Origin of the sequence: Erwinia sp. LJJL01, from assembly GCF_047300805.2 — a bacterium.
Classification (GTDB): Bacteria; Pseudomonadota; Gammaproteobacteria; order Enterobacterales; family Enterobacteriaceae; genus Erwinia; species Erwinia aphidicola.
In genome coordinates, this window is sequence record NZ_CP178576.1 from 2980107 (window position 1) to 3202852 (window position 222746).

Here is a 222746-nt window from a genome sequence, read left to right on the forward strand (position 1 = left end):
CGATGAAGCAGTTGGTGATCGATATTCTGATGAAAATGGCCAAAATGGATGTGGATAACAAAGAGCTAACCGCTCAGGTTGAGGCGCAGTCGCTGCTGATTGCGGCACTGCTGCTGACCGTGGGTAAGGGGACCTCTTCCTCTATTTCAGACAATATCCAGAATGCCATTCTGACCGCCTCCCAGAGCGGAGACGGTTTCCTGCAAACGGACGTTGACCTGCTGTTGACCCATGTAAACCGCCTGCTGGCGGTGACGCGCTATGTGGATGAAGCGGCGCCTGCCGCAGACGGTTAATCATCACGCATTATCGGTAGACCTCACCGCACAGCAGCACCACGTTGGGGCGGCGCTGATGAATGCGTTCAGCCATCTGTTCGCAGGCGTAGCGGCTGGGAAAGATATGCTCAGATACCGGAAGTGCATCACAGGCGTCATGCCCACAGGCGCTGACGAGTAAAACGAAGCCAATTAACATCTTTCACTCCTTTGATAATCCGGTTTGCTTATCAGTATAGGTGACAAGCTCAGTACCAGCCTGTTCCACACGTGCTGAGCGGTTGAAGTTTCTGCTATCTGTCGTTGTTCACCGTCAGGCGGTGTAATAAGGAGTTTCTGTGGCACTGTTTCAAGGACTTTCTGCTTTTCCCATCACCCCGACTGACGCCGCTGGCGTAGTGGATATCCGCGCGCTGGAAAAACTGCTGCTGCGCCTGAAACATGCCCGGGTCGATTCTGTCGGTTTACTCGGTAGCACCGGTCTTTACGCTTATCTCCGCCGTGAGCAAAAGCAGCGCGCTATTGAAGCGGCGGTGGCCTGTCTGGGGGATATTCCGGTGATTGCCAGCGCCGGGGCGTTGCGTACCGATGATGCCTGCCAGCTGGCTGCCGATGCCGCACAAGCGGGCGCACGCGGTATTTTGCTGGCTCCGGTCTCCTATACGCCGCTGTCTGACGAAGAGGTATTCCAGCACTATGCCGCCGTGGCGCAGGCCAGCGATCTGCCGATCTGTATCTACCATAACCCGGGCACCACGCACTTTACCTTTTCACCTGAACTGCTGCAGCGCCTGGGAACCCTTCCGCAGATTCAGGCGCTGAAACAGCCTGCTCAGCCCGCGACCCGTCGCGATGATGTCAATGAACTGCGCGCCCGCTTTGCCCCGGGTTTTGCCGTGGGTTTTAGCGGTGACTGGAATGCGGGCAATGCCTTGCTGGCAGGGGGCGATCTGTGGTTCAGCGTGCTGGGTGGGCTACTGCCGCAGCACGCACAGGCACTGATGCGGGCGGCTCAGGCGGGGGATGCAGAGCAGGTGGCCGAGCTGAATCAGATACTGGCGCCGATGTGGCAGCTGTTCCAGCGTCTCAGCAGCCTGCGGGTGATGTATGCCGCTGTAGAGATTCTGGGGATTTGCCAGCCTGTGTTACCCCGTCCGTTACTGGGACTGGATCGGGCAGAGCGGCAGGAGATCGAACAGGTGCTGAACGCACTGTTGGATAAAATCTGAGGCGCTAACGGATGAATGGCCTTGCGCTGCATGCAAGGCCATGAGCTGCTGTGCGTTCTAAAATTTAATCAGTGCGCAACCGTTGAGGTTGTCGTTGTGGTGGTGCCGGTGTTCGAGCCATCGCCGCCGCTGGACGTCGCGAGAGCGATACCCAGCAGCGCGGCAACGGCGCCAACGCCAACGGCATTAGAGGTGCCATCAGACATTGACGATGCGCTGCTGCCTGCTGCTTCACCCGCTCCGGTCACGGCCCAGGTACTGCTGCTGCCTGCCAGTAATGCCAGCAATAAAAGTGATTTGACGCGTTTCATATTATTATCCTCGGGCGTTGAGATTCTGGTGCTGCAGAGGAAGCATAATGAGATTTATGGCGAGGTGAAATGGGTGAACAACGGCAAAAATAGCCGCACTCCAGTACCGCTGGATGCTAAAAAGATCCATTAATAACCGGACCTGTTGTGTCATCTATCCCTGTATGCCACGCGTGATAACACGGCGGCAATGCAATAGTGAGATTTTTCCCGTCGCCTGCGCGGTTAACCCTGGCTGTGAAAGATGGCCGTAATAAGCTGGAAATCCACGCTATTTTTCAGAATATCCTCTGATGCTCTCGATCTGGCTGAAAAGTGTGCAATTTTTGCGATTTATCCTGGTTTTAGGGGGATCCTGCAGGTTTTAAGAACTTGTTAACCAAGTTATGGCCTACTGGACTAAGTCAAATTGGCCAGGGGATGAAAGATGTTGTTGACCGCACTGTCGTATATCAAAGATAAAACCGGTTACTTACAAGAGTTTATCGCCGATCCGCGCAAAACCGGGACCATTGCTCCCTCTTCCCAAACGCTGTGTAAAACCATGTCAGACGCCGTCGAATGGCAGCAGTGCCTGCGCGTAGCGGAATTAGGTGCCGGGGAGGGCGTGTTAACCCGCCATCTGCTAAGCAGAATGCGGGCGGATGCCAGCCTGCTGGCTTTCGAAACCAACCCGCGCTTTCATCCGCGCCTGGCATCCCTGCATGACAATCGTTTACAGGTGAGCGGCGAGTCGGCGGAAACGCTGGAGGGGGAGTTTGATGCGATATTTTCCGGCCTGCCGCTGCTGTCGCTGCCCCACGGGGTGCGCCACCGCATTCTGCAGCGTGCCGCCGAACAGCTGAGTGAAAACGGCGTGTTTGTTCAGTTCCAGTACACCTCATTATCCGAGCCGCTGCTCTCTGAATACTTCGCCTGGAACCGCACGCGCGTGCTGGCTAACCTGCCGCCTGCATGGGTGTATCGTGGGCACTCACTAACCCGCTTACCCTGGGCCAGCGCGGCTCGCTAATGCGAATGTTCCTACTCTGCCTGGCAATTGTGTCAGATTTGCTATGCTTAACCTTTAGCCAAAGAGGAGGAGAAGATGAGCAGTGAAACAGAAGTGCCGGTTACGAACGAGGAAGAAGTGTGCAATATCATCGGTAAAGCCGTGGTTGACCTCAGCATCACGGGACAACCGGTCAACAAAGCCACGCTGGGCCTGAAGCTGCTGGCAATGGCCGATCAGGATAGCGATGACGAACGTATTTTACTCTACTGGATTGCCCGCAGGGCCATCAATCAACCGCACAAATTTGCGGAGGCAAGGTACTGACTACCTGCCTGTAGCCGGGGCTGCTGCCCCCGGAAATACGCGGCCGTTCAGTGATATGCTGGGCGGCCATCGAGCTACACCAGCTTGCGCAGCCACGGCACGCGCATCACCAGTGCAATAATCAGCGAAGAGAGTATAAACACTGCCAGCGCTACGGCTGGGATGGTGAACGCCGAGTAGTAACCATTGAACTCCACTGCCACCAGGCGCAGCACGCTCTCCAGCACCAGCATATGCACAAAGAAGATACCTACGCTGAGCTTTGCCTGACCGCGAATCGCCAGATTAACGCGCCGGGTAAATTGTAATGGCGCATTCAGCAGCATAAAGAAACAGGCCAGCGCCAGCGTAACGACCGTCGGCGCAGAATAGAACAGAAAAATTCCGTCCGGCCTGCCGATACTGCGCGACAGCGAGTACTCCATCACCGCAGTCAGCACCGCGCTGAGCACGAATATCACCGAGGCGATAGTCACTTTTGGCGCGAGCTTATAACGCCTTACTACGCCACCAATAATATAAAAGCCGGAAAGGTAGACCACCATATCGATATTACTGGGGTTCTGTAGAAGGTGATTTTCCAGCACGCTCTCTTTGAAGTTATCAAACAGCATATAGACCGATGCCAGCGCGAACCAGACGGCGAGAATATAGTTGATGCGCTGCTGGCTGCCGTGTTGAATAAAGGTATTAAGCAGCGGAGTGACCAGGTAGAGCAGAATTAGCGTGTAAATGAACCACAGATGGCTGTAGGCCGGGGTGCTGAGTAAATCCAGCAGGCTAAAGGGTTTTGGGCTGTCATTCACCGTGCGGTCGTAGACAAAATAGATAATTGTCCAGGCCACCAGCGGGATCAGCAAATCCAGCACGCGCGTTTTTAGCGTGCTGAGCAGGGATTCATTTTTATTTAGAGAGATATAGCCCGCAATCAGCAGGAAAAGCGGAAATGAAATTCGCCCCAGCGTGTCATACATCACTGCAACCGACCAGCCGTTATGAAATGAGCCGTAGGGGATCTCTGCGGTGTGCAGCAGGATCACCAAAAAGGTCGCAATCAGCGTAAGTAATTTAATATTGAGGGTTTTCAACAACAGATTCCTTTGCTAGGGCAGCACTGCAAAGTCTCTACAGGCTTCAACTTAGGGTAAATGTAACATACCTTGGTAAAATCCTGCTGTGTTTACCCGCAAAATTTGCCGTTTGTTTAGCTGGGATGCGTTTCTACGGTAATTTGCGCCGCGCAGCTTTCACCGGGTTTGACCACGCGGAATTCTGCTTTGCCCTGATGCACGTAGATACAGGCGCGCCCCGCATCACCGCCATCCTGCTCCTGCGACAGGGATATCGAAAGGGTTTGCGCGCTGGAAACGGCTATCAACGCGGCGTACAGCGCCAGCGTGGCGCAAATCAACCGGGCTTTAGTGAGCTTTAATTTACTTTCCGATAGCAACATGGGTGCCCTCCGTGAGCGCAGGCTGTCAATAGGGCTGGCGCTGGAGGCGAGGATCCAGAGCGCAACACCATCAATGAAGATAAACGTCTGGCAATATCGGCGTTAACCGCCCGGCGACTCTATGGGATAACTCTTATTTTGAGTGGTAGCAATACGATGGCGGAAGCGCTGCTGCTTCCGCCCGTGGGCTACGGCATTAATGCTGGGAAAACTGATGCTTAATGTGCTGATAGAAGAAAGACCCCTTAGACGGGGAGGCCATAAAGAAGTGCCATGTTGTCAGAGGAACATCGCAATAGGTCCAGGTACCGTGGCCCAGAGTTTCAACTTCCAGTATGCGCTTATCTGCATCGTAACCCACTGAATGAATTGCGGATGATGCAACGGTCTGTCGTTTCATTTCAACCTCCTTTTATCATCGGTAAGGTTAAAATTTAAGCTGATTTTTGCCCGTTTATCCTGTCAGGGATCAAGAAAATTTATCTTTTGGCACGAAAGGTTAATCGAAGCGGCAGAAAAAGAGGGGGGAAAGGGGGGAGAAAAATAAGCCTCGGGAAGTGGGAAACCCAGCAACACTTCCTGAGGCCATGCAAATGCATAATTCGTTACAGGAGTTACTTTAGCCGCTTCGCCAAACTTGTACAAGTTTATTTTTCTTTGTACAACTTTGTCCGGCGGGGTAAAAAGCGTGACGAAAAGGGGCCAAACTTGCTAGAGTGCGTTTTTACTGTTTTAGCGGAAATGATTATGTCGAACGAAATTGCCCATCCGTCCAGCAGCCCGAAGCAGGCTGCCTTACAGCTGGTGATTGAACTGGTACGTGCGGGGAAGCTCAGCCCGCTGCAGGGAGATGCATCAAATATGATCTCTATCTACGAGCAGTTTAAAACGCATTTTGAAGCGGATAAACAGAAACACGCCTCGGGTTCAGCCATCTCCTGATCTTCAGCTTTGATGCGGTCAGCTACGGGGTGCTCCGTAGCTGACGGAGATGACGAGTTATTCCCTCATTGCTTACTAACGCGGTCAAAGTACAGCAGGCTGATACCAATGCCCTGATGTGCCCCCTGAATATTTTTCCCCAGCCCGACAAGTTGTTGCCCCTGTAACGAGACCACAAACGGTGAATTTTGCTGGATGTCTGTTTGCAGCTGCTGATAAAGCGCCGTGCGTTTTTGCGTATCACTTTCCGCCGCCGCCGCGCGCGTTTTGGCACTCAATTCCGGGATATTCCAGCCAACGCGCCACGCCAGCGTTTTCGGGCCGCCCGCGACGTTATAGGCGAAGGTGCTGGCATTGCTGTTGGCATCAACGTAATCCGCGCCCCAGTAGATAAAGATCGACTGGAAATTGCGGCTGCGCATTTTGCTCCACAGCTCGGACTCGGCGACCGGCTGAATATCAATCTGAATATCCGCTTTAGCAAAGCTCGCCTGCAGCGCCTGGGCAATATCGCTGTACGGCGGCTGGCTGACGACGGTCAGCGCAAAGCGCGTGCCGGGCTTGATCCCGCCCTTCGCCAGGATCGCTTTGGCTTTCGCCACATCGTAGTGGAACGGCTGGTTGGTCAGCGCGCCCTCAAAACCGGCAGGCAGGAACGTTTGATGCACCTGATACTGGCCTTTCAACAGCTGCTGAGAAAGGCTGTTGTAATCCACCAGCCAGCGGGCAGCCTGCCACAGCGCGGGGTTGCCCAGCGCCGGTTGCTGCTTATCCTGGGTATTGAAGCCGAGGTAATAGATCAGGCTGGAGGGGAAGCTGGCGACCTGCACCTTGCCCTGCTTTTGCAGCGTGGCGAACTGGTCGGCGCCCAAATTATAGGCGACGTCGGCATCGCCGCTCTCCAGCAGCAGGCGGCGTGAACCGGCATCGCTGACGTTCTTCAGGATCACCCGCTTGAGAGGGGGGGCTGGCTGAGCGTGCGGGTTCTGCTCCAGCACCAGCGCCTGCTGGGGCACGTAGTTGCGGATGCTGTAGGCCGCGCTACCTGCCGAGTGGGTGCGCAGCCAGCCGTTGCCAGCGTCCCGATCCGTCACGTGCTGCTGCACCAGCTTGCTGTCCACTACCGAGGCGACGGGTGAGGTCAGCAGGCGCAGAGCCAGATCGCGCCCAATTGCCGACTGCCAGCGGATCTCCAGCTGATGGTCGCCGCGCCGGGTAAACTGCGCATCCACATTGTCTGGCGTCCAGCCAAACTCCCCGAGGATAAACACCGGGGTTTTATTCAGCTTCACCGCACGCGTCAGCGAGTAAATGACATCGTCGGCAGTGACGGGATTGCCGCTGGCAAACTTCGCGTCCGCTTGCAGGGTAATCAGCAGGCTGTGCTCGCTGCTCCCCGGCTGCCAGCTGCTGGCCAGCTGCGGCCTGAGCTGACGAGGGTCGCTGATATCCGGCGTGACCAGCGTTTGGTAGACGTTACGCAGGCTGCTGGTGCTGACGGTTTCAAAACTCTCCGCCGGATCAAAGCTGATAATCCCGTCAAGCGAGATGGCAACGATCAGCGTATCGGCTGGCGTGGCGGCCTGGGAACCGGGGCTGAGCAACAGGGCGGTAGTGAATAACAGCGGCAGTAATTGGCGCATAAAAAAGTCCTGAATCGGTTGAGATATCAGGACTATAGAGGTTCACTGCGCGCTTCAGAAATGCCGGATCTGACTATGGTTAGTTGTTTACCACAATATCCTTCAGTAGGGGCCGGGCATGCCCGGCCAGTACGTGAGTCGGGGTCAGCCGACAATACGGCCCTGATCCATATGCACTGCGCGATCGCACATGTGGTCGATAACATCCGGATCGTGGCTGACCAGCACCATCGTCAGGTTATCCTGCTGCTTGAGCTGATTAAGCAGATTGAGGATCTCCGCCTGCACCGACATATCCAGCGCCGATGTCGGCTCATCCAGCAGCAGGATCTTCGGCTGCAGCAGCAGCGCGCGTACAATCGCTACGCGCTGGCGCTGGCCGCCGGAGAGCTGATGCGGATAACGATCGGCCATCGCCGGATCCAGCCCGACGTGGCGGAACCCCTGATCGATACGATCGTCAATATTATCGCTTTTCAGCAGTTTCAACGGCTCTGCCAGCGTGCGGCGCAGGCGGTGCCGGGGATGCAGCGAGGCATAGGGATCCTGAAACACCATCTGCACGTCGCGGCGCAGCTGTCCGCTGAAGGCTTTGCCAGGCTGGGCGTGATGCCCGGCCAGCTGCATCTCACCGCGCCAGTGCGGATTCAGCCCGGCCAGCACCCACAGCAGCGACGACTTGCCGCAGCCGGAAGGGCCAACCAGACCAAAACACTCACCCGGCGTGACCGAGAGCGAAACATCATGCACCACGGTGCGCAGTTCGTAGCCCTGCTTATGGGACACGCTCAGCTGGGATAATTCAATCATGGGAACGCCCCTGCGCCAGCGCGGCGCGATCCAGTACCGGCAGCGGTTTGCCGTGCGTTGACTTATTCGGGCGGCAGGACCACAGCGTGCGGGTGTAGGGATGCGTGGCGTGCGGCAGCTCTGCAGCGGGCAGCGTATCGAGGATCTCACCCTGATACATCACCATCACCCGCTCGCAGTGCTCCGAGACCTGCTGCAGATCGTGGCTGATCAGCAGCAGGCCCATATTGCGCTGCTCGACCAGATTGCGGATCAGCGCCAGCACCTGATCGCGCATCGCGTGATCGAGCGCGGAGGTCGGTTCATCAGCAATCAGAAACTGCGGCTCGGCGATCAGCGCGATCGCCAGCATCACGCGCTGGCCCATGCCGCCGGAAAGCTGATGCGGATAGCGCTTCATCTGCTCGGCAGGCTGCGGCAGCCCCACGGCGGCCAGCATTTCACACACTTTCTCTTTGATCTCAGCGCGGGAAAAACGGCCATGCAGCCTGAGCGGTTCCGCCACCTGCCAGCCAATGGTGCGCATCGGGTTGAGGGCGTATTTGGGGTCCTGCATCACCATGCCGAGGCTGCTGCCGCGCAGCTGGCTCCAGCGGCGCTCATTTAGCGTCAGGCCATTTTCGCCGGCGATGCTGAGCGTGCGCGCCTGCAATTGCAGGGAAGGGGCCAGCAGCCCCATCAGCGCGCGGGCGGTGAGGGATTTGCCGGAGCCGGATTCGCCGACCAGCGCCACGCGTTCGCGCCCCAGCGTAAAGCTGATGTTTTTCACCAGCTCAGCACCGCTGGCCGCGCTAATTTTCAGGCTTTCAGCCACGATTTGCGCAGAAGAATCAGTTGCCATTTCGGGTATCCAGTCGGTCACGCAGGCCGTCGCCTGTCAGATTAAAAGCCAGGCTGGCAAACAGGATGGCGCCACCGGGAACGGCGGCGACCCACCACTGGTCAAAAATCACCTTGCTGCCTTCGGCCACCATCGAACCCCATTCGGCGGTAGGCGGCTGAATGCCCATGCCGAGGAAGCCCAGTCCGGCAGCCGAAAGGATAATGCCGCCGAGGCTAAGCGCGGCGCGCACCACGGCAGTGGGCAGGCAGAGCGGCAGGATATGGCCGAACATCAGGCGCAGGCCGTTGATGCCCTGCATCCGTGCGGCGGCCAGATAATCACTGCGGCGCAGGGCCAGGGTTTCGGCACGCGCCTGGCGGGCGAACGGCGGCCAGCTGGTCAGCGCCAGCGCCAGCGCACCGTTCATCAGGCCGGGGCCCATCATCGCCACCAGCGCCAGCGCAATCACCAGATTCGGCAACGAAAGGAAGATATCGGTAATGCGCATCAGCACGCGTTCGCTCCAGCCACCAAGATAGCCAGCGCTGATGCCGATCAGCATCCCCACCGGAATAGTCAGCACCAGGATGAGCGCGACCAGCAGCAGGGTCGGGCGCGCACCGTAGATCACGCGCGACAGCAGGTCGCGGCCAAAGCCATCGGTGCCGAGCCAGTGGCTGGCGGAAGGCGGCATCAGGCGCACCGCCATCTCCTGCGCGTTCGGGTCGAACGGTGCCAGCAGCGGAGCAAACAGCGCGGCGAAGATCAGCAGGCCAACCAGGCTCAGGCCGACCATGAGCGTAATATTGCGCCGCGTTTTCACTACGCGCGGCTGGACGCTTTCAGCATCGGGAAGAGAGTGCGTCATCGGGTTCTCGGGTCGGTCAGGTAAGTGAGTGCATCCGCCAGCGCATTGATGGCAATAAAACAGCCGCCAATCAGCAGGGTGGAGCCGAGGATAGCCGGGGTATCCGAAGCGAACAGCGCCGTGGTCATATAGCGCCCTACGCCCGGCCAGGCAAACACGGTTTCGGTCAGCACCGACCCTTCCAGCAGCGTGGCATAGGAGAGGGCCAGCACGGTGATCAGCGTGCCGCGCACGTTAGGGAAGATATGCAGCAGCAGAATGCGCGTGCGTCCGGCCCCTTTAGCGCGCGCCAGCGTCACATACTCTTTGCTGCTCTCTTCCAGCAGCGCGGCGCGCAACAGGCGGGTAATGGTCGCCATCGACAGCAGGCCAAGCACCACCACCGGCAGCCACAGATGCGCAATCGCATTGCGGAACATTTCCGGGTCGCCGGAGAGCCAGCTATCAATCAGTACCAGCCCGGTTTTCGGTTCGAGGGTGTAGATCCAGATATCGTCCAGCCGCCCCGGCCCGGCTGACCAGTGCAGCACGGCGTAAAACAGCAGCAGCCCGAGCAGGCCGAGCCAGAACACCGGCACCGAATAGCCGAGCAGCGAGATCATGCGGGCAATATTGTCCAGCAGGCTGCCCGGTTTCCACGCCGCCAGCAGTGCCAGCAGGATGCCAAACACGGCACCAAAAATCATCGCACAGGTCGCCAGCTCAATGGTGGCGGGGAAGGTGCGCAGCAGATCGCTGGCAACCGGCTGATTGGTAATGCTGGAAACGCCGAGATCGCCGCGCAGCAGATGTTCCAGATAGTGCCAGAACTGGACCGGCAGCGGCTGATCCAGGCCGAGACTGGCGCGCACCTGGGCGTAGGTTGACTCGCTGGCGTGGTCGCCAGCGATCTGCAGCACCGGGTCAACCGGCGAAAGATGAGACAGGGCAAAGGTAAACACCAGTAGCCCAAGCAGGGTAACCACCAGCGAGAGCAGGGCGCTGAGCACCCCGCCGCTGCGGCGCAACAACAGCCGGGCGGAAGGCCCGGCTTGTGAGACTGATGACGCCATTACTTGGTGACCTGGCTGTAATAAACCATATCCGGGTTAATACCCTGCACGTACCCTTTCAGGTTATCGCGCAGCGCCACCAGATTCTTTGCCTGCATGCCGATGACATACGGTGAGTGCTGCTGCACTTCACGCTGCATGTTCTGGTACAGCTCAACGCGTTTCGCCTTATCGGTTTCCGCGGTGGCAGCCAGCGTCTGCTTGCTCAGCTCAGGAATGTGCCAGTTAGAGCGCCAGGCCAGGGTTTTGCTGCCGTCTTCCGGGTTATAGGCAAAGGCGGCAGCGTTGGTGTTTGGATCGAAGTAGTCGGCGCCCCAGGCGTTCAGCGTGGCTTCATACTGATGCGCTTTTACCCGCGTGGCGACTTCTGAACTGATGCCTGGCTGCACGTCCACTTTGATGCCGCCCTTCGCGAAGCTGGCCTGCAGTGCCTGAGCGATATCCAGGTACGGCGGCTGGTTGCTGGTCGACAGCTTGAAGCTGACGTTGCTCAGGCCGGCTTTCTTCAGAATGGCTTTGGCCTTCTCCGGGTCATAGGTAAACGGGTTGTCGTTCAGCGCGCCGAGGAAGCCTTGCGGCAGGAAGGACTGATGCACCGAGAACTGGCCTTTCAGCAGGTCGTTGGCAATGCCCTTGTAATCGAACAGATAGCGCGAAGCTTCCCACAGCGCCGGGTTTTTCAGAACCGGGTTGGCATCGATATTAAACTGAATGTAATAGAGCGAGGCCATCGGTACCGCAAGGGTTTTCACGCCTGCTTTGTCTTTCAGCGCGGCCATCTGATCGGCGCCGAGGTTACGGGCAATATCCGCGTCGCCCTGTTCCAGCAGCAGGCGGCGTGCAGCCGGCTCCGGCACGTTCTTGATCAGCACGTTTTTAAGTTTAGGCGCACCGGCTGGCGAGGTCGGGTTGGCGCTGAACAGCACCACTTCATGCGGGATGACTTTACGGATCTGATACGGACCGCTGCCCGCCGAATGCGTGGCCAGCCATTTGTTGCCGAAATCGCCTTTTTGTTCGTTGGCCATCACGGTTTTTTCATCCACGATGGAGGAGACCGGCGCGGCCAGCAGGCTTAGCACGTAGGTCGGGCTGACGTCGGCGCTCCAGCTCAGCTGGACGTGGTTATCATCAATTTTCTTCAGCTGAGCGTCGACGTTATCTTTGGTCCAGCCGAGCTGCGACAGAATAAATGACGGGTCGAGGTTCAGTTTGATCACGCGCGACAGCGAGAAGATTACATCTTCCGGGCGCAGTGGGTTGCCGGAGGCGAACTTAGCGCCTTCACGCAGGGTAAAGGTCATGCTGCGGTTATCTTTACCCGGCGTCCAGCTGGTGGCCAGCGTGGGTTTCAGGTCGGTCGGATTTTGCGGGTCGGACTGCACCAGGCGCTGATAGAGGTTAGTAAATGCCTGTACTGAGGTGAGTTCGAAGCCGTCAGCCGGGTCGAAGCTGCTGGCATCATCAATAGACTGCGCAATAACCAGCGTGTCTTTGGGGGTCGCGGCCGCTGCGGCGAAGGACGCCGCCAGGGCCAGAGCGATAACAGAGGGAACTGCAAATTTCATGACGTTTCCTTGCCTTACGTTTTTTCGCGAGTGTAAGTGAACAACCGATAAGAACAATAGTAGATTATTCACTATCGTTATGCGTGAAAGTTATAAGGATGATGAAACGGTTATAAAACTGAACAATGCCTAACGACCGAGCGTGGCCCAAATCCAGGGCGCGACGCCGAGCAGGTTATTCAGCATATGCAGGAAAATCGGCAGCTTCAGGCCAGAGGAGACCAGGCGGGCGGCGCACAGCAGCAGGGATAGCGCAATCAAGGCAATCACCGTTTGCAGATGGGCGTACTGGGTATGCATCGCCGCAAAGATAATGGACGTCAGCAGGGCGCAGGCCAGGCGCTGGCGCGGAGCCCACAGCAGGAAGCCCTGCAGAATAAAACCGCGAAACAGGATCTCCTCAAACACCGGGGCCAGTAAAACCACCGCCAGGGTGAACCACAGCATGCTCAGATTACCCTGGCTTAACTGGCTGGCGGTCCAGCTCTCCTGCTGCATATACAGCGACTGGCTGGCAATAAGAGCCAGCAGCAGCACGGCGAACAGCAGCACTTGCCGCGGCTGAAGTCTGCCGTGCGGGATGTCATGGTAATGGCGGTTATACCAGCGATAAACCGGCACCAATACGGCAAACTCCAACAGGCACAGCACCGGCATCAGTAGCCCGCGGCTTTTCAGCGCCTGCAGATTGGGGAAGTGAGCGACCAGCAAAGTAATCGCATACCAGAGAATAAACACCCCGGCACACAGCAGGGTGTGAGTGACTCTGTCGGTCGATGATGTCATGAGGGACCTGCTACTGGCACGGATCCCGCCATGTTAACAAGCGACTTTTAGGCTGTCGAGCCGCGTGATTATTCACCATTGCATAAAATTTTCTCAATTGTTCAGTGTTACTGCCGATATCCGTTATTGGAACTTTTTGGGAAACAGGCACTGACGTCACACTGACAGCGCCCCAGCAGTAACAAACGGACAGGGAAGCGTTCGTAAGCCGTATTATTAAGGGGCATGACTATGAATCATCCACCGGTACTGACGGGGGAATTAGCGGATGGGCAAAAAGCGGCATCGGCAACGCGGCGCACGTTGATGGCGCTGGCGCTGCTGCTGAGCAGTGCGCTGTTTTTAGCCATGCTGATGGTTGTTGGCGTAGCGTGGCAGCAAAATCAGGAATCGGTCGATCAGGAAGGAGCGCTGCTGCGTGATGCCTGGCAGCAGCAGCGCCAGTCGCTGGAAACTCACCTGCGCGACTACGCTTTCTGGCAGGAAGCCTGGCTGCATATGTACCTGACGATTGATCCTGACTGGGCGTGGAACCAGCAGAACCTTGGCCCCGGCCTGTTTCGCGAACATCAGTATGATGGCGTCTTTGTTATCGACGTGGACGATCGCACGCGCTATGCCGTAGTGGATGGCCAGCTCTCCACATTTACGCTGGAACAGTGGCTGGGAAGCCAGGCTCAGCCGCTGGTGGAGCAGGCGCGCTTGCAGCAGCGCCACCAGCATGTCATCAGCGAAAGTATCATGATTGGCGATACGCCGGCGCTGGTGGCTGCCGCACCGATCACCCGTGGCAAAATGCCGCATGAGGCCACGCTCTCCGCCACGCCTTCCGTCATGGTGTTTGTTTACCTGTTTACGCCCGATAAGCTAACAGCATTCGGCCATGCGGTTGGGGTCGATAATGCCCGCGTGCCGCAGGATCAGCAGGATCGCTACACCACGCCATTTATCAGCCAGGAGGCTAAAACCGGACCGGCACTGGTTCTGCGCTGGGATCCCAGCCAGCCGGGGCGCAAGCTCCTGATGTATTTGCTGCCGCTGCTCGCCTTTGTTGCGCTGATCCTCGGCGTGGTAACGCGCCGGGTGATCAATAATGCGATGGATAATGCCCTGCTATCGGATACGCGTTTCCTGCAGTTGATGTACAGCCAGCGTGAACTGGCCGCCAGCGAGGCGCGCTTCCGTGACGTGGCGGAAGCGGCCTCAGACTGGATTTGGGAAACCGATGCCGCCGGGCGTCTGACCTATCTGTCAAAGCGCTTCACCGTGGTCACCGGGTTTGGTCTGCTAACCTCCATCGGGCGGCAGCTGGATGAGATCCTCCAGCACGCAGAGTTGCCGGTCAGTACGTGGGTGAAGCAGCAGCAGGCTGGCGGCGCGCGCAGCCAGTTACGCTGCTATCTGCATTCTCAGCATCGCGGGCGACGTATCTGTAGTCTGGTCGCGAAGCCGATCATGCTGCACGGCAAGCTGCTGGGCTATCGCGGCACGGTGTCCGATATCACTCTGGAAGTGGAAGCGCAGGCGCGGGTTCACTATCTCTCACAGCATGATGTGTTAACCGGCTTACCGAATCGGCTTTTTATGCAGGAGTTTCTGCAGGAGCAGCTGCAGGCGTTGCCGGGGCTGGACTATCCGCTGGTGATGATCAGCCTCGACCTTGACCATTTCAAACCGATCAATGATACCTGGGGACACGCGGCGGGCGACAGCGTGCTGGTGGAGGTGGCCCGCCGTTTGCGCAGCTGCATGAGTGCGGGGGATCTGGTTGCACGGCTTGGCGGCGATGAGTTTATTCTGGCAACCACCGGGCTGCTGACCCGGGCCGAAATTGAGAGCTGCTGCCAGCGCCTGCTCGACTGCCTGCACCAGCCGTTCCACGTTGATTCGCAGGAGCTGTATATCGGCACCAGCCTCGGCATCGCCATGGCGCCGGACGATGCCATGCAGCCGGATGAACTCCTGCGGCTGGCGGATATCGCGCTCTATCAGTCGAAACAGCAGGGGCGTAACCGCTGGGTATTTTATACCGGCGATATGTCGCAGCACCTGGCGCAGCGCAGTGAAATGGAGCGCAATCTGCGCCGGGGCATTGGTGGGGATGAACTGCGCCTGCACTATCAGCCGCGCTATCATCTGCAAAGCGGGCGGCTGGAAGGGGCCGAGGCGCTGGTGCGCTGGCAGCATCAACCCGGGCAGCTCATCCTGCCGGACAGCTTTATACCTCTGGCAGAAGAGACCGGGCTGATTATGGATATCAGTGACTGGGTGCTGAATCGCGCCTGTCGGGACGCCGCCAGCTGGCCCGGCGAGCTGTGCGTCTCTGTGAACATCTCGCCAAAAGAGTTGCGCAACGGCAGCCTGCCGCTGCGCGTCGCGGCGGCGCTTGAGCAGAGCGGCTTAGCAGCAGCGCGGCTGGAGCTGGAAATTACCGAAAATATCACCATGGAGCACCCGGAAAGCGCGCTGGAGATCATGCACCAGCTGAAAGGGCTGGGGGTAAAAATTGCCGTGGATGATTTCGGCGCGGGCTTCGCATCGCTCGGCTATCTGAAAAAATTCCCGTTTGACGCCATGAAAATGGACCGTTCGTATCTTGATGGCTACCCGCATTCGCGCCAGGCGCAGTCGATAGTCGAGGGAATTATTGGCCTGGGGCGCGCATTTTCACTGATTGTGACGGCGGAAGGTATTGAAACGGAAGAGCAGCTGGCGCAGCTCAGGCTGATTGACTGTCAGCAGGGGCAGGGATATTTACTGGGTAAGCCGATGGCGCTGCAAGCATTGCGTGGATTGATGGATAAAACCGTCAGCTGACACGCGCCTCTGCGTCAGGGCAGAGGCGCGTGAGGTTTAGCGGACGCGTACCGCTACCAGCGTCATAATGACGGCAAAAGTGACAAAAATAGCCAGTTCCATAAGATTCTCCTCTGTGGGATTAGTCCTAAAATTATCATGTAAGGCTGGCTAAATTATGAACGATTCGTGCGCAATATCACGGTATCACCTGGCAGCTTTATGCCACCACGCACTGCTCATTTGCGGCGCAATCTGTTAATCTTTCAGCAGAAATGCCGGTTATCTAAGCAAAAAGAGGAGCAGAAACAGTGAAATTTTATGGAAAAGTTGCCGTGATAGCAGCGCTGGTTGCGCTGTCGGGATGCCAGTCCGCTGGGCATAAAAGCGCAGACGCAGGTGCGCCTGTAGACCCGGAGATGGATCGCTGTGGTGCATCGCAGTATCAGCAGTATGTCGGTAAACCGCTGTCGGCCATTGAGTCGCTGCGTTTTGAAAATGCGGTGCGCGCCATTCCGTATAACTCAGCGGTGACGATGGACTTTAACCTGAACCGTATCAATTTTATGGGCGATAAAAACGGGACTATCAGCCGCGTTTACTGCGGTTAATTCTTCGCTCCGGGCTGGCCGCGGCGCGCGTCAGCCCTGTTAGCCTGCACCCCGACTCAGTAGTGCCACTTCCTTACCCACCATAAGCGCAGCCAGATGCCCGCCGAGCTGGTCCAGCCGCTGGTGGTGCTTACCACCTGGCCTTTCGCCACGAGGATCAGGGTAGGCGTACTGCTGACCTGCCAGTGCGTTGCCAGCACGCCGCTGCTGTCGTTCACCACCGGCAGCGTCAGATGATGCCCATTGAGATAGCGCACGATGCTGATGTCATTGCCGGAGCGGCTGGCGACGGTCAGCACATTGGTGCGTTTGCCGTTTAGCCACATCATCATCGGGACGGTGTCATGACAGGCGCTGCAGCCGGTGCTCCAGAACCACACCAGCAGAGGTTTCTTCTCGCTTAGCTCGCCAGGCGTCAGGTCGCGGCCGTCAACGGTGTGCAGCAGCTGCTGAGCAAAATCCGCTGGTAGCTCGGGCGCCCGTAAAACATCAATCAGGCGTATGAGCAGGATCAACATCAGTACCGGCAGCAGTATAAACAGGCTGAACTTCTTAAATTTATTGATCAATTTGCTGTGCCAGTTACTCATTGCCGTCTCCGCCTGCATCCGGCGCTTATCTTAACGGGGCGAGAGTGAATGGCAATCGTCTGGCATGTAAACATACGTATAGGGCAAAAAAACTACTCATGGCCTTCCAGTATTTTTGCCAGCAGGTTGCGGTAACCCTGCAAAACGGACTCGTCGGCTTCCCTCTCCAGGCGCGCAATCACATTCGCTATGATGGCTTTATTACTGGGCGATTTTCCGGACTGCATCAGTTCCATCATGATCACTTCCAGCAACTCACTCTCTTTTGGCGCATGAAACGATGGGCTGTTGAAGTAGTCAGTGATGGCGCGCCCGGCGCCGTGTAGCTGATGACTCATGGTAAACCTCCGCAAAAGCGCCATCGGTGGCCGCACGGCCACTGACAGGATCAGGTATTTAAGCGATAGACGTTGATCCGGGCCGCCAGAACAGCGGCCCGCCACTTGCCTGAAAAATAAACAGGTGGAGATTTTTAATACTGTAGATGGCGCCGGCGGGAATGCCAGTAACAAACAGAAATATTTTTACTCATGCTGCGACAAACTCAGGCAGGGTGGTAAGTGCCAATCACTTCGAGAATACCGTTGATCATAAACTGCACCCCCATGCACACCAGCAGGAAGCCCATCAGGCGTGAGATAGCTTCGATGCCGCCTTTACCGACCAGGCGCATGATTGCGCCGGAACTGCGCAGGCATCCCCACAGTATCAGGCTAACGGCGATGAAGGTCAGCACCGGGGCCACCGTGATAATCCATGGCGCAAAGGTGGTGCCGCTGTGGATAGTTGAGGCGGTGCTGATGATCATCGCAATGGTGCCGGGGCCTGCCGTGCTCGGCATTGCCAGCGGCACGAAGGCGATATTAACCACCTTACGTTCGCTCATCTCATCCAGCTTGTGGTCCGCTTCCACCGACGTTCCGGCCTGCTGCTGGGGGAATAGCATGCGGAAACCGATAAAGGCGACAATCAGCCCCCCGGCGATGCGTAAGCCGGGAATGGAGATACCAAAGGTATCCATCACCACGTTACCGGCGTAGTACGCCACGGTCATAATGATAAATACGTACAGCGAAGCCTGCGCCGACTGGCGGTTGCGCTCCTGGTAGTTCATATCGCCCGCCAGGCCAAGGAACAGCGCCACGGTAGTTAGCGGGTTAGCCAGCGGCAAAATTACCACTAGCCCAAGGCCTATGGCCTTCATCAGTTCAAACATCAGGTGGGATCCTTTGCACACAAAAGAGGCGAAGCCATCATGCCTTAACCTCATGGGGAAGCGAAGAATAACCAGGTCACCAGCGTAAGATTTACCTTAAGATGGGGAATTGACTCACTTAGCGATAAGACTATTCGTGAGCCTGCAGCGCAGGTTAACAATACGTTAAAATATTTTTTGTTTTAAATTAGAGAGTTAGAATTTTCATGGCTTTTTTATCATGCCGACGCTTGTACTGGGGGCGCGGTTATGAGTAAATGCACCTGTCGGTTTTGATACAGACCCACGTATGCGAGCAATTTTAGTAAAGCAGTCTTCAGTTCAAGCGTTATTTCAAGCTTCTTCCTGACTTCCTTCTGAGTGCCTCATAGTAATCCCTGTTGACGAACCCTGTGCCCACTGTGGCTTACTACAATTTTGAAGGAAAGACCCATGTCCCAGACTGGTTTAGTAAAATGGTTTAACGCTGAGAAAGGTTTCGGCTTCATTTCCCCAACTGACGGCAGCAAAGATGTGTTCGTACACTTCTCTGCAATCCAGGATTCAGGTTTCAAAACCCTGGAAGAAGGCCAGAAAGTTAACTTTACTATCGAAAACGGCCAGAAAGGCCCAGCAGCTGCTAACGTAACTGTTGCCTAAGTCCTCTTTCCGCTCCGGCGGTAACAGAACTTAGTTCGAAGTAAAGAAAACCCGCCCCAGTGGCGGGTTTTTTGCGTTTTGACCCCGCCAATAGAGTCGTTTGCTAACACTATTCTGCTGCTGCCCGCTGGATAAGTGACTGACGCCTGCCGTGAGTGTTGTTACACTTGTGTTTCGCTTCTCGCCACTACAGGTCGTTCACACAGCACGATGGAATCCTGGAAGATTAACCTCATCTCTGTCTGGTTCGGGTGTTTATTTACCGGGCTGGCGATCAGCCAGATTATCCCTTTTCTTCCGCTCTACGTTGAGCAACTTGGCGTCACCGATCCCAGCGCGCTGACGCTGTGGTCCGGCCTGATTTTCAGTATTACCTTCCTCGTTTCTGCCATCGTCTCACCGATGTGGGGCAGCCTTGCCGACCGTAAAGGCCGCAAGCTGATGCTGCTGCGCGCCTCGCTGGGAATGGGTATCGTCATTTTGCTGCAGGCGTTTGTCACCAGTGTCTGGCAGCTGCTGGCGCTGCGAGCGCTGATGGGGTTGACCTCCGGTTACATTCCGAATGCGATGGCGCTGGTGGCGGGGCAGGTGCCGCGCGAGCGCAGCGGCTGGGCGCTCAGCATGGTGACCACGGCACAAATCTGCGGGGTGATAATGGGGCCGCTGATGGGCGGGCTGCTGGCGGACTGGGTGGGTTTACGCGCAGTGTTCCTGATCACCTCCGCACTGCTGCTGGTGAGTTTCCTGATTACGCTGTTCCTGATTAAAGAGAACGGCCAGCCGCGGGTGAAAAAAGAGAATAAGCTGAGCGGCAGCATGGTATTTCATACCCTCAGCCGTCCCGGGCTGATGATTAGCCTGTTTTTCACCACGCTGGTGATCCAGCTGTGTAACGGTTCAGTCAGCCCAATTCTGACGCTGTTCGTGCGCGAGCTGGAGCCTAACGTGCAGAACATTGCCTTTATCAGCGGGGTTGTTGCGGCTATTCCTGGGGTTTCTGCACTGCTCTCCGCGCCAACGCTCGGCAAGCTGGGGGACCGCATTGGCGCGGAACGCATCCTGTTTGCCGCCCTGATCTTCTCGGTACTGCTGTTTGTCGCCATGTCCTGGGCGAACAGCGCGGTTGAGCTGGGGATCCTGCGCTTCCTGCTGGGCTTTGCCGATGGTGCCATGATGCCAGCGGTACAGACGCTGCTGCTGCGTTACTCCAGCGACCAGGTAACGGGGCGCATCTTTGGTTATAACCAGTCGTTTATGTACCTTGGCAACGTCGTGGGGCCGCTGATGGGGTCGGGGATCTCGGCGATTGGCGGTTTTCGCTGGGTGTTTGCGGCGACGGCGCTGGTGGTGCTGATAAACAGCGTGCAGCTGATTTGGGTCTATCGCAAATCCGCCCGGCGCAAAATCACGCCGGGCAGTTCGCCTTAGTCCGTGAGTTTAAAACTGACCTGATAGCGATACTGGCGCGCAGACAGCAGGAAGTCCGGGCTGACGCTCGGGCTCCAGGAGTCATCCCCGCCGACCCCCATATGGAAACCATCGACAATCAGCCAGCTGCCCGGCTCGTCGCGCAGCAGGTGACGGTGCGAGGTGTCGCGCAGCTGCTCCATGCTGTGACGGCCGATCGAGAAGTGAAACTCCCCGCTGAGATGCCAGTCGCCGTAGTCCAGCTGCTGCGTACCGCCGCGCAGGCCGTTTTCGCCCGGGAAAACATACGCGGTACTGAGCTGCTCTAACGGCAGCGTCCAGCGTGAGAACTCGGCGGCGAGCCTGCGGTCGGGGTAGTTCTCATGCGGGCCGAGGCCGAACCAGCTGACGCTCTCCGTCACCGTGGCCAGCTGGCAGCGTAAGCCAATGCGCGCTGGCTGCGGCTGCCCGGCGGCGATATCCACTTCAACCTCTACCTGCATCTCTCCCTGAAGGTTAATGCGGTAGCACTTGCGGCTGAGGAAACAGACTTCCCCGCCAGCCTGCCAGGCGTGCAGCGTGCGGATCTGCACGCCATCGCTCAGGGCATCGACCTGCATCTGCAGGAGCTGGCTCTCCAGCTGATAGTGCCCGGCGCGTTTCCAGCGCTCTACCCATGCATGAGGATCGATGCGCGTCACTTCGCTGATGCCGATATCGTTATCCAGCGGCGCACGCGCGAACAGATCCTGCAGCGGGAAGAGCAGCATAGGCTGGCCGCCGCGCAGCCACTGTAGTAGCTCTCCGCTCTCCTGGCTGAACTGCCAGCGCTGCTCGCCGTGCGTGACTTCCGTCAGCAGCGCATGCTGTTCAACGCGCGGCACTTCACCCGTTACCGGGAGCGGCGGGAGTGTCAGCGCGGCGGGCAGACGCCAGCCGTCCCACGCGACACGCTGTCCGGCCGGAGACCAGGCAGTGGCGGCCGGCTGGATAACCTCCACCCGCAGCCACAGTTCACCAGCCAGCGGCGGAAGCTCTGCCAGCGTCAGCGTGGTGCTGCCCTCTGCGGCCAGGTCGAGGGCCACTTCTCCTTCAGCCACCGCGGTGCCCTGATGCTCAATACGCCAGCGCAGCAGCTCGTTGTCGCTGTGACGGAACAGATATTCGCTGCGAATACCCACGCTCAGCGGGGCCGTGCTCTCCAGCGTGAACTGGAAAAACTGCTGGGCGCGCTGCGCTTCATACAGCGCCGGATGCGGCGTGCGATCGGCGAAAACCAGCCCGTTCATGCAGAACTGGCGGTCGTTAGGCGTATCGCCAAAATCGCCGCCGTAAGCCTGCCACTGCTGGCCGTCGGCATCGGTACGCGTCAGGCTCTGGTCTACCCAGTCCCAGACGAAGCCCCCTTGCAGCCGGGGATACTGACGAAACGCCTGCCAGTAGCGGTCGAAACCACCCAAGCTGTTGCCCATCGCGTGGGCGTATTCGCACAGGATCAGCGGACGCGTCTCTTCCGGCAGGCCGATCCATTTCTTGATCGACCATTTGGGGACGGCTTCAAACGGCTGATCCTGATCGACGCGCGCGTACATCGGACAGAGGATATCGGTCGCCGCCGTGTCGGCCCCGCCGCCTTCATACTGCACCGGGCGGCTGGGGTCGTGACTTTTGATCCAGCGGTAGAGCGCGTCGTGCGTGCTGCCGTGGCCCGATTCATTGCCCAGCGACCAGATGATGATGCAGGGGTGATTGCGGTCGCGCTGTACCATGCGCGTGACGCGTTCGCTGAAGGCGTTAAACCAGCTGGGATCGTCAGACAGTCGGTTCATCGGCTGCATGCCGTGCGTTTCGATATTGGCCTCATCAACCACGTAAAGGCCGTAACGATCGCACAGGCGATACCATAGCGGATGGTTGGGGTAGTGAGAGCAGCGCACCGCGTTGAAGTTATGCTGCTTCATCAGCAGGATATCCCTGACCATGGTGGCCTCATCCATCACCTGGCCATGCTGCGGATGATGTTCGTGACGGTTGGTGCCGCGGATCAGCAGCGGCTTGCCGTTGAGCTTCAGCAGCCCGCCGCTGACTTCCACCTTGCGGAAGCCCACATCGTAAGCTTCGGCTTCCAGCAGCGCACCGCTGGCATCCAGCAGGGCCACCACTGCGCGGTAAAGGTGCGGAGTTTCAGCGCTCCACAGCAGCGGCTGTTCCACCTGCAGCGACAGCCGGGTGCGATCGAGGTAGCGCCCGCGTTCATCAATCACCGCGCTGCCAAATGCCTGCTGCTGCTGCGCAATCAGCTGCTCGCCGCGCCACAGCGTCACCTGGGCCTGACAGGCGCTGGCGTCATTCAGCGAAGCGATCGCCAGCACCTGCAGCTGCGCGGATCGGTAGCCGGCGCACAGCTGCGTGTCGATCTGCACGCAGCTGAGCTGTACGGCGGGCTTATGCAGCAGGCTAACGTCACGGAAAATCCCGCTCATGCGCCACATATCCTGATCTTCAAGGTAGCTGCCGTCGCACCAGCGCAGTACCAGCACCGCAAGGCGGTTTTCCCCGGCGTGTAGCGCCCGGCTGAGGTCAAACTCTGCGGGCAGGCGGCTGTCCTGGGAATAACCGATAAACTCACCGTTGCACCACAGGTAGAAAGCAGAATTGACGCCGTCAAAGATGATGCGCGTCTGGCCACCGCTAAGCCACTCAGCAGAGCATTCAAAGGTGGTGGAGTAGCAGCCGGTCGGGTTGTCGCAGGGCACAAAAGGCGGATTGACCGCAATCGGATACTGCACATTGGTGTAGATCGGGGCGTCATAGCCAGAGAGCTGCCAGTTGGAAGGAACCTGCTGGCGGTCGGCCGACGGCAGATCGCCGAGCGTCCACTCATCCGGTACCGCCTCAGGGCAGGCAAAATAGCTAAAACACCACTCGCCATTGAGCGACTGCAGCGACGGGCTAACCTCCTCATCACGCGCCGACTCCACGCTGCGCCAGCTGGCAAAAGGCGGATGGGCGGGCAGGCGGTGAAGCTGAGTCACTGCCGGGTTTTCCCAATGGCGCTGCGAAAGCAGCTGTTGCAGAGAGAGCGGGGCGCGTTCTGTCATGAGATTAACCTCTAAAATGTTATGCGCTCACATTGAGGCCGCATGACGATTTTGTAAAGATAAAAGGCGGGGCGATGCGAGAGCGATCGCAAGATTTATCACTGAAGAAAATCCGTTAATGTTGCCACTGATGCAGGGTTGCGGCAGGAAAACCACAGCAAAACGTTAAGTGTAGAAACGCCCTGTTAATAGCGCGTGTAAGCAGAGAATTCTGCATTGTGGCGGGCCTGAGCCGCGCTTACTATCAGCGCAAAGGGTCCTTAACGTCGTATTGAGGTTTGATAATGGTGAGTATTATTAGAGCAGTGAGTATTGTGGCGCTGGTGGCGGCACTGAGTGGATGTCTGTTCCCGCCTCCGGGCGGCGGTGGCGGTGGTGGCGGCTGGGGCGGACCTGGCGGCGGCGGCGGACCTCATGGTGGTTTCAGCGGCCCGCGCGGCTAACTTTATCGGGGGCCTGTTTTGGCCCCCGTTTTTTTAGGGCCAGCAGCCGAAAAATAACGCGTCACAATGAGCGAAACGTTTCGCCTTTATTTAACAATTTTCCTCCCTTTGATCTGCGCTTAAGTCGCGAAAAAATAACGCGAATACAGGTTTTCTTTTTTCAAATCTGGTGATACCGTCTTGCTTTAACTTGCTGAGACAGTCGCATGAAAAACCTCATTGCAGAATTGCTGGTCAGACTGGCGCAAAAAGAGCAGGAATCGAAAGAACTGGTCGCTCAGGTCGAAGCGCTTGAGATTGTCGTCACTGCACTGTTACGCAAAATGGACGGCGGCCAGCTTCAGCAGATCAATGACAGCATCTCCGAAGCGATGCAGACCGCGTCCGTCACGGTCGAACCTGAGCTTTCTGAAGATATGTCACTGCTGGAAAATTACATTCAACGCCTGCTTAACCACCCCCGCCAGTAATCTTCTTTATGCACGCGGTGCTCACAGGTCTGTGGCAGCGGGCAACGGGCGAGAAATAAAGCCTTCGTCTTATTCATTTCCCTTAAAATTTACGCAAAAATCCCTCGCCGAAAACAAAACTCATGCCACACTTTATTGTATCGATATAACAATAATGGGATGGGATACGCATGAAAGTTCAATTAATGCTGGCGGCGGCTCTGCTGTCACTGACGGCGGCAGGCTATGCCAGCGCGGCCGAAAAAACCGCACAACAGCAAAAAATGACGGTGTGTAATCAGCAGGCGGGTGAAAAATCCCTGAAAGGGGATGAGCGTAAAACCTTTATGAGCGGCTGCCTGAAGAAGGACAGCAAAATGGATGGCATGACGCCGCAACAGATGAAGATGAAAACCTGTAATGCCCAGGCCGGCGAAAAAATGTTGAAGGGTGACGAGCGTAAAACCTTTATGAGCAGCTGCCTGAAAAAAAGTTAACTTATGCGGGCGATCGAACGGTCGCCCGATTTTCTCCCGCGCTTTAACTAAACTAATCCTAAACCGCAGCGGGTTAAGCACGCTTATTGCTGCTTTCGGCACGCTGAGTTAAGAAAAATCCCATTTTTGCACTAAAATATTCGGATCTTTTTTTCGACACCCTCATGAGTCAGTCAGACTGTCTTGGATCGTGTCGCGTGCAACCTAAGGATTCGTTGTATGGTGGCTTTAATCATTATCGGCATCTTTATTATTAGCGTGATTTACGCCCACTCGCGCGGAGTGGTTAAACAAAAGCTGTCGCGCCAACTATTTGACCACTCTACTTTTATGGCACCGGTAAATATGTTTATGACCGGCCTGTCCTCACTGCCTGCGAAACAGCCCTATTTCGATAACGCTGCGTTCCCCGAATTACAGAAAATTACCGATAACTGGCAGGTTATTCGCGAAGAAGCGGTGCGCCTTCAGGACCATATTAAAGCTGCGCAGTCGCATAATGATGCCGGTTTTAACACCTTTTTTAAGCGCGGCTGGAAGCGTTTTTATCTGAAATGGTATGGCGATGCTCACCCCTCGGCACGCGAGCTGTGCCCGGTGACCAGTGAGCTGCTGAGTCAGATCCCGTCGGTCAAAGCGGCCATGTTTGCCGAGCTGCCTGCCGGAAGCCATCTGGGTAAACATCGCGATCCCTATGCCGGATCGGTGCGTTACCACCTGGGGCTACAGACACCGAATGACGATCGCTGCTTTATTGATGTGGACGGTCAGGTACACAGCTGGCGCGATGGTGAAGCGGTGATCTTCGATGAAACCTATGTCCACTGGGCACAAAATGCCAGCGAGCAGACGCGTATCATCCTGTTCTGCGATATTGAACGGCCGATGAAGTGGCGCTGGGCGCAGGCGGTGAACCACTGGGTTGGCACGGCGCTGATGTCGGCGGCGGCCTCTCCCAATGATGATAACGACCGCGTGGGTGGCATTAACCGCATCTTTAAGTACGTTAACGCGGTGCGTGATGCCGGGCAGAACCTGAAAAAGCGCAACCGCGCGCTCTATTATGGGATCAAGCGCACGCTGATCGTGCTGATTTTTGCGCTGATTATCATTCCGAGCGTTCTGATGTAGGCGCATCGACATATTTGGTTAAACATTTAAAAAAGGCGGCTAACCAGTGAGTTAGCCGCTTTTTTTTATACCTTATCTTTCGAACAGTTGCCAACGAGCCCCCGCCTGCCAGGCTTAAGATATTGATACATTTTGTGTGGATATAGCAAAAGGAGAGCTGGGTGAGTTATCAAAACGTTCTGGTATTAAAAGATCTGGCAGAGAATAAACCGCTGAAAGCGCCGGTTGGCGACGCCGACATTTTGCTGATTCGCCAGGGCGATGAGGTCAAAGCGTATCAGAGCGAGTGCCCCCACTCCGGCGCCCCGCTCGAGGAGGGTGCGGTCTATCAGGGAACGCTGACCTGCCCGTGGCACAAAGCCACTTTCTCCCTGCTTGACGGTGCGCTGTGTGAACCGCTGGCGCTCAGCGATCTGAAACGCTATCCGGTGCGGGTCGAGAACGGCATGATCCAGGTGGATCCGCAACCGATGCCGCCGCTCGCCACTTTCAGCGCGGGTGACAGCAAGCCGGTCTTTGTGATTCTGGGGACGGGCGCGGCGGGCAGTGCCGCCGCCTGGACGCTGCGCCGTGAAGGGTTTGATGGGCGCCTGGTACTGGTGGACCGCGAATCAGAGGCGCCCTATGACCGCACCGCGCTGACCAAATTTGTGCCGTCCGGTAAGATGAAAATCAGCGAAGTTCCTGCGATGCTCGATGACGACTTTTTCCAGTATGCAGAAAGGTTGCAGGGTAATGTCGAACAGCTCGACAGCCGCCAGCAGCTGCTGCGCTTTGCAGATGGCAGCACGCTGCAGTATGACAAACTGCTACTGGCCAGCGGTGGTCTTCCTCAGCGCCCTGATATTCCCGGTAACGCGCTGGCAGGGGTTCACGTTCTGCGCAGCATTGAACAGTGCGCCGCGGTGATGAAGGCCGTGGAGCAGCAGCGTAAGCTGGTGATTATTGGCAACAGCTTTATCGGCATGGAGCTGGCGTCGGCACTGCGCGCCCAGGATATCGCGGTGCAGATCGTCGCCCCGCAGCCGCTGCCGTTCAAAGCCCAGTTTGGCGAGCAGCTGGCACGCTTTTTCCGCGATCTGCATCAGCAGAACGGCGTGGAGTTTATCACTGACGAAGTGGCTGAGCTGACCGCCGAGAACGGACACGTCAGCGGCGTGCGGCTGAAAAGCGGCCAGCAGATTGCCAGCAGCGTGGTGGTGCTGGCGACCGGCGTTACGCCGGGCTGCGGTTTTATCCACGATATCGCTCTGCAGGACGATGGCAGTCTGGCAACCGATGAAGCGCTTCAGGCCGCTAAAAATGTCTGGGCGGCAGGTGATATCGCCAGCTATCCGGCGGAGGAGGGCCTACAGCGCATTGAGCACTGGCGCGTGGCGCAGCAGCAGGGAAGGATTGCTGCCAAAAATATGCTGGGTGCCGGCGAGGCGTTCGACCGCGTCCCGTTCTTCTGGACGGCCCAGTTTGGCACGCGCTACGAATATCTTGGTCACGCGGAAAAATGGGATGAAGAGCGGCTGATCGGCTCGTTAAGCGATAAAACGTTCGTCATGCTTTACGGGCAGAAAGGCAAGCTGGCGGCGGTGGCCTCCTGCGGGTGCTATACCTTTACCGCCGAACTGGTGCAGCGCATGCAGCAGCCGATGACGCTGGACGCGGCGGAGCAGCTCAGCCGGGCGCATCTCTCAGCCTGAACAGCGCAGCCAGCGGGTAACCCCGCTGGCTGCGTTTTTTTACTGCTTGCTCATCTGCTCGGATTTCGCCATGCACTGCTGCATCGCTTCCATCACCGCCGAGCGGAAGCCTTTCTGCTCCAGCACTCTTACTGCTTCAATGGTGGTGCCGCCCGGTGAGCACACCATATCTTTCAGTTCGCCCGGATGCTTGCCGGTCTCCAGCACCATTTCCGCTGCGCCTTTCACCGCCTGTGCGGCAAACTGGTAAGCCTGAGCGCGCGGCATCCCGCCCAGCACGGCCGCATCGGCCATCGCCTCAATAAACATAAATACATAGGCCGGGGCAGAACCGCTGACGCCGACCACCGCGTGGATCAGGTACTCCGGCACCAGCGCCGCTTTACCAAAGCCGCTAAAAATCTCCACTACCGCATCGGCCTCTTCTTTGGTCACCAGTACATTGGGGGTGACCGAGGTCATGCCCTCGTTGACCAGCGCGGGGGTGTTCGGCATAACGCGCACGATTTTACGGTCGTGGCCAAGCACCGAGGCCAGCGAGTCCAGCGTCACGCCCGCGGCAATCGAAACCACCAGCGTCTCTTTATTCAGGCTGCCCGCAATATCTTTCATCACCGACAGGATCGCATTAGGTTTTACCGCGCCGAACAGAATATCGGCCTGCCCGGCCACTTCGGCTGCGCTCTCTGCCGGGGTGATGCCATACTGTTTCTGCATCGCCAGGTTGGTTTCGGGCTTGTGGTCAAATACCCAGATATTCTCCGCTCTGACCTGCCCGGCGGCGACCAGGCCGGCTATAATCGCCTTCGACATATTACCGCAGCCAATGAAGCCAATTTTCTTGTCCATGAGATTCTCCCTGCTAATTCTGTTTACGAAGTTGGCGTGATGCCATCCCCACACCTTAACTGGATCAGATTAAGTTTGCCATTCGGCAAAAGAATGGGAAGATCGCGCTATTCCCGACTCAATATTATAAGGAAATGGCGATGCCAATCTGGGTGGATGCCGATGCGTGCCCGAAAGTGATCAAAGAAGTGCTGTACCGTGCAGCCGAGCGTGAGCAGATGATGGTGACGCTGGTGGCGAATCAGGGGCTGAGCGTGCCGCCATCGCGCTTTGTGCGCACGCTGCGGGTTCCGGCGGGCTTTGACGTGGCCGACAACGAAATTGTGCGCCGTGCGGAAGCGGGCGATCTGGTGATCACCGCCGATATTCCGCTGGCGGCCGAAGTGATGGAGAAGGGCGCGATTGCGCTGAATCCGCGCGGTGAACGCTACAGCGAAGCCACCATTCGCGAGCGGCTGACCATGCGTGACTTTATGGATACCATGCGTGCCAGCGGGGTGCAGACCGGTGGGCCGCCGGCGCTCAACCAGCGCGATCGTCAGCAGTTTGCCAATGAACTGGATAAATGGTTACAACAGCAGCGTAAGTAGTGGCGAGACCCTCTCCCGCCGGGCGGGAGAGGGTATTAGCGGTCAGACAAAGTTGTCGTCATCAAAATCATCGCCAAACGCATCATTGCTGAAGTCGTTATCGCTGGCGTAATCCTGCTGCAGGCCGTTATCCTGGCTGAGGAAGGACTGATTATCCCCGCCGTTAAAGGTATCGAGATTATTATCAAACTGCGGGTCCGGCATCGCCGGTTCGTTAATGATATTTACAATCTCTTCCGGCTGCGAGTGGTGGAACATGCTGGTCAGCATATCCGCCATCACTACGCCGCCGGCAACGCCGACCGCCGTTTGCAGGGCGCCGCCAAGGAAACCACGCCCGGCAGCAGGGGCCGCGGGCGCCTGGGCATAGGCGGGCTGCTGCTGTGGCTGGGCGGGCGCATTTCCCCACGCTGATTGCGCAGGCTGCTGGACCGGCTGCGGCTGCGAACGGCTGCCGCCGCCAAACAGCCCGGAGAGGAAACCGCCGCTGTTCTGCTGGGGCTGCTGGGCCTGTGCCAGCTTCGCTTCCAGCTCACTCACCCGGCTGTTAAGCTGCTTCATTGCCGCTTCCTGGATCAGGATGGCCTGCGCCATGTAGTAGGGCGCGCCGGGTTGCGCTTGCACCTGCTGCTGGATCAGTTTTTCCGCCGCGGCGTCGCGCGGGCCGGACTGTGACTCTGCCTGTTTTAAGCGGGTAAACAGGCTTTCGATCAGTTGTTGTTCTTCGCTCTGCATGGGGTTCCTCCGAAAACGGGCGATAGGTTAATTCTGACTATCCGCCGGTGAAAGTAAATGCAATCGGAGTAAGGAAATGTTGCACCCCCTTACGCGGCTTATTTATTGTGTAAAGTAAATGATACAACTGTAATTTTCTTTTCAAAACATCGTGTTATTGAGGTTTTTCTCCCTGCTTGCTGTACAGAAAACGTTACTGCTGGTCCCGGTGAATAATGTCCGGTATCATGCGTCAACGTTTTTCAATGTTTGCCCCTCGGTGCGCGATGACCCGCGTCGGAATCGTTAAGGAAGTGCCTGTTATGTCATTACCCATTTATCTGATCGGCGCACGTGGCTGCGGTAAAACCACCGTGGGTCAGGCTCTTGCTCTGGCATTAGGGTACGCTTTCTGCGACACCGACCATTACCTCCAGCTCTCCAGCGGCCAGAGCGTATCGGACATTGTCAGCGCCGAAGGGTGGGAAGGATTTCGCCGTCGTGAAACCCTCGCTGTGAAATCCGTTACGCAGCCGGGGACGGTGATTGCCACCGGCGGGGGGATGGTGCTGGCCGAAGAGAATCGCCAGTTCATGCGCGAGCAGGGGCAGGTGGTCTATCTTAATGCGGATGCAGCGGTGCTGGCGGCGCGGCTGGAAGCCTACCCGGAAGCCGAACAGCGCCCGACGCTGACCGGGCGCCCGATTGCCGAAGAGATGGTCGAAGTGCTGGCGGCGCGTGATGCGCTTTATCAGCAGGCGGCGCACCATATTATCGATGCGATGCAGTCGCCAGAAGCGGTTGTCAGCCAGATCGTTAGCGCACTCTCCCTCGCTCGCGCCAGTTAACTTCGCCTTTTTCTCCCCCTCCTGCGCGATAAAGCGCTGTGCTTGTCTATACTTTGACAGTGGCCGGTTTGCTGGCCACGCCGTGAAAGGGATCTCTTTCGCGTGCTTTTTCTGACAGCCAAGAGGGGATGAGTATGCCAGGAAGACCGCCATATCCACGCGAAGCACATATTGTAGAGGTTGAAAAGGGCGCACCCGGCAAATCCGTTGTCTGGTATGAGCTGCGTTCTGACCATCCGAAACCTGACTCGCTGATCAGCGAGCATGAGAGTCATCAGGAGGCGCTGGATGCTAAAGAGCGCTATGAGGATGCTGAAAAAGAGTAATCCTCACTCCGCCCTGGCAGGGACGCCAGCGGCTGGCACACTATCACCTGGCGTTATTAATTATTTCTTTACCCGCACTTCCGCTAATTTTTCTCAATATCCATCGCAGCATATTTCGCTGGTCACGCCCGGGATCCCGCCATATATTTTTATTTTTTAATCTGCATCAGGGATAATAAATTCTCATCGCCCCGCGGCACCTGATTATCCTTTTTCCTCCCCTTAAAGCCGAATGAAATTAATCCTTGACCGCCAGGCGTGCGCGCCGTAGGTTAATTTTATCAGAAACAGGAACAACAGTTCCTAATAGTGGAACTACCCGATGAGCACGCTTGAAAATGCTTCCGCCGTACTCAAACTGTTTAACCGCAGCGGCCTGACTCAGGGCCAGCCAGGGTTGACCTTTACTGATGTGGTTGAGGCATTAGGGTTGCCAAAAAGTACCGTTTCGCGCCTGTTGTCGACGATGGAAAACGAAGGGCTGCTGGAGCGCGATGCGGAAACCCGCTGTTTCCATGTCGGGCGCATGCTGCTGTCGCTGGCCAGCCATTATCTCTCGACGCCGCTGGTCGATGGTGCCTCATCCATGATGGCGCGGCTGGCCGCAGAGTCCAGCTGTACCGGCTATATCTCGGTGCTGGAAGGGCGCGAGATTATGGTGATGCGTATGTTCCAGGGGCGGATGTTTATTCAGGTAGTGACCCCGCCGGGCAGCCGGTTACCGGCTGCAGAAACCTCGGTCGGCCGCGCCATTCTGGCACGCTATAGCGATGAGTTCGTGCGCAAGCTCTATGCCGGAGCCTGGCAGGTGAGTTCCCCTAATTCGCCGCAAACGCTGGAGCAGCTGCTGGCCGAACTGGCGCGCATTCGTGAACAGGGTTATGCGCTGGCACGCAATGAGACCCTGCAGGGCATCAGCTCGCTTGCCACCACGATTACTAACAAACATCGGGGGGAAACTGTGGCGCTGTGCCTGTCGTTCCCTTCACAAAATCAGGAGCCGCCATACTCCTCCGCCACGCTGGATGCGCTGCAGATGGTCACGCGTCAGCTGGCAGGGAAATATGGCGATCTCGCCAATACGATGGCTATTTCCGCCACCGTGTAATCATCACCTGATATCCCCTTATGGATATCAAGTACGCCTCACCAGGGCATTAGCAGTACCGTCAATAATACAACATTCTAATAAGGTCCTCAGAGACCAGTGATAATAAGCAAAATATCCCCCCGCAGTATCGGGGGACTATTTTGCCACGGGCAAAAAACATCATTCCATCACCATCGGACAGGGTCTTTACCGGGGAAAATATGCGGCAGGATAATCCTTTAAAGGATGCTGGCACCATTGTGGTGCTGCTTCTACTTTCAGTGCTCGGCGCCATTATTGGCGTGCAGCTGTTAACCACGCTGGGCGTGACGCCTAACACCTCTATTATCGGCGCCCTGCTGGCGATGCTGCTGGCACGTATTCCACTCAAAGCCTTCCAGCGCTATCGATCGATTCATACCCAAAACCTTGCGCAGACGGCGATCTCTTCTGCCACCTTCGGCGCCGCGAATAGCCTGCTGATGCCGATTGCCGTGCCGTGGGTTATGGGGCAGCCACAGCTTATCCTGCCGATGTTTGTCGGCGTGAGTGCGGCGATGCTGCTGGATGCTTACCTGCTGTATCGCCTGTTTGATACCCGCGTTTTCCCGGCCAGCAATGCATGGCCACCGGGCGTGGCGGCGGCGGAAGCGATTAAAGCGGGCGATAAAGGCGGCAGCCATGCCTGGCTGCTGCTGGTCGGCGTGCTCGGCGGCATCGTCGGCTCAGTGCTGAAAATCCCGATGGCGGCCTTTGGTACCGCGTTTATCGGCAATATCTGGGCGCTGAGCATGTTTGGCATCGGCTTACTGTTACGCGCCTACGCCCAGCCGATTGCCGGGATTGATATCAACGCTAACTATATTCCGCACGGCGTGATGGTCGGCGCCGGGCTGGTGGCGCTGATTCAGGTGGTACAGGTGATCCGCAGCAAAAAGAGCGACACCACGGTTTACTCCAGCCCGGATACAGAGGTGCGCAAAGCGCTGGGACTGGGAACGGTGGGCTACCTGGCGATTGCTGCCCTGCTGGCGCTGAGCGCCGGGCTGTGGGCGCAGATGTCACTGCCGATGCTGCTCGCCTTCATCATCTATGCCGCCTTTGCGGCCTTTGTTCACGAGCTGCTGGTGGGCATTGCGGCGATGCACTCCGGCTGGTTCCCGGCTTTTGCCGTGGCCCTGATCACCCTGATCATCGGTATCCTGATCGGCTTCCCGCCGCTGGCGCTCTGCGTGCTTACCGGCTTCACCGCCGCCACCGGACCGGCGTTTGCTGATATGGGTTATGACCTGAAAGCCGGCTTTGTGCTGCGCGGGCAGGGTCGCGATCTGCAGCAGGAGCTGTGGGGCCGGCGCATACAGCTGTTTGCCGCGCTGATCGCCTTTGTCGTCTCGATCCCCGTGGTGTGGTTCGCCCATGCCAGCTTCTTTAGTCAGGATCTGATCCCGCCGGTGGCGCGGGTGTATGCCAAAACCATTCAGGCCGGAGCGGAACCGGGTATCGCGCATAACTTACTGATCTGGGCGATCCCTGGCGCAGTGATCCAGCTGATCGGCGGGCCGAAGCGTCAGCTCGGCGTTCTGCTGGCGACCGGCCTGCTGATCTTCAACGCAATGGCCGGCTGGGCTGTGGTCACGGGTATCGTGCTGCGCCTGATCATTACCCGTATCTGGGGCGATCGCGGGCGTACGCCGATGGAAGTGATGGCCGCCGGATTTATTGCCGGTGATGCGCTTTACAGCTTTTTTAACTCCCTTTTCAGCAGCGGCACCAAACGATAATTAAGGTAACGACATGAGTTTGCAGCAGACTTTGCAGGTTTTTGAGCTACTGGATAGCGCCAGCGTCAGCGGGCAGGATGTCGCGGATCTGTTCAGCGGCTACCCGGGCGTTTGCGCCAGCGTTAAGCGCGTCAGCGGCCCGAAAGGGCAGACCGATTTCGTGCGCATCACCCTGACCGGCAGCGCAGGGAAGAGCCGGGGGGGGACTGCTCCCACGCTGGGGATTATCGGCCGTCTGGGCGGCATTGGCGCACGGCCAACGCGTATCGGCATGGTGTCGGACGCCGATGGTGCGGTCGCTGCCGTCAGCAGTGCGCTGAAGCTGGCCGAGATGCAGCGTAAAGGCGATTTTCTGGCGGGTGACGTCATCATCACCACCCATATCTGCCCGAATGCGCCAACCCGCCCGCACGAGCCGGTCGACTTTATGGACTCGCCGATCGACGACGTCACCATGAACGATAATGAAGTGGTGCCCGGCACAGATGCTATTCTTTCCATAGATACCACCAAGGGCAACCGCATCCTCAACCACAAAGGGTATGCGCTGTCGCCGACGGTTAAGCAGGGTTATATCCTGCGCGTATCGGAAGACTTACTGCGCATTATGGAGATGACCAGCGGCCGTCCGGCAGTGACTTTCCCGATCACCACGCAGGATATTACGCCGTACGGCAACGGTGTGTATCACCTCAACAGCATCCTCCAGCCAGCAACGGCAACCGATGTGCCGGTGGTGGGGGTGGCAATCTGTAGCGAGTCGGTGGTTCCCGGTTGTGGTACCGGCGCCAGCCATGAAGTCGATATCGCGCTGGCCGTGAAGTTCGCGGTGGAAGTGGCAAAAGAGTTCGGACGGGGCAGCTGCGCGTTTTACGACGCCGAAGAGTATGCGCGCCTGCTGGCGCTGTACGGCAGCCTGAGCCATCTTAGCTCGCGGAATTAAGCTTATGAATCCCTCTCTGGTGACGTTGACGATTGGGCAGTCCCCGCGCACGGATATTATGCCGCTGCTGCTGGAGTACCTGCCCGAAGAACAGATTGCCCACTCCGGGCTGCTGGATGGCCTCACGCCCGGGCAAATTGCTGAGCAGTACGCGCCGTCAGAACGGCGAGAAGGTGCTGGTCTCCAGGCTGACCGACGGCAGCCAGGTGACGCTGGCGGCGAGTAAAGTGGAGCGCGGTTTGCAAAAACGCATCCTGCAGCTGGAAGATGAGGGGTTTAGCACTATCCTGCTGTTATGCACCGGTGAGTTCGGCAAACTGTACGCCAGTGAGGCGATACTGCTGGAGCCGGACCGTATTATCCCGCCGCTGATCGAGGCGATTGTCGATGGTCATCAGGTGGGGATTGTGGTGCCGGTGGCCGAACAGATTCAGGAGCAGGCCAACAAGTGGAAAAACCTGACGCAGCCACCCTGTTTCGCCGTTGCCAGCCCGTATCTGGCCAGCGATGAGACGCTGATTGATGCTGCGCTGTCGCTGCAGGAGCAAGGGGCAGATGTGGTGGTGCTGGACTGTATCGGTTATCACCAGCGTCACCGTGATTTCCTGCAAAAACTGTTGGGTATTCCGGTACTACTTTCGAACGTGCTGGTCGCCAAACTGGCGGCAGAATTACTGGTCTGAGTCACGATTGCAGCGGCTGATGCGCAATAGTGCGTGACAGCCGCTCAATTATGCCACTACACTGCCAGCTTACCTTTGTCTCTGATTTTAAGGAATTTATATGCTCAATGTTAGTGAGTATTTTGACGGTAAAGTGAAGTCAATTGGCTTCGAGAGCGCCACGACCGGCCGCGCCAGCGTTGGCGTGATGGCGGAAGGTGAATACACCTTTGGTACCGCTCAGGCGGAAGAGATGACGGTGGTCAGCGGCTCGCTGAAAGTGCTGCTGCCGGGTGAAGCCGAGTGGAAAAGATATGCGCCGGGTGAGGTATTTAACGTGCCGGGCCACAGTGAATTCCATCTGCAGGTGGCTGAGCCGTTTGCCTATCTGTGTCGTTATCTGAAAGATTGATAATGTAGCGGGTCGGGCATGCCCGGCCCCTGCGCGTACTGGCGACGCATGCGTCGCCAGCAAGGTCAATTAACGTTCGGCTTCCCCGCCCAGCGCTTCCACCGTATTGCTGATTAGCGCGGCCAGTTCGCCGGTCATCAGAATAAAGTCAGCATCAAAACGCCCGGTCACGTCTTCGCGGTCAATGTCGTCATTCTGCTCGCGCAGAATATCGGCGAACTTCAGGCGTTTGATAGAACCGTCATCGGAGAGCACCATCTGGATGCGCTCCTGCCAGTCCAGTGCCAGCTTGGTGACCAGCTTGCCCGCTTCGATATGGTTGGCGATCTCATCGCACACCAGGTCCTGCTTCTTACAGCGGATCACGCCGCCATCTTCCAGAATCGCTTTCAGCTCGGCTTCATCCATCAGCGCGAAACCGGCAGGCAGCTCGCCAGAGCGCACCCACTCGGTCATGGTCAGCTCAATCGGGCTTTCCAGCGTCAGCGGCACCACCGGCAGTGACCCCAGGCTCTTACGCAGCAGCGCCAGCGTATCCTCGGCTTTTTTCGCGCTGGCACAGTCAACCATAATCAGGTTGTTCACGGTGTCGATCCAGACATACGTCTGGCTGAAGCGGCTGAAGGCACGCGGCAGCAGGCTGTGCAGCACTTCATCCTTCAGTGAGTCTTTCTCGGTTTTTTTCAGCTTGCGCGACTGCTCGGCTTCCAGCTTGCTGATTTTCGCTTCCAGCGCCTGTTTGATCACCGGCGAAGGCAGCATTTTCTCTTCTTTGCGCGCGCAGATCAGGATCTGGCCGTTAGTGACGTGGGTCAGATCTTCGCTGCGCGGACCGATCGGCGAGACCCAGCCAGTTTTCGACATATCCTGGCTGCCGCACGGGGTGAAAGAGAAAGCATCGAGCTGTTTTTCCATCTCGTCTGCTACCAGCGGAATGTCGCGACTAAGACGATAGACCATCAAATTTTTAAACCACAGCATGCTGCATTCCCTCTCTGTGCGCGCAAGAAGGCGCGCGAGTTCAAAGTCAGGGCGCATGATAGCGAATCGGCGGCGGGGTTTCATTGCCTTTCCGCCTGCCGCCTTCTAAGGTAGTGATCTCACCGTCAAATAATGAGGAATAACAAGTGCGTATTGGTATTGATTTAGGTGGCACCAAAACAGAAGTGATTGCCTTATCTGACCACGGCGAAGAACTGTTCCGCTACCGCGTCCCCACGCCGCGTGACGACTATGACAAGACCGTGGAGAACATCATCGGGCTGGTAAAGCGGGCAGAGCAGGAGACCGGGCAGCAGGGCAGCGTTGGGCTGGGCATTCCCGGCACGCTGTCGCCGTTTACGCGGCGGGTAAAAAACGCCAACTCCACCTGGCTGAACGGTCAGCCGCTGGATAAAGACCTGCAGCAGCGGCTGGGGCGCGAAGTGCGCATTGCCAATGATGCCAACTGCCTGGCGGTGTCGGAAGCGGTCGACGGTGCCGCTGCCGGTAAGCAGACGGTGTTTGCGGTAATAATCGGCACCGGCTGCGGCGCAGGCGTGGCGCTGAACGGCCAGGCGCACAGCGGCGGAAACGGCAACGCCGGCGAGTGGGGGCACAACCCGCTGCCGTGGATGGATGAAGACGAGCTGCGCTACCGCGAAGAGGTGCCGTGCTACTGCGGTAAGCAGGGCTGCATCGAAACCTTTATCTCCGGCACCGGCTTTGCCACGGATTACCAGCGGCTGAGCGGCATCGATCTCAAAGGCGCGGAGATTATCAAGCGGCTGGAGCAGCAGGACCCGGTGGCCGAGCTGGCGATGAGCCGCTACGAGATGCGGCTGGCGAAGTCGCTGGCGCACGTGGTGAACATCCTCGACCCGGATATGATCGTGCTGGGCGGTGGGATGAGCAACGTTGAGCGCCTGTATCAGACGGTGCCGCAGCTGGTGAAAAACTGGGTGTTCGGCGGCGAGTTTGCCACCCCGATCCGCCGCGCCGTCCACGGTGATTCCAGCGGCGTGCGCGGGGCGGCGTGGCTGTGGCCGTTGTGATCTGACGGGGCCCCCTACAGCAATGTAGGGGCGGACCCTCTTTTCCGGTCCGCCCGTAAGGCCGGTTAACATCGCCGAAACCGTTATTCGCCCTGCAGCATCACGTCGTGCGGGGCATTATCGCGGTGGCTTTTGGTCATCAGGAACCACAGATAGCCGATCGCCATCAGGCCGACAAAAACAGCGCCAATCAGCGCGTTAAACCACAGCATCGCGATCAGGCACACCACCGCCAGAACCAGCGCAATCATCGGCACCACCGGGTAACCCGGTGCGCGGAAGGTGCGCTCCAGCTCTGGCGCCGTGCGGCGCAGGCGGAACAGGCTCAGCATGCTCATGATGTACATCACGATGGCACCAAACACCGCCATGGTGATCATCGCCGCCGTCAGCGACATGCCCTGCAGGTTAATCCAGCCGTCGCTGAAGATGGCGACAATGCCGATCGCTCCACCGGCAATAATTGCGCGGTGCGGAGTTTGAAAGCGTGACAGCTTCGCCAGACCGCTTGGCAGATATCCGGCGCGCGACAGCGCAAAGAACTGGCGCGAGTAGCCAAGAATGATGCCGTGGAAGCTGGCAATCAGGCCGAACAGGCCAATCCACACCAGCATATGCATCCAGTTGGAATTATTGCCGACGATCATTTTCATCGCCTGCGGCAGCGGGTCATTGATGTTAGACAGCGTGCGCCAGTCGCCTGCACCGCCCGCCATCAGCATCACGCCGATCGCCAGCACCACCAGCGTCAGGATCCCGCCCACATAGGCACGTGGGATGGTGCGCTTCGGATCTTTCGCCTCTTCGGCGGCCATGGCAGCCCCCTCAATCGCGAGGAAGAACCAGATAGCAAACGGGATCGCCGCGAAGATCCCCGACAGCGCAGGCATGCCGAAGTGCTCGCCGCCCGCCCAGCCGTTGGCGGCGAAGTTGGCAATGCTGAAGCCCGGCGCCACCACGCCCATAAATACCAGCAGCTCAAGCACCGCCAGCACGGTCACCACCAGTTCAAACATCGCTGCCAGCTTTACGCCAAGAATATTCAGCGTCATAAAGACGATATAGGCGCCGACCGCCGCATATTTCGGGTTCAGCTCCGGGTACTGCACGTTGAGATAGGCACCGATCGCCATGGCGATAGCCGGGGGCGCGAAGACAAACTCAATCAGCGTTGCCATCCCGGCAATCAGGCCACCGGTTTCGCCAAAGGCGCGGCGGCTGTAGGCGAAAGGGCCGCCGGCATGGGGAATAGCGGTGGTGAGTTCGGTAAAGCTGAAAATAAAGCAGGTGTACATCAGGGCGATCATCAGCGTGGTCAGCAGGAAGCCCAGCGTACCCGCTACGCCCCAGCCGTAGCTCCAGCCAAAATATTCCCCGGAAATCACCAGACCTACCGCAATCCCCCACAAATGGATGGTGCCCAGCGTGGGTTTGAGTGTGCTCGTCATACCGTTATCCCCGTCATTATTGTGTTAGTGGGTCGATAATGCAGCTCCCCGAGGGGGGAAACTTGACGCGGGCGTGATGATTTCTGCGCGCTGCGGTCAACTACGCTGCAAAAAAAGCGCCAGATGTACGCTACGGTCAAAACAGGGTCGTCTGCGGTCAAGCCGAAAAGGGCGGGCGATCGGATGCTGGTTATCACAGAGACATCGTTCAACCTCGATTGCGGAGCCAGATAATGACTGCCAAACAAAATGACACCCTGAACAATGACGCGCTGCAGCGCCTGGCCGAACGCACGCTGGCCCGCTATCCCGCCGCTCTGCAGGGCAAGCTGAGCCTGCTGTGCCGCTCGGAAAACGCCACTTTCCTGCTGGAAGCGGGCGGTAAACGCTATGCGCTGCGCCTGCACCGTCCCGACTATCACCAATACGCCGATATCGTCAGCGAGCTGCAGTGGCTGGACGCGCTGCGCGAAACCGGCATCGAGGTGCCGCAGGCGGTGGCGGATAGCGCAGGGGAAACGGTGCAAACGCTGGTGCTGGAAGAGGGAACGGTGCGCCACGCGGTACTGTTCCACTGGATTGAGGGCGAGATGCCGGGCACCGATGTCGACCCGCGCGCCTTTCGCCAGCTCGGCAATATCACCGCGCGCCTGCATCAGCACAGCCGCCGCTGGCAACAGCCGGCCGGGTTCCAGCGCATTATCTGGGATCATCACACCATGGTCAGTGCGCAAAGCCACTGGGGCGACTGGCGCGATGCCCCCAATCTGCGCATCGGCGACCGGGCGATCGTTGAGCAGGCGATCGCCAGAGTGGGATCCGAGCTGGCGGAGTTTGGCAAAGCGCCGCACAACTACGGCCTGATCCACGCCGATCTGCGCCTGACCAACCTGCTGCTGCACAAGGGCGAAACCCGGGTGATCGACTTTGACGATTGCGGCTTCGGCTGGTATCTGCACGACCTGGCGGCTGCAATCAGCTTTGTTGAGCACCATCCGCGCGCCGCAGAGTGGGTCGACAACTGGATCACCGGCTATGAGCAGGTGGCGCATATCAGCGATGCGGAGATGGATCGGGTGCCGACGCTGCTGATCCAGCGCCGCATTCAGCTGCTGGCCTGGGCGGGATCGCACGCGGAAACGGAGATGGCGCACAGCCTCGGCCCGCAGTGGGCGGATCATTCAGTGCGCCTGTGTCGCCGTTATCTGGAAACGTCGCAGCTGCCGGTCGGCGCATAAACCCGCCACGTTGCACCGTGGACGGGCACTTTGTGCTGCCACGGTGCTCTTTTCGCACGGATAGCCATACGCAAGCACGCGAATTGTCTGATGTTGCGGTTGGTACGCAATTTGCTCTGTATACGGGGAGAGGGGAGTACCCCAGGCAGCAGGAGACAATCACATGTTACATACTCAACTGGCACGCCCTGAAATCAGCCACGTCTTGCACAGCGGCAATGTCGCCAACCGCGGCGTGCTCGCCGCCGCCGCCAGCGGCCTGAGCGACTTTATCAGCCACAGCGGCGGCGATGTCGATCGTATCTTTGGCGTCAGCGGTATCGACCCGGAGCTGCTGGCGCAGCCCACCCTCAGCCTTGGCTTAATCAACTACTGCCGGGTGATGGAAGAGGCGGCGCGCAGTTCAGGCTGTGATAACTTCGGTTTACACTACGGCAGGCAGTTTAAACCACAGTCATTAGGTCTGATTGGCTACATTGGCCTGTGCAGCGCCACGCTGGAGCAGGCGCTGCAAAACGTCGCGCATGCTTTTCCCTGGCACCAGCACGATACGCTGACCCGGCTGGTGGACAAGGGGGACTGCTGGCGGCTGGATTATCAGGTGCGCCACGGCGCCATTCTCTGCCGCCGTCAGGATGCCGAGCTGACGTTGGGGATGTTTATGAACCTGATCCGCCACGTGGCCGGTAAACACTGGGCGCCGCGTGAGGTTCACTTTGAACATCCGCGCCCGGCGCAGTGGCACGAACACTGCAAAGCCTTTGATGCCCCGGTCTATTTCGACCAGCCGTTTAACTCCTTGCTGATACCGAAACGCGATCTCGCCCGCGCGATGCCCGACAGCGATCCGCTGCTGCTTGGCGTAATGCAGGATGCGATCCGCCGCCTGAACAGCGCCACGCCGCAGCAGAATATTGTCGACCAGGCGCGTGCGCAGGTGCACCGGGTGATGCTGCAGGGCGAGCCGGTGCTGGAAGAGGTCGCGGATAAGATGGGGCTGTCGAGCTGGTCACTGCAGCGCCGCCTGCGCGAAGAGGGGCTGAGCTTTACCGCGCTGGTGGATGCCGTGCGCTGTGAGATGGCGAAACACTATCTACAGCAGCGCCAGCTGCCGATTTCCGAGATGGCGCTGCTGCTGGGCTACTCCGAAGTCAGCGCCTTTTCGCGCGCCTTTCGCCGCTGGTTCGGCATCAGCCCGCGCCAGTGGCGACAGGACGAGCTGGCGGGCTAAGGGCGAAAATCAATCGCCACGCCGTCAGCCAGTTCAGGCGGCGGCGCGGGCAGATCGGGCGCGCTGGCCACCAGGCTCCACGTTTTCAGGCAGAGCAACTCATCACCTTCGGTGCGCAGCACCTGGTAGCGCTGGTTCGCACCGTACTTTAGCGTCACGCGGCAAACCTTACCCTGATAGCGGTGGGCATCGGTGAAATGGCGCTGTATGCCTTGCTGCATCGCGGCGAGATAGCGATCGTTTTTGCGCGCAGTGGCGTGACATCCGCTTAATATAACGCCGACGATTAGCAGGCCCAGAGTCAAATAAGGTTTATACATTGCGCTTTGCCCCAGAATTAAAGCGATAAATAATGTCGCATTGTACCGGACCCGCGCAGACAGCAAACAAAAATCATTCTGGCAAAGTGATTTACAGAATTTTCTCTTAAATTTGCCTTAAGGGGTTGTGGCGGTTTAGTTCGGCTGTATATATTACCGTTAATCAATTAAATTAATTGACTATTTCGGTTTATTTGCAAGAACTGCCTGTGTTATTCTGGCGCCGCATTCTCACCTTTATCTGTAATTCTCGCGTTTATTATTTCCAGATGATATTAATTTGTCTGGTGCGGGATTTTCGCTGCATTTTTCATTCAGGGATTAAAATGAAACCCACCAGCCTTGCTGTTGTTAGCTTATTCGGCACCGTACTGTTAACCGGTTGTGCCACCGAATCCTCACGCTCTATTGAAGCCCCTCAGGTGGCTGCCGCCGCTCAGCCGCAATATCAGGGAGTAAAAAGCCCGATTGCCGTGGGCAAATTCGATAATCGCTCCGCCTATATGAATGGGGTGTTCTCTGACGGCGTGGACCGCCTGGGAAACCAGTCTAAAACCATCCTGATTACCCACCTGCAGCAGACCGGACGCTTCAATGTCATGGACCGCACCAACCTTGAAGAACTCAAGGCAGAAGCGGGCTATCAAGGCAGCAAGCAGACTATCAAAGGCGCGAACTATGTTATCACCGGTGACATTACCGAATTTGGCCGCAAAGAGGTGGGTGACCAGCAGCTGTGGGGCATCCTGGGCCGCGGCAAATCTCAGGTCGCTTATGCCAAAGTGAATCTTAACGTCGTCGATGTGACCACCTCTGAAGTGGTCTATGCCGTTCAGGGCGCCGGAGAATACAGCCTGTCTAACCGTGAAATTATCGGCTTCGGCGGCACCGCCAGCTATGACTCCACGCTGAATGGTAAGGTGATGGATTTAGCCATTCGCGAAGCGGTCAATCATCTGGTCAATGGAATTGAGTCCGGCGCATGGCGCCCGGCGAAATAATAATAAGGGAATAAACCATGAGCGTGTTAAAAACTCTTGGCGTGGCCTGTGCTGCGCTAATCGTTGTCGGCTGCGCGCAAAAGAAACAGAGCGTCTATTACTGGGGCGATTATCAATCCACTTTATACAGCTATTATCAGCGCGATAAATCACCCGAGCAGCAAATTGAATCGTTGAATGCGATTGTTGAGCAGGCAAAGGCGAAAAATAAACCGGTTCCCCCTGGTCTGCACGCCCAGCTTGGCCTGCTATATGTCGATACCAGCCGTCCTGATCTGGCTTTCCAGCAGTTTAACGCCGAAAAAACCCAGTTCCCGGAGTCTGCGGCCTATATGGATTTCCTGATGCGTAATAAGGTGAAAAAATAATGAAGCTCTGGTCTCTGATGATTGTCGCCGGCGCTGTGCTGTTAAGCGGCTGTGCCAAACCTAAGCCTTATGACTACAGCGCTTTTCGCGCCAGTAAGCCGGCTTCCATTGTGGTTCTGCCCGCGACGAATAGCAGCCCGGATGTGAATGCGGCTCATAGCGTGGTGTCGGTCGTCACTGCGCCGCTGGCCGAGTCCGGTTACTACGTGTTCCCGGTGGCGGTGGTGGATAAAACCTTCGAGCAGAACGGCCTGAGCAGCGCCGCCGATGCGCAGAGTGTCAGCCCCGCCAAACTGCGTGAAATTTTCAACGCGGACGCGGCGCTGTATATTGATGTCAGCAGCTACGGCACCAAATTTATGCTGGTGGATAGCGTGACCGAGGTCAAAGCGGCTGCACGCCTGGTTGACCTGCGCAGCGGTAAGCAGATCTGGTCCGGTACTGGCTATGCCACCGATGCTCAGGACAATAACAACGCGGGTCCACTCGGCATGCTCATCAGTGCGGCCATCAAGCAGATTGCCAGCAGCGTGAGCGACAAAAGCCATGACGTTGCGGTTCTGGCCGCTGCCGGGATGCTGACCGCTGATGGCGTTAACGGCAGTATTTTGCCTGGCCCGCGCGCGCTGCCGGTGTCCGCGCTGTAACGGTCAGGGCCGCGGGGAACCCCCTGCGGCCCTGATAAGTTAGTCTGGCACGCAGATCTGCGCCTTCATAAACGTCACGGCCTTACCTTCAATAACGACCCTGTGTTCTTTTCACTCACCTATCAGATTACGGTATCTCATCTGAAAATCGTGCGCTGATCGCATCCCGTTCATAACCCTGCGGTTGTGTCAGGATCTGGTATAAATCAGGACGGCGGCCGTGGATCCAGCGACGTCCGGTACTCATGGCAAGCAGGCTTAAATCCAGTTCAGCGCTCACCATAAAATCTTCAGCAGCCCAGGTTTCATTAATGATCCTCCCGTAAGGATCGAGGATCATGGCATTGCCCGTGCGGACTTCGTCATCATCTGCGCCTACGCCGTTACTAAAGAGAAGAAATAACCCGTTGTCGTGCGCACGGGCAGGTAACCATCGCATCAGCCATTCCCGACCGCTTGCCCCCTTGAATGCAGCAGTAATTTCTTCCTTGCGCGTTTCCCGTTCCGCCCACAGCGACAGCGGAATGGGTTTCATCGCATAAGGGCTGCGGGAATCGGTGCCGCCTGTTTGATGTGGCGCGAGAAGGATATCGGCACCCAGCAATGCCGTAGCGCGCACATTTTCCACCAGATTATTGTCCCAGCAAATCAAGATCCCTACTTTTACTCCCCAGGGAGTATCAAAAACGGTAAACCTGTCACCGCTGCTGATGGCCGGATGCTCAAAGGCATGAAGTTTTCGATGCGTCTGCATTGAGCCGTCTGGCATACAGGCAACGTACGCATTATAAAGGCGGCCATCATCGGCGCGTTCAATCAGACCGGCGCCAATAAGCATTTGATGTTTTATCGACAGAGCGCGAATTAACATCAGGGAAGGGCTGGTGGCGATCGGTTCTGCAAGTGCGGAAACCTCCGCTGCGGTGAGCTTAGGGACATGCCAATAGCCGGTGATACACATTTCTGGAAACGTCAGGATCTTCACCTGCTGGATGGCCGCCTGTTCAATAAACTTCTCCATTATCAGCAGATTATATTTTTTGTTATTTGCCTGATGCTGAAACTGTACGGTTGCAGCCTTTAAGGACGTCAGCGCGTGCATGATGCTTCTCCAGTTGTTATCGAAACTGAATTACATAACGATTGGCAATAACTGTATAATCAAATGATTTCCGTTTTCGATAACCTTTTGGAATGAAAAATTGAATATCCGGTTGCTAAAGGCCTTTTTGCTACTGGCCGAAAAAGGAAATTATGCCGACGCGGCCCGGGCACTGTTTATCTCGCAACCCGCATTGACCAAGCAGATCAATCTTCTTGAGGCGACGGTGAAGGTGCCACTTTTTTCACGCGGGCGTCACGGCGCAACACTGACCGCCGGGGGAAGATGCTTATTGCCAGAGGCTGAAAAAGTAGTCAGGCAAGCCCAGGTGTTTATGGATCACGCAGGGCGGGTATCGGCCGGTATTGAGGGGCATATCGCCGTTGGATTTGGTCTCTCCAGCTTTTATCTGGCACCACGCTGTATTGCTGAATTTCGCAGAGACTATCCGGGAATAGAGATGTCTTTGACGGATCTTCCCTCCTTCCTCCAGTACGAGCTGCTGCAAAATGATGAGCTTCAGGTAGGATTTGTCAGGGTTCCACCACCGATAGCGCTTGAATACCTGCCATTATTTACCGATCGGCTGGTTCTGATGGCCCCCGCAACGCCGTCGTTATCATTGTCTGCTGCTGACTGGCTAAAAAAATCTCCTTTGTTACGTCTTCATGCTGATCGCGGGCAGGGATTAAATGCGCAGATTGACCGCTTTCTGCATGATAACGGTCTTTTTATCTCCTCCACCCAGCTGGCTGATGATATACATACCATTGTCGCGTTGGTGATCGCGGGTACCGGTGTTGCCATTTTGCCCTACAGCGTTCTGCATATCGCGCCACCGGAACGGGTTATTATTCCGTTAACAGGCAAGTCAATAAGCTGGAAAGTTGGCATTGCCTGGAATGCCGACAAGGAGAATGTCATTCGCGATAATTTTATTGCCAGTATAAGAAAGCGTATTGCGGTCGAAAGCGCGTAATCAGCCTTGCGGGGGCATTCCCGCGAATCTAACCGCAATTGCATGAAGGTGAGATCAAGCCAGCGGCCGCACGGCTTACTGTCGCCTTAAGACAGCCGCGCAGGGTCTCATCGGTAACCGACAATAGCGGCTCTCGCCGCTTCTGACGTTCGGTGGCTAACCAGGTCAGAACCTGATGCACGTAGTCGCGATCGGTGAGCGGGACCAGGTGACGGCATCTTTCGACGGGCGGCTACGTTGGCTTCTGACCTTCTTCGAAGAATACGAACAAAGGGGCGGGGACCGTTTAGTACGATTGACTCCTGCTGCAGGCTTCCCGATGCGCGTACCGGTGTTACACAGGGTGCAGAAAAGAAAATGGTGTTTGAAGTCAGGCATATAGTGGAGCAGGGCGCTTACTTCCGGCGCCAGCAGATAGCAGGACGTCACGCCGCTTAAGATTTTTTCCTGTCATTCTCTGCGGAGGATTTTTATTCTCAGTGTCATATTATCCATTAATACCCTGAAGAAGGAGTACTTCTAATCTAGAGCTGCTGGGGATTTGATCTCTGCCTGAGGGGAGTACCGTTACAATATCCTAAATTAAAGTTTAACTAATTTTTTGTATAACGTTCTGTCTCTTCGGCTAGATTGAGGTTTTTAAAAACAAAGTATAAACAGATTAGCATAAACTCCAATTTAACAATCATTATCAAAAGTAAATACAGGGTTTGTTAAAAAGTAATTGTCTTATGGTGCGACGATAACTTTATTTTCATAACGTTTAGATTCTTCGAATGCATAAAAATGCATAGTACATGGCTGGTTTTTTGTATTTTAAGTGAAATATTGTTAATTAACACTGCGCCTGACTGATCTTTTATTCATTATGATCGTTGGAATAAGTAATTCTGTTTTTACCATTCCTTTTGGATCTATATAGTGCTGCGTCTGCAGAAGCGAGGCACGATGAAGATGTCTGATTCTCTGTTTTCAATGCTACGCCAATGCTGACTGTAGTCGGGATGCCATCAGCGCTGCTTAAAGATAGGGATTTCTTTATCCTTTCTGCCAGAATGTTTACAGCCGCCCCCTCTTTTAACACAATGGCAAATTCCTCTCCACCTGAACGGGCCACTAATATATTTTTACATGCAAATTTCTTTAGTATAAGTCCCGATTTTTTAAGCACTTTGTCCCCCATTTCATGACCATAATTATCGTTAATCATCTTAAAGTCATCAATATCTATAATGCATATTGCACCTGACTTATCCTCCAGGTCTCTAAGTTTGAGGTTTAGATATCTTCTATTGGGAAGTCCGGTAAGTTCATCTGTTAAAGAGAGCTCTACTACAGATTTATACCTGCCATTAACATAACTGATAAAATTATTGAAAGAGTAGATGATAAATATCATTGCAGGTACATACAATACGGCAGAGACAAGAGAAGTAATATCATTATCAATAATTTTCAAGCCACCGACCATAGTGACGATAGTAGAGTTTAAGAGTAAAAAAAGCCCGACGCGAAATGTAATTAAATTTTTCCCGTGTATCTCTATTTTGAATGACTTTCTTATAAACCATGTCAGGATAATTATTGTCAATAAATTTAAAAAAAGGTAAATAGTAATATGTGATGAGATGATTTTATCTGCTCCCAGAAAGAACACCAATCCTGTAGAAAATGCCGTATAAAAAATTATGGTTCTGTAGAGAAGACCTTTTACGCTGTCAATCTCGTGGATTAATTTATCAGAAAAGTTCATATTTATACCTTGCCCTAATGAGAATGCATAAAGTTTATCATAAGGGATAGATAAGAATTTTAGAAGTACTAACATAAATACAATATATTTCGTTATTTAACCAATATGCAACAAATTAATTGCAATTAAATAACATCTGGTTTTTTTTGTTTTCTTTAATTTAACGAAAAAAGTTATAACTCATCAAATGTCAAATAAATAATTGTAAATCATCGCTGAGCAAGCTATAAACAAAACATCCTTATATTAAAAGAAAGTGGTTTCCCAGCTATAATCTTAAATCTTAAGTAGTTATCAGAATCTGATATTATTAATATCAAGAGAAATAGTGAAAACTACTTTTCCGACATCTTTCAGAGAGTTGAAGGAAATTATCAATCAGATAATTTTATGAAAAATATTATATGTAATAACTGCTTCTTTCTGGCACTTCCGAAGTTGCTATCGTAAAATTGTTACCAATAAACTTACAATGCCGTGCCTCGTTTTCAAGAAACCGTGTGTGGGAGTAGCGTCATATGGAATACTACGGATTTGTGTTGGTCAAGTTCATAATTGGGTTTGTGATCGTCATTACTCACCTCAACCTTTCAGGAAAAACCCAACTGTCGCAGATGACGCCGATAGATTTTATCGGGAACTTCGTACTGGGTGGAATAATCGGAGGCGTCATTTACAGCGACTCCATACCTTTGTATCAGTATCTGATCGTGCTCCTTATTGGGGTGTTTCTGATTTCATTACTGAATGCAATAAGCAAGCATGTAAATTTTTTTCGAAGTATGGCCATAGGCCAACCGATACCTATTATTAAGAAAGGCAGGTTTTTAGTCGAAAATATATCTGATAACAAGAATAAAATTGATATTTTGAACGTGTCATCTCAACTTCATGCGAAGGGCATTCATTCCTTTCAGGAGATCTATTACGCTCAGATTGAACCCAACGGGCAAATAACGGCAGTCTGCGAGGGTTCAGAGATGCCGTTTGTTATCATTATGAAAGATGGTAAAGTCCGTGAGCATGCACTCAGTGAAATTGAAAAAAATGTACAGTGGCTTGAAGTTGAAATGAAAAAAGCCTCACTTGATTATGAGGATATCTTTATCGCAGAGTTTTGGAGTGGACGTTTAACGTTTATCCTGAATGATGGGGAAGTATTGAAATCGCGCTCATAGAACTTTTTTAAAGCTATCGACTAACTTAGTTAACTAAAACCAATACCGTTTTAGAGCCTCCGGTATTGGTTTTATGATGTGCTTGGCGGTAACCCACCGCTTTTCTCGTAATCAGCGATCGGCCGTTATACCCGTAACGCATCATGTTGCAGCGTTGTCAGACTTTTTGAAGCACCGCATCTACCACGTTTTGGCGTTCCGCCGGTCTAAAATCGGAATAGTGTTCCCGGATGATACTCAGCGCCATCTCAGTCAGTGACGCTTGCAGGAGGCGGTTTCCGCTGCGACCATGGCTCTGGTTATTCATAGACTAAACCTACGGAAACGTACGATAAGGCCATTTAATGATCTTAATCTGAGCATCATTTCAAAAGCTAAGCCATCAGAGTTGTGTTCAAAAAAGGAAGTTGACTTATAAACCCGAATGCTCTTCGGAGCGTATGATTTATTCGGGCATATTCGAAGTTTCTTTAATCCATGAACGTCAGCATGAAGGGAGCGCTTTAATCAAGCTACGTGGGCTAACCGAGGTCGGAAAAATTACTGTACTCAAAGATATGAAAAACAGCCCGTTCTGACAGGATCCTGAAACGGGTTACATTCGTCGGCATGTTTCACCGGGACAAATCCCTGTAGACCTGGTCAGCGTGGAACTTCCCGCTAACACCGCCGTGCCGATGCCGGCCATGTCATATCTCTCTCGACGCCAGCTTATATGGGTATTGAAAGGCAGTCTGACATTTGAGGAAGGAGCCCATACATTCGAGATGCATTCTGGTGATTGTCTGGAGCTTGGCTATCCCGCCGATTGTGTTTTCAGAAATGATACAGATGAAATATGCCGCTATGCCGTGCTAGTGCTCAAATCTTCCTGAGACGTCTGATATGTCGTGAAAATAGTGACGGTATGATTATTTTCATGCTCTTTCAGAGCGTGCATTAATTATAAATGTTCGCTATTCACTTATCGCTACTCTCTATACGGACAGGCAGCTAAGTGCTGTAATTTCATCTGAACCGCCTTCTTTAACCGGTGTTAGACAGGTCGTCTTTGCAGACGACGTGCCACGCATGTAATTCAGCCCATCAGAAGGTATACAGCACCCCCAGATTGTACGTCAGGCCGCCGTGCTTGATCACAATCGGGCTGTTACTGGCCTTGTCGTCAAGCCAGGTGTAATCGGCACTGACCACGCCGCCCCAGTGTTGCGTGAACTGGTGGCTCCAGGTCAGGCTGCTGTCCACGCCATAAAACCCCCCGGCGGACTGATAGGGTGCGAAGTCAGTGCGGTTACTTTGCTCGCGGCTGACGCCATAAAAGGTGTTCATATAGCGCCGGTCGCCAAAGAGTGCTGCCGACTGAAGTGCCACGGTGTCGCTGTCGTTTTGTAGCGGAAGCAGGGTGACGGAGGTCTGATAATGCACCCCCTGTCCGTCCGTCAGCGGTAGGGTAGCCCTGGCCTCAAACGACAGCCATGGCGTTGCTGACCAGCCTACGGCGAGAGCGGTATTCACTGTTGCAGCGATATTTCCCATGCCTTTGAGGCTATTCGCGCCATCGCGCCAGCTGGAGTTTTTGTCCGAGCGGCCGAGGGCATAGCCCAGCGTATGTTCCAGATATAACCCGTTATCCGCCTGCAGGTCGTACCCCACGCCTTTGAGCGAATCAAAGAAAAATGCGCCATCGCGTGCCTGAACCACAGGGCCAGCCAGCCAGTGGCGCTGGTCCGAACCGCTGTAGCGCGGCGCGCTTTGGGCGCCCATGCCGATAGTCAACGTCGGGGCAGGCGAGGCCGCGTCAGCCAGCGCCGGGAGCACTGTTGTGCACAGACCGAAACAGGTAATGTGCAGTAGTAATTTTCTGGATATCATGTCATTCCTCATCACCCAAACGTAGCGTTGGAAGCGGATTGCAGCCGCGACTGAAAGCCGAATTATGAAGAGGCAGTGTCAATAAACTGTCAGGGATTTATGAAGAAACGGTCAAGGCGAAAAAATGCAGACAAAGCGGATCCTGATTATTGAGGACGACGCCGATGCGGCGGACGTGCTCGATGCTTATTTAAAACGTGAAGGCTATGAGGTCATGATTGCGGATGACGGCCTTGCCGGGCTGGCAGCCGCCCAGGCCTGGAAGCCGGATCTCATTCTGCTGGATGTGATGCTTCCCGCCATGAAGGGAACGGAGGTGCTGGTCGCCCTGCGCCGGGAAAGTACCGTTCCGGTTATCATGGTCACGGCAATGGGGGACATGCCCGATAAAATCGGTGCGCTACGTTTCGGTGCCGATGATTATATTGTTAAACCTTATAATCCTGCCGAAGTTGTGGCACGGGTGCAGGCGGTGATGCGCCGCATGTCGTCAGCTGAAAAATCCGCTCCGGTCCTCCGGTGGCAGGAGCTTGAAGTGAATGCTGAGGCCCTCACTGCTGGCGTCAGGACCCCCGCTGGCGGGCTTGCCTGGCTCGAACTGACGCCGACGGAGTTTTCCGTGCTCACCACGCTGATGCGCACGCCGACCCGCCCGTTTTCCCGTCAGCACCTGCTGGAAAGTTGCCTGCCGGAAAGCGAGGCGCTTGAGCGGGTGGTGGACACGCATATCTATAACTTACGTAAAAAGCTCGAAGCGGCGGGTATTGTTAACGTACTGGTTAATGTGCGCGGCGTCGGTTACCGGTTCAGACAGCCATGAATTCAAAACACTATCCGTCACTTTGGCGCTGGATTTGTATCCGTATTCTGGCGCTGGCCATTGGCAGCGTTATCGTTATTGCGTTTTGTATGTGGCTGCGTTTTGCCATTGAAAACCTCTGGGTGCTACACCATATGTCTCCTGCGCTCAGGGCCGAATTTTACGTGCTGCGTGATAATCCGGAACTTAATCTGGCGCGCTTTCATCAGATTGTTGATGCAGGCTGGGGAGCGCGCTACTCCGATCCGTCGATCGCCAGCGCTGACTGGATTATGGTCAGCATCCTGGTGGTGGTGGTCATTCCTTTTATTGTCTTTTTCGGCTTAAAAGCGGCACGCCCGCTCTCCTCGCAGTTCAGCGAACTGGCACAGGTGGCGAAGGCCGTGGCTAGGGGGGATTTCAGCACGCGTGCCAGAGCCGTTAAGTATGCCCCGTTTGAACTGGTTCAGTTTACGGATGACTTTAATGCCATGATGCTGCAGCTGTCGCGCTATGAGCGGGAACTGCGGGCGTCACACGTGGCCATGGCACATGAATTACGGTCACCTCTGACCGCGGCGGTGGGAAGGCTGCAGGGCATGCTGGACGAGGTGTTTCAGCCCGAGCCGCGACAGCTGCAAATGGTCATGAAACAGCTGTTGCACTTAAACCGGTTGATAGATGAGCTTCACCTGCTTTCACTGGCGGATGCCGGGCAGCTTAATCTTGATAAAACTCCGGTCGATCTGACCGAACTGTTGCGTGAGCGTGCAGCCTGGCTCACCCCTCAGACGACCCCGATCGGATTTGATATCCGCCTTGGGCAGTCGAGTGTCTGCAGCTACACCGGCGATCCCTTCCGTCTTGGACAGGTGTTCACCATCCTGATGGAAAATGCCTTGCGCTATGCCGCAGAAGGCCAGCGCCTGGAGATTAATCTGGTTAAGAGACACGAGGGTTACGACGTCATCTTTGAAGATTTTGGCCCAGGTGTGGACAGCGAATTTTTACCGCTGATGTTTGAACGCTTTACCCGGGAAGAAGCCTCGCGCGCGCGCCATTCCGGCGGCAGTGGTTTAGGGCTGTCTATTGCCCGCGCGGTGTGCGAAGCGCACGGCGGAAGTATCAGGGCGGAACAGAAAGCGCAGGGAGGGCTGATTATCACCCTCAGCCTTACCTGAAGGCCGGGTAAGGAAAAAAGTGCTGATCTTGACGCTTTCTTGATGGTTTATTGCCGGAATCTGGACAGTGATTGTATTGAATAGCGATATCTCAATTCAGGATAACTGTCATGGCTGTTACCTTTACCGACTTTGCGCGTCAAGGCGTTCGTCATTTACACGCTGCGGGCCGGCTACTGCCGCTGATTCCCGCCGTCTGCGTGCTTGTTATGGTCATTGTGCTGACAGGGTGTGGTGAAAAAGACCCTAAGGAACCCCCTGTCATCAGGCCGGTGCGCACGATCTCTGCACCGTTTCCTGCTGCCGCTGGCTCGCGGATCCAGACCGGAGAGATCCGTGCCCATGAGGAGGTCGCGCTCGGGTTCCGGCTGGATGGACGTATTCTGACGCGGCAGGCTGAGGTGGGGGACCGGGTGACTGCCGGGCAGGTTCTGGCCACGCAGGAAAGCGTGACCAGTCATAATCAGCTCAGCAGCGCGCAGGCCGACCTGGAGAGCGCCCGCGCGGCAGAGCAGGTTGCCGCTCTTAACCTCAGGCGGATGCAGCAGCTGATGCCCTCCGGGGCTATTGCCCGCGCGCAGCTGGACAGCGCCAGGGCGGACTGGCAGAGCGCAAGGGCTAAGCGGCAGAGCAGCGAAGATGCCCTGAGAAATGCGCAGGAAAACCTCTCGTGGGGGAACCTCACGGCCCCGGCTGACGGAGTGATCACTCAAGTCAGCGCGTCGGCAGGGCAGGTAGTCAGTGCGGGACAGAGCGTCTTCACCCTGGCCAGCGGCAGCGGGCGCGATGCGGTATTTGATGTGGCGGACCCCCAGTCTGTTGCTCAACACGCTGACGGGCCGTTTAGCGTCTCGTTACTATCAGCCCCTTCCACGATGGCTGTGGGGCATTTCCGCGACGTCAGCCCGCAGGCCGACCCGCAAACCCGCACCTGGCGCGTGCGCATCACGCTGGATAACCCGCCTGCGGCTATGGCTCTCGGTGCCACGGTTCAGCTGACGCTCAACGCCTCAGGCCCGCGCATGACGGCCCTGCCAGCCTCTGCGCTGACCCGTGTCGGCGAACAGCCGGCCATTTTTGTCGTTGACGAAAAGACGCAGTCGCTGCACTTACGGCCGGTTGTCCTGGGGCGCTACAGTACCTCCGAAATATTTATCTGCGACGGTATACGTCCTGGCGAAAAGGTGGTCGTGGCGGGGGTCAGTAAACTGCGCGAAGGTGAAAAAGTGCAGCCCGGGGAGGAGAGCGAATGAAACCGTCATCCGCTGCCGGGGCGTTCAACCTTTCCGCCTGGGCGCTGAACCATCAGTCGCTGGTCACCTTTTTTATGCTGCTGTTAATGGCGGCGGGGATCGTCAGCTATCAGCAACTCCCCCGTAATGAAGACCCGGCGTTTACCATAAAAACGGCCGTGGTATCGGCAGGCTGGCCGGGTGCCAGCATGACGGATACGGCTAATCTGGTCACCGATGCGCTGGAGAAAAAACTGCAGGAAACGCCCTGTCTCGACTACGTGCAGAGCGAAACCCATGCCGGAAAATCGGTGATTTTTGTCAATCTTCGCGATGACACGCCGCCCTCAAAAGTGGCGGGCATATGGTATCAGGTGCGTAAAAAGATGCAGGATATCGCGCCATCGCTGCCTGCCGGTGTGCAGGGCCCGTCCGTCAACGACGAGTTTGATGACACCTTCGGCACCCTTTATGGCTTTACGGCAGAGGGTTTCACGGCGCGTGAGCTTCGTGACAGGGTTGATGATATCAGCCGCAGCCTGATGTCGCTGCCGGACATGGGCAAAATCAGCCTGCTGGGCGTGCAGGAGGAGAATATTGTGCTCGCCTTTTCACCGGCCCAGCTGGCCGGAATGGGGCTGGATTTACAGCAAATAACCGATGCGCTCAAGGCGCAGAACGCGGTGCAGCCTTCAGGGATCCTGCGCAGTGACCGTGAGAACATTGCGCTGCGCGTTAGCGGGGCACTGACCTCTGAGCAAAGTCTACGCGCCGTGACGCTCCACGTTGCCTCGCGCTACATCCCCCTGACGGATATTGCGACCATCAGCCGTGAGGATGCAGAGCCCCCGTCACCCGCGTTTCGGGTCAACGGCCAGCCCGCCATCGGTCTTGCCATCTCCATGGCCGCCACGGGCAACATGCTCACTTTCGGCCACGCGCTGAAAGCGCGGATGGCGGTGATTAGTGCCCATCTTCCGCACGGCATTGAAATGGTCAGGGTGGCGGACCAGTCTGCCGTGGTGGCGCAGGCCGTGAGCGGATTTATCCGGGTACTGATTGAGGCCGTGGTGATTGTTCTGGCGGTCTCCTTCCTCTCGCTGGGGACCCGTGCCGGGCTGGTGGTGGCCGCGGCTATTCCCATCGTGCTGGCAATGACCTTTACCGGCATGATGCTTGCCGGCATCGGGTTACAGCGTATCTCGCTGGGCGCATTAATCATCGCGCTGGGGCTGCTGGTAGACGATGCGATGATAACCGTTGAAGCGATGGTGTCGCGTATCGAGGCCGGTGATACCAAATGGCGCGCCGCGACTTACGCCTTCGAGACCACCGCCTTCCCGATGCTGACCGGCACCCTGGTGATGATAGCGGGCTTTATTCCGGTGGGATTTGCCGCCTCAAGCGCCGGAGAGTACTGCTATTCGCTGTTCGCCGTGGTGCTGATCGCGCTGCTCTGTTCATGGGTAGTGGCGATTCTTTTTTCACCGCTGGTCGGAACCTGGCTGTTACCCGAGAAGCTTGCCTCACACGCTGAGCAGCAGGGAAGGCTGATGCGCGTCTATCAGCGCCTGCTCAATCTGGTTCTTCAGAGACGGGCTGCCACCCTTTGCCTTGCCTGCCTGTTATTAGCGTTAGCCTCTTATGCCACCACGCTGATGCAGGGCGAGTTTTTCCCCGCCTCCGATCGCCCGGAACTGCTGGTCAGCCTGACGCTTCCCGGCAACGCTTCCCAGCGCGACACGGGGCGGCAGGCCGGGCGTCTGGAGCAGGCCCTGCAAGGCAATCCGAACATCGACCATTTTTCCACCTACGTGGGGTCAGGAGCCGTGCGGTTTTATCTGCCGATGGACGTATTACTGGATGATGAGAACACGGCGCAGCTGGTGGTGGTCGCCAGGGGCCTGAAGGAGAGGGATAAACTGCGCGCGCAGCTGCAAACTATTTTAGCCCGGGATTTCAGTGATATCACTACGCGCGTCTCACCGCTTGAGCTGGGCCCGCCGGTAGGCTGGCCAATAAAATATCGCGTCAGCGGGCCGAACTACCGCAAAGTCAGGCAGATTGCGCAGCATCTTGCCAGCGTGCTCGGCAACAGTCCGGCAACCCGGGAGGTTAACCTGACCGCCGGTGAACCTGAAAGAGCGATCGCTTTGCAGGTCAATCAGACCGCCGCACGTGCGGCGGGCGTCTCTTCCGAAAGTCTGGCAACCTTACTCAACACGGTCTGGTCTGGCAGCGTGGTGACCACCGTCAGGGATAAAAACCGGCTGATTGATGTGGTGCTGCGCGCTAACCAGCGTGAGAGTCAGGACTTAACCACGCTGTCCGGGCTGACGATCGCGACAGCAGAAGGCAAAAAAATCCCCTTAAGCCAAGTGGCGACGCCCGCCTGGGGAGTGGATGACCCGGTTATCTGGCGCCGACAACGGCTGCCGTTTATCACCGTGCAGACCGATCTGGCCGCAGGTTTACGGGCTGAGGCCGTTTCACAGCGGCTTGCTCCCTTAATTGCCCGCATCCGATCCACCTTACCGGCGGAGTATGCGATAGAGGAGGGGGGCGAGGTGGCAGAGTCGGACAAAGGCAACAGTTCGGTATTTGCCGTGCTGCCGGTTACCCTTATTATTATGCTTATCCTGCTGATGGTGCAGCTGCAGCGATTCTCGCGCATGCTTATCGCCCTGTTTATGGCGCCGTTTGGCCTTATTGGCATTGTGCTGGCGATGTTGCCGACGGGGACGCCGATGGGGTTTGTTGCCTTGCTCGGTATCATCGCCTTAGCCGGCATGATTATCCGCAACGCGGTGATCCTGATCGCGGAAGTGGACAGCAACGTCAGGCAGGGGCTTGAGTGCGATGAGGCGATCGAAGCTGCGGCAAAACACCGGGCCCGGCCTATCTTGCTCACGGCCTGCGCTGCCATACTGGGAATGATCCCGATTGCTGAGCAGGTCTTCTGGGGGCCCATGGCCTACGCGATTATCGGCGGACTTCTCGTGGCCACCTTCGTCACGCTTACGGTATTACCTGCCGCACTGAGTCTTGTTATGCAGTTCGAGCAGAGGCGTGATGGCGGCAAAATAGGCCGGTGAGCGGGGTCAGAGAGGGGGCATTTTGGCTTTGGCTTCAGATGTTGGAAGGAGCGATATGCCGCCAGGACCGACCGCGCGTGAAACCTTTTACTGGGGAGCAGTAATAGCCTATAGGACGTGACTGCAGCAGGCAGGGTTAGGGTTGTGCTGATTCTTGTGGGATGCTTTGAGCGATGAGGGGAAGTTTTGCATAAATTAGTTTTCTGAATAGCCACACTTAGCTTTCATTCAAGTCAGGCTGAAAAAGTGAGCCATAAATGCAGGCAGGAATGATTTCTGGAACCGTGATTGAAAACTGGACGCACCAAAAAAGCGTAGATGTTGAGTGATAAAGAAGAAAATGCAATATGTTCGGAATGCTACTGCTCTAAATAGTCCCGGACTTAATACCCTGTGTAGACAGAGTTAAACCTGCCTGATTGCACCACAGTAATGTAAGGATTATTGCAAAAAATGCCCGATACGCGGACGGGGCCCTCTTCGCAGGAAATATCTGACGCGAAGAGGGGGCTGAGTTAGCAGATCCCGTTCTGGAAAAGATCCCACCGGTTACCGTATAGATCCTCAAACACCACGACGGTTCCGTACTCTTCCTCACGGGGTTCTTCACAGAAATGCACGCCCTTCTCCTTCATGGACGTATAATCGCGCCAGAAGTCGTCAGTCTGCAGGAACAGGAAAACGCGGCCTCCGGCCTGATCGCCAATGAATCCGGTCTGCCGATCACTAGAAGCCCGGGCAAGCAGCAGATTGCAGTCGCTGCCGGGCGAGGGGGTAACGACAACCCAGCGCTTGCCGGGCTGAGGCGTATCTTCCACAAGGGTAAATCCGAGTTTATCAGTGTAATAACTGATGGCTCTGTCATAATCATCCACTACCACCGCCACGTAACCAAGACATCTTTTTTGTGTACGCATCGCTTTCTCCTTGTTAAGCCAAACTATGGTATATAGCAAAAATGTTGATTATTATACAAAAAAATCGTTAAGCTAATTGATATATAGTCAAGTGTTATATTTTGATGTGTGTCACAGTATTAAGCTGAAAAAACTTATCGCCTGTAAAAATTATTAATTGAGTCAGGATTCCGCATAAAACTCTACCGATCGAAAATGTACCAGCACAGAAAATTAGCACCCTAATGGCGATATGCCACAATAAGACATTTAAGCAAGATTAATCTTATAAAGACAAAAGGGTCGCTCTAAAGAAAGAATGCTGGTAATTTTCACTAACAAATAAATCTCAGGCTTGACTTCAATAAAGTTAAAACAATATTTTTTAATAAGAAAACACACTAAAAACAATAGGTTGTTATTATGTTATTAAGAGAAATTAACATATAATATAATTTGAAACATAGATTACGTTGCTCTAAATTGAGTGGGGGTTGTATAAGTAAGCTAGGTTCACGAAAAAAATATAGTCTTTCTTAGCATTTGTATTCCATGTCACACCATATACTGCTGTGCATCAACTGCTGTGCATCAAAAGGTAGCCAACACTCGTGCTTGATAATAGTGTAATTCCTATTCTTTAAGGATGGTTTATGCGAGAAATATTACGGTCATGTCCTGCAATACAGGAAGTTAAAAAGCGTTTCGTCTTACTTAATAACTACCGGGAAGATGAAAAAAAATTCTTTGATGAGTCATCCCGGTTGCTTGAGTTTATCCGAGATGAAAAGTTATTACCTGCCATTATTCTTGAAGTTCTTAATGACAGTGAGTACCTCAGTAAAATTTCCTCAAATTCTTACAAGCATGTTAATCACTTTTCTAAAATTGTACTGATTAACGATGAGAATCAGGATAACTGTAGGCTTACTCTGCATATCTGGAAGCCGCCTTTTACCGAAATCGAAATAAGTCAGGAGCTCATTCATGACCATCGATTCAGCTTTTCATCTTATGTCCTCTGCGGCGAACAGGTTCATGAAATTTTTCAAGAGTCCAAAGATAAATCAATAACAAAAGTCCGTTTTCAAAAATATAAATACCTTCCTTCTGCCATGGGAAACATTCATGACTGTTTTTTTGAAGAAGACGTCTATCTCGATGAGATTGCAGAAAAAAAAGTAAGCCGCGGTCAGGTATATACTATGAGTAATGAAGTAATTCACCGCATTGTATTTCCTGAAGGTGATGAGCCTATTATTTCATTTCTGGTTAGAGGGCCGAGGAAAAGGAAATATACCCATACGTATAACACTTTTTACCCCCGAAAAGGAACGGCATCACGCGTTCCGATGTATACCAAAAATCAATTACGTGAATTACTTAAGTATACATTGGATAGAATTTAAGGAGAGAAGATGAGTCTTATAGTTGATACGAAAGGTTCAGTTCATGAAAATCACGGCGAATATAATATATTTCGTCAACTCGCAGTAAAAATATTTGCAGACCATATTGATGATGCTCAATACTATAAATGGCTTGATGAGGTTCCCCAAGAACTGAAAAGTCGGTTTCCTTCGGTTGAATGCAAGGAGCGCGATTGGGTAAGGGCCTCTCCTCCGCTGAATACAGCCATATATTATGATACTCCCAGATACGACATTCTCCCCACCGGCGCATTGCTGAGAACCTCCTGCAGCAAACTCACGCATGCCTTCTGTGCCTTCAAGATGCCTGAAGATGCGACCGGTAACCGACTGGACAGGCGTCATGTATTTGAAGGTGAGGAAAAAGCGACGATTCAGAATGACCCCAGCGGTAATGCAGCAGTATGCATCGTTAAAAAACTCATTACCCGCAGTGATGCGAATCAACCCGGCACCTTCCTTAAGCTTGCAACAGGGATTTCACCAGATAACCTGAGCCCCGCGCTGATACTGAAGGGACACCGCTCCACATTTTATGTGCTCATAGACGGCTACGACGTCCTCAGATGTTCCATTGACCGATCTTCCGTTTTTGATTTCCGCTCGGGCAAGGATCCTGACGACCTTGCTAACTGGAAATATTTCCGTGAAGTCGAGCTGTCGCTTTATCCGCGAATTTCGGACGAAATCAAAGGCGACCCCCGGGTGGTTGAAGTGATAGAAGCCCTTCGCGACTCCCTGATTAACCGCTTTAATACACACGTTATTTATGACATTAAATACCAGCGTGGCATGAGGCTGTTAGGCAAATACTGAAATTGCATTCGTGGGGGGGGGGAAGTGTTTCCAGCAATATTTATTACAGCCATTTGGGTAGTCATTAATGGGGGGGGGATCAGCCCCCTAGTAATTATTTACGCCTTGCGTATGGTTATCCCACACGTTAAGCTGAATTTATCTTTTCCATGTCTAATCTATGCGGGCTTGCTTTTGGCCTAATGATGCTTTCGCTTCCATCGCTCAGGGATAAATTATCCATGCTGCATGTGATAGTTTTAGCATTACTGGCAACGCCTTTTGGATTAAGCTATTGTTATCGCGATTTTTACGCGACGATGCCCTTGCAGTGTGTGGTTGAAGGATTCGTCTTTGCCTATATTATGAATTTCTATCTGGTTGCATTAACCTGCTATGCTCGTCAGGATAAAACTGAGCTTGTCATGTGCATGTGGGGAATGGTTTATGCACTGGGATTTTCTTTTTCAAACGGAATCGCCGCATTTGAAATTCCGGAATTGTTCGTATTTAATATGCCATCGCTGATGCTCTTCGCATGCCTGCTTATCTTTAACAGGAAAATAATGCAATCAGTGAAGATTAATAATTCTTCTGCCGATAATATCAGAAGAATACGGGTGGTAATTCTGGGTGGGGTCGGGCTTGTTGCCGTGATATTCTTTATTTTTACCTTTGTGTATAAAAACTTTCTTTTTTCTTATTCTCAAGCAAACTCTAAAAGTAATTATCTTGACTGGATGATGCTGGTTAATGGTGCGGACATAATTCTTTCAAATTTTCTGGTTTCATCCGAAAGAATAAATACCACATTGTATCTTGCCTTACTTATCGTCGTGCTTTGTCTACAGAACATCTTCTCTTCTGCAAGTGGCCAAGCTGTTTCTGCAGGGATAATCCTCATACTGGACCTGGTTGAAGGAGTTGTATTTGGTTTCTTTGTCCGCCATTTCGCATCCGTAAAGTTTGATCTTGTTAAAGCTGGTAATTTGGTGTCAGGAAGCTTGGGTGCAATGCTCGGGCCGCTCCTGCTGCTGCGCTATGGGACCGCTTCGCTGTCTGTTATTACACTATTCCTGGCATCAGTCATCTGTCTGCTGGTTCTGAACGAAAGCAGTCACAGGATCTCACAGCTTAGCACGGAAGAAGAGCATGTCTGACAGTGCATTGATGTTCTTCAAACCTGAGTTCACGCCTGAGGATCGCGTACGGTATTTTCCGATTATCCGCCACTATCTTGATGCATACGGCCTGTCCATCGAAGCCGATTGCGAGGTATTCGCCCACGATGAAAAGGAGCTCATCTTTGATCGCGTTTACGCCAAGCTTCTGAAAAACGCACGCCAGCCACTGTCAGGAAATGTTATCGGTGGATATGCCTACCTGAAAACAGCCACCGGTGCAGACGAACAGCAACTTTTTCATGAATGGATCTCCCCTCAGAATCCTGCGTTGCTGACCGGTGATGATAATTACTACCTGCAGAAGGATGACCTCCGTGTAGTTAATCCCTTTTGTCCCTACCAGAGACGCCTTTTTATCGAAAGCCAAGGGTCTGTACACCTATTTATCATCAGCGGAAATGGTGCTCGCACGTGGACAGAGATTAAGCCCCTGTTTCAGGGGGCACCCATTCAGACGGGTGGCGGGGGCATGGGGATCCGTTCATACCTCAGTCAGTGCCGCTGGTATAACCCAACCACAAATGGCCTACACCTGTCAGCATCAGATCATGATGCCGTCAGGGAAACCAATGAAGTAACAGAATTTTTCGGAAAACAACATGAAGAAAGAACTCATTCTTATCCGGCACGGGCATTCTAAGTGGCAGGCCGGCACAACCCAAGATAGAAACAGCCACCTTACCGGGAAAGGTTTTACGGAAGCGGGGAAACTCTACAACACGCTTGCAGGCTACACCGACGTAGCAGGTTTTCATTTAATAAGCAGCCCGCTCCACAGGGCAGTTGAAACCAGCAGACTGGCCTTACCTCCTTGTCTATTCAGCTCGGTTTCTTTTGACAGAAACTTCAGGGAGGCCTCCTTCCACGTCCGCTGTGGTCTGAACCTGCCGGAAGACTTTTATCCGGTAGCAAGCGGAAAAGTGAGCAGTGAATATCTGGATTTCAAGGCCGGGATTAAGTCAGCGCTCAGTACCATTCTCGCCGCTCACAACCGCGTAATGATATTCACTCATGGCGGTGTAATCAAAACCATTCTGCGCCTCCACTGCGGCTCAGATGCATTTTGCACTCAGATAGATAACTGTTCAATCACACACTTCTTAAAAAAAGAAGACACGTGGCTTCTTCAGAGAGTAAATCACCGATGATGAGTCATGAAACGCTTTATCTTAGCGCAGTCGTCATCCTGTGCGCGCTTTGCCAGTCAGTTGTGGGAGTAGGGCTTGTCATGATAGGCCTCCCGACGCTTATCCTGAGCGGATACCCATTTGATCATGCGCTTTCGATCTGTCTGCCCGGATCGCTTATCATCAACTTATTCCAGGTCTTTGCTGAACGCGGCAACTACCAGCGAGCAGATTTTGTGTCTTATACATATATTTCTGTCATTTACACTGCTTTTCTTTTTTATCTGAATCTGGTCATCGGCCTCAGTTTCAGTAAACTGACCGCAGGAATAATACTGCTCCTCACCGGGATGATGGGTTTTATGCCGGTACTTAGAGAACGCTTTTTGAGTACGCTCGATATCAAACCCGGTATTACCAACACAGCGATCGGCGTGATCCATTCCGTCTCCAGCCTTGGAGGTTCACTGCTGTCAATGACGGGAACTGCCAGATACGCCGAAAGTGCAGAGGCCAGGCGATTTATTGCCGGTGGATATTTGTCACTGGGGGCCATCCAGCTAGCGTTTTATTCTACTCACGGAGTGAGTATCACGCCCGTCATGTTTTCTCTAATCGCAGTTCCTGTTTATTTTATTTCGCGCGTACTGGTTACGCCTTACGTTAACCATCAAAAGTTAAAAACGTTAATATTCACCCTGATTCTTATTTACGGTGCATTGTTAATTAAACGGTCAATATGAGGTAAGTATGGAAAATATTCTTTCAAAATATATTAATACCGAGATAGGAGTTTCTTTCAACAGCGCTAAAGTAGATGCCGCAATCCTTAAATCATTCACTGCCGGATTTATAGTCATTCAGTCCAAGGAAACTGTTCAGCATATTCCTTTCCATTCGGTAGTCCGATTTATAGAGGCAGGAGATAAGGCCTACTCTCTAATGCGAAAGCGTTCCTATCCATTGACTATAGTAATTACGCCTATGATGAGCGTTCTTACTACCTACTAACGCAAGGATCACGGAGCAAAACATGACCAGTATTACAACGACAGAAAGTCTTCATTATCTTACAGCCAGCCCGTGGAACATACCCTCGGTCAGAAAAGTCAGGGATAGAGATCCGCTGCTAATTACTGTCTCAGGGAATCATAGTCTGGGAAAATCTGCGTTTATGCATCGGCTGGGAGCCCGCGTATACCTGCAGGATAATAACACGATACTCATCGACGAAAGCGCCTTTAGACACCCTCCTCATTCATATGGACTCAAAGAAGCGGAGTCTAACTTTTTCTCCTTAATCGTTAATATGATGGCGCAAAGGGATATTTTGATTAATTCCTGGCTGAATTGTGGCTTCAACGTTATTATCGAGCGGTCATTCACTGAAGACCTGATGCTCAGCAGCCTGCTGAACGGAGTTTTTTTACTCAGCAAAGATGAGATCACCTTACATACTCAACTTCATGATTTTTATGTCACGGGAAATCGTAAGCCTGACTGTGTCATTTACTTTAATCACCCAGCTGAATGTTCAAAATTCAACCATAAATGTGCATTCAAGGAAGGCTTCATATCGGCGTTTTTTTGTGGCGGGGTAAACAGGGTAGAGTCGTTTTCAGCCTGTCATAGCTTATATAGTGAGTTTCTGCAAAATCTGTGTTCGGAAGGTGTGACTGTAATGGAACACAACTATGAATGCTACGAGGATACGCTGGTAAGCGAATTCATGCATCGGTTCTTCTGATATAAAGTTGTCATCCCAGCATATTAAGCAGGTACGGCAGCTTTATGACACAATTACTTAATTCCTTACTTTCCCATTAATCCATACTTCGACCTAACTATCTTTCAACCGCAAAGCGCTCGTTTGCTGACATCTGAATTAATAGTTCATTATTGGATCTCCTGATTTAAGTTCTTATGCATCATACCGGGTTGATAAGTATCTTGAGATATCCATCAGTCAGATCCGGTTCTTGATGCTTCCAGATCTACGGTGTTTAACATATGAAAGAGTGTGGCAGGTTTATGAGTTCAGGACAGATAACCGCTTGTCGGCGGTTTTAATGGCTGCCGTCTTTTTGAGTAGATGATGATCTTGTTCATGCTTAATATCTGCATGCAGCGGTTACTACCGTCCGGCATGCATGTTCGCTTTGAGCTGTGAGTTCAACCGATGGATGCAACACATTGGTTATAACGCTCAGCGGGTGATTCATAGTGTAACGTTTTTCTTGGCTTCTCGTTGAGCTGCCTGGCAACACTGTTTAGTCTTTGCTGGCTGTGAACCGATAAGTCAGTTCTTTTTGTAAAATACTGCCGGAGCAATCTGTTCGTGTTTTCATTTGAGCCACGTTGCCACGGGGATTGAGTATCACAGAAGTAAACCTGTATATCTGTGTCTACAGTAAACCGGGTGTGGCCGGTCATTTTAGCGCCTCGATCCCATGTTAATGTTTTATAAAGTTCAACAGGTAATTCCCGAGCTTGTTTGATGAGTGCAGATATGACCGTTATGGTCTTGTTGTCCCTGATTTTGGCCAGCATAACAAAGCGGGAATGGCGTTCTACGAGGGTGACGATATAGGAGTTTTTCTAGCCCTGGATCAGGTTACCTTCCCAGTGACTAGGTATAGCTCTTTCTGCGGCTTCAGGTGGCCTTTCGCTGATAGGTATCGCATCAGGGATTGACCCTAATCCTTTTCCTTTTAGCGATGACGTTCTGGATCTACGCACTACTCTTCCGCTTCTGAGGCATTGCTGCAGCTCTTTTTTAAATGCAACCCAGGTTTGTATAAAATGCGTTTTATAAATCGTTTCGTGTGACACATGCATTTCCTGATTATCCGGATAATCGCGTTCAGCCAACCGGCGATTTGTTCCCGTGACCAGTCCTGATGCATCTTCTCTGCAATGATTTTACACAATGTGGGGCCACGTGCTGCATACCGGCTTTAAGGTTACCCCGTCGGGAGATCCAGCCTGCTGTAGCCCAGCCCGTTAATCTTCCGCACCTTGATCTGCACCGGGATGCGCTCCTTCATCGCCTCAACGTGGCTGATCACCCCGATGGTTTTGCCGCTGGCATTCAGCGCATCGAGCGCGTCGAGCGCGCTGTCGAGGGTTTCGGCGTCGAGCGTGCCGAAGCCTTCATCCAGGAACAGCGATTCGATGCGCGTTTTATGGCTCACCAGGTCGGAAAGTGCCAGCGCCAGCGCCAGGCTGACGAGGAAGCTTTCGCCACCCGATAGCGTGCGCGTATCGCGGCGCGCATCGGCCTGCCAGGTATCGACAACTTCCAGCTCCAGCGCCTCCTGCGATTTACGCTGCAGCAGATAGCGGCCGTGCAGGCGGTTGAGCTGGTTGTTTGCCAGCCATACCAGGTGATCGAGCGTCAGCCCCTGGGCAAAGCGGCGGAATTTATCACCCTCTTTAGAGCCAATCAGCTGGTTGAGGTAGCCCCAGTCTTCCAGCTGCTGCTCTCCGGCGACAATCTGCGCCAGCAGCGTTTGCTGCTGGCTGCGCTGGCGGCTGTCGTGATCTAACTGCTGGCGCAGCTGCCCCTGCTGACTGGCCAGCTCGCGCAGCTGCTGATTAAGCGTGCCGAGCTGGCTCTCCAGCAGCGCCCGTTGCGCGGGCAGGTCGTCATCATGGCCGTATTTGGCTAAGGCTTCATCTAAACGCGACTGCAGATTAATCAACTGCTCACTTAGTGATTTATGCTGTCCGGTCAGAGTATTTATCCGGTCCTGCTGCTGTTGCCACTTTTGTTGAACTTCACGTACCGCCTGCAGATGCTGTTCTGCCTCTGCGCGTAACTGCTGCTGGACGGCGGCAACCTGGCGATCGCCGAACAGCGCCTGGCGCAGCTGCTGCTGTTCGCTTAGCGTGGCCTGCTGCTGTTGAACCCGCCGATCGAGCGCGTTCAGGCGCTCCTGCTGCTGCTGTAGCTCTTCGTCCAGCGCCTGCAGGCGGCTGCTGAGCGTCGCCAGCTCCGGCACCAGCGCGGCCAGCGCGTCACTGTTGCTACGCCACTGCTGCCACTGCTGTTCGCGCAGCGTTAGCCAGCCCTGCCAGTCGCCATCCTGCGGCAGCGTCAGCCCCAGCGGCGCCAGTGCGTCGGCCAGTTCCCCGCGCAGCTGCCGGGCGCGCTGCCGATCCTGCTCCAGCTGCTGCTGCTGTTCTTGCAGGGTTTGCGCTGCCTGAGCCATTTGCTGCTGCTGCAGCTGGCTCTTCTGCTGCAAATCCTGCGCTGCCTGCTGCTGCAGCTGTAAGGCCTCTTTCTGCTGCTGGCAGTGGCGCAGCGCCTGCTCCAGCTGCTGCCACTGCTGCTGCAGGGTGACTTCTTCCTGCTCCTGCTGTGCCAGCCAGTCGCTGGCCTCCGGGTGCTGCTGCGGGCTGAAGTGAAGCGCCAGCGGCTGCGCGGCGCTTTGCCACTGCTGCTCCAGCTCTGCGGCCTGGCGCTGCAGCTCGTCGGCTTCCTGCTGCTGGCGCTCCTGCAGCAGCTGTTGCTGCTTCAGCTGCGCGGCGAGGGCGCTGCCCTTATCTTTCAGCTCGTCAACTTCGCGCTTTAACGCCTCCAGCCGCTGCTGGTTTTCGGACAGCACCAGCGCCTGATACTGCTCCACCGCCGGATGCGCAGTGGATCCGCACAGCGGGCAGGGCTGCCCCTGTTCCAGCCGCGCGCGATGCTGCTCGAGATCGGCAATCTGCTGCTCCAGCTTGCAGCGCTGATCTAAATCCTTTTGATGCTGATGCTTCTCTGCCCACTGGGTGCGCAGGGTGTGTAACTGCTCACTGCTTTGCTGGATCTGCTGCGCCAGCTGCTCTCTCTCCTGCTGCAGGCGCGTGCTGCGCGCGTGCATCTGCTGCCACAGCGGGATCAGCGTCGCCAGCCGCAGCCGCTGTGGCCGCTGCCGGGCAAACTGCGCCAGCGCGCTGCGCAGCGCGGCTTCCGGGTGCTGCTGCTGTAACGGGGCCAGCTGCTGCTCGGCCTGGGTCAGGTTGTGCTGCGCCGTGGCCAGGTTTTGCTGCTGTGGCGCCTGCTGCTGCTGCAGCTGCAAACCGGCCTGTTCCAGCTGCTGCACCTGCTGCTGCTGGGCCTGCACGCGCTGGTGTAGCGAGGTCAGTGACTGCTCACTTTCCTGCTGCTGGCGGAAGCGTTCGCGCCACAGCGGCAGATGCTCGCCGTAGTGCTCAAGCTGGGGATGCGCGCTGCGCCAGGCGTCGAGCTGCTGCTGCTGCGCCTGCTTATCCTGCTGAAGCTGCTGGTTTTTGACGCTTTCCTGCTGGCGAAGCTTAAGCGCTTGTTGGTACTCACTTCGCTCTTGCGTCAGCTGTTGCAGCTGCTGTTGCAGGCTGGCGAGCTGTAAATCGAGCGGCAATACCTGTTCGGCGATCAGCGTTTCCTGCTGCTGGCGCTGCGCCTGGTGCTGCTCCTGCGCCGCCACCGCCTGCTGCTGTTGCTGAGCGGCGGCGCTCAGGGACTGCTGCGCCTGTAACAGCTGCTCATCAAGCTGGCGGATGTTGCCCGTCAGCTGCTGTTTCTCCTGCTGTAATCGCTCCAGCTGCTGCAGCTCCTGCACCTTTTGCTGCTGCTGTTGCTGCCGGGAAGTGAGTACCTGCTCATCGGCAAGTAGCTGTGCCAGCTGGGCGTTGAGCGCCTGCTGCTGCTCTTCATTCAGCAGTGACATGCCGCCCGCCTGAGCGCGCAGCGTCTCCACGGCGACCCTGGCCTCTTTGTGGCGCTCAAACACCGCCGCAGAGAGGCGACCGTAGATCTCGGTGCCGGTCAGCTCTTCCAGCAGCTCGGCGCGCTTGTTGGCATCGGCATTGAGGAAAGCGGCGAACTGCCCCTGTGACAGCATCATCGATTTGGTAAAGCGCTCGAAGTCCAGCCCGGTCAGGCTGGCGATCATCTCCAGCTTGTCCTTCACCTTATCGGCGACAATCTGATTGTCATCACAGCGCGCCAGCTCGACGCGCGGGGCCTGTAAGTTGCCGTCGGCGGCGCCGCGCGCGCGGTTCTGGCTCCAGAAAGCGCGCCACGCCACGCCTTTGACCTCGAACTCCACTTCTGCCAGGCACTCGGCGGTATCGCGCGTCATCAGTTCATTCTGCGACTGGGTGATGCCCTTCAGGCGCGGGGTTTCGTGATACAGCGCGAGGCAGATGGCGTCGAGCAGGGTGGTTTTACCGGCGCCGGTCGGGCCGGTGATCGCGAACAGGCCGTTGCTGGCAAAGGGTTCCGCGCTGAAGTCGATTTTCCACTCGCCCTTCAGCGAGTTGAGATTTTTAAAACGCAGGGTCAGGATTTTCACTGTGGCTGCTCCTCATGGCGCACCGCTTCCAGCGTCTGCGCAAACAGCAGGCTGGCGCGCTGCAGTTTCTCCGGCTGCTCGCTTTCCAGCGCCAGGCGGCGGCTGAACACCTCCTCCACGCTCAGCTCGCTCAGGGTTTCGTTATTCTGTCGGGCGAGGGTCTGTTCGCGCTGCTCGCGGCTGCGGCGCAGCAGCACCACGTCTACCGGCAGCGCGGCGGTCAGCTCCTGAATGCGGCGCTGCAGCTCGCTGAGCCAGGAGTCGGTGACGATCTCAATATCCAGCCAGATGATTTTGCCGTCGCCAGCCTCAGGCAGCGCCGCCAGCTGCTGCTCAATCTGCTCCAGCGAGCCTTTAATCATCTGCATCGGCTGGAACAGCGGGATCGGCAGCGCTTCGGCTGAGGCGAATTTCCCGTCGATAAAGTCGACCATAAACACGCTTTTCGCCTTGCCCAGCTCGTCAAAACTGAGCGGGATCGGCGAGCCGCTGTAGCGAATATGGTCGCTGTCGGCAATGCGCTGGGCGCGGTGAATATGGCCAAGGGCGATGTAGTCGGCGGGCGGGAAGCAGTCGGCTGGAAACGCATCCAGCGTGCCGATATAGATATCGCGCACCGCATCGCTTTTGGTTACGCCCATGGTGGTCAGATGGCCGGTGGCAATAATCGGCAGCGGCAGGTCCAGCGCCGCGCGCTGGCTTAACGCTTCCAGCCAGCAGCGCTGGTAGTGTTCAGTAATCGCTTCCAGCAGGCTTTGCTGTTTCTCGCGCCCCGACTGGCCGCTCTGGCTGCGCAAGATATCGCGCGGGCGCAAAAACGGGATGGCGCACAGCAGCGCACCCGGCGATCCGTCGCGCTTATTCAGCATCAGCACCTGCTGGCGGATATCGTCGCTGGCGGCGGCGATCACCCGGGTATTCAGGCAGGCCAGCAGCTCGCGCGATTCGTTGAGCGTCGCCACCGAGTCATGATTACCGCCGAGCACGACCAGCTGGCAGCCGGTCTGCTGCAACTTCACCACAAAGCGGTTATACAGCTCGCGCGCGTAGCTCGGCGGCGAGCCGGTATCGAAAATATCCCCGGCGACAATGATCGCATCGGCCTGCTGCGCCTCCGCCTGCTCCAGCAGCCAGTCGAGAAAAGCCTGGTGCTCGGCCGCCCGGCTTTTGGTGTAGAAAAACTGGCCGAGATGCCAGTCAGCGGTGTGGAGGATGCGCATATAACGTCCTGTCAGCAGAAAAACGTGAACCCGATTATAAACAGGCTAAACCGATCGGCCTGTTTTTTTTAAATCGCGCACAATTTCAGGGGGTGCTTTTTTCATAAAAGTGTCATAAAACTGACGCATAATGGCGCCGCATATCCCCGTGAAAGCCGTCAACAGCAGCAGGAGTAATAATGCCTAAGCGCATTCTGGTCGTGGAAGATGAAGCCCCAATCCGTGAGATGTTATGTTTCGTCCTTGAACAAAATGACTACCAGCCGATCGAGGCCGAGGATTATGACAGTGCGGTCAATCTGTTGATCGAACCCTGGCCGGATTTAATTCTGCTGGACTGGATGTTACCCGGCGGTTCCGGCATCCAGTTTATTAAACACCTGAAGCGCGAAGCGATGACCCGCGATATTCCGGTGATGATGCTGACAGCCCGGGGTGAAGAGGAAGATCGCGTGCGCGGCCTGGAAGTGGGCGCTGACGACTATATTACCAAGCCGTTCTCACCGAAAGAGCTGGTGGCACGCATCAAAGCGGTGATGCGCCGCATCTCCCCGATGGCGGTGGAAGAGGTGATTGAGATGCAGGGGCTGAGCCTGGACCCGTCATCGCACCGCGTGATGTCCGATACGCAGCCGCTGGAAATGGGGCCGACCGAATATAAACTGCTGCACTTCTTTATGACGCACCCCGAGCGCGTTTACAGCCGCGAGCAGTTGCTAAACCATGTGTGGGGCACTAACGTATACGTCGAAGATCGTACCGTCGACGTCCACATTCGCCGCCTGCGTAAGGCGCTGGAACTGACCGGGCACGATCGCATGGTGCAGACGGTTCGCGGAACAGGTTATCGTTTCTCTGCACGCTACTGATCGTTCACGCTGGAGTCTGAACCGTGCTGGAACGCCTCTCCTGGAAGAGATTATTGCTGGAACTGCTGCTTGCCGGTCTGCCCGCGCTTATTCTCGGGCTGCTGGTGGGCTGGCTGCCCTGGCTGCTGTTAGTCTCAGTGCTCTGCGTGCTGGGTTTTCACTTCAACAATTTATTGCGCCTCTCCCACTGGCTGTGGGTTGACCGCAGCATGACGCCACCCAGCGGGCGCGGCAGCTGGGAGCCGCTGTTCTACGGCCTGTACCAGATGCAGGCGCGTAACCGCCGCCGCCGCCGTGAGCTTGGCCACCTGATCAAACGTTTTCGCAGCGGCGCCGAATCGCTACCGGATGCGGTGGTGCTGACCACCGAAGAGGGGACGATATTCTGGTGTAATGGCCTGGCTCAGCAGATGCTTGGCCTGCGCTGGCCGGAAGATAACGGTCAGAACATCCTTAACCTGCTGCGCTACCCGGAATTTACCCGCTATCTGCGCCAGCGCGATTTTTCCCGCCCGCTGACGCTGGTGCTTAACAGCCACCGCCACCTCGAATTCCGCGTAATGCCCTACAGCGAAGGGCAGTGGCTGCTGGTGGCGCGCGACGTCACGCAGATGCACCAGCTGGAAGGGGCGCGCCGTAACTTCTTTGCCAACGTCAGCCACGAGCTGCGCACCCCGCTGACGGTGCTGCAGGGCTACCTGGAGATGATGAACGACTCGGTGCTGGAGGGCACGCTGCGCGATAAGGCGCTGCACACCATGCAGGAGCAGACCAAACGTATGGACAGCCTGGTGAAACAGCTGCTGACGCTGTCGCGCATTGAAGCAGCGCCGGCGCTGGATCTGCAGGAAAAAGTCGACGTGCCGATGATGCTGCGCGTGCTGCAGCGCGAGGCGGAAACCCTCAGCAATGGCCGCCATGAGATCCACTTCCAAACCGACCCGCAGCTGCGCGTATACGGTAATGACGAGCAGCTGCGCAGCGCCATCTCCAACCTGGTGTATAACGCAGTGAATCACACCCCGGACGGTACGCGCATCGATATCAGCTGGCTGCGCAGCAGCCACGGCGCCGAGTTCAGGGTGAAGGATAACGGGCCGGGAATTGCCGCTGAGCACCTGCCGCGCCTGACCGAACGCTTCTACCGGGTGGATAAAGCCCGCTCAAGGCAGACCGGCGGCAGCGGGCTGGGGCTGGCGATCGTCAAACATGCGCTCAGCCACCATAATGCGCGGCTGGAGATCAGCAGCGTGCCGCATCGTGAGACCTGTTTCAGCTTTCATCTGCCGCCGAGGTTGATTGTCACTGCCGAACTGGCTGAGAATGCCCTGCGATAAGACAACCGGATCTGACGTAATGAAAAAGCGAATCGCCCTGGCACTCCTGCTGGTGGCTGCCTGCTCCCACGCCAAAGAGGGGATGCTGGCGGGCAATCTGACCAGCGTCGGCTCTGACACCCTTGGCAACCTGATGGCGCTGTGGGGCGAGAATTTTAATCGCCTCTATCCCGGGGTGAATGTGCAGATCCAGGCCGCGGGATCGTCAACGGCACCGACCGCGCTGGCGGCGGGCGCCGCCCAGCTGGGGGCGATGAGCCGCCCGATGCAGGCGGTGGAGCGCCAGCTGTTTGAAGACAGCTACGGCTACCCGCCGCTGGCCGTGCCGGTGGCGATGGATGCGCTGGTGGTGGTGGTGAATCAGGATAATCCGCTGGTCGGGCTGAACGCGCAGCAGCTGGATGCCATTTTCTCCATTACCCGCCGCTGCGGCGCGCGCTCCGAGCCGAAAACCTGGGGCGATCTGCAGCTGAATCAGCCGGGCTGGGCGCAGCGCGGGCTGCAGCGCTTTGGCCGCAACTCCGCCTCCGGCACCTGGGGTTTCTTTAAGCAGCAGGCGCTGTGCAACGGCGATTTCCGCAATGATGTCGGTGAGTACCCGGGTTCTGCTGCGGTGGTGCAGGCGGTGGCCGCTTCCCTGAACGGGATTGGCTACGCCAGCGCCGGCTTTCATATCAGCGGGGTAAAGATTGTGCCGGTGGCGCGCGAAGGTCACGACTGGATCGCGCCGAGCGCGGAGAATATTCGCAGCGGCCGCTACCCGTATGCCCGCCCGCTCTATATCTACGTGAATAAGGCGCCGGGCAAACCGCTGGAGCCGTTAACCGCCGCGTTTCTGCGTTTAGCGCTGTCGCCGCAGGGGCAGGCGCTGGTCAGCCAGGCCGGGTATCTGCCGCTGTCGGATGCACAGATGACCCAGGCCAGAGCGATGTTGGCACCCTGATTCCCCGCCTGACAGGTGAGGCATGCCTCGCCCCTACATACGCTCTGGCGTAGGGGGCAGGCATGCCTGCCCCGTTGTCATTTCCGCATAATGAATTTATTTCATGCGTGATGAAATTTCCTCGTTTGCCGTGGCAGGCCTCTCATGACACTCTTAGTGACAGACATATAGACGTCCAGAAGTCTATAAATAACTTCACGTAATTGTTACGACACTAAATTACGCGCCCGCTAAGGCGTAATCAGGAGCAAACTCATGACTCATCCTACCCATTACCGTGCTGAAGTCGTTGGCAGCTTTTTACGTCCGGCCGCCATCAAGCAGGCGCGCAAGCAGTTTGAAGCGGGTGAAATCAACGCGGCAGCGCTGCGCAGCATTGAAGATGAAGCGATCCGCCAGGTGGTGGCGCAGCAGCGTGCCAGCGGTTTGCAGGTGGTGACGGACGGCGAATTCCGCCGCGCCTGGTGGCACTTCGACTTTTTCGACGGTCTGGACGGCGTTGAGCGCTATGAGGCCGAGCAGGGGATTCAGTTTAACGGCGTGCAGACCAAGGCGCGCGGCGTAAAAGTGACCGGCAAGCTGGGCTTCAGCAACCACCCGATGCTGGAGGATTTCCGCTTCCTGAAGAGCATCAGCGGTGATGCTGTTGCCAAAATGACCATCCCAAGCCCGAGCGTGCTGCACTTCCGCGGCGGGCGCAAAATGATAGATGCGGAAGTGTATCCGACGCTGGATGCCTATTTCGACGACCTGGCGCAAACTTACCGCGATGCGATCAAGGCCTTCTACGATGCCGGTTGCCGTTATCTGCAGCTTGACGACACCGTGTGGGCTTACCTGTGCTCGGACGATCAAAAGCAGCAGATCCGCGAGCGTGGCGACGACCCGGAAGCGCTGGCGCGCACCTATGCACGCGTACTGAACCAGGCGATTGCAGGCAAGCCGGACGATCTGACCATTGGTCTGCACGTCTGCCGCGGGAATTTCCGTTCGACCTGGATCTCTGAAGGCGGCTACGAGCCGGTGGCGGAGATCCTGTTTGGCGGCGTCAATATCGATGCGTTTTTCCTTGAATATGATAATGAGCGCTCGGGGGGCTTTGAGCCGCTGCGCTTTATCAAAAAGGGCGACCAGCAGGTGGTACTGGGCCTGATCACCACTAAGACCGGCGAACTGGAAGCGGCGGAAACCGTGGAGCAGCGGATTAAGGAAGCCGCACAGTTTGTCAGCCTTGACCAGATTTGCCTGAGCCCGCAGTGCGGTTTTGCCTCGACCGAAGAGGGCAACAGCCTGACGGAAGCGCAGCAGTGGGCCAAGCTGCGCCTGGTGGTGGATATCGCTAATCGCGTCTGGTAACCCGTGCAGCAAAAAGTGTACAGGGCGCGTATTTGCGCGCCTTTTGTGCATATGAGGCGATGTTAATGCAGAAAATAAGCGCGATGGGAGTAAAAAACATACAAATCATGTAACGCCTTTTTTGCAGAAGATAAAGATATGCACTGCTTATGCAGTTTTTTGCGCTATATCATCCTGCTTTTCCGATCCCGTATTGCCTTTCTCCCCTATAAACGTTCTACTTAGCCCCGTTTTTTCGCAATCCCCTGCATACAGAGAATAACCTGCTCAGAATCGCTGCCTGTTCGAACAATAAACGGTGTAATTCACTGCATTGTTATGATCTGACGACGTTTTTAGAGCAAGCGGGGCAGATGTATTACAGCATCACGACTTTTAACATCACCACAGGCAACACGATTCTTATGACGCATCGTTTAACTTCTAAAGACATTCTGGCGCTGGGCTTTATGACTTTTGCCCTGTTTGTCGGCGCCGGAAACATTATTTTCCCGCCAATGGTCGGGATTCAGTCCGGCGAACACGTCTGGATTGCCGCCCTGGGCTTCCTGATTACCGCGGTAGGCCTGCCGGTGATCACCGTGATTGCGCTGGCGCGCGTCGGGGGCGGTATTGATGCTCTCAGCTCACCAATCGGTAAAGCTGCGGGCCTGGTGCTGGCTACCGTCTGCTACCTCGCCGTTGGCCCGCTGTTTGCCACGCCGCGTACTGCCACCGTGTCGTTTGAAGTGGGTATTGCCCCGCTGACCGGCGACGGCCCGCTGCCGCTGTTTATTTACAGCCTGATTTACTTCGTGCTGGTGATTGGCATTTCACTCTACCCGGGCAAACTGCTGGATACCGTTGGCCACGTGCTGGCACCGCTGAAAATTGTCGCGCTGGCTATCCTCGGCGTTGCGGCGCTGCTGTGGCCTGCGGGCGGTCTTGCACCGGCAACCGCTGACTACCAGCGTGCGGCGTTCTCCAGCGGTTTCGTCAATGGTTACCTGACCATGGATACCCTGGGCGCGCTGGTGTTTGGCATCGTGATTGTTAATGCTGCCCGTTCGCGCGGTATCAGCGAGGCGAAGCTGCTGACCCGCTACACGGTGATTGCTGGTCTGATTGCCGGCGTGGGCCTGACGCTGGTCTATCTGGCGCTGTTTAAACTTGGCTCAGACAGCGCGGCTATCGTCGATCAGAATGCCAATGGTGCCGCTATTCTGCATGCCTACGTGCAGCACACCTTCGGTGATATGGGCAGTTTCTTCCTTGCGGCGCTTATCTTTGTCGCCTGCATGGTCACCGCAGTTGGTCTGACCTGTGCCTGTGCTGAGTTCTTTGAGCATCATTTGCCACTCACCTATCGCCAGCTGGTGTTTATTCTTGGCTTGTTCTCGATGGTGGTATCCAACCTCGGCCTCAGCCAGCTAATCCAATTCTCAATTCCAGTGTTAACTGCGATTTATCCGCCGTGCATTGTGCTGGTACTCTTGAGCTTTACGCTGCGCTGGTGGAATAAGAGTACGAGAATTATTGCGCCAACTATGCTGGTCAGCCTGCTGTTCGGTATCGTTGATGCAATTAAAACCACCCACTTTAAAGACGTGCTTCCTGCCTTTACCCAAAATCTGCCGCTGGCCGATCAGGGTCTGGCATGGTTGCCGCCTTCACTGGTGATGCTGGTATTGGTAGCCGTGTACGATCGTATTTCTGGCCGCCAGTCAGTTACTGCGCATCAGCAATAGCGTTGTAAACTTTCCCCTTTTCCCCTTTGGAAAAGGGGAATCGACAGGTGGAAATATGACAAGTACAACACTCAAAAAGGGACTGAGTACCCGCCATATTCGTTTTATGGCTCTGGGTTCGGCTATCGGCACCGGGCTGTTTTATGGCTCGGCAGATGCCATCAAAATGGCCGGTCCCGCCGTTCTTCTTGCTTATGTTATTGGCGGTATCGCCGCGTATATTATTATGCGTGCCCTCGGCGAAATGTCGGTCAATAACCCTCAAGCCAGCTCTTTCTCTCGCTATGCACAAGACTATCTCGGTCCACTCGCCGGCTATATTACAGGCTGGACCTACTGCTTTGAAATCCTAATTGTAGCCATTGCTGATGTGACCGCATTTGGTATCTATATGGGCGTCTGGTTCCCGGATGTGCCGCACTGGATCTGGGTGCTGAGCGTGGTGCTGATTATTGGTGCTATCAATCTGGCGACGGTAAAGGTGTTTGGTGAGGTGGAGTTCTGGCTGTCGCTGTTTAAAGTGGCCACGATAATTGTGATGATCCTCGCGGGTCTTGGCATTATCTTCTGGGGCATCGGTAACGGCGGCCAGGCAACGGGTATCAGCAATCTGTGGACCAACGGCGGCTTTGTGCCCAATGGCTGGATTGGCGTGGTGCTGTCGCTGCAGGTGGTGATGTTTGCCTTCGGCGGTATTGAGATTATTGGCATTACCGCTGGCGAAGCGAAAAATCCCCAGGTGTCGATTCCGCAGGCGATCAACACCGTTCCGCTGCGCATCCTGGTGTTCTACATCGGCACGCTGTTTGTCATTATGTCGATCTATCCGTGGAACCAGGTAGGGACCAACGGCAGTCCGTTTGTGCTGACTTTCCAGCATATGGGGATTGCGGCTGCGGCAGCGATCCTCAACTTTGTGGTGATTACCGCCTCCCTGTCGGCGATTAATAGCGATGTGTTTGGCGTTGGGCGCATGCTGCATGGTATGGCGCAGCAGGGGCATGCACCGAAGATATTTTCCACCGTTTCTAACCGCGGCATTCCGTGGGTCACGGTGCTGGCAATGATGGTGGCAATGTTAATTGCGGTTTATCTCAACTATCTGATGCCGGAAAAAGTGTTCCTGGTCATCGCCTCGCTGGCTACCTTTGCCACCGTCTGGGTGTGGATTATGATCCTGTTTTCGCAGATAGGTTTCCGCCGCACGCTGACGCCGGAACAGCGCCAGCAGCTGAAGTTTACGCTGCCCGGGGGGCCGTTCACGGCGGTGGTGGGAATTATCTTCCTCGCCTTTGTGATCTGCCTGATTGGCTACTTCCCGGATACTCGCGTGTCGCTGTATGTCGGCATCGCGTGGATAGCGCTGCTGGTGATTAGCTGGCAGTGGGTGAAGCGCCGGATTCATTGATACTCTGCGGGCCGATCGCTGTTTGCGTCGGCCCTTTCTGTTTATTGCGGGTAATTTACCGGGATCGCCAGCGCAGGGTCGATATGCTGCCTGATACGCTGCAGCGTGGCCTGATACGGGCAGAGCGTACCCACTGGCGTCATCTTACAGCCGTTAAAGGTCAGTTCGGTCAGCAAAGGTGGCTGCTGAGCGCTGAGCGGCGTCAGGTTGCGGATCTGATCGAGGCTCTGGGCCTGGAACAGAACACGCAGGTAGCGCTTACCGCTGCTATTATCCTGCCAGCGCTGGAAAATCAGGCTGCCCGCCGGTGGCACGCTGCCGCGCGGGTAATCGCCCTGGGTCCAGCTGAAGTCGAGCAGGGTGCGCAGGTAGGCGATATTGACGTCGTGCGCCACAAACAGCAGCCAGCGGGTGTCAGGTGGCGCATTCTCCTGCAGCGTGACGCCGCTCTGCAACGCTTTGGCTATCTGGTCCATTAACAGTGAGCCGCCGCGCTGTGCAACATAGGGCTGATCGTTAGTGGCATCATATTTTGGCGTCTGCATCGCCATCAGTTTGCCGATCTGCGCCGCACTGGCGGCATGCCCAAAGGCCACTTCACTCAGCGGTTTATTCTCACTCCACTCCAGCCGCAGCGTTTCTGCCATCGCAGCCAGCGTATCCAGCCCGCTAATCATAATGCGGCCATCGCGGGCAAATTTAATCTCCCAGGCTTGATCAAACACCGGGCAAGGCGAACCGGCCTGACATACGGCATTTTTCAGCAGGTCTATTTCGGGTTTAAACCGCTGCTGCGCCTCAGCCAGGCTGCCGCCCAGCGCATTGAGCGCACCCTTGCGCTGCGTCTCTTCATCCAGCGTGGCATAGCCCGGGCTGTCATTCTGGAACAGCGGGTCGTTATGTTGTGCCGAGTGATGCACGCGGATACCGCAGCCGGGGAAGGCGGCGTCAGTCAGCGCCTCCGCCGTGGCCAGAGTGCGCTTGAGCGGGCTGGACCAGACGTAGACCTCTTTTGCGCTCGGGCAGCCAGCGCCCAGTAAGCCATGCTGGCGATAGCTCTCGGCCTGATACTTGCCTTTCAGCCAGGCAGCAGTGTAACCGTGCCCGGTCAGCTGGCCGTCAGCAGTCAGCCAGCTTGCCCACGCCCGACCGCTGGCCGCTTCCATCTCTTTACGGTTGCCGGCGGTCGGTGGGCGCACGCCGTGGCGGCTGACCTCCACCACCTTTTCCAGCACGTAGTGAGGTTCTGCCCCGGCGTTCAGGCTGGCGGTAAGGCAGCAGGCGGCGAGTGAGAGAGTGCGGAGGGATTTTTTCATCAGGTCATCCTTGCAGGGAACGCGCTATTCGACAGATATGATGGCAAATTTTCAGCATCAAAAGGGACATAAGAGGTGGGGAGAGAGTAAAGCACGGGCGAAAAAAAAGCCCGCCGAAGCGAGCTTTTTTTGAAAACGGCAGCAATTACAGCTTAGTTGCGTTCTCGGACAGGTACTTAGCCACACCTTCTGGAGATGCGCCCATACCTTCTTTTCCTTTTTCCCACTGAGCCGGGCACACTTCGCCGTGCTCTTCGTGGAACTGCAGCGCGTCAACCATGCGCAGCATTTCATCAACGTTACGGCCCAGTGGCAGATCGTTAACAACCTGGTGGCGAACCACACCGGCTTTGTCGATCAGGAAAGAACCACGCAGAGCAACGCCCGCATCCGGGTGCTCGATGCCGTAAGCTTTCTGGATTTCACGTTTGATGTCAGCAACCATCGCGTACTGAACTTCGCCGATGCCGCCTTTATCAACTGGCGTTTTGCGCCATGCGTTGTGCACGAACTCTGAGTCGAAGGAAACGCCGACTACTTCCACGCCGCGCTTCTGGAATTCTGCATAACGCTTGTCGAAAGCGATCAGCTCAGAAGGGCAGACGAAGGTGAAGTCCATTGGCCAAAAGAACACAACGGTGGCTTTACCAGCGGTGTGTTTTTTAAAGTTGAAGTTTTCTACGATCTCACCGTTGCCCAGCACAGCTGCGGCGGTAAAATCAGGGGCTGGACGAGTTACCAGGACCATGTTCACTCCTGTAGAAGTAAGTTGAAATAAGGGGACAAGACGCAGGCAGTATATGATCTGCGTCACAGTGCTAACCAGCGCTAAACGCCGATTATTGAGATAGGTTGTACCTATCAAAAATCTTTGAATAATAAAGCAGTTTCATACAATAACCTTTTTTACAAAAAGGGCAAGGTGTAAAACTGCGCTCGCCTGTTTACAGCGCTTTCTGCACTGCCTGCGCCATCATGCGCGGATAGAACTGCCAGAAAAACTCTTCAAGCTGTTGATAGTTATCGATGAAATCCTGGTAGCTCTCTGCCAGTGCTGCCAAACGTGGGCGACGGCTGGCCATGCCGCGCAGCACATTTTGCAGATAAGCGGCCTCCGCGTAGCGCTCCATCCAGCGCTGCTGCCATAAATAGCGGTTAAGATTCTGGAACGACTCAGGCGTGCTGGCTAATTTCGGGGCGATCACATTTCTGGCATCACGCAAAAAATCTGGCAGGGAAATTTCCGGCACCAGTTTATCCCAGTGTAATGACAGAAAATGGTCCCAGATGACATCCAGGGTAATCGGCGCGACGCGGCGGGTTTCCGTGCGGAAAAACTGGCGCGCCGCACGTACCTCCGGCAGAGAGTCGGTCATCACATCGACGCGGCGATGCATCGCGATGCCGTCAGCGATCGGTGCTGGCCACTGCGGATAGGGGTTGCCGCGAACGCAATCGGCCATCAGATTGCCCAGCAGCGAGCTGTCGGCCAGGTGGGCGAGGTGAAGGTGTGCAAGATAGTTCATGCGATGATTCTATCCCACTTTTTGCAGAGTTTACGCAGATTGTTTAGCTATGGTCAGTTTTCAGCTAGAATGTGCGCCCTGATTTCCCAGACTGTGAATGATCATGCGCGTTGCCGATTTTACCTTTGAGTTACCTGAATCTTTGATTGCCCACTACCCGCAGGCTCAGCGCAGCGGATGCCGCCTGCTGAGCCTTAACGGCCCGGACGGTGCGCTGTCGCACGGGGTTTTCACCGATTTATTGCACAAACTCAATCCAGGCGACCTGCTGGTATTTAATAATACGCGGGTGATCCCGGCGCGTATTTTTGGCCGCAAGGCCAGCGGCGGCAAGATTGAAGTGCTGATCGAACGCATGCTCGATGACACCCGCGTGCTGGCCCACGTGCGCTCCTCGAAAGCGCCGAAGCCGGGCACAGCGCTGCTGCTGGGCGACGATGAGAGCGTGCAGGCGACGATGGTGGCACGTCACGATGCGCTGTTTGAAATAGAATTTAACGATGCTCGCCCGGTGCTGGATATCCTTAACGCCATCGGCCATATGCCGCTGCCGCCGTATATTGATCGGCCGGATGAAGATGCCGACCGCGAACTGTACCAGACGGTTTACAGCCAGAAGCCGGGGGCGGTCGCTGCCCCAACCGCCGGCCTGCACTTTGATGAGCCGCTCTTGGAAGCGCTGCGTGAGAAGGGGATCGAGACGGCTTTCGTCACCCTGCACGTCGGGGCGGGGACCTTCCAGCCGGTGCGCGTCGACAGCATAAAAGATCACATCATGCATGCCGAGTATGCCGAAGTGCCGCAGGAGGTGGTTGATGCGGTGCTGGCCTGCAAGGCGCGCGGCAACAAGGTGATCGCGGTTGGCACCACCTCAGTACGCTCGCTGGAGAGCGCGGCGCAGGCGGCAGAAGACGCGCTGATTGCCCCGTTCTTCGGCGATACCAAAATCTTTATCTACCCGGGCTATCACTATCAGGTGATTGATGCGCTGGTGACCAATTTCCACCTGCCAGAATCAACGCTGATTATGCTGGTATCGGCGTTTGCCGGCTATCGCCACACCATGCATGCTTATCAGCAGGCGGTGGCAGAGCAGTACCGTTTCTTCAGCTATGGCGATGCCATGTTTATCACCCGAAATCCTGAGGCTTACGCCGAGATCCCGGGCCAGTAATCTCCCCGGACGGGACACTCCCGTCCTTTATAACCATTTGCATCGGACTGTTTATCCGGTGGAGGCAATGTGAAGTTTGAATTAGACACAACCGACGGCCGCGCGCGTCGTGGCCGCCTGGTCTTTGACCGTGGCGTGGTAGAGACCCCGGCATTTATGCCCGTGGGCACTTACGGCACCGTAAAAGGCATGACGCCGGAAGAAGTGCAGGATACCGGTGCGCAGATCATCCTCGGCAACACCTTCCATTTATGGTTGCGTCCGGGCCAGGAGATCATGAAATTGCACGGCGACCTGCACGACTTTATGCAGTGGAAAGGGCCGATCCTGACTGACTCCGGCGGCTTCCAGGTCTTCAGCCTGGGCGACATTCGTAAGATCACCGAAAAGGGCGTGCACTTCCGCAACCCGATTAACGGCGATGCGATCTTCCTCGATCCTGAAAAATCGATGGAAATTCAGTACGATCTCGGCTCTGATATCGTAATGATTTTCGATGAATGTACACCGTACCCGGCCGACTGGGATTACGCTAAGCGTTCAATGGAGATGTCGCTGCGCTGGGCGCAACGTAGCCGCGATCGCTTTGATTCCTTAGGGAATAAAAATGCCTTATTTGGCATAATCCAGGGCAGTGTTTACGAAGATTTACGAGATGTGTCAGTTAAAGGACTGGTAGAGATTGGCTTTGATGGGTACGCTGTGGGCGGCCTGGCGGTCGGTGAGCCAAAGGAAGATATGCACCGAATTCTCGAGCACGTCTGCCCGCAGCTTCCGCAGGATAAACCGCGCTATCTGATGGGCGTCGGTAAGCCACAGGATCTGGTGGAAGGCGTCCGTCGCGGTATTGATATGTTTGACTGTGTGATGCCGACGCGTAATGCGCGTAACGGCCATCTGTTTGTGACCGACGGGGTGGTAAAAATCCGCAACGCGAAGTACAAAGATGACACGTCGCCGCTGGATGCTGAGTGTGATTGCTACACCTGTCGCAATTACAGCCGTGCATACCTGTATCATCTTGATCGCTGTAACGAAATTTTGGGTGCGCGTCTGAACACCATCCACAATCTGCGTTACTATCAGCGCCTGATGGCCGGTTTACGCCAGGCTATCGAAGAAGGTAAGTTAGAGCACTTCGTGACCGAATTCTACCAACGGACGGGGCTGGCGGTTCCGCCATTGCCGTCTGATAATTAAACAATGAGGGAAATTTAATGAGCTTTTTCACTTCTGATGCCGTGGCAGCCGCAGCTCCATCTCAGGGAAGTCCTTATTCTCTGGTGATCATGCTGGTGGTATTTGGCCTGATTTTCTACTTCATGATCCTGCGCCCACAGCAGAAACGTGCGAAAGAGCACAAGAAACTGATGGACTCTATCTCTAAGGGCGATGAAGTGCTGACGACCGGTGGCCTGGTCGGTCGCGTGACCAAAGTAGCTGAAACTGGCTATGTTGCTATCGCACTGAACGAGTCCACTGAAGTTGTAGTCAAACGTGACTTCGTAGCTGCCGTTCTGCCGAAAGGTACCATGAAGGCGCTGTAATCTTTTGATTTCCCTAAGGGAACTGCCGTGTTAAACCGTTATCCTTTGTGGAAGTACATCATGCTGATCGTCGTATTACTCGTCGGTCTGCTGTATGCACTGCCCAACCTGTATGGTGAGGATCCGGCTGTTCAGGTCACTGGTGCGCGCGGAAGCGCCGCCAGTGAGCAAACGCTGGTTCAGATCCAGAATGCATTAAAACAAGATAATATCCAGAGCAAATCACTGGCACTGGAAAATGGCGCTATTCTGGCGCGTTTTGCGAATACCGACGTGCAGCTGCGCGCGCGTGAAGCGATTATGCAGGCTCTTGGCGAGAATTACGTAGTGGCGCTTAACCTCGCCCCGGCTACTCCAACCTGGCTCGCGATGCTGGCCGCAGAGCCGATGAAACTCGGTCTCGATCTGCGCGGCGGCGTTCACTTCCTGATGGAAGTCGATATGGATACCGCTCTGGGTAAACTCCAGGAGCAGAACATCGACAACCTGCGTAGCGACCTGCGTGATAAAAATATTCCTTACGTTAACGTGCGCAAGACCGACAACTACGGTCTGGAAATTCGTTTCCGCGACGCAGGCGCACGTGACGAAGCGGTGAGTTATCTGACCGGCCGCCATCGCGATATGGTTATCAACAGCAGCGGCAGCAATGCCCTGACGGCGGTAATGAGCGATGAGCGTATGCGTGAAGCGCGTGAATATGCGGTTCAGCAGAACATTAACATTCTGCGTAACCGTGTTAATCAGCTTGGCGTAGCGGAACCACTGGTACAGCGTCAGGGTTCTGACCGTATCGTGGTTGAACTGCCGGGTATTCAGGATACGGCACGTGCTAAAGAGATCCTCGGCGCGACAGCGACGCTGGAATTCCGTCTGGTTAACACCAGCGTGGATGCCACCGCTGCAGCTAACGGCCGCGTACCGGGTGACTCTGAAGTGAAAGACACGCGTGATGGTCAGCCAGTGGTGCTGTACAAGCGTGTGATCCTCACCGGTGACCATATTACCGACTCCACCTCAAGCACCGATGAATACAACCAGCCTCAGGTTAATATCTCCCTGGACAGCGCTGGCGGTAACATCATGTCCAACTTCACCAAGGACAGCGTCGGCAAAGCGATGGCAACCCTGTTTGTTGAGTACAAAGACAGCGGGAAGAAAGATGCCAACGGCCGTGCCATTCTGGCGAAGCAGGAAGAGGTGATTAACGTGGCGAACATCCAGTCCCGACTGGGTAACAGCTTCCGTATTACCGGTATCAACAACCCGAATGAGGCCCGTCAGCTGTCGCTGCTGCTGCGTGCCGGTGCGTTGATTGCGCCAATCCAGATTGTGGAAGAACGTACCATTGGTCCAACCATGGGTGCGCAGAACATCACTCAGGGTCTGGAAGCCTGCCTGTGGGGCCTGATCGCTTCCATCGTCTTTATGGTGGTTTACTACCGTAAGTTCGGTGTGATTGCGACCTCTGCACTGGTGGCGAACCTGGTATTGATTGTCGGAATCATGTCACTGCTGCCGGGCGCAACGCTGACCATGCCGGGTATTGCCGGTATCGTGTTAACGCTGGCGGTAGCCGTTGATGCCAACGTACTGATTAACGAACGTATCAAGGAAGAGCTGAAGAATGGGCGATCCATTCAGCAGGCGATCCATGAAGGCTATAAAGGCGCGTTCTCCAGTATTATTGATGCCAACGTCACGACGCTGATTACCGCGATCATTCTGTACGCTGTGGGCACCGGCTCGATTAAAGGCTTTGCGATCACCACCGCCATCGGCGTTGTGACCTCAATGTTTACTGCCATTGTCGGTACCCGCGCCATCGTAAACCTGTTGTACGGCGGCAAACGCATCAACAAGCTGTCTATCTGAGGAGTGCGATGTGGCACAGGACTATAGCGTTGAACAACTGAACTACGGCCGTAAAGTCCATGACTTTATGCGCTGGGACAAAGTGGCCTTTACTCTTTCGGGGCTGCTGCTGATTGCTTCCTGCCTGATTATGGGTCTGAAGGGGTTTAACTGGGGTCTGGACTTCACCGGTGGTACGGTGATTGAAATTACCCTGGAAAAACCGGCTGATATCGAGCAGCTGCGCGGCGCGCTGGAGAAATCCGGCTTCGTCGACCCGCAGGTGCAGAACTTCGGCAGCAGCCGCGACGTGCTGGTTCGCATGTCGCCAAACGAAGGCAATGCCGGTCAGGAGCTGGGCAACAAGGTGGTGACTATCATCAACCAGGCCAGCCAGCAGAATGCCACCGTTAAGCGTATTGAGTTCGTCGGCCCGAGCGTGGGTAGCGATCTGGCGCAGGCGGGCGGTATGGCGCTGCTGGTGGCTTTGATTGCCATCCTGATTTACGTTGGCTTCCGCTTCGAATGGCGTCTGGCACTGGGGGCGGTACTGGCCCTGGCGCACGACGTGGTGATCACCATGGGGATACTCTCACTGTTCCACATTGAGATTGACCTGACCATCGTGGCGTCGCTGATGTCGGTTATCGGCTACTCGCTGAACGACAGTATCGTGGTATCGGACCGTATTCGTGAGAACTTCCGCAAGATCCGTCGCGGTACGCCTTACGATATCGTCAACGTCTCGCTGACGCAGACGCTGAGCCGTACCATCATGACCTCTGCCACCACGCTGGTGGTGGTGCTGATGCTGTTTATCTTCGGCGGTGCGCTGCTGGAAGGCTTCTCGCTGACCATGCTGATCGGTGTTTCCATTGGTACCGTTTCTTCAATCTATGTGGCTTCGGCGCTGGCATTGAAGTTGGGTATGAAACGTGAACACATGCTGCAGCAGAAAGTGGAAAAAGAGGGCGCAGATCAGCCTTCGATTCTGCCTTAACCAGACGGGTTAGGAGCCAGAGCGGGCGGACCGAAAAAGAGGTCCGCCCCGACAAAAAAGCTGCATCGGATGATGCGGCTTTTTTTTATGGCGCGGTTTTCACTACCACATCATGGATGCGCACATAGCCCAGCTGATCCGGCGGCAGGTTGCTCAGGCGCAGCGAGACAGTTTCTTCACTCTTAGGCAGCAGCGCGCTGTCGACCTGAATCTGCTGTGACTGGCTGTTGACGGTGAGGGGTTTGCCGGTGGCGGCGTCCAGCTCGCCCCATTCCACTTCGGCAGTGAAGGCAGGGAGCGGGGCGTCATTGGTAGCATGAATTTGCAGGATCGCGCGCGTGCCGTTGGCTTCCGCCTCCACATGGCTTAGCGACAGCTTGAGGTCACCGGCCTGGCTTTTCAGCACCACGCCGGTTTTTGCTGCGGGTAACAGCCAGGCACCCTGCGCTGAGCCGCTATTGAGATTACCCTGCCTTTCCAGTGCGCTGGCCTGATTCGTCAGCTGGCGCATCTCTTGGCTCAGCTTTCCGACCTCATTATGCAGCTGGCTGATTTTCGGCTGCGGCGGGGTAGCGGCACAACCTGCCAAAAGCAGCAGAGAACTGACCAGCGAAAGTCTGAGATAAGCCGTTGTCATTGTTCATTTCCTTGTGATTAAACCGATTCACTTTATCTTAGAGCAAACGGGTCTTAACCGCCCGCAGATAAATCCTCTGTTTTGTTGCGCAAGACCGATAAAATTGGTGCGTAATTACCGAGCCGGCTTTGGCAGCAGGACACGATCGCGGTACACTAACCGCTAATTTTCAGGATTATCAGGACGCGACATGCATTGCCCATTCTGTTCCGCCGTCGATACCAAAGTGATCGATTCCCGCCTGGTCGGGGAAGGCACCTCCGTGCGCCGCCGCCGTCAGTGCCTGGTGTGTCACGAGCGCTTTACCACGTTTGAAGTGGCGGAGCTGGTGATGCCGCGCGTGGTCAAGAGCAATGATGTGCGCGAACCGTTCAACGAAGACAAGCTGCGCAGCGGGCTGATGAAGGCGCTGGAGAAGCGCCCGGTCAATTCCGACGCGGTAGAAACCGCCCTCAGCCACATTAAAAGCCAGCTGCGCGCCACCGGTGAACGCGAAGTTGCCAGCAAGCTTATCGGTGGGCTGGTAATGGATGAGCTGAAAAAACTGGATAAAGTTGCCTATATCCGCTTTGCTTCTGTTTACCGCAGCTTCGAAGACATTCGTGAATTTGGCGAAGAGATTGCCCGCTTACAGGACTGACGCGATGCGTGATGAAATCTACATGGCGCGCGCGCTGGAACTGGCGCGTCGCGGCCGCTTTACCACCACGCCGAACCCTAACGTCGGCTGCGTGATCGTGCGCGACGGCGCCATCGTCGGCGAGGGCTATCACCTGCGCGCCGGTGAACCGCACGCGGAGGTGCATGCCCTGCGTATGGCAGGAGAGCGTGCCAAAGGGGCCACCGCTTACGTCACGCTGGAACCGTGCAGTCACCACGGACGCACGCCGCCGTGCTGTGATGCCCTGATTGCCGCGGGCGTCAGCCGGGTGGTTGCCGCCATGCAGGACCCAAACCCGGAAGTGGCGGGCCGCGGTCTTTATCGTTTGCAGCAGGCGGGTATTGAAGTCAGCCACGGGTTGATGATGCAGGAAGCGGAAGCGCTGAACCGTGGCTTTCTCAAGCGCATGCGCACCGGGTTCCCGTGGGTGCAGCTTAAGCTGGGGGCATCGCTGGATGGCCGTACGGCAATGGCCAGCGGCGAAAGTCAGTGGATCACCTCACCCCAGGCGCGGCGCGATGTGCAGCGGCTGCGCGCGCAGAGCTCGGCTATCCTCAGCACCAGCGCCACGGTGCTGGCGGATAATCCTTCCCTGACCGTGCGGTACGACGAGCTGGACAGCGGCACGCAGGCGGAATACCCGCCCGAACTGCTGCGTCAGCCGGTGAGAATTATCGTCGACAGCCAGAATCGCGTCATGCCCGGGCACCGATTGATTGCACAATCGGGGGAAACCTGGCTGGCACGCACGCAGTGTGACGAGCAAAGCTGGCCGGAGAACGTGACGCAGTTTTGCGTGCCGCGTCATCACGATCGCCTCGATCTGGTGTCGATGATGATGCTGCTCGGCAGAAAACAGATTAACAGCGTCTGGGTGGAGGCCGGAGCACAGTTTGCCGGGGCGCTGCTGCAGGCCGGCGTGGTAGACGAGCTGATCGTCTACCTGGCACCGAAGCTGCTGGGCGATGCCGGGCGTGGCCTGTGCCACCTGCCGGGCTTGCAGCAGCTGGCCGCCGCCCCGGCCTTTACCTTTAGTGATATTCGTCAGCTGGGGCCTGATTTACGCCTCACGCTGAACCCGTTATGACGGTTTCTGCAAAAACAAGCAGAGCGCCGAAGAGTGTGATAGAATCCGCCCCCCTGCGGGGCCAAACAGAACCCTGAAAGGAAGATTATGAACGTTATTGAAGCTGCTGTTGCTACCCCTGACGCGCGCGTTGCCCTGGTTATTGCGCGTTTCAACAACTTTATCAACGACAGCCTGCTGAGCGGTGCCATCGATGCCCTGAAGCGTATCGGCCAGGTGAAAGATGAAAACATCACCGTCATCTGGGTTCCGGGCGCTTACGAACTGCCAATGACTGCACGTGCCGTGGCGAAAGCCGGCAAGCATGATGCGATTGTGGCACTGGGCACGGTGATCCGTGGCGGTACTGCTCATTTCGAATATGTGGCAGGTGAGGCCAGTTCTGGCCTGGCCAGCGTTGCCATGAACAGCGATATCCCGGTTGCCTTTGGCGTGCTGACGACGGAAAGCATCGAGCAGGCCATTGAACGCGCCGGAACCAAAGCGGGTAATAAAGGTGCTGAAGCAGCCCTGACCGCTCTGGAAATGATTAACGTATTGAAAGCCATCAAAGCCTGATTTTAAGGGGAATTTCGTGAAACCTGCTGCTCGTCGCCGCGCCCGTGAATGTGCTGTTCAGGCACTTTACTCCTGGCAAATCTCCAAAAACGACATCGCTGATGTCGAATACCAGTTTCTGGCGGAACAGGACGTCAAAGACGTCGATATTACTTACTTCCGTGAGCTGGTCGGCGGCGTTGCAACTAACAGTGCATACCTCGACGGCCTGATGAAACCTTACCTGTCGCGCCAGCTGGAAGAGCTGGGACAGGTTGAACTGGCCGTTCTGCGTATCTCACTGTTTGAACTCAGCAAGCGTGCAGACGTTCCCTATAAAGTGGCGATCAATGAGGGGATCGAGCTGGCCAAAGTGTTCGGCGCTGAAGACAGCCATAAGTTTGTCAACGGCGTGCTGGATAAAGCCGCTCCGCAGATCCGCCCAAACCGCAAATAATCCTCTGAGGCCGCTAACCCGGCCTCTTCTTTTATACTCCCGGAATGCACTATGGCATGTGGCGAATTTGAACTGATCGCGCGTTACTTTGACCGCGTGACAAGCTCCCGTCGCGATGTGGAAAAAGGCATCGGCGATGACTGTGCGCTGCTCAGCGTACCTGAAAAACAGACTCTGGCTATCAGCACCGACACGCTGGTCGAAGGGGTTCACTTCCTGCGCGACATCCACCCCGCCGATCTCGGTTACAAAGCCCTGGCCGTCAATTTAAGCGATCTCGCGGCGATGGGGGCCGATCCTGCCTGGTTAACGCTGGCACTGACGCTGCCGGAAATTAACGAAGCGTGGCTCAAAGATTTCAGCGACAGCCTGTTTGAACTGCTCGACTACTACGATATGCAGCTGGTCGGCGGTGACACCACGCGTGGCCCACTCAGCATGACGCTGGGCATCCACGGCCTGGTGCCGCAGGGCAGAGCGCTGAAGCGCAGCGGGGCACGCGTCGGTGACTGGATCTACGTGACCGGCACGCTGGGTGACAGCGCGGCGGGGCTGGAACTGCTGCAGCACCACGTGAAAATTAACGATCCGGCGGCGCACGAAGCGTTGATCAAGCGCCATCTGCGCCCGATGCCGCGCATTTTGCAGGGCCAGGCGCTGCGCGATCTCGCCAGCTCGGCTATCGATCTTTCTGATGGGCTGATCTCCGATCTCGGCCATATTCTCAAAGCCAGCGACTGTGGCGCACGCCTTAATCTGGACGCGCTGCCGCTCTCTGCGGCGATGAAGCAGCACTTCGAGCCGCAGCAGGCCATCCGCTGGGCGCTGAGCGGTGGCGAGGATTATGAGCTGTGCTTCACGGTACCGGAAATTAACCGCGGCGCGCTGGACGTGGCGCTGGGCTATCATGGCGTGCCGTTCACCTGCATCGGTCAGATTGCTCCGCAGTCGGAAGGCCTGACGCTGTTGCAGAACGACAAGCCGGTAGAGTTCAACCTGAAAGGATTTGATCATTTTGGCACGCGCTAAGGATGTGGCGAAAAGTCGCCTTAAGATGAGTAACCCGTGGCACCTGCTGGCGACCGGGTTTGGCAGCGGTTTAAGCCCGTGGATGCCGGGCACCGTGGGTTCCGTTGCCGCAATACCGCTCTGGTATCTGATGAGCTTCCTGCCACAGGACCTCTATTCGCTGGTGGTACTGCTGGGGATCTGCATGGGTGTCTACCTGTGTCACCGCACGGCGAAAGATATGGGCGTGCACGACCACGGGAGCATTGTCTGGGATGAGTTTATCGGCATGTGGATCACGCTGATGGCGATCCCGGTTAACAGCTGGCAGTGGGTACTGGCCGGTTTTGTGGTTTTCCGCGTGCTGGATATCTGGAAGCCGTGGCCGATCCGCTGGTTCGACCGTAACGTGCACGGCGGTATGGGGATCATGGTGGATGATATTATCGCCGGGGTGATCTCTGCAGGAATTTTGTTTGCGGCCGCGCACTACTGGCCGCTCTAAATGTTCCGGGTCGGGCATGCCCGACCCTCACGCGATACGCCGTTATCCGTTACTCGAATCCCACCACGCTGTGCGGCTGATACACGCTCTCCAGCTCGAAAATCTCTTCCTGCGTTAACGCCACCTCTACCGCTTTCACCAGGTCGGCCAGCTGTTCGCTGCGCGATGCGCCGATAATCGGCGCGGTGACGGCCGGTTTGCTCAGCAGCCAGGCGAGTGCAACCTGCGCCCGGCTGACGCCTTTATCGCTGGCGATATTGGCCAGCCGTTCGGCAATCTCAGCGTCATTCTGTTCACTTTGGCTGTAAAGCGTGGCGCCATATTCGTCAGAGACGGAGCGGGCGGTGGTTTCCCCCCACGGGCGCGTCAGGCGACCTCGCGCCAGCGGGCTCCACGGCAGCACCGCAATGTTCTCTTTCAGGCACAGAGGGTGCATTTCCCGCTCCTCCTCGCGCTGGATCAGGTTGTACTGATCCTGCATGCTGACAAACCGCGTCCAGCCGTTGTTGTCCGCCGTATGCAGTGCGCGGGCAAACTGCTCGGGATGCATGGAAGAGGCACCGATATAGCGCGCTTTGCCGGACTGCACTACGTCATGCAGCGCCTCCAGCGTCTCTTCCAGCGGCGTGTCGTAGTCCCAGCGGTGTATTTGTAACAGGTCGACATGATCCATACCGAGACGTTCAAGGCTGTCGTCTATCGACTGCAAAATATTGGCGCGCGACAGCCCGCCGGAAAGATTGCTCATCGGGAAATAGACCTTAGTGGCGACGACGACCTCATCACGGCGGGCGAAGTCACGCAGGGCGCGGCCGACGATCTCCTCGCTGCTGCCGTCCGAGTAGCTGTTGGCGGTGTCGAAAAAATTGATCCCGGCTTCCAGCGCCTGCTTAATCAGCGGGCGGCTGCTCTCTTCCGGCAGTGTCCAGGCATGGCGGCCGCGATCGGGCTCACCATAGGTCATGCAACCGAGGCACAGGCGGGAGACGGTCAGGTCGGTATTGGCTAACGTAAGGGTTTTCATTCGGGTCGCTCCTGCTGGTTATTTACCCTAAGCATAGCAGGTGACAGGCTCCCCCGCGGGGGAGCCGAAGGGGAGTTACTGCGCCAGCCAGTCGGCAATCTGCTGCTGGATACCGGCGGCATCCAGTTGATAATCCACGCGGATCTCTTCCTGGGTGCCCTGGGGAATAAACGCATCCGGCAGGCCGATATTCAATACCGGAACCGGCCGACGTTTTGCCATCAGCAGTTCATTGACGCCGCTACCGGCACCGCCTTTGATCGCCCCTTCTTCCAGGGTGATCAGGGCTTCATGACTGCCAGCCAGCTCAAGGATTAACGCCTCGTCGAGCGGCTTAACAAAGCGCATATCCACCAGCGTGGCATTCAGGGCTTCAGCCGCCGCGCGGGCCTCAGGCAGCAGCGTACCGAAGTTGAGGATCGCCAGTTTTTCACCGCGGCTCAGCACGCGGCCTTTACCCAGCGGCAATGATGCCAGCGGTTCGAGGGGGGCCCCGGTGCCGGTGCCACGCGGATAGCGCACTGCGCTTGGCCCGCTGCTGTGGTGGTAACCGGTGAACAGCATCTGGCGGCACTCGTTCTCATCGCTTGGCGTCATGATCACCATGTTCGGAATGCAGCGCAGGAACGCGATGTCGAAGGCACCCTGGTGCGTCTGCCCGTCGGCGCCGACGATGCCGCCGCGGTCAATGGCAAACAGCACCGGCAGTTTCTGGATCGCCACATCGTGGATCAGCTGATCGTAGGCGCGCTGCAGGAAGGTGGAGTAGATCGCCACTACCGGCTTGTAGCCGCCAATTGCCAGGCCCGCAGCGAACGTCACCGCATGCTGCTCGGCAATGGCGACGTCGAAATATTGCTGCGGATAGTCGCGCGAGAAGCTCACCATACCGGAACCTTCGCGCATCGCCGGGGTGACCGCCATCAGCTTGCTGTCTTCCGCGGCGGTTTCACTCAGCCACTGGCCGAAAATTTTAGAGTAGCTTGGCAGACCGTCGGCGCTTTTTGGCAGCAGGCCGCTGGCCGGGTCAAATTTAGGTACCGCGTGCCAGCTAATCGGATCTTTTTCGGCCGGGGCATAGCCCTTGCCTTTTTTGGTCATGATATGCAGGAACTGCGGGCCTTTGAGCGCGCGCATATTGCTTAAGGTCTGCACCAGCGCCAGCACGTCATGGCCGTCGACCGGGCCGATATAGTTAAAGCCCAGCTCCTCAAACAGCGTTCCCGGCACCACCATGCCTTTCAGGTGCTCTTCGGTGCGCTTCACCAGCTCTTTGATCGGCGGCAGGCCACCGAGCACCTTTTTGCCCCCTTCACGCAGGCGGGAATAGGTCTTGCCGGAGAGGATCTGCGCCAGACGGTTGTTAAGCGCCCCGACGTTTTCGGAAATCGACATCTCGTTGTCGTTCAGTACCACCAGCAGGTCGGCTTTAATATCGCCTGCGTGGTTCATCGCTTCGAACGCCATCCCGGCAGTAATCGCCCCATCGCCAATCACGCAGGCGGTGCGGCGGCCTTTGCCTTCTTTGCCGGCGGCCACTGCCATGCCCAGACCGGCGCTGATGGAGGTTGAGGAGTGGCCGACGTTCAGCACGTCGAACTCGCTCTCATCACGCCACGGGAACGGGTGCAGGCCATTTTTCTGGCGGATGGTGCCGATACGGTCGCGGCGGCCGGTCAGGATTTTATGCGGATAGGCCTGGTGGCCGACGTCCCACACCAGATGATCGAACGGCGTGTTGTAGACATAATGCAGCGCAACGGTGAGCTCAACCACGCCGAGGCCGGAAGCAAAATGACCGCTGGAGCGGCTAACGCTGTCGAGCAGATACTGGCGCAGCTCGTCACAGAGTTTTGGCAGACTCTCTTTCGGTAGCAAACGTAATTCTTGCACCGTGCTTGCGAGGGCAAGCGTCGGGTATTTTGCAGGTTCAAAGCTCATCGGAGACTCATTTGGAAGTTATTTATCGCGTTCAATTATAAAGCCTGCCAGCGCCCGCAGTGGGGTAGTGTCATACGACTGCGCGGCCAGCGTTTCTAATGCGCTGAGGGATTCCTGATACAAATCCCATGCTTTTGCCTTCGCACTGTCAAGCCCCATTAATGCCGGGTAGGTACTCTTGCCTAACTGTTGATCGGCTCCCTGCCGCTTACCGATAATGGCGGTATCACCAATAACGTCCAGAATATCGTCCTGCACCTGGAAAGCCAGGCCAATCGCGTTGGCGTAGCGGTCAAGCGCAGGGAGGGCATCGCGCCCGCGTTCGCCAGCGGTGAATGCACCGAGACGCACCGCCGAGCGGATTAATGCCCCGGTTTTGTGGCGGTGGATCTGCTCCAGCGCGGCTAAATCAACCTGCTGGCCTTCAGCGGCAAGGTCCAGTGCTTGTCCTCCGCACATGCCCGCTACGCCGCTAGCCTGGGCCAGTTCGGACAGCATTGCAATACGCGCCTCAGCCGTGACGCCTGGCATCGGGGTATCGGCAAGGATGGAGAAAGCCAGAGTCTGCAGGGCATCACCGGCAAGAATCGCCGTGTCTTCGCCAAACTTAATATGGCAGGTGGGCTGGCCACGCCGCAGGCTGTCGTTATCCATGGCCGGTAAATCGTCATGGATCAGGGAATACGCATGAATACATTCAACCGCAGCCGCCGGGGCATCCAGCGCTGCATCGTCAGCGTGTAGCATGGTGCCAGTGGCGTAAACCAGGAAAGGGCGCAGCCTTTTACCCCCTAATAATGCACCATATTCCATGGCATTCACCAGAGGAGAACTCTGAAATGGTTGCCCGGAGATAAAGCGCTGAAGCGCAGCATTAACCCGCTGAAAGTGCGCGCTAAGGATCAGGTTAAAATCCATCACTCATTTTCCGGCGTGAAAGGCGTCAGATTGGCGTTCTTATCATCGCTGAGTAATATCTGTACCCGCTGCTCGGCCTGCTGTAGCGTCTGCTGCCCGGCACGTGCCAGCTGCACACCACGCTCAAACTCATTCAGCGCCTCTTCCAGCGGAAGGTTGCCGCTTTCCAGACGGGTGACGATCTGCTCCAGCTGCTGTAGCGATGTTTCAAAACTGGCAGGCGGTTCGGCTTTTTTCGGCATTTTTAGATCCTGACTTATCATTTTTCATCAGCAAGCGCTCATGGTAGCCGACTCTAAATGATTAGCAAAATATCCCCTGCATTTTTCACGCGGCGGGGAAGGGTGATATCGGCAGCAGCCACCGGTCAAAGATGATATACTGTTTTTCCTGGATGCAAAGAGCGCAAGCCCGTTGCAAGACTCTGATTTTATCAGTTAAGCGCCCCTCTTTTCAGCACTTAATTACCTGACGAATATATACCGCCATGAAGTTTATCATTAAGTTATTCCCTGAAATTACGATTAAAAGTCAGTCAGTTCGCCTGCGTTTTATCAAAATCCTGACCGGAAATATTCGCAACGTCCTAAAACCTTTCGATGAAACCCTTGCCGTGGTGCGCCACTGGGACAACATTGAAGTGCGTGCAAAAGATGAAAGCCAGCGTGCGGCGATTATCGCCGAGCTGACGCGCATTCCCGGTATCCACCATGTGCTGGCGGTAGAAGATCGTCCGTATACCGATGTGCATAATATCTTTGAGCAGGTGCTGGAGATGAATCGCGAGCGCATTGAAGGCAAAACCTTCTGCGTGCGCGTTAAGCGCCGCGGGAAGCACGAGTTCAGCTCGCAGGACGTGGAACGCTATGTGGGTGGCGGGCTAAATCAGCACGTGGCCAGCGCCCAGGTGCAGCTCAACCGCCCGGAAGTGACGGTCAATCTTGAAATTGAAGATGACAAGCTGGTGCTGGTGACCGCACGTTACGAAGGCATCGGCGGCTATCCGATCGGCACCCAGGAAGATGTGCTATCGCTGATTTCTGGCGGCTTTGACTCCGGGGTTTCCAGCTATATGCTGATGCGCCGCGGCTGTCGCGTGCACTACTGCTTCTTTAACCTTGGCGGTGCTGCTCATGAGATTGGCGTTCGTCAGGTGGCCCACTATCTGTGGAAGCGCTACGGTAGCTCGCACCGCGTGCGCTTTGTCGCTATCGACTTTGAGCCGGTAGTCGGTGAGATTCTGGAAAAAGTGGATGACGGCCAGATGGGCGTGGTGCTGAAGCGTATGATGGTGCGTGCCGCGTCACAAATTGCTGAGCGTTACGGCGTGCAGGCACTGGTGACAGGCGAAGCGCTGGGGCAGGTCTCCAGCCAGACGCTGACTAACCTGCGCCTGATCGACAATGCCAGCGATACCCTGATCCTGCGCCCGCTGATCTCCCACGATAAAGAGCACATCATTAAGATTGCGCGTGAGATTGGCACCGAAGATTTTGCCCGCACCATGCCGGAATACTGCGGCGTGATCTCAAAAAGCCCGACCGTGAAAGCGGTGAAGGCGAAAATTGAGGCCGAAGAGCAGAACTTTGATTTCTCTATTCTCGACCGCATGGTTGAGCAGGCAACTAACGTGGATATCCGCGAGATTGCAGAGAAAACCGAAGAGGAAGTGGTGGAAGTCGAAACGGTGGCTTCGTTTGCGGAAAACGATGTGGTGCTGGATATTCGCTCGAACGACGAGCAGGAAGCCCGCCCGCTGAGCGTAGACGGCGTCGAGGTTAAATCCCTGCCGTTTTACAAGCTGGGTACGCAGTTTGGCGACCTCGATCAGAGCAAAACCTGGCTGCTGTACTGTGAGCGTGGGGTGATGAGCCGCCTGCAGGCACTCTATCTGCACGAGCAGGGCTTTAAAAACGTCAAGGTTTATCGCCCATAACCTGTAGGGGCGGACCTTTTTTCGGTCCGCCCGCATGCAAATCCGGCCTCGCGCCATTAATCGCGATAATCGTAAATTCCCGCCGCCAGCACCATCTGTTCAGCCACTTCACGCGCTTTCTCTTTCCCTGCCACTAAATCAATCAGCTTCAGTGCGAAATCGATCGCCGTGCCCGGCCCCTGGCTGGTCAGCAGATTGACGCGGCGGTCCCATACCACGCGGCGGTCCATCCACTTCTCTTCCGGAATGGTCTCTTTCAGAGCCGGAAAGCCGGTCATATTGCCGACCGGGAACAGATTGTGGGGGATCAGTACGGTGCCGGGCGCAGCGCAGATAGCGGCAACAATGCGTCCTGCCAGGTTGAACTGGCGCACGGTCTCCACCAGCAGCGGGCTGTCGCGAAAACACTCGGCGCCTTTGAGGCCACCGGGCAGCACGATGGCGGCGTAGTCATCGTCGGCAACTTCAACCAGCGGCGCGTCGGCCAGCAGGCGCACGCCGCGTGAACAGACGATTTCGCAGCTGCCGTCATCGGCAACGCTGGCGGTGACCACCCTCAGCCCGGCACGGACCAGCAAATCGATGGTGGTGACGGCCTCTGTCTCTTCACTGCCAGGTGCCAGGCAAACCAGAACCGATGGATTCGCGGTCATAATCATGTTCCTTTCGTTTAATAAATTCATAAAGACGGTTGTTTTCCGGCGTGGCGATGCCCTGAGCACGGGCGCGGCGGATGACGTAGCCGTTGATATAGTCGATTTCGCTGCGGCGCTGGGCGCGGATATCCTGCAGCATTGATGAGGTATTACCCGCGGTGGTGCGAATGACTTCCAGTACATAGTCGACCAGCCATTCGCGTGAAATATGCTGACCTTCACGCTCCATCACGCTGGCGACTTCGTCGCACAGCGCCTCAATCTCCGCACGCCTGTGCGCCAGCTCGCCGTTGGTGCAGTTGTACAGCACTGTGAGCGGGTTTATCACGCAGTTAACCGCCAGCTTCTGCCACGCGGCGGAAGCCACGTTGTTATGCCACGCAACGTCGGGCAGGGCGAGATGCAGCATTTCTGCCAGATCGCTCATCGCTTCGCTCGCGGGCGATGTTGGGCCAATATGAGTAATGCCGGAAGCAACATGGACGATCACCGTGCCGTCGCGCTTAGCCGCATGCGTGGTCACGCCGCGCAGCAGCGGCTGGGGCAGGCCTCTCAACTCATCCAACGTACCCATACCGTTGTGCAGCAGCAGCACCGGGCAATTTTCCGGCAGAATAGCCTGCAGGTTTTTAACCGATTCAGAAACCTGCCAGGCTTTCAGCGTCACAATCAGCAGTTCGCTGGCGGCGAGAAAAGCCGGATCGTTGGCAATAAAGGTTTTGTTGACGGTGTGACCGTCAAGGTCAACCACATTCACCGAGCAGTAAGGTTGCGGAACCCGCAGCCAGCCCTGTACCTCGTGTCCCTGTTTATCAAGAGCAGCCAGCCAGATCTGCCCTAAAGCGCCGCATCCGAGTACGGTAATTTTCATTGTTCCTCCCGCGTGCGGGTTATGTTCATTGCCGTGCAGCCCGCCTGCTCATTATTATAGCTATCAGCGCCTGTCATTTTATTTACCCGCGGCAAGCAGGTATTATGCCTGTCACTTTAGTATCAGGAGAATAGATCATGCCATCTTTCGATATCGTTTCTGAAATTGATATGCAGGAAGTGCGTAACGCAGTAGATACTGCTAACCGTGAAATCGCTACCCGCTTTGACTTTCGCGGCGTGGAAGCCAGCTTTGAGCTGAATGATAAGAACGAATCCATCAAGGTGCTGAGCGAATCTGATTTTCAGGTTAAGCAGCTGGTGGACATTCTGCGCGAGAAGCTGCTGAAGCGTGGCATCGAAGGTGCAGCGCTTGATGTGCCGGAGCAGATCGTACACAGCGGTAAAAGCTGGAGCGTCGAAGCCAAAATGAAAAAAGGCATCGAATCTGACATCGCTAAAAAGCTGGTGAAGCAGATTAAAGACAGCAAAGTGAAGGTGCAGACGCAGATTCAGGGTGATGAACTGCGCGTCACCGGTAAATCACGTGATGATTTGCAGAGTGCGATGGCGATTGTGCGCAAAGCCGATCTGGGCCAGCCGTTCCAGTTCAAGAACTTCCGCGACTAACTTCCAGGGGCCGGTTGGAAAACCATCGGCCCCTGCTTTCTGCCCGCCTGTTAATTAAGCTGCTGTCGCGATGAGTTTCTCAATCTCGGCACGGTTGGTCACTTTGCTGTCGATTTTGATGTAGGCACTTTTCTCTTCCGCCACGATAAACACCGCGGAAACGCCTGGCTGAGCCTTTAGCTGGCGCTCCAGCTCGCTTTTATCCAAAGAACTTCCTTCCAGCGTAATGCGCAGACTGCTGACATAGGGCGGTTCCTGCATAGTCAGGCTCACCAGCAGCCAGACGAACGCCACCAGCGCCCCGACCAGGAACACGCTTTGTGCATCGATATGACCATACACCCAGCCTCCCATACTGCCGCCAATGGCCACGCCGAGGAACTGGCTGGTGGAGTAGAGGCCCATCGCCGTCCCTTTGTAGCCTGGAGGGGACTCTTTACTGACCAGCGAAGGCAGGATGGCTTCCATCAGGTTAAAGCCAATAAAGAACAGCTGAACGCCAATCACCAGCGTCCAGAAATGGTTACCTGCGCCCCACAGCACCACTTCAGCCACCAGCACCAGCGCCACGCAGCCGACAAATACCCGCTTCATGCGGCGTTTCACTTCGGCGTAGATAATAAACGGCAGTACGGCAGCGAAAGCCACCAGCATAGTGACCAGATAGACTTTCCAGTGCTCGGCGGCGGGCAGGCCGGCCTGCTCAAACTGGCCGGGCAGGGCAACGAAGCTCGACATCAGCAGGATGTGCAGGCAGAGAATACCGATATTCAGTTTGACCAGACGGCTGTTGGCCAGCACGTCACGTATACTGCCTTTCACAATGCCGGATTCGCGGTTCAGGACGTGGTTCGAAGCTGAAGGAACCACCAACAGCGTAATAACAATACCCGCGCTTGCCAGCAGGGCAATCATCCAGAACAGCGCATGCAGGCCAAGCGCGTTGGTGATAATCGGGCCAAGAACCATGGCAATCGCGAAGGTAATCCCGAAGCTGATGCCGATAAACGCCATCGCTTTAGTGCGGTTCTGCTCGCGCGTCAGGTCGGACAGCAGCGCCATCACGGCAGCAGCAATGGCGCCGGATCCCTGCAGTGCGCGGCCAAGGATCACCCCCCAGATAGAGGTGGTCATCGCGGCAATCACGCTGCCAATAACAAAGATCAGCAGGCCGCCAACGATGAGCGGCTTACGCCCAATGCGGTCGGACAGCAGCCCGAATGGAATTTGAAAAATGGCCTGCGCTAAGCCGTAAATGCCAATAGCCAGTCCGATCAGTGCTTCACTTGCTCCCTGCAATGCCATGCCATAAGTGGTGAGAACGGGTAATACCATAAACATTCCCAGCATGCGCAGGGAAAAGACCGTTCCTAAACCCCATGTCGCACGCAGCTCGACCGGGGTCATTTTATTATCGTTCATTACTACCTCAATGCGGGGATACCCTTCATCTGGAAATCTTTGGGGTAATTTATGTCTATTTTAAGTGGCAGGAGAGGGCGGGTAAAACATTACTTTTTAAGCAGTGGTAACAAAAAGAAAGGGCGCGAAATCGCGCCCTTAGTAGTGATGGTTCGTGCTGTTATCTGACCATCGTCAGCAGGTCTTTTGACGCCGGGGTCATAAAGTCGATGGACATCATTACGCTTAGCGCAGTGATGGCCACAATCGAGAACACAAACAGCTTACGCGCCCAGACACGATCGTTCTGAGTTTTGTAACCTGACAGTGCCATCCCCAGCCACCAGACACTCACGGCGGCTGCCACGACCAGATATTTGTAGCCCGCGTAGCCCACCAGCGTCAGCATCAGCGTGGCAACCATAAACGCCAGGATATAGAGCGTAATATGGTTTTTCGCCACCGAGATACCTTTCACCACCGGCAGAACCGGGATGTTAGCGGCCTGGTAATCTTTAAAGCGGAAGATGGCAATCGCATAAGAATGCGGCATCTGCCACAGGCTAAAGATAGCCAGCAGGATCAACGCACCAGCATCAAACTGGTTGGTCACGGCACAGTAGCCAATGACCGGCGGCGCAGCGCCGGACAGGCTACCAATCAGCGTGCCGTATACGGAGTTGCGCTTCATGTAGAGGCTGTAGACGCCGACATAAACCACAAAGCCCATCACCGCCAGCCACATCGCCAGCGGATTTGCTCCGAAATACAACAGCGCGAAGCCAGCAATACCCAGAACGGTTGCATAAACCAGGCTTAATTTCGGAGAGATAAGGCCTTTTACCAGCACCCGATTCTTGGTCCTCTCCATTTTTTTGTCGATATCACGGTCGATAAAGTTGTTATAAACACAACCCGATGCGACCACCAGCGAAACACCGACTAAGGTGGAGACAAACAGGGCATAGTCAATGCTGCCTTTCGAAGCCAGCAGAAATCCCCCGATGACAGAAATTAAATTTCCGAAAATAATTCCTGGTTTTGTTACTTGCAGGTATTGCTTAATCATCACAGTAGCTCGGTTAGTGGCTCATCATGTTGTAGTTGAGGTTCCACATGATCCATAGCGAGCCGACAACAACAATCAGGATGATAAGTGCTGCAAACACGATAGCAATCAGGTTCCAGCCCCCCTCGGACTTGCTGTCCAGGTGCAGGAAGTACACCAGGTGCACCAGCACCTGGACTACGGCACATACCAGAACCACAGCAAGGATAGTGGCTTTAGAAGCGCCACCGTCCATCACCATCCAGAATGGGATACCGGTCAGAATGATCGACAGGATAAAGCCGATCATATAAGACTTCACGCTACCATGAGAAGCGCCATGTTCAGTTGCAGGATGGCTCATTACATAACCCCCATCAGGTAAACAATGGTGAATACGCAGATCCAAACCACATCCAGGAAGTGCCAGAACAGGCTGAGGCACATGATACGGGTACGGTTAGTTGCGTTAAGACCACGAGTGGCAATCTGATACATCAGCACCAGCATCCAGATCAGACCAGACGTCACGTGCAGACCGTGAGTTCCTACCAGCGTAAAGAAGGCAGACAGGAAGCCACTACGGTCAGGGCCGAAACCTTCTTTAATCAGGTGATGGAATTCATAGATCTCCATACCGATGAAGCCCAGGCCGAACAGGAACGTCATCGCCAACCAGCCGATAACTGCACCTTTCTGCTCTTTGTTCATGTTGATAACTGCAAAACCATAGGTAATGGAGCTCAACAGAAGCAGGGCGGTTTCCACCAGGACGAACGGCAGTTCAAAGATATCTTTCCCTGCCGGGCCACCCGCGGTGTTGTTTACCATCACACCATAGGTCGCAAACAGCGTTGCGAAGATGATGCAGTCACTCATCAGGTAGATCCAGAAGCCGAATACTTTATTGGCTCCTGCATCGTGATGCCCATGGTCCGCATGGGCGTCGTGGTGTTTAGTCACAGTTTCAGTCGACATTTTTCAGACCTGCTTTGCTAATTTCGTCAAAGTGCTGATTCTCGATTTTTTGAATCTCAGCAACAGGAACGTAGTAATCCACGTCTTCGTCAAAGCTCTTAACGATCCAGGACACGATCATGCCCAGGAATGACAGGCCTACCAGCCACCAGATATGCCAGATCGCTGCAAAACCAAAGACCACGCTGAAGAAACCAATTACCACACCAGCGCCGCTGTTCTTCGGCATATGAATTTCTTCATAGTGAGCCGGCTGCTTATACGCTTCGCCTTTTTCCTTCATTTCCCAGAACGCATCGCGCTCGTGAATTTCAGGAACCACAGCAAAGTTATAGAACGGCGGTGGTGAAGAGGTTGCCCACTCCAGGGTACGCGCACCCCACGGGTCACCGGTCAGGTCACGCAGCTGTTCACGGTCACGGACCGAAACGTAGAACTGGGTAATCTGGCAGATAACACCACAGGCGATCAGGCCAGCACCACATGCCGCAACAACCAGCATCGGGTGGAACTGTGGATCGATATCCTGACTAATACGACGGGTCATACCCATGAAGCCCAGTACGTACAGCGGCATAAAGGCAACGAAGAAGCCGATAATCCAGAACCAGAACGCACGGATACCCCAGGTTTCATTCAGCTTGAAGCCGAATGCTTTCGGGAACCAGTAAGTCACACCAGCAAAGCAACCGAATACAACACCACCGATAATCACGTTATGGAAGTGAGCAATCAGGAACAGACTGTTGTGCAGCACGAAGTCTGCACCTGGCACGGCCAGCAGAACCCCGGTCATACCACCTACAGAGAAGGTCACCAGGAAGCCAATGGTCCAAAGCATGCAGGAGTGCATCTGAATGCGACCCTGATACATGGTGAACAGCCAGTTAAAGATTTTAACCCCGGTAGGAATGGCGATGATCATCGTCATAATACCGAAGAAGGCGTTGACGTTGGCACCCGCACCCATGGTGAAGAAGTGGTGCAGCCACACGATGAAGGACAGTACGGTAATAACCACCGTTGCCCACACCAGTGAGGTGTAACCAAACAGACGCTTTTTCGAGAAGGTCGCAACAACTTCTGAGAACACACCGAAGACCGGCAGAACCAGAATGTAAACTTCCGGATGACCCCAAACCCAAATCAGGTTGACGTACATCATCATGTTGCCGCCCATATCATTGGTAAAGAAATGGAAACCAAGATAACGGTCAAGGGTCAGCAGAGCCAACGTCACGGTCAGAACCGGGAACGCAGCGATGATCAGCACGTTAGTACACAGGGAAGCCCAGGTGAACACCGGCATTTTGAACATAGTCATGCCAGGCGCACGCATCTTCATGATGGTCACGAAGAAGTTGATACCTGTCAGGGTCGTACCAATACCGGAGAGCTGTAGACTCCATATCCAGTAGTCAACACCGACCCCCGGACTGTATTCCGCCCCCGAAAGTGGTGGATAAGCCAGCCAGCCGGTCTGAGCGAATTCGCCCACGCCCAGTGACAGGTTAACCAGCACTACACCGACAGCCGTGAACCAGAAGCTCAGGTTGTTCAGGAACGGGAAGGCCACGTCGCGTGCGCCGATCTGCAGAGGAACAGCGATGTTCATCAGACCAACAACAAACGGCATCGCTACGAAGAAGATCATAATCACGCCGTGGGCAGTGAAGATCTGGTCGTAGTGGTGCGGTGGCAGAATGCCAGCTTCACCCGCAGAAGCGAGTACCTGCTGAGTACGCATCATTACTGCATCGGCAAAGCCGCGCAGCAGCATGACGAAAGCCATGATGATGTACATGATACCGAGTTTTTTATGGTCAACTGAGGTCAGCCACTCGGTCCACAGGTATTTCCACTTACCGAAGTAAGTCAGAGCGGCGACAAGCGCCAAACCGCCCAGGATGATAGCGGCAACCGTAACCATGATAATAGGTTCATGATACGGCACTGCATCCAGTGTTAATTTTCCTAACATCGTATTATTCCTCGGCTCCCGCTTTAGCGGTGTTGCTCATATCCATGCCTTCATGGCCTTCGCCGTGTGACATGTCCATGCTTCCGCCGTGATTCATCTTGAACTGACCAATGATGTCCTGGAACAGTTCAGGTTTAACACTTGAGAAGAATTCAACCGGGTGATTTTCGCTAGGCGCTGCCAGCTTTTTAAAATCATCCATCGTAGTGAGGGTATCTGGAGACTGCTTAGCTTTGGCAACCCACTGATCGAAAGTCGCTTCGTCAGGGGTAGCAATCGCCTTGAACTTCATACCAGAGAAACCACGACCACTGAAGTTGGAGGAGATACCGTCAAAAGTGCCGGCTTCATTCGCAATCAGATGCAGTTTAGTTTGCATGCCCGCCATAGCGTAAATCTGGCTACCGAGGGTTGGAATAAAGAAGGAGTTCATTACGGTGTTTGAAGTAATCTTGAAGCTGACCGGGCGGTTAGCCGGGAAAGCAATCTGGTTCACGGTAGCGATACCCTGCTCTGGGTAAATGAACAACCATTTCCAGTCAAGTGACACAACTTCAATCACTACAGGCTTAGCATCCGACGCCAGTGGCTTGCTCGGTTCCAGCGCGTGGGTTGATTTCCACGTCAGAATACCAAGGAAGACAATGATCAAGATCGGCACAGTCCAGACCACGGCTTCCACTTTGTTCGAGTGGGACCAGTTAGGGCTGTATTTTGCATTGGTGTTCGATGCCCGATATTTCCAGGCGAACACGATGGCCATTAAGACTGCCGGAATAACGACGATCATCATCAGGCCAAAGGCCGTCAAAATCAGCGAGCGTTGCTCCATTGCAACCTGTCCTTTGGGACTTAATAACGCACTATCACAACCACTTAACAAAACCATGCTTGCGATTAATGACAAAATCCCCAAACTTTTATTGTATTTCCTGAGTCTCATTTAACGACCTCAATGACAAGGGCTCTATTGTCGTTTAAGTGTGGCGGCATTTTACGGGAAGGTTTCAGTACTGTAAACCTGCAACAGGTTGTGTCAGCGGCGTGTTGACACCTTTTGCAAACGCTGTCACATATGTTGCCGTAGGTGACAAAATATGAACGCTGGCAAAGGGTTGGCGCTAATATAACAAAATCCGATGAAAAAAACCTTACAGAAATTGTATCTGCTATAACCAGCCATTTAATGCACCAATTATTTAACAAAAACGCATCATTTTAGCGATATAAATTAACTTAAAATAATTACTCACCGGGTTTTAATACCTCAAAATGACAGGCCGGATGAGCGCGATTTTTTTTTGAGCGAATTAATAAATAGGCAAAATAATATTCGGGCGAAGCTATCAGTAACGCTGATGGGTTTCCGCTGGGCTGGCGCCCGGATGGCCAACGGCCGATCCGGGTTTGTTAACTCATTGTTGTACGGATAATTTTATTAACATTCTCGCTTCAGGCAAAAAACGCTACAAATTTAGCCGTCTGTGCGTTTTACGCAGCGAGAGGAAGTCAAGCAGGGTCCCACAGACAATGCCCGCCAGCAACAGCGCGATCCCGCCTTCAAACAGAGCAGAACTGATGCCCTGTAACGTCAGCCAACCCAGTGCATTTACCGCCAGCGTCAGCAGCCACGCGATCAGCAGTGCGCAGCCGGCGATCAGCCCGCGCACCGCCCAGCGATACCCTGAAGGGTAGTCTGTGCGTGGCAGAAAATCAGCATTATTCTGCGCATATTCCAGCGTGGTTCGGCACCCGAGCAGCAGTAACAGCCCGGGTAGCGCAGCAATCACCGAGAATGCATAGAAGGTAGGCCAGCCCCAGCTTTCAACAAACCATCCTGCCACCGGCCCGACATAGACTCGTCCAACGGCAGAGAGGGCAGAGAGCAGCGCGAACTGGGTGGCGGAAAATGACTTATTGCACAGCGTCATCAGTAAAGCGACAAAGGCCGCCGTGCCCATTCCGCCGCACAGGTTTTCAACAAACACCGCGACAGCCATGCTGTAGAGATGTTTGTCGGTGACTGAAAGTACCCAGTAACCGAGGTTAGAAACTGCCTGAAAAATGCCAAACAGCAGCAGGGCACGGAACAGGCTGAGCCGCTGCATCAGCACGCCGCCTGCCAGTGCGCCAATAATGGTCGCGATCAGCCCCAGCGTTTTATTCACCAGCCCAACGTCGCCGGCATCAAAGCCAACGCCGCGGATCAGGAAGATAGTCGTCAGGCTGGCCGCAAAGGCATCCCCGAGCTTGTAGAGCACAATCAGCGACAGGATAAGCCACGCATTATTACGGTTAAAGAAGTCGCGCAGGGGAGCAATGACCGCTTCTTCCAGCGTGTTAGGCCGGGCAATGCTGCTGTCTGGCTCTTTCGCCAGCAGCGTGGCAATCACGCCGGGCACCATCATCGCTGCCATCAGCCACCAGATCGCCTGCCAGCCGAGGTAACGGTCTGCCAGCCACAACGCCAGACCGCCAGAAACCAGCATCGCCAGCCGGTAGCCCAGCACGCTGATGGCCGCACCGTTACCGCGTTCAGCAGCGGAGAGCACGTCGGTTTTCCATGCGTCAAAAACGATATCCTGGGAGGCCGAGCAGAACGCCACCAGCACCGCCAGCGCAGCCAGCATGGTCAGGTCACGTGAGGGCTGCATAAAGCCCATCAGCGCAATGCCGACAATCAGCAGCAGCTGCGTGAGTAATAGCCATCCACGCCTGCGCCCGAGAAACGGCGGCGTGTAGCGGTCCATCAGCGGGGACCAGAGGAACTTAAAGACATAGGCCTGACCGACCAGTGAAAAGAAGCCGATGGTTTTAATATCGACATTTTCCACCGCCATCCACGCCTGCAGCGTACCGGATGTCAGAGCCAGCGGAAGGCCGGAGGCGAAACCGAGTAATAGAAGGAGGGCAGAATTGCGCCGGGTGAAAATCTGCAGATAGTGATTGGACATACGGACCTTAAATCAGGCCCGGCTTCCTGCCGGGCCAGGGGGGATTAACGCGCGTTCTGCTTAATGAATTCGCTCACGCTGGTATCCTGCGCCATATCAGCAATCACGTCGCCCAGACTCTGGTTCACCACATTAGTGATTTTCTGATTGGTGGCGGAGAAGGCCCCTTCAACGCTGTTAGTCTGACGGTAGTTCTTGACCTGTTTGCTGCCGTTTTTCGCGGTGGCAATGATCGAGATATCCGCTTTGGTCGTGATGCTGTAACGCACGTTGCCCTCGGTGACATCGGCATACAGACCGTTAACCACGATCTGCAGGTCAACCGCGCCGTTAGGGCCGATCATATAACCACGGGCCGTCATTTGTTTCTCCAGCGTTTCCTGCAGCAGGAAACGTAGGTCGCGTGATGGCGTCAACGTGATGAGCTGGCCGTCGCGGTTCACCTTCGCCAGAGCCTGATCGCTGCGCTGATCGGCCCCGTTGATGCTGACGGTGATGCCCATCAGGCTTGGGTCGCGCTGCGGCAGCTGAATTTTTGGTGCTACATCAAGCGTATTGCTGTTACTCGCACAGCCAGCCAGAATAAATGCGGCCAGCAGAGGGAAAAATAATTTTTTTAACATGCTTATTTTCTCGATAACGTGAGTAGTATTGCTGACAAAACTGCGGTCATCATAACATCGCCAGTAGCCAGTGGAAGACCTGATAGCGCGTAAATTCATCGCGTTGCGGATTTTTCAGACATCGGAACGCGTGAGTCTTTGACCGCCGCAGCCGCGTTAGGTTTCTTTGTGACGTCAGAGTTATCTGCCTTCGCAGGAAAAATTCAGCAAAACGGGCCAGTTTTAGCTAAAAACAGACTACGATTGAAAGGGATGGGGCGTAGTTCTCTGCATCAGAGGAGTTCAGGTATGATCCGCGAACAAATAGAAGAAAAGTTACGTACGGCGTTTTCGCCGGTGCACCTTGAAGTGCATGATGAAAGCTACCGCCATAACGTGCCGGCGGGTGCAGAGAGTCATTTCAAAGTGGTGATCGTCAGCGACAGCTTTGTCGATCAGCGTTTCCTCACGCGGCATCGCGCTATTTATGGCGTGTTGTCTGAGGAGCTGGCGGGCAGCGTACATGCACTGGCATTACACAGCTACACCTTGAAGGAGTGGGCGGGGTTACAGGATACCGTACCCGCCTCACCGAACTGCCGTGGCGCCGGAACCCTGGCGTAAATTAAGCGCACTCACAGAAAACGGCCTACGGGCCGTTTTTTCATTTATAGCCGCCAAAACCCCTTGTCCTCAGTATTATCTGACGCAATATCGACAAAAATGGTGAAAGTAGCGCGATTTGGAGGGGCGTGTAGCCTCGACTCGCTTAGACGTTGTCGCTATAATGCTGCGTCTATTTTTCCGGAATGTCTTCGGGACGCTTCTGTTAACAGGGAATGCGGTTCTGGCACCAGAAGCCGTCCCGGTTCTTAGATGCAGCCTGTGTTCACCACAGGCTGCGTCTGAAGTTGACCGAGCACGTGATTTTTTGAGGTAATAAGATGCAAGTTTCAGTAGAAACAACTCAGGGCCTGGGCCGTCGCGTTACGATTACCGTTGATAAAGATGTGATCGAGAACGCGGTGAAAAGTGAGCTGGTCAGCGTAGCTAAGAAAGTGCGCATCGACGGTTTCCGCAAAGGAAAAGTGCCGATGAGCGTAGTGACACAGCGTTACGGTGCTTCCGTTCGCCAGGATGTTCTGGGCGATCTGATGCAGCGCAACTTTGTTGACGCGATCATCAAAGAAAAAATCAATCCGGCTGGCGCACCTCAGTATGTGCCGGGCGAATACAAAATCGGCGAAGACTTCACTTTCTCTGCAGAGTTCGAAGTTTATCCGGAAGTTGAGCTGAAAGGTCTGGACGCAATCGAAGTTGAAAAACCGGTTGTTGAAGTGACTGACGCTGACGTTGACACCATGCTGGACACCCTGCGCAAGCAGCAGGCCACCTGGAAAGAAACCGACGCAGCAGCGACAGCTGAAGACCGCGCAACCATCGATTTCTCCGGTTCTGTAGACGGTGAAGAGTTCGAAGGCGGCAAAGCGTCTGACTTCGTACTGGCGATGGGCCAGGGTCGTATGATCCCAGGCTTCGAAGAGGGTGTTGTTGGCCACAAAGCGGGCGAAACTTTCACTATCGACGTCAACTTCCCGGAAGATTACCACGCTGAAAACCTGAAAGGGAAAGCAGCGAAGTTTGAAATCGTGCTGAAGAAAGTTGAAGAGCGTGAGCTGCCAGAATTCACCGAAGAGTTCATCAAACGTTTCGGCGTTGAAGATGGTTCTGTCGACGGTCTGCGTGCAGAAGTGCGTAAAAACATGCAGCGTGAGCTGAAAGGCGCCGTGCGTAACCGCGTGAAGACTCAGGCAATCGATGGTCTGGTGAAAGCTAACGACATCGACGTTCCTGCTGCACTGATCGACGGTGAAATCGACGTGCTGAAGCGCCAGGCTGCACAGCGCTTTGGCGGCAACGAAGCGCAGGCTCTTGAGCTGCCTCGTGAACTGTTCGAAGAGCAGGCAAAACGCCGCGTTGTTGTTGGCCTGCTGCTGGGCGAAGTGATTCGTACCCACGAGCTGAAAGCTGACGAAGACCGTGTTAAAACGATGATTGAAGAGATGGCTTCTGCTTACGAAGATCCATCAGAAGTCATCGAGTTCTACAGCAAGAACAACGAGCTGATGAACAACATGCGTAATGTCGCGCTGGAAGAGCAGGCTGTTGAAGCCGTGCTGGAAAAAGCGAAAGTGACTGAAAAAGCCACTAACTTCCAGGAACTGATGAACCAGAGCCAGCCGGCCTGATTATCAAATCTGTAAGTTGACGTGAAGCCCGCAACCTCCCGGTTGCGGGCTTTTGTCATTTATAGGGAAAAATCCGACTACTTTTAACGGTTGTTTGCTCATTTAATCTGCAAATTATCGCGTAAGCTACTTTTCCTGGTTAGCAGTTGATAAAAACGTTGTTATGCTTGAAATAGCAGGGGATCATCCCCAAATCGTAACCACGAAGTCACCAGCCCGATAACTGTCCGGGCGGCATCGGGTGTAAGGCCTGGAATCATAGTGTTCCTGATCGCTCTCAAGTAATATCACTACAGAGTGTTGCCAAATGAAATTTATCCAGGAGACGATAATGTCATACAGCGGCGAACGTGAACTAACTGCACCTCAGATGGCTTTAGTGCCAATGGTGGTTGAACAAACTTCTCGCGGAGAGCGTTCATACGACATCTACTCGCGCCTGCTGAAAGAGCGCATTATTTTCCTGACTGGCCAGGTTGAAGACCACATGGCCAACCTGATCGTCGCACAGATGCTGTTTCTGGAAGCGGAGAATCCAGAAAAAGACATCCACCTGTATATTAACTCTCCTGGTGGCGTGATCACCGCAGGGATGTCGATTTACGACACCATGCAGTTTATTAAACCTGATGTCAGCACCATCTGTATGGGCCAGGCTTGCTCCATGGGAGCATTTCTGCTGACCGCAGGGGCGAAAGGTAAGCGTTACTGCCTGCCAAATTCACGCGTGATGATCCACCAGCCACTGGGCGGTTTCCAGGGCCAGGCATCTGATATTGATATCCATGCGCGTGAAATTATCAAAACCAAGCACATGATGAATGAACTCATGGCGAAACATACGGGTCAGACGATTGAAACGATCGAGCGCGATACCAATCGCGACCGTTTCCTGTCGGCGAGCGAATCCGTAGAGTACGGCTTAGTGGATTCCGTGTTGTCCCAGCGTAACTGATTAACATGTTGTTGTGACATAGTGCCGTTGCCTCTGCAGGCCGTTCAGGTGGCGGCCTGCGAAGCTGACCCCACGTGGGAAGGTGAGTGTGACAATGAGGGGAAAGTAAATGACCGATAAACGCAAAGACGGTTCAGGGAAGCTGCTGTACTGCTCTTTTTGCGGCAAAAGCCAGCATGAAGTGCGTAAGCTGATTGCCGGCCCGTCAGTGTATGTCTGCGATGAATGCGTCGACTTATGTAACGACATCATCCGCGAAGAGATTAAAGAGGTTGCGCCGCACCGCGATCGCAACTCGCTGCCTACGCCGCATGAGATCCGCCACCACCTTGACGATTACGTTATCGGCCAGGAGCGGGCGAAAAAGGTGCTGTCGGTGGCGGTGTATAACCACTACAAGCGCCTGCGCAACGGCGACACCAGCAACGGTATCGAGCTGGGCAAAAGTAACATTCTGCTGATCGGCCCGACCGGTAGCGGTAAAACCCTGCTGGCGGAAACGCTGGCGCGCCTGCTGGACGTGCCGTTCACCATGGCGGATGCCACCACGCTGACCGAAGCGGGTTATGTGGGCGAGGATGTGGAAAACATCATTCAGAAGCTGCTGCAGAAGTGCGACTACGACGTGCAGAAAGCGCAGCGCGGCATTGTTTACATCGATGAAATTGACAAGATTTCGCGTAAATCTGACAACCCGTCGATTACCCGCGATGTCTCCGGCGAAGGCGTACAGCAGGCGCTGCTGAAGCTGATCGAAGGCACGGTGGCGGCGGTTCCTCCGCAGGGCGGGCGTAAGCATCCGCAGCAGGAGTTTTTACAGGTTGATACCTCGAAAATTCTGTTTATCTGCGGCGGGGCGTTTGCCGGCCTGGACAAAGTGGTGTCGCAGCGCGTGGATACCGGCACCGGGATTGGCTTTGGCGCCTCGGTGAAGGGCAAGTCAGAGAAAGCCACCGAAGGCGAGCTGCTGGCGCAGGTGGAGCCGGAAGATTTGATCAAGTTTGGTCTGATCCCGGAGTTCATCGGCCGTCTGCCGGTGGTGGCGACGCTGACCGAGCTGAGTGAAGACGCGCTGATCCAGATCCTGCGCGAGCCGAAAAACGCGCTGACCAAGCAGTACCAGGCGCTGTTTAACCTGGAAGGCGTGGAGCTGGAGTTCCGTGAGGATGCGCTGACGGCGATTGCTAAGAAAGCGATGTCGCGCAAAACCGGCGCGCGCGGCCTGCGTTCAATCGTGGAAGCGGCACTGCTGAATACCATGTACGATCTGCCGTCGCTGGACGACGTCGAGAAAGTGGTGGTGGATGCTCAGGTTATCGAAGGTGATAGTGAGCCTAAGGTGATCTACGGCCAGCACGAAACCCAGCAGGCTTCCGGCGAATAAGCGGCGAGCGAGGCAAATAAAAACGGCCCGTATAAACATACGGGCCGTTTTTTTATCCCCGGAGCACGTAAATCAGGCTTCGAGTTCATCCCAGCTACTGACCACGTGAGTAGCAATACCGTAATCAACGGCCTGCTGCGGACTCATCCAGTAGTTGCTGTCGGTGTCTTTCTCGACTTTCTCCAGCGGCTGACCGGTTGCATTGCTGATCAGCTTATTAATACGCTCACGGGCGCGCAGCAGCTCTTTGGCCTCGATTTCAATGTCTGAAACCTTACCGCGCACGCCGCCTAACGGCTGGTGGATCATAAAGCGAGTATTAGGCAGCGAGTAACGGTCATTTTTCTCGGCAGCAAGGAAGATGGTGATCCCAGCGCTGGCGACCCAGCCGGTACCGATAACCATCACTTTCGGCTTAACGAATTTGATCATGTCGTGGATGGTATCACCCGCTTCGACGTGACCGCCCTGGCTGTTGATGAACAGCTTGATCGGCTCATCGCCCATTTCCTGCAGGATCAGCAGCTGAGCGGTAACTTTCTCGGCAAGTGCCTGATTAATCTCACCGGAAATGATAATAGAGCGTGACTGCAGCAGTTTATTGACTGCCAGCGCTGAACTCTTCTCTTCTTGGCCGGTTTCTTCTTTCTCTGGCTCTTGCGGCATGTTTACACTCCATCGGATTATCATAAGTGACCAGAGTTTAGCATAATCCAATTATCAGCTAAATCAACAGTAACATTGACCGCTATTTCTTATCTAAAACAGCATGTTAAATCGAAATCTGGCATCATGTTCAGCCGCTTGCTCACTTTTAGTACAGTCGCGCTCTGCGCACTGTCCTGTGCACCTTTAACCCGGTGTTATGGAGTTTTACTGCCATTGGTCGGGGGAAATGGGCTATATTAAGGGCTGATACGCATAAATGAGACAGCCCACTTCAGGTCTGTTGATAAGGCATGAGGTTAACTGATGACAGAGAAGCGCAAAGACGGTTCAGGGAAGCTGCTGTACTGCTCTTTTTGCGGCAAAAGCCAGCATGAAGTGCGTAAGCTGATTGCCGGCCCGTCAGTCTATATCTGCGATGAATGCGTCGACTTATGTAACGACATCATCCGCGAAGAGATTAAAGAGGTTGCGCCGCACCGTGAGCGTAACTCCTTGCCTACGCCGCATGAGATCCGCCACCACCTTGACGATTACGTTATCGGTCAGGAGCGGGCGAAAAAGGTGCTGTCGGTGGCGGTGTATAACCACTACAAGCGCCTGCGCAACGGCGACACCAGCAACGGTATCGAGCTGGGCAAAAGTAACATTCTGCTGATCGGCCCGACCGGTAGCGGTAAAACCCTGCTGGCGGAAACGCTGGCGCGCCTGCTGGACGTGCCGTTTACCATGGCGGATGCCACCACGCTGACCGAAGCGGGTTACGTGGGCGAGGATGTGGAAAACATCATTCAGAAGCTGCTGCAGAAGTGCGACTACGACGTGCAGAAAGCGCAGCGCGGCATTGTTTACATCGATGAAATTGACAAGATTTCGCGTAAATCTGACAACCCGTCGATTACCCGCGATGTCTCCGGCGAAGGCGTACAGCAGGCGCTGCTGAAGCTGATCGAAGGCACGGTGGCGGCGGTTCCTCCGCAGGGCGGGCGTAAGCATCCGCAGCAGGAGTTTTTACAGGTTGATACCTCGAAAATTCTGTTTATCTGCGGCGGAGCGTTTGCCGGCCTGGACAAAGTGGTGTCGCAGCGCGTGGATACCGGCACCGGGATTGGCTTTGGCGCCACGGTGAAGGGCAAGTCAGAGAAAGCCACCGAAGGCGAGCTGCTGGCCCAGGTGGAGCCGGAAGATTTGATCAAGTTTGGTCTGATCCCGGAGTTCATCGGCCGTCTGCCGGTGGTGGCAACGCTGACCGAGCTGAGTGAAGACGCGCTGATCCAGATCCTGCGCGAGCCGAAAAACGCGCTGACCAAGCAGTATCAGGCGCTGTTTAATCTGGAAGGCGTGGAGCTGGAGTTCCGTGATGAAGCGCTGACGGCGATCGCTAAAAAGGCGATGTCGCGCAAAACCGGCGCGCGCGGCCTGCGTTCAATCGTGGAAGGCGCGCTGCTGGACACCATGTACGATCTGCCGTCGATTGACGACGTCGAGAAGGTGGTAATTGATGAATCGGTGATCGCCGGTGAAAGCCAGCCGATGTTGATTTATGGAAAACCGGAAGCGCAGCAGGCTTCTGGCGAATAAATAACCAAATCAATCCAGTCAGTTATCTTAAAAGGGGGAAAATGTTCCCCCTTTTGCTTTTCTCGTTACCCCAACATTGAATCTATTCCGTTCATCCCCATATACTCAGATACCTGTGGGTCAAACTGCACTTTTTCTGGATGATGTGGTTCCCCTTACCCTGGCGGAAATTAAACTAAGAGAGAGCTCTATGAATCCTGAGCGTTCTGAACGCATTGAAATCCCTGTGTTGCCATTGCGTGACGTAGTGGTTTATCCGCACATGGTCATTCCGTTGTTTGTCGGTCGTGAAAAATCAATTCGCTGCCTCGAAGCCGCCATGGATCATGACAAAAAGATCATGCTGGTCGCTCAGAAAGAAGCTTCAACGGATGAACCTGGCATTAACGATCTCTTCTCAGTCGGGACCGTTGCCTCAATTTTACAGATGCTGAAACTCCCTGATGGCACGGTGAAAGTGCTGGTGGAAGGGTTGCAGCGCGCACATATCACTACGTTATCTGATAACGGCGACCATTTTACCGCCCAGGCAGAGTACCTGGCGTCGCCGGAAATCGAAGAGCGCGAGCAGGAAGTGCTGGTGCGTACGGCGATCAATCAGTTTGAAGGCTACATCAAGCTGAACAAGAAGATCCCGCCGGAAGTGCTGACTTCCCTGAACAGCATTGATGACGCTGCACGCCTGGCAGATACCGTTGCGGCGCATATGCCGCTTAAGCTGGCTGATAAGCAGTCCGTTCTGGAAATGTCCGACGTTAACGAGCGTCTGGAATATCTGATGGCGATGATGGAATCGGAAATCGACCTGTTGCAGGTTGAGAAACGTATCCGTAACCGCGTCAAAAAACAGATGGAAAAGAGCCAGCGTGAGTACTATCTGAATGAGCAGATGAAGGCGATTCAGAAAGAACTCGGCGAGATGGACGATGCCCCGGACGAAAACGAAGCGCTGAAGCGCAAAATCGACGCGGCCAAAATGCCGAAAGAAGCGCGCGACAAAACGGAAGCTGAGCTGCAGAAGCTGAAGATGATGTCGCCGATGTCGGCAGAAGCGACCGTCGTGCGCGGCTATATCGACTGGATGGTGCAGGTGCCGTGGAATGCGCGCAGCAAGGTGAAGAAAGACCTGCTGAAAGCACAGGAAACGCTGGATACCGACCACTTCGGCCTTGAGCGTGTGAAAGACCGTATCCTGGAATATTTGGCCGTCCAGAGCCGCGTCAGCAAAATCAAAGGCCCAATCCTCTGTCTGGTTGGACCGCCGGGCGTGGGTAAAACCTCGCTGGGGCAGTCGATTGCCAAAGCCACCGGACGTAAATACGTGCGTATGGCGCTGGGTGGGGTGCGTGATGAAGCAGAGATTCGCGGCCACCGCCGTACTTACATCGGCTCTATGCCGGGTAAGCTGATCCAGAAAATGGCAAAAGTGGGCGTTAAAAACCCGCTGTTCCTGCTGGATGAGATCGACAAAATGTCCTCCGACATGCGCGGTGACCCGGCCTCGGCGCTGCTGGAAGTGCTTGATCCTGAGCAGAACATCGCCTTTAACGATCACTATCTGGAAGTGGATTACGATCTCTCCGATGTGATGTTTGTCGCGACCTCAAACTCGATGAACATTCCGGCACCGCTGCTGGATCGTATGGAAGTGATTCGCCTGTCCGGCTACACCGAAGACGAAAAACTCAATATTGCTAAGCAGCACCTGCTGTCCAAGCAGATTGAGCGCAATGCGCTGAAGAAAAATGAGCTGACCGTGGACGACAGCGCCATCGTTGGCATCATTCGTTACTATACCCGTGAAGCGGGCGTGCGTAGCCTTGAGCGTGAACTGTCCAAGCTGTGCCGTAAGGCGGTGAAAACCCTGCTGATGGACAAGTCGATCAAACATATCGAAATCAACGCCGACAATCTGAAAGATTTCCTCGGCGTGCAGCGTTTCGACTACGGTCGTGCCGACAGCGAAAACCGCGTCGGCCAGGTGACCGGTCTGGCATGGACGGAAGTGGGCGGCGATCTGCTGACCATTGAAACCGCCTGTGTTCCGGGCAAGGGCAAACTGACCTACACCGGGTCGCTCGGTGAAGTGATGCAGGAATCTATCCAGGCCGCACTGACCGTGGTGCGCGCCCGCGCGGAGAAGCTGGGCATCAACGCAGATTTCTACGAGAAGCGCGACATCCACGTCCACGTTCCGGAAGGGGCAACGCCGAAGGATGGTCCAAGTGCTGGTATCGCCATGTGTACTGCGCTGGTTTCCTGCCTGACCGGTAACCCGGTACGTGCCGATGTGGCAATGACCGGTGAAATCACGCTGCGTGGCCAGGTGCTGCCGATCGGTGGCCTGAAAGAGAAACTGCTGGCGGCTCACCGTGGCGGCATCAAAACCGTGCTGATCCCGGATGAGAACAAGCGCGATCTGGAAGAGATCCCGGACAATGTGATTGCCGATCTGGATATTCACCCGGTGAAGCGCATCGAGGAAGTTCTGGCTCTGGCCCTGCAAAATGCCCCTTACGGCATGCAGGTTGTCACCGCGAAATAGTGATTTAAGGCAAATTCACTGTAAAACTAAGGCTGGCGAGTGAAATGGTGCTTGCCAGCTTTTTTATGTGCCGCTACTTTAAGTGCTGTTAAGCCAGTGACGGCAAGGTTGCGAGTCTCTGAGGCTCAACAAACTCAGGCTAAACGGCCATAACAAATGATTGCACCCAGTTGAGCGGAAGAGTCTGACTCACGGTGTATAAAATAATAGGGGATGAGTGAGTGAATAAGTCACAGTTGATCGACAAAATTGCTGCAAACGCCGATATTTCTAAAGCGGCAGCCGGACGTGTATTAGATGCATTTATCGGTTCAGTCACCGAATCTCTGCAGGCTGGCGACGAAGTAGCGCTGGTTGGTTTTGGCACCTTCTCAGTGCGTGAGCGCGCTGAGCGTACCGGTCGTAACCCACAAACCGGTAAAGAGATCACTATTGCTGCGGGCAAAGTCCCTGGCTTCCGTGCCGGTAAAGCACTGAAAGATTCAGTAAACTAAGTTAATTAAGCTGCCGTTGAAGCAGATTTCTTCGGCGGAGTGAGGATCGCCCGCGCGTTCTCATGTAACATACCGGGCACATCAGCATAATGATGTGCCTTTTTTTATGTTTCAATGACAAACGCGCACTGCGGTTGTCGACAAAGTGCAACTCCACGTTGTTTTTGAGTTGCCGCAGCGCATCGGCGTAGTCCGTCCCTGGAGGGATGATAAGCGCAGGGTTTTACATTCATACTACAGCGGAGTGTTGTCACACCATGATGGACAATTTACGCGCGGCGTCGAACAATGTCGTGCTCAAAATTTTACTGGGTCTGATCATCCTTTCCTTCGTCCTCACCGGCGTAGGCGGTTATCTGACGGGCGGTAACGGTGATTACGCCGCGAAAGTGAACGGTCAGGAAATCAGCCGTGCTCAGCTTGAGCGCGCTTTTAGCAGCGAACGTTCTCGTCAGCAGCAGATGCTGGGCGAGCAGTTCTCTCAGCTGGCAGGCAATGAAGGCTACATGCAGCAGATCCGCCAGCAGGCGCTGTCGCAGCTGATTGATGAGCAGCTGCTTGACCAGTACGCGAAAGATATTGGCCTGGCGATTAGCGATGACCAGATCAAACAGGCAATCTTCACCCAGCCCGCTTTCCAGACCAACGGTAAGTTTGATAATGCGAAATACCTTGGCATGATCGGCAACCTGGGCTTCTCCGCCGATCAGTATGCGGAAGCGCTGCGTAAGCAGCTAACCACCCAGCAGCTGATCCAGTCCGTTACCGGTACAGATTTTGTGCTGGGGAACGAAGCAGACTCGCTGGCAGCGCTGGTCGCTCAGCAGCGTCTGGTGCGGGAAGTGACGATTAACGTCAATGCACTGGCGGCGAAGCAGAACGTGACCGCGGATGAGATTAACAGCTACTACCAGCAGCATAAAAATGAGTTTATGTCGCCGGAGCAGTTCCGCGTCAGCTATATCAAGCTGGATGCAGCCAGCATGCAGCAGCCGGTCAGCGAAGCGGATATCCAGAGCTGGTACGATCAACATCAGCAGGACTACACGCAGCCACAGCGCGAGCGCTACAGCATCATTCAGACCAAAACCGAAGCTGAAGCACAGTCGGTACTGGATGCGCTGAAAAAAGGCGCTGACTTCGCCGCACTGGCGAAAGAGAAATCCGCTGACCCAATCTCTGCCCGTAACGGCGGTGATATGGGCTGGCTTGAGCCGGATACCACGCCGGACGAGCTGAAAGGCGCAGGTCTGAAAGAGAAAGGCCAGCTGTCTGAGGTGATCAAATCTTCCGTTGGCTTCATTATTGCCCGTCTGGATGATATTCAGCCGCAAAAAATCAAAGCGCTGTCTGAAGTTCACGACGACATCGCGGCGAAAGTGAAGCAGGAAAAAGCCATCGATGCCTATTACAAACTGCAGACCAAAGTCAGCGATGCTGCCAGCAATGACAATGAGTCACTGGCCAGCGCAGAGCAGGTTGCGGGCGTGAAAGCGGTTGAAACCAGCTGGTTTGGTCACGACAACGTGCCTGCCGAGCTGAATTTTAAAGCGGTGCAGGATGCTATCTTCAACGGCGGTCTGGTTGGTCAGGGCGGTGCTCCGGGCAGTAACTCTGACATTATTACCGTCGATGGTGACCGTGCCTTCGTACTGCGCATCAGCGAGCATAAACCGGAAGCGGAAAAACCACTGGCTGAGGTCAGCGCGCAGATCACCGCTGCGCTGAAGCAGCAGAAAGCTCAGCAGCAGGCGAAAGCTCAGGCAGAGAAACTGCTGGCCGAGCTGAAAGCAGGTAAGGGCGATGAAGCACTGAAAGCGGCCGGTCTGACCTTCGGTGCTCAGCAGACGCTGGCACGTACCGGTCAGGATGCACTGTCACAGGCGGCATTCACGCTGCCACTGCCAGCCGCAGACAAGCCGTCGTACGGCATCAGTGAAGATGCTCAGGGCAACGTCGTACTGCTGGCGCTGGACAAAGTGCAGAGCGGCAACATGCCGGAGGCGCAGAAGCAGGCAATGGTTCAGGGTATCACCCAGAACAATGCCCAGCTGGCCTTCGCTGCATTGCTGAGCAACCTGCGCAAAGAAGCCAAGATCAAGTACGGTGCAGCAGCGCAGGCGCAATAAGCCTCGCAAATTCACTGCAACTTACTGCAACACCCAAAGGCCGCTTATGCGGCCTTTTCCATTTCTGGGATCGGCTGTTTGTCGGGGTGACGGCGCGGGAGTAGGGTGGCGGTGCTGTCAAACACATGGAGGAAAACAGCATGTTTAATCGTACTTTACAGGTACTCTCGCTGGCGCTGGCTATCGGCACCACGCTACCTGTCGCGGTCAGCGCTGCGGCACCGAAAGAGGCGGTCGCCGAGGTCAAAACGGCGCCGCATGATAAAGGCAGCGCGGAAAGCGCCGGGCAGGTAAGCATTAACAGCGCCAGCGCGCAGGAGCTGGCGGCAGCGCTGAACGGCGTCGGCTTGAAAAAGGCGGAGTCGATTGTTAGCTACCGCGAGAAGTACGGTCCCTTTACTCAGTTGGATCAGCTGAAAGAGGTGCCGGGGATGGGCAACACGCTGGTGGAAAGGAATCTGTCACATATTAAATTGTGATCCGCATCCAGAGTCTTTAATTCGACCTGCTACAAATGCAGCCTGGCTGCTAATCTCAGAGGTCATACCAGTTGGTATGGCCTTTTTTATCGGGAGATTATCGTGACAACCACCACCATTAAAGTACGCGGCTACCATCTGGATATCTATCAACATGTGAACAATGCCCGCTACCTGGAATTCCTCGAAGAAGCGCGCTGGGCGTGGTTTGAACAGCTAAGCGCCTTTCAGTGGATGACGCAGAGAAATCTGGCGTTTGTGGTGGTAAATATTAACATTAACTATCGCCGCCCGGCGGTGATGGGCGATGTGCTGAATATCGACAGTCAGCTGCTGAAGCTGGGAGGCAAAAGCGGAGTGATTGCTCAGCGCATTACGCTGGATGGCGATGGCACTGAGGTGGCTGATGCCCAGCTGACCTTTGTCTGTATCGATCTGCACAGCCAGAAAGCGCTGCCGCTGGAAGGGGAACTGAAAGCCCACCTCGAAAGTATGCTAGCTTGACTGAATATCACTAACCTACCCGTAGGGGCGAGGCATGCCTCGCCCTGGGCGAGCCTCGCCGTGATTGTAAGCATGCCTCGCCCTGGTTTTAGTCACTGAAGTCCGGTTTTTGTCTTCATCGCCTGCATCACCGCTGATGGATTTTGCTGGTACTCCTGCAGCCCGTTGGCGCGCAGGTGGCAGGCGGCACAGTCACCGCAGCCGCTGCCCTTAATGCCGTTATAGCAGGTCAGCGTCTGGTCACGCACCAGCGCCAGCTGCTGCCAGTAGTCGGCCAGTGCCCAGGTCTCGGCTTTATTCAGCCACATCAGCGGGGTTTCGAATCTGACATCCCGCGCCATTCCCAGCGCCACGGCATGATTCAACGCTTTAACAAACTCATCGCGGCAGTCCGGATAGCCCGAGAAATCGGTTTCGCATACGCCGGCGATCACCGCTTCCGCTTCGATCTGGTAAGCGTAAATCGAGGCGAGCGTCAGGAACAGAATATTACGGCCCGGAACAAAGGTACTTGGCAAGCCGCTGGCTTCAGGGTCGTAAGTCGGTACCGGAATGTTGTCGCGCGTCAGGCTGCTGACTGCCAGCTCGTTGAGCATGGTGACATCCAGCACTTTGTGCGCCCTTGCGCCCAGCGCTTGCGACAGTTCGCCGGCAATGTCGATTTCCGCACGGTGGCGCTGGCCATAATCAAAGGTAATGCAGTGCACTTCATCATACTGCTGCAAAGCCTGAATCAGGCAGGTCGTTGAGTCCTGCCCACCGCTGAATACCACCACTGCACGTTTCATTATCTTTTCCTCATAATTTGCTGCCGGCTATGGTACTGCCTGATGCGCAATAAAAACAGCACTGCTCAGGAGATAGCTACCGGAGGTGGGATCCACGCGCGGGAGAAATCGAACCAGCCCCAGGCATTCAGGTGAATACCCTCCACGTCCGGCGGGGCACTGACCTGATAGCGGTAGTTAAACAGGGGGGTGATGATGGCATCGCTCATCAGCTGCTGGAACAGCGCCTGCAGCCCGGCGTGTCGCTGAGTCAGTTCAGTATGCTGCTGTAAATGGTCAAGCTGGCGCAGCAGGCGTTGCCAGCGCTGCTGGCCAAGCATCTCCGGCCAGAGCGGATCGAGCCGCAGCCAGCTTTCCAGGGTAAACACCGGCGCTTCGCCAATCAGACGGTCGCCCATCACCAGGTCGGCCTGGCCCAGCGACGGGTAATCCTGCCAGTTCTTTGCCGCATGGAAACAGAGCGTCAGCTCACAGCCATGCAGCGCCAGCAGCTGACGTAATTTTTCCGCCATCGCATGCAGTTCAACCGGCAGATGGTAGTGCAGGCTAAGGTGCGCAGGCAGAGAGAGCTGCGCCTGCGGCTGCCAGTCGGGGATCTGCCAGCCCGGCAGCATTTCCCGGCTCGGCGTAATTAATCCCTCTTCCAGCGGCAGCTGTTCAATCACTTCAGGCTGATGTACCAGCGCCATAATTTGCTGCGCCTGCGCGGCCGACAGCGGGCTGTGCTGGCCTCTCGCCAGATAGCAAAAGCCAAGGCTGATACGCTGGCTGACCGGCTGAAGCTGCGCCAGCTCGTGCTGAGTGCCAATGGCAATCTGCACCGGATGACGGCAGCTGGTGCCGAGCTCACGGTCAAAGAGCTGCGGCGCAATCCAGTACTCAATGGCCTGCATCAGCGGGTGCGCGGCGTGATACCAGCCGTGGCTTTCCAGGCGCAGCAGTGCGGGGGTGTTGATCATCACGCGCCAGGGGCCGCAGCCGATATCCGGATTGTCCGGATGGGGCAGCAGGCAGTGAACGCTGGCGAGGCGATGTGCCAGCCAGCAGTCTGGCCGCAGTAAATCAATACGCAGGCAGAGCCGGTGCGCGGCGCAGACGGTTTTTACCGCCGGGAGTAGCTGCTGGCCGACCTGACTGGCGACGATAGCCTGCAGGCGCTGCTGTAGCTGTCCGGCGCTGACAGCTTCACCGTGATGCCAGCGTAGCTGCGGGCGTAAAAAGAAATACCAGCTTAGCCCATCATCGCTCACCTGCCAGTGATGGGCGAGGTCGGGAATGGCCTCATCACCCGCCAGGCGGCTCAGCCCGGCAAACACCTGCTGGGCCAGATGCTGCTCTGCGCGCCCGGCCTGCTGCATGGGGCGCAGCGAATCGAGCGGACGATAGTAGGGAATACGCAGCGTTGGCTGGTTATTTTGCCACTGGCCGCCCATAAAGGGCTGCAGTAATTGGCTAAGCTGTTCCGGCGCCAGCGCCACCATTTGCAGCGCATGCTGCGGCTGGCCGTTATCCAGCTGTTGCAGCATCAGATCGCTGCGTAACGCGGCGGGGGACTGCAGAAAAATCAGCGTGCCGCGCTTGCCGCGCCCTGAACTGGCCTGCCAGTCCAGCCAGCCACTCTGCTGCCACTGGCGTAACAGGGTTCGGGCATGGCGCTCGCTGCAAAAACAGCGGCTGCCAATTTCGCTTACGCTGGTGGACTGCGGCTGCCCGGCGCTGTGCTGCCAGAGCCTTTGGTACTGGTTCAATCGATTGAGCTGTCGCATCTGGCCCCAAACCCGGAACAATTTTTAAAAAGTATTCACTATTAGTTCCGCAAATACCAGGGGATACTCCTGGTAGATGAAAAATCGACCACTTGGAGAGAAAATGGTGCGCCTTGCTGCTTTTGATATGGACGGTACGCTGCTGCTGCCAGACCACAAACTGGGTGAGCAGACCCTGCAAAGCCTGCGGGCGCTGAGATCGCATCCGGTTGAGCTCACGTTTGCCACAGGACGCCATTTTCTTGAGATGCAGCCGCTGATGCAGCAGTGCGATCTGCCGGCGTATCTGATCAGCGGCAACGGCACCCGCATTCACGACCCGCTGGGGAACCCTTTGTACGCCTGCGATCTCCCTCCCGATGCTGCCTGGCAGGTTCTTCACAGCCACTGGGAGACGCCCGCCAGCCTGCACGTGTTTAACGATAATGGCTGGTTTACGCAGTACGATGTGCCAGAGATCCTGCGGGCGCATCAGCTGAGTGGTTTTCGTTATCAGCTCACCGACCTGCGCCGGATCCCCGCGCATCAGGTGACCAAAGTCTGCTTTATTGCTGATTATCAGGCGCTATGCCAGCTGCAGATCCAGCTGCGCGAAGCGTTTGGCGACAGTGTCCATCTCTGTTTTTCTGCGCGCGACTGTCTGGAAGTGCTGCCGCTCAGCTGCAACAAAGGCGCCGCACTGGCTCGCCTGTCCGCACAGCTGGGTGTGGAAATGGCGGAGTGTATGGCGTTTGGCGATGCGATGAATGACCTGGAGATGCTGGGCAGCGTGGGTCACGGCTTTATTATGCGTAATGCGATGGAGCAGCTGAAAGCGATGCTGCCCCAGCTGCCGATCATTGGAGACTGTGCGACACAGGGCGTGTCTCATTACCTGAATCACTGGCTGAACACACCACACCTCGACTATTCCCCCGAATAATGAGGCCCGTTATCCAGTGTGCCGGACAGGATGTCCGGCTTTTTTCGTTTAGTGACGTGCAGCACGCTCAGCGGCCAAAATGGCCTGGCGAGCACGCGCGCCACGGTACAGCGTCAGCAAAATTCCCAGCAGGAAGGGCAGCAGGAGCCACAGCGATTCGCGGCTGATGCTGTTTCCGCTCAGCGCACTCTCCAGCGCCACGGCAATCAGCGGGAACACAAGGAACACCAGCGAGGCCTGAAACGGCTTAGCCACCTGCTGCAGCGCGAAGTACGCCAGAATACCGCCCACCCCCGCCACTACGCCGAGATAAACAATAGACAGCAGAGCCTGAGGGGCAAAGCTGTGATAATCCGGCGCTTCCGTCAGGCCAGCCAGCGTCAGCAGCACGCCCGCACCCAGGCAGGGTAGCGCGTTGTAGCTCAGTACCGAGATGCCCGAGCAGCGTTTTTTGCACTGTACGTACATCAGCGCATGGATCACCACGGCGGCCACCAGCGCGGCCACGCCCTGCCACTGGCTGTCGCCGCTGGCGCGAGTTTCATGCCATAAAATAGTGCTCAGTGCGCCGATACTGATAGCCAACCCCAGCAGCTGCTGCAGCGTGGTCTTTTCACGTAAAAACAGGATTGAAGCGGCCAGCACGGCAGCAGGCATGGTGGCAAAGATAATGGCTGCGAGGCTCGACGAGGTGTAGCGCTCACCGTAAATCATCAGCGTAAAAGGGATGGCAAAGTAGAACAGCATCACGCAGAGTTGGAAGCCACGCTGACCGCGGGGAAACAGCAGTGGCACCTTTTTATAACGCGCCAGCAGCAGCAGTAGCGGTGCAGCGCAGAGAAAGCGCAGCCCGGTAGCGAAAATCGGCGGCACGGTCGCCACGGTAATTTTCATCGCCATCCACGTCGTGCCCCAGGTCAGGGCAACAGCCGTAAACAGGCCGATAATCAGTAGATTATGGTAACGATTAGCGTTCATTTTAGTCATCCCTGAAGATTGTAATAGTAGGGGACCAGATTAACTAAACGCCTGGGGAAAAGGTTGCTATAATTCTACTCCCTTTCTTATCTCTGAGAGAAAATTTTGCTCCCAAATTCGCTGGATAAAAAAGACAGAATGCTGCTAGATCTGCTGCAGCGAGATTGCACACTCTCTTTGCAGGCACTGGCCGATGCCGTCAGCCTGACCACCACCCCCTGCTGGAAGCGCTTGAAAAGGCTGGAGGATGAAGGCTATATTCGCGGCCGGGTCGCGCTGCTGGATGGCGAGAAACTCGGCCTTGGTCTGACCGCCTTCGTATTAATCAAAACTCAGCAGCACAGCAGCAGCTGGTTTCAGCAGTTTGTCGAGCTGGTGCAGGCGATGCCGGAAGTGATGGGCTTTTACCGTATGGCCGGGGAGTATGACTATCTGCTGCGCGTTCAGGTCGCAGATATGAAAAGCTACGACGGTTTTTATAAACGCCTGGTGAACGGCGTCCCGGGGCTGATCGATGTCACTTCGAGTTTTGCCATGGAAGAGATAAAATACACTACCGCATTGCCGGTTGCCCCATAGTGAGGCTGACCGCTCTCTCTCTTCGATCGATGATCAGGATGTTTTTGTGCGACTTTTTAGCCAATTAAGCTGGTATTTTCTGCGCGAATGGCGCCGCTATCTCGGCGCGGTTCTGCTGCTGATCGTGATTGCCTTACTGCAACTGCTGCCGCCGCACGTGGTGGGAAAAATCGTTGATGGCGTCAGCCGTGACGGTATGAGCAGCGCTCAGCTCCTGCTGTGGGTGGGGGCGATGCTGCTCACCGCCGTGGTGGTCTATTTGCTGCGCTATGTCTGGCGCGTGCTGCTGTTTGGTGCCTCCTACCAGCTGGCCGTGGAGCTGCGCGAAGATTTCTACCGCCAGCTCAGCCGCCAGCATCCCGGCTTTTACCTGCGCCACCGCACCGGTGACCTGATTGCCCGCGCCACCAACGATGTGGACCGCGTGGTATTTGCGGCGGGTGAAGGCGTGCTGACGCTGGTCGATTCGCTGGTGATGGGACTGGCGGTGCTGATCGTCATGAGTACTCAGATCAGCTGGCAGCTGACGCTGCTGGCACTGCTGCCGATGCCGGTGATGGCGCTGGTGATCAAGCGCTATGGCGACCAACTCCATCAGCGCTTCAAGCTGGCGCAGGCGGCGTTCTCCTCGCTCAACGATCAGACGCAGGAGAGCCTGACCAGCATTCGCATGATCAAAGCTTTTGGTCTGGAAGATCACCAGTCCGGGCAGTTTGCTGCTATCGCCAAAGACACCGGCGAGAAAAACCTGCGCGTGGCGCGCGTAGATGCGCGTTTTGACCCAACCATCTATATCGCCATCGGCCTCTCTAATCTGCTGGCGATCGGCGGGGGTAGCTGGATGGTGTGGCACGGCACGCTGACCCTCGGCCAGCTGACCAGTTTTGTTATGTACCTTGGGCTGATGATCTGGCCCATGCTGGCACTGGCGTGGATGTTTAATATCGTCGAGCGCGGTAGCGCGGCCTGGAGCCGCATTCAGTCGCTGCTGGCGGAAGCGCCCGCGGTCACCGACGGCAGCAAGCAGGTGCCGGAAGGGCGGGGCCTGCTGCAAATCGCGGTGCGCGAGTTTTGCTATCCGGGGGCGCAGCAGCCCTCGCTTCGCAACCTCAACGTCAATATCAAACCGGGGCAGATGCTCGGATTATGTGGCCCGACCGGCTCGGGAAAAAGCACGTTGCTGAGTCTGGTACAGCGCCACTTTGATATCGATCAGGGGGATATTCGCTACCACGCTATCCCGCTGCCGCAGCTGCGGCTGGACAGCTGGCGCAGCCGTCTGGCGGTAGTCAGCCAGACGCCTTTCCTGTTTTCCGACAGCGTCGCCAACAATATTGCCCTTGGCCGCCCGGGTGCGACGCAGAGCGAGATTGAACAGGCTGCACAGCTGGCGTTTGTCCATGACGATATTCTGCGCCTTCCGGAAGGTTATGAAACCGAAGTCGGTGAGCGTGGCGTGATGCTCTCCGGCGGGCAAAAACAGCGTATCTCCATCGCCCGGGCGCTGCTGATGAATGCTGAGATCCTGATTCTGGATGATGCCCTGTCAGCGGTCGATGGCCGTACTGAACATCAAATTCTGCATAATTTGCGGCGCTGGGGAGAAGGGCGCACGGTGATCATTAGTGCTCATCGTCTGTCTGCGCTGACTGAGGCCAGTGAAATCCTGGTGCTGCAGCACGGCGTAGTGGCTCAGCGCGGCAATCATGAACAGCTCGCCAGCAGCCCGGGCTGGTATCGCGATATGTACCGCTATCAGCAGCTGGAAGCGGCGCTGGATGACGACGAGATCGAACAGGGAGTGCCGCATGGCTAGAGTAACCCATCAGTGGCCGACAATTAAACGGCTGCTCTCCTACGGCAGCCCGTGGCGCAAATCCCTCGGCATGGCCGTAGTGATGCTGTGGATTGCGGCGGCGGCAGAAGTGCTCGGACCGGTGCTGGTCAGCTATTTCATCGACAATATGGTGGCAAAACATCATATGCCGGTCGGGATCGCTGTCGGGCTGGTGGTCAGTTTTCTGCTGCTGCAACTGCTGGCCGCCGGACTGCACTATTGGCAGGCGCTGCTGTTCAACCAGGCCGCCGTTGGCGTTGTCCAGCGCCTGCGCACCGACGTGATGGATGCGGCGCTGCGTCAGCCGCTGAGCGCCTTCGATACCCAGCCGGTAGGCCAGATTATTTCACGCGTCACCAATGACACCGAAGTGGTGCGTGACCTCTACGTCACCGTGGTGGCGACCGTGCTGCGCAGTGCGGCGCTGGTGGGTGCCATGCTGGTGGCGATGTTTAGCCTCGACTGGCGCATGGCGCTGATTGCGATTGCCATCTTCCCGGCGGTGATTGTTGTCATGCTGATCTACCAGCGTTACAGCACGCCGATTGTACGCCGGGTGCGCAGTTATCTGGCGGAGATTAATAACGGCTTCAACGAAGTGATCAACGGCATGAGCGTGATCCAGCAGTTCCGTCAGCAGGCACGCTTTGGCGAACGCATGCGGGATTCCAGCCATTCGCACTATCTGGCGCGCATGCAGACCCTGCGGCTCGACGGCTTCCTGCTGCGGCCGCTGCTCAGCCTGTTTTCCGCGCTGATCCTCTGTGGGCTGATGCTGCTGTTTGGCTTTTCCTCGGTCGGTTCTATCGAGGTCGGCGTGCTCTACGCCTTTATCAACTACCTCGGGCGCTTAAATGAACCGCTGATCGAACTCACCACTCAGCAGTCGATGCTGCAGCAGGCGGTGGTGGCCGGCGAGCGGATTTTCGAACTGATGGATGCACCGCGCCAGCCCTATGGTGAGGATGTTCAGCCGCTGCAAAGCGGCAGTATTGAGATCCGTGACCTGACCTTTGCCTATCGTGAAGGGCGCCCGGTGCTGAGCGATATCAATCTCTCGGTGCCATCGCGTAATTTTGTTGCCCTGGTCGGGCACACCGGCAGCGGCAAAAGCACGCTGGCGAACCTGCTGATGGGCTACTACCCGCTGAGCAAGGGGGAGATCCTGCTGGACGGACGCTCGCTACCGACGCTCAGCCATGCCGCCCTGCGCGACAGCGTGGCGATGGTACAGCAGGATCCGGTGGTGCTGGCCGATACCTTCTTTGCCAACGTCACCTTAGGAAGGGATGTCAGTGAGGATGCGGTATGGCAGGCGCTGGAAACGGTGCAGCTGGCCGGGCTGGCGCGTGAAATGAGCGATGGCATTTATACCCGGCTGGGGGAGCAGGGTAATAACCTCTCCGTCGGTCAGAAGCAGCTGCTGGCGATGGCGCGCGTGCTGGTTGCCACGCCGCAGATCCTGATTCTGGATGAGGCCACTGCGAACATCGACTCCGGTACCGAGCAGGCGATTCAGAAGGCGCTGCGCGCCGTGCGCGAACGTACCACGCTGGTGGTGATTGCGCACCGCCTCTCAACCATCACCGAAGCCGATACCATTATGGTGTTGCACCGTGGGCAGGCAGTCGAGCGCGGCAGCCATCAGCAACTGCTGGCCGCACGCGGGCGCTACTGGCAAATGTACCAGCTACAGCTGGCAGGTGAAGAGCTGGCTGCGGCGGAAAATCAGTAATCTGCGCCGCTGCGCTGCACCAAATGCAGGCGAATAACGGCCTGCATCCCCTCCAATGCACTGCACTAACGCACAACGCACCGTAATGGTGCGTTTTTTTTGTGCTCAATCCCGTACCGTGATTTTCCCGGCGATCTTCCTCCCAGTCGCGACTCAGACCAGCACTGACTAATCGTCTGAAAAATTCAGATTTTTGAACTATGGCACAGCGTTTGCTTAATAGATTTCGTGTCGGCAAAACAACCGTTTTTATACCTGGAGGGGATCGTATGAAGCTGGTTACCGTGGTAATCAAACCGTTCAAACTGGAAGACGTGCGTGAAGCGCTGTCGTCTATCGGCATTCAGGGCCTGACTGTGACTGAAGTCAAAGGCTTTGGCCGCCAGAAAGGGCATGCAGAATTGTATCGCGGTGCTGAATACAGCGTGAACTTCCTGCCAAAAGTAAAAATCGATATTGCGATTGCAGATGACCAGCTGGATGAAGTGGTTGATGTGATTAGCAAAGCCGCTTATACCGGCAAAATTGGTGACGGGAAGATCTTCGTTGCAGAATTGCAGCGTGTCATCCGTATTCGCACCGGTGAAACTGACGAAGCAGCACTGTAATTCGGGGCTAAGAATTGTGATGGGATGGGATAAAATGAAAAAACTCGCTAAGTTTGGCCTCGCCGGCGTGACTCTTTTACCGTCGCTGGCCATGGCAGCCGCGCCTGCGGTAGCTGATAAAGCCGATAACGCTTTTATGATGATCTGCACCGCGCTGGTGCTGTTTATGACGATCCCGGGTATTGCGCTGTTCTACGGCGGCCTGATCCGCGCCAAGAACGTGCTGTCGATGCTGACCCAGGTCGCGATGACCTTCGCGATGGTATGCGTACTGTGGATGGTTTACGGTTACTCGCTGGCCTTCAGCGAAGGTAACGCCTTCTTTGGTAGCTTTAACTGGGCGATGCTGAAAAATATCGCACCGACCGCGCTGATGGGCTCTTTCTATCAGTATATCCACGTCGCGTTCCAGGCCTCCTTCGCCTGTATCACCGTGGGTCTGATCGTCGGCGCTATTGCTGAACGTATCCGCTTCTCTGCGGTGCTGATCTTCGTGGTTATCTGGCTGACCTTTGCCTACCTGCCTATCGCACATATGGTATGGGCGGGCGGTTTCCTGGCTCAGGATGGCGCGCTGGACTTCGCGGGCGGTACCGTTGTCCACATCAACGCCGCCGTTGCTGGCCTGGTGGGGGCTTACCTGGTGGGTAAACGTGCCGGTTTCGGTAAAGAATCGTTCAAACCGCACAACCTGCCGATGGTGTTTACCGGTACTGCGATTCTGTACTTCGGCTGGTTCGGCTTCAACGCCGGCTCTGCCAGTGCGGCTAACGAAATCGCCGGTCTGGCCTTCCTCAACACCGTGATCGCCACGGCGGGGGCAATGCTGACCTGGACCTTCGGTGAGTGGGCGCTGCGCGGCAAACCTTCTCTGCTGGGCGTGAGCTCAGGTGTGATTGCCGGTCTGGTCGCTATTACCCCAGCCTGCGGTTACGTGGGGGTGGGTGGTGCGCTGATCATCGGCCTTGTCGGTGGGCTTGCAGGCCTGTGGGGCGTGACGTCACTGAAAAAATGGCTGCGCGTTGATGACCCTTGTGACGTATTCGGCGTGCACGGCGTGTGCGGCATCGTTGGCTGCATTATGACCGGCATCTTTGCCTCCTCTTCACTGGGTGGCGTGGGTTATGCAGAGGGCGTAACCATGGGCCATCAGGTCTGGGTACAGCTGTTCAGCGTCGGCCTGACCATTGTCTGGACTGCTGTTGTTGCCTTCATCGGATTTAAAGTGGCGGATATGATTGTTGGCCTGCGTGTACCGGAAGATCAGGAGCGTGAAGGTCTGGACGTCAACAGCCACGGCGAGAATGCTTACAACAACTAAGCTGAAGCTGACACTGATAAGAAAAGTAGTGCGCTAAAAACAATGACAAAGCGGGCCATTTCAGGCCCGCTTTTTTATGGCTGATGATTAAGAACGCTGACGGATCACCCCTTCCTGCACCGTTGAGGCAACCAGGACGCCCTGCTGGTTCCAGAATTCACCGCGCACAAATCCACGCGCGCTGGAGGCTGAGGTACTCTCCACGCTGTAAAGTAACCAGTCATTGAGATCGAAAGGGCGGTGGAACCACATGGAGTGGTCAATCGTCGCCACCTGCATGCCCGGCTCCAGGAAGCCTTTACCGTGCGGCTGTAGCGAAACCGGCAGGAAGTTGAAATCGGAAGCATAGCCGAGCAGATACTGATGAATACGCTTGTCAGCCGGCATGATGCCGTTCGCGCGCAGCCAGGTATAGCGCACCGGGTTGCTGGTATGGCCCTTTAACGGGTTATGAAACTCCACCGGACGGATTTCAAAAGGCTTCTCCGCGAGGAACTTATCGCGCGCCTTTTCTGGAATATACTGCGCCAGCTGCTGGGCAATCTGCCGCTCGGACGGCAGAGAATCCGGGCCGACAACCTGCGGCATGGTTTTCTGATGCTCGAAACCGGTTTCCGGGCCCTGGAAAGAGGCGGTCATGTAAAAGATCGGTTTACCGTTCTGTACGGCTTTTACCCGGCGGGCGCTAAAGCTCTGGCCGTCGCGCAGGTTCTCCACGTCGTAGATAATCGCTTTCTGGCTGTCGCCCGGGCGCAGAAAGTAGCTGTGAAACGAATGGATAATGCGTTCCTGTGGCACCGTCTGTTTTGCGGCATACAGCGCCTGGCCCACCACCTGGCCACCAAATACCTGGCGTAGCCCCAGATCTTCACTCTGCCCGCGAAACAGCCCCTCTTCCAGGGTTTCCAGATCCAGCAGATTCAGTAAATTTTGCAGCGCCTGGCTCATAAAACGCATCCTCAGTAATATTTCAGCCCTCAGTTTGCGAAATCCGACCAGTTACCGTCAATGACTGTTTTTGCAATCTGTGGCGCCAGGGGGAAATGCGCAAAAATCGGCGCTTCCAGGAAAAAATCAGTAAGTTGTGCCAGAATTAAGCTTACGCAGGCAGGAAAGCTCTGCCTCTTCGCGGTAATTTGGCTGTCGTAATCATTCATTGGAAGGAGAAGTTATCAATGAAAATCTGGCATGTATTAAGTGGCGCGGCTCTGGCTGTGGTAATTACAGGGTGTGCTGACAAAAGCAAAGATGTGCCGACCCCAACGCTGGGATCGCAGGTAGAAGGTCAGCAGGGGGTGATTAGGCAACCGAACGTGAGCGGGACCGTGTGGATCCGTCAGAAAGTGGCGCTGCCACCGGATGCGGTGCTGACCGTGACGCTGTCCGATGCTTCGCTGGCTGATGCACCGTCTAAAGTGCTGGCGCAGCGCGTGGTGCGCACGGAAGGTAAGCAGGCGCCGTTCCAGTTTACCCTGCCGTTTAACCCGGCGGATATCCAGCCAAAAGCACGCATTCTGCTGAGTGCGGCGGTCAGCGTGGATGGCAAACTGATGTTTATCACCGATACGGTGAAACAGGTGGTCACCACGGGCGGAACGCGTCAGGACCTGACGCTGGTGCCTGTCCCTGAAATGGCGATGCCAACCACCAGTGGGGCACCAGCAACCGTGCCTTCCACTTCGCCTACCCTGGTTACGCCATCAGGCGCCGTTCCTGCGCCAACGTCGATGTAACGTTTGTCGGGCGCGGCATCCGCGCCCGACAATTGCATTACCAGTGCCAGCGATACTTCACCAGGTCGATTTTCCCCTCGCGCGATACCTCAATCCCTTCCGCCTGCAGTGCTTTACGCTGTCTGCTGAGATCGTCACCCGTCAGCGAAATTTCACCTTTACGATTAATCACCCGGTGCCACGGCAGTTTGCTGCCTTCAGGCAGGCGCTTCAGTACGCCGCCAACCTGACGCGCCGCGCGCGATGAACCGGCCAGCCGGGCCACTTCGCCATAGGTGGTGACGCTGCCATAAGGGATCGCGGCAACGATTTGATAAATACGCTGTTGAAAACTGTCCTGTTCGATGGTCATAAGCCTATAGCGAGGAAATAATCTGCAGATCGTGCAAGAAACCAACGGTCACCAGGGGGCGGCTTGCAATTGCCGGGGGCATCATTGATAATGCCTGCGCTCTGGTTACCCAGGGCACTCAATGGGGGCCCGGTTGGTTCTCCCGCAATGCTAATTTGTGAACTCGGTCAGGTCCGGAAGGAAGCAGCCGTAACAGATGACGCGTGTGCCGGGATGTAGCTGGCAGGGCCCCCACCCAATTCTGCCTCACCAGCCCTCACGACTTCATTCATTGCAAATCACACATCATTAGTTAGCGAACAAACTTCCATACTGCAACGGGCACTTTGTCATAAAGCTTATTCATTGTCAGTTCGGCCAGACGATGATCGGCAGCGGAATAGAATACAGCCAGTTCATCATCAGATAATTCGTACTTGTTCTTTTCGATGACGCGCTCAAGCGTGTCGATGGAACGACAGCGTCTGAGGCGCATCAGATAATCAGTTTTTGTTAAAAGTTTGTCTGTCATTATTAAACCGTAAATGAGTAATGGGTTGCTAAAACGAATGGCTGGCCTGTGTCAGGCTTGTTGCACATTCCTCTGCAAAAATGTTGAACAGTCGTTTGGCGGATTTCTGCCAGCGTTGTAAGTCCTGAACATTAATGCCGTAATTGCTGAACAGCATAAAGGTGTCATCCAGGTATTCATCAATCTGACTTATCAGATCGCTGTCCTCGATGTGCTTAATTTTGTAATTCATGGTGAATGCTGCAATATGCTCGATCAGGTCGTTAAGCTGCAGATTGGCAGCAGAGGTAGGATCGTTAACCCAGCCGTGGTGGCTGTCGCCTAACGTAGCCAGGCTTTCATCGTACAGGTTTTCACACAAAAATTTCAGCTGGGCAATATCATGCCTTCTCGGTGAGTATTCGTCCATCTTTTTCCCCTCCTAAGCTTGCGAAACAGGCCATTAAACCGCACTTTAAACATGGGTGCCAGGAAGTGATAATTACTATGCTATGTAACATCTAAACAAAATATAACTTATTTAAAATAACCTGCCGCTCGACTGACCAAATATTACAATTCATCGGACATGTTGTGGCGATCGTTATCAATGAAATCAAACACCAGCGCATCAGGAGTAAGGGTAAAATTGACCGACTGATGGGTTGTTTCACTCGCATCAATATCCAGACAGGCATTGAATACGTTCCAGCGGAAGCTGTAGTTCATTTTATAACGTGATTGTTGCAAATATTCCAGGGAAATAATTTTCAGACTTTCGGGAACATATCGCGCATTTTGTGAATACCATTCCAATGAACCAATCAGGTCATCTTCTATTTTGGGAATTATCTGTTGGATCTCATGCATTAATTCTAGTGGTTCAATGTTAGTTTGACGATATTTTAATGGTAAAGTTTTGCGCATTTTTCCCTCTCAGAGTTAAATTTTGCTTATCAGCTTAATTGCTGTAGCCGAGTGGATAAGCCAGGTTATAAATTTAGTGTAGCCTATATTGATGATTTAACAGTTAATTATTTTACTCGCACCGGCATGCTTCCGCATAAAACCATCACCATGTTGAGTTTTTTTTATATAAAAAACGCTTCAGCCATCCGGCTCCAACGTAATAATTAGATACATTTTAATGATATCCGTCCTGCCTCCATCCACGCTACCTTATTGTTATGTTATAACATTTAAGTGGCTTTTTAATGAACACCTCTCCGGCTTTTATTCGCATCGGCACCTTGCTCAGCTGCCCGGCATGGCTGCGTATGGTGCTGACCTTACACCTGGTCGGCGCGCTGGCGGCGCTCACCTGGTGGGCGGCACTCTGATGATCGTACTTAATCAGCTGGTGGTTGGCTATCAGCATCGTGCGGTGACGCCGCAGTTAAACGGTGAGTTTGCACGCGGCAGCATGACGGCCCTCGTGGGGGCAAATGGCTGCGGAAAATCAACGCTGCTGAAGACGCTGTGCGGGATGTTGCCCCCGGTCAGTGGTTCGGTCAGCCTCTCTGCGCCACGTCCGACCGTTGCCTGGCTGCCCCAGCACGCTGAGCTGGAGAAAACATTCCCTTTGACCGTTTTCGATCTGGTGGCAATGGGCTTCTGGCGTCAGAGTGGCTGGTTTAAAGGCTTAAACCGCCAGCAGCGTGAGCAGGTCATGTCGGCACTGCAGCGCGTCAATATGCTGCCGTTCGCTGCCGCCGCGCCGGGAACCTTATCCGGCGGGCAGCTGCAGCGCGTGCTGTTTGCCCGGCTGCTGATACAGGACGCAGAACTGCTGCTGCTGGATGAGCCTTTTACCGGCGTCGACAGCGATACCACCGAACTGCTGCTGGCGCTGCTGGCGGAGCGGCATCAGGCCGGGGCGACACTGATTGTTGTCCTGCACGACATGGCTACGGTGGCGCAGCATTTCCCGCAGGTGTTACGCCTGAAAGAGCAGCACAGCGAATGGACCTGCCGCGGCTGCGGCGTGACCGGGCTGAGCTTTAGTCGCCGTGGGGGGACCAGCGCATGATGCTGATCCAGCCATTTATCGAATTTGGATTTATGCGCCGGGCGCTGGTGGCCTGCGTCGCGCTGTCGCTGAGCGCGACGCCGCTGGGCGTCTTCCTGCTACTGCGCCGCATGAGCCTGGTGGGCGATGCGCTGTCGCACGCGGTGCTTCCCGGTGCCGCAATCGGCTATTTACTCTCCGGACTTTCGCTGGTCGCGATGGGCATTGGCGGAGCGATTGCCGGTCTGACGGTGGCGCTGTTGTCAGGCGCGGTCAGTCGCTATACGCCGCTGCGTGAGGATGCCAGCTTTGCCGGTTTCTATCTTGGCTCACTGGCGCTGGGCGTCACGCTGGTGTCGCTGCGCGGTTCCAGCGTCGATCTTCTGCATGTCCTGTTCGGCTCGCTGCTGGCGGTCGATACGCCCTCCATCGTGCTGGTCAGCAGCATCAGTGCGGTCACCCTGCTGATCTTCGCGCTGATCTACCGCCCGCTGACCATTGATGCCTTTGACCCGAGCTTTCTGCGCGCCCAGAACCGCTGGACTTCACCGCTGGTGCACGCCATTTTTCTGGTGCTGGTTGTCATCAACCTGGTGGCGGGCTTTCAGGTGCTTGGCACCCTGATGAGCGTCGGGCTGATGATGCTGCCTGCGGCCAGCGCCCGATTCTGGAGCCGTCATCTCGCCGGGACGCTGGCGGCGGCAATGATCATCGCCACGCTGGCCAGTTTCAGCGGGCTTTACGCCTCGTTTTACCTCTCGTTACCTGCCGGGCCCGCCGTGGTGCTGAGTGCGGCACTGTTGTTCTTTCTTTCCATTTTAATCGGTCCCTGCGGCGGCATTTTTGCCGGGCGTAAACCATTGGCAATCAGATAGGGAGTAAGTATGAAGAAGTTACCTGTGGCGCTGGCGCTGTCCGTATTGCTGGCCGCACCTGCTGCAATGGCGAAAACCGTTGAAGCGGTTGCCAGTTTTACCGTGCTGGCGGATATCGTAAAAAACGTTGGCGGCGAACACGTCGTGGTGAAAAGCCTGGTGGGGCCAAATGGTGACCCGCACAGCTTTGAACCGACGCCAAAAGATAGCCAGGCGCTGGCGCATGCCGATGTGGTGTTTGTTAGCGGACTGGGAATGGAAGGGTGGATGGATCGCCTGATCGCCGCATCGGGCTATAAGGGAGAGACGGTGGTGGCTTCAGCCGGGATCAACACGCGAAAAATGGAAGAGGACGGAGAAACGGTTACCGACCCGCACGCGTGGAACAGCATGCTGAACGGTGTTATCTATGCCACTAACGTGATGAATGCGCTGATCGCCGCCGATCCGCAGGATGCAGATTATTTCCGTCAGCACGGCAGCGCCTACATCGCACAGCTTAAGCAGCTGGATAGCTGGGCGCAGCAAGAGTTCAGCGCTATTGCGCAGAGCAAACGTAAGGTGCTGACCAGCCATGATGCCTTCGGCTACTTCGGCCAGCGCTACGGGGTAACGTTCCTCTCCCCGGTCGGTTTCTCCACCGAATCTGAGGCCAGCGCTTCCGACGTCGCCGCGCTGATCGCTCAGCTCAAGCAGGAGAAGATCCATGCCTACTTTATCGAGAATCAGACCGATCCGCGCCTGGTTAAACAGATTGCCGCTGCCGGCGGCGCGCAGCCGGGCGGCGAGCTGTATCCGGAAGCTTTGACCGGGCAGGGCGGTGAAGCAGACAGCTACATTAATGCTTTCAAACATAACGTCAATGCGATGGTCAGCAGCATGAAATAAGCGCCCAGCCCGTGATTAAGCCGCATAAAAAAGGGGATAGCCGCGGCTATCCCCTTGTGTTGCATGCTTGAGAGTCATCAATTAATGCTTCTTGCCACCCCGGCCCTGTACGGCCTTAAAGCGTGGGTTACTTTTGCAGATGACGAATACGCGGCCGTGACGGCGTACGATTTTACAATCTTTGTGGCGTTTTTTGGCCGAGGCCAGAGAGCTTAAGACCTGCATGATGGCTCCTTACTTTTTCATCGCGCCGAGGAAGCTGCCGAAGCGCTGGTTGAAGCGTGCGGCGCTGCCCTCTTTGGCAAAATCTTTCTGCTTGCCGGTGTAATAGACGTGTGAGGCCGAAGAGACATCCAGCGTCACGTAAGGCATCTGTTTGCCTTCATGCTCAATCGTGCGATCGGTTTTGATGGTCGACCCCACGACAAACCAGGCGTCTGCCGTGGTGTCATGGAACACCACCTGGCGATAGGTTGGATGAATACTCTGTTTCATCTGTCACTCCATTTGTTATGTTATACTATAACAATAGTATGCGCCGCAGGTGAGCAAAATGCAACTGCGCGCACGCTGGAAAAAAGACAAAAAAAAAGAGGCCGCATTAAGCGGCCTCTGGTTCACATTAACTTGCGTGAATTAGTGATGATGATCGACTGGGTGGCTATGTTCCAGCTCTTCTTTGTTCTTACTGAAGCGGCGGCGAACCACCACGAAGAACACTGGAACGAAGAAGATCGCCAGGATAGTCGCGGTGACCATCCCGCCCATCACGCCAGTACCTACGGCGTTCTGAGCACCGGAACCCGCACCGGTACTGATAGCCAGCGGCAGAACCCCGAGGATAAACGCCAGAGAAGTCATCAGGATTGGACGTAAACGCATACGTACCGCTTCCAGAGTCGCTTCCACCAGGCCTTTGCCTTCCTTCTCCATCAGGTCCTTAGCGAACTCGACGATCAGGATGGCGTTCTTCGCCGATAGCCCTATGGTGGTTAGCAGCCCCACCACAAAGTACACGTCGTTGCTCAGCCCGCGCAGGGTGGTAAAGATCAGCGCCCCGACCACACCCAACGGTACGACCAGCATTACCGCGAACGGTATTGACCAGCTCTCGTACAGTGCGGCCAGACAGAGGAAGACCACAATCAGCGAGATGGCATACAGTGCCGGAGCCTGGTTACCGGACAGACGTTCCTGATAGGACATCCCCGTCCAGTCGTAACCAATACCGGTAGGCAGTTTCGACGCCAGGTCCTGCATCAGATTCATCGCTTCACCCGAACTCTTACCCGGTGCTGGCTGTCCTAACAGCTCCATCGACGGCAGGCCGTTATAACGCTCCAGTCGTGGTGAACCGTAAACCCACTGCGCAGAGGCAAAGGCGCTGAACGGCACCATTTCACCGCTGCTGGCACGCACATACCAGTTGCCAATATCACTTGGCAACATACGGTAAGGCGCATCGCCCATCACGTACACTTTCTTCACGCGGCCGCGGTCAATGAAGTCATTAACGTAGGATCCGCCCCAGGCTGCCGCCAGCGTGGTGTTGATATCGGAGAGCGATACCCCCAGCGCCGACGCTTTTTCCTGGTCGATAGTCAGTTTGTACTGTGGCGTATCTTCCAGACCGTTAGGACGCACGCCTACCAGGGTATCTGAATGCTGAGCAATCATGCCAAGCAGCTGGTTACGTGCTGCGGTCAGTTTCTCATGGCCAAGGCCACCCTGATCGATCAGCTGGAAGTCAAAACCGGTCGCCGTACCCAGCTCAACAATCGCCGGGAGGTTGAACGGAATCACCATCGCATCTTTGATCGCTGACAGCGCGCCCATGGCACGCCCGGCAATCGCCGGCACCTTGTTATCTGCACCCGAACGTTCATCCCACGGTTTCAGGCTGACGAAGGCGATACCGGTGTTCTGACCACGACCTGCAAAGCCAAAGCCGTTAACGGTGAACACCGAGTTAACGTTCGCTTTCTCTTTATTCAGGTAGTAATCCGTCACCTGGTCCAGCACTTTCTGTGTACGTTCCTGCGTGGCACCTGCTGGCAGCTGGGCCATGGTCAGGAATACCCCTTGGTCTTCTTCCGGCAGGAAGGAGGTTGGCAGGCGCATAAACAGATAGGCCATGCCCACCACGATCAGCAGATAAATCACCAGGTAACGACCGGTGCTGCGCACGATGTGGCCCACGCTGTCGGTGTAGTGATTGGTGCTTTTGTCGAACAGGCGGTTAAACCAGCCGAAGAAACCGGTGGTTTTGCCATGGTCGCCTTTCGCAATCGGCTTCAGCATGGTGGCACACAGTGCCGGAGTCAGGATCAGCGCGACGATAACCGACAGCACCATCGCGGAAACGATAGTAATCGAGAACTGACGATAGATAACCCCGGTAGACCCGCCGAAGAAGGCCATTGGAATAAATACCGCTGACAGCACCAGCGCAATACCGACCAGCGCGCCCTGGATCTGCTCCATCGATTTACGCGTGGCTTCCTTGGGCGGTAGGCCCTCTTCGGCCATGACGCGCTCGACGTTCTCGACCACCACGATGGCGTCATCCACCAACAGGCCGATGGCGAGCACCATCCCGAACATCGTCAGGGTGTTTATCGAGTAGCCAAACGCGCTGATAATCGCAAAGGTGCCGAGCAAGACAACCGGCACCGCAATCGTTGGGATCAGCGTGGCGCGGAAGTTTTGCAGGAACAGGTACATCACCAGGAACACCAGCACGATAGCTTCGACCAGTGTTTTCACAACTTCGTTAATCGAGATCTTAACGAATGGCGTGGTGTCATACGGATAGACGATTTTCATGCCGGCCGGGAAGAACGGCTCCAGTTTAGCAAGCTCAGCTTTTACCGCCGCAGCGGTATCCAGGGCGTTAGCACCGGTTGCCAGCTTGATCCCCAGACCCGAGGCCGGTTGACCGTTGTAGCGTGCAATAATCTCGTAGTTCTCACCACCCAGCTCGATATGCGCCACGTCGCTCAGACGGACACGTGAACCGTCGCTGTTCACTTTCAGCAGGATCTTACCGAACTCTTCAGCCGAGGTCAGACGCGTCTGCGCGATGATCGAGGCATTCAGCTGCTGGCCTTTCACCGGTGGTGAACCACCGAGCTGACCGGCCGCCACCTGGGCGTTCTGGGTGTTGATGGCGCTGATCACATCGACCGGCGTCAGTGAGTAGTTGTTGAGTTTATGCGGGTCCATCCAGATACGCATCGCATACTGCGCCCCGAACAGCTGGGTATCACCCACGCCGGAGACACGACTAATGGGATCTTTAATATTAGAACCCACGTAGTCGGAGATGTCGTTCTGCGTCATGGTGCCGTTATCGTTGATGAAACCGGCAACCATCAGGAAGCTACTGGAGGATTTCTGAACTTTAATCCCCTGCTGCTGTACTTCCTGCGGGAGCAACGGCATCGCCAGCTGCAGTTTGTTCTGAACCTGCACCTGCGCGATATCAGCATCGGTACCGGACTGGAATGTCAGAGTCAGCTGCAGCGTACCCGAAGAGTCGCTGCTTGAACCCATGTACATCAGGCCGTCGATGCCGTTCATGTTTTGTTCGATAACCTGCGTGACGGAGTCCTGCAAAGTTTTCGCATCGGCACCCGGGTAGGTGGCGGTGATCTCGATTGCCGGTGGAGCAACGTTAGGATATTGCTCAATCGGCAGTTTCAGGATCGACAGCGCACCCGCCAGCATAATAATGATGGCGATAACCCAGGCAAAGATGGGGCGATCGATAAAGAACTTAGCCATGTATCAGCGGCTCCTGTTAAGACTTCGGTTGTTCAGACTGTGCCTGAGGCTGAGGGGCTTCTTTGGCACTGTCGTCGCTAACTTCCTGTGGGGTCACCGCCGCACCGGGTTTCACACGCTGCAGACCGGTGGTGATCACACGATCGCCATCTTTCAGACCTGACGTGACCAGCCATTTGTCGCCGAAAGCTTGATCGGCTGTCACATTACGCACTTCAACCTTGTTATCCGCACCGACAACCATGGCAGTCGCCTGGCCAGTTGGCGTGCGGGTGATGCCCTGCTGAGGAACCAGCAATGCATTTGGGTTGGTGCCTTCATCCAGGCGAGCTCGTACGAACATGCCTGGCAGCAGGTTGTGGTCCGGGTTAGGGAACACTGCACGCAGTGTGATGGAGCCGGTGGTCTCGTCAACGGTGACATCAGAGAATTCTAATGTTCCGCTCTGCGAGTATTCTTTACCATCCTGCGTTAACAGTTTGACTTCAGCTTTGCCGTTGGTCTGCTGCAGCTGGCCGGATTTCAGCTCGTCGCGCAGACGAATAAAGTCTTCGCTCGACTGGGTTACGTCAACGTAGATCGGGTCCAGCTGCTGCACAGTTGCCAGAGCGGTCGTCTGAGCACTCTGCACCAGCGCACCTTCGGTGACTGAGGATTTACCAATGCGTCCGCTGATAGGCGAGGTCACTTTGGTATAGGCAAGGTTAATACGGGCAGATTCAACGGCTGCCTGTGCTGCCTGAACGGCGGCAGCGGTCTGGCTCTGGGTGGCTGCCGCGGTATCGTAATCCTGCTGACTGATGTACTTAGTACCCAGCAGAGGCTTGTAGCGTTTTACGGTTAAAGCGGCGATCTGCGCGTTGGCCTGAGCCTGTGCGAGGTCACCTTTGGCGCTGTCGTAAGCGGCCTGATAAGTGGCCGGATCAATTTGATACAAGGATTCGCCAGCCTTGATATCACTACCCTCAACGAAGTTGCGTTTCAGAATAATGCCGGAAACCTGTGGGCGAACTTCTGCAATACGGAACGATGAGGTGCGACCCGGCAGGTCGGTGGTAATTTTAAGCGGTGCGCTTTTTAGCGTCGTGATACCCACTTCAGGGGCCTGTTGCTGACCGGCCTGCTGAGAATCTTTGTTATCACATCCTGTTAGCACTAAGCTGCCTGAAAGCATCAGAACGGCCGCCAGAGGCGTTAACCCTCTGTTTTTGTTCATAAATAAACCTCGAGTGTCCGATATCGATTGTTCAATGGATCACAAACCCATAAACCCATTGCTGCGTTTAAATTATGGTCGTGCTATGGTACATACATTCGGAAATGTATGTAAGTCTAACGCTTTGTAAAAAACACCCTCATGGCACGAAATACCAAACAACAAGCTCAGGAAACGCGAAATCACATCATAGATGCGGCTATCGAGCGCTTTTCTGAACATGGCGTTTCTAAAACGTCACTGGCTGATATTGCCGCAAGTGCTGGCGTGACGCGGGGTGCAATCTACTGGCATTTCAAAAATAAAACGGATTTGCTCAATGAGATTTGGGCACAGTCCGAATCCGGAATGGCAGACCTGGAGCTTGAGTATCAATCAAAATACCCGGCGGATCCACTCTCTGTTATGCGAGCTATGTTGCTGTATGTCCTTGACGCGGCAGCCACTGATCCGAGAAGACGTGCACTTATGGAAATTATTTACCATAAATGTGAGTTCGTCGGTGAAATGACTACCCTCCAGCTAATGCAGCAAAATCTCTATCTTGAATGTTATGAGAAGATAGAAGAGGTTTTACAACAGTGTATTGATGCAAAGCAACTTCCGGAAAATCTTAACACGCGTCGCGTCGCTGTAGTGATGCGTGGCTACATCAGCGGCATCATGGAAAACTGGCTGTTTATGCCGGAGAGCTTTGACCTCGCCGCCGACGCGCCGCAGCTGGTGGACACGCTGATCGAGATGCTGATCGGGTGCCCAACCTTACGCAAGCCAGCATAGCGCGAAATTATGAACGTGCGGCGACTTTCTGCTCGAAATCTCGCTGCACAATCGCCAGCGCTGCCAGCACGGTTTCTGGCGCTATCTGATTCTCTTCCAACAGCATAATCAAATCCACGGCCAGTTTGACCTCTTCCGGTGCAGTATCCAGCGACATACGTTTTCCTTATAATGATAAAAATTTCAGATGCGCAGCATTCTGACCACGCCAACCATGACCAGCGCGCCGGCAAACGCGGCCAGCAGCGCCCGCGGGTGGAAGATTGCCAGCGTCCCGTAGTCAAAATAACTGCTGACGTAGCCGCCAATCAAGGCACCCACTGCAGTCAATAACAACGTTGGCATCAGGCCGCCGGGGCGGCCGGGGAAAAAACGGCGTGCAATAACGCCCACCAGCAAACCGGTTACCATCCAGCTAATCAGCCCCATAGCGGCCTCTCTTTCAGCGAGTTATCATCCGATTATAGCCCGCGCTCGCGATTTTCGATGCCGCGCTCAATTCGCTTCAACGCCTGCAGGCAGCGCTGCAAACGCCCTTCGAGTGCAGCCACCTCACGCTGAAGTTGCTGCTGCTGTGCCAGCGTTTCCTGCACGGCCAGCAGACTTTCCCGGTCCTGAATCATCGCCCGCAGGCGGCGCTCAAAATCCTGATGTTCGGCCAGCTTTTCATACAGGTTCTCGCGCACAGGCGCCGCGCGGGTCTCACTGCTGCGCATCTTGAGCGTTGCCAGTTCGCGCTGCATGGCGCTCATCTGCAGCACCACGCGTTCGGCCATCCATGCCACGCTTTCCGGGCGATTATCCCTCACGCTCTGTTTTAACAGCGCCATGGTCTGTCTGACTTCCTGCAGATAATCGCCCAGGCGGGTAGAGTGGCTGTGAAATAACTGATGGTCAAAGCGCGCCTGCGCATTACGTTTATTAGCATGCGGCTCGACAGCCTGCGCCAGCTGTTCCAGCTGCGTTTCCAGTTGTTGCAGTAAAGCTGCGCTTTTCATCGTGTTCTCCAGGGCAGTATTGCGGCTATGATACCCTGTTTAGAGCCAATTTTTTCGGGTACGCCATGCAACGTTATCTTCTTATTACTCTTGGCTGGTTGGCGGTGGTACTGGCCACGCTCGGCGTGGTACTGCCGCTGCTGCCAACCACGCCATTTTTACTGCTGGCGGCCTGGTGCTTTGCCCGGTCTTCTCCGCGCTTCCATCACTGGCTACTGCACCGCTCGGTATTCGGGCGCTACCTGCGTCACTGGCAGCAGCATCGGGCAATGCCACCGGGCGCCAAGGGCAGGGCGATCCTGTTTATTCTGCTGACCTTTGCCTTTTCCTTGTGGATGGTCAAAATTCTCTGGGTACGCCTGCTGCTGCTGGCGATACTCTGCTGCCTGCTGATCTTTATGATCCGCCTGCCAGTGGTTGACGAAGAGCAGGAAAAGCGCTGATTTCGCTAAACACGGTTGCAATTGTCCGGCGTTTTGCCTAGATTTGGTCGTTTTCGTGCGCGGCTTTCCCCCAGTGTTTGAATTTCACCCGGCTTTATCGTCGTGCGTGAAGCAAGCCGCGTGAGTCAGATTTGTATTTACCAGGCACAACACTATGACCGCGACTGCGCAGCAGCTTGAATTCCTTAAAAACAGTATCAAAAGCATCCCGGACTACCCAAAACCGGGCATTCTCTTTCGTGACGTCACCAGCCTGCTGGAAGATCCGAAAGCGTATGCGTTGAGCATTGAGCTGTTAGTTGAACGCTATCGTCACGCTGGCATCACCAAGGTGGTGGGCACTGAGGCGCGCGGTTTCCTGTTCGGCGCACCGGTTGCGCTTGGGCTGGGCGTGGGCTTCGTACCGGTGCGTAAACCCGGCAAGCTGCCGCGTAAAACTTTTGCCGAAAGCTACGAGCTGGAGTACGGCACCGACCAGTTAGAGCTGCATTGTGATGCTATCCAGCCGGGTGACGTGGTGCTGGTGGTTGACGATCTGCTGGCGACCGGCGGCACGATTGAGGCCACCGTGAAGCTGATCCGCCGCGCGGGCGGCACCGTGAAAGATGCCGCTTTCATCATTAATCTGTTTGACCTCACCGGCGAATCACGCCTGAAGGCGCAGGGCATTGAAAGCTACAGTCTGGTGAACTTCCCCGGTCACTAAGATTTTGCGGGGCGGCGGGTCCGCCCCGATCTCTCCTCATCTGCTTCTCTCCCTGTACACCAAATGCCTTCAACCGCTGTTCGGCACAAAAAGCAGCGATTCATCCCCCCTGATGCTTACACTTGTGCGGCAAAATGCAGCCGTCACCGTGATAAAGGAAGTTCGGGATGAACAAAATCGCTACCGTTACTACTCTCCTCGCCGCACTGGCGGGTGCCACAGCCGCAAACGCCGCTCAGACTAAGGCCCCTGTTGATTATCAGTACCAGACAAAAGATATCAGCGGGCTGCACACCTTCACGCTGGGATACGCCCAGAGCCACAATCAGCATTTCAACAATATCAAAGGTCTTAACCTTAAATATCGCTACGAAATCCCTCAGCTGCCGCTCAGCGCGATGGTGTCACTTACCTGGATGAACGGGCGCGGTAGCCAGTTTGCACAGTTTGATGGCGCCTCAGAGAATAAATACCATCGCGTGCGCTACTATTCGCTGATGGTGGGGCCGGCTTATCGCATCAGCCATTGGGCCAGTCTCTACGCGCTGGCTGGCCCGGGCTGGGAAAGCAGCACCAATATCACCCACTATCGAGATGCTGATGGTGAACATTCCGGGCGCAAAAAAAGGGCCAGTTCGCGTTTTGCCTGGGGGGCGGGAATGCAGTTCAATCTGATTGATAACCTGGCGCTGGACGTCGGTTATCAGGGCGGTCACCTGCAGAAAACGTCCAGTCACGGCTTCAACGTTGGCGTGGGGTATCGTTTCTAACTACCTCCACAACCTTCATCTTTTACAGCCACAGGATCGTGGCTGTTTGTCTGATATCTGCGCCCTTAGCCGCGATAAAGTGATTGAATAAGACGAGCAAGCCGGGAACTGTTATAGTTGCTCACTCTGGTTTATCACGACCTTGTACACCCATTCATTCCAATCGATGATGAAGTCTTAATGAGCTATCAGGTACTGGCCCGCAAGTGGCGTCCGCAAGCGTTTACTGATGTTGTCGGTCAGCAACATGTTCTGACCGCGCTGGCTAACGGTTTGTCCCTTGGCCGCATCCATCACGCCTATCTTTTCTCCGGCACCCGTGGCGTTGGTAAGACCACCATTGCCCGCCTGCTGGCAAAGGGGCTGAACTGTGAAACCGGCATAACCGCTACCCCGTGCGGGCAGTGTGACAACTGCCGTGAAATCGAACAGGGGCGCTTTGTCGATCTGATTGAAATCGATGCCGCTTCCCGTACTAAAGTGGAAGACACGCGCGATCTGCTGGATAACGTCCAGTACGCTCCGGCGCGTGGTCGTTTTAAAGTCTATCTGATCGATGAAGTTCACATGCTCTCGCGCCACAGCTTTAACGCGCTGTTGAAAACGCTGGAAGAGCCGCCGGAGCACGTCAAATTTCTGCTAGCCACCACCGACCCGCAAAAGCTGCCGGTGACCATTCTGTCGCGCTGCCTGCAGTTCCACCTCAAGGCGCTCGATCAGGAACAGATCCGCGGCCAGCTTGAGCACGTGCTGAAGGCCGAACAGATTGCTGCGGAAACGCGTGCACTGCAGCTGCTGGCGCGTGCTGCAGACGGCAGTATGCGCGACGCGCTGAGCCTGACCGATCAAGCCATCGCCATGGGGCAGGGGCAGGTGACCACCGCCACGGTGAATGACATGCTCGGCACCCTTGACGACGAACAGCCGCTGGCGCTGATTGAAGCGCTGGTTAATGCCGACGGTGAACAGGTGATGGCGCTGCTGACTCAGGCCGCATCGCGCGGCGTGGAGTGGGAAGCGCTGCTGGTGGAGATGCTTACCTTGCTGCACCGCGTGGCGATGATCCAACTGCTGCCTTCAGCGCTCGGTGATGACATGGCCGCGATTGAACAGCGGCTGCGTGAACTGGCGCGGGTGCTGCCACCGGCAGATGTGCAGCTCTATTATCAAACGCTGCTGATGGGGCGTAAAGAGCTGCCGCTGGCGCCGGATCGCCGCATGGGCGTCGAGATGACGCTGCTGCGTGCGCTGGCTTTTCATCCGAAAGCGGTGATTGCTGAACCGGTTGCACGCCCGACCATGACGCCACAGGCGACTGCTGCGGTGATGCCTGCACCGGATGCCGCGCCGCCGTCCAGCCCGCCTGCAGCGCATACCGTGGAGTCCCCGCCACCGCAGGGATTACCGGATACCACCAGCCAGCTCCTACAGGCGCGCACGCAGCTGCTGCGCCATCAGGGGGCGAGTAAGCCAAAAAAGAGTGAGCCGGCGGCGCAGGGTGCGCGGCCGGCAAGCTCGGCACTGGAGCGCCTGGCCGCCGTTACCGAACGCGGGCAGCAGCGCCTGCAGCAGGCCGCAGCGCAACCCGCCGCGCCGGTAAAGGAAGAGGCCTACCGCTGGAAAGCGCTCAATCCGACAGAAGTAAAAACGGAAAAGGTCGCCACGCCAAAAGCGCTGCGCACCGCACTTGAGCTGGAAAAACATCCGGAACTGGTGGCGAAGCTGGTTGCTGAGTCATTACAGCGTGATGCCTGGGCTGCCGAGATCGCTGCGCTTACGATGCCAAAACTGGTGCAGCAGCTGGCGCTCAACGCCTGGAAAGAGCCGACCGAAAACGGCATCTGCCTGCATCTGCGCTCCAGCCAGCGCCATTCTGAATTCGCCCTCGGCGCAGAAAGCGCTGAGTGATGCCTTGAATGCTGCTTCCGCACACCCCATTGAATTAACCGTGGTGGAAGATGATAATCCGGCGGTGCTGACCCCGCTGGAGTGGCGGCAAAAAATTTACGAAGAGAAACTGGCGCAGGCGCGTCAGTCGATTATCACGGATACTCATATCCAGACGCTGCAGCGATTTTTCGACGCTGACGTAGACGAAGAGAGTATCCGACCTGTTTAACCCGCCGCATTATCACGTGATGATGTGGCCTGAGCTGAAGAGAGAGAACTTATGTTTGGTAAAGCCGGATTGGGCAACCTGATGAAGCAGGCCCAGCAAATGCAGGACAAAATGGCGCAGGTGCAGGAAGAGATCGCTGCGATGGAAGTGACCGGTGAATCTGGCGCTGGCATGGTCAAGGTCACCATCAACGGTGCGCACAACTGCCGCCGCGTGGAAGTGGATCCAAGCCTGCTGGAAGATGACAAAGACATGCTGGAAGACCTGATTGCTGCGGCATTCAATGATGCCGCACGTCGCGTTGCTGAAACCCAGAAAGAGAAAATGGCGGCCGTTTCCAGCGGAATGTCTCTGCCACCTGGCTTCAAGATGCCATTCTGATGCAAACCAGCCCGCTCCTTGAAGCACTGATGGAGTCGCTGCGTTGCCTGCCGGGCGTCGGGCCGAAGTCGGCACAGCGCATGGCTTTCCAGCTGTTACAGCGCGACCGCAGTGGCGGTATGCGACTGGCGCAGGCCCTGACGCGGGCGATGTCGGAGATTGGTCACTGTGCCGACTGCCGGACATTCACCGAGCAGGAAACCTGCACCATCTGCGCCAATCCCCGGCGTCAGCAGAACGGCCTGATCTGCGTGGTGGAGAGCCCGGCAGATATTCACGCCATTGAGCAGACCGGGCAGTTTGCCGGGCGCTACTTTGTGCTGATGGGCCATCTGTCGCCGCTGGATGGCATCGGACCGAATGATATCGGCCTCGATCGCCTTGAGCAGCGGCTGGAAAAAGAGTCAATTCAGGAAGTGATCCTCGCCACCAACCCGACGGTTGAAGGCGAAGCTACCGCCAACTACATTGCCAGCCTGTGTGAACAGTATGGTGTGGACGCCAGCCGCATCGCGCACGGCGTGCCGGTGGGCGGCGAGCTGGAAATGGTCGACGGCACCACGCTGTCGCACTCTCTGGCCGGGCGCCTCAAGATTAAATTCTGAACAATCAACGGCACGAGTTGATCGTGCCGTCTTGAAATCCCCAAATATCCCCCCACTTATATCCTCAACGTTCATCAACCTGTTCTTAGTTGAGGTAGCAATGACCATGAAAGGACAAGAGACCCGTGGCTTCCAGTCAGAGGTAAAACAACTTCTGCACCTGATGATCCACTCCCTCTATTCAAATAAAGAAATCTTCCTGCGTGAGCTGATCTCAAACGCCTCTGACGCCGCCGACAAGCTGCGCTTCCGTGCGTTATCCACCCCGGACCTTTACCAGGGTGACGGCGAGCTGCGCGTACGGGTTTCGGTCGACAAGGAAAAACGCACCCTGACGTTGAGCGACAACGGTATCGGGATGCGTCGTGACGAAGTGATTGAAAACCTCGGTACCATTGCCAAGTCAGGCACCAAATCCTTCCTCGAATCACTGGGTTCAGACCAGGCGAAAGACAGCCAGCTGATCGGCCAGTTTGGTGTTGGTTTCTACTCGGCGTTTATCGTGGCCGATAAAGTGTCAGTCCGCACCCGCGCAGCCGGCGCTGCCGCCGATGAAGGCGTGTTCTGGGAATCTGCCGGTGAGGGCGAATACACGATCGCCGACATCACTAAAGAAGATCGCGGCACGGAAATCACGCTGCATCTGCGCGAAGGCGAAGATGAGTTCCTTGATGCATGGCGCGTGCGCAGCATTATCAGCAAGTATTCCGACCATATTGCCCTGCCGGTAGAGATTGAAAGCCATAACGAAGAAGACAACACCACCAGCTGGGAAAAGATCAACAAAGCGCAGGCGCTGTGGACGCGTAATAAGTCTGATATCAGCGAAGACGAATACAAAGAGTTCTACAAACACGTCGCGCATGACTATACCGACCCGCTGACGTGGAGCCACAACCGCGTTGAGGGCAAGCAGGAGTACACCAGCCTGCTCTACATCCCGGCGCAGGCGCCGTGGGATATGTGGAACCGCGATCACAAGCACGGCCTGAAACTGTACGTGCAGCGCGTGTTCATCATGGACGACGCCGAGCAGTTTATGCCGAACTATCTGCGCTTCGTCAAAGGGCTGATCGACTCTAACGACCTGCCGCTGAACGTCTCGCGTGAAATCCTGCAGGACAGCCGCATCACGCAGACCCTGCGCGGCGCGTTGACCAAGCGCTCCCTGCAGATGCTGGAGAAAGTGGCGAAGGATGATGAAGAGAAATATCAGAAATTCTGGCAGCAGTTTGGTCTGGTGCTGAAAGAAGGCCCGGCAGAGGACAGCGGCAACGTGGCGACCATCGCCAAACTGCTGCGTTTTGCCAGCACCAGCAGCGAAGGTCCGGCGCAGACCGTGTCGCTGGAAGATTACGTCAGCCGCATGGTGGAAGGGCAGGAGAAGATTTACTACATCACTGCCGACAGCTACGCCGCGGCGAAAAGCAGCCCGCATCTGGAGCTGTTCCGTAAGAAAGGCATCGAAGTGCTGCTGCTCTCCGACCGCATCGACGAATGGATGATGAGCTATCTGACCGAATTCGACGGTAAGTCTTTCCAGTCGGTGAGCAAAGCGGATGACGCGCTGAGCAAACTGGCCGATGAAGAGACCGAAGAGCAGAAAGAAGCGGAGAAAGCGCTGGAGCCGTTCGTGGAGCGCGTGAAAACGCTGCTGGGTGAGCGCGTGAAAGAGGTGCGTCTGACGCATCGTCTGACCGACACCCCGGCGATTGTCACCACCGAAGCGGACGAAATGAGCACCCAGATGGCGAAGCTGTTTGCTGCTGCTGGCCAGGACGTGCCGGAAGTGAAGTATCTGTTTGAGCTGAACCCGGATCACGCTCTGGTGAAACGCGCCGCCGATACGCAGGATGAAGCCCGCTTTGCCGAGTGGGTTGAGCTGCTGCTGGACCAGGCGCTATTCGCCGAGAAAGGCACGCTGGACGATCCTAACCAGTTTATCCGCCGCATGAACCAGCTGCTGCTGGGTTAATCGCCTCTGTCCAACGGGCGAGGTATGCCTCACAGCTGGGCAGATCGCAGTAAGGGTCGGGCAAGTGCCTGACCCTTTTTTTATCCTGCTTTATTCCCCCAAACACCAGCGCGCCGGGTTGTTCAACATATACTCGCGCACATGATTTAATTCCCTCTCATCACGTATTACTCGCTCCCAATATCCGCGCTGCCACAGCTTAGCTCCCGCAAACATTTTGCCGATCTCTCTGCTCACTGCCGCTTTATAACTCCCAATGATGGTGCTGAGCGGGTGCTGGTTGCCATCCGATATGATCAGAATGCAGTGCAGGTGATTGGGCATAATGATAAAGCTGTCGGGCAGGCATTTGGGAAAATGTGCTGTCAGGCTTTGGCGTAATTCCCGTGCGATTATCCCCCTCTGATTCAGCCAGCTTTGATTGCGCGTACAGCGTCCGAAATAGTGTTTTTTGTTCAGGCAGCACAGGGTCAGATAATAATATCCCGGCTGACGGTAGTCGTAGTGTTTAAGGCGCAGAGACTTCCTTTGGTGCATGAGATCCTCCTTTTTGAGGAGCATATCAGCGCCTGGCATTACGCGGGGTTTTGGCGTGAAGATAGTCGGCACGGCTCGCAAAATGGCGGGCGAGGCATGCCTCACCCCTACGATAATCGCCGTGGGGGCGGGCATGCCTCGCCCCTACGATAATCGCCGTGGGGGGCGGGCATGTGTAGCGCCGGGCTGATGGGTTACAGATCGAACCGGGCTGATAGGTAACACTTTCAGCCCTCATATCGCCTGATACTGTGGCTGACTGCCTCATAGTAGCCCAGTATCTTTCTCCCAAACAGGATTGACGTACCCCCTTCATCTTCTTCCCTTATCTCTATCCGTTCTCCCCGCAGCGACTCACTGACGAACAACCGCCTTCCCTTCAGCCTTATGTCCCCTTTTTGCTGCACCCGGTACAGCTTCGCTCCCTCGTCATACGCCACCTCCGGCACCTCTCCCGTGTATTCACGCTCGGATTTCCTCCACAGGCTTGACGGCACCGCTCCGCCCACCGCCGAGTGCGGTCGCACCGTGTTGTACTCCTCCCTGAACGCGTTGAACCAGGCCTGCTGCTCCTCCAGCGTGCCGTAACGGTGGCCGTACGACATCGCCTCCTTCAGCGTCCGGTGCATCCGCTCGTGGCGCCCGTTCTCCGTCGGTTTTCCCGGCCTGATGCGCTCGGGCAGGATGCCCAGCTTTATCAGCCATACGCTCAGCGGCGTCAGTCCGCCCAGCCCCGTACCGGCGAACGGGTTGCCGTTGTCCGTGCGGATAACCTCCGGCAGCCCGTTTTCCCTGAACGCCTGCTCCAGGCATGCCCTGACGAAGGCGCCCGTCTCGGCTGCGCCCGCCTCGCAGCACAGCAGCTGGCGGCTGTGCAGGTCGGTCAGCGTAAAGGCGTGGCACCAGCGGTCGCCCCCGCCGGACAGCAGGAACTTCCCTTTAAAATCTGCGCCCCAGGTCTGGTTAACGTCGCTGACGTCACGAAGAGGGACCTGCCGGACGGGCGATTTTCTACGCGTGGCGGCGGGCCTGACCAGGCCATGTTGGCGGAGGATGTTCCCGATAGTGCTGGCAGCGGGCACCGTCCAGGCAGCTGAGCGCCCGGGGATCGAAGCGCTGCAGCCACTTGTAGGCGGTTTTACGGCTGATGCCGAACTCACGGCAAAGGTGAGAAATAGAGTACTCGCCTGACTGGCAGGCGAGTATGAAACGGTGACGCTGCATGGTGTGGGTCTCAGTCCAGGGCATAGTGAGTCTCCTCTGCTATGCCGTTTATAACTGTTACCCATCAGCCCGGTCTAAAGTGTTACCTATCAGCCCGGTTCGTACACATGCCTCGCCCCTACGTTAATCGCCGTGGGGGGCGGGCAAGCCTCACCCCTACGTTAATCGCCGTGGGGGGCGGGCAAGCCTCACCCCTACGTTAATCGCCGTAGGGGTCGGGCATGCCCGACCCGCAGCATCGCAAACTCGCCGACCCGCAGCACGCCCGGCCCCTCATTAACCCGCGATCGATGCTTCCTCTAACAGCCAGCGGCGGAACAGGTCGATCTCGGTTTCCTCTTTACGCGACGCTTTCACCATCATCCAGGTGGCGCGGTCCACTTCGGCAAAGCCCAGCGGTGCAATCAGCGATCCGTCCCGGATCTCTTTTTTCACCAGGATCTGCGGCGTCATAATAATCCCCAGTCCATTACGCGCCGCCTGAATCGCCAGCGTCAGATTATCAAAATGCCTGCCTGCCCAGAAATCGCCGCGCGCGCCGGTTTTCTTCGCCCATTCGGCCCAGGCGTGCAGTTTAGTATCGGCATGCAGCAGCGGCAGAGTAGAGAAATCGGTCTCGTAGTTGAAGCGGTTAGCGAACAGCGGCGAACAGACCGGGCCAATATAGTCGACGGTAATCAGCGTAGCGGCAATGTCCTCCTGCAGCGACTCCTCGTGGCTGACGATCAAAATATCCGTGTACTCACTACGCACCCGTTCAATATCCACGTGGGTTTGAAAGGTGAGGGCAATTTCGGCGTGGCGTTCGGTGAAGCGGCTGATACGTGGAATCAACCATTGCGCCAGGAAGCTCGGCGCGCAGGAGATCGTCAGGCTGTGCAAATTTCTGGCCCTGATTTTCTCACAGGTTACTTCAATTTCACGAAAGGTTTGCATGCAGCAAACCTTAAGGCGCTCGCCGTCGGATGTTAGCTGAACCCGACCATTTGCCCGCAGAAACAGCGGCTTGCCCAACCACTCCTCAAGCTGCTTGATTTGATGGCTGACTGCGCTATGCGTCACGTTCAGTGATTGTGCAGCCAGGCTAAAGCTTTGGTGCAGGGCTGCCTGATGAAAATAGCGTAAAGCGCGCAGAGAAGGGAGGCCGGACATAAAAATACCCTGTGAGAAAATCTAACAGCAAGTGTCTGTTTATATCATTTTAAAGTCCAGCACGATTTCCCTACTCTGGCTGCGGAGTCGGGAGCGTTGTCCTGCCAGCGACCAGCGGACACCCCAGGATTGAGGCTCCAGCGACACAGCCGTATTTTCCTCTTGTCAGCCCACAATAACGAACAACTGCTATGTGAAGGAAAGGAAAATGACAAACCAGCACTCCATCAAACCACAGCTCGTCATGTTTACCGGCGGTCGAGATAGCACCCTGGCGGCTTGTTATCTGATGTTACAGGGTATCCCTGTACACCTCTGGTCAGGAAACAGTGGATGCTCACTGCATCGCGGCATCCTGTCGCACCGCGTTGAAGAACTGAAAAACCGGTTTGGGGATCTCGTTGTCGGTCACACCATTGCCGACATCAGCGGGGCGTTCCGCTCTATTGCTATCGAACATCTGGAAACCGACATCCTGAAATACCGCAAAAACCTGGTGCTGCTGGGGGAGAAACTGGCTATCCACGCGCATCTGGTGGATTTTTGCCACCGCAACGACATCAACACCATCAACGATGGCATTACCCATTATCAGATGGAGTTCCCGGAGCAGCGCCAGGTGGCAAAAACCTTCCTGATGGAAATGATGGCGCAGTACGACATCAACTATCAGTCACCAATCTATGAATTTGCCCAGTCGGCGGACGATGTGAAATATCGCCTGTTACAGCTGGGGATCTCCACCAAATCACTCGAGGGGATCAGCATCTTTGCCGACAGCTTCTCCACGCCGAATGATGAGGTGATCCTCGCTTATCTGCGCGATAAGGCGCCGCTGGCACAGAATATCGTGCGCTTCCTGTCTGGTGAAACCCTGATGACGCCAGTGCTGAAAACCAGCGCCGCCGCCTGAAACTGAATAAGCAACGGTGACGCGCCCTGCGGGCTGCGTCGCCCGTTCGGAGCCTGAGATGAAAATAATCGTTAAGTGTGCGGCCATTATCATTAATCAGCGTTCGCTATTACTGACCCGCAAAAGCGGTACAGAGATTTTTATCTCCCCCGGGGGCAAGCCGTTGCCCGGTGAAGATCACCTCAGCTGCCTGAAGCGCGAACTTCAGGAAGAGCTGGGCGTACAGATTAAAAGCTTCCGGCCGTTTGGCCTGTTTCACGGGCGCGCCGAGTTTGAAGCCATGGCCATTGAGAACCACGTTTATCACGTGGAGATCGCCGGGCAGCCGCGTGCCGGAAGCGAAATTGAGGAGATTGCGTGGGTGAATTACCGCAAGCCTCCCTGTGAAATCCCGGTTGGCTCCATCTTCCGCGATAACGTAATGCCACTGCTTTTCCAGCAAGAGTTGATTAACTAATGGACGCATCCTCACTTTCCCCCCAGCTACAGCAGATCCACGGCGATCGATTCTACAAGCGAGTGCATATGCTGAGAGACGAACTGCGCGATGAACTGACCGAGGTGTACCAACTGCAGAACTACGATCTGTTCTTTGTGCAGTCGGTGCGCGTCGGGCTGGTGATCCTGTCGCACCTGTTCCATAAACAGGAAACCACGCTGTGCCTGGCGAAACACGCTCACTATCAGCCCATCAGTGAACTGTTCAGCATGGCGACCCAAACCGGGCCGGGGAGCGTGCCGATTATCACCCACGTCAACCCCTACACTGGCGAAGTGAACAGTCTGAAAGACTGCAAAGGAAAAGGGGTGGTCGATGCTTCCCACAGTTTTGCCACCACCCGTCACGCGGAACTGACGCAGGACAGCTCGATCTTTGTCGCCCCGCTGCATAAACATGCCTCTCTGACCATCGGGCTGGCGATTATTGCGCTGCGCCCGGAGCATTTCAGCACGCTGATGCGCAGCGAACTGCGGCTGTTTGAGGACTCGACCTCTTCGGCTAAGCCGCTGGAAGAGGCGCTGGAAAACGTGCGCAGCAAAAGCTGGCAGCCGTACAACGTGGCGCAGGTCAGCAGGGTAGCGCTGAAAGATGTGGCGGGCATGGACTTCACCTCCATCAGCGAACCGGGCCTGCCGTTCAGCTGTTTTCCGGTGCCTGCGCTCAGCGAAAACCTGCAGCAACAGGTCAAAGATGCCGGTGCCAGCTATTTCCCGCAGACCAAAACGCTGCGTGTGTCGTGCTGGGCGCGCGGTGACGGGCAGCAATCGGTGGACATGACCGAACAGGTCGAACGTCATCTCCACACCCTGTGGGAGGCAAAATGAAAAACGGCTTCGCTATAAACGGCAACATGATTGGCCTGCTCGGTGGGCTGATCCTCAGCACCGATTCGGTGTTTATCCGCATGATGGGCATCGAGAACTCCTGGCTGATCGTTGCGCTGCGCGGCATCTGCATGTGGGGGATCTGCCTGCTAATCTGGACCTTCTGGCGTCAGAGCCGGTCAACCATTGGTACGCCCTGGCTGACCAAGGATAATATCCTGTCGACGCTGTTTTTCTGCATCGCTTCCGCCTGCTTCGTTAACGCGCTGAACCGCGGCAATGTCGCTACGGTGCTGGTGATTATCTCCTCCACGCCGTTTATCTCCGCGCTGATCTCGCGCCTGCTGTTCAAAGTCGCTATCGATCGCAGCGTGATGCTGGCGTCGCTGGCGGGGATTGCCGGCGTCGCGATTGTGATGTCAGGACGCGGGCTAAGCGGCGATGGCGTAGCCAATCTTTATGCGCTGGCCACCGCCGTATCGATGGCGCTGGCGTTTATCTTCACCTCACGCGTTAGCGGCGGTAGTGCTGGCCTGCCTTCGCTCGGCGCGATGCTGGCTTCGCTCATCATCATGCTGTGGCCTGACGCTAACATGGTCGATAGTCTGAAAGTGTTATCGCTGGCGCAATATGGCTGGGTGATTGCCGAAGGGGCGCTGATCATGCCGCTGGCTATGGGTTTAATCACCTTATCGACCCGTTTTGTCTCCCCGGCGAATGCGGGCCTGTTTTTACTGCTGGAAACCGCACTTGCGCCGCTATGGATGTATCTGTTCCTTGGGGAAGTGCCAACAATTCATGCAGTTATTGGTGGGGCCATCATTATCATCGCGGTGATTTCGCAGTCGCTGTATGCGCGGCGCCAGGTGGCGTTACAGGACTACGCGGGTGCGGGTTAACCGCTCCCTTCCTTGTGGATACCGGGCCATAATGGTATGTTCTTGCCCTTGGATAACGTGATCATTTAAGCAATTCGCAAGGGGATTTACGCAATGCGTATTATTCTGCTCGGAGCTCCGGGTGCAGGTAAGGGGACTCAGGCTCAGTTCATTATGGAGAAATACGGTATTCCGCAAATCTCCACGGGTGACATGCTGCGCGCCGCGGTGAAAGCCGGTTCGGAGTTGGGTCAGAAAGCCAAAGAGATTATGGACGCCGGTAAACTGGTTACCGACGAACTGGTTATCGCACTGGTTAAAGAGCGTATCGCCCAGGAAGATTGCCGCAACGGCTTCCTGCTGGACGGTTTCCCGCGCACCATTCCTCAGGCTGATGCCATGAAGGAAGCGGGCATCAAAGTCGACAACGTGCTGGAGTTCGCGGTACCTGATGAACTGATCGTTGAGCGTATCGTTGGTCGCCGCGTACACGCGCCGTTTGGCCGCGTTTACCATGTGACGTTCAATCCACCAAAAGTGGAAGGGAAAGACGACGCGACCGGCGAAGAGCTGACCACGCGTAAAGATGACCAGGAAGAGACCGTGCGTAAGCGTCTGGTGGAATATCATCAGATGACCGCTCCGCTGATTGCTTACTACAGCAAAGAAGCCGCAGCAGGTAACACCGCTTACCACAAGATCGACGGCACCCGTAAAGTGTCTGAAGTCAGCGCTGAACTGGCTAAAATCCTCGGTTAATCCCTGGTTAGTGCTCATTGAGCCAGGAAAACCTGGCTCAATTGCAGCAATTGGTTTCTCCCCCGTCTTTTTCCGCTAAAATAAGTCTCGTTTGCATTTCGCACCATGCCTGAAATCAAGGAATAACAATGAGGCAAGATAAGCCCGGCGTACTGTTGGTTAACTTAGGCACACCCGATGCCCCGACCACACCAGCCGTAAAACGTTACCTTAAGCAATTCCTCAGCGACAAGCGCGTGGTCGATACTCCGCGCTGGCTATGGTGGCCGATTCTCAATCTCGCTATTTTGCCGCTTCGTTCACCGCGCGTATCAAAGCTGTATGCTTCAGTATGGATGGACGAAGGTTCACCGCTGATGGTGTATAGCCAGCGCCAGCGTGCGGCACTGGCGGCACGGCTGGATATGCCGGTGGCACTGGGAATGAGCTACGGAAATCCGAGCCTGAAAAGCGCCATCGATAGCCTGATGGAGCAGGGCGTTAACCGCCTGATCGTACTGCCGCTGTATCCGCAGTTCTCCTGCTCTACCGTTGCCGCGGTGTGGGACGGGATTACCAGCGTGTTTGCCGGTTACCGCAGTCTGCCGTCGGTAAACTTTATCCGCGATTATGCTGAGCACCCGGCCTATATCGCCGCCCTGAAAGCCTCGGTTGAGCGTTCATTTGCTAAGCACGGCAAGCCGGATCTGCTGGTGGGCTCGTTCCACGGCATCCCACAGCGCTTTGCTAATGAGGGTGACGACTATCCGCAGCGCTGCCATGACACCTTTGAGGCACTGAAAAGCTCGCTCGGTCTCAGCAGCAGTGAGGCGATGCTCACCTTCCAGTCACGCTTTGGCCGCGAGCCGTGGTTGATGCCCTACACCGATGAGACGATGAAGTCCCTGCCGGCAAAAGGCGTGAAGCATGTGCAGATCATGAGCCCGGGCTTCTCGTCTGACTGCCTGGAGACGCTGGAGGAGATCAACGGCGAGAACCGCGAAATCTTCCTGCACGCGGGCGGCACGCGCTTTGAGTACATCCCGGCACTGAATGATGATGAAGCCCACATCACCATGATGATGGAACTGGTGAATCAGTATCGCTAATACCACGGGGCGGTAACGCCCCACAGCGATCGTCTCGGAGCGCATTTATGTTATCATTGCGCTCTGATCCCCTGCCCGTAGCCCGCAAATATGAAATTCCCCGGTAAGCGTAAATCCAAACACTATTTCCCCGTCAGCGCGCGCGATCCGCTGCTGCAGCCGGTTCAGCCGGTCAATGATGCCGCCAACAGCTGGATCGTCGGTATCGATCAGATCCTGGTGGATATTGAAGCCAAAGTGGACGACGAGTTTGTGGCCCGTTACGGCCTGAGCCTCGGGCACTCGCTGGTCATTGAAGATGACGTGGCGGAAGCGCTGTACGCCGAGCTGCACCGCGAAAACCTGATCACCCATCAGTTTGCCGGCGGCACGATTGGCAACACCCTGCATAACTACTCGGTGCTGGCGGATGACCGCTCGGTCCTGCTCGGCGTGATGTGTGAAAACGTGCAGATCGGTGGCTATGCCTACCGTTACCTGTGCAACACTTCCAGCCGCACCGACCTGAACTATCTGCAGGGCGTGGAGGGGGCGATTGGCCGCTGCTTTACGCTGATTGGTGATAACGGTGAACGCACCTTCGCCATCAGCCCGGGCATGATGAACCAGCTGCGCCCGGAGAGCATCCCGGAAGAGGTGATCGCCGGAGCATCTGCGCTGGTGCTGACCTCCTATCTGGTGCGCTGCAAGCCGGGCGAGCCGATGCCCGCCGCCACCATGCAGGCGATTAGCTATGCCAAAAAGCATGATGTCCCGGTGGTACTGACGCTCGGCACCAAATACGTGATCGCCGATAACCCACAGTTCTGGCGCGATTTCCTGCGCGAGCACGTTTCGGTAGTGGCGATGAATGAGGATGAGGCGTTTGAGCTGACCGGAGAGAGCGACCCGTTACAGGCGGCGAATATCGCCCTCGACTGGGTGGATCTGGTGCTGTGCACCGCCGGGCCAAACGGACTGTATATGGCGGCGTTTACCGAAGAGTCCGGCAAGCGCGTGACCCAGCATCCGCTGCTGCCGGGGGCCATTCCGGAGTTTAACCAGTATGAGTTCAGCCGCGCCATGCGCCATCAGGACTGCACCCAGCCGCTGCGTATTTTCTCGCATATCGCGCCGTACATGGGCGGGCCGGAGAAGATTATGAACACCAACGGGGCAGGGGATGGCGCACTGGCCGCGCTGCTGCACGACATCACCGCCAACAACTTCCACCGGGTGAACGTGCCGAACTCCAGCAAGCATGCGCGCAGTTATCTGACTTACTCTTCGCTGGCGCAGGTGTGTAAATACGCCAACCGCGTCAGCTATCAGGTGCTGAATCAGCATTCACCGCGCCTGACGCGCGGCCTGCCGGAGCGGGAAGATAGCCTGGAAGAGTCATACTGGGAGCGGTAAATTCATCACGGGTTACAACCGCTCCCGGCCTGGTAGGGGCTGACCCTCTTTTTCGGTCAGCCCGCAATGGTGAAATGGGTAAACGGTCGTTCCATAAGATCCCGGCGGGTTAAATCGGGCACTCCTGGGGGGCTTCTTCCGTGTTTAGCAGCAGTAAATTCAACATACTATTGGCGATCTCACGTTCGCCCATCACCACGCGATCCGCACCGCGCTCCATAATGTAATCCACCTCATCGTCATAGTGCGCACGGGCGATAATCTCAATGTTCGGGCGCTTCTCACGCGCTGCCGTCACAATCTCCCCCGCTTCATAGCCATTCGGAATAGTCAGCAGCAGCCAGCGTGCGCAGTCGAGACGCGCCAGCTCCATGGTATCGATGCGCGCCGCGTTACCCAGCACCGCTTTGATGCCCTGCTCGCGTAAGGCTTCCACGCGCGGCCGGCTGTTCTCCACCACCACAATCGGCACGCCGGCTGCCATCAGGCGGCTACCCAGCAGGCTGCCAACGCGGCCAAAGCCGACAATCACCGCGTGGTTGCACAAATCCACCGGGATCTGCTTCTCTTCCTCTACGGCCTCTTCCATCGTCAGCTGTTCGATGCTTTCGGTTTTTTGCAGATACTTCTCCAGCAGAGCAAACAGAATCGGATTGAGCATAATCGACAGGATAGCCCCCGCCAGCACCAGGTTGCGCCCGCTGTCCGGCAGCAGATTCAGGGAGATCCCCAGCCCGGCGAGAATAAAGGCGAACTCACCAATCTGTGCGAGGCTGACGGAGATGGTCAGCGCGGTTCGCTTTGAGTGACCAAACATGCTGACCAGCAGCAGCGCCACCAGCGATTTGCCCAGCACGATAATCGCCAGTGCGCCGAGCACCGCAAGCGGCTGCTGGATCAGGATCATCGGGTCGAACAGCATCCCGACCGAGACAAAGAACAGCACCGCAAACGCATCGCGCAGCGGCAGCGTATCGTGCGCCGCCCGGTGGCTCAGCTCCGATTCATTCAGCACCATTCCAGCGAAGAAGGCACCGAGCGCGAAGGAGACATCAAAGAATTCTACCGCGCCAAAGGCGATGCCCAGCGCCAGCGCCAGCACCGCCAGGGTAAACAGCTCGCGCGAGCCGGTGGCGGCACTGCGGGCGAGGATCCACGGCACCACGCGCCGGCCCACCACCATCATCAGCACCATAAACGCCACCACCTTACCAATAGTGATCAGCAGGTCGAACAGCACCATGCCGACGCTGGCTTTGCCCTCTTCAAACAGCCCGGCCACCGCAGGCAGCAGCACCAGCGCCAGCACCATCACCAGGTCTTCCACAATCAGCCAGCCAATCGCAATCTGTCCGCGCTGGCTGTCAATCAGCTGTCGTTCTTCCAGCGCGCGCAGCAACACCACGGTGCTGGCGGTGGAAAGGCAGAGTCCAAACACCAGCCCGGTCATCATTGGCCATCCCAGCGCCCACGACAGCCCCATTCCGAGCAGCGTGGCGGCGGCGATCTGCGCAATCGCCCCCGGGATGGCTATCGACTTTACCGCCATCAAATCTTTCATCGAGAAGTGCAGACCAACGCCAAACATCAGCAGGATCACGCCAAGCTCGGCCAGCTCTGGCGCCAGGTTGGTATCGGCGACAAAACCCGGGGTAAATGGCCCGGCCAGCACGCCAGCCAGCAGATAACCGACCAGAGGAGAGATGCGCAGGCGGTTCGCCAGCATACCGAAGAGGAACGCGAGGACTAAGCCTCCGACAATCGTGGTGATAAGCGGTGTGGTGTGGTGCATATCCTCTCCTTTGAATGGAAATGTGTCCGATTGTAAGTTTTTAGTGTATGGCAAATTCTGACGGGGCGCTTGTCATAATTGGTAATAACGGCAAAAAATCTGAATCATTGAGATGAAGTTGCCAGAAAGTGCGATTTATCCCACTTATCAGTGTGCGGAGCAGGCTTTGCAGGAGGGTAACCCGGCGCGAAATACAGTTATCGCACCGGGCTGGGACTATTTACGGCGGTTATCAGGCAGGAAAGCAGTCAGGATGCCAAGAAGCGGCAGATAAGCACAGATTTGATAGACCACATCAATGCTGCTGTGGTCAGCCACCAGGCCCAGTACCGCCGCGCCCAGCCCGCCCATGCCGAAGGCAAAACCGAAAAACAGACCGGAAACCATGCCGATACGCCCTGGCATCAGCTCCTGGGCATACACCAGAATGGCGGAAAAGGCTGAGGCGAGAATAAAGCCAATCACTACCGACAGCGCGCCGGTCCACCACAGGTTGGCGTGCGGCAGCAGCAGCGTAAACGGCGCCACGCCGAGAATGGACACCCAGATCACGCGCTTGCGGCCAATACGGTCGCCGATCGGCCCGCCAATCACCGTCCCGGCCGCCACGGCGAACAGAAACGCGAACAGGTGCAGCTGCGCGCTCTGCACCGTCAGGCCAAACTTGTGCATCAGATAGAAGGTGTAATAGCTGCTCAGGCTGGTGAGATAGAAGTATTTGGAGAAAATCAGCACCAGCAGAATCGAAATGGCCAACGCCACCTGACGGCGGGGCAGCGGGCTAACGGCACTCTGCGCATGGCTTTTACTGGCGCGATGCTGAGTCTGATACCAGCGGCCGATCTGCAACAGCACCACAATCGCCAGCAGCGCGGCCAGCGAGAACCATGCGACGTTGCCGCGCCCGTAAGGGGCAATGATCAGCGCGGCCAGCAGCGGGCCGAGTGAGCTACCCAGATTGCCGCCCACCTGGAACAGCGACTGCGCCAGGCCGTGACGGCCGCCGGATGCCATGCGCGCCACGCGTGACGACTCGGGATGAAACACCGACGAGCCAGTACCCACCAGCGCCGCCGCGACCAGTACCATGGGGAAGTTATTCGCCATCGCCAGTAGCACCAGCCCGGACAAGGTAAAGCCCATGCCAATCGGTAGCGACCACGGCTGCGGGTGTTTATCGGTATAATAGCCAATCAGCGGCTGCAGCAGCGAGGCGGTCACCTGATAGGTCAGGGTGATCATGCCGATTTGCACAAAGCTCAGCGAGAAGTCACTCTGCAGCAGCGGGTAAATCGCCAGGATCAGCGACTGGATCATATCGTTTAGCAGATGGGCAACGCTGATCGCGCCGAGAATGCCAAAAGCGGTACGCTTCACCGGCAGATTCGCTGAAGCGAGGGTGTCATTACTTGCCATAAATTAACCTGTCATCGAAATTTGTTTTTATTAGAGAAGTTCAAGGGTGTGCCCCTGCCTGCAATATAAGACGGAGAGATTACCCTTCAGACCTCATCCTGCTGCATAATCAGCCGGAAGTCACAAAAAATTAAAACTTTGTTACCTAATGCAGTTGTTCAACAAGGAGAGGCAGAGTGCCAGTAATGAAAAAAAGTGTAATCAGCGTGCTGACGGTAGCGCTGTTATCCACCCCGCTGATGGCGCAGGCGTGGGTGAAAGATCGCACCTATAAATTTACCGTCCTGCACACCAACGATCACCATGGGCGCTTCTGGCCTAACGAGCATGATGAGTATGGTCTGGCGGCGCAAAAAACCATGATGGACCAGATCCGCTATGAAGTGCAGGCGCACGGCGGCGCGACGCTGATCCTCTCCGGCGGCGATATCAATACCGGCGTACCGGAATCGGACCTGCAGGATGCCGAACCGGATTTTCGCGGCATGAACCTGATTGGCTACGACGCCATGGCGATTGGCAATCACGAGTTTGATAACCCGCTTTCCGTCCTGCGCCAGCAGCAAAAATGGGCTAAGTTCCCGCTGCTTTCCGCCAATATTTATCAGAAAAGCACCGGCAAGCGCCTGTTCCAGCCCTATGCACTGTTCAACCGCATGGGCCTGAAGATTGCGGTGATCGGCCTGACCACCGATGACACGGCGAAGATCGGCAACCCGGAGAACTTTACCGACATTCTGTTCCATAAACCGGCCACCGAAGCGAAAGCGGTGGTGGAAGAGCTGCGTGCAACAGAGAAGCCTGACGTGATTATTGCTGCCACCCATATGGGGCACTATGACAACGGCCAGCACGGTTCCAACGCCCCGGGCGATGTGGAGATGGCGCGCGAGCTGCCTGCCGGTTATCTCGATATGATCGTCGGCGGCCACTCGCAGGACCCGGTGTGTATGGCGAAAGAGAATGTGAAGCAGGCCGACTATGTACCGGGCACCCCCTGTACGCCGGACCGCCAGAACGGCACCTGGATTGTGCAGGCGCACGAGTGGGGCAAATATATTGGCCGCGCCGACTTTACCTTCCTGAACGGCAAGCTGACGCTGGAGCACTACGAACTGGTGCCGATCAACCTGAAACATAAGATTACCAACGCTGACGGCAGCAGCAGCTGGGTGAACTACACGCCTGAAATTGTCAAAAACAGCGCCATGCAGAAACTGCTGACGCCGTTCCAGAAAAAAGGCGAAGCGCAGCTCGGCGTAAAAATCGGCAGCGTCAATGGCCATCTGGAGGGGGATCGCAGCAAGGTGCGCTTTGTACAGACCAACATGGCACGCCTGATCCTTGAAGGGCAGATCGACCGCACCAAAGCCGATTTCGCGGTGATGAGCGGTGGCGGCGTGCGTGATTCGATTGAAGAGGGCGCAATAACCTATAAAGACGTGCTCAAGGTGCAGCCGTTTGGCAACACGCTGGTGTATGTCGATATGAAAGGCAGCGAGGTGGAAAAATATCTGGCGGTGGTGGCCAATAAGCAGGTGGATTCCGGGGCTTACGCTCAGTTTGCCCGCGTCAGCCTGGTGGCCGACGGTACGGGCGTCAGCGCGGTGAAGATCAATGGTCAGCCGCTGGATGCGGAGAAAACCTACCGCATGGCGACGCTAAGCTTTAACGCCACCGGCGGTGACGGTTACCCGGTGATTGATAAGCTGCCGGGCTACGTGAATACCGGCTTTGTCGATGCGGAAGTGCTGAAACAGTACATTGAGAGCCACTCACCGCTCGACGTGGCGAAATACCAGCCTGCCGGAGAAATTGTCTATCAAAAGGGCGGAGAACAACCGGCCGAGAGTGCAAAGCCGGTAGAGGATGAGAAGCCGCTGGCGCCGAAGAAATGGCGCCAGGCGAAAATCGATACTGCCATGCGTTAACGGATTTTTTTCTCCAGGGGTCGGCCGCTTTTTGGGTCGACCCAAACGTCAGCCTGCGGGCGGACCGAAACAGCGGGGCCGCCCCGACAAATCCGTTCCCGCACTTTATCGTACAGCCAGTTATACAACATGGTGTAAGGCAGGAAGAACAGGAAAAACGCCACTTCAATCAGGAATGCCTGCCACAGCGAAATGCCCAGCATCCAGGCTGCAATCGGCAGGCCGATAAGAATAAATCCACCCTCGAAGCCCAGCGCGTGCAGCACGCGTAATCCCACTCCTCGCTTAACCTTATTACGCGGCCACAAGCGGTCAAAACCGGCGTTATAAATCATGTTCCAGACCATTGCTACCGTTGACAACATAATTGCCAGCGCGCCCATCTGGAATAACGGTTTATCCATCACCCACGCGGCCAGCGGCGAAACAATCGCAATCGCCAGAACCTCAAAACCTGCGGCGTGAAAGAACCGTTCTTTCAGGGAACGACCAGACATAGTGAACTCCATTATTTTCAGTAAAACAGGGCTAGTAAATTGCCTTTGGGGCCTGGCATGCCTGGCCCGAATATGTTGGTCATTATCCGCCGTTTTTTTGCTAAGATAAAATGACTATCCATCGATAAAAGCGATATATCTATGCGCTACTCCCCGGAATCTCTTGAAGCCTTCGTTCAGACTGTAGAAAGCGGTTCGTTCTCGGCGGCGGCGCGTGCGCTGCGCAAAAGCCAGTCCACCGTCAGCACGGCGGTGGCCAATCTGGAAAGCGATCTTGGCTTCACGCTGTTTAACCGCGAGGCGCGCACCCCGGTGCTGACCGAAAACGGCCAACGGGCGCTGGCGCAGGTGAAAGAGATCCTCGCGGCGTCATCACAGCTGGATGAGCTGGCAATGCGCCTGGCGGGGGAGGTGGAACCCTGTCTGCGGCTGGCGATCTCCGATTTCTGGCAGGCGGATTATCATGAATCGCTGCTGCAGCGCCTCTCTGCGCGTTACCCGGACATTGAGTTTGAGTGCATGATTGCCGAGGATGCCGACGTTATCGATCTGCTGCAAAATGGCCGTGCGCACATTGGCGTGGTGCGGGTGCAGCAGCACTACCCGGTGGATATCTGCGTGCAGCGCTTGCAGGTTGAAGCGCAGATGGCGATCTATCTGCATCAGGATCATCCGCTGGCGCAGCAGGCGCAGGTCAGTGAAGCGGAGTTAAAACAGCTGCGCCAGCTGCGGCTCAATACCTGGGTGGAGCAGCAGCCCGCACCGGCCGGAAAAGTGTGGCTGGCACCGTCGTATCTGCTGCTGCTGGAGATGGCTGAGCAGGGTTTTGGCTGGAGTATTTTGCCGCGCTGGCTCACCGAACAGTTTGGTCATCAGCTGCTGCGCGAGCTGCCGGTGGCGGGCTGGCCGCAGAATATTCAGGTGGATGCCGTCTGGTCACGCCGGGCGCCGCCGGGGCCGGCAGGGCGCTGGATGATCGATCAGCTGATTGCCCAGCGATCGGACTAATCGCGTTTGGCGATATCGGCGAAGCGGGCGTCGAGCAGCTGCGCCAGATCCTGCGGGGCCAGCTCGATATCCAGCCCGCGGCGACCGCCGGAGACATAAATGGTGGCAAACTGCTGCGCCAGCTGGTCGATAACCGTCGGCAGGCGTTTTTTCTGCCCCAGCGGGCTGATGCCGCCCAGCAGATAACCGCTGCTGCGCTGCGCAAACTGCGGATCGGCCATTTCGACCTTTTTCGCCCCCAGCGCTTTCGCCACCTTTTTCAGATCCAGCTGTCCGGCAACCGGGGTGACCGCCACGGCCAGCGTCTTATTGTCACCATTTAGTGCGATCAGCAGCGTTTTATACACCCGATCCGCATTGAGATTGAGCTTGCGCACCGCCTCATCGCCAAAATGCGTTTCGCTGCTGTCGTGCTCGTAAGGGTGCAGCGTAAATGTGACCTTTTGTTTTTCAAGCAGTTTTACTGCGGGTGTCATAATCACTCACCTTCTTTGCGCGACATGATAAAAGAGTGAACCTCTGATGAATAAAAAACTGGCGAAATTTTGCGCTTTGAGCGACAATCTGGCCCGCGTCAGCCCGAGGGCTGAGACGATAACAAAAATCATAAAAATGTTGTTATTGACGGGCCGATTTCAACATCGGCCTTTTTTTTATGCTTTTTTCAGCAGGCCGGGCAGGTTGCCTTCGCCGTAAAGGTGCAGCGCGCCGACCGCCACCACGTAACGTCCCGGCGGGAGCTGGCGCAGCAGCTGGCTCCACTGCTGATTGCGCTGATGCATCAGCAGGTCGTTGAGACTGCTGCTGAAGGTGTTCGGCAGCTCCAGCTTGCCGAGGCTGCCCGGCGGCGCTTCCAGCCACCAGCTGACCATAGTTTGCAGCAGGCGGGCGTTGGTGTGCCAGTGCTCCAGCGTGTCCTCCAGCAGCGGCAGTCCGTTGTCCGGCAGGGAGTTCAGCAGCGCCAGCTGGGTTTCCGGCCCCTCCAGCTCAATCACCTTTTTTTCCAGCCCGCGCGCGGCCTGCAGCAGCTGATAGTCGATGCCGCAGTCGGCGTGCAGCCCAAGGCGCTGAGCCTGCTGCGCCTGCAGCATCAGCGCCACCTGCCAGGCGGGCAGCGTGTCGATGCGCTCCGGGGAGATCCCCAGCTCTGCCGCCCGCTGTTGCAGGGTGCTGAGCTGCTCAGCGCTGAGGCGCTCTGCCAGCGGTGGGCAGACTGCGCTGTCGCTGAACGGCGAGCCACCGGCGGTAATATCGGCCTCCACTATCAATGCGTCGGCCTGGCGTAAACGCGCCATCAGCACGGCAGGCAGCGGCAGCATATTGCGCGTGCCCATATGAATACTGCCGACCAGATGCAGCCGGCAGTCGCCCAGCATGACGTCCAGCGCCGGATAGCTGTAGTTCACCGGCCAGAACCTGTCGCGTAGCGCCCGCAGTACCTGCACAAGATTCCTCATCATTTCCCGCCTCATCCGTTTAGTGCCACCATGCTAACGCGATAACTCGCTGACGGACAGGGCAAAACGAAGCGCAGCCGCGAGGATTCAGTGCTGCGGCGGACGATAGCGGATCAGGCGGTTGGCGTTGCTGACCACGGTAATCGAAGAGAGCGCCATTGCTGCGCCAGCCACCACCGGGCTGAGCAGCGTGCCGGTCAGCGGGTAGAGCACCCCGGCCGCGATCGGGATCCCCGCCGCGTTATAGATAAACGCCCCAAGGAGATTCTGTTTCATATTACGCAGGGTCGCTTTGGCGATGGATAACGCATCGACCACCGCATTCAGATCCTGGCGCATCAGGGTAATCGCCGCCGTTTCAATCGCCACATCACTGCCGCCGCCCATGGCAATGCCGACATCGGCCTGTGCCAGCGCCGGGGCATCATTGATGCCGTCGCCAATCATCGCCACCTGCTGGCCCTGCTGCTGCAGGTGGGCGATCGCTGCGGCTTTACCCGCCGGTAATACGCCCGCAATCACCCTGTCGATCCCGGCTTCGCGCGCAATGGCAGAGGCGGTGATTGGGTTATCCCCGGTCAGCATCACCAGCTGATAACCGCGCTGGTGCAGGCGCTGCAGCGCGCCGACGCTCTCCTGGCGCAGCGGATCGCGGATGGCAAACAGGGCGACAAGGTGGCCGTCGGCGGCCAGCAGCACCGGAGTAGCCCCCGTCTCTGCCAGCTTATCCATCTGCTGCTGCACGCTATCGGTGGCAATCTGCTGCTGCGCCATCAGCGCGGGGTTACCCAACAGCAGCGGAATGCCGTCGAGTATGCCGCTGACGCCCTGGCCCGGTATGGTACGAAATTGCGCAATGTCCGGCAGGGAGCTAAGGCCCGCACGCGCGACGATTGCCTGCGCCAGCGGATGGCCGGAACCCTGCTCCAGCGCGGCAGCCTGGCGTAATACCGACGCCTCATCGGCCCCGTTAAACAACTGAATCGCGACCACGCGCGGCTTGCCCTCGGTCAGGGTGCCGGTTTTATCGAACACCAGCGTGCTGAGGGTGCTGGCCCGTTGCAGTGCATCGGCATCGCGCACCAGCACGCCAAACTCGGCGGCGCGCCCGACGCCGGCAATAATCGACATTGGGGTGGCCAGACCGAGCGCACAGGGGCAGGCGATGATCAGTACGTTGGTGGCGATCACCAGCGTGTAAACGATTTGCGGGGCGGGGCCGAACAGATACCAGACGGCGGCGCTCAGCAGCGCAATCACCACCACGGTGGGAACAAAGATCGCCGAGATCTTATCCGCCAGCTGGCCGATCGCCGGCTTGCTGCTCTGCGCCTGGCGCACCAGCTGGATAATGCGCGACAGGGTGGTATTTTTGCCAATCGCATCGGCCCGCAGCAGCACGCTGCCATCCTGCATCACCGTTCCGGCATGCAGCGTATCGCCTGCAGATTTCTGCTGCGGAACCGCTTCCCCGGTCAGCATGGCCTCGTCCAGCCAGGCTTCGCCCTGGATAATCGTGCCGTCAACCGGCACGCGATCGCCGGTGTTGACCCGAAGCGTCATCCCCAGCGTTACAGCGCTGAGCGCCAGGGTCTGCTCGCCCCGGTCAGTGACCACGCGCGCCGTCGGTGGCGTCAGGTCCAGCAGCTTTTCCAGCGCCTGCGACGAGCGCTGGCGCGCGCGCTGCTCCAGCATATGCCCAAGGTTAATCAGGCCGATGATCATCGCGCTGGCTTCATAGTAGAGGTGGCGGGCGGCCATGGGGAACAGGTCGGGCCACAGGTTGACCGCCATGGAGTAAAGCCAGGCCGCCGCGGTGCCGAGCGCCACCAGGGTATCCATCGTTGCCGTACGGTTGCGCAGGCTTTTCCACGCGCTGCGGTAGAAGTGCCCACCGGCAATCGCCATCACCAGCAACGTCACTACGCCAACCATCAGCCAGCCGCTGCGGTTGGTGGCGCTCAACATCATATTGTCGCCGACCATGCCCCACAGCATCAGCGGAATACCGAGCGCCAGCGCCAGCGCCGCCTGCCAGCGAAAACGCTGCACTGCGGCCTGCGCGCTCTGCTGCTGCTTTTCCCGCCGCTTAACGTCATCTTCGATGATTTCTGCGCCATAGCCGGCACGCGTCACCGCGTCAATCAGGGACTGCGGCTGCGCCGAACCCAGCACCAGCGCGCTGCGCTCGGCCAGGTTCACCCGCGCCTGGCTAACGCCGTCCACCTCCTGCAGCGCATGCTGCACGCGGCTGACGCAGCTGGCGCAGCTCATGCCGTCAATCAGCAGGTGAAAACTCTCTGCCGGAAGCGTGGCATCATCCGCTGTCAGCGCTTCCGGCTGAGTTTCTGAGTCTGTCAGCGGATCAGCCTTTGGGTGTGAACCGTCCTGCGCGATGCGGGCATGGTAGCCCGCCTGCTCAATCGTGGCGATCAGCTGTTCGGCACTGGCGTCGCCGGAAATGCGTGCAGCATCAATGCTGACTTCCGCCAGTTCAACATCCGGGCGTTTTTCCAGCGTCTCTTTCACCCGCTTCACGCAGTGGCCGCAGGTCAGACCGTCGAGAGCCAGTAAGGTTATTTGCGACATATCATCACTCCTGTTAATCCGGTTTGACCCGGAACTGTTTTTGCATTAGTTATGGAGGTTAAACCTTCCATCAAGGGGAAGGTCAAGGGGGCGATAATGAACATCAGCGACGTGGCAAAAAAAACCGGCTTAACCAGTAAAGCGATTCGTTTCTACGAGGAGAAAGGGCTGGTGACGCCGCCGCTGCGGACGGAAAACGGCTATCGCAGCTACAGTGCCAAACAGCTGGAGGAGCTGACCCTGCTGCGTCAGGCCCGCCAGGTGGGGTTTACTCTGGATGAGTGCCGTGAAATGGTCAGCCTGTTCAACAACCCGCAGCGCCATAGCGCCGATGTCAAAGCGCGCACGCTGAGCAAAGTGGCGGAGATTGAAGCGCATATCACCGAGCTGCAGCTGATGCGCCAGAAGCTGTTAGACCTGGCAGCCAGCTGCCCCGGTGATGACGGGGCCGACTGCCCAATTATCGATCGTCTGGCGGGCTGCTGCCACAGCGCGCAACGCAGTTAGCCGGTGCGGCGCACCACGCGCAGCGTGATCCCCTCCACTGCCACCACCACGATATTTGTTCCCGCAGGCAAATCTTCCTCCGCCTGCACGCGCCAGTTACCGTCCCCGATGCGTACATGGCCGAAGCCGTTGACCAGCGGCGCATCCAGCGTCAGTTGGCGACCCACCATCTGCTGACCGCGCTGGTTCAGGGTGGAAGGGGGCTGCTGGCGATCGCGGCCTTTCAGCCAGCTGTACCACCACAGCGCGGCGAGAATGGTCAGCACGGCGAAGCTCAGCCCCTGCCATGCCCACGGCATCGGCACCAGCCACACCAGCAGGCTGACCAGCACCGCCGCCACGCCGCTCCACAGCAGATAGCCGCTGGCCCCGAGCATCTCGGCGGCCAGCAGCAGGCCGCCCAGCGTCAGCCACAGCCACCATGGATTAGCTAACAGCTCATCCAGCAGCATCAACGTTTACGCTCCGCTTTGCTTTCGCCCAGCAGTTCACCGATCCCGGCGATGGAGCCCATCAGGCTGCTGGCATCCAGCGGCATCATCACCACTTTGCTATTGCTGGAGGAGCCGATATTTTGCAGCGCGTCGGTATATTTCTGCGCCACGAAGTAGTTAATCGCCTGAATATCCCCGGCGGCAATCGCCTCGGACACCATTTTGGTGGCCTGCGCTTCCGCTTCGGCCCCGCGTTCACGCGCTTCGGCCGCGAGGAATGCCGACTGACGCTCGCCTTCCGCTTTCAGGATCTGCGACTGCTTCTCGCCTTCGGCGCGCAGGATTGCCGCCTGACGTACCCCTTCCGCTTCGAGGATATCGGCGCGCTTGGTACGCTCGGCCTTCATCTGCGCGTTCATCGACGCAATCAGTTCGGCAGGCGGGCGCACGTCGCGGATCTCAATACGGGTAATTTTGATGCCCCACGGGTTGGTGGCTTCATCGACAATATGCAGCAGGCGGGTATTGATGTTATCGCGCTGCGACAGCATCTCGTCCAGCTCCATCGAACCAAGCACGGTACGCATGTTGGTCATGGTGAGGTTGATGATCGCCAGCTCAAGGTTGCTGACCTCATAGGCGGCGCGCGCCGGGTCGACCACCTGGATAAAGCACACGGCATCGATGGTGACGCTGGCGTTATCTTTGGAGATGATCTCCTGTGAGGGGATATCCAGCACCTGTTCCATCATATTGATTTTACGACCTACGCGATCCATAAACGGGACCACCAGGTTCAGGCCAGGCTGCAGCGTATTGGTGTAGCGACCGAAACGTTCCACGGTCCACTGGTAGCCCTGCGGAACAATTTTAATCCCGGACCAGACAAGGATCAGTGCCAGAACGATAATGACGGGAATCACAGTAAACATAAAATAACCTCCGGATTGTTATTATTGTAGGGGCTGATGGCGTTACCTGCCGCCCCTGTCTGGCACCTGTGCCAACCGTGGAGGGTTGACCGGAAAAGAGGGTCAACCCCTACAGGGTCATACTTTGCGCAACGGTAGGGGACGACCCTGTTTTTCGGTCGTCCGGTGTGTGAATCATTTGTAGGGGACGACCCTCTTTTTCGGTCGTCCGGTGTGTGAATCATTTGTAGGGGACGACCCTCTTTTTCGGTCGTCCCGCTCTTAGTACAGCAGAGAATAGAGCTGACGGCGGTATTTCGCGGCCAGCGCATCGCCGGTCCCCAGCGCGGCGAGGATCTCCTGCAGCATCTTACGCGCCTGACCATCGGCCGCGCCGAGATCTTTCTTCAGATGGCTGAACAGCAGCTCCAGCGCCTCTTCATTGCGCCCGACCTGGTGGAACTGCAGCGCCAGCTGGGTGGCCAGCTCGACGTTATCCGGCTCGGCTTCAATCTGCTGCTGCAGCTGCTGAATTTCCGGCGTATCCGCCGCCTGCTTCAGCAGGTCAATCTGCGCCACCAGCCCCTGATAGCGGGTATCCTGGTCCTGCAGCGGCACCACTTTCAGCACCGCTTCGGCTTCTTCACTGCGGTTGAGGCCAATCAGCACTTCCGCCAGCAGGAAGCCGATCTCGCTGTTCTGATTGCTCAGCGCCCATGCATCCTTCAGCAGCGGCAGCGCATCAATCAGCTTGCCTTCGTCCATCAGCTGCATCGCCTGCTGCGCTAACAGCTGCTCTTTTTTCGGCAGCACTTTTTCCAGCAGGGCGCGCACCGCTTCTTCCGGCTGCGGGCCCTGGAAGCCGTCAACCGGCTGGCCGTTCTGGAACAGGTACACGGTCGGAATCGAGCGCAGGCCAAACTGCTGCGCTACGGCCGGCTCGGCGTCACAATCCAGGCGCGCCAGAATGAACTGTCCGGCGTACTCCTGGGCCAGGCGGTCAAGCAGCGGCGTCAGCTGCTCACAGTGCTGGCTGCGGCCGGACCAGAAGTAGAACAGAACGGGGATCTGCATCGACTGTTCCAGCGTCTGGTGCAGGTTGGTTTCGTTAATCTCGACGATCGCGGCTTGTGGTGACATGAATTTCATCTCTTTAATGACTGATGTTGCTAACTGTATGGGGGCAGAGGCCGCAGCTTCAAGGGCCGCAGGCTAATTCTGGCGTAATAACCGATCCATCATCCAGCCCGGCAGTAAACGGCGTAACGCGCTGAGCGCGTGTGCGACCAGCGTCACAGGATAGCGCAGGCGCGGGTGGCGGCTCTCCAGCGCGTGCCGCAGCTTGGGCAGAATCGCCTCCGGCGGCAGCGTGAACCGCGCGGCAATGCCGGGGTTCTTCACCGGCTGGTCCTGCTGCGACTGATGGACATTATCGGTGAAGCGGGTGTGGATCGGGCCAGGTTCGATCAGGCTGACGCGCACGCCGCTGCCGTGCAGCTCCATGCGTAACGCATCGGACCAGGCTTCCAGCGCATACTTACTGGCGGCGTAAGCCCCGCGCTTCGGCGTAGAGATCAATCCCATCACCGAGCTGGTATTAATAATGCGCCCGCTGCCGCCGTTGATCAAAGCCGGCAGCAGCAGGGTGGTGAGCTGGTGGGTGCCAAACAGATTGGTGGCGAACTGCTGCTCCAACTGCTGGCGGGAGATCGACTGCAGCGGGCCATACAGCCCGAAGCCGCCGTTGTTAAACAGCCCATAGAGATCGCCGCCGCACAGCGTGTGGATCTGCGCGGCGGCCCGCTCAACGCTGGCAGCATCGTCGAGGTCGAGCAGCACGCCGCTGAAACCCAGCTGGTTCATGCGCTCTACATCCTGCGGTTTACGGCAGGCGGCAATCACATGGTAGCCGCGCCGCAGCAGATCGTTGGCGGATACCAGACCGATACCGCTGGAACTCCCGGTAATCACTATCGATTTTTGCATTTCTTTACCTGCTATGGCGCCCAACGCCGGGTTACTCATGCTTAACTAGGGGGGCCAGTTCTTTTGCCATCAGTTCGGCAATAAAAGGCTGCGCCGCCGGATTCGGGTGGATCCCGTCATCCTGCATCCACTCCGGCTTCAGGTAGACCTGCTCCATAAAAAACGGCACCAGCGGGATTGAATACTGCTTTGCCACTTTGGGATAGATGGCGGCGAAGGATTGCGTATAGCGTTTGCCGTAGTTGGCGGGCAGCATCACCTGCATCAGCAGCGGCTGCGCGTTTGCCGCCTTTACCTGGCTAATGATCTGGTTCAGATCCTGCTCTACCTGCTGCGGCGGGAAACCACGTAAACCGTCGTTGCCCCCCAGCTCAATCAGTACCCAGCGCGGCTGATGCTGTTTCAGCAGCGCCGGCAGACGTGCCAGTCCCTGCGTCGCGGTATCGCCACTTATGCTACCGTTAACAATCAACGGCGACTTTTGCCACTTATCATTGAGTAACGCAGGCCATGCGGCCGTGGCGGACATGCGGTAACCGGCACTCAGACTGTCGCCCAGCACCAGCAGCGTATCTGCCGCCGTCGCACGCAGCGTCATCAAGGCTAATAATAACAGGACAGGGTAATGCCAGCGGAAAACATTCTTGAAGTTCATCGTCTTAGTAAGTCCGTCGGTCAGGGTGATCATCATCTTTCCATCCTTACCGGAGTTGAGCTGGTTGTCAAACCGGCTGAAACCCTCGCGCTGATCGGCGAGTCGGGATCGGGCAAGTCGACGCTGCTCGGAATTCTGGCCGGGCTGGACGACGGCAGCGAAGGCGAAGTGCTGATGCTCGGCCAGCCACTGCACAAGATGAACGAAGAGCAGCGCGCGGCGCTGCGGGCGAAAAACGTCGGCTTCGTGTTCCAGTCGTTTATGCTGGTGCCGACCCTTAACGCGCAGGAAAACGTCCAGCTACCCGCCCTGCTGCGCGGCGACAGCGACCGCCAGAGCCGCGAACAGGCCGCCGCGCTGCTGGCCCAGCTGGGGTTAGGCGAGCGCCTGACGCACCTGCCCGCGCAGCTTTCCGGCGGGGAACAGCAGCGCGTGGCGCTGGCGCGCGCGTTTAACGGCCGCCCGGCGCTGCTGTTTGCCGATGAGCCGACTGGCAACCTCGACCGCAAAACCGGCGACCGTATTGCCGACCTGCTGTTTTCCATGAACCGCGACTTCGCCACCACCCTGATCCTCGTCACCCACGATGAACAGCTGGCCGCCCGCTGCGACCGCCGCTTGCGCCTGCGCGACGGCAAGCTGTGGGAGGAAGCATGATCTGGCGCTGGTTCTGGCGCGAGTGGAAGTCGCCCTCGCTGCTGATTGTCTGGCTGGCACTGACGCTGGCGGTGGCCTGCGTGCTGGCGCTCGGCTCGCTTAGCGACCGCATGGAGAAAGGGCTGAGCCAGCAGAGCCGCGACTTTATGGCCGGCGACCGCACGCTGCGCAGCGGCAAAGAAGTGCCGGAGGCGTGGCTGGCGCAGGCGCGTGCCGACGGCTTACAGGTCGGGCGCCAGCTGACGTTTATGACCATGACGTTCGCGGGCGATACGCCCCAGCTGGCCTCGGTGAAGGCGGTTGACGATCTCTACCCGATGTTTGGTGAGCTGAGCACTGCGCCAGCCGGGTTAAAACCGGCGGCGGGCACGGTGCTGGCCGCACCGCGACTGCTGGCGCTGCTCGAGCGTAAAGCCGGGGATAACCTCGACGTTGGCGATACCACGCTGCGCATTGCCGGCGAGGTGATTCAGGAGCCGGACGCCGGCTTTAACCCGTTCCAGACCGCGCCGCGCCTGCTGATGAACCTGGCCGACGTCGCGAAGACCGGTGCTATCCAGCCCGGCAGCCGCGTCACCTGGCGCTATAAGTTCTCCGGTACTCCGCAGCAGCTGGCGCGCTACGACAGCTATATCGCGTCGCGGATTACCCCGGAACAGCGCTGGATAAGCGTGGAGAACTCGGAGGATGCGCTGGGTAAATCGATGCAGCGCGCCCAGCAGTTCCTGCTGCTGTCGGCGCTGCTGACGCTGATGCTGGCCATTGCCGCCGTGGCGGTCGCCATGAGCCACTACTGCCGCAGCCGCTACGATCTGGTGGCGGTGCTGAAAACCCTGGGCGCCAATCGAGGGGCGCTGCGGCGGCTGATTGTCGGCCAGTGGCTGGCGGTGCTGCTGCTGGCGGCGATCGTCGGCAGCGCCATTGGCCTCGGCTTTGAAGCGTTGCTGCTACAAATGCTGCGCCCGGTGCTGCCCGGCGGACTGCCTGCCGCCAGCGCCTGGCCGTGGCTGTGGGCGGTGGGATCGCTGTTTGTGATTTCGCTGCTGGTCGGCCTGCGCCCGTATCGCCTGCTGCTGGCAACCCAGCCGCTGCGCGTGCTGCGGCGCGATGCGGTCGCCGATATCTGGCCGCTGAAGATCTACCTGCCGCTGATGGCGCTGGTGGTGATTGGCCTGCTGGCGCTGCTGGTCGGCGGCAGTAAGCTGCTGTGGGCGCTGGTGGCGGGCATTGTGCTGCTCTCGCTGCTGCTGGGTGCCATCGGCTGGGGGGGCCTGCTGCTGCTGCGCCGCCTGACGCTGCGCAATCTGGCCTTCCGCCTGGCGGTTAACCGCCTGCTGCGCCAGCCGTGGACGACCCTCAGCCAGCTGGCGGCGTTCTCGCTGTCGTTTATGCTGCTGGCCCTGCTGCTGGTGATGCGCGGCGATCTGCTGGACCGTTGGCAGCAGCAGATGCCGCCGGGCAGCCCGAACTACTTCCTGCTGAACATCACCGGGCAGCAGGTGCCGCAGGTGCAGGCCTTCCTTGAACAGCATCAGGTGAAGCCGGAAACCTTCTACCCGATTGCCCGCGTGCGCCTGACCGGGATTAACCACCAGCCCGCCGATCCTGAAATGGATAATTCGCTGAATCGCGAGCTGAATCTCACCTGGCTAAAAGATTTGCCGGACCATAATCCGCTGACCTCCGGCAGCTGGCCGCCGCAGCGCGGTGACGTGTCGATTGAGCAGGAGCTGGCCGGGCGGCTGGGGGTGAAGCTTGGGGATACGCTGACTTTTACCGGCGATACGCAAGAGTTCAGCGCCCGGATCACCAGCATGCGTAAAGTCGACTGGGAGAGCCTGAAGCCAAACTTCTTCTTTATCTTCCCGCCGGGCGCGCTCGACGGCCAGCCGCAGACCTGGCTGACCAGCTTCCGCCTTGACAATAACAGCGCGCTGCTGGCCCAGCTCAACCGCCAGTTCCCGACGCTCAGCCTGCTGGATATCGGCAGCATTATGCGTCAGATAGGGCAGGTGCTGGCGCAGGTTAGCCAGGCGCTGGAGATTATGGTGGTGCTGGTGACGGCCTGTGGCGTGCTGCTGCTGCTGGCGCAGATCCAGGTCGGGATGCGTCAGCGCCGTCAGGAGCTGGTGGTGTACCGCACGCTCGGCGCCAGCAAGAGGCTGCTGCACGGCACGCTGTGGTGCGAGTTTGCGCTACTCGGTCTGGTTTCCGGCGTGGCGGCCGCCATCGGTGCGGAAGCGGCGCTGTGGGGGCTGCAGCGCAAGGTGTTCGACTTCCCGTGGCAGCCGGATTACGTGCTGTGGGGGGCGCTGCCGTTAACCGGCGCGCTGCTGCTGTCGATCTGCGGCGGCTGGCTGGGTATTCGTCTGCTGAAGGGCAAGGCCTTGTTCAGAGGGTATTACGCGGAATAAAGCACGGAAGGGAGAGGCATGCCTCTCCCCTACTTAAGACGGATGATTACCCGAGTTTTTCCACCGCCCACGCAATGCCGCTGGCGTACTCCGGCGGCAGCATCGGTACCAGCGCATTCAGCGCTGCGCTTAACGCCGCCGGACTGACGTCCGCCAGATTAAGGTGGCCAATCTTGCGCCCGGCGCGCACCTCTTTCTCATACCAGTGCAGATGCACCAGCGGCTGGTTCAGCCAGTCGAGGTTCAGGTCAGTGCCGATCAGGTTCACCATAACCGCCGGGGTGCTGACCACTGGCGTGGGCAGCGGCAGGCCAAGAATCGCCCGCAGGTGTAGCTCAAACTGGCTGATAGACGCGCCGTTCTGCGTCCAGTGGCCGCTGTTGTGCACGCGCGGGGCCAGCTCGTTGATCAGCAGACCTTCCGGCACCACAAAGCACTCCATCGCCATCACGCCAACGTAGTTCAGCTCATTCATGATTGCCGACAGCATGCGCTCCGCCTGCTGCTGATGCTCTGCATTCACGTCCGGCAGCACCACGCTGGTGCGCAGAATGCCGTCCTGATGCAGGTTGTGCGTCAGCGGGTAGAATACGGTGTGACCGTCGTGCCCGCGCGCACCGACCAGCGACATCTCGCCGGAGAAGTTAATCCCCTGCTCAACAATGCACTCACCGTAGCAGTCAGCGGGCAGCGTCCCGGTTTCATCCGCACGCAGGCGCCACTGGCCGCGGCCGTCATACCCCCCGGTGCGGCGCTTAACGATGGCCAACTCGCCGAGGGTGGTGAACACCTGCGCCCACTCGTCGGCAGCGGACAGCAGTTGCCAGGGGGCCGTCGCCAGACCGAGGCGGTCCAGCAGCTGCTTCTGGGTTAAGCGGTCCGCCAGCAGCGGGAAAATGTCACGGTTAACGAAGGCGTTGTGGCTTGCCAGCTCGCGCGTCAGGGCGGTTTCCGGCCAGCGTTCAATCTCGGCGGTGATCACGCTCTGCGCAATCGGCAGCGCTTGCGGCTCGGCATCCAGCCCGACCGGATAAACCGCAATACCCAGCGGCTCTCCGGCCTGGCGCAGCATGCGGCCCAGCTGGCCGTTACCTAATACGCAAACCGGCTTCATGCTTCCACCTGCGGGTCCGGGTTGTTCAGCACGTCATCGGTCTGCGTCTGGCGCCAGTTTGCCAGGCGGCCCGCCAGCGCAGCATCGTGCAGTGCAAGGATCTGCGCAGCCAGCAGGGCGGCGTTCGCCGCACCGGCTTTGCCAATCGCCAGCGTACCGACCGGGATGCCGCGCGGCATCTGCACGATAGAGTACAGGCTGTCGACCCCGCTCAGCGCCGCGCTCTGCACCGGCACGCCCAGCACCGGCACCAGGGTTTTCGCAGCCAGCATGCCCGGCAGATGCGCCGCGCCGCCTGCACCCGCAATAATCACCTGGAAGCCGTTATCGGCGGCCTGTTCGGCAAAGCTGAACAGTTTGTCCGGGGTTCGGTGCGCAGACACCACTTCACAGTGGAACGGAACGTCGAGGCTGGTGAGGATTTCCGCTGCAAACTGCATGGTTGCCCAGTCACTTTTGGAACCCATAACAATAGCAATGCGGGCCGGGGCGGCGTTGGATGACATGCGGGTCTGACTCCTGTGATTGTAAAACGTCACCGCAGCAGCACGGATACGGGCTGCGGGGTGGGAAGGGCAGAGAGAATATCACGACTGCGCGGCGAGGAAAACGGTTGCGTGGCGTCAACTGGCGCAGGATGGCGCCAAAATTTTGATTCAGAACGGGAAGGAAATCAGCGCAATCTCATCAGGGCCGACTTTGATCATCGAACCCTCTTCGTGCCAGGCGCCGAGCACCAGGCGTTCGGCGGGCTGACCGTTAATGTTCAGTGCATGCACGGCCGGGCGATGAGTATGCCCGTGGATCAGACAGGGCACCTGATGGCGGCTCATGGCGTCGACCACCGCCTGCGGATTGACATCCATAATCGCGAGATCTTTATTGCGGTTGGCCTGCTTGCTGCCGTTGCGCATCTTGCGCGCGATGCGCTGGCGCACGAACAGCGGCAGGGCAAGGAAAACGCGTTGCAGCCAGCGCTGTTGCACCTTCTGGCGATAGCGCTGATAGCCCTCGTCGTCGGTACACAGCGTGTCGCCGTGCATAATCAGCACGCGCCTGCCGTACAGCTTCAGCACCTGCTCTTGCGGCAGCAGCGTCATCCCCGCCGCGCGCGCGAAGCGTTTCCCGACCAGGAAATCGCGGTTGCCGTGGATAAAATAGCAGGGGATGTTGAGCTGGTGCAGCGCGGTCGCCACTTCGGCGTGCAGCGGGTTCGGGTCGTCGTCACCGATCCAGGCTTCAAACAGATCGCCGAGAATATACAGCGCATCGGCGTGCTGCGCTTCACGGCGTAAAAAATGCAGAAAACCGGCAGTGATTGCCGGTTCTTCAGTACACAGATGCAGATCTGCGATAAACAGCGTGTGCGACATTATTCGCTGACGGTGACTTTCTGGATAATCACATCGTCTTTTGGCACATCCTGGTGCATGCCGCTGCGGCCGGTAGACACGGCTTTGATTTTCTCAACCACGTCCATACCTTCAACCACTTCAGCAAACACGCAGTAACCCCAGCCCTGCAGGCTTTCGTCACGGAAGTTCAGGAAGTCGTTGTCTGCCACGTTAATAAAGAACTGCGCGGTAGCCGAGTGAGGAGCCTGAGTACGCGCCATTGCCAGCGTGCCTTTGGTGTTTTTCAGACCGTTGCTGGCTTCGTTCTGGATCTCAGCTTTGGTCTCTTTCTGCTTCATGCCCGGCTCAAAGCCGCCGCCCTGGATCATAAAGCCGTTGATCACGCGGTGGAAGATGGTGTTGTCGTAGAAACCTTCGCGGCAGTATTCCAGGAAGTTCGCAACGGTAGCCGGTGCTTTATCGTCGAAAGTTTTGATGACGATATCGCCATGATTAGTCTGGAAAGTAACCATTTTCTCATCCTGTCAGGGTTGGAGTATTTAACATTGAGCGCCGGGGGCGGAGACGTAAGTCTTCCCCGTGCGACAGACGGCTCTTATATCACAAAAAGTGATGGCTCGTCAGCCCCGCTGCATAAAGGAAGCGGCAATACCCTTGCTTTACATAGCGCTGGGGGTAAAAATACGTCAGAATGTTCGATTCACTTTTTATCGTAATCCCGCACACGCTTAAACGGAATGTCTCAATGCTAAAGATCTTCAACACCCTGAGTCGTCAAAAAGAGGAATTCAAACCTATTCATGCCGGAAAGATTGGCATGTACGTGTGCGGCATTACCGTTTACGACCTCTGCCACATCGGCCACGGCAGGACTTTCGCCGCGTTCGACGTGGTGGCCCGCTACCTGCGCTACAGCGGTTATCAGCTGAACTATGTGCGTAATATCACCGATATCGATGACAAGATCATCAAACGCGCTAACGAAAACGGTGAGACCATCGAACAGCTGACCAACCGTATGATCGCCGAGATGCACAAGGACTTCGCCGCGCTGAACATTCTGCCGCCGGACCTGGAGCCACGCGCCACGCGCCATATCGGCGAGATTATCGAGCTGGTAGAAAAGCTGATCGCCCGCGAACACGCCTACGTTGCCAGCAACGGCGACGTGATGTTCTCCGTCGACAGCGACCCGAACTACGGCTCCCTGTCGCGCCAGGATCTGGAGCAGCTGCAGGCCGGCGCTCGCGTTGAAGTGGCCGAGAACGTTAAGCGTAACCCGATGGACTTCGTACTGTGGAAGATGTCGAAAGCTGATGAGCCAGGCTGGGGATCTCCATGGGGCATGGGCCGCCCTGGCTGGCACATTGAGTGCTCGGCGATGAACTGCAAGCAGCTGGGTGAGCACTTTGATATCCACGGCGGCGGCTCTGACCTGATGTTCCCGCACCATGAAAACGAGATTGCCCAGTCCACCTGCGCCCACGACGGCCCGTATGTGAACTACTGGATGCACTCCGGCATGGTGATGGTGGACCGCGAAAAGATGTCGAAATCGCTGAACAACTTCTTTACCGTGCGCGACGTGCTGGAGCACTACGACGCCGAGACCGTGCGCTACTTCCTGATGTCCGGCCACTATCGCAGCCAGCTGAACTACGGCGAAGATAATCTCAATCAGGCACGATCCGCGCTGGAGCGCCTGTATATCGCTATCCGTAACACCGACGCCCATGCTGAAGTGGCCGGTGGCGAAGAGTTTGAAACCCGCTTCCGCGAAGCGATGGACGACGACTTCAACACCCCTGAAGCCTACTCGGCGCTGTTCGACCTGGCGCGTGAAGTCAACCGCCTGAAGGATACCGACAAAGCGGCCGCGAACGGGCTGGCGGCGCGCCTGCGCGTCCTGGCGGGCGTGCTCGGCCTGCTGGAGCAGGACCCGGAACAGTTCCTGCAAAATGGCGCCAATATCAATGACGAAGAGGTGGCGCAGATTGAAGCGCTGATCCAGATGCGTATTGATGCGCGTAAAGCGAAAGACTGGGCGCAGGCCGACGTGGCGCGCGACAAACTCAACGAGATGGGCATCGTGCTGGAAGACGGCGCGGGCGGCACTAGCTGGCGCCGTAAGTAACCCCGGGGGGCGCGTGATAACGCGCCCCTGTTTTTTGGACCCTGCCAACATGATCAAACAACTCTCCCTCACCAACTACCGCTCCATCCGTTTCCTCGAAATGGAACTCGGGCAGCTGAACGTGATCACCGGCCCCAACGGCTGCGGCAAATCCAACCTGTATAAAGCGGTGCGCCTGCTGCATGAAGCGGCCAGCGGGCAGCTCTCACCCGCGCTGGCGCAGGATGGGGGTATTCAGAAGGCGATGTGGGCAGGTGGCCCGCGGCGTGGCGAGCGGCGCGGTGACGGCAAACGGATGATTCTGTCGGCGGAGATGGATACCTTCGACTATCAGCTGGAGATTGGCTTCCCCGAACCCTTGCTCAGCCTGTTTAACCTTGACCCTGTGGTAAAAAAAGAGCAGCTGTGGCTAAGCGGCCATCAGCGGCGGCGGGCGGCACAGCTGCTGGAGCGGGTGAATCAAACGGCATTTCTGCAAAATTTTGATGGCGAGCGGGTGACCTACCCGGTTTCGCTGCAGGAGGAGGAGTCGGTGTTTGGTCAGCTCTCCGAGCCGCATCTCTATCCGGAGGTTTCTCAGGTACGGGAGAACCTGCGCGGCTGGCGCTTTTACCATGAGTTCGCGGTGTGGCCCGGCAGCGCCCTGCGTGCCCCGCAGGTCGGCATCCGTTCGCCGATCCTGGCGCATGACGGCAGCAACCTCGCCGCCGCGTTTGAGACGATTCGTGAGCGCGGCCACAGCGAGCTGCTGTTCTCGACGCTGGAACGCGCCTTTCCCGGCAGCCATTTTTCAGTGGAGTCACAAAGCGGACGGTTTCAGATGCTGATGCATCGCGAGGGGATCCTGCGCCCGCTGGATGCTGCCGAACTCTCTGACGGTACGCTGCGCTTCCTCTGTCTGGTGGTGGCGCTGCTCAGCCTGCGCCCACCCGCGTTTATGGCGCTCAACGAGCCGGAAAACAGCCTGCACCCGGACCTGCTCCCGGCGCTGGCCCAGCTGATTGCCGAAGCCAGCCGGTACAGCCAGATCTGGGTCACCAGCCACTCCCCGCTGCTGGCGCAGCTGATCGCCGAACACAGCGAAATCCGCCACTACCAGCTGCACCAGGTCGACGGCGCCACGCAGGTCGTCACCTCGTAGGGGACGGGCATGCCCGTCCCGCTGTGACGTAGCTACCGACCCTCTTTTTCGGTCGGCCCGTATTTTGGTTTCGCGCAGGGACCGCGATCAAAAAAGGCCGCCCGCAGGCAGCCTTTCTGGTTGAGCGTTGACTCAGTCGGTGACCGTAACGCTTTCGCCGTCAAACTCAACCGTCTGACCCGCCACAATTTTGCAGCGCTTGCGGGTCTCTTTCACGCCATTCACCGTGACGTGACCGCCAGAGATCATGATTTTTGCCATCGCGCCGCTCTCGACCCAGCCTTCCAGCTTCAGCAGGTCACAGAGATCGACATGGGGATGATCGCCCAGAGAGAAAGTTGCCATTATGCTGATGCTCCATCGTCGTTATTTTCACAGGCCTGCAGGGTATTCTGGATCAGGGTTGCCACTGTCATGGGACCGACGCCGCCCGGCACCGGAGTGATATAAGCCGCGCGCTCGCAGGCCGCATCAAACTCCACATCGCCGACCACTTTGCCGCTCTCCAGACGGTTAATCCCGACATCGATCACGATCGCGCCGGGCTTAATCCACTCGCCGGGAATAAAGCCCGGCTTGCCCACCGCGACCACCAGCAGATCGGCGTGCTCAACGTGATGACGCAGATCTTTGGTAAAGCGGTGAGTGACGGTGGTGGTGCAGCCGGCCAGCAGCAGCTCCATGCTCATCGGGCGGCCGACGATATTGGAGGCGCCCACGACCACGGCGTTCAGGCCGTAAGTATCAATATTGTAGCGCTCTAACAGCGTCACGATGCCGCGCGGCGTACACGGGCGCAGCTTTGGCGCACGCTGGCACAGGCGACCGACGTTGTAAGGGTGGAAGCCGTCCACGTCTTTATGCGGGGCGATATGCTCCAGCACCTTAACGTTGTCGATGCCCGCAGGCAGCGGCAGCTGCACCAGGATACCGTCGATTTCCGGATCGTTGTTTAACGCGGTGATCAGGTCAAGCAGCTCTGCTTCGCTGGTGGTGGCGGGCATATCGTAAGAGCGCGAGAGGAAACCGACCTCTTCGCAGGCACGACGCTTGCTGCCGACATAAATCTGCGAGGCCGGGTTCTCACCGACCAGCACAACCGCCAGGCCAGGGGCACGTTTACCGCCCGCCAGACGCTGCTGTACCAGCTCTGCAACCTCTTGTCGCACCTGCTGCGCAATCGTTTTACCGTCAATAATTTTTGCTACCATCAGAGAGGGGATCCATCTGTGTTGAGTTAAATCGGGGATTGCGCCTATTTTGTCAGAAGCGGACGCTGCTGTCAGGCACAGATTCGCCAGTTAGCGTGCAATCGTGCAGCATCGGATTAATCCGTGCTTACAATTCCCGGTTAATTCCTAATTCATTTCCTCTCAGGCTGTGCCAGGATTGATTCGTAACACGGCAAATCATCGAAAAGATAAAGAGGGAATAATGAAAAATACTATTATTGCACTGTCTGCTTTACTGCTGGCTTCCCCGGTTTTCGCGGCAACCGTGACTGATAACACCGTTGCGGAAGCGCACAAAGGCGCCGATACCGCCAAAGAGAAGCTGCACAAAACCCAGCACGAGGGTTCTGAGATGAAGCTGAAGGCGAAGCACGCCGCGGAAGGTGAGAGCAACTCTACCAGCAGCAAAATCTCCGAAGGCACCCAAAAGGGCTGGGACAAAACCAAAGAAGGCACCGAGAAAGGCTGGGATAAAACCAAGCAGGGCGCCGAAGAGCTGAAAAACAAAGTGACCAACTAAGGCATTCTGTTCACCGCGCCAAAGATCAACCCACCGCACCCGGTGGGTTTTTTTATGGCTGACGGCCAGCGGGTCGCCTCACGACTGTTCATTAGTTCAGCATTAGATGCCCGGCGGCAGTAAAATCGTTGACTCAGCGGGATCGCACCGTATAATCCGACCCAATCACCATGCGCCCTTAGCTCAGTTGGATAGAGCACCGGCCTTCTAAGCCGTAGGTCACAGGTTCGAATCCTGTAGGGCGTACCAATAATTTTCAATCAGTTACGCAATTCTTAATCCCGCCTGAATGTCTCCCTGCATGTAGAGTAGCTTGCCTGGCTGCTACGGAATATCACACCACGATTGCACCACGCCATTTCCAGCATTTGGCTGTTCAGTTTGCTTTCCGGAGAGAACGGCATGGCGTTTGTTTGCCAATCCACGCTCCCTTATCCACTGACAGGCTGTTCTGAATCAGTCTAATATAATGTGATAACACCTACCGGAGGCTGCTGTTGATGAAGAAGTCAGAACTCCCTACGAAAATCTGCAGCGTGTGCGGGCGCCCTTTTACATGGCGCAAAAAGTGGGAAAAGTGCTGGGATGAAGTGCGCAAATGCTCAGAGCGCTGCCGTCGAAAGTAAGGGTTTAGTCCTCATAAAAGGCCGCCAGAGGAGCAAGTGACCCCATTCTATCTTCCACAGTGAGCATTACTGCGTCCCGCCCATTTCAGCAATCTTGTTCCACCCAAGGATGGAGAGCGGCTTGCAGTGTATTTCTTTCTGTCAGAGTTCCCACCCAACCAAAAATGCTAAAGCTCAAAATTCAGCCAAATAAATCCTTGTCGCGGGTCAGCATCTGACACTATGATCCCTGCGCTGCCCCACAATGGGCAGCCGGGTTTGACAGCCTGTTTCAAAGTGCGGAAATAAACCGCTATAATTCAGCGGTTTTTTATTTCCGTCAGGACGCGTTACGCTAAAATAATGGTGAGGCGTAGCGGGGGAGTGCTTGCGCTCGCCGGGTTCCACTTTGACCGGTCTGTCAACCCTGTTACGTCTTGCCACCCCGATTGACAGCGGTGTGGTGAGGTAAAAAACACTCCAAAGTGAGATAATCCACATGACCACTGAAAACACCTCCTACGCCGTGCTTTCTGCCCCCGAAATGGACGGTATGTTTACCGCCACCGCCGTGACTGAACCGGAATTGCTCGACCAGTGTCGTGCGCTGGTTTACGCCATCACCGAGCTGACCAACTCCACCGCCCGCGACTGTCTCACCTGGCTGTTAATGGAACGGCTGGAGATTATGCGGGAGGTTGCGGATGCGTAACCAGGGGCTGGCGGCAAAGGCGGTGGGGGAATAACGCTCGGGGTACGGTCGATCAGGCTGAACTGCCTGCGGCTTTACTCAGCACGCGATTCCCCGCTGAAAGGCAATAGTGAATCTACTGTATAGGGTTGAGGGGGATGCTGTGTGTCCCCATTGCCCTAACTTGTTCATTGAACTGACCGAGAGCCGCTTGCCTTATCTCTCCGGCCACGGTACTCCAGCAGGAATGACATTGATCCTTCGGGAATGATTAAGTTGGACGAATATAAGCAGGCATTATTGAGAAAAGGCTTTGAAACTGACGTGGAAAGCGTGGCGATTTAATAAAATTAAACCAGGGGACGTTAAGTTAAATAAAGAGATTTAAAAAAATTTACGATGCTTTCAACGCTGACGTTCCCTTTAGCCACCTCCACAGTCAAATCCACCATAGCCTCATTCCCTGGAATCTCAATACCATTACGTCGCAAAAAAAGCAGTGTGGTAAAAAGGGCTGTGCGCTTGTTGCCATCATTGAATATATGCCCGCGTGAGATTGCTAATAAATGTATTGCCGCCAACTTAAAAACAGCGTCTACATCTTCGTAGATATGTTGATTAAGGACTCGATGAATCAATGCCTGGGCACGCCCCGGGTCGGGCATGCCTTTTACGCCGGGAGTAACATTCATTATCCGATCATGAAAAGCGATGACCTCTTCCGCTGAAATGAAACGTATCGTCATTTATCTGCCAGCGCTCTAATCTGGTCGCCGTGAACGTTCATGATGGCCGAAAATTCTTCGTCCATTTTGGCCGTCTGCCAGGCCTGAAACTCGCTGGCGCTGATGATTACCGCAGAAGGATGGCCCCGACGGGTGATAGTTACTGGTTCGCCATCAGTTGCTTGTTGCAGCACAGCTGCAAGATTCTGGCGAGCATCACTGAAATTAATCTCTTTCATATGCACCTCTTTTGTACCTGTTTCTTGTACATGATACATGTACGTATTGTGCAAATAAATAGCAGTCCTCAATTATCTGACTGCGTTCTCCACCCACCAGGTTATCCTCTCTGTAACCCTTTTCCCCTGCAAAACGTTAAGGAGTCATGATGACCGTGGTAAAAATGGTGGCGGTAGATAAAGACGGCACCTTCCTCGACGACAATAAACAGTACAACCGGGCGCGTTTCCAGGCCTGCTATCAGCAAATGAAGCAGCGCGACATCAAGTTCGTCGTCGCCAGGGGCAACCAGTATTACCAGCTGAAATCCTTCTTCCCCGACATCGCCAGCGAGATCGCCTTTGTGGCAGAGAACGGCGCGTGGATCATCGACCGTGACGAAGAGCTGTTCTGCGGCTCGTTCTCGCGTGCCGATATTGATGCGGTGCTCGACACCCTGCACAACGGCAACTATCCCGACCTGCGCTACATCCTGTGCGGGCGTGAAAGTGCCTACTATTTTGAGGGCATCCCCGAGAGCTGGCTGGTGAAAATGCGCCACTACTGCCACCGCCTGAAGGCGATCCGCAGCCTCGACGACGTGGGTGACGATAAGCTGTTCAAGTTCGCGCTCAACCTGTCGGATGATTACGTCGAGCCGCTAATGGCGGATATCGCCCGCCTGCACAAGGATGCCGCTGCCGCCACCTCCAGCGGCCACGGCTCGGTGGATTTAATCGTGCCCGGCAACCATAAAGGCCACGGGCTGGATCTGCTCGGCAAGCGCTGGGGCATCGATCGCAGCGAGATCCTGGTGTTTGGCGATGGCGGTAACGATATTGAGATGCTGCAACAGTCGGGCTTCAGCTTCGCGATGGCCAATGCGCCGCAAAAGGTCAAGGATGTCGCGCGCTATCAGGCGCCAAATAATAACGAAGAGGGCGTGCTACAGGTGATTGAGCAGATGCTGGCAGGTAAACCGCCGTTTGATAAAGCAGGCGGGCAATAACAGAGCCGTCAGGCCCATCGCACCCATAACTGGCAGAGAGCAAAAGCTCTCTGTTTACTGACCCCGCGTTATTATTCCGCTACGATTGACTTCGTGGCGCAATTATTTCGCCCGCAGCCGGATAAGCGTTTCAGCCCAGGCTGATGCCGATTACCGCATTGACAAAACCTGCGATAAGCAGAACAAAGCCGGGAATGAGGTAATTCTTCTCTTTCTTTTTATAGAACAGCGCTATCAGCGCCAGGCCTGTCGCTATAAAGGGAAATGCGATGAGGGTGAATGTTGACATACGGCATCCTTATCTGAAATTTATTCCGTTAAGTGTCTGGTCAATGATAAACCAGAAACTCAATTCAGGCTCTGAATGAATAGCGCACGGGGATAATTGAGATCCCGAGCAGGAAAAACCGCGTGCTATTATGCAATATTCTGTCGCCTAAAGGCCATATCGTTTAATTAAAGGACTATTCATGAAAGGGTTATCGCTGCTTGCACTGAGCTGCATTTTTACTTTTCCTGCTTTTGCCCAGCCTGCTGCCGGGATTGAAAAAATGGAGTGGCAGCCAGCCAGCGCTTTGCGCGTCGGCAACAGCATTAATTCCCTGTACCGCATCTGGACCACCACCGGGCAAACCACCGATCTGTGGCTGAAGGTTGATTGTCAGAGCGGCGTCAAAACGCAGCTGTTTGCCGAAGTCAGCTCTCCGGCGGGCAAAGCGGTGCGCGTTTACGGCAGCGATGCGATTTCCCGCTACGCTCCGGGCGTGGTGATCGAGCCGGATGCCGACAGTCTGTTAGCGACCCAGCCAGACCTGAATGTCTGCCGGCAGCAGGTCGCCGTGCCGCAGTGGCGTGCGCTGGCGCCTGCTGATGAGCAGGGCAATCAGATGTATCTCGACGTCAGCCGCAGCGAGCGCAGCGCGGACGTTCTGCACCTGCGGCTGGCGAAAGATTTTGCCCTCGAGTATCGCGACAGTACCTATGCCGCCCCTTACGCGGTGAAAGTCACGGACTGGACGCTGCACTGCGATACACAGCAGGCCACTGCCCGCGCGGAATACTCCCTCGACAGTGCGGGTAACCTGACCGATTACCGCCTTGCCGCGAACAGCAGCACAGAGCTCGCCGCGCCGCTGAAGCAGCAGCTCTGCGCGATAAAAACATTGCGTGACTATCAAGGCAGCGGCCAGACTCTGCTCTGGCAGCAGAAGGCCCCGGCAGACCATCAGTTAACCCTGCCGGATTTTTCCCGCAACGATGCGGCGATACTGCAGCCCTATCCGTTACCTGACGAGGTTAAGGAGCATATGGCTATCGCGCTTAATTCTCCGCAGCAGCAGCCGGGCTTTCGTCACCTGAGCTTCAGCCAGCAGCAGGATAAAGAGATCGGCGGGGCGTACAGCGTCACTATCGACAAAATGCCGGATGGCACCACCTTAACGCTGGAGAAGCTGACGCTGGGGCAGGTGACGTTTAATACCCAGTCGGTGCGCCTGTTTAATCTGGTGAGTCTGAAAAAATGGGACTCTCTCACGAAACAACCGTCTACCGCCCGCACGCTGGAGAATGAGTTCCGCCTGCCGCCGAGAGCGGGGATGAAATATGCCTGGAGTAGCCAGCAAAGCGACGGAAAATCGCTCGGCCAGCAGTGCCGCACCGCCGCCGACTGGAAGCAGGCCAGCACCATTAATCCGGCCTTCCCCGGCCGTTATCTGGAGTTTAACTGCATTGACGATCGCGGTGACGGTAAGAGCGCGAGCAGTGATTATGCCTACCTGGAGCGGCTGCGCATCTTTATCCGCATCGGCTATCAGGAGCAGAGGCAGAAGAGACGCTTTACGTTTGAGGATGTGGTGGTGAAGTATTGAGCAGGAGAACCCCAGGCTGGAAGGGTAAAGTTTGTTGCGAGTAAGCCGATAAGTATTGATATCGGCAAGCCGCTATAACCTTATTGTAAGCTTGCACCCGGCAAACGTTATGTCATTACAGGAGTATACATGTCGCCACTGCTAACCGGGCGCCTTGCGCGTCTGAAAGAAAAATTGCCTCTTAGCGGTCATCAGACACAGGAAGACAAGTTAATTCCAGCCGATGCTGAATTTTCCAGTGAGTTGCAGGAGGCTGAGCAGCTCACTGTCGCTAAAAAAAATTTAGTACCGGAAAAGTACCGTGCGATTGTAGAAAACGTCGTGTTCAATGGGCTGCTTGGGATTGCAGAAGATAAACTTAATGACGATGAGTTTATTAATAACCTGTTCAATAAAGTTTATGAAATATTACCAACACCAGTGAGACTTATTCTCAGTCGCGAGCGCTGCTTACAATATCTGATGAGTAATAAAGGCCCCTTGCTCACAAAACTTCAGGATTATCGTAAAACCCAGCAACCTGAAAATACTGCCATTGAGCCGATAACATTAGCCGGGCAGGAACATATTCCTCTATCATTAACACCGCCTGAAGCGCGATAGTTAAGGCCAAAACGCTGGGTGTATAAAAGGCCAGGATCTTCATACTTCTATGAAGTAAAATAAAAGATAAAACGTTTCAGGTCATAAAATCAGGGCCGCTGCCGGATACCGTGCAGGGCCCTTTTCGTTTCGGATTATCGCGTCGCGAAGATCCTCACTCAATGCGTTGTTTCATCTCGCGCTTGTGCTTGGAGTAATCCTCACCACAGTCGGCGGAGCAGAACGCAGAGTTGGCGACAATTGGCTCATCGCGGCACCACAGGCACAGGCCATCCGGGCTTTTCAGCGACGTTTCACGGGCTGACAGCGCCGCCGTGATAATAGCCTGTTCGCGTTCCTGAGCTAAATCTGCATCATCCATAATTATTCCTTTTCGGTCTCAAAGTAGCCCATCTTTATAGCATATATCTCGCCAAAGCTTAATTGCGGGCACAAATCTTGACATTTTTGTGCATTGTTCAGCCGATCAAGAGAGCTTTCAGCAACAAACTGGAAACTGCTGGTCAGCATTCTACGCTTACAGGTGATGGTCAGTAGAATAGAGGAGAAATAAGCAGATGAAGCGCGATGTACTGAGTGAAGAGTATTACGACGAAGTGTGCCGGGTGATAGGGGATGCGGCGATCGTCCTGGTGGAGGCTGGCAGGGATACGCGGCGCGAAACGTTAGCGGAGCTGCTGAAAAGGACCCGCCATGACCGTATGGATGCGGATCGGGAAGAGCAGAAAGTGCTGGAGCACGCAATCCGGCTGGTGAAGCCCGAGGAGAAAAAGGGATAAGTCCGTGATGCGAGAAACAGTGGAGCGGCCAACGGGAATCGAACCCGTGTCATCAGCTTGGGAAGCTGAGGTAATACCATTATACGATGGCCGCCTGATGCAGGATGTTAACACAGAGGCCGCTGATAAAGTTGATATATTTCATAAATCTTGCCCTGAGTGCCGACCTCTGCTGAATGACCGGGGCGCGGAGATCCTGGGCATTTTTATGCGCCCGCCATGAACTGTGCCAGAATAGCCAAAAATTCTGACGGTACGCTTAAACATGCTTAAAACAATTCTGCTGTGTCTGATGCTGGTGGGCTGTACCGCTTCGGTGGGGAACAACTTTGACGACGGCAAGCTGGCGCAGATCAAAACTGACCAAACCACCCGGCAGCAGCTGATCGCACTGTTTGGTCAGCCCTCGACGGAAACACCTTTCCCGGAGGGGCAAAGCATTCTGATGTGGACCTGGAGCCAGGCGAAAGCGATGAGCACCACCGAAGGCAGAACCCTGACTGTCCGGCTGATGAACGGCAAAGTGAAAAGCTATACGGTGAGTAAAACCTGACAGATGTTTTCTCTCGACGATCTGTTTCAGCGACTCTCACAATCTCCGTTCCGCCAGCGTTTTCATCTGGGCAGCGCGGAATATCGCTATTTCCTCGAGAAGGGTGAAGAGACCCTCGGTCAGCATGCGCTGGAGTTTATCCGCGCCCGCCTGGCTCCGGCAGAACCGGTGAATGACGGTAAACAGACCCCAATGCGCGGCCATCCGGTGTTTATTGCTCAGCATGCCACCGCCACCTGCTGTCGCGGATGTCTCAGCAAATGGCACAATATTGCGGCGCATCAGCCCATGAGCGTGCAGCAGCAGGAGTGGGTCAAGGCGGTAATCATAAGATGGCTGAAAAGCGAAATGCTGCGCCCGCAACCGCCGCAAAAGCGCGTCAAAAAGCCCGGTGCCGATAATAGCGGTCAGCTGGAACTGTTATAAAAAGCCGACGAGTTTGTCGGCGACTTTGGCTGATGCACTCTAACCTGAGTCAATCAGCGTGTTCACGCCTCATCCCCTGAGGACTAGAACCACAAATAGGTTGCCAGGCAGTAAGCAATGGTCACTGATAGCAGAATCAGCTCTGCAGGCTTAATCAGGTACATGATATTTCCGGTCTGTTCAGGATGAGTGCTACTACCATCGGTCACTTTTGCGGAAACTTTAGTTTTTTACCTGACCCGCGCCAGGGGGCTGGCGGCCTCAGCCGACGCCTGCTTACGGCGCTTTTTCTCTTCATACATGGCGCTATCCGCATCGCGCACGGCGCTTTCCGGGGTGCTGAGCAGCGGATTCACCGCGATCACCCCCACGCTGGCGCCGGGATAATCCAGCGCGCAGGCAGGCATCGCGTAGTGCCCGGCCAGCAGCTGGCTCAGGCGCTGCCTGAAAGTGGCCGCCGCGTTCGGCGCAGCCGCGTCGGGCAGCAGGGCTGCCACCATAAATTCGTCCCCGCCCAGGCGGCCGATCACCTCGCCCTGACGGGTGCCGCCCAGCAGGCGCTGGCCGACCAGCTTCAGAAACTCATCTCCGGTTTCATGGCCGTACTGGTCATTAATCTGCTTGAAGCCGTCGAGATCAATAAAGGCCATCAGCAGCTGCTGTGCATCGCTGCGCGCGCGGCTGAACAGCGCGGGCAGGCGGTCAAAAACGGCGCGACGGTTGGGCAGGCGGGTCAGTTCGTCGGTGTAGCTCACCGCCGTCAGCGCCGCATTGGCCTGCTGCAACTCTTGCAGCAGCTGCTCTTTGCGGATGTACTGGGCAATCAGCTCGGCAAACAGCGAGAGGATCTGCGTGGCGTGCTCGCTCATCTCACGGCTCTGGGCGCTGGTGGCACACAGCGTGCCGTACAGCTCGCCGCTGCCGGTCATCACCGGGGTGCTGACGTAGGTCATAATGCCCAGCTCTTTGGCCGCCGCCGAGTCACCCCAGACCTGCGGGACATTGCAGGTGTAGGGGCGGCCCTCGTCCAGAGCACGCTTGCACAGCGTGTCCTGCCACGGCACCGACAGCCCTTCCGGGATCTGCATCTGCTGGCTGTTGCGCGCATAGAGAATATGCTGGCGGATGCCCTCCGGGTCGAGATGCGTCAGATAGGTGGACTCCATCCCGGTCACCAGCTCCAGCATCTCCAGCAGCTGGCGCACAAAGCCCTCAAGCGTTTTTTCTGAAGCCAGCGCCGTTGAGATGCGCTCAATTACGTTGTCCTGCATAGGTCTGATTTCCTGGTGGTGGTGTACAGCGAATGCGGGCCATCGCAGCGCCCGATTTAAATAACTGCTAAAAATATTGGAGTTTTTGTTTTAAGTATCACCCGGTGATAACGACACTCTAGTCGCGGGTGTCTCAGTTTATCATCGGACAAGGACGAAAAAAATTGAGGAAACAGGGCAAATTGGCGAGGGATGATGAGGGCTGACAGTGAATCGTTGTGACAGGTTTCGCCTGCTCAGTTCAGTATGGCTGGCGCGGGTACTCCTTCAGCAACCGGGGGGGGAGCGGGCTTCACAGGCCAGACCGCGACAGAGACTGAGCCGCGGCCAGGTTTGCTGTCAATCCTGCTACCACGTCAGCTCTTTACCCGCGTAGTCAATATAGTGATGGCCGCCTTTGCCGCGCCAGGCGATCAGGCGATCGGCAATGCCCCCGGCGCTTTGTGCCACCGTCAGTGGCGCGCTGGCTCCGCCCATATCGGTCTGCACCCAGCCGGGATGCACGCACAGCAGGGTCTGCTGCGCTTTATCAGCCTGCGGCAGCAGCCCGCGCACCAGCATATTCAACGCACCTTTACTGGCGGAGTAGAGCGGGTAAGTGGCGTCCGGGTTTTCGTTCAGGCTGGCGAGCTGTGAGGTCATCAGCGCCATAATTCCGCCGGGCTTCACCCGCGGCAGCAGCAGCTCGGCGCAGCGCACCGGGGAGAAGGTATTGGTCATAAACAGCGCCATCAGCTGGTCGTCGCTGGTGCGCGCCAGCTGCTGGTGATCCGGCCCGTAAATGCCGGCATTGATGAAGACGACGTCAAACTGGCTGTCGGCCAGCTGGGTGGCCAGCGCCTCACGCTGCGGCGCCAGATTGATATCCAGCGTCAGCCAGCGGATAGAGGCTGGTGCCTGCGGCGCGTCGCCGCGCGCGGTGGCGGTGACCTGCCAGCCACGCCCGGCCAGCGTGTTCGCCAGCCCAAGGCCAATACCGCGTGAAGCACCAATAATCAGAGCCTGAGGGGTTGTCATTGCCTTACCTGCCTTGTTGTGAATGATCAGGGGCGGTGTCCCGCCCCCTGTCGTTAACGGCGCCCGGCCCACCACAGTCGTAACTTGATGCCCCAACTGCTGGTCCAGCCGGTAGTGGTACTGACGATAGCGCCTTTGTCGATCACCACCAGCGTTGGCGTCACGCCAATCTGCCAGCTGCCCGACAGGCTACCCTGCGGGTCATTGATGGTGGCCAGCGGATAGCGCTTTGCCTGCAAATAGCGCTGCACTTTTTCATCTTCGCCGGAACGCAGCGCCACCGAGATCACATTCTGGCCGCTGCTGGCTAATTCCGCCACCTGCGGGGTGACGAAACGGCATACGCCGCACCAGCTGGCCCAGAAATAGACCAGCAGCGGCCGCTCTGCGCTCAGCGCGGCCAGCGTGACGTCGCGGCCATCAAGGGTCTGCAACGGCTGGTCGGCGAAGGCGAGGGGAGCGTGGGGCGCACGCCACAGGTCCATCGCCCACAGCACACCTGCCAGCAGGACGACAAACAGCAGTAGCTCGCGCCCCCAGCGTTTCAGCCGCGTCATTTAACTGCGGCCAGCTGCTGCTTGACCATCGCTTCCAGCTGCTCATAGCTCACCGCGCCCGGCAGCAGCGTGGTGCCAATCAGCGTCGCAGGGGTGCCTTCAATACCGAGATGCTGCGCCAGCTTCAGATTGTTGTTGATGGTATCGAGGCTCTGCTTGTTCGGCTCTTTCAGCGTAACGCCGCTCTTCTGCTCGGCGCTGAGAATGCTGGCGTCATCGTGGTAGCCCTTCTTCGCCATCATACGCTGGTGCAGCGCCAGCCACTGCTCCGGGTGCTGCTGCCAGGTGGTCAGCACGGCGCGCGCCGAGGTCAGCGAGCTTTCCGAGCGGTAAGGCAGCGGCTTAATCACCACCGCCACGTCCGGGTACTGCTTAACGAGTTTCTCCAGCAGCGGATCGAACTGCTTACAGTACGGGCAGTTGTAGTCGGTGAATGACACCAGGGTCAACTTCGCCGTTTTCGCCCCGATGCGCGGTGAACCGGCATCGTTGAACAGCGCATCTTTGTTCTGCTCAATCACCTGGCCTACCACGTCAGCCTGCTGTTTTTGCGCCTGCTTGTCATATGCATCCGCCGCTTCCGCGAGGATCTGCGGGTTCTGCACCAGCGTCTCTTTGATCAGTTCTTTAATGCGCACTTCCTGCTCCGGGGTAAACGGGGCCGCGGCCCAGAGTGGCGTGGCGACAAACAGCAGTGCGAGAGTCAGTTTTTTCATTGTTCAGTTCCTTTGGCTTCGGCCAGGGTTTTTAACAGGGTGGCACGGTCAAGCAGGGGGGAGAGGACTTCACCCTGCGGCAGGCCTGGCCCGTAGATTTGATTGAAGGGGATAGCCACGCTGCCGCGCTGCTTTAAGAAGTCGGTGATGGTGGCAGAAGGCTGGCTCCAGTCGCCGCGCAGGGCAACAACATCATCAGCCTGTAACGCTTGCTGCACGTCGTCGCGCAGCATCACGTTGATTTTGTTTGCTTTGCAGGTCACGCACCAGTCGGCGGTCACGTCGATGAATACGCGTTTTTTATCGTGCAGCGCCTGCTGAACAGCCTGCTCGCTCAGCGGCTGCCAGTGGATCTCATCCGGCAATTTCAGGCTGTTGTTGACCAGCCCGACGCGGCTGGCCAGCAGGCTGAGCAGCCACAGGCAGGAAGCCAGCATAAGCAGGCCCAGCGCGATGCGTACGGCGTTCATCCAGCGGCCGGGTCGCGGTAGCTTCAACGCCAGCGCGGGCCAGGCAGCGATCAGCAGCCACGGCAGGCTCATGCCAATGCCGAGTGCAATAAACATTACCCACAGCAGCGGCAGGGAGGCCGCCAGCGCAAAGGCCACGGCGGTGCCGAGGAAGGGCGCGGAGCACGGCGTGGCCAGCAGGGTGGCAAAGGCCCCCTGACAGAAGTGGCCGCCCAGCCCGTGTCCGCCGCTGGTTGCCAGCCGCGTGTTCAGCGCGGAAGGCAGCCGCAGGTGGAACAGGCCAAACAGGTTGGCGCTGAACAGCAGCGTCACCAGCGCCATCACGCCAATAAACCACGGGTTCTGGAACTGAATGCCCCAGCCCAGCGCATGATTACCAAGGCGCAGCACCGTCATCAGCAGCGCCAGCGCCATAAACGAGGTGATAATCCCGGCGCTGGAGGCGATAAACTGCAGGCGCACGCTGCGGCGATTGCGCTGCTCCACGCTGATAATGCTGCCGAGCTTCATGCCCAGCACTGGCAGTACGCACGGCATCAGATTAAGGATAAAACCGCCCGCCAGCGCCATCAGCAGCATCTGCCACAGCGGCAGCGATGAGTCGCTGCTGAGCGGCTGTGCGCTGCCGAGGGTGACGCTGCTCTGCTGTACCAGACCGCTATCGGCAATCACCAGCGAGAGGATTTTTCCGCGCAGATCGGGCGCGCTGTCGCCCCATTCATCGCTGACCGGCACGCGCGCCTCCAGGCGCGAGCCGTCAATTTTCACCACCGGCTTGCCGATGCTGGCGCCGCTTAGGGTATCGAAGAACAGCTCAGGCTGCTGCCAGCCGGCGGCGCGTTCGGCAATAATCTGCAGTTCCCCCGGCTGATAGCCGGCGCTTAGCGTATCGCTCAGGCCGCTGGCAATCGGCACTTTTCCCATCGCGTTGGCGAAATCGAAGTTAAAGCTCTGTGCGTTGGGCTCGCTCAGGTCGAGGCTGAACGGGTAATCGGTCAGAATGCAGACGTTGCTACAGGTTGACAGCGTCAGCGTACCGGCCAGCGTGCGTGGGGCCTTGCCGTCAATGACGATCGGCAGGCTGACGTGTTGGTGATAGCCCTGAGTGCTGATACCGGCTACCTCAAAGCGCTGCGGCGTTGGCCAGAACCAGCGGGCTTTTAGCGCCGGATCCTGCCAGCGGATCTGCGGCGCAATGCCACCTTCACCCGGCGAGCGCCAGTAGGTTTTCCAGCCGTTTTGCAGCTGCACATCCAGCAGCAGGCGCGTGCCTTCTTTGCCGCTGGAGTCAGCGCGCAGGCGCACTTCAGCATGGGTGTTTTGCGGGTTTTGCAGGGTGATATCGGCCGCCTGAACGACAGGCAGCCAGCACAGCAGCAGGAGCACAGCGCTCCTGAATAGGGTAAACATAGTTTTTCTCCGTGAATGATGTTTCAGAACCGGGGTGAGCGGTCGATCATTCGCGGAAGTTGCAGTGTAGGAGGTGTATTCGCAGCAGCGGGGCACGGAACTCATGTGCCGGAGGGTAAAACAGGGGGCGCGGGCGCAGCAGGGCCAGCACTATCAGCAGCAGGCCGAGCAGCGGTAAGGCACTGTCGAACAGGAGTGGGGTGGCGCACAGCGCTTTCGCACTCAGTTCACACGGGGTTACCGGGCTCTCTTTTGCGCTGCGGGAGCTGTCGGCACCCTGGGCGCTGACCGTCTGCGGCAAAATTTGCAGGGCGTGCAGGTTCGCCACGCGCTGAGCCATACAAACCAGTATGACCAGGCATGTCAGGAAGAGAAATCCTGTCGCGATGCGCTGACGTTTTTGCATAATCTGCCCAGGTAGAAAGAGCGACTATCTTAGCGGCAGTACACCGTTTGGCAATAGTCACTCTTGTAAACTTTTGTCACCCGTCGGTTATGCGGCGCTGACCGCGCCCCACACCATGCGCCCCTGATGGAAGGTGGCGGTGCGAGGAGAGATGCGCGCCACCGCTTCCGCGGAGCAGGAGGCGTCAACCAGCACGAAGCTGGCTTCATCCTGCACCTGCGGCCAGGCGCGCTGGCCTTTGTCATCCAGCGGCAGGCGGTTTCCGGTAGCAATCGCCAGCGAGCGCGACAGCGCAAACTCGCCGGGGCGAGTGTACAGCTGGGCATACAGATTGGCTTTTTCCAGCATGTCGCCAAGGCCAAACGGGGACCAGTGATCAATCACGCTGTCGGTCCCGGTCATGACAAATACGCCGCTCTCCTGCAGCTGCTTCAGCGGCATATGCAGTGTACCAATCGGCACGGTGGAGGCGATGGTGACCTGCTGCGCGGCCATGCGCGCTGCGGTTTCCGCTATCTGCTGCGGGGTCAGCGTGGCGAGGGCGAACGCGTGGCTGATGGTCAGTTTCCCCTTCAGCTGCGGGGTTTTCTCGACGGTGGTCAGCATGTAGTCGATAGCGGCCACGCCCGCCGGGCTGGTTTCGTGCAGGTGGATATCCACACCTTTGTCGTAGTCGAGCGCGATCTGGAACATCGTATCCAGCGAGCGCTGCATATCGCCGTCGACGTTGGTCGGGTCCAGCCCGCCGACGTAGTGCGCCCCGGCCTGCATCGCTTCGCGCATCAGAGGTTCACTTTTTGACAGCAGCAGGCCGTGCTGCGGAAACGCGACGATCTCGCAGCTAAAGCCCAACTTGCGGCGTTCCAGCACCGCCTGCAGATTCTCCAGATTCTTCAGCCCGGAGACCGGCTCGATGTTGCAGTGGCTGCGTGCCACGGTAGAGCCTTTCGACTGCAGCAGGTCAATCAGCTTGCCCGCGCGCTCCTGAGTATAGGGTTGCAGCTCCGGCAGCAGGCGATGCTCAAGGGCGATCATATCTTTAATGGTGGTGCCTTCCGGGCGCGACTGAACGCGCCACGGGCCGCCGTAAAAGGTCTTATCGAGGTGAATGTGCATGTCGCGCATGGCGGGCAGCAGCAGTTTCCCCCCGGCGTTAAAGCGCGGCAGGCTGGCATCGGCAAACGAGTGATTAGCCGCGATGGCAACGATCTTGCCGTTATTGATCTCAAAGCTATGCAGCGCCGTTTCGGTGGCAACCACCACCTCATCCTGATAGCGGAAGCCGGTCTCCAGCAGCACGTTATCCAGATAATAGTGGTTGCTGTTAATGGTGGTCATCCTGCTCTCCGGTTGGGCGCAGCGGGCGGAATTGCCCGTCGCAAAGGCGGGGGCGCTGCCCGCGCCGATCATCGCGCAGGCGGCAAGCATTTTTCCGCCGTGGCTGAGAAATTCGCGGCGGTTAGGGTCGGTATTATTCATCGTCTGCTCCTGCATCCATTAACAGAGTCGCAATCGCCGTGAAGCCGAGCGAGCGCGCCAGCTGCAGCGGCGTTTTACCGTATTTATCGGTCATATGCGGGCTGGCACCGTGCGCCAGCAGCAGCCGCACGATCTCCTGCTGGCGCGCGCCGCCGTCGTTAAGCACGATGGCTTCCAGCAGCGGTGTCCAGCCTAAAAAGTTGGTGTGGTTGACGTTGATCGCGGTTGAGGTCAGCAGCTCACGCACGATCTCCACATGGCCTTTTTCACAGGCGGGCGTCAGGCCGACCCCGCCAAAGCGCGTCAGGCGCGTCAGGTCAGGCGTGGCGGGTAACAGCAGGCGCAGCAGAGTCAGATCGCCGCCGAGGCAGCTAAGCAGAAACGGATTCAGGCAGGTATTGTCCTGCTGATTGATGTCGGCGCCGGCCTCGATCAGCCACTCAACGCAGGCATAGTGCTGATGTTGTGCTGCGAGGGTGATGGCGCTGGTGCCCTGACGATTAACGCTGTTCAGGTCAACGCCCGCCGCCAGGCACTGTTGTAACGTTGCCAGCTCTCCCGCCTGCGCGGCGCTGAGGAAGCGGGTAGTCCGATCGCTAACTGATGACATAAGATTCCCTTTAAACCGAAGGTGAGCAATTCATCGACAATAACAGCGACTGATAATCAGGAGAATACGCTTGAAATTAATTCACCGTTTACGCTGAGATTGTTGAATACTGTTCAATATTATTGGCTGGCGGGCGCGGGCGACAATGAACTCGATCTTTAATGAAGAAAATCTCCAGGTACTGATCAGCGTGGTGCGCTGCGGCAGCTTCAGCAGAGCCGCGCAGGAGCTTGGCATCACCACTTCGGCCGTCAGCTATGCGATAAAACGCATCGAAACCGGGCTGGGCGTGGCGCTATTTACCCGCAGCGCCCGCAGCGTGGAGCTGACCGAGGCCGGGCACTATTTCTGGCGCAAGTGTGGCGAATTGCTCAACGACATCCAGCGCATTAAACGTGGGGTGGACACCATTGCTCAGGGTATTGAGCCGCGCGTGCGCATCTGCATCAACCAGCTGCTGTACACGCCGCATCACACCGCGCGCTTACTCCAGCTGTTGGATAACCAGTTTCCAGGCTGCCAGGTGGTGATCACCACGGCGGTTTATAACGGCGTGTGGGATGCGTTGGTCAATCAGCAGGTTAACGTGGCGATAGGTGCCCCGGATACGCTGCCGGATGGCGGCGGCATTGATTATCTGGCGATTGGCAGCGTGCGCTGGCAGTTCGCTATCGCTCCCGATCATCCGCTGGCTCGCCTGGCGCAGCCGCTGGGCGAAAGTCAGCTGCGCCAGTGGACCACCATCATGGTGGAGGACACCGCTGAAACGCTGAATAAAAAAGTGGGCTGGTTACTGCACGGTCAGCAATCGCTGGTTGTACCGGACTTTGCCACCAAGTACCACTGCCAGATGCTGGGGCAGGGGATTGGTTTTCTGCCGGATTATCTGGTGCGCGAGGCGGGTCAGCGGCTGGTGACGCTGGCAGTACAGAACCCGCGCCAGGACTCTCCGATGCTGCTGGCGACGCAGCATGCGGCCAGCGGGCAGGTGACACAGTGGATCAGAGAGCAGTTTGCCGCAGGCGGCGTGCTAAGTGAACTGTACCAGGATTTACTACACCTGGATAAAAATACAGACATTATGTAACGAACGTGTTAAGGTGGCGTTTCTTACAATAAGAATCGTAAATCAAAAAAGGCAGTTACCTATTCAAAATATCAAATATCAGTGCCCGTCATGTCACGGTTGTCAGTATCGTTTTTCCCCGTTCAGTATCAGCGCCAAAAATCCGCACGGTGCAAACTGCATTTTCTGCAAAGCGCAGATGCAGGTGAGCTACAAAATCTACGCTAGCTAATCGTTCCCGCTGACCGTTAACGCCCTCGCTTTCCCGTCCTGTTCTGCGATGTCCTGAGATAACCCCAAGGCTGTTTTCACTGACCCAATCAGTGTTACCCTTAACGGCTATTTATCGAATTCCACGTTTCAGGACCCGAACATGACCACCTCAATGGCAAAACTCCTCTCACTCTGCAGCGACAGTCTGGCGCCCGCGCCGGAAGAAATGCAGTTCGACACTTCCGCTCATCCCGCGCTGGTGGATGAGTTGCGCCAGCTGCTGAGCAGCAAAAACGGCTGCTATGGGTTTGTCTCTGCGCTGCATATCTTTCCGTGGCAGAGCAGTGGTGAAGAGATGGGCATCCAGCAGTGGAACCAGCCGGAGCTGTGGATTGATGCCTATGAAGATATGGCGCGTGATGCGCTGTTCTTTGCGGAAGACATTTTCGGCGTACAGTTCTGCCTGCGCGGGGATGCGGTGTGCAGCTTTGAGCCGGAAACCGGTGAATTCAGCTGGCTGGCCGCCAGTCTTGAGCACTGGTGCGCGCTGATCCTTGAAGAGTATTCGGTGCTGACCGGCTACCCGCTGGCGCAGGACTGGCAGGAACAGCATGGCGCATTACCCTCAGGCTGCCGCCTGATGCCAAAGCTGCCTTTTGTTGCCGGGGGCGAATTTGTCCCTGAGAATCTTCAGGCGGTACGCAGTATCCAGGCGATGCGCCACCGTGCGCAGTTTGCGCTGCAAATTCGCCATATGCCCGACGGCCAGCAGGTAGATATCGGCGCGGACCAGCCCGCCGGATAGTCAGCTGCCCGGCATTGCGGCGCCGGAAGCAATAAACCACACCAGAAATGCCATCGCGGCAATAAAGATCAGGGTGGGGGCAATCGCTCTTTTATTCACGGCTTTACACCTTTCGGTTGTTTAACGGTTGGGGAGCGCCCGCTCCCCGGCGGCGGCGAGTGTAGCATAATCCCCCTTGTCCCGACATGCCGTTAAACCCTGTTACACCTGGACAATTTATGAAAAAATGATTGCGCAATCATTTAGCCGACAGGAAGCCGATGAAAAACCGTAACGATGCGTTCGCACCCGCCGTCAGTAAAACCCCCACGCTGGAAGATGTCGCGCGCGTGGCGGGGCTGTCACCGATGACCGTCAGCCGGGCAATTAATAAGCCGCAGGTGGTGCGCCCGGCGACGGTGGCAAGGGTGATGGAGGCGATCCAGGCGACCGGCTATATTCCCAATATGCTGGCGGGTGGGCTGGCTTCAAAGCGCAGCCGTTTGATCGCCGTGGTGGTGCCGCAGATCAACAACAGCATGTTTGTTGATACCGTTCAGGCCATCAGCGATCGGCTGGCGCAGCGCGGCTACCATATGCTGCTGTGCGTAACGGGCTATTCGTATGACCGGGAAGCGGAGATCGTCGCGACCATCCTCTCACGCCGTCCTGATGGCATGGTGCTGACCGGCATTCATCACAGCCCTGAGCTGCGCAAGACCATCCTCAACGCCGGGCTACCGGTGGTGGAAATCTGGGATATGACGCCGACGCCGCTCGATATGCTGGTCGGTTTTTCGCACGAAAAAATCGGCACCTGCATTGGTCAATACTGCCTGCAGCGCGGCTACCTGAATCTCGGGCTGGTGTGGGCAGGCGACCGCCGCGCTCAGCAGCGGCGCAAAGGGCTGGTTGATGCAATGCAGGGCCAGGCTGGCAGCCGAATTCGCGGCGTTAATGCCCCGGTACCGACCTCGCTCGCGGCCGGGCGGCAGGGGCTGAAACAGCTGCTGGCGCAGGGAGAGCGCTTCGACGCGATTATCTGCAGCTCGGATACCCTGGCGCAGGGTGTCATTATGGAGGCCTGCGCACGCGGGCTGCCCGTGCCGCAGCAGCTGGCGGTGATCGGCTTTGGCGACCTCAGCTTTGCTGCCTCTAACCAGCCCGCCATTACCACGGTGGCGATCGACCGGGTGAAAATGGGTGAGGATGCGGCAACGCGGCTGGCCGATAAAATTGAAGGCCGCAGCCCGCAGGATGCGGTGGTTGACCTTGGATTTCAGCTGGTTGAGCGCGACTCCGGCTGAGGGGATGCAGCCTTAGCAACTTCTCCGCAGCCACAATGTTTTCCCTGTTGTTGTGCTTATCGCCTGGAAAAATCTCTGGCATGCCATGGCGCAGGCTAATGGCATAGTGACATCAGGGGGAATGAAGAATTCTTTGACTTTATTACTGTGAGTTATTATCTCGGTAGTTAATCAAATGCGCGCATTTCTTGCCCGTTTTTACGGCAGGCGTGCATAAATTTCCGCTAAGTCCCACGCTTTAATCCCCGTAATTAATGGTGACATTGTTATGAAATGTTAGAGCCATTATTAATGTTAACTTTAAAATAAAATGTCTTTTATTTTTACATTTAGAAATATCTGTATGGTTAACATTGCCCCAATGTAAACAGATAAAAACAGTTATTTAACCTTAATTACACCTGCTTTACGGGGGTGTACTTTTCATGCAAGTGAGAGTCGTAACGCTATGCTTCTTCAAAAAGAAACCACCCGCCGTAAGTTTTTAATCGGGTCGCTGTTGGCATTACCGTTAGGGGAGATGGTGTTTAAAGGGCTGACCGCAGCCCAGGCGGCAGAAATGGCCGCGCCAGAACTGACGGAGTACCAGCCGATCTTCTTCAGCAGCGACGAGTGGCAGTTTATTCTCGCCGCCTGCGACAGCCTGATCCCCGCCGGCGGCAAGGGCAAAGCACCCGGCGCGCTGGAAACCAACGTCCCGATCTTTATCGATCAGCAGATCCACGGCGATTCTGGCGATGAAATCTATATGAAAGGGCCGTTTGATGCGCACGCCCCGGCCACCATGGGGTATCAGATCCCGTTTCGTCCTCAGCAGATCTACAAAACCGGCATCAAACTGGCCAATCAGTGGTGCCAGCAGAACCACCAGAAACCCTTCCATCAGCTGTCTGCGCAGGATAAAGACAGCGTCCTGACCCAACTGCAAAAAAACGATATTAAGTTTGCCGACCTTGGTGAGCCGGACCTGAAGGCGTCGCAGTTCTTCAGCGGGCTGCTGGCCGATACCAAGCACGGTTATCTCTCCGACCCGATGTACGGGGGTAATAAAGGGATGAAGGCGTGGATCGCCATCGGCTTCCCCGGCGCGCGCGCCAGCTACCTAGAATGGGTGAAGCAGCACAACGTCCCGTATCCACTCGGCCCGATCAGCATCAAGGGCGAGCGCGCCTGAGTCCGCTGTTACTTTTTTCGTTTTTTATCAATGACAGCCAAAAGATTTCGCGTTGCGGCAAGGCGGCAACTTAACGAACCCCCTGAAGCTTACAGAAGTCAGTGAACAGGGTGAATAAAGGCAGCCCACACGGCTGCAACGCGATAGATGAAGGGTTGATAGGGTTAATTATGTCTCAAATCAATAAAGAAGAAGTCGACGTCGTTGTCGTCGGCCTGGGATGGGCTGGCTCGCTGATGAGCATTGAGCTGGCGATGGCTGGCCTGAAGGTGCGGGCGCTGGAGCGCGGTGCCGATCGCGGCTATGAAGAGTTCGCTTACCCGAAACCGGCGGATGAGTACGCCTACGCGGTGCGTAACAAAGTGATGGCGACCACCGCCGAAGCGGCCGTCACCGTACGTTACAACATGAGCCAGACCGCGCTGCCGACGCGCAAATGGGGCGCATTCTGTCCGGGTAACGGCGTCGGGGGTTCTGGCCTGCACTGGACGGCGGTGCTGATCCGCCCAACGCCAACCGACCTGAAGCTGAAAACCTATGCTGACCAGGCTTACGGCCCGGGCGTGCTGCAGGACGATATGCGTATTATGGACTTCCCGTTCAGTTGGGAAGAGATCGAACCCTATTACGAAAAATTTGAGATGATCTGCGGCCAGTCCGGCACTACCGGCAACCTGCGCGGCCAGATACTGGAAGGCGGCGACCCGTTTGAAGGCCCGCGTGCTAACCCCATGCCGCTACCGGCGCTGGAAGACACGCTGAACAACACCCTGTTTGTGAAAGCGGCAAAGAAGCTCGGCTACCATCCGTTCCCGAACCCGTCGGCCTGCGTATCTCGCGCCTGGACCAACCCGTACGGTAACCAGATCGCCCCCTGTAACTACTGTGGCTACTGCAGTAAGTATCCGTGCCTTAACTATTCAAAAGCCTCACCGCAGACCGCCGTGATGGACGCGCTGAAGCGCATGGATAACTTCTCCTATGAAGTGCATGCCAACGTGATGAAAGTGGTGCTGCACGACGATAAGAAGACCGCCAAAGGCGTGATCTATATTGATAAAGACGGCAACGAATGCTTCCAGCCGGCGAAAATCGTGGTGCTGAGCAGCTTCCAGTTCTGCAACGTGCGCCTGATGCTGCTGTCCGGCATCGGCAAGCCGTATAACCCGATCACTGAAGACGGTGTGGTCGGGCGCAACTACGCTTTCCTCAGTAACGGCGGCGCGACGCTGTTCTTTAAAGATCAGAACTTCAACCCGTTTGCCACCGCCGGTGCGACCGGGCAGATGTTTAACGATATCTCTCCGGGTAACTTCGACGGTCCTGGCCTCGGTTTTATCGGCGGCGCAAAGATCCACAGCTCGCAGGCTACCGGTACGCCCATCAGCACCGCACTGCCGAAAGGCACTCCGAGCTGGGGCGCCGGCTGGAAAGAGGGGATGGAAGAGTGGTACGGCCATTCGATGAAGATCAGCATCACCACCACCTGCATGTCGTATCGCGATATCTATCTCGATCTCGATCCGAACTACACCGATGATTACGGCTACCCGCTGCTGCGCATGACCTTCGACTGGAAGCAGAACGAACTGAAACTGCAGCAGCACCTGAAGGGTATCGTCAGCAACATCACTAAAGAGCTGAACCCGGACAGCTTCAGCGAAAGCTTCCTGCCAATGGACGCACACTTCGACCTGACCAAATACGTCTCGACGCACAACGTCGGCGGCGCGGTGATGGGCGACAACCCGCAGACCTCCGCGCTGAACAAGTATCTGCAGAGCTGGGATGTGCATAACGTCTTTGTGCCGGGCGGTAACGCCTTCCCGCAGAACTTCCAGGCGAACCCGACTGACACCATCGGTGCTATCACCCTGATGGCGGCCCAGGCGATTAAAGATATTTACCTGAAAAACCCCGGCCCGATGGTTCAGGCATAAGGAGATGACGATGATGAACTTCAAACGTTTACTGCTTGCCAATGCCGTGCTGCTGGCGGCGACTTTTGCGGCTTCGGCTCAGGCCGATGACAGCCTGGTAAAGCAGGGGGAGTACATTTCCCGCCTTGGCGACTGCGGCGCGTGCCACACTCTTCCGGGCAAACCGGCATTCTCCGGCGGGCTGGCGATCGAGTCTAATCTTGGCACCATTTACTCGACCAATATCACGCCGGATAAACAGCACGGCATTGGCAATTACAGCGAGCAGCAGTTCTCGGACGCGGTGCGCAAAGGCGTGCTGCCTGACGGCACGCGCCTCTACCCGGCGATGCCGTATCCGGATTACGCCAAAATCAGCGATGCCGATATGCACGCGCTCTACGCTTACTTTATGCAGGACGTGAAGCCGAGCGCCGAGCAGCCGCCGGAAACCGATCTCAGCTTCCCGTTCAGCCAGCGCTGGGGCATGCGTTTTTGGAACTGGGCCTTTACCAGCGATAAACCGTTCCAGCCCATTGGCGGGGCAACGGCGGAAGTCAATCGCGGGGCCTACCTGGTGGAGAGCCTCGGCCACTGCGGCAGCTGCCATACGCCACGCGGCATAGGTATGAACGAGAAAGCCCTCGACAGCAGCGACAGCAAGTTCCTCTCCGGCGGGTCACTGAACGGCTGGGAAGTCCCCTCGCTGCGCGGCCTGCCGAACTGGACCGGGCAGGAAACCGTGGATTACCTGGCGACCGGGCGTAACGATAAAGCGGCGGTGGGGGGGGAAATGACCTCGGTTATCGAGCACAGTACCTCGTGGATGACGGAAGCGGACCTCAAGGCAATCACTGCCTACCTGAAGTTTATCGGCGGCAACCCGCCTGCTCCGGCGGCAGCAACCCACAGCGTGAGCCCGACCGAAGCTAAACTGACGGCGGCGAAAAACCTGACCACCGGCGAGCGCCTGTACCTCGATAACTGTGGTGCCTGCCACTTCGTTACCGGTAAGGGCGCGCCGCGCATCTTCCCGCAGCTGGACCAGGCGACGATTGTTAATGCCGGCGATCCGACCGGGCTTATCCATACCATTCTGGCCGGTGCGCAGCAGCCCTCCACCGCTAAAGCACCGTCGACGCTGGCGATGCCGGGCTTTGCCAACCGCCTGAGCGACGATGAGGTGGCGCAGCTGGCGACCTTTATCCGCCAGGGCTGGAGTAATAAAGCCGCTGCGGTGAGCGCCGACCAGGTGCAAGAGGTCAGGGCAAACCTGAAAAAATAGTCCCCTGTCAAACCCGCCGCCCGGCGGGTTTTTTTTCGTCTGCTCAGTAAACAACCTGCGCTGTCACCGACAGTGTCTATACTGGTAGCTGACTAAACAACCGGAGGATAACAATGACCATTCATAAGAAAGGACAGGCACACTGGGAAGGCGACATCAAAAAAGGTAAAGGCACCATCACTACCGAAAGTGGTGCGCTAAGCCAGCAGCCCTACGGTTTCAATACCCGCTTTGAAGGCAAACCAGGCACCAATCCGGAAGAGCTGATTGGCGCGGCACACTCCGCCTGCTTCTCCATGGCGCTGTCGCTGATGCTGGGCAACGAAGGCTACACCCCTGAAAGCATCGATACCGTTGCCGATGTGTCACTGGATAAAAAAGGGGATGGGTTCGCCATCACGAAAATTGAGCTGCAGAGCAAGGTAGTACTGCCGGGCATTGATAAAGATAAGTTCGACAGCATCATCCAGAAGGCCAAAGCGGGCTGCCCGGTCTCGCAGGTGCTTAACGCTGAGATCACCCTTGACTACCAGCTGAACTAACGGCGGCTTGTCATACGGTTAAGTAAGGATTGCGTTAAGAAGGTGAAAATAAGACGCTAATCATTCGGTTTTAGGAGTTCGTGAGATAGGGAAGTGTTGCGTTATCCCCGATATTTGAGCCACGGCAGTCAGCAGGCCGTGAGCAAATCGAGGATACACCCATGAAAAAAACAACACTGGCACTGATTATTAGCGTTTTCACAGCAAGCAGCCTTTTCACCACCCTCTCTTACGCAGACGGTCCGGGTAATGGCCCGGACCGCGAGTGGCATCAGCAGGGCGGTCACGATAATCACGGTGGCGATGAGCGTCACGACGATCGCCATGACGATCGTGGGCACAATGAGCGCGGCGACGACCATCGCGGTCGCGGTGGTCCAGGCGAGCGTGACCATTTTGCGTGGCAGGGCCATGACTTCCGTCGCGGCCACCCGGCACCGGACCGCTTCCGTGGCGACGATTATCGCGTTGACGACTGGCGCGATCGCGGCCTTGATGAGCCACCGCGCGGTGAGCACTGGGCCTATGTTGACGGCAATTATGTGCTGATTGCTGCGGCCACCGGGATAATCACTTCGATCATTCTCGGCAATATTGCCGGCAACCATTAACCGCTTCTCTGCCGGTGGCACTCGCCACCGGCATCTTCGTCTCCGCGCAGAAAATCCTCTTACCTGAACACCTAACTCATTAACTTATCAGTACTTTATTTTCCTTTGTTACACTCCATTACAGGGTGATTTTTCGGCCTGTGCCGCAAAAAACCGTGCCCTCAGCACTTGCTGCAGGCTAAGAAACGGTTATAAGATCGTCTCCGGTTTGAGCAAGGTTTAATCAGACGCGCACATACAAAGGACGAGAAAATGGACAATCGCATGGACAGGCTGGAAGGGCACGTGGGTATTTTGCAGGGTGACGTCAGTATCTTAAAAAAAGATGTGGGCGTTCTGCAAAAGGATGTTGGCATCTTGAAAGTCGATGTCGACAGGTTGAAAGATGACGTCGGCGTGCTTAAGAGTGATGTTAAGGAATTAAAGGAGGACGTCAGCACCCTGAAAATTGATGTCGGGATTATCAAATCGAATTATGCCACCCAAAGCGATGTGAACGGTTTACGTGTCGAACTGCATCAGTGCCTGGCTGCGCAAACCCGCTGGATCGTCACTTCACAGTTCGCGGTCTTAGGCTTTGGTCTTGCCATTGCCAAACTGATCTTCTAGCGCCTGCGGGCGCTTTACCCTCTTTATACCCTGCGTGAGTAAACTATCCCGAACTTTCCCATATAGACGTCTGGACATGTAGCCATCAATTTCGGTAGCATGGCCACCATTAGAAATTTCTCAATGGGAACAGGCCAATGACGCAGCATATCGAGATTCTGGACGGTGGGATGGGGCGTGAGCTGGCGAGGGTGGGGGCGCCCTTCCGCCAGCCGGAGTGGTCGGCACTGGCGCTGTATGAGGCACCTGAACAGGTGCGTGCGGTCCACGACAGCTTTGTCGAGGCTGGCGCAGGTACCCTGACCACCAACAGCTATGCCGTGGTTCCCTTCCATATCGGCGCAGCGCGTTTTGCCGCAGACGGTGAGCGCCTTGCTGCGCTGGCCGGTCAGCTGGCGCGCCAGGCAGCCGATGCTGCCGCACATCCGGTAAGAGTCGCGGGCAGCTTGCCGCCCGCCGCCGGTTCCTATCGCCCCGATCTGTTTGTCGCTGAGCAGGCTATCGCAATCCACCGGGTGCTGGTGGCTGCTCAGGCACCTTACGTTGACGTCTGGCTGGGTGAAACCATCAGCTCCATTGCTGAAGCCGTGGCGATCCATCAGGCGGTTGCCAATCAGCCGCAGCCGCTGTGGCTGTCGTTCAGCCTGCACGATGACCCGGACCAGCCGAAAGCTGCCAGCACGCTGCGCTCGGGCGAGAGCGTGACGGCCGCCGTGGAGAAAGCGCTTGAGCTGGGGGCAGAAAATATTCTGTTCAACTGTAGCCATCCTGAAGTGATGCTCTCTGCGGTTCAGCAGGCGCAGGCCACGCTGCAGCGTCTCGGGTCGGCTGCCGGGATTGGCGTTTATGCCAACGCATTCGAGCACGGCAGCAACGGCGGCGGGGCCAACGAAGGGCTGAGCGGCCTGCGTAAAGACACGCATCCGGAAGGGTATCTGCACTGGGCGCAGGAGTGGGTTGCTGCCGGGGCCACGCTGGTCGGCGGCTGCTGCGGTATTGGGCCGCAGCATATTGCGCGGCTGGCCGCCGCGCTGAAGTAAACGCCTTATTTTCACCGCGCCATGCGCCATAACAACGATAAAAAAACAGGGAATACACCATGATGAATCGTCGCGATTTTATCAAAACTACCGGCGCGCTCTCCGTGGCGGCAGCCTGTTCCGGCCTGCCATTCCAGTCGGTGTGGGCAGCGGATACCGCTGCGGCCACGCCGAAAAAGGGCGGCCATCTGAAGGTCGGCATGGACAATGCCTCAAGCACTGACCGCCTTGATCCGGCGTTCTGGTTTGAATCCTATATGTACTTCGTCGGCTCGCAGCTGTTTAACTGCCTGGCGGAAGTGGATGAGCACGGTAAGATCACACCGTCGCTGGCGGAGAGCTGGGAAACCCGCGATGGTAGCAAAACCTGGGTGCTGAACATCCGCAAAGGGGTGCAGTTCCACGACGGCCGCACCCTGACGGCAAAAGACGTGGTTTACTCGCTGAACCATCACCGCGCTGAGAAATCCAGTTCGTCGGTGAAAGGCTACCTCGATCCGGTGGTGTCGCTGGAGGCGACGGCACCCAATCAGGTGACCATCAAGCTGAAGGAGCCGAACGTCGAATTTATCGCGCTGCTGAGCGATGTTCACTTTGCCATCACTGCCGAAAATGAAAACTTCGACAAAGGTATTGGCACCGGGGCGTTCATTCTTGAAAGCTTCAAGCCGGGCGTGCGCACGCTGGTGAAGCGTAATCCGAACCACTGGAACCCGGCGCGCGGCCACGTCGACTCGGTGGAAACGCTGGCGATGAATGACTCTACTGCCCGCGTCGCGGCGCTGGCCAGCGGCTCAGCACATTTGATCAACCGCGTTAATCCGCGCATTGTTGAGCGCCTTAAGCACATGCCGAATATCCAGCTGCTGCGTTCGCGCGACAGCCAGATCTTCACGTTCCCCGGCCTGGCGACGGCCGCGCCGTTTAATACCCTGGACGGTCGCCTGGCGCTGAAATACGCCATCGATCGCGAGCAGATTATCAAAACCGTGCTCGGCGGCTTCGGCACCGTGGCGAATGACAACCCGATCTTCCCGTCCAGCCCCTGGTTCGCCAAAGATATCCCGCAGCGCCCGTATGACCCGGAAAAAGCCAAATATCACTGGCAGAAAAGCGGCTTCAGCGGCCCGCTGGTGCTGTCGGTGGCAGAGGCCGGATTCCCTGGCGCGGTTGATGCCGGGCAGCTGTATCAGAACTCGGCAGAAAAGGCCGGTATCCCGCTGAAGGTAGAGCGCGTACCGGATGATGCCTTCTGGGACAACGTCTGGATGAAAAAGCCGTTTGTCTCTTCTAACTGGTCGCTGCGCCCGACGGCGGATGCGCTGCTGTCGCTGGTGTTCACCAGCAGTGCGCCGTGGAATGAGTCGCAGTGGAAAGAGCCGGCGTTTGACCAACTGGTGACCGCCGCGCGCGGGGAGCAGGACGAGCAGAAACGCCGCCAGATTTACCACGATATCCAGCTGATGCTGGTGGAAAAAGGCAGCGAAATTATTCCGCTGTATGCCGATGCGCTCGACGCCGCCAGCAGCAAAATTAACGGCTTCGTGGCGATCCCGGGCTTCACCATGAGCGGTAACCGTGCAGCGGAAAAAGTGTGGTTTGCATAACAGCTAATGAGTCATTTATCTGAACGCCGGGGGAAGGGCCACCGTCCTCTGTTAAAACTGATTGGCCAGCGCCTGCTGGCGGGTGTAGCGATGCTGCTGGTGGTCTCTGTGCTGATTTTCGTCGGTATCCAGCTGCTGCCGGGCAATGCTGCGACGGCTATCCTCGGCCAGACCGCCACGCCGCAGGCGGTGGCGGTGCTGAATCAACAGCTGGGGCTGGATCAGCCCGCTGCCGGGCGCTATCTCGCCTGGCTGGGCGGCGTGCTGCAGGGTGATTTTGGCCACAGCTTTACCAGCCGCGAAGCTATCGGCCCGGTGCTGCTCGACCGGCTGGCAAACACGCTGTCGCTGGCGTTTTTCACCGCCATCGTTGCCGTGCCGCTGGCGCTGGTGATTGGCTTTGTCTCGGCGCGCTTTCAGGGGAGCTGGATCGATCGCCTGCTCAACTTCTTCACCCGCGCCGCCGTCTCGCTGCCGGAGTTCTTCTCCGGCTATCTGCTGATCCTGATCTTCTCGATCACCCTGTTCTGGCTGCCGAGCAATAGCAGCATCTCCGACGGCATGCCGCTGGGGGATCGCCTGCTGGCCGTCGCGCTGCCGTGCATGACGCTGATCTTCGCTATCCTCGGCCATATGAGCAATATGACCCGGGCAGCGTTAGTCAGCGCGCAAAACGCGGCGTATGTTGATACTGCGCTAATGAAGGGGCTGTCACCCTCGTCTATCCTGTTTCGTCACGTGCTGCCCAACGCCTGGGGGCCGATCGTTAACGTGATCGTGATTAACCTGGCGTGGCTGATGGTCGGCGTGGTGATCGTCGAGAACGTGTTTGTCTATCCGGGCCTCGGACAATATATGGTCGACAGCATCAGCAAGCGCGATATCCCGGTGATCCAGGACTGCGCGCTGCTGCTGGCGGGGATCTACATTCTGCTTAATCTGCTGGCGGATATCATCACGCTGCTGGCTAACCCGCGTCTGCGTTTTACAAGGAATTGATCTGATGTTCAGGCTGAAACTTTCCGTACTGCCCGGCGTTATCGGGCTGAGCCTGTTTGTGCTGGTGGCGCTGCTGGCGCCGTGGCTGGCGCCGTTTGCGCCGGACCAGGTGGTCGGCAGCGCCTGGGCGGGCGTGTCGCCGGACAGCTGGCTGGGCACTGATAACCTCGGGCGCGACCTGCTGTCCCGCCTGATCTGGGGCACGCGCACCTCGCTCAGCGTCAGCGCGGTGGCCACGCTGCTGGCTTTTGCCATTGGCACCTTCCTCGGCTTTCTGGCCGGTTACTTCGGCGGTTGGGTGGACCCGCTGATCTCGCGCCTCAACGATATTCTGATGGCCATCCCGACGCTGATTCTGGCACTGGTGGTGTTAGCCATGCTGCCGAAGACCATCCCGGTGATCGTGCTGGTGCTCGGCATTCTGGAGTCGACCCGCGTGCTGCGCGTGGCGCGTGCGCTGGCGCTGGAGATTGCCGCGCAGGAGTTTATTGAGGTAGCGCGGCTGCGCGGTGAGCGCCTTGGCTGGGTGCTGTGGCGCGAAATTCTGCCGAATGCCTTTACCACGCTGGTGGCCGAATTTGCCCTGCGCTTTATCTTTATCCTGCTATTTCTTTCAGCGCTGTCGTTCTTAGGGCTGGGCATTCAGCCGCCGACCGCCGACTGGGGCGGACTGGCGCGCGATAATAAAGATGGCATTCTGTTTGGCGTCTGGGCGGCGCTGATCCCCGGCGCGGCGATTGCGCTACTGGCACTGGCATTAAACAGCGTGGCCGACTGGCTGTTAAGCCAGCACACCCGCAGCTGGCAGGAGTAGAGCATGAGCGAACAGGCGTTATTACAGGTTAAACAGCTGCGGGTGACCGCAGGCGCGGCTACCCTGGTGGAAGAGATCTCCTTTACCCTGCGCAAGGGGGAAGTGCTGGGGCTGATCGGTGAGTCCGGCGCGGGCAAGTCGACCATCGGCCAGGCTATCCTCGGCCACTTCCGTCACGGCATGCGGCTTAGCGGCGGGCAGATCCTCTTCGACGGTAGCGATCTGACTGCGCTATCGGAACGCCAGTGGCGCAAGGTGCGCGGCGCGAAAATCGCCTACGTTGCCCAGTCGGCCAGCGCGGCGTTTAACCCGGCGCAGAAGATCGGCGAGCAGGTAATTGAAAGCGCGATTCGCCACCGCGTACTGGATCGCCAGGCGGCGATCCGTCGTGCGCTTGAGATCTTCAGTCAGCTACAGCTGCCGCAGCCGGAACAGTTCTTCCATCGCTATCCGCATCAGGTTTCTGGCGGTCAGCTGCAGCGTGCGATGATTGCCATGGCGATCTGTGCCGGACCGCAGCTGATTGTCTTTGATGAGCCGACTACCGCGCTGGACGTGACCACCCAGCTGGAAGTGCTGAAATCGATCCAGCAAATTATCCGACTGACCGGCGTGGCAGCGCTCTATATCAGCCACGACCTGGCGGTGGTGGCGCAGCTCAGCCAGCGCATTATGGTGCTGCGTCACGGTCGCGAAGTGGAAAGTGGCGAGACGGCGGCGCTGCTGAGCCATCCGCAGCAGGCCTATACTCGCCAGCTGCTGCACAGCCACGGCGAGCCGAACCCGCCGCGCAGCAGCACGCTGCCGCTGCTGACCGCGACGGAAGTCAGCGTGGATTACCACGGGGATGCGGTGCTGCATGCGGTGTCGCTGGCAATCGGCCGCGGCCGCACGCTGGCGCTGATCGGTGAATCCGGCGCGGGTAAATCGACGCTGGGCCGCGCAGTGTGTGGTCTGGTCGCGCCGTCCCGCGGCGATATTCGTTTCAACGGTCAGCTGCTGCCTGCCACGCTGCGCCAGCGCACCCGGCAGCAGCTGCAGCGCGTGCAGCTTATTCACCAGCACCCTGACACCGCCCTGAATCCACGGCTGACGATTGGCCTGCAGATTGAGCGGGCGATGGTCTGCCTGAGCGAGCTGACGGCGCTGCAGCGTAAGGCACGGGTGCAGGAACTGCTGGAGAAAGTTGGTCTGTCGCCGCAGCTGGCAGAGCGTTATCCCCATGCGCTGTCCGGAGGCCAGAAGCAGCGCGTCTGCATCGCCCGGGCGCTGGCGGTAGAGCCGGAGCTGATCGTCTGCGATGAGCCCACCTCAGCGCTCGATCCGCTGGTCGGGCGTGAGGTGCTGGCGCTGCTGAAAAGGCTGCAGCAGGAAACCGGCGTCTCGCTGCTGTTTATCACACATGACCTGCACGTGGTGCGCGCGGTGGCGGATGAGGTGATGGTACTGCGCGACGGAAAAGTGGTACGCCAGGGGGCGCTCGGCCAGGTATTCAGCGCCCCGCTGGATGACTACACTGCCGAACTGCTGCGTGCGGTGCCGGAAATGCGCCCCGGCTGGCTGGCAGAGGTCACGGCAGCAGGTTAATGCTGTGGTAACGCAAATTGATAAGATATTTTCTCCTGTCGTCGCCCGCCAGTAAAGTTCCCCGACTCAAGTTCCGATAACCCCTTGTTGAAGCCCCCCGGAGATTAACCGGGGGGATAACAACGGCTGACCAATAACAGCCAGCTTAATTGCCCGATTACTGGCACACCACACGCAGGGGATTTAGTATGACCATCACCAAAAGGCTGTTTTTAATCTTTTCCCTCCTGGCGCTTTCTCTGATCGCGCTTTCCGCTTACTCCCTGTACGCCATCAGCGGCTTCCAGTCGCGCTTTGAATATGTGCAGGTGAATGCCATCCCCAGTATTAAGGATCTGAATAAGGCTATTAGCACCACCAGCGATCTGCGGGTGGCGCTTTATATTCACCAAAGTGAAAACGACTCCAGCAAACAGCCGCCGCTGGAAACGCGCGTCGAGCAGCTGATTAGCGATCTGAAAACCCAAACCGATTACTACATGGCGAACGATATCTCCAATGAACGTGACCGGGAGATGACTCAGGATGCGCTTAACAACATCTCCGCCGTGCAGAGCGCACTGCCGGCGTTTTTCACCGCCTCCCGCGCACATGATGATGCGCAGTCACTGCCGTTGCTGAAGGGTGAGGTCGGGGTAGGTGCCGCAGTTCGCAAGCTGGTTGACGGCCTGAATAATCAGATTCAGCTAAACATTGATATCGGTAATGAGCTGCGCGTGGAGAATGCGCATAGCTACAGCACCACCTTCTGGGGCATGCTGATTTTCGCCAGCGTCATCATTATTGTGATGGGGCTGCTGGCGGTGAAAACTATTCTTAGCGTGCGCAACAGCCTGAACGGCATGCAGAGCGTGATGGAATCGGTCAGTGAATCCCTTGACCTGACCCAGCAGGTTGATGCGTCGCGCAACGATGAGATCGGTAAAACCGCTCTGGCGTTTAACAGCCTGATGGCGCGCGTTTCAGCGGTGCTGACCTCCGTGACCTCGTCGGCGCAGTCGGTCAGCTCGGCGTCCACCCAGATCGCCGCCGGTAACGAAGATCTCTCGGCGCGCACCGAAGAGCAGGCGGCTTCGCTGGAGCAGACTTCGGCCAGCATCAGCACCCTGAACGACACGGTGAAACAGAACGCCGAAAACGCCCGCCAGGCCAGCACGCTGGCCAGCACCGCCAACGATCTGTCGGTCCATAGCGGCAACGCCGTGGCGGCGATGGTCGGCACCATGGAAAAAATCAAAACCAGCTCCAGCAAGATCTCCGATATTACCGGGCTGATTGAGGGCATCGCCTTCCAGACCAATATTCTGGCGCTGAACGCGGCGGTGGAAGCGGCGCGTGCCGGTGAGCAGGGGCGCGGATTTGCGGTAGTGGCAAGCGAAGTGCGCAGCCTGGCGCAGCGCTCCTCCACTGCAGCAAAAGAGATCAAAGATCTGATTGTGACTTCAGCACAGCTGGTCGAAAGCGGTTCTGTTCAGGCCGCTGACGTCGGTGACAATATGGCGAAGGTGCAGGGATCGATTCGTCAGGTGGCTGATATCGTGGGCGAAATGGCGGCAGCAACCTCAGAGCAGAGCCAGGGAATTGAGCAGGTGCACCTGGCGATTGGACAGATGGATACCGTGACCCAGCAGAACGCCGCGCTGGTGGAGGAGGCTTCCGCAGCTTCGCAGTCGCTGCAGGAGCAGGCGGTGAATATGAACCAGCTGGTGGCGGCCTTCCGCCTGCAGTCTGGCCGCCCGGTGGTGGCTGCGGCCAGCGCGGGCAAGGTTCCGGCGATCGCCCCGGCACCGCGCCTGGCGAAACCCGCGCTGGCATCGGTGGACGATAACTGGAGTTCATTCTGATTTAACATTTCGGGTCGGGCATGCCCGACCCCTACAGATTCTTTGCTGATTTAACATTTCGGGTCGGGCGTGCCCGACCCCTACAGTAGCCGGTATTTTGCGACGGCAAAGGGCGAATTTAATGATGCGCAATCACCGAGGCAATCACCCCGGTCGCGACGGCAATTAACACGTAATTACCCTTCACATTCACCCAGCGGTGGCCGGACGGCGGTGCTTTCAGGCCGCGTTTGTGCCAGTCGTTAACCTGATATCCCTCACCACGATACTGCTGCGGCAGCGGGCGACCGCGACGAAAATCGGGCTGGCGCTGCTGTGGGTGGTTGTTGGCCTGGTGCTCAGCGCCGCGCTGCGGCATTCCACCCTGATTCTGCTGATGAGGCTGATGGGGCTGATTTTGCTGCGGGTGCTTAAGCGGCTGCTGGCCCGGTCCCTCGTCAGGACCCTGAGCAAACGCGCTCAGGCTCAGGCTGCTGAAGATCATCGCTGACAGGGCAATAGTGCGGCTTTTTTTCATCTTGTTATTCCTTGCGGTTGAATCAATGTTCAGACAGAAGGAATGTGGCGTCTGGCGGCGGGGCGAACAAGGGTAAAAGTCTGAAGCGGCAGGGTTTAACGAAATCTTTAATCTTCACTAACGAAAAACAGGCACCGCACGGCGCGGTGCCTGCTGTTCAGAACGGGGTTTCGACCACGCCCCCATCGACGCGCAGCGCCGCGCCGGATGTTGCGGACGACAGCGGGGAGCAGACGTACACCACCATATTGCTGACCTCTTCAACGCTGGCGGCGCGCTGGATCACCGAGGTCGGACGATTGGCCTTGACGAATTTCACGCCCAGCTCTTCCAGATCGGCACCGTCAGCCAGCTCCTGTTTAAAGAAGTCGGCAAAGCCGTCGGACAGCGTAGGCCCGGGCAGTACGGCGTTGACCGTCACGCCGGTCCCGGCTGCGGCTTTTGCCAGCCCGCGTGACAGCGCCAGCAGCGCGGTTTTACTCACGCCGTAGTGGATCATATCAGCAGGAATATTGATGGCGGACTCGGACGAGAGGAACACCACACGCCCCCAGCCGGAGTCGATCATCTGCGGCATATAGGCGCGGCTGAGGCGCACGGCCGACATGACATTAATGTCCCAGATGCTCTGCCACAGTTCGTCGTCGGTTTCAAAGAAGTCACCGCCGGGGAAGATGCCGACATTATTTACCAGCACATCGCAGCGCGGTTCGGCTTTCAGCAGGGCTTTGCAGCCTTCCGGCGTACCGAGGTCAACCGCATGTCCGCGTGCGCCGTGGCCCAGCGTTTTGACCAGCGCATCAACCTGCGGCTGGGTGCGCCCGGTGACGACCACCGTGGCACCTGCTGCAGCCAGACCCTGAGCGATACCTTTACCAATACCTTTAGTGGACCCGGTGACAATGGCGGTTTTGCCGCTTAAATCAATCTTCATCACGTTCTCCCGTTTATAGAGCCAGGGAGTAAGTGTAGACACGATTAAGCCGCTTTTGCCGCCCGCGGCATTAATCGCTAATCGAATACGCCTCGCTCAGCAGGCGGTTCTGCTGCTCGCGACTGTAGCTGACCAGCGAATTTTTGCTGTTGGAACGCGCCAGGATCCAGTCCACTTCGGCGGCGCTCAGCGCGGGCGGGGAGTGCCAGAACGGGGTAATGGCGTTAGTGCGTAACCACTCACTCAGCTGACGGGCCGGGGCATCGGGTGAGGCCAGCGGGAAAAGCAGCGCGGCCAGCTGCTGCATCAGTTTGACCTGCTGCGCATTTTCGCTCTGCTCCAGCAGGCTGAGGAACGGCAGCAGCAGGCGGCCACACACTTCGCCGTGATGATAATCTTTGATGGCGCCAAGCTCCCCGGCAATGCCGTGGATCACCCCCAGCCCGGCCATGCTCAGGCTCTGTCCGCCCAGCCAGGAGGCCAGCATCATCTGTTCGCGGGCTTCATCCCCGCTGGCATCGTCACGATTAAGCGCCGACCAGCCGCGAATAAACGCCTGCATCCCGGCGATGGCCGTCTGGCGGCTAAAGGCGTTGCCTTTTGCAGAGAGATACGCCTCGAACAGGTGGGTAAAGGCATCAATACCGCAGCACGCCAGCACGTGGTCGGCCGCGCCGCGCAGCAGGTGCGGGTCGAGGATCGCTATCTGCGGCACAAAGTTAGCGTGGCGCAGCGAGGCTTTGACTTTGATCGCCGCTTTATCGGTGATCACCGCATTCTGCGTCACTTCGCTGCCGGTTCCGGCGGTGGTCGGAATGGCGATCAGCGGCAGGGTCGCGCCGCTGACCGGCGTATCGCCAACCTTTTCCAGGTAGCGCAGGGTGTTGAGCGGGTGCTGGCTGAGGGCGGCGACCGCTTTCGCGGCGTCTATCACGCTGCCGCCACCAATGGCGATCACGCGCTGGGCCTTGCCGCGCCAGCGTGCTACCCAGCCGTCTATTTCCGCGGGCGAGGCCTCGTGGCTGACCACTTCGATGCCGCACAGCAGCGGTTTCACCCCGGCCTGTAGCCGTTGCCAGGCGGGGCCATTGAGAAACGAGCGGCCGCAGAACAGCACGGTCGCCAGCGGCTCGGCGTTGAGCAGCGGCAGCAGCTGTTGCAGGCTGCCAGCGCCAAAAAAGGTCTGTCGATTGCTAATCAGTAGGCTGGTGTTCATCGGCAGGGCATCTCTTCGCAAAGTTAAGGGCAGGTAAAAGTGATGTTCCGATCTTTTGGCGCGTTGATAATACTGAACCGGTGCTCAGAAATACGCTGGGCCAGCCAGCCGTCCGGCGTGGTGGCCGAAGGGATGTAGAGCTGGCGATCGGAAGAGAGCAGTGCGCCGCTCTCCACCTGTAAATCCGGCAGAGTGACTGAGAACGAACTAAAGCGGTCAATAACTTTGCCCTGAGTCGTACCCAGCGACTGGCCGCTGAGCGTCGAGACTGTCGCAGCGCACGTTTCCCCCTGATAGTCGGAGGAGCAGGCGCTAAGCAGCAGAGCCAGCGCCACAGGCAGTGGAAAGAGTAATGAGGATATTTGCCGGGTTCCTGAAGACTGCATA

General features: G+C 56.6%; 225 protein-coding genes, 2 tRNA genes, 1 other RNA gene, 5 pseudogenes and 1 other annotated feature. Of the genes and pseudogenes, 131 read left to right on the forward strand and 102 right to left on the reverse strand.

Annotated elements, in window-relative coordinates; genetic code table 11:
* Positions 1 to 2: 2 nt before the first annotated feature.
* Positions 3 to 296, forward strand: coding sequence for an anti-adapter protein IraP (iraP, locus tag ACLI4M_RS14710; RefSeq protein ID WP_133624337.1), 294 nt, complete (start codon positions 3 to 5; stop codon positions 294 to 296).
* 10 nt (positions 297 to 306) lie between these two features.
* On the opposite strand, the gene ACLI4M_RS14715 is transcribed toward iraP (ACLI4M_RS14710), so the two are convergent.
* Positions 307 to 477 (reverse strand): hypothetical protein, encoded by a 171-nt coding sequence (locus ACLI4M_RS14715; RefSeq protein ID WP_099753612.1) that lies wholly within the window; start codon positions 475 to 477, stop codon positions 307 to 309.
* Between the two features lie 139 nt (positions 478 to 616).
* Between ACLI4M_RS14715 and ACLI4M_RS14720 the strand changes: the two genes are divergently transcribed.
* Positions 617 to 1507, forward strand: a complete 891-nt coding sequence (locus ACLI4M_RS14720) for a dihydrodipicolinate synthase family protein (protein ID WP_048917026.1) — start codon at positions 617 to 619, stop codon at positions 1505 to 1507.
* A 68-nt stretch (positions 1508 to 1575) separates the two neighbouring features.
* On the opposite strand, the gene yjbE is transcribed toward ACLI4M_RS14720, so the two are convergent.
* Entirely contained in the window at positions 1576 to 1818 is a 243-nt protein-coding gene (gene yjbE / locus ACLI4M_RS14725; protein ID WP_099753610.1) for an exopolysaccharide production protein YjbE, read from the reverse strand.
* 427 nt (positions 1819 to 2245) lie between these two features.
* Here yjbE and ACLI4M_RS14730 point away from each other — a divergent pair, with 427 nt between their 5' ends.
* A complete protein-coding gene (locus ACLI4M_RS14730) occupies positions 2246 to 2830 on the forward strand; it encodes a class I SAM-dependent methyltransferase (protein ID WP_180276723.1) in 585 nt (194 codons plus the stop codon).
* A 75-nt stretch (positions 2831 to 2905) separates the two neighbouring features.
* Positions 2906 to 3136 carry a hypothetical protein gene (locus ACLI4M_RS14735; RefSeq protein WP_048917024.1) on the forward strand — a complete coding sequence of 77 codons (231 nt, stop codon included), beginning with the start codon at positions 2906 to 2908 and terminating at the stop codon, positions 3134 to 3136.
* A gap of 74 nt (positions 3137 to 3210) precedes the next feature.
* Here ACLI4M_RS14735 and ACLI4M_RS14740 read toward each other — a convergent pair whose 3' ends face one another.
* The 3 genes from ACLI4M_RS14740 to ACLI4M_RS14750 form a co-directional block, all read right to left on the reverse strand.
* Positions 3211 to 4227: an acyltransferase gene (locus ACLI4M_RS14740; protein WP_133624336.1), complete on the reverse strand. Its 1017-nt coding sequence runs from the start codon at positions 4225 to 4227 to the stop codon at positions 3211 to 3213.
* A gap of 113 nt (positions 4228 to 4340) precedes the next feature.
* A complete protein-coding gene (locus ACLI4M_RS14745; RefSeq protein WP_133624335.1) occupies positions 4341 to 4589 on the reverse strand; it encodes a hypothetical protein in 249 nt (82 codons plus the stop codon).
* A gap of 196 nt (positions 4590 to 4785) precedes the next feature.
* On the reverse strand, positions 4786 to 4989 hold the full coding sequence (locus tag ACLI4M_RS14750; protein ID WP_133624334.1) for a KTSC domain-containing protein: 204 nt from the start codon (positions 4987 to 4989) through the stop codon (positions 4786 to 4788).
* A gap of 347 nt (positions 4990 to 5336) precedes the next feature.
* Here ACLI4M_RS14750 and ACLI4M_RS14755 point away from each other — a divergent pair, with 347 nt between their 5' ends.
* Complete coding sequence (locus tag ACLI4M_RS14755) at positions 5337 to 5531, forward strand: hypothetical protein (RefSeq protein ID WP_048917021.1); 195 nt, start codon at positions 5337 to 5339, stop codon at positions 5529 to 5531.
* Between the two features lie 65 nt (positions 5532 to 5596).
* Here the strand turns inward: ACLI4M_RS14755 and ACLI4M_RS14760 are convergent, their stop codons facing one another.
* The 7 genes from ACLI4M_RS14760 to ACLI4M_RS14790 all read right to left on the reverse strand — a co-directional run bounded on the left by ACLI4M_RS14760 (position 5597) and on the right by ACLI4M_RS14790 (position 13081).
* Entirely contained in the window at positions 5597 to 7174 is a 1578-nt protein-coding gene (locus ACLI4M_RS14760) for an ABC transporter substrate-binding protein (protein WP_133624333.1), read from the reverse strand.
* A gap of 144 nt (positions 7175 to 7318) precedes the next feature.
* Positions 7319 to 7984: an ABC transporter ATP-binding protein gene (locus tag ACLI4M_RS14765; RefSeq protein WP_133624332.1), complete on the reverse strand. Its 666-nt coding sequence runs from the start codon at positions 7982 to 7984 to the stop codon at positions 7319 to 7321.
* Positions 7977 to 8825 carry an ABC transporter ATP-binding protein gene (locus ACLI4M_RS14770; protein WP_099753608.1) on the reverse strand — a complete coding sequence of 283 codons (849 nt, stop codon included), beginning with the start codon at positions 8823 to 8825 and terminating at the stop codon, positions 7977 to 7979. Before ACLI4M_RS14770 ends, ACLI4M_RS14765 begins: the two co-directional genes overlap by 8 nt.
* Positions 8815 to 9675 carry an ABC transporter permease gene (locus ACLI4M_RS14775; protein ID WP_133624331.1) on the reverse strand — a complete coding sequence of 287 codons (861 nt, stop codon included), beginning with the start codon at positions 9673 to 9675 and terminating at the stop codon, positions 8815 to 8817. The genes ACLI4M_RS14770 and ACLI4M_RS14775 overlap by 11 nt, the downstream gene beginning before the upstream one ends.
* Positions 9672 to 10727 (reverse strand): ABC transporter permease, encoded by a 1056-nt coding sequence (locus tag ACLI4M_RS14780; RefSeq protein WP_048917016.1) that lies wholly within the window; start codon positions 10725 to 10727, stop codon positions 9672 to 9674. The genes ACLI4M_RS14775 and ACLI4M_RS14780 overlap by 4 nt, the downstream gene beginning before the upstream one ends.
* Positions 10727 to 12295, reverse strand: a complete 1569-nt coding sequence (locus tag ACLI4M_RS14785) for an ABC transporter substrate-binding protein (protein ID WP_133624330.1) — start codon at positions 12293 to 12295, stop codon at positions 10727 to 10729. The genes ACLI4M_RS14780 and ACLI4M_RS14785 overlap by 1 nt, the downstream gene beginning before the upstream one ends.
* Positions 12296 to 12424: 129 nt before the next feature.
* A complete protein-coding gene (locus tag ACLI4M_RS14790; protein WP_099753607.1) occupies positions 12425 to 13081 on the reverse strand; it encodes a CPBP family intramembrane glutamic endopeptidase in 657 nt (218 codons plus the stop codon).
* A gap of 231 nt (positions 13082 to 13312) precedes the next feature.
* Here ACLI4M_RS14790 and ACLI4M_RS14795 point away from each other — a divergent pair, with 231 nt between their 5' ends.
* Both ACLI4M_RS14795 and ACLI4M_RS14800 read left to right on the forward strand, forming a co-directional pair.
* A complete protein-coding gene (locus tag ACLI4M_RS14795; RefSeq protein ID WP_413449726.1) occupies positions 13313 to 15898 on the forward strand; it encodes a bifunctional diguanylate cyclase/phosphodiesterase in 2586 nt (861 codons plus the stop codon).
* Between the two features lie 290 nt (positions 15899 to 16188).
* Positions 16189 to 16488 carry an I78 family peptidase inhibitor gene (locus ACLI4M_RS14800; protein WP_048917012.1) on the forward strand — a complete coding sequence of 100 codons (300 nt, stop codon included), beginning with the start codon at positions 16189 to 16191 and terminating at the stop codon, positions 16486 to 16488.
* Between the two features lie 56 nt (positions 16489 to 16544).
* Here the strand turns inward: ACLI4M_RS14800 and ACLI4M_RS14805 are convergent, their stop codons facing one another.
* From ACLI4M_RS14805 to ACLI4M_RS14815, 3 genes are all read right to left on the reverse strand, one after another.
* Positions 16545 to 17078 carry a protein disulfide oxidoreductase gene (locus ACLI4M_RS14805; RefSeq protein ID WP_099753606.1) on the reverse strand — a complete coding sequence of 178 codons (534 nt, stop codon included), beginning with the start codon at positions 17076 to 17078 and terminating at the stop codon, positions 16545 to 16547.
* A 92-nt stretch (positions 17079 to 17170) separates the two neighbouring features.
* Positions 17171 to 17416, reverse strand: a complete 246-nt coding sequence (locus tag ACLI4M_RS14810; RefSeq protein WP_048917011.1) for a biofilm development regulator YmgB/AriR family protein — start codon at positions 17414 to 17416, stop codon at positions 17171 to 17173.
* A gap of 206 nt (positions 17417 to 17622) precedes the next feature.
* Entirely contained in the window at positions 17623 to 18294 is a 672-nt protein-coding gene (locus tag ACLI4M_RS14815) for a MarC family NAAT transporter (protein WP_048917010.1), read from the reverse strand.
* A gap of 432 nt (positions 18295 to 18726) precedes the next feature.
* Here ACLI4M_RS14815 and cspE point away from each other — a divergent pair, with 432 nt between their 5' ends.
* Together cspE and ACLI4M_RS14825 are read left to right on the forward strand one after the other, a co-directional pair.
* On the forward strand, positions 18727 to 18933 hold the full coding sequence (gene cspE / locus ACLI4M_RS14820) for a transcription antiterminator/RNA stability regulator CspE (protein ID WP_048917009.1): 207 nt from the start codon (positions 18727 to 18729) through the stop codon (positions 18931 to 18933).
* A 210-nt stretch (positions 18934 to 19143) separates the two neighbouring features.
* Complete coding sequence (locus ACLI4M_RS14825) at positions 19144 to 20361, forward strand: multidrug efflux MFS transporter (protein ID WP_048917008.1); 1218 nt, start codon at positions 19144 to 19146, stop codon at positions 20359 to 20361.
* Here ACLI4M_RS14825 and ACLI4M_RS14830 read toward each other — a convergent pair.
* Positions 20358 to 23441, reverse strand: a complete 3084-nt coding sequence (locus tag ACLI4M_RS14830) for a beta-galactosidase (RefSeq protein ID WP_133624329.1) — start codon at positions 23439 to 23441, stop codon at positions 20358 to 20360. The two genes, ACLI4M_RS14825 and ACLI4M_RS14830, sit on opposite strands and share 4 nt — an antisense overlap.
* A gap of 284 nt (positions 23442 to 23725) precedes the next feature.
* On the opposite strand from ACLI4M_RS14830, the gene ACLI4M_RS14835 reads away from it, so the two are divergent.
* From ACLI4M_RS14835 to ACLI4M_RS14855, 5 genes are all read left to right on the forward strand, one after another.
* The gene (locus ACLI4M_RS14835) at positions 23726 to 23884 is read left to right on the forward strand and encodes a hypothetical protein (protein WP_166643193.1); all 159 of its coding nucleotides are present in this window, start codon (positions 23726 to 23728) and stop codon (positions 23882 to 23884) included.
* A gap of 206 nt (positions 23885 to 24090) precedes the next feature.
* Positions 24091 to 24354 carry an anti-adapter protein IraP gene (iraP, locus tag ACLI4M_RS14840; protein WP_099753604.1) on the forward strand — a complete coding sequence of 88 codons (264 nt, stop codon included), beginning with the start codon at positions 24091 to 24093 and terminating at the stop codon, positions 24352 to 24354.
* Positions 24355 to 24524: 170 nt separating this feature from the next.
* On the forward strand, positions 24525 to 24830 hold the full coding sequence (locus tag ACLI4M_RS14845; RefSeq protein ID WP_133624328.1) for a PsiF family protein: 306 nt from the start codon (positions 24525 to 24527) through the stop codon (positions 24828 to 24830).
* Positions 24831 to 25049: 219 nt separating this feature from the next.
* Positions 25050 to 25961, forward strand: a complete 912-nt coding sequence (gene lpxO / locus ACLI4M_RS14850; protein WP_048917005.1) for a lipid A hydroxylase LpxO — start codon at positions 25050 to 25052, stop codon at positions 25959 to 25961.
* 161 nt (positions 25962 to 26122) lie between these two features.
* Positions 26123 to 27655: an FAD-dependent oxidoreductase gene (locus ACLI4M_RS14855; RefSeq protein ID WP_133624327.1), complete on the forward strand. Its 1533-nt coding sequence runs from the start codon at positions 26123 to 26125 to the stop codon at positions 27653 to 27655.
* A gap of 39 nt (positions 27656 to 27694) precedes the next feature.
* On the opposite strand, the gene proC is transcribed toward ACLI4M_RS14855, so the two are convergent.
* A complete protein-coding gene (gene proC / locus ACLI4M_RS14860; RefSeq protein ID WP_048917003.1) occupies positions 27695 to 28504 on the reverse strand; it encodes a pyrroline-5-carboxylate reductase in 810 nt (269 codons plus the stop codon).
* Positions 28505 to 28644: 140 nt separating this feature from the next.
* Between proC and ACLI4M_RS14865 the strand changes: the two genes are divergently transcribed.
* Positions 28645 to 29094, forward strand: a complete 450-nt coding sequence (locus ACLI4M_RS14865) for a YaiI/YqxD family protein (RefSeq protein ID WP_048917002.1) — start codon at positions 28645 to 28647, stop codon at positions 29092 to 29094.
* A 42-nt stretch (positions 29095 to 29136) separates the two neighbouring features.
* Here the strand turns inward: ACLI4M_RS14865 and ACLI4M_RS14870 are convergent, their stop codons facing one another.
* Positions 29137 to 29829, reverse strand: a complete 693-nt coding sequence (locus ACLI4M_RS14870) for a DUF2076 domain-containing protein (RefSeq protein ID WP_133624326.1) — start codon at positions 29827 to 29829, stop codon at positions 29137 to 29139.
* 302 nt (positions 29830 to 30131) lie between these two features.
* Here ACLI4M_RS14870 and aroL point away from each other — a divergent pair, with 302 nt between their 5' ends.
* From aroL to ppnP, 7 genes and pseudogenes are all read left to right on the forward strand, one after another.
* The gene (gene aroL / locus ACLI4M_RS14875) at positions 30132 to 30656 is read left to right on the forward strand and encodes a shikimate kinase AroL (protein ID WP_133624325.1); all 525 of its coding nucleotides are present in this window, start codon (positions 30132 to 30134) and stop codon (positions 30654 to 30656) included.
* Positions 30657 to 30790: 134 nt separating this feature from the next.
* Positions 30791 to 30982, forward strand: a complete 192-nt coding sequence (locus tag ACLI4M_RS14880; protein WP_048916999.1) for a YaiA family protein — start codon at positions 30791 to 30793, stop codon at positions 30980 to 30982.
* Positions 30983 to 31304: 322 nt separating this feature from the next.
* Positions 31305 to 32090, forward strand: coding sequence for an IclR family transcriptional regulator (locus ACLI4M_RS14885; protein ID WP_133624324.1), 786 nt, complete (start codon positions 31305 to 31307; stop codon positions 32088 to 32090).
* A 203-nt stretch (positions 32091 to 32293) separates the two neighbouring features.
* A complete protein-coding gene (locus ACLI4M_RS14890) occupies positions 32294 to 33853 on the forward strand; it encodes an OPT/YSL family transporter (protein WP_133624323.1) in 1560 nt (519 codons plus the stop codon).
* Between the two features lie 13 nt (positions 33854 to 33866).
* Positions 33867 to 34796 (forward strand): DUF1177 family protein, encoded by a 930-nt coding sequence (locus ACLI4M_RS14895; RefSeq protein WP_133624322.1) that lies wholly within the window; start codon positions 33867 to 33869, stop codon positions 34794 to 34796.
* A gap of 4 nt (positions 34797 to 34800) precedes the next feature.
* Positions 34801 to 35479 (forward strand): annotated as a pseudogene (locus ACLI4M_RS14900) (AroM family protein).
* A 100-nt stretch (positions 35480 to 35579) separates the two neighbouring features.
* Positions 35580 to 35870: a pyrimidine/purine nucleoside phosphorylase gene (gene ppnP / locus ACLI4M_RS14905; protein WP_413449727.1), complete on the forward strand. Its 291-nt coding sequence runs from the start codon at positions 35580 to 35582 to the stop codon at positions 35868 to 35870.
* A gap of 69 nt (positions 35871 to 35939) precedes the next feature.
* Here ppnP and rdgC read toward each other — a convergent pair whose 3' ends face one another.
* The gene (gene rdgC, locus ACLI4M_RS14910; protein WP_099753599.1) at positions 35940 to 36851 is read right to left on the reverse strand and encodes a recombination-associated protein RdgC; all 912 of its coding nucleotides are present in this window, start codon (positions 36849 to 36851) and stop codon (positions 35940 to 35942) included.
* A gap of 146 nt (positions 36852 to 36997) precedes the next feature.
* Between rdgC and mak the strand changes: the two genes are divergently transcribed.
* Entirely contained in the window at positions 36998 to 37903 is a 906-nt protein-coding gene (gene mak / locus ACLI4M_RS14915; protein WP_048916992.1) for a fructokinase, read from the forward strand.
* An 83-nt stretch (positions 37904 to 37986) separates the two neighbouring features.
* On the opposite strand, the gene eat is transcribed toward mak, so the two are convergent.
* Positions 37987 to 39351, reverse strand: coding sequence for an ethanolamine permease (gene eat / locus ACLI4M_RS14920; RefSeq protein ID WP_133624321.1), 1365 nt, complete (start codon positions 39349 to 39351; stop codon positions 37987 to 37989).
* Positions 39352 to 39584: 233 nt separating this feature from the next.
* On the opposite strand from eat, the gene ACLI4M_RS14925 reads away from it, so the two are divergent.
* On the forward strand, positions 39585 to 40589 hold the full coding sequence (locus ACLI4M_RS14925) for a phosphotransferase enzyme family protein (protein WP_048916990.1): 1005 nt from the start codon (positions 39585 to 39587) through the stop codon (positions 40587 to 40589).
* Between the two features lie 163 nt (positions 40590 to 40752).
* Positions 40753 to 41820, forward strand: coding sequence for an AraC-like transcriptional regulator QhpR (qhpR, locus tag ACLI4M_RS14930; protein ID WP_133624320.1), 1068 nt, complete (start codon positions 40753 to 40755; stop codon positions 41818 to 41820).
* Here qhpR and ACLI4M_RS14935 read toward each other — a convergent pair.
* Complete coding sequence (locus ACLI4M_RS14935; RefSeq protein ID WP_133624319.1) at positions 41817 to 42140, reverse strand: cell envelope integrity TolA C-terminal domain-containing protein; 324 nt, start codon at positions 42138 to 42140, stop codon at positions 41817 to 41819. The two genes, qhpR and ACLI4M_RS14935, sit on opposite strands and share 4 nt — an antisense overlap.
* A gap of 326 nt (positions 42141 to 42466) precedes the next feature.
* Here ACLI4M_RS14935 and ACLI4M_RS14940 point away from each other — a divergent pair, with 326 nt between their 5' ends.
* Genes ACLI4M_RS14940 through ACLI4M_RS14950 form a run of 3 tightly spaced genes read left to right on the forward strand, consistent with a single transcriptional unit; the run spans position 42467 to position 44156 of the window.
* Positions 42467 to 43141: a CsgG/HfaB family protein gene (locus ACLI4M_RS14940; RefSeq protein WP_133624318.1), complete on the forward strand. Its 675-nt coding sequence runs from the start codon at positions 42467 to 42469 to the stop codon at positions 43139 to 43141.
* A gap of 17 nt (positions 43142 to 43158) precedes the next feature.
* Positions 43159 to 43509 (forward strand): DUF4810 domain-containing protein, encoded by a 351-nt coding sequence (locus ACLI4M_RS14945; protein ID WP_133624317.1) that lies wholly within the window; start codon positions 43159 to 43161, stop codon positions 43507 to 43509.
* The gene (locus ACLI4M_RS14950) at positions 43509 to 44156 is read left to right on the forward strand and encodes a DUF799 domain-containing protein (RefSeq protein WP_048916985.1); all 648 of its coding nucleotides are present in this window, start codon (positions 43509 to 43511) and stop codon (positions 44154 to 44156) included. Before ACLI4M_RS14945 ends, ACLI4M_RS14950 begins: the two co-directional genes overlap by 1 nt.
* A gap of 127 nt (positions 44157 to 44283) precedes the next feature.
* On the opposite strand, the gene ACLI4M_RS14955 is transcribed toward ACLI4M_RS14950, so the two are convergent.
* On the reverse strand, positions 44284 to 45258 hold the full coding sequence (locus tag ACLI4M_RS14955; protein WP_048916984.1) for a nitrilase family protein: 975 nt from the start codon (positions 45256 to 45258) through the stop codon (positions 44284 to 44286).
* Positions 45259 to 45358: 100 nt separating this feature from the next.
* On the opposite strand from ACLI4M_RS14955, the gene ACLI4M_RS14960 reads away from it, so the two are divergent.
* Positions 45359 to 46237, forward strand: coding sequence for a LysR family transcriptional regulator (locus ACLI4M_RS14960; RefSeq protein WP_133624316.1), 879 nt, complete (start codon positions 45359 to 45361; stop codon positions 46235 to 46237).
* 61 nt (positions 46238 to 46298) lie between these two features.
* Here ACLI4M_RS14960 and ACLI4M_RS14965 read toward each other — a convergent pair.
* Together ACLI4M_RS14965 and ACLI4M_RS14970 are read right to left on the reverse strand one after the other, a co-directional pair.
* A pseudogene (locus tag ACLI4M_RS14965) lies at positions 46299 to 46672 on the reverse strand (tyrosine-type recombinase/integrase); the annotation flags it as partial.
* A gap of 424 nt (positions 46673 to 47096) precedes the next feature.
* On the reverse strand, positions 47097 to 47990 hold the full coding sequence (locus tag ACLI4M_RS14970; protein ID WP_133624315.1) for a GGDEF domain-containing protein: 894 nt from the start codon (positions 47988 to 47990) through the stop codon (positions 47097 to 47099).
* Between the two features lie 518 nt (positions 47991 to 48508).
* On the opposite strand from ACLI4M_RS14970, the gene ACLI4M_RS14975 reads away from it, so the two are divergent.
* Positions 48509 to 49168: a DUF421 domain-containing protein gene (locus tag ACLI4M_RS14975; RefSeq protein WP_413449728.1), complete on the forward strand. Its 660-nt coding sequence runs from the start codon at positions 48509 to 48511 to the stop codon at positions 49166 to 49168.
* A gap of 578 nt (positions 49169 to 49746) precedes the next feature.
* Positions 49747 to 50043 (forward strand): annotated as a pseudogene (locus tag ACLI4M_RS14980) (LacI family transcriptional regulator); the annotation flags it as partial.
* Positions 50044 to 50254: 211 nt separating this feature from the next.
* Here ACLI4M_RS14980 and ACLI4M_RS14985 read toward each other — a convergent pair.
* Positions 50255 to 51040 (reverse strand): MipA/OmpV family protein, encoded by a 786-nt coding sequence (locus ACLI4M_RS14985; RefSeq protein ID WP_133624313.1) that lies wholly within the window; start codon positions 51038 to 51040, stop codon positions 50255 to 50257.
* A 124-nt stretch (positions 51041 to 51164) separates the two neighbouring features.
* Between ACLI4M_RS14985 and ACLI4M_RS14990 the strand changes: the two genes are divergently transcribed.
* From ACLI4M_RS14990 to ACLI4M_RS15005, 4 genes are all read left to right on the forward strand, one after another.
* Complete coding sequence (locus ACLI4M_RS14990; protein ID WP_133624312.1) at positions 51165 to 51860, forward strand: response regulator; 696 nt, start codon at positions 51165 to 51167, stop codon at positions 51858 to 51860.
* On the forward strand, positions 51857 to 53020 hold the full coding sequence (locus ACLI4M_RS14995) for an ATP-binding protein (RefSeq protein ID WP_413449729.1): 1164 nt from the start codon (positions 51857 to 51859) through the stop codon (positions 53018 to 53020). The genes ACLI4M_RS14990 and ACLI4M_RS14995 overlap by 4 nt, the downstream gene beginning before the upstream one ends.
* Positions 53021 to 53130: 110 nt before the next feature.
* Entirely contained in the window at positions 53131 to 54273 is a 1143-nt protein-coding gene (locus ACLI4M_RS15000; RefSeq protein WP_133624310.1) for an efflux RND transporter periplasmic adaptor subunit, read from the forward strand.
* On the forward strand, positions 54270 to 57347 hold the full coding sequence (locus ACLI4M_RS15005) for an efflux RND transporter permease subunit (protein ID WP_133624309.1): 3078 nt from the start codon (positions 54270 to 54272) through the stop codon (positions 57345 to 57347). Before ACLI4M_RS15000 ends, ACLI4M_RS15005 begins: the two co-directional genes overlap by 4 nt.
* 515 nt (positions 57348 to 57862) lie before the next feature.
* On the opposite strand, the gene ACLI4M_RS15010 is transcribed toward ACLI4M_RS15005, so the two are convergent.
* The gene (locus ACLI4M_RS15010; RefSeq protein ID WP_133624308.1) at positions 57863 to 58264 is read right to left on the reverse strand and encodes a VOC family protein; all 402 of its coding nucleotides are present in this window, start codon (positions 58262 to 58264) and stop codon (positions 57863 to 57865) included.
* A gap of 632 nt (positions 58265 to 58896) precedes the next feature.
* On the opposite strand from ACLI4M_RS15010, the gene ACLI4M_RS15015 reads away from it, so the two are divergent.
* From ACLI4M_RS15015 to ACLI4M_RS15045, 7 genes are all read left to right on the forward strand, one after another.
* Entirely contained in the window at positions 58897 to 59652 is a 756-nt protein-coding gene (locus ACLI4M_RS15015; protein ID WP_133624307.1) for a hypothetical protein, read from the forward strand.
* Between the two features lie 9 nt (positions 59653 to 59661).
* Positions 59662 to 60489, forward strand: a complete 828-nt coding sequence (locus tag ACLI4M_RS15020) for a hypothetical protein (RefSeq protein ID WP_133624306.1) — start codon at positions 59662 to 59664, stop codon at positions 60487 to 60489.
* Positions 60490 to 60710: 221 nt separating this feature from the next.
* Positions 60711 to 61628 carry a hypothetical protein gene (locus ACLI4M_RS15025; RefSeq protein ID WP_133624305.1) on the forward strand — a complete coding sequence of 306 codons (918 nt, stop codon included), beginning with the start codon at positions 60711 to 60713 and terminating at the stop codon, positions 61626 to 61628.
* Positions 61621 to 62292, forward strand: a complete 672-nt coding sequence (locus ACLI4M_RS15030; protein ID WP_133624304.1) for a hypothetical protein — start codon at positions 61621 to 61623, stop codon at positions 62290 to 62292. The genes ACLI4M_RS15025 and ACLI4M_RS15030 overlap by 8 nt, the downstream gene beginning before the upstream one ends.
* On the forward strand, positions 62252 to 62800 hold the full coding sequence (locus ACLI4M_RS15035) for a histidine phosphatase family protein (protein WP_133624303.1): 549 nt from the start codon (positions 62252 to 62254) through the stop codon (positions 62798 to 62800). Before ACLI4M_RS15030 ends, ACLI4M_RS15035 begins: the two co-directional genes overlap by 41 nt.
* A complete protein-coding gene (locus tag ACLI4M_RS15040; RefSeq protein WP_166643192.1) occupies positions 62770 to 63522 on the forward strand; it encodes a hypothetical protein in 753 nt (250 codons plus the stop codon). Before ACLI4M_RS15035 ends, ACLI4M_RS15040 begins: the two co-directional genes overlap by 31 nt.
* A gap of 290 nt (positions 63523 to 63812) precedes the next feature.
* Positions 63813 to 64526: a hypothetical protein gene (locus ACLI4M_RS15045; RefSeq protein ID WP_133624301.1), complete on the forward strand. Its 714-nt coding sequence runs from the start codon at positions 63813 to 63815 to the stop codon at positions 64524 to 64526.
* Between the two features lie 425 nt (positions 64527 to 64951).
* Here ACLI4M_RS15045 and ACLI4M_RS15050 read toward each other — a convergent pair.
* The 3 genes and pseudogenes from ACLI4M_RS15050 to sbcD all read right to left on the reverse strand — a co-directional run.
* Positions 64952 to 65715, reverse strand: a pseudogene (locus tag ACLI4M_RS15050) (IS30 family transposase); the annotation flags it as partial.
* A 27-nt stretch (positions 65716 to 65742) separates the two neighbouring features.
* Positions 65743 to 69102, reverse strand: a complete 3360-nt coding sequence (locus tag ACLI4M_RS15055; protein WP_133624300.1) for an AAA family ATPase — start codon at positions 69100 to 69102, stop codon at positions 65743 to 65745.
* On the reverse strand, positions 69099 to 70322 hold the full coding sequence (gene sbcD, locus ACLI4M_RS15060) for an exonuclease subunit SbcD (protein WP_133624299.1): 1224 nt from the start codon (positions 70320 to 70322) through the stop codon (positions 69099 to 69101). Before sbcD ends, ACLI4M_RS15055 begins: the two co-directional genes overlap by 4 nt.
* Before the next feature lie 179 nt (positions 70323 to 70501).
* Between sbcD and phoB the strand changes: the two genes are divergently transcribed.
* The 6 genes from phoB to proY all read left to right on the forward strand — a co-directional run bounded on the left by phoB (position 70502) and on the right by proY (position 77962).
* The gene (phoB, locus tag ACLI4M_RS15065) at positions 70502 to 71191 is read left to right on the forward strand and encodes a phosphate response regulator transcription factor PhoB (protein WP_048916973.1); all 690 of its coding nucleotides are present in this window, start codon (positions 70502 to 70504) and stop codon (positions 71189 to 71191) included.
* Positions 71192 to 71214: 23 nt separating this feature from the next.
* On the forward strand, positions 71215 to 72528 hold the full coding sequence (gene phoR / locus ACLI4M_RS15070) for a phosphate regulon sensor histidine kinase PhoR (RefSeq protein WP_133624298.1): 1314 nt from the start codon (positions 71215 to 71217) through the stop codon (positions 72526 to 72528).
* 19 nt (positions 72529 to 72547) lie between these two features.
* On the forward strand, positions 72548 to 73471 hold the full coding sequence (locus ACLI4M_RS15075; RefSeq protein ID WP_133624297.1) for a PstS family phosphate ABC transporter substrate-binding protein: 924 nt from the start codon (positions 72548 to 72550) through the stop codon (positions 73469 to 73471).
* A gap of 255 nt (positions 73472 to 73726) precedes the next feature.
* Positions 73727 to 74827: a cobalamin-independent methionine synthase II family protein gene (locus tag ACLI4M_RS15080; protein WP_133624296.1), complete on the forward strand. Its 1101-nt coding sequence runs from the start codon at positions 73727 to 73729 to the stop codon at positions 74825 to 74827.
* A 404-nt stretch (positions 74828 to 75231) separates the two neighbouring features.
* A complete protein-coding gene (gene brnQ / locus ACLI4M_RS15085; RefSeq protein ID WP_133624295.1) occupies positions 75232 to 76554 on the forward strand; it encodes a branched-chain amino acid transporter carrier protein BrnQ in 1323 nt (440 codons plus the stop codon).
* 55 nt (positions 76555 to 76609) lie between these two features.
* The gene (gene proY / locus ACLI4M_RS15090) at positions 76610 to 77962 is read left to right on the forward strand and encodes a proline-specific permease ProY (protein WP_133624294.1); all 1353 of its coding nucleotides are present in this window, start codon (positions 76610 to 76612) and stop codon (positions 77960 to 77962) included.
* A gap of 41 nt (positions 77963 to 78003) precedes the next feature.
* Here proY and ACLI4M_RS15095 read toward each other — a convergent pair whose 3' ends face one another.
* The 3 genes from ACLI4M_RS15095 to ACLI4M_RS15105 all read right to left on the reverse strand — a co-directional run bounded on the left by ACLI4M_RS15095 (position 78004) and on the right by ACLI4M_RS15105 (position 80804).
* Positions 78004 to 79278, reverse strand: coding sequence for a histidine-type phosphatase (locus tag ACLI4M_RS15095; RefSeq protein ID WP_133624293.1), 1275 nt, complete (start codon positions 79276 to 79278; stop codon positions 78004 to 78006).
* Between the two features lie 145 nt (positions 79279 to 79423).
* A complete protein-coding gene (locus ACLI4M_RS15100; RefSeq protein WP_048916968.1) occupies positions 79424 to 80026 on the reverse strand; it encodes a peroxiredoxin C in 603 nt (200 codons plus the stop codon).
* Positions 80027 to 80222: 196 nt separating this feature from the next.
* Positions 80223 to 80804 (reverse strand): ACP phosphodiesterase, encoded by a 582-nt coding sequence (locus ACLI4M_RS15105; protein WP_133624292.1) that lies wholly within the window; start codon positions 80802 to 80804, stop codon positions 80223 to 80225.
* Positions 80805 to 80907: 103 nt separating this feature from the next.
* On the opposite strand from ACLI4M_RS15105, the gene queA reads away from it, so the two are divergent.
* From queA to secF, 5 genes are all read left to right on the forward strand, one after another.
* Positions 80908 to 81978, forward strand: a complete 1071-nt coding sequence (queA, locus tag ACLI4M_RS15110) for a tRNA preQ1(34) S-adenosylmethionine ribosyltransferase-isomerase QueA (protein WP_133624291.1) — start codon at positions 80908 to 80910, stop codon at positions 81976 to 81978.
* A 69-nt stretch (positions 81979 to 82047) separates the two neighbouring features.
* Positions 82048 to 83178 carry a tRNA guanosine(34) transglycosylase Tgt gene (gene tgt / locus ACLI4M_RS15115; protein ID WP_048916966.1) on the forward strand — a complete coding sequence of 377 codons (1131 nt, stop codon included), beginning with the start codon at positions 82048 to 82050 and terminating at the stop codon, positions 83176 to 83178.
* A gap of 17 nt (positions 83179 to 83195) precedes the next feature.
* Positions 83196 to 83525 (forward strand): preprotein translocase subunit YajC, encoded by a 330-nt coding sequence (gene yajC / locus ACLI4M_RS15120; RefSeq protein ID WP_133624290.1) that lies wholly within the window; start codon positions 83196 to 83198, stop codon positions 83523 to 83525.
* A 27-nt stretch (positions 83526 to 83552) separates the two neighbouring features.
* The gene (gene secD, locus ACLI4M_RS15125) at positions 83553 to 85400 is read left to right on the forward strand and encodes a protein translocase subunit SecD (RefSeq protein WP_133624289.1); all 1848 of its coding nucleotides are present in this window, start codon (positions 83553 to 83555) and stop codon (positions 85398 to 85400) included.
* A gap of 10 nt (positions 85401 to 85410) precedes the next feature.
* Complete coding sequence (gene secF / locus ACLI4M_RS15130; protein WP_048916963.1) at positions 85411 to 86379, forward strand: protein translocase subunit SecF; 969 nt, start codon at positions 85411 to 85413, stop codon at positions 86377 to 86379.
* An 85-nt stretch (positions 86380 to 86464) separates the two neighbouring features.
* Here the strand turns inward: secF and ACLI4M_RS15135 are convergent, their stop codons facing one another.
* Positions 86465 to 87016, reverse strand: coding sequence for a DUF3251 domain-containing protein (locus tag ACLI4M_RS15135; protein ID WP_133624288.1), 552 nt, complete (start codon positions 87014 to 87016; stop codon positions 86465 to 86467).
* 190 nt (positions 87017 to 87206) lie between these two features.
* On the opposite strand from ACLI4M_RS15135, the gene nrdR reads away from it, so the two are divergent.
* The 6 genes from nrdR to pgpA all read left to right on the forward strand — a co-directional run bounded on the left by nrdR (position 87207) and on the right by pgpA (position 91271).
* The gene (gene nrdR, locus ACLI4M_RS15140) at positions 87207 to 87656 is read left to right on the forward strand and encodes a transcriptional regulator NrdR (RefSeq protein WP_048916961.1); all 450 of its coding nucleotides are present in this window, start codon (positions 87207 to 87209) and stop codon (positions 87654 to 87656) included.
* 4 nt (positions 87657 to 87660) lie between these two features.
* A complete protein-coding gene (ribD, locus tag ACLI4M_RS15145; protein ID WP_133624287.1) occupies positions 87661 to 88764 on the forward strand; it encodes a bifunctional diaminohydroxyphosphoribosylaminopyrimidine deaminase/5-amino-6-(5-phosphoribosylamino)uracil reductase RibD in 1104 nt (367 codons plus the stop codon).
* Between the two features lie 87 nt (positions 88765 to 88851).
* The gene (gene ribH, locus ACLI4M_RS15150; protein WP_048916959.1) at positions 88852 to 89322 is read left to right on the forward strand and encodes a 6,7-dimethyl-8-ribityllumazine synthase; all 471 of its coding nucleotides are present in this window, start codon (positions 88852 to 88854) and stop codon (positions 89320 to 89322) included.
* A gap of 16 nt (positions 89323 to 89338) precedes the next feature.
* Entirely contained in the window at positions 89339 to 89758 is a 420-nt protein-coding gene (gene nusB / locus ACLI4M_RS15155; protein ID WP_048916958.1) for a transcription antitermination factor NusB, read from the forward strand.
* Between the two features lie 51 nt (positions 89759 to 89809).
* Positions 89810 to 90787: a thiamine-phosphate kinase gene (thiL, locus tag ACLI4M_RS15160; RefSeq protein WP_133624286.1), complete on the forward strand. Its 978-nt coding sequence runs from the start codon at positions 89810 to 89812 to the stop codon at positions 90785 to 90787.
* On the forward strand, positions 90765 to 91271 hold the full coding sequence (gene pgpA / locus ACLI4M_RS15165; protein WP_133624285.1) for a phosphatidylglycerophosphatase A: 507 nt from the start codon (positions 90765 to 90767) through the stop codon (positions 91269 to 91271). The genes thiL and pgpA overlap by 23 nt, the downstream gene beginning before the upstream one ends.
* A gap of 49 nt (positions 91272 to 91320) precedes the next feature.
* Here pgpA and ACLI4M_RS15170 read toward each other — a convergent pair whose 3' ends face one another.
* The 4 genes from ACLI4M_RS15170 to xseB all read right to left on the reverse strand — a co-directional run bounded on the left by ACLI4M_RS15170 (position 91321) and on the right by xseB (position 95396).
* Positions 91321 to 92295, reverse strand: coding sequence for an aldo/keto reductase (locus tag ACLI4M_RS15170; RefSeq protein ID WP_133624284.1), 975 nt, complete (start codon positions 92293 to 92295; stop codon positions 91321 to 91323).
* 75 nt (positions 92296 to 92370) lie between these two features.
* Positions 92371 to 94236 carry a 1-deoxy-D-xylulose-5-phosphate synthase gene (gene dxs / locus ACLI4M_RS15175; RefSeq protein WP_133624283.1) on the reverse strand — a complete coding sequence of 622 codons (1866 nt, stop codon included), beginning with the start codon at positions 94234 to 94236 and terminating at the stop codon, positions 92371 to 92373.
* A gap of 18 nt (positions 94237 to 94254) precedes the next feature.
* Positions 94255 to 95154 carry a (2E,6E)-farnesyl diphosphate synthase gene (ispA, locus tag ACLI4M_RS15180; RefSeq protein ID WP_133625110.1) on the reverse strand — a complete coding sequence of 300 codons (900 nt, stop codon included), beginning with the start codon at positions 95152 to 95154 and terminating at the stop codon, positions 94255 to 94257.
* The gene (gene xseB, locus ACLI4M_RS15185; RefSeq protein ID WP_133624282.1) at positions 95154 to 95396 is read right to left on the reverse strand and encodes an exodeoxyribonuclease VII small subunit; all 243 of its coding nucleotides are present in this window, start codon (positions 95394 to 95396) and stop codon (positions 95154 to 95156) included. Before xseB ends, ispA begins: the two co-directional genes overlap by 1 nt.
* Before the next feature lie 245 nt (positions 95397 to 95641).
* Between xseB and thiI the strand changes: the two genes are divergently transcribed.
* Complete coding sequence (thiI, locus tag ACLI4M_RS15190; RefSeq protein WP_048916952.1) at positions 95642 to 97090, forward strand: tRNA uracil 4-sulfurtransferase ThiI; 1449 nt, start codon at positions 95642 to 95644, stop codon at positions 97088 to 97090.
* 56 nt (positions 97091 to 97146) lie between these two features.
* On the opposite strand, the gene yajL is transcribed toward thiI, so the two are convergent.
* Positions 97147 to 97743 (reverse strand): protein deglycase YajL, encoded by a 597-nt coding sequence (yajL, locus tag ACLI4M_RS15195; RefSeq protein ID WP_048916951.1) that lies wholly within the window; start codon positions 97741 to 97743, stop codon positions 97147 to 97149.
* Positions 97697 to 98617, reverse strand: a complete 921-nt coding sequence (gene panE, locus ACLI4M_RS15200) for a 2-dehydropantoate 2-reductase (protein WP_133624281.1) — start codon at positions 98615 to 98617, stop codon at positions 97697 to 97699. The genes yajL and panE overlap by 47 nt, the downstream gene beginning before the upstream one ends.
* Positions 98618 to 98754: 137 nt before the next feature.
* On the opposite strand from panE, the gene ACLI4M_RS15205 reads away from it, so the two are divergent.
* Positions 98755 to 99246, forward strand: a complete 492-nt coding sequence (locus ACLI4M_RS15205) for a YajQ family cyclic di-GMP-binding protein (protein WP_048916949.1) — start codon at positions 98755 to 98757, stop codon at positions 99244 to 99246.
* Between the two features lie 54 nt (positions 99247 to 99300).
* On the opposite strand, the gene ACLI4M_RS15210 is transcribed toward ACLI4M_RS15205, so the two are convergent.
* The 8 genes from ACLI4M_RS15210 to ACLI4M_RS15245 all read right to left on the reverse strand — a co-directional run bounded on the left by ACLI4M_RS15210 (position 99301) and on the right by ACLI4M_RS15245 (position 108231).
* Positions 99301 to 100668, reverse strand: a complete 1368-nt coding sequence (locus ACLI4M_RS15210; protein ID WP_133624280.1) for an MFS transporter — start codon at positions 100666 to 100668, stop codon at positions 99301 to 99303.
* A gap of 160 nt (positions 100669 to 100828) precedes the next feature.
* Positions 100829 to 101716 (reverse strand): heme o synthase, encoded by an 888-nt coding sequence (cyoE, locus tag ACLI4M_RS15215; protein WP_048916947.1) that lies wholly within the window; start codon positions 101714 to 101716, stop codon positions 100829 to 100831.
* A 13-nt stretch (positions 101717 to 101729) separates the two neighbouring features.
* Positions 101730 to 102059: a cytochrome o ubiquinol oxidase subunit IV gene (locus ACLI4M_RS15220; protein ID WP_004156287.1), complete on the reverse strand. Its 330-nt coding sequence runs from the start codon at positions 102057 to 102059 to the stop codon at positions 101730 to 101732.
* On the reverse strand, positions 102059 to 102673 hold the full coding sequence (locus ACLI4M_RS15225) for a cytochrome o ubiquinol oxidase subunit III (RefSeq protein ID WP_133624279.1): 615 nt from the start codon (positions 102671 to 102673) through the stop codon (positions 102059 to 102061). Before ACLI4M_RS15225 ends, ACLI4M_RS15220 begins: the two co-directional genes overlap by 1 nt.
* Positions 102663 to 104654: a cytochrome o ubiquinol oxidase subunit I gene (gene cyoB / locus ACLI4M_RS15230; RefSeq protein WP_133624278.1), complete on the reverse strand. Its 1992-nt coding sequence runs from the start codon at positions 104652 to 104654 to the stop codon at positions 102663 to 102665. The genes ACLI4M_RS15225 and cyoB overlap by 11 nt, the downstream gene beginning before the upstream one ends.
* 4 nt (positions 104655 to 104658) lie before the next feature.
* A complete protein-coding gene (gene cyoA, locus ACLI4M_RS15235) occupies positions 104659 to 105597 on the reverse strand; it encodes a cytochrome o ubiquinol oxidase subunit II (protein ID WP_048916944.1) in 939 nt (312 codons plus the stop codon).
* Between the two features lie 523 nt (positions 105598 to 106120).
* Positions 106121 to 107608 carry a muropeptide MFS transporter AmpG gene (gene ampG, locus ACLI4M_RS15240; RefSeq protein ID WP_133624277.1) on the reverse strand — a complete coding sequence of 496 codons (1488 nt, stop codon included), beginning with the start codon at positions 107606 to 107608 and terminating at the stop codon, positions 106121 to 106123.
* 44 nt (positions 107609 to 107652) lie between these two features.
* Positions 107653 to 108231, reverse strand: coding sequence for a lipoprotein (locus tag ACLI4M_RS15245; RefSeq protein WP_048916942.1), 579 nt, complete (start codon positions 108229 to 108231; stop codon positions 107653 to 107655).
* A gap of 288 nt (positions 108232 to 108519) precedes the next feature.
* On the opposite strand from ACLI4M_RS15245, the gene bolA reads away from it, so the two are divergent.
* From bolA to clpX (ACLI4M_RS15265), 4 genes are all read left to right on the forward strand, one after another.
* Positions 108520 to 108834, forward strand: coding sequence for a transcriptional regulator BolA (gene bolA, locus ACLI4M_RS15250; protein ID WP_133624276.1), 315 nt, complete (start codon positions 108520 to 108522; stop codon positions 108832 to 108834).
* A gap of 320 nt (positions 108835 to 109154) precedes the next feature.
* Positions 109155 to 110459 carry a trigger factor gene (tig, locus tag ACLI4M_RS15255; protein WP_133624275.1) on the forward strand — a complete coding sequence of 435 codons (1305 nt, stop codon included), beginning with the start codon at positions 109155 to 109157 and terminating at the stop codon, positions 110457 to 110459.
* Between the two features lie 331 nt (positions 110460 to 110790).
* Positions 110791 to 111414, forward strand: coding sequence for an ATP-dependent Clp endopeptidase proteolytic subunit ClpP (gene clpP / locus ACLI4M_RS15260; RefSeq protein ID WP_048916936.1), 624 nt, complete (start codon positions 110791 to 110793; stop codon positions 111412 to 111414).
* Positions 111415 to 111523: 109 nt separating this feature from the next.
* The gene (gene clpX, locus ACLI4M_RS15265; RefSeq protein WP_099754980.1) at positions 111524 to 112798 is read left to right on the forward strand and encodes an ATP-dependent protease ATP-binding subunit ClpX; all 1275 of its coding nucleotides are present in this window, start codon (positions 111524 to 111526) and stop codon (positions 112796 to 112798) included.
* 72 nt (positions 112799 to 112870) lie between these two features.
* Here the strand turns inward: clpX (ACLI4M_RS15265) and ACLI4M_RS15270 are convergent, their stop codons facing one another.
* Positions 112871 to 113464, reverse strand: a complete 594-nt coding sequence (locus ACLI4M_RS15270; protein ID WP_048916933.1) for an ATP-dependent Clp protease proteolytic subunit — start codon at positions 113462 to 113464, stop codon at positions 112871 to 112873.
* A gap of 306 nt (positions 113465 to 113770) precedes the next feature.
* Here ACLI4M_RS15270 and clpX (ACLI4M_RS15275) point away from each other — a divergent pair, with 306 nt between their 5' ends.
* The 6 genes from clpX (ACLI4M_RS15275) to ACLI4M_RS15300 all read left to right on the forward strand — a co-directional run bounded on the left by clpX (ACLI4M_RS15275) (position 113771) and on the right by ACLI4M_RS15300 (position 121196).
* The gene (gene clpX, locus ACLI4M_RS15275) at positions 113771 to 115045 is read left to right on the forward strand and encodes an ATP-dependent protease ATP-binding subunit ClpX (protein ID WP_133624274.1); all 1275 of its coding nucleotides are present in this window, start codon (positions 113771 to 113773) and stop codon (positions 115043 to 115045) included.
* A 190-nt stretch (positions 115046 to 115235) separates the two neighbouring features.
* Positions 115236 to 117590 (forward strand): endopeptidase La, encoded by a 2355-nt coding sequence (gene lon / locus ACLI4M_RS15280; RefSeq protein ID WP_048916931.1) that lies wholly within the window; start codon positions 115236 to 115238, stop codon positions 117588 to 117590.
* A gap of 221 nt (positions 117591 to 117811) precedes the next feature.
* Complete coding sequence (hupB, locus tag ACLI4M_RS15285; RefSeq protein WP_062744954.1) at positions 117812 to 118084, forward strand: nucleoid-associated protein HU-beta; 273 nt, start codon at positions 117812 to 117814, stop codon at positions 118082 to 118084.
* Positions 118085 to 118341: 257 nt separating this feature from the next.
* Complete coding sequence (gene ppiD / locus ACLI4M_RS15290; RefSeq protein WP_133624273.1) at positions 118342 to 120213, forward strand: peptidylprolyl isomerase; 1872 nt, start codon at positions 118342 to 118344, stop codon at positions 120211 to 120213.
* Positions 120214 to 120353: 140 nt separating this feature from the next.
* On the forward strand, positions 120354 to 120692 hold the full coding sequence (locus ACLI4M_RS15295; RefSeq protein ID WP_133624272.1) for a helix-hairpin-helix domain-containing protein: 339 nt from the start codon (positions 120354 to 120356) through the stop codon (positions 120690 to 120692).
* A gap of 102 nt (positions 120693 to 120794) precedes the next feature.
* Positions 120795 to 121196 carry an acyl-CoA thioesterase gene (locus tag ACLI4M_RS15300; RefSeq protein WP_048916927.1) on the forward strand — a complete coding sequence of 134 codons (402 nt, stop codon included), beginning with the start codon at positions 120795 to 120797 and terminating at the stop codon, positions 121194 to 121196.
* Positions 121197 to 121288: 92 nt separating this feature from the next.
* Here ACLI4M_RS15300 and queC read toward each other — a convergent pair whose 3' ends face one another.
* Positions 121289 to 121984 (reverse strand): 7-cyano-7-deazaguanine synthase QueC, encoded by a 696-nt coding sequence (queC, locus tag ACLI4M_RS15305; protein WP_048916926.1) that lies wholly within the window; start codon positions 121982 to 121984, stop codon positions 121289 to 121291.
* 65 nt (positions 121985 to 122049) lie between these two features.
* Entirely contained in the window at positions 122050 to 123750 is a 1701-nt protein-coding gene (locus ACLI4M_RS15310) for an SgrR family transcriptional regulator (RefSeq protein ID WP_133624271.1), read from the reverse strand.
* A 103-nt stretch (positions 123751 to 123853) separates the two neighbouring features.
* Here ACLI4M_RS15310 and cof point away from each other — a divergent pair, with 103 nt between their 5' ends.
* Positions 123854 to 124672, forward strand: coding sequence for an HMP-PP phosphatase (gene cof / locus ACLI4M_RS15315; protein WP_133625109.1), 819 nt, complete (start codon positions 123854 to 123856; stop codon positions 124670 to 124672).
* A gap of 48 nt (positions 124673 to 124720) precedes the next feature.
* Here cof and ACLI4M_RS15320 read toward each other — a convergent pair whose 3' ends face one another.
* Entirely contained in the window at positions 124721 to 125659 is a 939-nt protein-coding gene (locus ACLI4M_RS15320) for a DMT family transporter (RefSeq protein WP_133624270.1), read from the reverse strand.
* A gap of 96 nt (positions 125660 to 125755) precedes the next feature.
* Between ACLI4M_RS15320 and ACLI4M_RS15325 the strand changes: the two genes are divergently transcribed.
* The 5 genes from ACLI4M_RS15325 to amtB all read left to right on the forward strand — a co-directional run bounded on the left by ACLI4M_RS15325 (position 125756) and on the right by amtB (position 131730).
* Complete coding sequence (locus ACLI4M_RS15325; RefSeq protein WP_133624269.1) at positions 125756 to 126229, forward strand: Lrp/AsnC family transcriptional regulator; 474 nt, start codon at positions 125756 to 125758, stop codon at positions 126227 to 126229.
* A 46-nt stretch (positions 126230 to 126275) separates the two neighbouring features.
* Positions 126276 to 128045 carry a SmdA family multidrug ABC transporter permease/ATP-binding protein gene (locus ACLI4M_RS15330; RefSeq protein ID WP_048916921.1) on the forward strand — a complete coding sequence of 590 codons (1770 nt, stop codon included), beginning with the start codon at positions 126276 to 126278 and terminating at the stop codon, positions 128043 to 128045.
* Positions 128038 to 129801, forward strand: coding sequence for a SmdB family multidrug efflux ABC transporter permease/ATP-binding protein (locus ACLI4M_RS15335; protein WP_133624268.1), 1764 nt, complete (start codon positions 128038 to 128040; stop codon positions 129799 to 129801). Before ACLI4M_RS15330 ends, ACLI4M_RS15335 begins: the two co-directional genes overlap by 8 nt.
* Before the next feature lie 269 nt (positions 129802 to 130070).
* Positions 130071 to 130409, forward strand: a complete 339-nt coding sequence (gene glnK, locus ACLI4M_RS15340; protein WP_007886947.1) for a P-II family nitrogen regulator — start codon at positions 130071 to 130073, stop codon at positions 130407 to 130409.
* A gap of 19 nt (positions 130410 to 130428) precedes the next feature.
* On the forward strand, positions 130429 to 131730 hold the full coding sequence (gene amtB, locus ACLI4M_RS15345; protein ID WP_099754781.1) for an ammonium transporter AmtB: 1302 nt from the start codon (positions 130429 to 130431) through the stop codon (positions 131728 to 131730).
* Between the two features lie 87 nt (positions 131731 to 131817).
* On the opposite strand, the gene tesB is transcribed toward amtB, so the two are convergent.
* On the reverse strand, positions 131818 to 132678 hold the full coding sequence (gene tesB / locus ACLI4M_RS15350; protein ID WP_133624267.1) for an acyl-CoA thioesterase II: 861 nt from the start codon (positions 132676 to 132678) through the stop codon (positions 131818 to 131820).
* A 227-nt stretch (positions 132679 to 132905) separates the two neighbouring features.
* On the opposite strand from tesB, the gene ACLI4M_RS15355 reads away from it, so the two are divergent.
* A complete protein-coding gene (locus ACLI4M_RS15355; protein WP_048916917.1) occupies positions 132906 to 133463 on the forward strand; it encodes a YbaY family lipoprotein in 558 nt (185 codons plus the stop codon).
* Positions 133464 to 133500: 37 nt separating this feature from the next.
* Here ACLI4M_RS15355 and ACLI4M_RS15360 read toward each other — a convergent pair whose 3' ends face one another.
* On the reverse strand, positions 133501 to 133815 hold the full coding sequence (locus tag ACLI4M_RS15360; protein ID WP_048916916.1) for an MGMT family protein: 315 nt from the start codon (positions 133813 to 133815) through the stop codon (positions 133501 to 133503).
* Positions 133816 to 133946: 131 nt separating this feature from the next.
* On the opposite strand from ACLI4M_RS15360, the gene ffs reads away from it, so the two are divergent.
* Positions 133947 to 134043, forward strand: an RNA gene (ffs, locus tag ACLI4M_RS15365) — signal recognition particle sRNA small type.
* 64 nt (positions 134044 to 134107) lie between these two features.
* Here ffs and ACLI4M_RS15370 read toward each other — a convergent pair.
* From ACLI4M_RS15370 to ACLI4M_RS15380, 3 genes are all read right to left on the reverse strand, one after another.
* Positions 134108 to 134326 (reverse strand): HHA domain-containing protein, encoded by a 219-nt coding sequence (locus tag ACLI4M_RS15370; RefSeq protein ID WP_004156337.1) that lies wholly within the window; start codon positions 134324 to 134326, stop codon positions 134108 to 134110.
* A 28-nt stretch (positions 134327 to 134354) separates the two neighbouring features.
* The gene (gene tomB / locus ACLI4M_RS15375; protein ID WP_048916915.1) at positions 134355 to 134735 is read right to left on the reverse strand and encodes an Hha toxicity modulator TomB; all 381 of its coding nucleotides are present in this window, start codon (positions 134733 to 134735) and stop codon (positions 134355 to 134357) included.
* A gap of 143 nt (positions 134736 to 134878) precedes the next feature.
* Entirely contained in the window at positions 134879 to 135232 is a 354-nt protein-coding gene (locus tag ACLI4M_RS15380) for a hypothetical protein (RefSeq protein WP_133624266.1), read from the reverse strand.
* A 287-nt stretch (positions 135233 to 135519) separates the two neighbouring features.
* On the opposite strand from ACLI4M_RS15380, the gene ACLI4M_RS15385 reads away from it, so the two are divergent.
* Genes ACLI4M_RS15385 through ACLI4M_RS15400 form a run of 4 tightly spaced genes read left to right on the forward strand, consistent with a single transcriptional unit; the run spans position 135520 to position 138076 of the window.
* The gene (locus tag ACLI4M_RS15385; protein ID WP_263575963.1) at positions 135520 to 135645 is read left to right on the forward strand and encodes a hypothetical protein; all 126 of its coding nucleotides are present in this window, start codon (positions 135520 to 135522) and stop codon (positions 135643 to 135645) included.
* Positions 135645 to 136334, forward strand: coding sequence for a metal ABC transporter ATP-binding protein (locus ACLI4M_RS15390; RefSeq protein ID WP_133624265.1), 690 nt, complete (start codon positions 135645 to 135647; stop codon positions 136332 to 136334). Before ACLI4M_RS15385 ends, ACLI4M_RS15390 begins: the two co-directional genes overlap by 1 nt.
* A complete protein-coding gene (locus ACLI4M_RS15395) occupies positions 136331 to 137188 on the forward strand; it encodes a metal ABC transporter permease (protein WP_099755081.1) in 858 nt (285 codons plus the stop codon). Before ACLI4M_RS15390 ends, ACLI4M_RS15395 begins: the two co-directional genes overlap by 4 nt.
* Before the next feature lie 9 nt (positions 137189 to 137197).
* The gene (locus ACLI4M_RS15400) at positions 137198 to 138076 is read left to right on the forward strand and encodes a metal ABC transporter solute-binding protein, Zn/Mn family (RefSeq protein ID WP_133624264.1); all 879 of its coding nucleotides are present in this window, start codon (positions 137198 to 137200) and stop codon (positions 138074 to 138076) included.
* Between the two features lie 81 nt (positions 138077 to 138157).
* On the opposite strand, the gene ykgO is transcribed toward ACLI4M_RS15400, so the two are convergent.
* From ykgO to ACLI4M_RS15420, 4 genes are all read right to left on the reverse strand, one after another.
* Positions 138158 to 138301, reverse strand: a complete 144-nt coding sequence (gene ykgO, locus ACLI4M_RS15405; RefSeq protein WP_099755082.1) for a type B 50S ribosomal protein L36 — start codon at positions 138299 to 138301, stop codon at positions 138158 to 138160.
* Positions 138302 to 138310: 9 nt separating this feature from the next.
* Positions 138311 to 138571 (reverse strand): type B 50S ribosomal protein L31, encoded by a 261-nt coding sequence (locus tag ACLI4M_RS15410; protein ID WP_048916910.1) that lies wholly within the window; start codon positions 138569 to 138571, stop codon positions 138311 to 138313.
* A gap of 141 nt (positions 138572 to 138712) precedes the next feature.
* Positions 138713 to 141862 carry a multidrug efflux RND transporter permease subunit AcrB gene (acrB, locus tag ACLI4M_RS15415; protein ID WP_133624263.1) on the reverse strand — a complete coding sequence of 1050 codons (3150 nt, stop codon included), beginning with the start codon at positions 141860 to 141862 and terminating at the stop codon, positions 138713 to 138715.
* Between the two features lie 16 nt (positions 141863 to 141878).
* Complete coding sequence (locus ACLI4M_RS15420) at positions 141879 to 143078, reverse strand: efflux RND transporter periplasmic adaptor subunit (RefSeq protein WP_133624262.1); 1200 nt, start codon at positions 143076 to 143078, stop codon at positions 141879 to 141881.
* A 141-nt stretch (positions 143079 to 143219) separates the two neighbouring features.
* Here ACLI4M_RS15420 and acrR point away from each other — a divergent pair, with 141 nt between their 5' ends.
* The gene (gene acrR, locus ACLI4M_RS15425) at positions 143220 to 143858 is read left to right on the forward strand and encodes a multidrug efflux transporter transcriptional repressor AcrR (RefSeq protein WP_062818364.1); all 639 of its coding nucleotides are present in this window, start codon (positions 143220 to 143222) and stop codon (positions 143856 to 143858) included.
* Between the two features lie 7 nt (positions 143859 to 143865).
* On the opposite strand, the gene rsmS is transcribed toward acrR, so the two are convergent.
* The 3 genes from rsmS to priC are packed head-to-tail and all read right to left on the reverse strand — an operon-like array spanning position 143866 to position 144856.
* The gene (rsmS, locus tag ACLI4M_RS15430) at positions 143866 to 144015 is read right to left on the reverse strand and encodes a pleiotropic regulatory protein RsmS (RefSeq protein ID WP_099755085.1); all 150 of its coding nucleotides are present in this window, start codon (positions 144013 to 144015) and stop codon (positions 143866 to 143868) included.
* Between the two features lie 26 nt (positions 144016 to 144041).
* Positions 144042 to 144287, reverse strand: a complete 246-nt coding sequence (locus tag ACLI4M_RS15435) for a GlsB/YeaQ/YmgE family stress response membrane protein (protein ID WP_048916905.1) — start codon at positions 144285 to 144287, stop codon at positions 144042 to 144044.
* A 32-nt stretch (positions 144288 to 144319) separates the two neighbouring features.
* Positions 144320 to 144856: a primosomal replication protein PriC gene (priC, locus tag ACLI4M_RS15440; protein WP_048916904.1), complete on the reverse strand. Its 537-nt coding sequence runs from the start codon at positions 144854 to 144856 to the stop codon at positions 144320 to 144322.
* Between the two features lie 65 nt (positions 144857 to 144921).
* On the opposite strand from priC, the gene ACLI4M_RS15445 reads away from it, so the two are divergent.
* From ACLI4M_RS15445 to htpG, 7 genes and pseudogenes are all read left to right on the forward strand, one after another.
* Complete coding sequence (locus ACLI4M_RS15445) at positions 144922 to 145299, forward strand: DUF454 family protein (RefSeq protein WP_133624261.1); 378 nt, start codon at positions 144922 to 144924, stop codon at positions 145297 to 145299.
* 154 nt (positions 145300 to 145453) lie between these two features.
* The gene (apt, locus tag ACLI4M_RS15450) at positions 145454 to 146005 is read left to right on the forward strand and encodes an adenine phosphoribosyltransferase (protein WP_048916902.1); all 552 of its coding nucleotides are present in this window, start codon (positions 145454 to 145456) and stop codon (positions 146003 to 146005) included.
* Between the two features lie 167 nt (positions 146006 to 146172).
* A complete protein-coding gene (locus ACLI4M_RS15455) occupies positions 146173 to 146775 on the forward strand; it encodes an Ail/Lom family outer membrane beta-barrel protein (RefSeq protein WP_133624260.1) in 603 nt (200 codons plus the stop codon).
* A gap of 180 nt (positions 146776 to 146955) precedes the next feature.
* A pseudogene (dnaX, locus tag ACLI4M_RS15460) lies at positions 146956 to 148894 on the forward strand (DNA polymerase III subunit gamma/tau).
* Positions 148229 to 148290 (forward strand) — a sequence feature (DnaX frameshifting element). (Overlaps the previous pseudogene by 62 nt.)
* Positions 148895 to 148945: 51 nt before the next feature.
* Positions 148946 to 149275: a YbaB/EbfC family nucleoid-associated protein gene (locus tag ACLI4M_RS15465; protein WP_048916896.1), complete on the forward strand. Its 330-nt coding sequence runs from the start codon at positions 148946 to 148948 to the stop codon at positions 149273 to 149275.
* A complete protein-coding gene (gene recR, locus ACLI4M_RS15470) occupies positions 149275 to 149880 on the forward strand; it encodes a recombination mediator RecR (protein WP_048916895.1) in 606 nt (201 codons plus the stop codon). Before ACLI4M_RS15465 ends, recR begins: the two co-directional genes overlap by 1 nt.
* Positions 149881 to 149986: 106 nt before the next feature.
* Entirely contained in the window at positions 149987 to 151855 is a 1869-nt protein-coding gene (htpG, locus tag ACLI4M_RS15475) for a molecular chaperone HtpG (RefSeq protein ID WP_208864892.1), read from the forward strand.
* 90 nt (positions 151856 to 151945) lie between these two features.
* Here the strand turns inward: htpG and ACLI4M_RS15480 are convergent, their stop codons facing one another.
* From ACLI4M_RS15480 to ACLI4M_RS15495, 4 genes are all read right to left on the reverse strand, one after another.
* Positions 151946 to 152392, reverse strand: a complete 447-nt coding sequence (locus ACLI4M_RS15480; RefSeq protein ID WP_166643191.1) for a transposase — start codon at positions 152390 to 152392, stop codon at positions 151946 to 151948.
* Between the two features lie 227 nt (positions 152393 to 152619).
* Complete coding sequence (locus tag ACLI4M_RS15485; RefSeq protein ID WP_253538605.1) at positions 152620 to 153474, reverse strand: integrase core domain-containing protein; 855 nt, start codon at positions 153472 to 153474, stop codon at positions 152620 to 152622.
* Positions 153404 to 153640 carry a helix-turn-helix domain-containing protein gene (locus ACLI4M_RS15490; RefSeq protein ID WP_253538608.1) on the reverse strand — a complete coding sequence of 79 codons (237 nt, stop codon included), beginning with the start codon at positions 153638 to 153640 and terminating at the stop codon, positions 153404 to 153406. Before ACLI4M_RS15490 ends, ACLI4M_RS15485 begins: the two co-directional genes overlap by 71 nt.
* 252 nt (positions 153641 to 153892) lie before the next feature.
* On the reverse strand, positions 153893 to 154768 hold the full coding sequence (locus ACLI4M_RS15495; RefSeq protein ID WP_133624257.1) for a LysR substrate-binding domain-containing protein: 876 nt from the start codon (positions 154766 to 154768) through the stop codon (positions 153893 to 153895).
* A 208-nt stretch (positions 154769 to 154976) separates the two neighbouring features.
* Here ACLI4M_RS15495 and ACLI4M_RS15500 point away from each other — a divergent pair, with 208 nt between their 5' ends.
* The 7 genes from ACLI4M_RS15500 to ACLI4M_RS15530 all read left to right on the forward strand — a co-directional run bounded on the left by ACLI4M_RS15500 (position 154977) and on the right by ACLI4M_RS15530 (position 161127).
* A complete protein-coding gene (locus ACLI4M_RS15500; RefSeq protein WP_048916892.1) occupies positions 154977 to 155681 on the forward strand; it encodes a hypothetical protein in 705 nt (234 codons plus the stop codon).
* A 58-nt stretch (positions 155682 to 155739) separates the two neighbouring features.
* Positions 155740 to 156138: an NUDIX hydrolase gene (locus tag ACLI4M_RS15505; RefSeq protein WP_048916891.1), complete on the forward strand. Its 399-nt coding sequence runs from the start codon at positions 155740 to 155742 to the stop codon at positions 156136 to 156138.
* Positions 156138 to 157007 carry a DUF6024 family protein gene (locus tag ACLI4M_RS15510; protein WP_133624256.1) on the forward strand — a complete coding sequence of 290 codons (870 nt, stop codon included), beginning with the start codon at positions 156138 to 156140 and terminating at the stop codon, positions 157005 to 157007. Before ACLI4M_RS15505 ends, ACLI4M_RS15510 begins: the two co-directional genes overlap by 1 nt.
* Positions 157004 to 157906: a DMT family transporter gene (locus ACLI4M_RS15515; RefSeq protein ID WP_133624255.1), complete on the forward strand. Its 903-nt coding sequence runs from the start codon at positions 157004 to 157006 to the stop codon at positions 157904 to 157906. The genes ACLI4M_RS15510 and ACLI4M_RS15515 overlap by 4 nt, the downstream gene beginning before the upstream one ends.
* Positions 157907 to 157999: 93 nt before the next feature.
* Positions 158000 to 158644, forward strand: coding sequence for an adenylate kinase (gene adk, locus ACLI4M_RS15520; RefSeq protein WP_413449730.1), 645 nt, complete (start codon positions 158000 to 158002; stop codon positions 158642 to 158644).
* Positions 158645 to 158772: 128 nt separating this feature from the next.
* Positions 158773 to 159732, forward strand: a complete 960-nt coding sequence (hemH, locus tag ACLI4M_RS15525) for a ferrochelatase (protein ID WP_048916887.1) — start codon at positions 158773 to 158775, stop codon at positions 159730 to 159732.
* A gap of 90 nt (positions 159733 to 159822) precedes the next feature.
* Positions 159823 to 161127 (forward strand): inosine/guanosine kinase, encoded by a 1305-nt coding sequence (locus ACLI4M_RS15530; protein ID WP_048916886.1) that lies wholly within the window; start codon positions 159823 to 159825, stop codon positions 161125 to 161127.
* Between the two features lie 109 nt (positions 161128 to 161236).
* Here ACLI4M_RS15530 and ybaL read toward each other — a convergent pair whose 3' ends face one another.
* A complete protein-coding gene (gene ybaL, locus ACLI4M_RS15535; RefSeq protein ID WP_048916874.1) occupies positions 161237 to 162919 on the reverse strand; it encodes a YbaL family putative K(+) efflux transporter in 1683 nt (560 codons plus the stop codon).
* Positions 162920 to 163135: 216 nt separating this feature from the next.
* On the reverse strand, positions 163136 to 164335 hold the full coding sequence (locus tag ACLI4M_RS15540; protein ID WP_048916873.1) for an MFS transporter: 1200 nt from the start codon (positions 164333 to 164335) through the stop codon (positions 163136 to 163138).
* Positions 164336 to 164520: 185 nt separating this feature from the next.
* Here ACLI4M_RS15540 and ushA point away from each other — a divergent pair, with 185 nt between their 5' ends.
* Positions 164521 to 166266 (forward strand): bifunctional UDP-sugar hydrolase/5'-nucleotidase UshA, encoded by a 1746-nt coding sequence (ushA, locus tag ACLI4M_RS15545; RefSeq protein WP_133624254.1) that lies wholly within the window; start codon positions 164521 to 164523, stop codon positions 166264 to 166266.
* On the opposite strand, the gene ACLI4M_RS15550 is transcribed toward ushA, so the two are convergent.
* On the reverse strand, positions 166263 to 166763 hold the full coding sequence (locus ACLI4M_RS15550) for a multidrug/biocide efflux PACE transporter (RefSeq protein WP_133624253.1): 501 nt from the start codon (positions 166761 to 166763) through the stop codon (positions 166263 to 166265). The genes ushA and ACLI4M_RS15550 overlap by 4 nt on opposite strands.
* A 141-nt stretch (positions 166764 to 166904) precedes the next feature.
* On the opposite strand from ACLI4M_RS15550, the gene ACLI4M_RS15555 reads away from it, so the two are divergent.
* Positions 166905 to 167771, forward strand: coding sequence for a LysR family transcriptional regulator (locus ACLI4M_RS15555; protein WP_048916871.1), 867 nt, complete (start codon positions 166905 to 166907; stop codon positions 167769 to 167771).
* On the opposite strand, the gene ybaK is transcribed toward ACLI4M_RS15555, so the two are convergent.
* From ybaK to copA, 3 genes are all read right to left on the reverse strand, one after another.
* Entirely contained in the window at positions 167768 to 168247 is a 480-nt protein-coding gene (gene ybaK, locus ACLI4M_RS15560) for a Cys-tRNA(Pro)/Cys-tRNA(Cys) deacylase YbaK (RefSeq protein WP_133624252.1), read from the reverse strand. The genes ACLI4M_RS15555 and ybaK overlap by 4 nt on opposite strands.
* Before the next feature lie 177 nt (positions 168248 to 168424).
* Positions 168425 to 169228 carry a TraB/GumN family protein gene (locus ACLI4M_RS15565; protein WP_048916869.1) on the reverse strand — a complete coding sequence of 268 codons (804 nt, stop codon included), beginning with the start codon at positions 169226 to 169228 and terminating at the stop codon, positions 168425 to 168427.
* A gap of 87 nt (positions 169229 to 169315) precedes the next feature.
* Positions 169316 to 171817, reverse strand: a complete 2502-nt coding sequence (gene copA, locus ACLI4M_RS15570; protein ID WP_133624251.1) for a copper-exporting P-type ATPase CopA — start codon at positions 171815 to 171817, stop codon at positions 169316 to 169318.
* 96 nt (positions 171818 to 171913) lie between these two features.
* Here copA and cueR point away from each other — a divergent pair, with 96 nt between their 5' ends.
* On the forward strand, positions 171914 to 172324 hold the full coding sequence (gene cueR / locus ACLI4M_RS15575; protein WP_133624250.1) for a Cu(I)-responsive transcriptional regulator: 411 nt from the start codon (positions 171914 to 171916) through the stop codon (positions 172322 to 172324).
* Here the strand turns inward: cueR and ACLI4M_RS15580 are convergent.
* The 5 genes from ACLI4M_RS15580 to tesA form a co-directional block, all read right to left on the reverse strand.
* The gene (locus tag ACLI4M_RS15580) at positions 172321 to 172773 is read right to left on the reverse strand and encodes an NfeD family protein (protein ID WP_133625108.1); all 453 of its coding nucleotides are present in this window, start codon (positions 172771 to 172773) and stop codon (positions 172321 to 172323) included. The two genes, cueR and ACLI4M_RS15580, sit on opposite strands and share 4 nt — an antisense overlap.
* A 2-nt stretch (positions 172774 to 172775) precedes the next feature.
* Positions 172776 to 173690: an SPFH domain-containing protein gene (locus ACLI4M_RS15585; protein ID WP_048916866.1), complete on the reverse strand. Its 915-nt coding sequence runs from the start codon at positions 173688 to 173690 to the stop codon at positions 172776 to 172778.
* 261 nt (positions 173691 to 173951) lie between these two features.
* Positions 173952 to 174809 carry a co-chaperone YbbN gene (locus ACLI4M_RS15590; RefSeq protein WP_048916865.1) on the reverse strand — a complete coding sequence of 286 codons (858 nt, stop codon included), beginning with the start codon at positions 174807 to 174809 and terminating at the stop codon, positions 173952 to 173954.
* Between the two features lie 72 nt (positions 174810 to 174881).
* The gene (locus ACLI4M_RS15595) at positions 174882 to 175655 is read right to left on the reverse strand and encodes an SDR family oxidoreductase (protein ID WP_133624249.1); all 774 of its coding nucleotides are present in this window, start codon (positions 175653 to 175655) and stop codon (positions 174882 to 174884) included.
* 31 nt (positions 175656 to 175686) lie between these two features.
* The gene (gene tesA, locus ACLI4M_RS15600) at positions 175687 to 176310 is read right to left on the reverse strand and encodes a multifunctional acyl-CoA thioesterase I/protease I/lysophospholipase L1 (protein WP_048916881.1); all 624 of its coding nucleotides are present in this window, start codon (positions 176308 to 176310) and stop codon (positions 175687 to 175689) included.
* Between tesA and ybbA the strand changes: the two genes are divergently transcribed.
* Both ybbA and ybbP read left to right on the forward strand, forming a co-directional pair.
* Complete coding sequence (gene ybbA, locus ACLI4M_RS15605; RefSeq protein ID WP_133624248.1) at positions 176281 to 176967, forward strand: putative ABC transporter ATP-binding protein YbbA; 687 nt, start codon at positions 176281 to 176283, stop codon at positions 176965 to 176967. The genes tesA and ybbA overlap by 30 nt on opposite strands.
* Positions 176964 to 179381, forward strand: coding sequence for a putative ABC transporter permease subunit YbbP (gene ybbP, locus ACLI4M_RS15610; RefSeq protein WP_133624247.1), 2418 nt, complete (start codon positions 176964 to 176966; stop codon positions 179379 to 179381). The genes ybbA and ybbP overlap by 4 nt, the downstream gene beginning before the upstream one ends.
* 46 nt (positions 179382 to 179427) lie before the next feature.
* Here ybbP and purK read toward each other — a convergent pair whose 3' ends face one another.
* The 4 genes from purK to ppiB all read right to left on the reverse strand — a co-directional run bounded on the left by purK (position 179428) and on the right by ppiB (position 182362).
* A complete protein-coding gene (gene purK, locus ACLI4M_RS15615) occupies positions 179428 to 180495 on the reverse strand; it encodes a 5-(carboxyamino)imidazole ribonucleotide synthase (RefSeq protein ID WP_133624246.1) in 1068 nt (355 codons plus the stop codon).
* Positions 180492 to 181001 (reverse strand): 5-(carboxyamino)imidazole ribonucleotide mutase, encoded by a 510-nt coding sequence (gene purE / locus ACLI4M_RS15620; protein ID WP_048916860.1) that lies wholly within the window; start codon positions 180999 to 181001, stop codon positions 180492 to 180494. The genes purK and purE overlap by 4 nt, the downstream gene beginning before the upstream one ends.
* Positions 181002 to 181151: 150 nt before the next feature.
* Entirely contained in the window at positions 181152 to 181868 is a 717-nt protein-coding gene (lpxH, locus tag ACLI4M_RS15625; RefSeq protein ID WP_133624245.1) for a UDP-2,3-diacylglucosamine diphosphatase, read from the reverse strand.
* The gene (gene ppiB, locus ACLI4M_RS15630; RefSeq protein WP_048916858.1) at positions 181868 to 182362 is read right to left on the reverse strand and encodes a peptidylprolyl isomerase B; all 495 of its coding nucleotides are present in this window, start codon (positions 182360 to 182362) and stop codon (positions 181868 to 181870) included. The genes lpxH and ppiB overlap by 1 nt, the downstream gene beginning before the upstream one ends.
* 233 nt (positions 182363 to 182595) lie before the next feature.
* Here ppiB and cysS point away from each other — a divergent pair, with 233 nt between their 5' ends.
* Together cysS and ACLI4M_RS15640 are read left to right on the forward strand one after the other, a co-directional pair.
* Complete coding sequence (gene cysS, locus ACLI4M_RS15635) at positions 182596 to 183984, forward strand: cysteine--tRNA ligase (RefSeq protein WP_133624244.1); 1389 nt, start codon at positions 182596 to 182598, stop codon at positions 183982 to 183984.
* A gap of 49 nt (positions 183985 to 184033) precedes the next feature.
* Positions 184034 to 185125 carry an AAA family ATPase gene (locus ACLI4M_RS15640; protein WP_133624243.1) on the forward strand — a complete coding sequence of 364 codons (1092 nt, stop codon included), beginning with the start codon at positions 184034 to 184036 and terminating at the stop codon, positions 185123 to 185125.
* Positions 185126 to 185257: 132 nt separating this feature from the next.
* On the opposite strand, the gene ybcJ is transcribed toward ACLI4M_RS15640, so the two are convergent.
* On the reverse strand, positions 185258 to 185470 hold the full coding sequence (gene ybcJ / locus ACLI4M_RS15645; RefSeq protein WP_048916855.1) for a ribosome-associated protein YbcJ: 213 nt from the start codon (positions 185468 to 185470) through the stop codon (positions 185258 to 185260).
* On the reverse strand, positions 185470 to 186336 hold the full coding sequence (folD, locus tag ACLI4M_RS15650; RefSeq protein ID WP_133624242.1) for a bifunctional methylenetetrahydrofolate dehydrogenase/methenyltetrahydrofolate cyclohydrolase FolD: 867 nt from the start codon (positions 186334 to 186336) through the stop codon (positions 185470 to 185472). The genes ybcJ and folD overlap by 1 nt, the downstream gene beginning before the upstream one ends.
* Positions 186337 to 186559: 223 nt before the next feature.
* Here folD and ACLI4M_RS15655 point away from each other — a divergent pair, with 223 nt between their 5' ends.
* The 4 genes from ACLI4M_RS15655 (at position 186560) to ACLI4M_RS15670 (ending at position 188194) form a co-directional block, all read left to right on the forward strand.
* Positions 186560 to 186877, forward strand: coding sequence for a hypothetical protein (locus ACLI4M_RS15655; protein WP_048916880.1), 318 nt, complete (start codon positions 186560 to 186562; stop codon positions 186875 to 186877).
* A 172-nt stretch (positions 186878 to 187049) separates the two neighbouring features.
* A tRNA-Arg gene (locus ACLI4M_RS15660) sits at positions 187050 to 187126 on the forward strand.
* A 251-nt stretch (positions 187127 to 187377) separates the two neighbouring features.
* The gene (locus tag ACLI4M_RS15665; RefSeq protein WP_099754181.1) at positions 187378 to 187503 is read left to right on the forward strand and encodes a DUF2256 domain-containing protein; all 126 of its coding nucleotides are present in this window, start codon (positions 187378 to 187380) and stop codon (positions 187501 to 187503) included.
* 478 nt (positions 187504 to 187981) lie between these two features.
* Positions 187982 to 188194, forward strand: a complete 213-nt coding sequence (locus ACLI4M_RS15670; RefSeq protein WP_133624240.1) for a hypothetical protein — start codon at positions 187982 to 187984, stop codon at positions 188192 to 188194.
* A 344-nt stretch (positions 188195 to 188538) separates the two neighbouring features.
* On the opposite strand, the gene ACLI4M_RS15675 is transcribed toward ACLI4M_RS15670, so the two are convergent.
* Together ACLI4M_RS15675 and ACLI4M_RS15680 are read right to left on the reverse strand one after the other, a co-directional pair.
* Positions 188539 to 188919, reverse strand: a complete 381-nt coding sequence (locus ACLI4M_RS15675) for a type II toxin-antitoxin system death-on-curing family toxin (RefSeq protein ID WP_133624239.1) — start codon at positions 188917 to 188919, stop codon at positions 188539 to 188541.
* Positions 188916 to 189137 (reverse strand): type II toxin-antitoxin system Phd/YefM family antitoxin, encoded by a 222-nt coding sequence (locus ACLI4M_RS15680; protein WP_133624238.1) that lies wholly within the window; start codon positions 189135 to 189137, stop codon positions 188916 to 188918. The genes ACLI4M_RS15675 and ACLI4M_RS15680 overlap by 4 nt, the downstream gene beginning before the upstream one ends.
* Positions 189138 to 189286: 149 nt before the next feature.
* Between ACLI4M_RS15680 and ACLI4M_RS15685 the strand changes: the two genes are divergently transcribed.
* Positions 189287 to 190126, forward strand: coding sequence for a Cof-type HAD-IIB family hydrolase (locus ACLI4M_RS15685; RefSeq protein ID WP_133625107.1), 840 nt, complete (start codon positions 189287 to 189289; stop codon positions 190124 to 190126).
* 130 nt (positions 190127 to 190256) lie between these two features.
* Here the strand turns inward: ACLI4M_RS15685 and ACLI4M_RS15690 are convergent, their stop codons facing one another.
* Positions 190257 to 190415, reverse strand: coding sequence for a hypothetical protein (locus tag ACLI4M_RS15690; RefSeq protein ID WP_166643190.1), 159 nt, complete (start codon positions 190413 to 190415; stop codon positions 190257 to 190259).
* 181 nt (positions 190416 to 190596) lie between these two features.
* Between ACLI4M_RS15690 and ACLI4M_RS15695 the strand changes: the two genes are divergently transcribed.
* Together ACLI4M_RS15695 and ACLI4M_RS15700 are read left to right on the forward strand one after the other, a co-directional pair.
* Positions 190597 to 191994 (forward strand): hypothetical protein, encoded by a 1398-nt coding sequence (locus tag ACLI4M_RS15695; RefSeq protein ID WP_133624237.1) that lies wholly within the window; start codon positions 190597 to 190599, stop codon positions 191992 to 191994.
* 129 nt (positions 191995 to 192123) lie between these two features.
* The gene (locus ACLI4M_RS15700; protein WP_053110442.1) at positions 192124 to 192597 is read left to right on the forward strand and encodes a hypothetical protein; all 474 of its coding nucleotides are present in this window, start codon (positions 192124 to 192126) and stop codon (positions 192595 to 192597) included.
* Between the two features lie 154 nt (positions 192598 to 192751).
* On the opposite strand, the gene ACLI4M_RS15705 is transcribed toward ACLI4M_RS15700, so the two are convergent.
* Entirely contained in the window at positions 192752 to 192958 is a 207-nt protein-coding gene (locus tag ACLI4M_RS15705) for a hypothetical protein (RefSeq protein ID WP_048918075.1), read from the reverse strand.
* 196 nt (positions 192959 to 193154) lie between these two features.
* Between ACLI4M_RS15705 and ACLI4M_RS15710 the strand changes: the two genes are divergently transcribed.
* Positions 193155 to 193376 carry a DUF2767 family protein gene (locus ACLI4M_RS15710; protein WP_133624236.1) on the forward strand — a complete coding sequence of 74 codons (222 nt, stop codon included), beginning with the start codon at positions 193155 to 193157 and terminating at the stop codon, positions 193374 to 193376.
* Positions 193377 to 193396: 20 nt separating this feature from the next.
* Here the strand turns inward: ACLI4M_RS15710 and ACLI4M_RS15715 are convergent.
* Positions 193397 to 193470: transfer RNA gene (locus ACLI4M_RS15715), tRNA-Gly, on the reverse strand.
* A 171-nt stretch (positions 193471 to 193641) separates the two neighbouring features.
* Between ACLI4M_RS15715 and ACLI4M_RS15720 the strand changes: the two genes are divergently transcribed.
* A complete protein-coding gene (locus ACLI4M_RS15720; protein WP_133624235.1) occupies positions 193642 to 193929 on the forward strand; it encodes a hypothetical protein in 288 nt (95 codons plus the stop codon).
* Between the two features lie 3 nt (positions 193930 to 193932).
* On the forward strand, positions 193933 to 194355 hold the full coding sequence (locus ACLI4M_RS15725; protein ID WP_133624234.1) for a DUF4186 domain-containing protein: 423 nt from the start codon (positions 193933 to 193935) through the stop codon (positions 194353 to 194355).
* A 230-nt stretch (positions 194356 to 194585) separates the two neighbouring features.
* Here the strand turns inward: ACLI4M_RS15725 and ACLI4M_RS15730 are convergent, their stop codons facing one another.
* From ACLI4M_RS15730 to ACLI4M_RS15765, 8 genes are all read right to left on the reverse strand, one after another.
* Positions 194586 to 195626, reverse strand: a complete 1041-nt coding sequence (locus ACLI4M_RS15730; protein ID WP_133624233.1) for a sensor domain-containing diguanylate cyclase — start codon at positions 195624 to 195626, stop codon at positions 194586 to 194588.
* 348 nt (positions 195627 to 195974) lie between these two features.
* On the reverse strand, positions 195975 to 196643 hold the full coding sequence (locus tag ACLI4M_RS15735; protein WP_133624232.1) for an SDR family oxidoreductase: 669 nt from the start codon (positions 196641 to 196643) through the stop codon (positions 195975 to 195977).
* Positions 196644 to 196696: 53 nt separating this feature from the next.
* Positions 196697 to 197200: a protein disulfide oxidoreductase gene (locus tag ACLI4M_RS15740; protein ID WP_048918068.1), complete on the reverse strand. Its 504-nt coding sequence runs from the start codon at positions 197198 to 197200 to the stop codon at positions 196697 to 196699.
* Entirely contained in the window at positions 197197 to 197916 is a 720-nt protein-coding gene (locus tag ACLI4M_RS15745; protein ID WP_133624231.1) for a DsbA family protein, read from the reverse strand. The genes ACLI4M_RS15740 and ACLI4M_RS15745 overlap by 4 nt, the downstream gene beginning before the upstream one ends.
* Positions 197913 to 199796, reverse strand: coding sequence for a protein-disulfide reductase DsbD family protein (locus ACLI4M_RS15750; protein ID WP_133624230.1), 1884 nt, complete (start codon positions 199794 to 199796; stop codon positions 197913 to 197915). The genes ACLI4M_RS15745 and ACLI4M_RS15750 overlap by 4 nt, the downstream gene beginning before the upstream one ends.
* A 46-nt stretch (positions 199797 to 199842) precedes the next feature.
* Positions 199843 to 200202 carry a hypothetical protein gene (locus ACLI4M_RS15755; protein ID WP_048918065.1) on the reverse strand — a complete coding sequence of 120 codons (360 nt, stop codon included), beginning with the start codon at positions 200200 to 200202 and terminating at the stop codon, positions 199843 to 199845.
* An 87-nt stretch (positions 200203 to 200289) separates the two neighbouring features.
* A complete protein-coding gene (locus ACLI4M_RS15760) occupies positions 200290 to 201681 on the reverse strand; it encodes an amidohydrolase family protein (protein WP_133624229.1) in 1392 nt (463 codons plus the stop codon).
* Positions 201674 to 202291 carry an ankyrin repeat domain-containing protein gene (locus ACLI4M_RS15765; RefSeq protein ID WP_133624228.1) on the reverse strand — a complete coding sequence of 206 codons (618 nt, stop codon included), beginning with the start codon at positions 202289 to 202291 and terminating at the stop codon, positions 201674 to 201676. The genes ACLI4M_RS15760 and ACLI4M_RS15765 overlap by 8 nt, the downstream gene beginning before the upstream one ends.
* A gap of 145 nt (positions 202292 to 202436) precedes the next feature.
* On the opposite strand from ACLI4M_RS15765, the gene ACLI4M_RS15770 reads away from it, so the two are divergent.
* From ACLI4M_RS15770 to ACLI4M_RS15780, 3 genes are all read left to right on the forward strand, one after another.
* Positions 202437 to 203378, forward strand: coding sequence for a LysR substrate-binding domain-containing protein (locus ACLI4M_RS15770; RefSeq protein WP_133624227.1), 942 nt, complete (start codon positions 202437 to 202439; stop codon positions 203376 to 203378).
* Between the two features lie 13 nt (positions 203379 to 203391).
* Positions 203392 to 203589, forward strand: coding sequence for a cold shock small protein YmcF (gene ymcF / locus ACLI4M_RS15775; RefSeq protein WP_432759787.1), 198 nt, complete (start codon positions 203392 to 203394; stop codon positions 203587 to 203589).
* A 141-nt stretch (positions 203590 to 203730) separates the two neighbouring features.
* Positions 203731 to 204375: an SMI1/KNR4 family protein gene (locus tag ACLI4M_RS15780; RefSeq protein WP_133624226.1), complete on the forward strand. Its 645-nt coding sequence runs from the start codon at positions 203731 to 203733 to the stop codon at positions 204373 to 204375.
* On the opposite strand, the gene ACLI4M_RS15785 is transcribed toward ACLI4M_RS15780, so the two are convergent.
* Positions 204376 to 204474: a YoaK family small membrane protein gene (locus ACLI4M_RS15785; RefSeq protein ID WP_137268681.1), complete on the reverse strand. Its 99-nt coding sequence runs from the start codon at positions 204472 to 204474 to the stop codon at positions 204376 to 204378.
* A gap of 161 nt (positions 204475 to 204635) precedes the next feature.
* Between ACLI4M_RS15785 and ACLI4M_RS15790 the strand changes: the two genes are divergently transcribed.
* The 13 genes from ACLI4M_RS15790 to ACLI4M_RS15850 all read left to right on the forward strand — a co-directional run bounded on the left by ACLI4M_RS15790 (position 204636) and on the right by ACLI4M_RS15850 (position 219692).
* On the forward strand, positions 204636 to 205661 hold the full coding sequence (locus tag ACLI4M_RS15790) for a LacI family DNA-binding transcriptional regulator (RefSeq protein WP_133624225.1): 1026 nt from the start codon (positions 204636 to 204638) through the stop codon (positions 205659 to 205661).
* A gap of 448 nt (positions 205662 to 206109) precedes the next feature.
* Positions 206110 to 206835, forward strand: a complete 726-nt coding sequence (locus ACLI4M_RS15795) for a gluconate 2-dehydrogenase subunit 3 family protein (protein ID WP_048916831.1) — start codon at positions 206110 to 206112, stop codon at positions 206833 to 206835.
* A 170-nt stretch (positions 206836 to 207005) separates the two neighbouring features.
* Positions 207006 to 208775 (forward strand): GMC family oxidoreductase, encoded by a 1770-nt coding sequence (locus tag ACLI4M_RS15800; RefSeq protein WP_048916830.1) that lies wholly within the window; start codon positions 207006 to 207008, stop codon positions 208773 to 208775.
* A 4-nt stretch (positions 208776 to 208779) separates the two neighbouring features.
* Positions 208780 to 210039, forward strand: a complete 1260-nt coding sequence (locus tag ACLI4M_RS15805; protein ID WP_413449731.1) for a c-type cytochrome — start codon at positions 208780 to 208782, stop codon at positions 210037 to 210039.
* A 113-nt stretch (positions 210040 to 210152) separates the two neighbouring features.
* On the forward strand, positions 210153 to 210581 hold the full coding sequence (locus ACLI4M_RS15810; RefSeq protein ID WP_048916826.1) for an OsmC family protein: 429 nt from the start codon (positions 210153 to 210155) through the stop codon (positions 210579 to 210581).
* A gap of 161 nt (positions 210582 to 210742) precedes the next feature.
* On the forward strand, positions 210743 to 211192 hold the full coding sequence (locus ACLI4M_RS15815; protein ID WP_133624224.1) for an RcnB family protein: 450 nt from the start codon (positions 210743 to 210745) through the stop codon (positions 211190 to 211192).
* Between the two features lie 252 nt (positions 211193 to 211444).
* The gene (locus ACLI4M_RS15820) at positions 211445 to 211801 is read left to right on the forward strand and encodes a hypothetical protein (RefSeq protein WP_133624223.1); all 357 of its coding nucleotides are present in this window, start codon (positions 211445 to 211447) and stop codon (positions 211799 to 211801) included.
* Between the two features lie 137 nt (positions 211802 to 211938).
* A complete protein-coding gene (locus ACLI4M_RS15825; protein ID WP_133624222.1) occupies positions 211939 to 212841 on the forward strand; it encodes a homocysteine S-methyltransferase family protein in 903 nt (300 codons plus the stop codon).
* 62 nt (positions 212842 to 212903) lie between these two features.
* A complete protein-coding gene (locus tag ACLI4M_RS15830; RefSeq protein WP_133625105.1) occupies positions 212904 to 214448 on the forward strand; it encodes an ABC transporter substrate-binding protein in 1545 nt (514 codons plus the stop codon).
* 6 nt (positions 214449 to 214454) lie between these two features.
* Entirely contained in the window at positions 214455 to 215447 is a 993-nt protein-coding gene (locus tag ACLI4M_RS15835; protein WP_133624221.1) for an ABC transporter permease, read from the forward strand.
* 4 nt (positions 215448 to 215451) lie between these two features.
* Positions 215452 to 216261, forward strand: a complete 810-nt coding sequence (locus ACLI4M_RS15840) for an ABC transporter permease (protein WP_133624220.1) — start codon at positions 215452 to 215454, stop codon at positions 216259 to 216261.
* 3 nt (positions 216262 to 216264) lie between these two features.
* A complete protein-coding gene (gene nikE, locus ACLI4M_RS15845; RefSeq protein WP_133624219.1) occupies positions 216265 to 217848 on the forward strand; it encodes a nickel ABC transporter ATP-binding protein NikE in 1584 nt (527 codons plus the stop codon).
* Between the two features lie 188 nt (positions 217849 to 218036).
* Positions 218037 to 219692 carry a methyl-accepting chemotaxis protein gene (locus ACLI4M_RS15850; RefSeq protein ID WP_133624218.1) on the forward strand — a complete coding sequence of 552 codons (1656 nt, stop codon included), beginning with the start codon at positions 218037 to 218039 and terminating at the stop codon, positions 219690 to 219692.
* Positions 219693 to 219810: 118 nt separating this feature from the next.
* Here the strand turns inward: ACLI4M_RS15850 and ACLI4M_RS15855 are convergent, their stop codons facing one another.
* The 4 genes from ACLI4M_RS15855 to ACLI4M_RS15870 all read right to left on the reverse strand — a co-directional run bounded on the left by ACLI4M_RS15855 (position 219811) and on the right by ACLI4M_RS15870 (position 222745).
* Positions 219811 to 220209 carry an RcnB family protein gene (locus tag ACLI4M_RS15855; RefSeq protein ID WP_133624217.1) on the reverse strand — a complete coding sequence of 133 codons (399 nt, stop codon included), beginning with the start codon at positions 220207 to 220209 and terminating at the stop codon, positions 219811 to 219813.
* Positions 220210 to 220366: 157 nt separating this feature from the next.
* On the reverse strand, positions 220367 to 221143 hold the full coding sequence (locus ACLI4M_RS15860) for an SDR family NAD(P)-dependent oxidoreductase (RefSeq protein WP_133624216.1): 777 nt from the start codon (positions 221141 to 221143) through the stop codon (positions 220367 to 220369).
* 70 nt (positions 221144 to 221213) lie between these two features.
* Entirely contained in the window at positions 221214 to 222359 is a 1146-nt protein-coding gene (locus tag ACLI4M_RS15865; RefSeq protein WP_133624215.1) for an iron-containing alcohol dehydrogenase, read from the reverse strand.
* A 23-nt stretch (positions 222360 to 222382) separates the two neighbouring features.
* On the reverse strand, positions 222383 to 222745 hold the full coding sequence (locus ACLI4M_RS15870) for a hypothetical protein (protein ID WP_133624214.1): 363 nt from the start codon (positions 222743 to 222745) through the stop codon (positions 222383 to 222385).
* Between the last annotated feature and the right edge of the window lies 1 nt (position 222746).

Bases quoted from the DNA above. Each gene is read 5' to 3' on its own strand.
- iraP (WP_133624337.1), top strand. From the start codon at position 3: ATGAAGCAGTTGGTGATCGATATTCTGATGAAAATGGCCAAAATGGAT.
- ACLI4M_RS14715 (WP_099753612.1), bottom strand. From the start codon at position 477: ATGTTAATTGGCTTCGTTTTACTCGTCAGCGCCTGTGGGCATGACGCC.
- yjbE (WP_099753610.1), bottom strand. From the start codon at position 1,818: ATGAAACGCGTCAAATCACTTTTATTGCTGGCATTACTGGCAGGCAGC.
- ACLI4M_RS14730 (WP_180276723.1), top strand. From the start codon at position 2,246: ATGTTGTTGACCGCACTGTCGTATATCAAAGATAAAACCGGTTACTTA.
- ACLI4M_RS14735 (WP_048917024.1), top strand. From the start codon at position 2,906: ATGAGCAGTGAAACAGAAGTGCCGGTTACGAACGAGGAAGAAGTGTGC.
- ACLI4M_RS14745 (WP_133624335.1), bottom strand. From the start codon at position 4,589: ATGTTGCTATCGGAAAGTAAATTAAAGCTCACTAAAGCCCGGTTGATT.
- ACLI4M_RS14750 (WP_133624334.1), bottom strand. From the start codon at position 4,989: ATGAAACGACAGACCGTTGCATCATCCGCAATTCATTCAGTGGGTTAC.
- ACLI4M_RS14755 (WP_048917021.1), top strand. From the start codon at position 5,337: ATGTCGAACGAAATTGCCCATCCGTCCAGCAGCCCGAAGCAGGCTGCC.
- ACLI4M_RS14760 (WP_133624333.1), bottom strand. From the start codon at position 7,174: ATGCGCCAATTACTGCCGCTGTTATTCACTACCGCCCTGTTGCTCAGC.
- ACLI4M_RS14765 (WP_133624332.1), bottom strand. From the start codon at position 7,984: ATGATTGAATTATCCCAGCTGAGCGTGTCCCATAAGCAGGGCTACGAA.
- ACLI4M_RS14770 (WP_099753608.1), bottom strand. From the start codon at position 8,825: ATGGCAACTGATTCTTCTGCGCAAATCGTGGCTGAAAGCCTGAAAATT.
- ACLI4M_RS14775 (WP_133624331.1), bottom strand. From the start codon at position 9,675: ATGACGCACTCTCTTCCCGATGCTGAAAGCGTCCAGCCGCGCGTAGTG.
- ACLI4M_RS14780 (WP_048917016.1), bottom strand. From the start codon at position 10,727: ATGGCGTCATCAGTCTCACAAGCCGGGCCTTCCGCCCGGCTGTTGTTG.
- ACLI4M_RS14785 (WP_133624330.1), bottom strand. From the start codon at position 12,295: ATGAAATTTGCAGTTCCCTCTGTTATCGCTCTGGCCCTGGCGGCGTCC.
- ACLI4M_RS14790 (WP_099753607.1), bottom strand. From the start codon at position 13,081: ATGACATCATCGACCGACAGAGTCACTCACACCCTGCTGTGTGCCGGG.
- ACLI4M_RS14795 (WP_413449726.1), top strand. From the start codon at position 13,313: ATGAATCATCCACCGGTACTGACGGGGGAATTAGCGGATGGGCAAAAA.
- ACLI4M_RS14805 (WP_099753606.1), bottom strand. From the start codon at position 17,078: ATGAGTAACTGGCACAGCAAATTGATCAATAAATTTAAGAAGTTCAGC.
- ACLI4M_RS14810 (WP_048917011.1), bottom strand. From the start codon at position 17,416: ATGAGTCATCAGCTACACGGCGCCGGGCGCGCCATCACTGACTACTTC.
- ACLI4M_RS14815 (WP_048917010.1), bottom strand. From the start codon at position 18,294: ATGTTTGAACTGATGAAGGCCATAGGCCTTGGGCTAGTGGTAATTTTG.
- cspE (WP_048917009.1), top strand. From the start codon at position 18,727: ATGTCCCAGACTGGTTTAGTAAAATGGTTTAACGCTGAGAAAGGTTTC.
- ACLI4M_RS14825 (WP_048917008.1), top strand. From the start codon at position 19,144: ATGGAATCCTGGAAGATTAACCTCATCTCTGTCTGGTTCGGGTGTTTA.
- ACLI4M_RS14830 (WP_133624329.1), bottom strand. From the start codon at position 23,441: ATGACAGAACGCGCCCCGCTCTCTCTGCAACAGCTGCTTTCGCAGCGC.
- ACLI4M_RS14835 (WP_166643193.1), top strand. From the start codon at position 23,726: ATGGTGAGTATTATTAGAGCAGTGAGTATTGTGGCGCTGGTGGCGGCA.
- iraP (WP_099753604.1), top strand. From the start codon at position 24,091: ATGAAAAACCTCATTGCAGAATTGCTGGTCAGACTGGCGCAAAAAGAG.
- ACLI4M_RS14845 (WP_133624328.1), top strand. From the start codon at position 24,525: ATGAAAGTTCAATTAATGCTGGCGGCGGCTCTGCTGTCACTGACGGCG.
- lpxO (WP_048917005.1), top strand. From the start codon at position 25,050: ATGGTGGCTTTAATCATTATCGGCATCTTTATTATTAGCGTGATTTAC.
- proC (WP_048917003.1), bottom strand. From the start codon at position 28,504: ATGGACAAGAAAATTGGCTTCATTGGCTGCGGTAATATGTCGAAGGCG.
- ACLI4M_RS14865 (WP_048917002.1), top strand. From the start codon at position 28,645: ATGCCAATCTGGGTGGATGCCGATGCGTGCCCGAAAGTGATCAAAGAA.
- ACLI4M_RS14870 (WP_133624326.1), bottom strand. From the start codon at position 29,829: ATGCAGAGCGAAGAACAACAACTGATCGAAAGCCTGTTTACCCGCTTA.
- aroL (WP_133624325.1), top strand. From the start codon at position 30,132: ATGTCATTACCCATTTATCTGATCGGCGCACGTGGCTGCGGTAAAACC.
- ACLI4M_RS14880 (WP_048916999.1), top strand. From the start codon at position 30,791: ATGCCAGGAAGACCGCCATATCCACGCGAAGCACATATTGTAGAGGTT.
- ACLI4M_RS14885 (WP_133624324.1), top strand. From the start codon at position 31,305: ATGAGCACGCTTGAAAATGCTTCCGCCGTACTCAAACTGTTTAACCGC.
- ACLI4M_RS14890 (WP_133624323.1), top strand. From the start codon at position 32,294: ATGCGGCAGGATAATCCTTTAAAGGATGCTGGCACCATTGTGGTGCTG.
- ACLI4M_RS14895 (WP_133624322.1), top strand. From the start codon at position 33,867: ATGAGTTTGCAGCAGACTTTGCAGGTTTTTGAGCTACTGGATAGCGCC.
- ppnP (WP_413449727.1), top strand. From the start codon at position 35,580: ATGCTCAATGTTAGTGAGTATTTTGACGGTAAAGTGAAGTCAATTGGC.
- rdgC (WP_099753599.1), bottom strand. From the start codon at position 36,851: ATGCTGTGGTTTAAAAATTTGATGGTCTATCGTCTTAGTCGCGACATT.
- eat (WP_133624321.1), bottom strand. From the start codon at position 39,351: ATGACGAGCACACTCAAACCCACGCTGGGCACCATCCATTTGTGGGGG.
- ACLI4M_RS14925 (WP_048916990.1), top strand. From the start codon at position 39,585: ATGACTGCCAAACAAAATGACACCCTGAACAATGACGCGCTGCAGCGC.
- qhpR (WP_133624320.1), top strand. From the start codon at position 40,753: ATGTTACATACTCAACTGGCACGCCCTGAAATCAGCCACGTCTTGCAC.
- ACLI4M_RS14935 (WP_133624319.1), bottom strand. From the start codon at position 42,140: ATGTATAAACCTTATTTGACTCTGGGCCTGCTAATCGTCGGCGTTATA.
- ACLI4M_RS14940 (WP_133624318.1), top strand. From the start codon at position 42,467: ATGAAACCCACCAGCCTTGCTGTTGTTAGCTTATTCGGCACCGTACTG.
- ACLI4M_RS14945 (WP_133624317.1), top strand. From the start codon at position 43,159: ATGAGCGTGTTAAAAACTCTTGGCGTGGCCTGTGCTGCGCTAATCGTT.
- ACLI4M_RS14950 (WP_048916985.1), top strand. From the start codon at position 43,509: ATGAAGCTCTGGTCTCTGATGATTGTCGCCGGCGCTGTGCTGTTAAGC.
- ACLI4M_RS14955 (WP_048916984.1), bottom strand. From the start codon at position 45,258: ATGCACGCGCTGACGTCCTTAAAGGCTGCAACCGTACAGTTTCAGCAT.
- ACLI4M_RS14970 (WP_133624315.1), bottom strand. From the start codon at position 47,990: ATGAACTTTTCTGATAAATTAATCCACGAGATTGACAGCGTAAAAGGT.
- ACLI4M_RS14975 (WP_413449728.1), top strand. From the start codon at position 48,509: ATGGAATACTACGGATTTGTGTTGGTCAAGTTCATAATTGGGTTTGTG.
- ACLI4M_RS14985 (WP_133624313.1), bottom strand. From the start codon at position 51,040: ATGATATCCAGAAAATTACTACTGCACATTACCTGTTTCGGTCTGTGC.
- ACLI4M_RS14990 (WP_133624312.1), top strand. From the start codon at position 51,165: ATGCAGACAAAGCGGATCCTGATTATTGAGGACGACGCCGATGCGGCG.
- ACLI4M_RS14995 (WP_413449729.1), top strand. From the start codon at position 51,857: ATGAATTCAAAACACTATCCGTCACTTTGGCGCTGGATTTGTATCCGT.
- ACLI4M_RS15000 (WP_133624310.1), top strand. From the start codon at position 53,131: ATGGCTGTTACCTTTACCGACTTTGCGCGTCAAGGCGTTCGTCATTTA.
- ACLI4M_RS15005 (WP_133624309.1), top strand. From the start codon at position 54,270: ATGAAACCGTCATCCGCTGCCGGGGCGTTCAACCTTTCCGCCTGGGCG.
- ACLI4M_RS15010 (WP_133624308.1), bottom strand. From the start codon at position 58,264: ATGCGTACACAAAAAAGATGTCTTGGTTACGTGGCGGTGGTAGTGGAT.
- ACLI4M_RS15015 (WP_133624307.1), top strand. From the start codon at position 58,897: ATGCGAGAAATATTACGGTCATGTCCTGCAATACAGGAAGTTAAAAAG.
- ACLI4M_RS15020 (WP_133624306.1), top strand. From the start codon at position 59,662: ATGAGTCTTATAGTTGATACGAAAGGTTCAGTTCATGAAAATCACGGC.
- ACLI4M_RS15025 (WP_133624305.1), top strand. From the start codon at position 60,711: ATGCTGCATGTGATAGTTTTAGCATTACTGGCAACGCCTTTTGGATTA.
- ACLI4M_RS15030 (WP_133624304.1), top strand. From the start codon at position 61,621: ATGTCTGACAGTGCATTGATGTTCTTCAAACCTGAGTTCACGCCTGAG.
- ACLI4M_RS15035 (WP_133624303.1), top strand. From the start codon at position 62,252: ATGAAGAAAGAACTCATTCTTATCCGGCACGGGCATTCTAAGTGGCAG.
- ACLI4M_RS15045 (WP_133624301.1), top strand. From the start codon at position 63,813: ATGACCAGTATTACAACGACAGAAAGTCTTCATTATCTTACAGCCAGC.
- sbcD (WP_133624299.1), bottom strand. From the start codon at position 70,322: ATGCGCATCCTCCACACCGCTGACTGGCATCTCGGCCAGTTTTTCTAC.
- phoB (WP_048916973.1), top strand. From the start codon at position 70,502: ATGCCTAAGCGCATTCTGGTCGTGGAAGATGAAGCCCCAATCCGTGAG.
- ACLI4M_RS15075 (WP_133624297.1), top strand. From the start codon at position 72,548: ATGAAAAAGCGAATCGCCCTGGCACTCCTGCTGGTGGCTGCCTGCTCC.
- ACLI4M_RS15080 (WP_133624296.1), top strand. From the start codon at position 73,727: ATGACTCATCCTACCCATTACCGTGCTGAAGTCGTTGGCAGCTTTTTA.
- brnQ (WP_133624295.1), top strand. From the start codon at position 75,232: ATGACGCATCGTTTAACTTCTAAAGACATTCTGGCGCTGGGCTTTATG.
- proY (WP_133624294.1), top strand. From the start codon at position 76,610: ATGACAAGTACAACACTCAAAAAGGGACTGAGTACCCGCCATATTCGT.
- ACLI4M_RS15095 (WP_133624293.1), bottom strand. From the start codon at position 79,278: ATGAAAAAATCCCTCCGCACTCTCTCACTCGCCGCCTGCTGCCTTACC.
- ACLI4M_RS15100 (WP_048916968.1), bottom strand. From the start codon at position 80,026: ATGGTCCTGGTAACTCGTCCAGCCCCTGATTTTACCGCCGCAGCTGTG.
- ACLI4M_RS15105 (WP_133624292.1), bottom strand. From the start codon at position 80,804: ATGAACTATCTTGCACACCTTCACCTCGCCCACCTGGCCGACAGCTCG.
- queA (WP_133624291.1), top strand. From the start codon at position 80,908: ATGCGCGTTGCCGATTTTACCTTTGAGTTACCTGAATCTTTGATTGCC.
- yajC (WP_133624290.1), top strand. From the start codon at position 83,196: ATGAGCTTTTTCACTTCTGATGCCGTGGCAGCCGCAGCTCCATCTCAG.
- ACLI4M_RS15135 (WP_133624288.1), bottom strand. From the start codon at position 87,016: ATGACAACGGCTTATCTCAGACTTTCGCTGGTCAGTTCTCTGCTGCTT.
- nrdR (WP_048916961.1), top strand. From the start codon at position 87,207: ATGCATTGCCCATTCTGTTCCGCCGTCGATACCAAAGTGATCGATTCC.
- ribD (WP_133624287.1), top strand. From the start codon at position 87,661: ATGCGTGATGAAATCTACATGGCGCGCGCGCTGGAACTGGCGCGTCGC.
- ribH (WP_048916959.1), top strand. From the start codon at position 88,852: ATGAACGTTATTGAAGCTGCTGTTGCTACCCCTGACGCGCGCGTTGCC.
- thiL (WP_133624286.1), top strand. From the start codon at position 89,810: ATGGCATGTGGCGAATTTGAACTGATCGCGCGTTACTTTGACCGCGTG.
- ACLI4M_RS15170 (WP_133624284.1), bottom strand. From the start codon at position 92,295: ATGAAAACCCTTACGTTAGCCAATACCGACCTGACCGTCTCCCGCCTG.
- dxs (WP_133624283.1), bottom strand. From the start codon at position 94,236: ATGAGCTTTGAACCTGCAAAATACCCGACGCTTGCCCTCGCAAGCACG.
- ispA (WP_133625110.1), bottom strand. From the start codon at position 95,154: ATGGATTTTAACCTGATCCTTAGCGCGCACTTTCAGCGGGTTAATGCT.
- xseB (WP_133624282.1), bottom strand. From the start codon at position 95,396: ATGCCGAAAAAAGCCGAACCGCCTGCCAGTTTTGAAACATCGCTACAG.
- thiI (WP_048916952.1), top strand. From the start codon at position 95,642: ATGAAGTTTATCATTAAGTTATTCCCTGAAATTACGATTAAAAGTCAG.
- yajL (WP_048916951.1), bottom strand. From the start codon at position 97,743: ATGACCGCGAATCCATCGGTTCTGGTTTGCCTGGCACCTGGCAGTGAA.
- panE (WP_133624281.1), bottom strand. From the start codon at position 98,617: ATGAAAATTACCGTACTCGGATGCGGCGCTTTAGGGCAGATCTGGCTG.
- ACLI4M_RS15205 (WP_048916949.1), top strand. From the start codon at position 98,755: ATGCCATCTTTCGATATCGTTTCTGAAATTGATATGCAGGAAGTGCGT.
- ACLI4M_RS15210 (WP_133624280.1), bottom strand. From the start codon at position 100,668: ATGAACGATAATAAAATGACCCCGGTCGAGCTGCGTGCGACATGGGGT.
- cyoE (WP_048916947.1), bottom strand. From the start codon at position 101,716: ATGATTAAGCAATACCTGCAAGTAACAAAACCAGGAATTATTTTCGGA.
- ACLI4M_RS15220 (WP_004156287.1), bottom strand. From the start codon at position 102,059: ATGAGCCATCCTGCAACTGAACATGGCGCTTCTCATGGTAGCGTGAAG.
- ACLI4M_RS15225 (WP_133624279.1), bottom strand. From the start codon at position 102,673: ATGTCGACTGAAACTGTGACTAAACACCACGACGCCCATGCGGACCAT.
- cyoB (WP_133624278.1), bottom strand. From the start codon at position 104,654: ATGTTAGGAAAATTAACACTGGATGCAGTGCCGTATCATGAACCTATT.
- cyoA (WP_048916944.1), bottom strand. From the start codon at position 105,597: ATGAGACTCAGGAAATACAATAAAAGTTTGGGGATTTTGTCATTAATC.
- ampG (WP_133624277.1), bottom strand. From the start codon at position 107,608: ATGTCCAATCACTATCTGCAGATTTTCACCCGGCGCAATTCTGCCCTC.
- ACLI4M_RS15245 (WP_048916942.1), bottom strand. From the start codon at position 108,231: ATGTTAAAAAAATTATTTTTCCCTCTGCTGGCCGCATTTATTCTGGCT.
- bolA (WP_133624276.1), top strand. From the start codon at position 108,520: ATGATCCGCGAACAAATAGAAGAAAAGTTACGTACGGCGTTTTCGCCG.
- tig (WP_133624275.1), top strand. From the start codon at position 109,155: ATGCAAGTTTCAGTAGAAACAACTCAGGGCCTGGGCCGTCGCGTTACG.
- clpP (WP_048916936.1), top strand. From the start codon at position 110,791: ATGTCATACAGCGGCGAACGTGAACTAACTGCACCTCAGATGGCTTTA.
- clpX (WP_099754980.1), top strand. From the start codon at position 111,524: ATGACCGATAAACGCAAAGACGGTTCAGGGAAGCTGCTGTACTGCTCT.
- ACLI4M_RS15270 (WP_048916933.1), bottom strand. From the start codon at position 113,464: ATGCCGCAAGAGCCAGAGAAAGAAGAAACCGGCCAAGAAGAGAAGAGT.
- clpX (WP_133624274.1), top strand. From the start codon at position 113,771: ATGACAGAGAAGCGCAAAGACGGTTCAGGGAAGCTGCTGTACTGCTCT.
- lon (WP_048916931.1), top strand. From the start codon at position 115,236: ATGAATCCTGAGCGTTCTGAACGCATTGAAATCCCTGTGTTGCCATTG.
- ppiD (WP_133624273.1), top strand. From the start codon at position 118,342: ATGATGGACAATTTACGCGCGGCGTCGAACAATGTCGTGCTCAAAATT.
- ACLI4M_RS15295 (WP_133624272.1), top strand. From the start codon at position 120,354: ATGTTTAATCGTACTTTACAGGTACTCTCGCTGGCGCTGGCTATCGGC.
- queC (WP_048916926.1), bottom strand. From the start codon at position 121,984: ATGAAACGTGCAGTGGTGGTATTCAGCGGTGGGCAGGACTCAACGACC.
- ACLI4M_RS15310 (WP_133624271.1), bottom strand. From the start codon at position 123,750: ATGCGACAGCTCAATCGATTGAACCAGTACCAAAGGCTCTGGCAGCAC.
- cof (WP_133625109.1), top strand. From the start codon at position 123,854: ATGGTGCGCCTTGCTGCTTTTGATATGGACGGTACGCTGCTGCTGCCA.
- ACLI4M_RS15320 (WP_133624270.1), bottom strand. From the start codon at position 125,659: ATGACTAAAATGAACGCTAATCGTTACCATAATCTACTGATTATCGGC.
- ACLI4M_RS15335 (WP_133624268.1), top strand. From the start codon at position 128,038: ATGGCTAGAGTAACCCATCAGTGGCCGACAATTAAACGGCTGCTCTCC.
- glnK (WP_007886947.1), top strand. From the start codon at position 130,071: ATGAAGCTGGTTACCGTGGTAATCAAACCGTTCAAACTGGAAGACGTG.
- amtB (WP_099754781.1), top strand. From the start codon at position 130,429: ATGGGATGGGATAAAATGAAAAAACTCGCTAAGTTTGGCCTCGCCGGC.
- tesB (WP_133624267.1), bottom strand. From the start codon at position 132,678: ATGAGCCAGGCGCTGCAAAATTTACTGAATCTGCTGGATCTGGAAACC.
- ACLI4M_RS15355 (WP_048916917.1), top strand. From the start codon at position 132,906: ATGAAAATCTGGCATGTATTAAGTGGCGCGGCTCTGGCTGTGGTAATT.
- ACLI4M_RS15360 (WP_048916916.1), bottom strand. From the start codon at position 133,815: ATGACCATCGAACAGGACAGTTTTCAACAGCGTATTTATCAAATCGTT.
- ACLI4M_RS15370 (WP_004156337.1), bottom strand. From the start codon at position 134,326: ATGACAGACAAACTTTTAACAAAAACTGATTATCTGATGCGCCTCAGA.
- tomB (WP_048916915.1), bottom strand. From the start codon at position 134,735: ATGGACGAATACTCACCGAGAAGGCATGATATTGCCCAGCTGAAATTT.
- ACLI4M_RS15380 (WP_133624266.1), bottom strand. From the start codon at position 135,232: ATGCGCAAAACTTTACCATTAAAATATCGTCAAACTAACATTGAACCA.
- ACLI4M_RS15385 (WP_263575963.1), top strand. From the start codon at position 135,520: ATGAACACCTCTCCGGCTTTTATTCGCATCGGCACCTTGCTCAGCTGC.
- ACLI4M_RS15390 (WP_133624265.1), top strand. From the start codon at position 135,645: ATGATCGTACTTAATCAGCTGGTGGTTGGCTATCAGCATCGTGCGGTG.
- ACLI4M_RS15395 (WP_099755081.1), top strand. From the start codon at position 136,331: ATGATGCTGATCCAGCCATTTATCGAATTTGGATTTATGCGCCGGGCG.
- ACLI4M_RS15400 (WP_133624264.1), top strand. From the start codon at position 137,198: ATGAAGAAGTTACCTGTGGCGCTGGCGCTGTCCGTATTGCTGGCCGCA.
- ykgO (WP_099755082.1), bottom strand. From the start codon at position 138,301: ATGCAGGTCTTAAGCTCTCTGGCCTCGGCCAAAAAACGCCACAAAGAT.
- ACLI4M_RS15410 (WP_048916910.1), bottom strand. From the start codon at position 138,571: ATGAAACAGAGTATTCATCCAACCTATCGCCAGGTGGTGTTCCATGAC.
- acrB (WP_133624263.1), bottom strand. From the start codon at position 141,862: ATGGCTAAGTTCTTTATCGATCGCCCCATCTTTGCCTGGGTTATCGCC.
- ACLI4M_RS15420 (WP_133624262.1), bottom strand. From the start codon at position 143,078: ATGAACAAAAACAGAGGGTTAACGCCTCTGGCGGCCGTTCTGATGCTT.
- acrR (WP_062818364.1), top strand. From the start codon at position 143,220: ATGGCACGAAATACCAAACAACAAGCTCAGGAAACGCGAAATCACATC.
- rsmS (WP_099755085.1), bottom strand. From the start codon at position 144,015: ATGTCGCTGGATACTGCACCGGAAGAGGTCAAACTGGCCGTGGATTTG.
- ACLI4M_RS15435 (WP_048916905.1), bottom strand. From the start codon at position 144,287: ATGGGGCTGATTAGCTGGATGGTAACCGGTTTGCTGGTGGGCGTTATT.
- priC (WP_048916904.1), bottom strand. From the start codon at position 144,856: ATGAAAAGCGCAGCTTTACTGCAACAACTGGAAACGCAGCTGGAACAG.
- ACLI4M_RS15445 (WP_133624261.1), top strand. From the start codon at position 144,922: ATGCAACGTTATCTTCTTATTACTCTTGGCTGGTTGGCGGTGGTACTG.
- apt (WP_048916902.1), top strand. From the start codon at position 145,454: ATGACCGCGACTGCGCAGCAGCTTGAATTCCTTAAAAACAGTATCAAA.
- ACLI4M_RS15455 (WP_133624260.1), top strand. From the start codon at position 146,173: ATGAACAAAATCGCTACCGTTACTACTCTCCTCGCCGCACTGGCGGGT.
- ACLI4M_RS15465 (WP_048916896.1), top strand. From the start codon at position 148,946: ATGTTTGGTAAAGCCGGATTGGGCAACCTGATGAAGCAGGCCCAGCAA.
- recR (WP_048916895.1), top strand. From the start codon at position 149,275: ATGCAAACCAGCCCGCTCCTTGAAGCACTGATGGAGTCGCTGCGTTGC.
- htpG (WP_208864892.1), top strand. From the start codon at position 149,987: ATGAAAGGACAAGAGACCCGTGGCTTCCAGTCAGAGGTAAAACAACTT.
- ACLI4M_RS15480 (WP_166643191.1), bottom strand. From the start codon at position 152,392: ATGCACCAAAGGAAGTCTCTGCGCCTTAAACACTACGACTACCGTCAG.
- ACLI4M_RS15490 (WP_253538608.1), bottom strand. From the start codon at position 153,640: ATGCCCTGGACTGAGACCCACACCATGCAGCGTCACCGTTTCATACTC.
- ACLI4M_RS15495 (WP_133624257.1), bottom strand. From the start codon at position 154,768: ATGTCCGGCCTCCCTTCTCTGCGCGCTTTACGCTATTTTCATCAGGCA.
- ACLI4M_RS15500 (WP_048916892.1), top strand. From the start codon at position 154,977: ATGACAAACCAGCACTCCATCAAACCACAGCTCGTCATGTTTACCGGC.
- ACLI4M_RS15505 (WP_048916891.1), top strand. From the start codon at position 155,740: ATGAAAATAATCGTTAAGTGTGCGGCCATTATCATTAATCAGCGTTCG.
- ACLI4M_RS15510 (WP_133624256.1), top strand. From the start codon at position 156,138: ATGGACGCATCCTCACTTTCCCCCCAGCTACAGCAGATCCACGGCGAT.
- ACLI4M_RS15515 (WP_133624255.1), top strand. From the start codon at position 157,004: ATGAAAAACGGCTTCGCTATAAACGGCAACATGATTGGCCTGCTCGGT.
- adk (WP_413449730.1), top strand. From the start codon at position 158,000: ATGCGTATTATTCTGCTCGGAGCTCCGGGTGCAGGTAAGGGGACTCAG.
- hemH (WP_048916887.1), top strand. From the start codon at position 158,773: ATGAGGCAAGATAAGCCCGGCGTACTGTTGGTTAACTTAGGCACACCC.
- ACLI4M_RS15530 (WP_048916886.1), top strand. From the start codon at position 159,823: ATGAAATTCCCCGGTAAGCGTAAATCCAAACACTATTTCCCCGTCAGC.
- ybaL (WP_048916874.1), bottom strand. From the start codon at position 162,919: ATGCACCACACCACACCGCTTATCACCACGATTGTCGGAGGCTTAGTC.
- ACLI4M_RS15540 (WP_048916873.1), bottom strand. From the start codon at position 164,335: ATGGCAAGTAATGACACCCTCGCTTCAGCGAATCTGCCGGTGAAGCGT.
- ushA (WP_133624254.1), top strand. From the start codon at position 164,521: ATGAAAAAAAGTGTAATCAGCGTGCTGACGGTAGCGCTGTTATCCACC.
- ACLI4M_RS15550 (WP_133624253.1), bottom strand. From the start codon at position 166,763: ATGTCTGGTCGTTCCCTGAAAGAACGGTTCTTTCACGCCGCAGGTTTT.
- ACLI4M_RS15555 (WP_048916871.1), top strand. From the start codon at position 166,905: ATGCGCTACTCCCCGGAATCTCTTGAAGCCTTCGTTCAGACTGTAGAA.
- ybaK (WP_133624252.1), bottom strand. From the start codon at position 168,247: ATGACACCCGCAGTAAAACTGCTTGAAAAACAAAAGGTCACATTTACG.
- ACLI4M_RS15565 (WP_048916869.1), bottom strand. From the start codon at position 169,228: ATGAGGAATCTTGTGCAGGTACTGCGGGCGCTACGCGACAGGTTCTGG.
- copA (WP_133624251.1), bottom strand. From the start codon at position 171,817: ATGTCGCAAATAACCTTACTGGCTCTCGACGGTCTGACCTGCGGCCAC.
- cueR (WP_133624250.1), top strand. From the start codon at position 171,914: ATGAACATCAGCGACGTGGCAAAAAAAACCGGCTTAACCAGTAAAGCG.
- ACLI4M_RS15585 (WP_048916866.1), bottom strand. From the start codon at position 173,690: ATGTTTACTGTGATTCCCGTCATTATCGTTCTGGCACTGATCCTTGTC.
- ACLI4M_RS15590 (WP_048916865.1), bottom strand. From the start codon at position 174,809: ATGTCACCACAAGCCGCGATCGTCGAGATTAACGAAACCAACCTGCAC.
- ACLI4M_RS15595 (WP_133624249.1), bottom strand. From the start codon at position 175,655: ATGCAAAAATCGATAGTGATTACCGGGAGTTCCAGCGGTATCGGTCTG.
- ybbA (WP_133624248.1), top strand. From the start codon at position 176,281: ATGCCAGCGGAAAACATTCTTGAAGTTCATCGTCTTAGTAAGTCCGTC.
- tesA (WP_048916881.1), bottom strand. From the start codon at position 176,310: ATGAACTTCAAGAATGTTTTCCGCTGGCATTACCCTGTCCTGTTATTA.
- ybbP (WP_133624247.1), top strand. From the start codon at position 176,964: ATGATCTGGCGCTGGTTCTGGCGCGAGTGGAAGTCGCCCTCGCTGCTG.
- purK (WP_133624246.1), bottom strand. From the start codon at position 180,495: ATGAAGCCGGTTTGCGTATTAGGTAACGGCCAGCTGGGCCGCATGCTG.
- purE (WP_048916860.1), bottom strand. From the start codon at position 181,001: ATGTCATCCAACGCCGCCCCGGCCCGCATTGCTATTGTTATGGGTTCC.
- lpxH (WP_133624245.1), bottom strand. From the start codon at position 181,868: ATGTCGCACACGCTGTTTATCGCAGATCTGCATCTGTGTACTGAAGAA.
- ppiB (WP_048916858.1), bottom strand. From the start codon at position 182,362: ATGGTTACTTTCCAGACTAATCATGGCGATATCGTCATCAAAACTTTC.
- cysS (WP_133624244.1), top strand. From the start codon at position 182,596: ATGCTAAAGATCTTCAACACCCTGAGTCGTCAAAAAGAGGAATTCAAA.
- ACLI4M_RS15640 (WP_133624243.1), top strand. From the start codon at position 184,034: ATGATCAAACAACTCTCCCTCACCAACTACCGCTCCATCCGTTTCCTC.
- ybcJ (WP_048916855.1), bottom strand. From the start codon at position 185,470: ATGGCAACTTTCTCTCTGGGCGATCATCCCCATGTCGATCTCTGTGAC.
- folD (WP_133624242.1), bottom strand. From the start codon at position 186,336: ATGGTAGCAAAAATTATTGACGGTAAAACGATTGCGCAGCAGGTGCGA.
- ACLI4M_RS15655 (WP_048916880.1), top strand. From the start codon at position 186,560: ATGAAAAATACTATTATTGCACTGTCTGCTTTACTGCTGGCTTCCCCG.
- ACLI4M_RS15665 (WP_099754181.1), top strand. From the start codon at position 187,378: ATGAAGAAGTCAGAACTCCCTACGAAAATCTGCAGCGTGTGCGGGCGC.
- ACLI4M_RS15670 (WP_133624240.1), top strand. From the start codon at position 187,982: ATGACCACTGAAAACACCTCCTACGCCGTGCTTTCTGCCCCCGAAATG.
- ACLI4M_RS15675 (WP_133624239.1), bottom strand. From the start codon at position 188,919: ATGACGATACGTTTCATTTCAGCGGAAGAGGTCATCGCTTTTCATGAT.
- ACLI4M_RS15680 (WP_133624238.1), bottom strand. From the start codon at position 189,137: ATGAAAGAGATTAATTTCAGTGATGCTCGCCAGAATCTTGCAGCTGTG.
- ACLI4M_RS15685 (WP_133625107.1), top strand. From the start codon at position 189,287: ATGACCGTGGTAAAAATGGTGGCGGTAGATAAAGACGGCACCTTCCTC.
- ACLI4M_RS15690 (WP_166643190.1), bottom strand. From the start codon at position 190,415: ATGTCAACATTCACCCTCATCGCATTTCCCTTTATAGCGACAGGCCTG.
- ACLI4M_RS15695 (WP_133624237.1), top strand. From the start codon at position 190,597: ATGAAAGGGTTATCGCTGCTTGCACTGAGCTGCATTTTTACTTTTCCT.
- ACLI4M_RS15700 (WP_053110442.1), top strand. From the start codon at position 192,124: ATGTCGCCACTGCTAACCGGGCGCCTTGCGCGTCTGAAAGAAAAATTG.
- ACLI4M_RS15705 (WP_048918075.1), bottom strand. From the start codon at position 192,958: ATGGATGATGCAGATTTAGCTCAGGAACGCGAACAGGCTATTATCACG.
- ACLI4M_RS15710 (WP_133624236.1), top strand. From the start codon at position 193,155: ATGAAGCGCGATGTACTGAGTGAAGAGTATTACGACGAAGTGTGCCGG.
- ACLI4M_RS15720 (WP_133624235.1), top strand. From the start codon at position 193,642: ATGCTTAAAACAATTCTGCTGTGTCTGATGCTGGTGGGCTGTACCGCT.
- ACLI4M_RS15725 (WP_133624234.1), top strand. From the start codon at position 193,933: ATGTTTTCTCTCGACGATCTGTTTCAGCGACTCTCACAATCTCCGTTC.
- ACLI4M_RS15730 (WP_133624233.1), bottom strand. From the start codon at position 195,626: ATGCAGGACAACGTAATTGAGCGCATCTCAACGGCGCTGGCTTCAGAA.
- ACLI4M_RS15735 (WP_133624232.1), bottom strand. From the start codon at position 196,643: ATGACAACCCCTCAGGCTCTGATTATTGGTGCTTCACGCGGTATTGGC.
- ACLI4M_RS15740 (WP_048918068.1), bottom strand. From the start codon at position 197,200: ATGACGCGGCTGAAACGCTGGGGGCGCGAGCTACTGCTGTTTGTCGTC.
- ACLI4M_RS15745 (WP_133624231.1), bottom strand. From the start codon at position 197,916: ATGAAAAAACTGACTCTCGCACTGCTGTTTGTCGCCACGCCACTCTGG.
- ACLI4M_RS15750 (WP_133624230.1), bottom strand. From the start codon at position 199,796: ATGTTTACCCTATTCAGGAGCGCTGTGCTCCTGCTGCTGTGCTGGCTG.
- ACLI4M_RS15755 (WP_048918065.1), bottom strand. From the start codon at position 200,202: ATGCAAAAACGTCAGCGCATCGCGACAGGATTTCTCTTCCTGACATGC.
- ACLI4M_RS15760 (WP_133624229.1), bottom strand. From the start codon at position 201,681: ATGAATAATACCGACCCTAACCGCCGCGAATTTCTCAGCCACGGCGGA.
- ACLI4M_RS15765 (WP_133624228.1), bottom strand. From the start codon at position 202,291: ATGTCATCAGTTAGCGATCGGACTACCCGCTTCCTCAGCGCCGCGCAG.
- ACLI4M_RS15770 (WP_133624227.1), top strand. From the start codon at position 202,437: ATGAACTCGATCTTTAATGAAGAAAATCTCCAGGTACTGATCAGCGTG.
- ACLI4M_RS15780 (WP_133624226.1), top strand. From the start codon at position 203,731: ATGACCACCTCAATGGCAAAACTCCTCTCACTCTGCAGCGACAGTCTG.
- ACLI4M_RS15790 (WP_133624225.1), top strand. From the start codon at position 204,636: ATGAAAAACCGTAACGATGCGTTCGCACCCGCCGTCAGTAAAACCCCC.
- ACLI4M_RS15795 (WP_048916831.1), top strand. From the start codon at position 206,110: ATGCTTCTTCAAAAAGAAACCACCCGCCGTAAGTTTTTAATCGGGTCG.
- ACLI4M_RS15800 (WP_048916830.1), top strand. From the start codon at position 207,006: ATGTCTCAAATCAATAAAGAAGAAGTCGACGTCGTTGTCGTCGGCCTG.
- ACLI4M_RS15805 (WP_413449731.1), top strand. From the start codon at position 208,780: ATGACGATGATGAACTTCAAACGTTTACTGCTTGCCAATGCCGTGCTG.
- ACLI4M_RS15810 (WP_048916826.1), top strand. From the start codon at position 210,153: ATGACCATTCATAAGAAAGGACAGGCACACTGGGAAGGCGACATCAAA.
- ACLI4M_RS15815 (WP_133624224.1), top strand. From the start codon at position 210,743: ATGAAAAAAACAACACTGGCACTGATTATTAGCGTTTTCACAGCAAGC.
- ACLI4M_RS15820 (WP_133624223.1), top strand. From the start codon at position 211,445: ATGGACAATCGCATGGACAGGCTGGAAGGGCACGTGGGTATTTTGCAG.
- ACLI4M_RS15825 (WP_133624222.1), top strand. From the start codon at position 211,939: ATGACGCAGCATATCGAGATTCTGGACGGTGGGATGGGGCGTGAGCTG.
- ACLI4M_RS15830 (WP_133625105.1), top strand. From the start codon at position 212,904: ATGAATCGTCGCGATTTTATCAAAACTACCGGCGCGCTCTCCGTGGCG.
- ACLI4M_RS15835 (WP_133624221.1), top strand. From the start codon at position 214,455: ATGAGTCATTTATCTGAACGCCGGGGGAAGGGCCACCGTCCTCTGTTA.
- ACLI4M_RS15840 (WP_133624220.1), top strand. From the start codon at position 215,452: ATGTTCAGGCTGAAACTTTCCGTACTGCCCGGCGTTATCGGGCTGAGC.
- nikE (WP_133624219.1), top strand. From the start codon at position 216,265: ATGAGCGAACAGGCGTTATTACAGGTTAAACAGCTGCGGGTGACCGCA.
- ACLI4M_RS15850 (WP_133624218.1), top strand. From the start codon at position 218,037: ATGACCATCACCAAAAGGCTGTTTTTAATCTTTTCCCTCCTGGCGCTT.
- ACLI4M_RS15855 (WP_133624217.1), bottom strand. From the start codon at position 220,209: ATGAAAAAAAGCCGCACTATTGCCCTGTCAGCGATGATCTTCAGCAGC.
- ACLI4M_RS15860 (WP_133624216.1), bottom strand. From the start codon at position 221,143: ATGAAGATTGATTTAAGCGGCAAAACCGCCATTGTCACCGGGTCCACT.
- ACLI4M_RS15865 (WP_133624215.1), bottom strand. From the start codon at position 222,359: ATGAACACCAGCCTACTGATTAGCAATCGACAGACCTTTTTTGGCGCT.
- ACLI4M_RS15870 (WP_133624214.1), bottom strand. From the start codon at position 222,745: ATGCAGTCTTCAGGAACCCGGCAAATATCCTCATTACTCTTTCCACTG.